Origin of the sequence: Alkalicoccus saliphilus (genome assembly GCF_003044065.1) — a bacterium.
Classification (GTDB): domain Bacteria; phylum Bacillota; class Bacilli; order Bacillales; family Salisediminibacteriaceae; genus Alkalicoccus; species Alkalicoccus saliphilus.
In genome coordinates this window covers 1-184,078 of record NZ_PZJJ01000004.1, presented here as the reverse complement: position 1 = coordinate 184,078, position 184,078 = coordinate 1, and the positions used below count along the sequence as shown (strand labels likewise).

At 46.6% G+C, this 184,078-nt stretch carries 162 protein-coding genes, 1 pseudogene, 1 riboswitch and 4 other annotated features; of the genes and pseudogenes, 42 read left to right on the top strand and 121 right to left on the bottom strand.

Features of this window, described 5'->3' with window-relative positions; all coding sequences use genetic code 11:
* Positions 1-166 precede the first annotated feature (166 nt).
* The 3 genes from C6Y45_RS04490 to trxA all read right to left on the bottom strand — a co-directional run bounded on the left by C6Y45_RS04490 (position 167) and on the right by trxA (position 3,738).
* The gene (locus C6Y45_RS04490) at positions 167-1,417 is read right to left on the bottom strand and encodes an aspartate kinase (RefSeq protein ID WP_107583829.1); all 1,251 of its coding nucleotides are present in this window, start codon (positions 1,415-1,417) and stop codon (positions 167-169) included.
* A 152-nt stretch (positions 1,418-1,569) separates the two neighbouring features.
* Positions 1,570-3,351: an excinuclease ABC subunit UvrC gene (gene uvrC, locus C6Y45_RS04485; RefSeq protein WP_107583828.1), complete on the bottom strand. Its 1,782-nt coding sequence runs from the start codon at positions 3,349-3,351 to the stop codon at positions 1,570-1,572.
* Positions 3,352-3,423: 72 nt separating this feature from the next.
* Complete coding sequence (trxA, locus tag C6Y45_RS04480) at positions 3,424-3,738, bottom strand: thioredoxin (protein ID WP_107583827.1); 315 nt, start codon at positions 3,736-3,738, stop codon at positions 3,424-3,426.
* Between the two features lie 1,210 nt (positions 3,739-4,948).
* Between trxA and C6Y45_RS17350 the strand changes: the two genes are divergently transcribed.
* Positions 4,949-5,206: a hypothetical protein gene (locus tag C6Y45_RS17350; RefSeq protein ID WP_160058127.1), complete on the top strand. Its 258-nt coding sequence runs from the start codon at positions 4,949-4,951 to the stop codon at positions 5,204-5,206.
* Positions 5,207-5,396: 190 nt separating this feature from the next.
* Here C6Y45_RS17350 and C6Y45_RS04475 read toward each other — a convergent pair whose 3' ends face one another.
* The 12 genes from C6Y45_RS04475 to C6Y45_RS04420 form a co-directional block, all read right to left on the bottom strand.
* A complete protein-coding gene (locus C6Y45_RS04475) occupies positions 5,397-6,359 on the bottom strand; it encodes an electron transfer flavoprotein subunit alpha/FixB family protein (RefSeq protein ID WP_107583826.1) in 963 nt (320 codons plus the stop codon).
* 26 nt (positions 6,360-6,385) lie between these two features.
* Positions 6,386-7,156, bottom strand: coding sequence for an electron transfer flavoprotein subunit beta/FixA family protein (locus C6Y45_RS04470; protein WP_107583825.1), 771 nt, complete (start codon positions 7,154-7,156; stop codon positions 6,386-6,388).
* A 74-nt stretch (positions 7,157-7,230) separates the two neighbouring features.
* A complete protein-coding gene (locus C6Y45_RS04465; RefSeq protein ID WP_107583824.1) occupies positions 7,231-8,013 on the bottom strand; it encodes an enoyl-CoA hydratase in 783 nt (260 codons plus the stop codon).
* A complete protein-coding gene (locus C6Y45_RS04460) occupies positions 8,010-8,618 on the bottom strand; it encodes a fatty acid metabolism transcriptional regulator FadR (RefSeq protein WP_107583823.1) in 609 nt (202 codons plus the stop codon). Before C6Y45_RS04460 ends, C6Y45_RS04465 begins: the two co-directional genes overlap by 4 nt.
* A gap of 139 nt (positions 8,619-8,757) precedes the next feature.
* The gene (locus C6Y45_RS04455) at positions 8,758-10,452 is read right to left on the bottom strand and encodes an AMP-binding protein (RefSeq protein WP_174703869.1); all 1,695 of its coding nucleotides are present in this window, start codon (positions 10,450-10,452) and stop codon (positions 8,758-8,760) included.
* 93 nt (positions 10,453-10,545) lie between these two features.
* Entirely contained in the window at positions 10,546-12,234 is a 1,689-nt protein-coding gene (locus tag C6Y45_RS04450; RefSeq protein WP_107583822.1) for a long-chain-fatty-acid--CoA ligase, read from the bottom strand.
* 600 nt (positions 12,235-12,834) lie between these two features.
* Positions 12,835-13,200 (bottom strand): hypothetical protein, encoded by a 366-nt coding sequence (locus C6Y45_RS17345; protein WP_107583821.1) that lies wholly within the window; start codon positions 13,198-13,200, stop codon positions 12,835-12,837.
* A 225-nt stretch (positions 13,201-13,425) separates the two neighbouring features.
* Positions 13,426-13,830 carry a DUF350 domain-containing protein gene (locus C6Y45_RS04440; protein WP_107583820.1) on the bottom strand — a complete coding sequence of 135 codons (405 nt, stop codon included), beginning with the start codon at positions 13,828-13,830 and terminating at the stop codon, positions 13,426-13,428.
* A 17-nt stretch (positions 13,831-13,847) separates the two neighbouring features.
* A complete protein-coding gene (locus tag C6Y45_RS04435; RefSeq protein ID WP_107583819.1) occupies positions 13,848-16,211 on the bottom strand; it encodes an endonuclease MutS2 in 2,364 nt (787 codons plus the stop codon).
* A 23-nt stretch (positions 16,212-16,234) separates the two neighbouring features.
* On the bottom strand, positions 16,235-17,944 hold the full coding sequence (gene polX, locus C6Y45_RS04430) for a DNA polymerase/3'-5' exonuclease PolX (RefSeq protein WP_107583818.1): 1,710 nt from the start codon (positions 17,942-17,944) through the stop codon (positions 16,235-16,237).
* 94 nt (positions 17,945-18,038) lie between these two features.
* A complete protein-coding gene (locus C6Y45_RS04425) occupies positions 18,039-18,581 on the bottom strand; it encodes a CvpA family protein (RefSeq protein WP_107583817.1) in 543 nt (180 codons plus the stop codon).
* Positions 18,582-18,586: 5 nt separating this feature from the next.
* Positions 18,587-18,838, bottom strand: coding sequence for a cell division protein ZapA (locus C6Y45_RS04420; protein ID WP_107583816.1), 252 nt, complete (start codon positions 18,836-18,838; stop codon positions 18,587-18,589).
* Positions 18,839-19,055: 217 nt separating this feature from the next.
* On the opposite strand from C6Y45_RS04420, the gene rnhC reads away from it, so the two are divergent.
* Positions 19,056-19,997: a ribonuclease HIII gene (gene rnhC / locus C6Y45_RS04415; protein ID WP_107583815.1), complete on the top strand. Its 942-nt coding sequence runs from the start codon at positions 19,056-19,058 to the stop codon at positions 19,995-19,997.
* A 259-nt stretch (positions 19,998-20,256) separates the two neighbouring features.
* Here the strand turns inward: rnhC and pheT are convergent, their stop codons facing one another.
* The 7 genes from pheT to C6Y45_RS04380 form a co-directional block, all read right to left on the bottom strand.
* Positions 20,257-22,674 (bottom strand): phenylalanine--tRNA ligase subunit beta, encoded by a 2,418-nt coding sequence (gene pheT, locus C6Y45_RS04410; protein WP_107583814.1) that lies wholly within the window; start codon positions 22,672-22,674, stop codon positions 20,257-20,259.
* Between the two features lie 23 nt (positions 22,675-22,697).
* Positions 22,698-23,732 (bottom strand): phenylalanine--tRNA ligase subunit alpha, encoded by a 1,035-nt coding sequence (gene pheS / locus C6Y45_RS04405; RefSeq protein ID WP_107583813.1) that lies wholly within the window; start codon positions 23,730-23,732, stop codon positions 22,698-22,700.
* 48 nt (positions 23,733-23,780) lie between these two features.
* Positions 23,781-24,017 (bottom strand) — a binding site (T-box leader).
* 56 nt (positions 24,018-24,073) lie between these two features.
* Positions 24,074-24,829, bottom strand: coding sequence for a TrmH family RNA methyltransferase (locus tag C6Y45_RS04400; protein ID WP_107583812.1), 756 nt, complete (start codon positions 24,827-24,829; stop codon positions 24,074-24,076).
* 32 nt (positions 24,830-24,861) lie between these two features.
* Positions 24,862-25,686: a YitT family protein gene (locus C6Y45_RS04395; protein ID WP_107583811.1), complete on the bottom strand. Its 825-nt coding sequence runs from the start codon at positions 25,684-25,686 to the stop codon at positions 24,862-24,864.
* Between the two features lie 102 nt (positions 25,687-25,788).
* Positions 25,789-26,052 carry a hypothetical protein gene (locus C6Y45_RS04390; RefSeq protein ID WP_107583810.1) on the bottom strand — a complete coding sequence of 88 codons (264 nt, stop codon included), beginning with the start codon at positions 26,050-26,052 and terminating at the stop codon, positions 25,789-25,791.
* A gap of 546 nt (positions 26,053-26,598) precedes the next feature.
* On the bottom strand, positions 26,599-27,678 hold the full coding sequence (locus C6Y45_RS04385) for a M42 family metallopeptidase (protein ID WP_107583809.1): 1,080 nt from the start codon (positions 27,676-27,678) through the stop codon (positions 26,599-26,601).
* A 90-nt stretch (positions 27,679-27,768) separates the two neighbouring features.
* Positions 27,769-28,263, bottom strand: coding sequence for a dUTP diphosphatase (locus C6Y45_RS04380; RefSeq protein WP_245922554.1), 495 nt, complete (start codon positions 28,261-28,263; stop codon positions 27,769-27,771).
* Between the two features lie 264 nt (positions 28,264-28,527).
* On the opposite strand from C6Y45_RS04380, the gene C6Y45_RS04375 reads away from it, so the two are divergent.
* Complete coding sequence (locus C6Y45_RS04375) at positions 28,528-28,932, top strand: sigma-w pathway protein ysdB (RefSeq protein ID WP_107583807.1); 405 nt, start codon at positions 28,528-28,530, stop codon at positions 28,930-28,932.
* A gap of 66 nt (positions 28,933-28,998) precedes the next feature.
* On the opposite strand, the gene C6Y45_RS04370 is transcribed toward C6Y45_RS04375, so the two are convergent.
* From C6Y45_RS04370 to infC, 5 genes are all read right to left on the bottom strand, one after another.
* Complete coding sequence (locus C6Y45_RS04370) at positions 28,999-29,559, bottom strand: TVP38/TMEM64 family protein (RefSeq protein ID WP_107583806.1); 561 nt, start codon at positions 29,557-29,559, stop codon at positions 28,999-29,001.
* Between the two features lie 15 nt (positions 29,560-29,574).
* Positions 29,575-29,832: a DUF1294 domain-containing protein gene (locus C6Y45_RS04365; protein WP_160058123.1), complete on the bottom strand. Its 258-nt coding sequence runs from the start codon at positions 29,830-29,832 to the stop codon at positions 29,575-29,577.
* Between the two features lie 75 nt (positions 29,833-29,907).
* Positions 29,908-30,264 (bottom strand): 50S ribosomal protein L20, encoded by a 357-nt coding sequence (gene rplT / locus C6Y45_RS04360; RefSeq protein ID WP_107583804.1) that lies wholly within the window; start codon positions 30,262-30,264, stop codon positions 29,908-29,910.
* A gap of 46 nt (positions 30,265-30,310) precedes the next feature.
* Positions 30,311-30,502 (bottom strand): 50S ribosomal protein L35, encoded by a 192-nt coding sequence (gene rpmI / locus C6Y45_RS04355; protein WP_107583803.1) that lies wholly within the window; start codon positions 30,500-30,502, stop codon positions 30,311-30,313.
* Between the two features lie 78 nt (positions 30,503-30,580).
* The gene (infC, locus tag C6Y45_RS04350; RefSeq protein WP_107583802.1) at positions 30,581-31,090 is read right to left on the bottom strand and encodes a translation initiation factor IF-3; all 510 of its coding nucleotides are present in this window, start codon (positions 31,088-31,090) and stop codon (positions 30,581-30,583) included.
* Positions 31,091-31,167: 77 nt separating this feature from the next.
* Positions 31,168-31,282 (bottom strand) — a sequence feature (ribosomal protein L20 leader region).
* 172 nt (positions 31,283-31,454) lie between these two features.
* On the opposite strand from infC, the gene C6Y45_RS04345 reads away from it, so the two are divergent.
* On the top strand, positions 31,455-31,865 hold the full coding sequence (locus tag C6Y45_RS04345; RefSeq protein WP_146159149.1) for a hypothetical protein: 411 nt from the start codon (positions 31,455-31,457) through the stop codon (positions 31,863-31,865).
* A 341-nt stretch (positions 31,866-32,206) separates the two neighbouring features.
* Positions 32,207-32,572, top strand: coding sequence for a hypothetical protein (locus C6Y45_RS04340; RefSeq protein ID WP_107583800.1), 366 nt, complete (start codon positions 32,207-32,209; stop codon positions 32,570-32,572).
* 251 nt (positions 32,573-32,823) lie between these two features.
* Here the strand turns inward: C6Y45_RS04340 and thrS are convergent, their stop codons facing one another.
* From thrS to C6Y45_RS04195, 28 genes are all read right to left on the bottom strand, one after another.
* Positions 32,824-34,758 (bottom strand): threonine--tRNA ligase, encoded by a 1,935-nt coding sequence (thrS, locus tag C6Y45_RS04335; protein WP_107583799.1) that lies wholly within the window; start codon positions 34,756-34,758, stop codon positions 32,824-32,826.
* Between the two features lie 331 nt (positions 34,759-35,089).
* Positions 35,090-36,196, bottom strand: a complete 1,107-nt coding sequence (gene mqnC / locus C6Y45_RS04330) for a cyclic dehypoxanthinyl futalosine synthase (RefSeq protein WP_107583798.1) — start codon at positions 36,194-36,196, stop codon at positions 35,090-35,092.
* A 158-nt stretch (positions 36,197-36,354) separates the two neighbouring features.
* A complete protein-coding gene (dnaI, locus tag C6Y45_RS04325) occupies positions 36,355-37,293 on the bottom strand; it encodes a primosomal protein DnaI (protein ID WP_107583797.1) in 939 nt (312 codons plus the stop codon).
* Between the two features lie 6 nt (positions 37,294-37,299).
* On the bottom strand, positions 37,300-38,682 hold the full coding sequence (locus C6Y45_RS04320; RefSeq protein WP_107583796.1) for a replication initiation and membrane attachment family protein: 1,383 nt from the start codon (positions 38,680-38,682) through the stop codon (positions 37,300-37,302).
* A gap of 400 nt (positions 38,683-39,082) precedes the next feature.
* Positions 39,083-39,544: a transcriptional regulator NrdR gene (gene nrdR / locus C6Y45_RS04315; RefSeq protein ID WP_107583795.1), complete on the bottom strand. Its 462-nt coding sequence runs from the start codon at positions 39,542-39,544 to the stop codon at positions 39,083-39,085.
* A gap of 18 nt (positions 39,545-39,562) precedes the next feature.
* Positions 39,563-39,970 (bottom strand): DUF1499 domain-containing protein, encoded by a 408-nt coding sequence (locus tag C6Y45_RS04310; protein ID WP_107583794.1) that lies wholly within the window; start codon positions 39,968-39,970, stop codon positions 39,563-39,565.
* A 431-nt stretch (positions 39,971-40,401) separates the two neighbouring features.
* Positions 40,402-40,794, bottom strand: coding sequence for an adenosylmethionine decarboxylase (gene speD, locus C6Y45_RS04305; protein ID WP_107583793.1), 393 nt, complete (start codon positions 40,792-40,794; stop codon positions 40,402-40,404).
* 233 nt (positions 40,795-41,027) lie between these two features.
* Complete coding sequence (locus C6Y45_RS04300; protein ID WP_107583792.1) at positions 41,028-42,056, bottom strand: glyceraldehyde-3-phosphate dehydrogenase; 1,029 nt, start codon at positions 42,054-42,056, stop codon at positions 41,028-41,030.
* Between the two features lie 857 nt (positions 42,057-42,913).
* Positions 42,914-43,513 (bottom strand): dephospho-CoA kinase, encoded by a 600-nt coding sequence (gene coaE / locus C6Y45_RS04290; RefSeq protein ID WP_107583790.1) that lies wholly within the window; start codon positions 43,511-43,513, stop codon positions 42,914-42,916.
* 2 nt (positions 43,514-43,515) lie between these two features.
* Positions 43,516-44,352 carry a DNA-formamidopyrimidine glycosylase gene (gene mutM, locus C6Y45_RS04285; protein WP_107583789.1) on the bottom strand — a complete coding sequence of 279 codons (837 nt, stop codon included), beginning with the start codon at positions 44,350-44,352 and terminating at the stop codon, positions 43,516-43,518.
* A 14-nt stretch (positions 44,353-44,366) separates the two neighbouring features.
* Positions 44,367-47,009: a DNA polymerase I gene (gene polA, locus C6Y45_RS04280; protein WP_425427848.1), complete on the bottom strand. Its 2,643-nt coding sequence runs from the start codon at positions 47,007-47,009 to the stop codon at positions 44,367-44,369.
* A 202-nt stretch (positions 47,010-47,211) separates the two neighbouring features.
* Positions 47,212-48,132: an accessory Sec system S-layer assembly protein gene (locus tag C6Y45_RS04275; protein ID WP_107583787.1), complete on the bottom strand. Its 921-nt coding sequence runs from the start codon at positions 48,130-48,132 to the stop codon at positions 47,212-47,214.
* A 405-nt stretch (positions 48,133-48,537) separates the two neighbouring features.
* Positions 48,538-50,316: a two-component system histidine kinase PnpS gene (pnpS, locus tag C6Y45_RS04270; RefSeq protein ID WP_107583786.1), complete on the bottom strand. Its 1,779-nt coding sequence runs from the start codon at positions 50,314-50,316 to the stop codon at positions 48,538-48,540.
* Complete coding sequence (locus tag C6Y45_RS04265) at positions 50,309-51,025, bottom strand: response regulator transcription factor (protein ID WP_107583785.1); 717 nt, start codon at positions 51,023-51,025, stop codon at positions 50,309-50,311. Before C6Y45_RS04265 ends, pnpS begins: the two co-directional genes overlap by 8 nt.
* Before the next feature lie 650 nt (positions 51,026-51,675).
* Positions 51,676-52,161, bottom strand: a complete 486-nt coding sequence (locus tag C6Y45_RS04260) for a MaoC/PaaZ C-terminal domain-containing protein (protein ID WP_245922542.1) — start codon at positions 52,159-52,161, stop codon at positions 51,676-51,678.
* Positions 52,162-52,243: 82 nt separating this feature from the next.
* The gene (mdh, locus tag C6Y45_RS04255) at positions 52,244-53,182 is read right to left on the bottom strand and encodes a malate dehydrogenase (protein ID WP_107583783.1); all 939 of its coding nucleotides are present in this window, start codon (positions 53,180-53,182) and stop codon (positions 52,244-52,246) included.
* A 44-nt stretch (positions 53,183-53,226) separates the two neighbouring features.
* Positions 53,227-54,495, bottom strand: a complete 1,269-nt coding sequence (gene icd, locus C6Y45_RS04250) for an NADP-dependent isocitrate dehydrogenase (protein WP_107583782.1) — start codon at positions 54,493-54,495, stop codon at positions 53,227-53,229.
* Positions 54,496-54,597: 102 nt separating this feature from the next.
* Positions 54,598-55,713 (bottom strand): citrate synthase, encoded by a 1,116-nt coding sequence (gene citZ / locus C6Y45_RS04245; protein WP_107583781.1) that lies wholly within the window; start codon positions 55,711-55,713, stop codon positions 54,598-54,600.
* A 270-nt stretch (positions 55,714-55,983) separates the two neighbouring features.
* A complete protein-coding gene (locus C6Y45_RS04240) occupies positions 55,984-56,454 on the bottom strand; it encodes a DUF441 domain-containing protein (protein ID WP_107583780.1) in 471 nt (156 codons plus the stop codon).
* A gap of 211 nt (positions 56,455-56,665) precedes the next feature.
* Positions 56,666-57,076, bottom strand: coding sequence for an FxsA family protein (locus C6Y45_RS04235; RefSeq protein ID WP_107583779.1), 411 nt, complete (start codon positions 57,074-57,076; stop codon positions 56,666-56,668).
* A gap of 148 nt (positions 57,077-57,224) precedes the next feature.
* Positions 57,225-58,979: a pyruvate kinase gene (gene pyk / locus C6Y45_RS04230; RefSeq protein ID WP_107583778.1), complete on the bottom strand. Its 1,755-nt coding sequence runs from the start codon at positions 58,977-58,979 to the stop codon at positions 57,225-57,227.
* Positions 58,980-59,070: 91 nt separating this feature from the next.
* Complete coding sequence (gene pfkA, locus C6Y45_RS04225) at positions 59,071-60,030, bottom strand: 6-phosphofructokinase (protein ID WP_107583777.1); 960 nt, start codon at positions 60,028-60,030, stop codon at positions 59,071-59,073.
* A gap of 131 nt (positions 60,031-60,161) precedes the next feature.
* The gene (gene accA / locus C6Y45_RS04220) at positions 60,162-61,139 is read right to left on the bottom strand and encodes an acetyl-CoA carboxylase carboxyl transferase subunit alpha (RefSeq protein WP_107583776.1); all 978 of its coding nucleotides are present in this window, start codon (positions 61,137-61,139) and stop codon (positions 60,162-60,164) included.
* A 3-nt stretch (positions 61,140-61,142) separates the two neighbouring features.
* Positions 61,143-62,000 carry an acetyl-CoA carboxylase, carboxyltransferase subunit beta gene (gene accD / locus C6Y45_RS04215; protein WP_107583775.1) on the bottom strand — a complete coding sequence of 286 codons (858 nt, stop codon included), beginning with the start codon at positions 61,998-62,000 and terminating at the stop codon, positions 61,143-61,145.
* Positions 62,001-62,103: 103 nt separating this feature from the next.
* On the bottom strand, positions 62,104-62,766 hold the full coding sequence (locus C6Y45_RS04210) for a FadR/GntR family transcriptional regulator (RefSeq protein WP_107583774.1): 663 nt from the start codon (positions 62,764-62,766) through the stop codon (positions 62,104-62,106).
* A gap of 141 nt (positions 62,767-62,907) precedes the next feature.
* Positions 62,908-64,119 (bottom strand): NADP-dependent malic enzyme, encoded by a 1,212-nt coding sequence (gene ystJ, locus C6Y45_RS04205; RefSeq protein WP_107583840.1) that lies wholly within the window; start codon positions 64,117-64,119, stop codon positions 62,908-62,910.
* Between the two features lie 117 nt (positions 64,120-64,236).
* A complete protein-coding gene (gene dnaE, locus C6Y45_RS04200; protein WP_245922552.1) occupies positions 64,237-67,560 on the bottom strand; it encodes a DNA polymerase III subunit alpha in 3,324 nt (1,107 codons plus the stop codon).
* 399 nt (positions 67,561-67,959) lie between these two features.
* Positions 67,960-68,907, bottom strand: coding sequence for a DHH family phosphoesterase (locus C6Y45_RS04195; protein WP_245922540.1), 948 nt, complete (start codon positions 68,905-68,907; stop codon positions 67,960-67,962).
* A 92-nt stretch (positions 68,908-68,999) separates the two neighbouring features.
* Here C6Y45_RS04195 and C6Y45_RS04190 point away from each other — a divergent pair, with 92 nt between their 5' ends.
* Positions 69,000-69,296, top strand: coding sequence for a YtpI family protein (locus C6Y45_RS04190; protein WP_107583772.1), 297 nt, complete (start codon positions 69,000-69,002; stop codon positions 69,294-69,296).
* 308 nt (positions 69,297-69,604) lie between these two features.
* On the opposite strand, the gene C6Y45_RS04185 is transcribed toward C6Y45_RS04190, so the two are convergent.
* A complete protein-coding gene (locus tag C6Y45_RS04185; RefSeq protein WP_107583771.1) occupies positions 69,605-70,912 on the bottom strand; it encodes a DRTGG domain-containing protein in 1,308 nt (435 codons plus the stop codon).
* Positions 70,913-71,156: 244 nt separating this feature from the next.
* Between C6Y45_RS04185 and C6Y45_RS04180 the strand changes: the two genes are divergently transcribed.
* Entirely contained in the window at positions 71,157-71,840 is a 684-nt protein-coding gene (locus C6Y45_RS04180; RefSeq protein ID WP_107583770.1) for a hypothetical protein, read from the top strand.
* 53 nt (positions 71,841-71,893) lie between these two features.
* On the opposite strand, the gene C6Y45_RS04175 is transcribed toward C6Y45_RS04180, so the two are convergent.
* Positions 71,894-72,577, bottom strand: a complete 684-nt coding sequence (locus tag C6Y45_RS04175; RefSeq protein ID WP_107583769.1) for a metal-dependent hydrolase — start codon at positions 72,575-72,577, stop codon at positions 71,894-71,896.
* A 118-nt stretch (positions 72,578-72,695) separates the two neighbouring features.
* On the opposite strand from C6Y45_RS04175, the gene C6Y45_RS04170 reads away from it, so the two are divergent.
* Positions 72,696-73,796: a M24 family metallopeptidase gene (locus C6Y45_RS04170; protein WP_107583768.1), complete on the top strand. Its 1,101-nt coding sequence runs from the start codon at positions 72,696-72,698 to the stop codon at positions 73,794-73,796.
* A gap of 127 nt (positions 73,797-73,923) precedes the next feature.
* On the opposite strand, the gene C6Y45_RS04165 is transcribed toward C6Y45_RS04170, so the two are convergent.
* Complete coding sequence (locus C6Y45_RS04165) at positions 73,924-74,691, bottom strand: SDR family oxidoreductase (RefSeq protein ID WP_107583767.1); 768 nt, start codon at positions 74,689-74,691, stop codon at positions 73,924-73,926.
* A gap of 187 nt (positions 74,692-74,878) precedes the next feature.
* Here C6Y45_RS04165 and C6Y45_RS04160 point away from each other — a divergent pair, with 187 nt between their 5' ends.
* Positions 74,879-75,349, top strand: a complete 471-nt coding sequence (locus C6Y45_RS04160; protein WP_107583766.1) for a universal stress protein — start codon at positions 74,879-74,881, stop codon at positions 75,347-75,349.
* Positions 75,350-75,526: 177 nt separating this feature from the next.
* On the opposite strand, the gene C6Y45_RS04155 is transcribed toward C6Y45_RS04160, so the two are convergent.
* From C6Y45_RS04155 to sppA, 5 genes are all read right to left on the bottom strand, one after another.
* Positions 75,527-76,717, bottom strand: coding sequence for an acetate kinase (locus tag C6Y45_RS04155; protein ID WP_107583765.1), 1,191 nt, complete (start codon positions 76,715-76,717; stop codon positions 75,527-75,529).
* Positions 76,718-76,910: 193 nt separating this feature from the next.
* The gene (locus C6Y45_RS04150; protein WP_107583764.1) at positions 76,911-77,897 is read right to left on the bottom strand and encodes a class I SAM-dependent methyltransferase; all 987 of its coding nucleotides are present in this window, start codon (positions 77,895-77,897) and stop codon (positions 76,911-76,913) included.
* 203 nt (positions 77,898-78,100) lie between these two features.
* Positions 78,101-78,598, bottom strand: coding sequence for a thiol peroxidase (tpx, locus tag C6Y45_RS04145; RefSeq protein WP_107583763.1), 498 nt, complete (start codon positions 78,596-78,598; stop codon positions 78,101-78,103).
* 52 nt (positions 78,599-78,650) lie between these two features.
* Positions 78,651-79,205, bottom strand: coding sequence for an RDD family protein (locus C6Y45_RS04140; RefSeq protein WP_107583762.1), 555 nt, complete (start codon positions 79,203-79,205; stop codon positions 78,651-78,653).
* A gap of 11 nt (positions 79,206-79,216) precedes the next feature.
* Positions 79,217-80,203, bottom strand: a complete 987-nt coding sequence (gene sppA, locus C6Y45_RS04135) for a signal peptide peptidase SppA (RefSeq protein ID WP_107583761.1) — start codon at positions 80,201-80,203, stop codon at positions 79,217-79,219.
* A gap of 116 nt (positions 80,204-80,319) precedes the next feature.
* On the opposite strand from sppA, the gene C6Y45_RS04130 reads away from it, so the two are divergent.
* Complete coding sequence (locus tag C6Y45_RS04130; RefSeq protein ID WP_107583760.1) at positions 80,320-81,126, top strand: NAD kinase; 807 nt, start codon at positions 80,320-80,322, stop codon at positions 81,124-81,126.
* Positions 81,127-81,170: 44 nt separating this feature from the next.
* On the opposite strand, the gene C6Y45_RS04125 is transcribed toward C6Y45_RS04130, so the two are convergent.
* The 4 genes from C6Y45_RS04125 to C6Y45_RS04110 all read right to left on the bottom strand — a co-directional run bounded on the left by C6Y45_RS04125 (position 81,171) and on the right by C6Y45_RS04110 (position 87,121).
* A complete protein-coding gene (locus C6Y45_RS04125; protein WP_107583759.1) occupies positions 81,171-82,760 on the bottom strand; it encodes an amidohydrolase in 1,590 nt (529 codons plus the stop codon).
* A gap of 148 nt (positions 82,761-82,908) precedes the next feature.
* Positions 82,909-84,114, bottom strand: coding sequence for a tRNA uracil 4-sulfurtransferase ThiI (thiI, locus tag C6Y45_RS04120; protein WP_107583758.1), 1,206 nt, complete (start codon positions 84,112-84,114; stop codon positions 82,909-82,911).
* A complete protein-coding gene (locus C6Y45_RS04115) occupies positions 84,104-85,252 on the bottom strand; it encodes a cysteine desulfurase family protein (RefSeq protein WP_107583757.1) in 1,149 nt (382 codons plus the stop codon). Before C6Y45_RS04115 ends, thiI begins: the two co-directional genes overlap by 11 nt.
* A gap of 180 nt (positions 85,253-85,432) precedes the next feature.
* Positions 85,433-87,121 (bottom strand): septation ring formation regulator EzrA, encoded by a 1,689-nt coding sequence (locus tag C6Y45_RS04110; protein ID WP_107583756.1) that lies wholly within the window; start codon positions 87,119-87,121, stop codon positions 85,433-85,435.
* Positions 87,122-87,373: 252 nt separating this feature from the next.
* Between C6Y45_RS04110 and hisJ the strand changes: the two genes are divergently transcribed.
* The 3 genes from hisJ (at position 87,374) to rpsD (ending at position 89,668) form a co-directional block, all read left to right on the top strand.
* Entirely contained in the window at positions 87,374-88,201 is an 828-nt protein-coding gene (gene hisJ, locus C6Y45_RS04105) for a histidinol-phosphatase HisJ (protein ID WP_245922538.1), read from the top strand.
* Positions 88,202-88,249: 48 nt separating this feature from the next.
* Entirely contained in the window at positions 88,250-88,729 is a 480-nt protein-coding gene (locus tag C6Y45_RS04100) for a GAF domain-containing protein (protein WP_107583754.1), read from the top strand.
* A gap of 336 nt (positions 88,730-89,065) precedes the next feature.
* Positions 89,066-89,668, top strand: a complete 603-nt coding sequence (gene rpsD / locus C6Y45_RS04095) for a 30S ribosomal protein S4 (protein ID WP_107583753.1) — start codon at positions 89,066-89,068, stop codon at positions 89,666-89,668.
* 467 nt (positions 89,669-90,135) lie between these two features.
* Here rpsD and C6Y45_RS04085 read toward each other — a convergent pair whose 3' ends face one another.
* The 4 genes from C6Y45_RS04085 to tyrS all read right to left on the bottom strand — a co-directional run bounded on the left by C6Y45_RS04085 (position 90,136) and on the right by tyrS (position 94,144).
* Positions 90,136-90,339 (bottom strand): hypothetical protein, encoded by a 204-nt coding sequence (locus C6Y45_RS04085; RefSeq protein ID WP_107583751.1) that lies wholly within the window; start codon positions 90,337-90,339, stop codon positions 90,136-90,138.
* Positions 90,340-90,371: 32 nt separating this feature from the next.
* Positions 90,372-91,943 carry a BCCT family transporter gene (locus C6Y45_RS04080; protein ID WP_107583750.1) on the bottom strand — a complete coding sequence of 524 codons (1,572 nt, stop codon included), beginning with the start codon at positions 91,941-91,943 and terminating at the stop codon, positions 90,372-90,374.
* A gap of 350 nt (positions 91,944-92,293) precedes the next feature.
* On the bottom strand, positions 92,294-92,542 hold the full coding sequence (locus C6Y45_RS17340) for a hypothetical protein (RefSeq protein ID WP_107583749.1): 249 nt from the start codon (positions 92,540-92,542) through the stop codon (positions 92,294-92,296).
* A gap of 324 nt (positions 92,543-92,866) precedes the next feature.
* The gene (tyrS, locus tag C6Y45_RS04065) at positions 92,867-94,144 is read right to left on the bottom strand and encodes a tyrosine--tRNA ligase (protein WP_107583747.1); all 1,278 of its coding nucleotides are present in this window, start codon (positions 94,142-94,144) and stop codon (positions 92,867-92,869) included.
* Positions 94,145-94,349: 205 nt separating this feature from the next.
* Positions 94,350-94,554: a binding site (T-box leader), on the bottom strand.
* A 127-nt stretch (positions 94,555-94,681) separates the two neighbouring features.
* Here tyrS and C6Y45_RS18065 point away from each other — a divergent pair.
* The 4 genes from C6Y45_RS18065 to C6Y45_RS04040 all read left to right on the top strand — a co-directional run bounded on the left by C6Y45_RS18065 (position 94,682) and on the right by C6Y45_RS04040 (position 101,110).
* Positions 94,682-98,437, top strand: coding sequence for a transglycosylase domain-containing protein (locus C6Y45_RS18065; protein WP_107583745.1), 3,756 nt, complete (start codon positions 94,682-94,684; stop codon positions 98,435-98,437).
* 244 nt (positions 98,438-98,681) lie between these two features.
* Positions 98,682-99,317: a GNAT family N-acetyltransferase gene (locus tag C6Y45_RS04050; protein WP_107583838.1), complete on the top strand. Its 636-nt coding sequence runs from the start codon at positions 98,682-98,684 to the stop codon at positions 99,315-99,317.
* Positions 99,318-99,342: 25 nt separating this feature from the next.
* Positions 99,343-99,948 (top strand): CBS and ACT domain-containing protein, encoded by a 606-nt coding sequence (locus C6Y45_RS04045; protein ID WP_107583744.1) that lies wholly within the window; start codon positions 99,343-99,345, stop codon positions 99,946-99,948.
* A gap of 1 nt (position 99,949) precedes the next feature.
* Entirely contained in the window at positions 99,950-101,110 is a 1,161-nt protein-coding gene (locus C6Y45_RS04040; protein ID WP_107583743.1) for an acetoin utilization protein AcuC, read from the top strand.
* 93 nt (positions 101,111-101,203) lie between these two features.
* Here the strand turns inward: C6Y45_RS04040 and C6Y45_RS04035 are convergent, their stop codons facing one another.
* The 6 genes from C6Y45_RS04035 to C6Y45_RS04010 form a co-directional block, all read right to left on the bottom strand.
* The gene (locus C6Y45_RS04035) at positions 101,204-101,929 is read right to left on the bottom strand and encodes a 5'-methylthioadenosine/adenosylhomocysteine nucleosidase (protein ID WP_107583742.1); all 726 of its coding nucleotides are present in this window, start codon (positions 101,927-101,929) and stop codon (positions 101,204-101,206) included.
* An 87-nt stretch (positions 101,930-102,016) separates the two neighbouring features.
* Entirely contained in the window at positions 102,017-103,027 is a 1,011-nt protein-coding gene (gene ccpA / locus C6Y45_RS04030; RefSeq protein ID WP_107583741.1) for a catabolite control protein A, read from the bottom strand.
* Between the two features lie 222 nt (positions 103,028-103,249).
* Entirely contained in the window at positions 103,250-104,344 is a 1,095-nt protein-coding gene (locus tag C6Y45_RS04025; protein ID WP_107583740.1) for a bifunctional 3-deoxy-7-phosphoheptulonate synthase/chorismate mutase, read from the bottom strand.
* A gap of 762 nt (positions 104,345-105,106) precedes the next feature.
* Positions 105,107-105,436: a bacillithiol system redox-active protein YtxJ gene (gene ytxJ / locus C6Y45_RS04020; protein ID WP_174703868.1), complete on the bottom strand. Its 330-nt coding sequence runs from the start codon at positions 105,434-105,436 to the stop codon at positions 105,107-105,109.
* Entirely contained in the window at positions 105,429-105,884 is a 456-nt protein-coding gene (locus C6Y45_RS04015) for a YtxH domain-containing protein (RefSeq protein WP_107583739.1), read from the bottom strand. Before C6Y45_RS04015 ends, ytxJ begins: the two co-directional genes overlap by 8 nt.
* A gap of 14 nt (positions 105,885-105,898) precedes the next feature.
* Positions 105,899-106,324: a DUF948 domain-containing protein gene (locus C6Y45_RS04010; protein WP_107583738.1), complete on the bottom strand. Its 426-nt coding sequence runs from the start codon at positions 106,322-106,324 to the stop codon at positions 105,899-105,901.
* Between the two features lie 162 nt (positions 106,325-106,486).
* Between C6Y45_RS04010 and C6Y45_RS04005 the strand changes: the two genes are divergently transcribed.
* The gene (locus C6Y45_RS04005) at positions 106,487-107,602 is read left to right on the top strand and encodes an aminopeptidase (protein WP_107583737.1); all 1,116 of its coding nucleotides are present in this window, start codon (positions 106,487-106,489) and stop codon (positions 107,600-107,602) included.
* A gap of 148 nt (positions 107,603-107,750) precedes the next feature.
* Here the strand turns inward: C6Y45_RS04005 and murC are convergent, their stop codons facing one another.
* The 8 genes from murC to C6Y45_RS03965 all read right to left on the bottom strand — a co-directional run bounded on the left by murC (position 107,751) and on the right by C6Y45_RS03965 (position 116,671).
* The gene (gene murC, locus C6Y45_RS04000) at positions 107,751-109,055 is read right to left on the bottom strand and encodes a UDP-N-acetylmuramate--L-alanine ligase (RefSeq protein WP_107583736.1); all 1,305 of its coding nucleotides are present in this window, start codon (positions 109,053-109,055) and stop codon (positions 107,751-107,753) included.
* A gap of 89 nt (positions 109,056-109,144) precedes the next feature.
* A complete protein-coding gene (locus tag C6Y45_RS03995) occupies positions 109,145-109,810 on the bottom strand; it encodes a hypothetical protein (protein ID WP_107583735.1) in 666 nt (221 codons plus the stop codon).
* Positions 109,811-110,044: 234 nt separating this feature from the next.
* The gene (locus C6Y45_RS03990; protein ID WP_107583734.1) at positions 110,045-111,166 is read right to left on the bottom strand and encodes a nicotinate phosphoribosyltransferase; all 1,122 of its coding nucleotides are present in this window, start codon (positions 111,164-111,166) and stop codon (positions 110,045-110,047) included.
* Between the two features lie 33 nt (positions 111,167-111,199).
* Entirely contained in the window at positions 111,200-111,388 is a 189-nt protein-coding gene (locus tag C6Y45_RS03985) for a hypothetical protein (protein WP_107583733.1), read from the bottom strand.
* Between the two features lie 187 nt (positions 111,389-111,575).
* Positions 111,576-114,050, bottom strand: coding sequence for a DNA translocase FtsK (locus tag C6Y45_RS03980; RefSeq protein ID WP_245922536.1), 2,475 nt, complete (start codon positions 114,048-114,050; stop codon positions 111,576-111,578).
* Between the two features lie 119 nt (positions 114,051-114,169).
* The gene (locus C6Y45_RS03975) at positions 114,170-114,970 is read right to left on the bottom strand and encodes a DUF1444 family protein (protein ID WP_107583732.1); all 801 of its coding nucleotides are present in this window, start codon (positions 114,968-114,970) and stop codon (positions 114,170-114,172) included.
* A 113-nt stretch (positions 114,971-115,083) separates the two neighbouring features.
* Positions 115,084-116,109 carry a PTS sugar transporter subunit IIC gene (locus C6Y45_RS03970; protein ID WP_107583731.1) on the bottom strand — a complete coding sequence of 342 codons (1,026 nt, stop codon included), beginning with the start codon at positions 116,107-116,109 and terminating at the stop codon, positions 115,084-115,086.
* Positions 116,110-116,164: 55 nt separating this feature from the next.
* Positions 116,165-116,671: a hypothetical protein gene (locus C6Y45_RS03965; protein ID WP_107583730.1), complete on the bottom strand. Its 507-nt coding sequence runs from the start codon at positions 116,669-116,671 to the stop codon at positions 116,165-116,167.
* Positions 116,672-116,843: 172 nt separating this feature from the next.
* On the opposite strand from C6Y45_RS03965, the gene C6Y45_RS03960 reads away from it, so the two are divergent.
* Positions 116,844-117,290, top strand: a complete 447-nt coding sequence (locus tag C6Y45_RS03960) for a YtoQ family protein (protein ID WP_107583729.1) — start codon at positions 116,844-116,846, stop codon at positions 117,288-117,290.
* Between the two features lie 288 nt (positions 117,291-117,578).
* A complete protein-coding gene (locus C6Y45_RS17825) occupies positions 117,579-117,770 on the top strand; it encodes a hypothetical protein (RefSeq protein ID WP_107583728.1) in 192 nt (63 codons plus the stop codon).
* 125 nt (positions 117,771-117,895) lie between these two features.
* On the opposite strand, the gene C6Y45_RS03950 is transcribed toward C6Y45_RS17825, so the two are convergent.
* On the bottom strand, positions 117,896-118,969 hold the full coding sequence (locus tag C6Y45_RS03950) for a M42 family metallopeptidase (RefSeq protein ID WP_107583727.1): 1,074 nt from the start codon (positions 118,967-118,969) through the stop codon (positions 117,896-117,898).
* Positions 118,970-119,297: 328 nt separating this feature from the next.
* On the opposite strand from C6Y45_RS03950, the gene C6Y45_RS03945 reads away from it, so the two are divergent.
* Positions 119,298-119,618, top strand: a complete 321-nt coding sequence (locus C6Y45_RS03945) for a PepSY domain-containing protein (protein WP_107583726.1) — start codon at positions 119,298-119,300, stop codon at positions 119,616-119,618.
* A gap of 164 nt (positions 119,619-119,782) precedes the next feature.
* Here the strand turns inward: C6Y45_RS03945 and C6Y45_RS03940 are convergent, their stop codons facing one another.
* From C6Y45_RS03940 to pulA, 4 genes are all read right to left on the bottom strand, one after another.
* The gene (locus tag C6Y45_RS03940) at positions 119,783-120,652 is read right to left on the bottom strand and encodes a YtnP family quorum-quenching lactonase (RefSeq protein ID WP_107583725.1); all 870 of its coding nucleotides are present in this window, start codon (positions 120,650-120,652) and stop codon (positions 119,783-119,785) included.
* A 22-nt stretch (positions 120,653-120,674) separates the two neighbouring features.
* Complete coding sequence (gene trmB, locus C6Y45_RS03935; protein ID WP_107583724.1) at positions 120,675-121,313, bottom strand: tRNA (guanosine(46)-N7)-methyltransferase TrmB; 639 nt, start codon at positions 121,311-121,313, stop codon at positions 120,675-120,677.
* Between the two features lie 105 nt (positions 121,314-121,418).
* Positions 121,419-122,207, bottom strand: a complete 789-nt coding sequence (locus C6Y45_RS03930) for a phosphotransferase family protein (RefSeq protein ID WP_342752416.1) — start codon at positions 122,205-122,207, stop codon at positions 121,419-121,421.
* A gap of 85 nt (positions 122,208-122,292) precedes the next feature.
* Entirely contained in the window at positions 122,293-124,374 is a 2,082-nt protein-coding gene (pulA, locus tag C6Y45_RS03925; RefSeq protein ID WP_107583723.1) for a type I pullulanase, read from the bottom strand.
* Between the two features lie 330 nt (positions 124,375-124,704).
* On the opposite strand from pulA, the gene glgB reads away from it, so the two are divergent.
* The 5 genes from glgB (at position 124,705) to C6Y45_RS03895 (ending at position 132,893) form a co-directional block, all read left to right on the top strand.
* Positions 124,705-126,615: a 1,4-alpha-glucan branching protein GlgB gene (gene glgB, locus C6Y45_RS03915; RefSeq protein WP_107583721.1), complete on the top strand. Its 1,911-nt coding sequence runs from the start codon at positions 124,705-124,707 to the stop codon at positions 126,613-126,615.
* A gap of 1 nt (position 126,616) precedes the next feature.
* Positions 126,617-127,753, top strand: a complete 1,137-nt coding sequence (locus C6Y45_RS03910) for a glucose-1-phosphate adenylyltransferase (protein WP_107583720.1) — start codon at positions 126,617-126,619, stop codon at positions 127,751-127,753.
* A 13-nt stretch (positions 127,754-127,766) separates the two neighbouring features.
* A complete protein-coding gene (glgD, locus tag C6Y45_RS03905) occupies positions 127,767-128,873 on the top strand; it encodes a glucose-1-phosphate adenylyltransferase subunit GlgD (RefSeq protein WP_107583719.1) in 1,107 nt (368 codons plus the stop codon).
* Between the two features lie 78 nt (positions 128,874-128,951).
* Complete coding sequence (locus tag C6Y45_RS03900; protein WP_107583718.1) at positions 128,952-130,364, top strand: glycogen synthase; 1,413 nt, start codon at positions 128,952-128,954, stop codon at positions 130,362-130,364.
* A gap of 99 nt (positions 130,365-130,463) precedes the next feature.
* On the top strand, positions 130,464-132,893 hold the full coding sequence (locus tag C6Y45_RS03895; protein WP_107583717.1) for a glycogen/starch/alpha-glucan phosphorylase: 2,430 nt from the start codon (positions 130,464-130,466) through the stop codon (positions 132,891-132,893).
* 52 nt (positions 132,894-132,945) lie between these two features.
* Here the strand turns inward: C6Y45_RS03895 and C6Y45_RS03890 are convergent, their stop codons facing one another.
* From C6Y45_RS03890 to thpR, 3 genes are all read right to left on the bottom strand, one after another.
* Complete coding sequence (locus C6Y45_RS03890) at positions 132,946-135,378, bottom strand: Lon protease family protein (protein WP_107583716.1); 2,433 nt, start codon at positions 135,376-135,378, stop codon at positions 132,946-132,948.
* A gap of 570 nt (positions 135,379-135,948) precedes the next feature.
* Positions 135,949-136,206, bottom strand: a complete 258-nt coding sequence (locus C6Y45_RS03885) for a hypothetical protein (protein ID WP_107583715.1) — start codon at positions 136,204-136,206, stop codon at positions 135,949-135,951.
* 79 nt (positions 136,207-136,285) lie between these two features.
* Complete coding sequence (gene thpR / locus C6Y45_RS03880) at positions 136,286-136,822, bottom strand: RNA 2',3'-cyclic phosphodiesterase (protein ID WP_160058121.1); 537 nt, start codon at positions 136,820-136,822, stop codon at positions 136,286-136,288.
* Positions 136,823-136,960: 138 nt separating this feature from the next.
* Between thpR and cysK the strand changes: the two genes are divergently transcribed.
* Complete coding sequence (gene cysK / locus C6Y45_RS03875) at positions 136,961-137,875, top strand: cysteine synthase A (RefSeq protein WP_245922546.1); 915 nt, start codon at positions 136,961-136,963, stop codon at positions 137,873-137,875.
* 183 nt (positions 137,876-138,058) lie between these two features.
* Here the strand turns inward: cysK and C6Y45_RS03870 are convergent, their stop codons facing one another.
* On the bottom strand, positions 138,059-139,225 hold the full coding sequence (locus C6Y45_RS03870) for an MFS transporter (protein WP_107583712.1): 1,167 nt from the start codon (positions 139,223-139,225) through the stop codon (positions 138,059-138,061).
* 383 nt (positions 139,226-139,608) lie between these two features.
* Here C6Y45_RS03870 and C6Y45_RS03860 point away from each other — a divergent pair, with 383 nt between their 5' ends.
* A complete protein-coding gene (locus tag C6Y45_RS03860; RefSeq protein WP_107583710.1) occupies positions 139,609-139,827 on the top strand; it encodes a DeoR family transcriptional regulator in 219 nt (72 codons plus the stop codon).
* Between the two features lie 40 nt (positions 139,828-139,867).
* Here the strand turns inward: C6Y45_RS03860 and C6Y45_RS03855 are convergent, their stop codons facing one another.
* The 3 genes from C6Y45_RS03855 to ftsW all read right to left on the bottom strand — a co-directional run bounded on the left by C6Y45_RS03855 (position 139,868) and on the right by ftsW (position 143,067).
* Positions 139,868-140,572, bottom strand: coding sequence for a pseudouridine synthase (locus tag C6Y45_RS03855; protein WP_107583834.1), 705 nt, complete (start codon positions 140,570-140,572; stop codon positions 139,868-139,870).
* 123 nt (positions 140,573-140,695) lie between these two features.
* Positions 140,696-141,871: a rod shape-determining protein RodA gene (rodA, locus tag C6Y45_RS03850; protein WP_107583709.1), complete on the bottom strand. Its 1,176-nt coding sequence runs from the start codon at positions 141,869-141,871 to the stop codon at positions 140,696-140,698.
* A gap of 14 nt (positions 141,872-141,885) precedes the next feature.
* The gene (gene ftsW / locus C6Y45_RS03845; RefSeq protein ID WP_281260582.1) at positions 141,886-143,067 is read right to left on the bottom strand and encodes a putative lipid II flippase FtsW; all 1,182 of its coding nucleotides are present in this window, start codon (positions 143,065-143,067) and stop codon (positions 141,886-141,888) included.
* A gap of 542 nt (positions 143,068-143,609) precedes the next feature.
* Between ftsW and C6Y45_RS03840 the strand changes: the two genes are divergently transcribed.
* Positions 143,610-143,951, top strand: coding sequence for a winged helix-turn-helix transcriptional regulator (locus tag C6Y45_RS03840; protein WP_107583708.1), 342 nt, complete (start codon positions 143,610-143,612; stop codon positions 143,949-143,951).
* Positions 143,952-144,080: 129 nt separating this feature from the next.
* On the opposite strand, the gene C6Y45_RS03835 is transcribed toward C6Y45_RS03840, so the two are convergent.
* From C6Y45_RS03835 to C6Y45_RS03820, 4 genes are all read right to left on the bottom strand, one after another.
* Entirely contained in the window at positions 144,081-145,694 is a 1,614-nt protein-coding gene (locus C6Y45_RS03835) for a putative polysaccharide biosynthesis protein (RefSeq protein WP_107583707.1), read from the bottom strand.
* Positions 145,695-145,721: 27 nt separating this feature from the next.
* The gene (locus tag C6Y45_RS03830; RefSeq protein WP_107583706.1) at positions 145,722-146,123 is read right to left on the bottom strand and encodes a secondary thiamine-phosphate synthase enzyme YjbQ; all 402 of its coding nucleotides are present in this window, start codon (positions 146,121-146,123) and stop codon (positions 145,722-145,724) included.
* Complete coding sequence (proC, locus tag C6Y45_RS03825) at positions 146,124-146,936, bottom strand: pyrroline-5-carboxylate reductase (RefSeq protein WP_281260581.1); 813 nt, start codon at positions 146,934-146,936, stop codon at positions 146,124-146,126. It abuts the gene before it with no gap.
* A gap of 153 nt (positions 146,937-147,089) precedes the next feature.
* Positions 147,090-147,782, bottom strand: a complete 693-nt coding sequence (locus C6Y45_RS03820; protein ID WP_107583705.1) for a hypothetical protein — start codon at positions 147,780-147,782, stop codon at positions 147,090-147,092.
* Positions 147,783-148,067: 285 nt separating this feature from the next.
* Here C6Y45_RS03820 and C6Y45_RS03815 point away from each other — a divergent pair, with 285 nt between their 5' ends.
* Positions 148,068-149,348 carry a BaiN/RdsA family NAD(P)/FAD-dependent oxidoreductase gene (locus C6Y45_RS03815; RefSeq protein WP_107583831.1) on the top strand — a complete coding sequence of 427 codons (1,281 nt, stop codon included), beginning with the start codon at positions 148,068-148,070 and terminating at the stop codon, positions 149,346-149,348.
* A 108-nt stretch (positions 149,349-149,456) separates the two neighbouring features.
* On the opposite strand, the gene C6Y45_RS03810 is transcribed toward C6Y45_RS03815, so the two are convergent.
* The 4 genes and pseudogenes from C6Y45_RS03810 to C6Y45_RS03795 form a co-directional block, all read right to left on the bottom strand.
* Positions 149,457-150,548 carry a M20 family metallopeptidase gene (locus C6Y45_RS03810; RefSeq protein ID WP_107583704.1) on the bottom strand — a complete coding sequence of 364 codons (1,092 nt, stop codon included), beginning with the start codon at positions 150,546-150,548 and terminating at the stop codon, positions 149,457-149,459.
* Positions 150,549-150,647: 99 nt separating this feature from the next.
* Positions 150,648-151,700, bottom strand: coding sequence for an ATP-grasp domain-containing protein (locus tag C6Y45_RS03805; RefSeq protein WP_107583703.1), 1,053 nt, complete (start codon positions 151,698-151,700; stop codon positions 150,648-150,650).
* 270 nt (positions 151,701-151,970) lie between these two features.
* Positions 151,971-154,388, bottom strand: coding sequence for a leucine--tRNA ligase (gene leuS / locus C6Y45_RS03800; RefSeq protein ID WP_107583702.1), 2,418 nt, complete (start codon positions 154,386-154,388; stop codon positions 151,971-151,973).
* A gap of 56 nt (positions 154,389-154,444) precedes the next feature.
* Positions 154,445-154,656, bottom strand: a binding site (T-box leader).
* Positions 154,657-154,706: 50 nt separating this feature from the next.
* Positions 154,707-155,896 (bottom strand): annotated as a pseudogene (locus C6Y45_RS03795) (MDR family MFS transporter).
* Between the two features lie 144 nt (positions 155,897-156,040).
* Between C6Y45_RS03795 and ltaE the strand changes: the two are divergent.
* The 3 genes from ltaE to mnmM are packed head-to-tail and all read left to right on the top strand — an operon-like array spanning position 156,041 to position 158,585.
* Positions 156,041-157,075, top strand: a complete 1,035-nt coding sequence (gene ltaE, locus C6Y45_RS03790; RefSeq protein ID WP_107583701.1) for a low-specificity L-threonine aldolase — start codon at positions 156,041-156,043, stop codon at positions 157,073-157,075.
* The gene (gene mnmL, locus C6Y45_RS03785) at positions 157,076-158,050 is read left to right on the top strand and encodes a tRNA modification radical SAM protein MnmL/YtqA (protein WP_107583700.1); all 975 of its coding nucleotides are present in this window, start codon (positions 157,076-157,078) and stop codon (positions 158,048-158,050) included.
* Positions 158,031-158,585, top strand: a complete 555-nt coding sequence (gene mnmM / locus C6Y45_RS03780; RefSeq protein WP_107583699.1) for a tRNA 5-(aminomethyl)-2-thiouridylate-methyltransferase MnmM — start codon at positions 158,031-158,033, stop codon at positions 158,583-158,585. The genes mnmL and mnmM overlap by 20 nt, the downstream gene beginning before the upstream one ends.
* Positions 158,586-158,759: 174 nt before the next feature.
* Here mnmM and C6Y45_RS03775 read toward each other — a convergent pair whose 3' ends face one another.
* Positions 158,760-159,566: an alpha/beta hydrolase gene (locus C6Y45_RS03775; RefSeq protein WP_107583698.1), complete on the bottom strand. Its 807-nt coding sequence runs from the start codon at positions 159,564-159,566 to the stop codon at positions 158,760-158,762.
* Between the two features lie 360 nt (positions 159,567-159,926).
* Here C6Y45_RS03775 and C6Y45_RS03770 point away from each other — a divergent pair, with 360 nt between their 5' ends.
* Entirely contained in the window at positions 159,927-160,454 is a 528-nt protein-coding gene (locus C6Y45_RS03770) for a gamma carbonic anhydrase (protein ID WP_107583830.1), read from the top strand.
* 70 nt (positions 160,455-160,524) lie between these two features.
* On the opposite strand, the gene metK is transcribed toward C6Y45_RS03770, so the two are convergent.
* The gene (metK, locus tag C6Y45_RS03765) at positions 160,525-161,736 is read right to left on the bottom strand and encodes a methionine adenosyltransferase (RefSeq protein WP_107583697.1); all 1,212 of its coding nucleotides are present in this window, start codon (positions 161,734-161,736) and stop codon (positions 160,525-160,527) included.
* A gap of 153 nt (positions 161,737-161,889) precedes the next feature.
* A riboswitch (SAM riboswitch) is annotated at positions 161,890-162,008 on the bottom strand.
* Between the two features lie 153 nt (positions 162,009-162,161).
* On the opposite strand from metK, the gene pckA reads away from it, so the two are divergent.
* Positions 162,162-163,742, top strand: a complete 1,581-nt coding sequence (gene pckA, locus C6Y45_RS03760) for a phosphoenolpyruvate carboxykinase (ATP) (RefSeq protein WP_107583696.1) — start codon at positions 162,162-162,164, stop codon at positions 163,740-163,742.
* A gap of 64 nt (positions 163,743-163,806) precedes the next feature.
* Here pckA and ytkD read toward each other — a convergent pair whose 3' ends face one another.
* The 4 genes from ytkD to C6Y45_RS18055 form a co-directional block, all read right to left on the bottom strand.
* Positions 163,807-164,322 (bottom strand): RNA deprotection pyrophosphohydrolase, encoded by a 516-nt coding sequence (gene ytkD / locus C6Y45_RS03755; RefSeq protein WP_107583695.1) that lies wholly within the window; start codon positions 164,320-164,322, stop codon positions 163,807-163,809.
* Positions 164,323-164,347: 25 nt separating this feature from the next.
* Entirely contained in the window at positions 164,348-164,968 is a 621-nt protein-coding gene (mobA, locus tag C6Y45_RS03750; protein ID WP_107583694.1) for a molybdenum cofactor guanylyltransferase, read from the bottom strand.
* Between the two features lie 116 nt (positions 164,969-165,084).
* A complete protein-coding gene (locus C6Y45_RS18060; protein WP_281260580.1) occupies positions 165,085-165,297 on the bottom strand; it encodes an ArsB/NhaD family transporter in 213 nt (70 codons plus the stop codon).
* A 16-nt stretch (positions 165,298-165,313) separates the two neighbouring features.
* Positions 165,314-165,523, bottom strand: coding sequence for an ArsB/NhaD family transporter (locus C6Y45_RS18055; RefSeq protein WP_281260579.1), 210 nt, complete (start codon positions 165,521-165,523; stop codon positions 165,314-165,316).
* Between the two features lie 173 nt (positions 165,524-165,696).
* On the opposite strand from C6Y45_RS18055, the gene C6Y45_RS03740 reads away from it, so the two are divergent.
* Positions 165,697-166,473, top strand: coding sequence for a hypothetical protein (locus C6Y45_RS03740; RefSeq protein WP_107583693.1), 777 nt, complete (start codon positions 165,697-165,699; stop codon positions 166,471-166,473).
* Positions 166,474-166,581: 108 nt separating this feature from the next.
* Here the strand turns inward: C6Y45_RS03740 and C6Y45_RS03735 are convergent, their stop codons facing one another.
* Entirely contained in the window at positions 166,582-168,219 is a 1,638-nt protein-coding gene (locus tag C6Y45_RS03735) for an O-acetylhomoserine aminocarboxypropyltransferase/cysteine synthase family protein (protein ID WP_174703867.1), read from the bottom strand.
* A 265-nt stretch (positions 168,220-168,484) separates the two neighbouring features.
* On the opposite strand from C6Y45_RS03735, the gene C6Y45_RS03730 reads away from it, so the two are divergent.
* Entirely contained in the window at positions 168,485-169,276 is a 792-nt protein-coding gene (locus C6Y45_RS03730) for an HAD family hydrolase (RefSeq protein ID WP_107583691.1), read from the top strand.
* Positions 169,277-169,381: 105 nt separating this feature from the next.
* On the opposite strand, the gene C6Y45_RS03725 is transcribed toward C6Y45_RS03730, so the two are convergent.
* The 4 genes from C6Y45_RS03725 to C6Y45_RS03710 all read right to left on the bottom strand — a co-directional run bounded on the left by C6Y45_RS03725 (position 169,382) and on the right by C6Y45_RS03710 (position 171,835).
* The gene (locus C6Y45_RS03725) at positions 169,382-169,894 is read right to left on the bottom strand and encodes a MogA/MoaB family molybdenum cofactor biosynthesis protein (RefSeq protein ID WP_107583690.1); all 513 of its coding nucleotides are present in this window, start codon (positions 169,892-169,894) and stop codon (positions 169,382-169,384) included.
* A 93-nt stretch (positions 169,895-169,987) separates the two neighbouring features.
* Positions 169,988-170,224 (bottom strand): PQQ-dependent sugar dehydrogenase, encoded by a 237-nt coding sequence (locus C6Y45_RS03715; protein ID WP_107583689.1) that lies wholly within the window; start codon positions 170,222-170,224, stop codon positions 169,988-169,990.
* 39 nt (positions 170,225-170,263) lie between these two features.
* On the bottom strand, positions 170,264-170,425 hold the full coding sequence (locus C6Y45_RS17335) for a hypothetical protein (RefSeq protein WP_160058119.1): 162 nt from the start codon (positions 170,423-170,425) through the stop codon (positions 170,264-170,266).
* Positions 170,426-170,725: 300 nt separating this feature from the next.
* Positions 170,726-171,835, bottom strand: a complete 1,110-nt coding sequence (locus C6Y45_RS03710; RefSeq protein ID WP_107583688.1) for a hypothetical protein — start codon at positions 171,833-171,835, stop codon at positions 170,726-170,728.
* Between the two features lie 310 nt (positions 171,836-172,145).
* On the opposite strand from C6Y45_RS03710, the gene C6Y45_RS03705 reads away from it, so the two are divergent.
* Complete coding sequence (locus C6Y45_RS03705; RefSeq protein ID WP_107583687.1) at positions 172,146-173,066, top strand: EamA family transporter; 921 nt, start codon at positions 172,146-172,148, stop codon at positions 173,064-173,066.
* A 138-nt stretch (positions 173,067-173,204) separates the two neighbouring features.
* Here C6Y45_RS03705 and C6Y45_RS03700 read toward each other — a convergent pair whose 3' ends face one another.
* Genes C6Y45_RS03700 through C6Y45_RS03685 form a run of 4 tightly spaced genes read right to left on the bottom strand, consistent with a single transcriptional unit; the run spans position 173,205 to position 178,205 of the window.
* Entirely contained in the window at positions 173,205-174,656 is a 1,452-nt protein-coding gene (locus C6Y45_RS03700; RefSeq protein ID WP_107583686.1) for an aldehyde dehydrogenase family protein, read from the bottom strand.
* A 21-nt stretch (positions 174,657-174,677) separates the two neighbouring features.
* Positions 174,678-175,730 (bottom strand): homoserine dehydrogenase, encoded by a 1,053-nt coding sequence (locus C6Y45_RS03695; protein ID WP_107583685.1) that lies wholly within the window; start codon positions 175,728-175,730, stop codon positions 174,678-174,680.
* 42 nt (positions 175,731-175,772) lie between these two features.
* Positions 175,773-176,972 carry a cystathionine gamma-synthase family protein gene (locus C6Y45_RS03690; protein ID WP_107583684.1) on the bottom strand — a complete coding sequence of 400 codons (1,200 nt, stop codon included), beginning with the start codon at positions 176,970-176,972 and terminating at the stop codon, positions 175,773-175,775.
* A gap of 24 nt (positions 176,973-176,996) precedes the next feature.
* Positions 176,997-178,205, bottom strand: coding sequence for a M24 family metallopeptidase (locus tag C6Y45_RS03685; protein WP_107583683.1), 1,209 nt, complete (start codon positions 178,203-178,205; stop codon positions 176,997-176,999).
* A 482-nt stretch (positions 178,206-178,687) separates the two neighbouring features.
* Here C6Y45_RS03685 and C6Y45_RS03680 point away from each other — a divergent pair, with 482 nt between their 5' ends.
* The 3 genes from C6Y45_RS03680 to C6Y45_RS03670 all read left to right on the top strand — a co-directional run bounded on the left by C6Y45_RS03680 (position 178,688) and on the right by C6Y45_RS03670 (position 180,337).
* The gene (locus C6Y45_RS03680; RefSeq protein WP_107583682.1) at positions 178,688-179,491 is read left to right on the top strand and encodes an alpha/beta fold hydrolase; all 804 of its coding nucleotides are present in this window, start codon (positions 178,688-178,690) and stop codon (positions 179,489-179,491) included.
* A gap of 375 nt (positions 179,492-179,866) precedes the next feature.
* Positions 179,867-180,061: a hypothetical protein gene (locus C6Y45_RS03675; protein ID WP_107583681.1), complete on the top strand. Its 195-nt coding sequence runs from the start codon at positions 179,867-179,869 to the stop codon at positions 180,059-180,061.
* A gap of 24 nt (positions 180,062-180,085) precedes the next feature.
* Entirely contained in the window at positions 180,086-180,337 is a 252-nt protein-coding gene (locus tag C6Y45_RS03670) for an OsmC family protein (RefSeq protein WP_107583680.1), read from the top strand.
* 280 nt (positions 180,338-180,617) lie between these two features.
* Here the strand turns inward: C6Y45_RS03670 and C6Y45_RS03665 are convergent, their stop codons facing one another.
* On the bottom strand, positions 180,618-182,327 hold the full coding sequence (locus C6Y45_RS03665) for a PucR family transcriptional regulator (protein WP_107583679.1): 1,710 nt from the start codon (positions 182,325-182,327) through the stop codon (positions 180,618-180,620).
* Between the two features lie 206 nt (positions 182,328-182,533).
* On the opposite strand from C6Y45_RS03665, the gene C6Y45_RS03660 reads away from it, so the two are divergent.
* Positions 182,534-183,892, top strand: coding sequence for a sodium-dependent transporter (locus tag C6Y45_RS03660; RefSeq protein ID WP_107583678.1), 1,359 nt, complete (start codon positions 182,534-182,536; stop codon positions 183,890-183,892).
* Positions 183,893-184,078: the final 186 nt, after the last annotated feature.

The window sequence follows — 184,078 nt, the reverse complement described above, 5'->3', positions numbered from 1 at the left end:
AGAAGATCCATTTCTTCCGAACAGTGGGAGGAAGAAATTAGCTGAAGCCGGCCCGCCCGGAAAGCGTCCTGAGGAGGCGAAAGCAGGAAATTGCATAGGCATGTATAAAAAACACTTTATAAACAGCCTGAAAGCCCGCCGAAATTCATCCGGCGGGCTTCTTTACTTATGCCTGTTTGGCAAGTTCGATTTTCTTCTGTTCCTGATAATCGAGTCCGAAGTGGGAATGCAGTGCTTCTGACGCACGGATCATGTCCTCCTCCGGAACCACTGCAGATACAGCAATTTCGGAAGTGCTGACCATCTTAATCGCTACTTCTTCTTCAGCAAGCACCTTAAACATATCTGCTGCCACTCCCGGGTTGGAAATCATACCGGAACCGACGATTGATACTTTGGAAAGCATGCTTTCGTGACGTACTTCGCTGTAGCAGAGTGTTTCTTTGGCACTCTCGATAAGCTCCAGAGTTTTGCTCAGATGGGACGAGTCGACAGAGAATGATACGTTGACTCCGTGGTCAGCCGTCATCTGCTGGATAATAATATCTACACTGATTCCTTCATCTGCAAGCAGTTTAAAGAGATTCGACATCGTATCGAAGTGATTCGGCAGTCTCTCGACTGTTACTTTCGTGATGTTTTTCTCAAAGGCGAGTCCCCTCACCGTTAAGTTTTGTTCCATTGTTGCTTCCTCCTCTACGATGGTACCTTCGACGTCTTCCATACTGGAACAGACGACGAGTTTAACATGGGAATTTTTCGCAAACTCCACAGCCCGCGGATGCAGCACTCCTGCTCCAAGGTGGGCAAGTTCCAGCATTTCGTCATAAGAAATACTCCCGAGCTGACGGGCTTTCTTCACATAACGGGGATCTGATGTATAAACCCCTGTTACGTCTGTGAAAATAGAGCACGTTTCTGCATCAAGTGCAGCAGCAAGTGCTACGGCAGTTGTATCCGAACCGCCGCGGCCGAGTGTGGTAATGTTGCCTTCTTCACTCACTCCCTGAAAACCTGCGACAAGAACGGCCTTGCCGTCATCCAGGTGCTGTTCCAGTGTTTCTGTCTGTATATCTTTGATGCGGGCATCCTGATGAACTTCCTCTGTAACGATGCCTGCCTGCCAGCCTGTTAATGAGACAGCTTCAACCCCGATCTCTTTAAGAGCCATAACGACGAGTGAAATTGTAACCTGTTCTCCTGTTGTAAGGAGCATATCCATTTCACGTGGATCTGGTTCTTCCGTAATTTCATCTGCCAGTTCAACAAGCCTGTCCGTTGATTTCCCCATCGCAGATACGACGGTGACAACTTTGTGCCCCTCCTGCATGCGCTGTTTAATGCGCTGTGCAACCCGCTTAATTTTGTCCGTATCTCCGACGGAAGTACCACCGAACTTCTGAACGATCGTAGTCAATGTAGTCTGCCTCCTTTTAGATTATCGTTCAGGACTCTCTCCATCATGCTGGACCGGAAAAAGAATGCCTGAACATTCGCTTTTATCTGTAAAAAGCATTACCATCTAAAAGCTTAACAAAGGGCAGATTTATTGACAAACGGACTGAGCGCCTATTTATTGGAATCTTCCTGTATAGCTTCCGATAAGGCCCGGGCAACTGGCTGAGGTATTCCTACCCTCTGTATTTCTTCCACAGACGCTTGTTTTAGCCTTTTGAGGGACCCAAATTCCTTCAGCAGCATGCGTTTTCTTTTTTCACCAATTCCTTCCACTTCATCAAGAACCGAAGTAAACATCGACTGTTTGCGCACATTCCGGTGAAAACTGATGGCAAAACGGTGTACTTCATCCTGAATCCGCTGCAGCAGATAAAACTCTTCGCTCGTTCTTGAAAGCGTAACGGGCTCCGGGGGATCCCCGATAAGAAGCTGGGATGTTTTATGGCGGTCATCCTTTGCCAGACCGCATACAGGAATCGTCATTCCAAGCTCATGTTCGATTACTTCCTGTGCCGACGAAATCTGTCCGCGCCCGCCGTCGATCACAATCAGGTCCGGCAGAGGCAGCTCTTCACGGAGAAGGCGGGTGTATCTTCTGCGGATAACTTCCCGCATCGATTCATAATCATCCGGTCCCTGGACAGTACGTACTTTGTATTTCCGGTAATTTTTCTTGTCCGGCTTTCCATCAATAAATGAGACCATGGCAGAAACGGGATCCACTCCCTGAATGTTGGAATTGTCGAATGCTTCAATCCGGTGCGGTGTATCAATTCCCATCGCTTCCCCGAGATTTTCCACAGCGTGTACCGTACGTTTTTCATCCCGCTCGATCAGCTGGAATTTTTCAGAAAGAGCCATTTTGGCATTTTTAACAGCAAGGTCCACGAGCTCTTTTTTCTGGCCCCTTTTAGGCTGAACTGCCTTTATACTTAAAAATTCTGAAATAATATCCGTGTCCGTATCTTCCGGCACGAATATCTCTTTTGGTTTTTTATGCTGCGTGTCAAGGTAGAACTGGCCGAGAAACGTGTAAAAATCTTCCGTCGGATCCTGATATACCGGGAACATGGAAACGTCACGTTCGATCAGCTTGCCCTGACGTACAAAAAAGACCTGCACGCACATCCAGCCGCGGTCAACATGGTAGCCGAACACATCGCGGTTTGTCTGTTCAGTCATCGTCATATTCTGCTTTTCCATTACTGCTTCAATATGCTTGACCTGATCACGCATTTCTTTTGCCCGTTCAAAATCCATCGCTTCCGACGCTTCGTACATTTTCTTTTTAATATTTTCTTTTATTTCTTTATGACCGCCGTTTAAAAATTGGCTGATTTCTTTAATCATCTGCTGATTCTGCTCCTGCGTCACCGTGAATTCACACGGCGCCAGACACTGTCCGATGTGGTAATAGAGACATACGCGGTCCGGCATCGTCCGGCATTTGCGGAGCGGATACAACCGGTCGAGAAGTTTTTTTGTTTCATTCGCTGCCTGGGCGTTCGGATACGGACCGAAATACTTCGCTCCGTCTTTTTTGACTTTTCTCGTCGTCAGCAGCCGCGGATGTTCTTCTTTCGTAATTTTCAGGAAAGGATACGTTTTATCATCCTTCAAAAGAATGTTATACCGGGGTTCGTATTTTTTAATCAGGTTCTGCTCCAGTACAAGTGCTTCCAGATCTGAACCGGTAACAATATATTCAAAATCGCGGATTTCACTGACGAGCCGCTGGGTTTTCGTGTCGTGGGAGCCAGTGAAGTAGGAGCGGACCCGGTTTTTTAATACTTTCGCCTTTCCTACGTAAATAATCGTCCCCTGTTTGTTTTTCATTAAATAGCAGCCTGGCTGGCCGGGAAGCAGCTGCAGTTTTTCTTTCAGTGCGTCCATTCATTCATCCCTCCCGCTCCGTACAGAAAGGAGGTGCCTCTCATAAGGAGACACCTCCGTGCTATCTGCATTTTATAGATGTTTGTTCAACGTGTTGGCAAGCTCTTCTTTCGGCTTAAAGCCTACAATCTGGTCTACTACTTCGCCGTTTTTCATAACGAGAAGTGTTGGAATGCTCATTACACCGTATTTGCTTGCTGTTTCCTGGTTTTCGTCCACATCAAGTTTGACGATTTTTACTTTGTCTCCCATGTCTCCGTCAAGATCTTCAAGAACTGGAGCAATCATTTTACACGGTCCGCACCAAGGTGCCCAGAAGTCTGCAAGTACTACGCCGTCGCTTGTTTCTGAACCGAAGTTTTGATCTGTTACATTTACAATTGCCATGATTATATTCCTCCTTCAATAATAAGCGTTTACTGATAGTTCCAGTATAACGGATACACCCCGGGGTTAAAAGTATTCTGCTTTTCCTAAGGGCTAATCATATTCTAGCTTACCATGCCCGGAGGTGCAAAAAAACTGCCTGGTATTCTTTTTACCCGTGAGAAGTCCGCTGGAAACATTCCAAGGGACTTCCCAGGCTGTTAATAAAGTATTTTTTATACAGGCGTAGACATCTCCCTGCTTTCGCCTCCACAGGACGCTTTCCGGGCGGGCCTCTACCTCCCACTAGTCGGAAGAAATGGATCTTTGCCTCGTCCTGGGTCACCCGGAACGAGGCCCTGCGATTCCTGCAAAGAAATCAAGAAAAAGTTTTCTGTCATGAAAAATCCACTCTTAAAAACCGTTTTCTTCAATAGGCTACCTTGAAAATAAAAAATGAACCTCTGCTTTCGTTTCCACGGAGAGGCTTTCCGAGCGGGCCGGCCTCAGCTAATTCTGTCCTCCTTTTGTCGGTCAGAATGGATCTTCGGCTCGGCCTTACTCGCTCTGGAGTCCCTCCATGTCCACTACAACTTACGGTAAAAAGACCAGGCATAAACAGGATTCGTTCCACCTGTTTGGATATGAGATACTCTTATTTAGAAAAGAACTTTTTCATTCCTCCTGGTGCAATGATTTTGCATGAATGTCTCTGTTAAAGGTTAAGGTTCTTACGCAAGGAAAGGAAAGATCCTTCTCTGCTGGTTTGTTTCATCAGGTACTCCTATTGAAAATACCGATGGAATGGGTTTTATTATATGGAACTTATTTGATCAATTTGGTTTTAATAGAAAAAGCAGTTTGATTCCACCATGTTCGCGTAAGAACCAAACTCCGTGTTGTTTTTGAAGGTTGCCTGCACCTGTCCTTCTTCCGGGAGGATCTGCGCGCTTCCACAGGCGTCTCGCAAAATCACCTGGACATCGGTTTTACGGAATAAAGAACATTCTTCTATAAAAAACAAAGAGGAAACCGGCCCGTGTATGAAGGAGATTGGAGGATAGGGCGCATCCTACCCGAAAATCTTCTTCACGGCAGGCTCGGTAAGATAAGGAACTTATACAACGACTGGAATACATATTCTGAACCAATTATTTAATCAACAAATTGAGAAGTCCGCTGGAAACATTCCAGCGGACTTCTCAGGCTGTTTATAAAGTGTTATTTATACATGCCTATGCAATTTCCTGCTTTCGCCTCCTCAGGACGCTTTCCGGGCGGGCCGGCTTCAGCTAATTTCTTCCTTCCACTGCTCGGAAGAAATGGATCTTCTGCTCGTCCTATCTCGCCTCGGAGTCGCCTGCTGCAGCTCCAGCAGGAAAATAAAAAGAAGGTTTCTCTTCTAAATAACGTGTTGATTCCGCCCTTTCTTCCATTCAGGAGAGGCTTTTTCCTCCAGAACGTCCGGCGGGGACGCCGGTGGGAATAAGCGCAGTCGGAAGATCCTTTTCCATGGCGCAGGCCATGGAAAATAGCTGATGACGAGCCCCACGGCAAGCTTCCGCCGGGGAGTGCAGGAGAAAGCTATACATTCAGAAGAATAATTATTCTGAAATCAAGACTTAATCAACACTCTCAAAAGTCCGCTGGAAACATTCCAGCGGACTTCTTCAGCGTATTTATACTAATACTTTTTTAAATTCTTCTGTCAGCTTTGGTACGATTTCGAACAAGTCGCCTACGATACCGTAGTCGGCAATCTGGAAGATTTCTGCTTCCGGATCTTTATTGATCGCTACAATGATTTTAGAGTTGGACATCCCCGCTACGTGCTGGATCGCCCCGCTCAGTCCGACGGCAATATAGAGATCCGGCGTAACAACTTTTCCGGTCTGGCCGATCTGCATGGCATAATCGCAGTACTCGGCGTCACAGGCACCACGGGAGGCTCCCACCGCTGCGTTCAGAACATCTGCCAGCTCGTCGAGAATTTTGAAGTTCTCTTCGCTTTTCAGGCCGCGTCCACCTGCAACGATGACGGAAGCTTCCGACAGATCCACGCCGGATGTCGTGTTTTTCACGACGTCCTTGATAACTGTCTGCAGGTCCTTAATGTCGACATCCAGTGTTTCAGCCGAACCATTTTTCCCTTCATCTTTTTCCGGTGCTGGAATGTTGTTTGGACGGATAGTGAAGAACTGCAGCCCCTCTTCGATTTCCACTTTTTCAAACGCTTTACCGGAATAGATCGGACGGATAAATGTAGCCCCGCCTTCAATCGCCACTACATCAGAAACAAGACCGGATCCAAGTCTGCTCGCGAGCTTCGGTGTAATATCGCGGCCGATGGACGTGTGTCCCATGACGATCCCATCCGGATTTTCCTGTTCAATCACCTGCATAAGTACCTGGCTGTAAGCTTCCGGCGTGTACTCCTTCAGTTTGTCTGAATCTACAGAAATAACACGGTCTGCTCCGTAATGGAACAATTCATCTGCAACGGAGGAGACACCCTCTCCGAGAACGACACCGACGATCTCCGCGCTTTCGTCCACCATTTTTGCAGCCCCGACAGCTTCGAACGATACGTTACGGAAGCCTCCATCTTTTACTTCACTGATTACAAGCTGTTTCGTCATTATACGTCACCCTTTCTAGTCATCTGCGCTTATATTACTTTCGCTTCGTTTTTAAGGAGTGTTACTAGTTCGGACACCTGGTCTTCCGGTTCGCCTTCAAGCATTCTGCCGGCCTGCTTTTCCGGTGGCAGATAGCGGTCCACTGTTTTTGTTTTTCCTTCCACATCTTCCTCATCGAGGTCGAGATCATCAAGATCGAGTGTTTCCAGCGGCTTCTTTTTTGCTTTCATGATCCCTGGAAGAGACGGATAACGGGGCTCATTCAGTCCCTGCTGAGCGGTAACCAACACCGGGAGCGGGACTTCGAGCATCATCTGATCTCCTTCGACATCTTTCTCGATTTTTGCCGTGCTGCCTTCAATCACAATATCGGTAATGGATGTCACGTGATTGATGCCAAGCTGGTCCGCCAGGCGGGGTCCTACCTGACCGGAGCCGCCATCGACGGCTACGTTTCCGCCGAGAATAATATCTGCTTCCTGATCTTTAAAGTACGCCGTAAGCAGTGCCTGCGTAGTAAATGTATCTCCATCTTCCACGTCTTCGTTATCAATAAGAACGGCTTTATCGGCTCCCATTGCAAGCGCCGTACGAAGCTGCTTTTCGGCTTCCTCTTCGCCCACTGTAACGACCGTGACTTCCCCGCCATGCTCGTCACGGATCTGAATGGCTTCTTCCACCGCATACTCATCGTATGGGTTGATGATGAATTCCGCTCCATCTTCAACGATCTCACCGTTGTCGATCTGGATTTTTTCTTCTGTGTCAAACGTGCGCTTTAAAATAACAAAAATATTCATGCTATTCCCTCCTATGTTTGCCGCGCTTTTAAGCGCTTTCATATGACTTATATAAAAAAGCTGCAGTGTACAGCTTATTTATCCTGAAACTCGGGCTTTCTTTTTTCAAGAAAAGCATTGATTCCTTCTTTCGCATCGCTGGATTCAAACGCATCCCCGAAACGAACGGCTTCTTTTTCCTGTCCCCGTTCAATTGGATCGGTTTCTGCGTGCTGAAGAAGCTCCACAATGTACTGAACGGTCTGCTTTCCTTTATAACGGACTGCTTCTGCAAGTTTTTCTGCTTCCTCCAGATGCGTCCCTTCACTGACTGAGCGATTGATCAGCCCGTGCCTTTCTGCTTCCGTAGCGCTCAGCGGCTCCGCAGTAAGAAGCATTTCCATTGCTTTTGCTTTACCTACAAGCTTCGGCAGGCGCTGAGTACCGGCAAATCCCGGGACTAGGCCGAGCTGAAGTTCCGGCAGGCCGAGCTTTGTTTTTTCACAGGCAATCCGGATATGACAGGCCATCGCCAGTTCCAATCCGCCTCCGAGTGCCGCCCCGTGAATGGCTGCTATAACTGGTTTGGAGGATGTTTCAATCTGCCGGAATATACGCTGGCCCTCTCTTGCCAGATCCGCAAATTCATTTCCGTGCTTTATCCCGGTAAATTCCTTAATATCTGCTCCTGCGGCGAAAAATTTCCCTTCTCCATGAAGGAGCACAACCCGTACTCCGCTGTCTTCGAGAAATGATTCCATCGCTTCGCCGATCTCGTGAATCATGCTCTGGGAAAGAGCATTTGCCGGCGGCTTGTTCATCGTGATCGTTCCGATACGGTTTTCTACTTTCGTGGATATAAACTGCCAGTCACTCATCTTTGTTCCTCCATTCTCTGCGGTGCATTCAACCCTTTCATCAGGAACTTGTGCAGAGATTCCGCAAGCGGTGAAAGTGCATAGCGGTGATCCTTCATTACCCAGTTGGTAACCACTTCATCGATGGCTCCGAAAATCACCTGGCGCATCATGCGGGTATCAATATCTTTATCGAATGCCCCTGAATCTTTTCCTTCTTCAATAATAGAATCAATCAGTCCAAGATAGTCTTTCAATACTTCGTTGACTTTAAAGCGTATCGAAATATTGGACTGTCTCAGTTCCAGCTGGGTAACCAGCGCAAGGTCATGATCTTTTTCAAGCAGGGTGAGATGCGTATAGATTAAAATGTATAACTTTTCCTCTATAGTTGTAGCATACTGTATTTTGTCTTTAATGTAATCAACAAATACTCCCATTTTTTCTTCAAACAGTGAAATCAGAATATCTTCTTTATTATTGAAGTAAAGATATATTGTCCCGTCAGCGACGCCTGCTTCTTTTGCTATTTTGGAAACCTGGGAATGATGGTAGCCGTTTTCCGCAATAACTTTCACGGCGGCATTGATAATTTTTTCGTATTTTTGTCCTCTTTTTTTAGCCATAGATGTCGACTCCTATTCTGACCGGCAAAAAATGAATGACCATTCATTCATATCCTGATGATACCGAATTCCGCTCTGCCTGTCAACGACCAGAGCGGAAAAGATTTGTCTGTCCTCATCTTACCGGACTCTGAAAGATTTAGCTAGACTTCTGACGCTCTTTTTCTTCTTCCTGGAGAGCACGTCGAAGTACTTTACCTACCATCGTTTTCGGAAGCTCCTCCCGGAATTCATACAGGCGCGGCACCTTATACGACGAGAGCTGTGTGCGGCAGAACTTATCCAGCTCTTTTTCAGATACGTCCTTCCCTTCCTTCAGAACGACAAATGCTTTAACGGTTTCTCCACGGTAAGGATCCGGCAGTCCAACGGCGACCGCTTCCTTCACCGCTTCGTGTTCATACAGTACTTCTTCTATTTCCCTTGGATAGATATTAAATCCTCCGGCAATGATCATGTCCTTTTTCCGGTCTACGATATAAAAGTAACCTTCTTCATCCATGTAGCCCATATCTCCCGTATAGAGCCAGCCGTTCTGCATCGCCTGTGCGGTATCCTCCGGGCGGTTCCAGTAACCCTGCATCACCTGCGGTCCACGGATAAGCAGTTCTCCGACTTCTTTCGGTGATGCTTCCTCCCCGGTTTCCGCAGACAAAATCATCACGTCCGTATCCGGCCACGGCAGCCCGATACTGCCTGTCGGTCGTTTTCCCCACATTAAATTAAAATGGGTGACAGGAGACGCTTCCGTGAGGCCGAACCCTTCCGACAGCTTTCCACCTGTCAGTGTTTCAAACCGCTGCTGTACTTCGACCGGCAGCGGAGCAGATCCACTGATGCACACTTCGATGGAGGAAAGATCGAATTTCTGGACGTTCTGATCGTTAATCAGACCAATATACATCGTCGGCGCTCCCGGAAAGATGCTTACTTTCTGACGCTCGATCGCTTTCAGCGTCTGCTTTGTATCAAACTTCGGAAGGATAACCATTTTTGAGCGGTCCATAATAGCAAAGTTCATTCCGACCGTCATGCCGTACACGTGAAAGAAAGGCAGTGCACAGAGGATAACTTCTTCCCCGTGTTTGATATTATGCATCCATCTGATGCACTGAGTCGTATTGGCTACGAGGTTTTTATGGGTAAGCATTACTCCCTTTGCAGCGCCGGTTGTTCCTCCCGTGTACTGCAGCAGTGCCAGGTCGCTGTCCGGGTCCGTCTCGACCGGTGTCAGGCGGTTGCCGGAATTTTTCACCAATTGAACAAAACTGTGATTACTGCTGTCGTAGGAAACGTCGACTTTAAGACCGGTGTTCTTTTTTTGAATAAAAGGGTAAATCATATTTTTCGGAAACGGCAGGTAATCTGCAATTTTTGTCACGATGACGTGCTCCAGAGCGGTATTATTTCTTACTGACTGGACTTTAGGATAGACAAGATCCAGACAGACAATCACTTTTGCCCCGGAGTCAGCCATCTGGTGTTCCAGTTCCCTTTCTACATACAACGGGTTTGTCTGAACAACAATTCCTCCGGCCATCAGTATTCCGTAATAGCTGATAACCGACTGGGGCGTATTGGCAAGCATGATCGCCACCCGATCCCCTTTATGTACGCCCAGCTTCTGCAGGCCTGCAGCAAACCGCTCTGCCTGCTCGTAAACTTCTTTAAATGTCATGGAAAGACCCATAAAATCGAGGATTTTTTTCTCCGGCTCTTCCTCCGCTCCTTCTTTCAGAAACGAATGAAGTGTTTTATCCGGATATTCCAGGGATTCCGGAATCGCATCTGGATACTGGCTGAGCCATGGCCTCGCAATAGTTTCTGTAAGCATAATATATCCTCCTGATGCCCATTCCTGATGCAGATAAACATCTCTCTTTAACAGCCAGGAAGAGAAGCCGGACGCATCCGGCTCCTTCCAGGTTTATTTTTTGTGCTTTTCCCGTTCTTCTTCTACAAGCACCCGGCGGAGTATTTTTCCTACCATCGTCTTCGGAAGCTCTTCACGGAACTCATAGTACTGCGGTACTTTGAAGGAAGCCAGATAATTTCTGCAGTGCTCGTCCAGGGCATCTTCTGAAAGCTCCACCCCTTCTTTCGGTACAACAAACGCCTTGACCGTCTCCCCACGGTAAGGGTCCGGCACACCGATGACACACACTTCCTGAACACCTTCATATTCATAAAGCACTTCTTCAATTTCACGTGGATAAATATTGAACCCACCGGCGATAATCATATCTTTTTTACGGTCCACAATGTAGAAGAAGCCTTCTTCATCCATGTAACCCATGTCCCCCGTCAAAAGCCAGCCCTCCATAAAACTTGCCTGGGTGGCCTCCGGCTGTTTCCAGTAGCCTTTCATCACCTGGGGGCCCTTGACCATCAGCTCCCCGACTTCGTTCGGTGCCGCTTCCTCCCCACTTTCAGCAGAAAGCACCTTAACATCTGTATCAGGCCACGGAAGTCCAATGGATCCCTGCTTCCGCCTTCCCCAAAGAAGGTTTGAAATGGCGACCGGCGACGTTTCGGTCAGACCGTAGCCTTCCACAAGCCTTCCGTTCGTCACTTCCTCAAACTTCGTCTGCACTTCCACAGGGAGCGGGGCCGATCCGCTGATACAGGCTTTGATGGAGGAAAGGTCATATTTTTTGATATCCGGATGGTTCAGCAGGCCGATATACATCGTCGGTGCTCCCGGGTAAAGGGTTGCTTTATGTTTTTCAATGGATTTTAAAATTTCTTTCGGATCAAATTTAGGAATGATAATCATTTTAAAAGCCATACGGACCGAAAGATTCATGACGGTCGTCATACCGTACACATGAAAGAAAGGCAGGGCAGCGATAATTACTTCTTCTCCGGGCTGCAGCTTATACATCCACTCTTCACACTGCTGGGTGTTTACGACCAGGTTGTAGTGGGTCAGCATGACACCCTTTGCAGGGCCCGTCGTTCCTCCCGTATACTGCAGCAGCGCCAGGTCTTCTTTTGGATTCACATCGACCGGTATTTCTTCCGCCCGCCCTTTTTCGATCAGTTCTGTAAATGAAAGCAGGGTACTGGAATAAGTAATATCCACCTTAATACCGGTATTTTTCTTTTGAATAAACGGATAGATTTTATTTTTAGGAAATGGCAGATAGTCTTTAATGCCGGTTACAATAATGTGCGTCAGCGGTGTTTTTTCCTTTACTTTGGCTACCCTTGGGTAGACAAGATCCAGGCAGATCATCACTTTGGCATCAGAATCGGTCATCTGGTGCTCAATTTCCCGTTCCACGTACAGCGGATTAGTCTGGACGACGACACCTCCGGCGAGCAGTATTCCATAATAGCTGATTACAGCCTGCGGTGAATTTGCGAGCATCACCGCCACGCGGTCACCTTTTTCGACCCCGAGGCTTCTCAGCTGATCCGCCAGTTTCAGAGCTTCCTCATAGACAGCACTGTACGTCAGTTCCTTGCCCATAAAATGAAAAGCTGTCTTTTCAGGAAAATCCCGGGCCGCCCGCTTCAAATAGTATTGAAGGGTCTGCTCCTCATAATCAATGGATTTCGGAATTTCCTGTGGGTAGGATTCAAACCACGGTTTTTCAGTTAACGTTGTCATGACAATACCCTCCCTGTTTTCCTATCACTCTGTCTGCCGGTTCATGATGTTCTGTCCATCCCGTCACGAATCCTCCGGCTCCCCTCCGTATGAGCTCCGTCACAAAACAGACAAACATTCCCTCTTAGTCATATTGTAATGAAAACGCCTTCAAAAAGAAACAATATTTGAAAAATAATTCCGTTAAATTGAATACTCATTCATTTTACAAGTAATCCCACCTTCCTGTAAAGTTTTTGAAGAAGACCATTCTCATAGCCCATTTCTATCCTATCCTCAGGCTGTTGAGCTATTATTTCGTTATAGATGGACGGTTTGGTAGTGGGGTTTTGTCGTCAGCTGTATGCTCACCGGCCGAGAAGGATCTTCTGGCTGCGCTGCACCTCCGCCGTTATGAAGAACAGTTTCTTTATCGAAAGGCTGCCTTGAACAATAAAGAGAAACGTTCGCTTTCGTTTCTACGTCCCGGAAAGCGGAAGCAGGACAGCGTATATCCGCACACGCAAAAACACTTTATTCAACAGCCACAAATAAATAACCCCGGTAGTTTTCCCTGCCGGGGTTATTCAGAGTGTTGATTAAGTCTTGGTTTCAGAATAATTATTCTTCTGAGCGTATAGCTTTCTCCTGTACTCCCCGGCGGAAGCTTGCCGTGGGGCTCGTCGTCAGCTGTTTGCCCTCCGGCCGTGTAGGATCTTCCGACTTCGCTTGTTCCCACCGGCGTCCCCGCCGGTCGTTCCGGAGGAAGAAGCCTCTCCTGAATGGAAGAAAGGGCGGAATCACCACGTTTTTTCGAAGAGAAACCTTCTTTTTATTTTCCTGCTGGAGCTGCAGCAGGCGACTCCGGGGCGATGAAGGACGAGCAGAAGATCCATTTCTTCCGAGCAGTGGGAGGAAGAAATTAGCTGAAGCCGGCCCGCCCGGAAAGCGTCCTGCGGAGGCGAAAGCAAGGAAATGCATAGGCATGTATAAAAAACACTTTATTCAACAGCCTCAAATAACCCCGGCAGTTTTCCCTGCCGGGGTTATTTGTCTATGCCATTCCGCATTCTCTTTCTGCAGCAGAAGCCGTGCGTCTTATGCTTCGCCTAAATAAAAAACACCCAGTAAATCATGCCGCCGATAAGGAAGGCAGCACAGAATATCATAAGTATTTTTGCAAGTCTTTCCATAGTTTCGGCCTCCCGTAATTTATATACTTGCCCCGATAACGAACGAAAGGGATACAGCCAGTATGAATGAAAGCAGTCCGACGGCCCGGTTATCTGCCTCAAGCTCTTTATCCACTTTGAATGTCGGTGTCAGAAATTCAAAAATAAAGTACACAAACAGAAGCAGGAGAAAACCGTAGCCCCCCCATCCCAGCATACCGAGAACAGAATCATTAGCTTCGATGGAATACCGGAATATATTGGCTATACCAAACACTTTCCCTGAAGTCGCCATAGCAACAGCCATATTCCCTTTTCGGAATTCCTCCCAGGTCGTGTAGGGTGTCACCCATTCAAATACAGCAAGCGCTACAATGATGGATAAAACGACGACACTGTATACACCTGCTGTATAAATGTAGTCGTGCTGAAACAGGGTTTCCACGTTTTCACCCCCCCCTTTTACTTCAGTTTGGCAATCGTTACTCCGGAGCCGCCTTCGCCCTGAGTTCCGGGACGGGTTTCCGACACATTCCGATGCTTTTTCAGCAGCTCCTCCACTCCTTTTCGCAGAGCGCCGGTTCCTTTTCCATGAATAATTGATACCTGATGATAACCGGCAAGAACCGCTTCATCCAGATACTTTTCCACTTCCATCATCGCATTTTCGTACCGTTCTCCCCGGAGGTCGAGCTCTGTTTTTACGTGCCCGCTCCTGCCGCGTACCATCGCCATCGGTTTTGTTTCTACGGGCTTCGGCCGGCTGATATAGAGAAGATCGTCTTTTTTCACTTTCATTTTCATAACACCGAGCTGTACTGTGTACTCATTTTCGTTCGCTTTATCAACGATCGTTCCTTTTTGATTGAAGCTTTCCACTTTTACTTCGTCTCCGGGTTCGAGTGTATCAATCTGCGGTTTTTTCTTTTTTGGTTTTTTCTTTTTCTGCTTTTCTGCAAAATCAGGTTCTGCTTCGTCCAGTTTCTTTTTCGCTTCGATCAGTTCGTGTTCCTTGATCGCCGGGTTGTTTTTCTGCATTTCACGAAGGTCGGAAATAATACTTTCCGCTTCCTCCCGCGCTTTACGGACGTAGCCGGCCGCTTTGTCTTCTGCCGACTGTAGAAGCCGGTCCTTCTGATCTTCCCATTCCTCCATTTTCTGCGAAAGATCCTGGTGAAGCTGTTCCGCTTCTTCCCGGAGGGCTGCTGCTGCTTCCATTTCTTCTTCAGCTTTTTTCCGGCTTTCTTCCAGAGAGGAAATCATATTTTCCACTTTGTTTGTTTCTGTGGAAATTTGATTTTTGGCCTCTTCGATAATACTTTCCTTAAGTCCGAGCCGGCTGCTGATAGCAAATGCATTACTTCTTCCTGGCACACCGATCAGGAGACGGTAAGTCGGGCGCAGTGTTTCGACATTAAACTCCACGCTTGCGTTCATTACGCCTTCCCGGTCGTAGGCGTAGCCTTTCAGCTCGCTGTAATGGGTGGTCGCAATTACTTTTGCCCCGACGTTGTATACATGATCCAGAATTGATATGGCAAGCGCCGCCCCTTCTGTCGGGTCGGTTCCTGCCCCGAGTTCGTCAAACAGGACGAGCGACTGAAAATCCACGTCTTCCATAATCTGAACAATATTCGTCATGTGGGAGGAAAATGTACTCAGACTTTGTTCAATGGACTGCTCATCGCCGATGTCAGCAAAAATCTTCTGAAAAACGGCCGCCGTAGACCCTTCCTCGCACGGAATCTGCAGGCCGGACTGGGCCATCAGTGTCAAAAGGCCGACGGTTTTCAGTGTGACGGTTTTTCCTCCGGTGTTAGGTCCGGTGATCACAAGTGAAGAAAAATCTCCGCCGAGTTCGACGTCGATCGGTACGATTTCGTTATCCGGGATGAGCGGATGACGCGCCCCCTTCATTTCAATACGGCTGTTTTCATTTAAAGTCGGTTCCGTTGCACGGATCGACTTGGCGTAGGACGCTTTCGCAAACATAAAATCAACTTCTGTCATCGTCCGGACGACCATACTGAGCTCTTCTGTATATTCAGATACGGAAGCAGAAAGCTGCTGCAGAATTTTTTCAATTTCGTACTTTTCTTTTGTTCTTGCTTCGCGCAGCTGATTGTTAGCCTGCACGACGCTTTCCGGTTCCACAAACAGTGTCGCTCCGGAAGCAGACTGGTCATGGACAATCCCGCCGAAGTGACCACGGTATTCGGCTTTAACCGGAATAACATAACGGTCGTTACGAATCGTCACAATGGCATCAGAAAGCATCTTTTTTCCGGAAGAAGAACGTGTAATATTTTCCAGCCGGGAGCGGACCGTCGATTCGTGGGAACGGATCTGCTGCCGGATCGTCCGCAGCTGGGTACTGGCTGAGTCCAGTATCCCCCCGTTTTCATCAACAGCTTCGTTAATCTCCCGCTGAAGATCGAGCAGGGCCGGCATTTCACTCATTAAGCCCGGAAGAATCGACAGCTCTATTTCATCCTCGACCATCTGCTCAACGAATGATTTGAACATTCTGCTTCCATAAATGGTGGAGGCGGTGTCAAGAAGCTCATCGGCATTCAGCTGGCCGCCTATTTCGGCACGTTTGATCGAACCGCGGATGTCCCGAAGCCCGCCAAGCGGCACATTGCCTTTCAAACGCAGCACTTTCGCAGCTTCTGCGGTATGAGCGTGTGCCTCCTGAATCTCTTCAAAAGAAAAAGAGGGCATAAGCTTTTTCACTTTATCTTTTCCGAGAGAAGAACCTGCAAAAGGAAGCAGCTGCTCTTTCATTTTTTCGTATTCAAGCACACGGCTGACCCGTTCTATCATGTTAACAATCCCTTCTTACCTGCTTATTGTTGTTGTTTGTTAAAAAACTTTTCGAGTTCTGCCGTCGTCCATGTATTTAAAACGTCTTTACCTTCAAGAGCTGCTCTGCGGGCGGTTTTGACACCCGCTTCCATGTCTTCAAGCATATCAAACCGGTGGGCATCGGTATTAACTGCCACTTTTACTCCTGCCGCCTTCGCTTTGGCAAGCGGCTCCGCTGCAAGATCCAGACGGTTCGGGTTGGCATTCAGTTCAAGCACCGTTCCTGTTTCGGCTGCAGTACGGATGAGACGGTCCATATCGACCTTGTATCCGTCCCTCCGCCCGATCAGTCTTCCCGTTGGATGAGCGATCATGTTTACATAAGGATTCCGGCAGGCGTTTTCGAGCCGCATCATGATGGTTTCTTCATCCTGCTGGAAAGAAGAATGAATGGACGCTATGACAAAATCAATCTCTTTCAGCACGTCGTCTTCGTAATCAAGCGTACCGTCCGGCAGTATGTCCATCTCCACTCCGGTGAATATCCGGATATTTTTATCTTTTTCGATACGGCGGACTTCTTCATGCTGCCTTCTGAGGCGTTCCACAGTCAGGCCATTGGCTACTTTTAAATACTGGGAGTGGTCTGTCACAGCCATGAATTCATACCCTTTTTCAATACATCTGTCTGCCATCTCTTCTATCGACTGGGCTCCGTCGCTCCATGTCGTATGCATATGCAGGTCTCCCTTAATATCACTCAGCTGAACAAGGTTATCGAAGTTCCTCTCCAGCTCATGACGTCCTTCCCGCACTTCCGGAGGAATAAAAGAAAGACCAAAGTGCGCGTAAAACTCTTCTTCCGATTTAAAATAAATACGTTCCCCGGTTTCTTCTTTTTCCACCCCGTATTCACTTACTTTTTCCCCGCGCTCCTTCGCCCGCTGACGCATCAGCACGTTGTGGTCTTTGGAGCCGGTAAAGTGATGCAGAGTGGAAGCAAAAGAGCGGTCTTCAACAATCCGGAAGTCTGCGGGAATAATTACGTCCCCAAATTGGAATTCGACAGAGATTTTTGCTTCGCCTTTACCGATCACAGCATCGATTTCCGGCAGAGCGAGGATCGCATCTTTCACTGCTCCGGGATTTTCCGTGGAAATAATAAAATCCAGATCCTTCACCGTTTCCCGCCCCCGCCGGAAGCTTCCGGCCAGTTCCCAGCGGAGAACAGCTGTCATCTTATCGAGCCTTTCTCCAAGTGCTTCGACTGCCGGATACACCTGAACGATCGGCAGCCTCTCCGGTCTCTGTCCCATTGCATTCACAGCTTCAAGGATTTTTTCCTCCGTCTTTTTCCCAAAGCCTGCCAGCCCCTGGACATCGTTTGCCTCGCAGGCTTTTTTAAGTTCTTCTGCACTCGTAATTCCAAGTTCCTGATACAATTTCCCAATTTTTTTGCCTCCGAGACCCGGCAGTTTCAGCAGGGGCACAAGCCCTCCCGGAACTTCCTGCTGAAGCTGTTCCAGAAGCTCGGTTGTTCCTGTTTCCCGCAGGTCGTTAATAATACCTGCTGTTCCTTTGCCGATTCCGCTGATCGACGCCGGATCCTCTATTTCCTCCAGGCTCCGCTCGTCTTTTTCAAGTGCACCGGCCGCTTTACGGTAAGCCGATACCCGGAACGCATTTTCACCCTTAATTTCAAGATAAACAGCAATTGTTTCAAGTGTTTGAATCACTTCTTTTTTATTCACAGGACTCTCTCCTTCACAAAAAAAAGTCCTGTTTTCCTGGTGCCATAAGCACGTTCGAAAAAACAGGCTTTTTTATCGTTCTGTTAAAAATAATCTACCGGCCTGTCCCTTCAATCCAAAGTTCCCGGATTTCATTGGACACAATCGGTGTATAATGGAAAATCCATTGGGCGACCGATGAAGTCTGCAGCAGCTCCTGGACGAAGTCCACCTGGATCAGCGCGGCAAGGTGCAGCAGAATGGCCGTAATAATCAGACCTTCAATAAAGCCGAGCACTGCTCCGAGCCAGTTGTTGATAAAGTGAAGCACCGGGAGATTCCCGACAAAATCAAGCATCGAACCGATAATCTGCGTAATAATTTTTACCACAATAAAAATAATAACGAATGCTATCCCGTTGTAATAAACATTTTCATTACCGAAAGCTTCGTTCATCAGGGGCCAGGGTGACTCATCCGGAAGCTGTGTCTCCGGCACCCAGAGCTGAATTATGCCAGACAGGTTTTCATAATAAAGCCAGGCCACAAGAAACGAGATGATCAGGCCGACAATATGCACCGCCTGCAGAATAAATCCCCGCCGGTAACCGACCATAAAACTGATCAGAAGCATAATAATTAAAAATATACTAAGCATGAACGTCAATCCTCTTCGTTTTGTTTGTCCTCAAGTTTCTTTTTCACTGTTACATAATCATTGCTTATATTCAAAGCAGCCAGGACAGCAAGCTGGGTGGAAGATAAATAAGGATTTTTCGATTTAATTTCCCTTATTTTGGCGTCAACAAGATCGGCAGCTTCCATCACATGCTGCTCACTTTCTTTGCCTACGACCGTATATGTGTTTTTACCGATGCGCACAACGGTACGTATTTTACGATTTTGTTCATCCAACGCGCTCCCTCCCCGTCTGCAGTTGAAATCCTATCTTTCATCATAACATGCCAGCCGCCGTATGAAAATAAATTTGCTGTTGACCGGAAAACGGTATCATGTAGCTCCTCACCGCCCGAATCTGATACAATCAAACAGGATATATCCGCCTTTATGGTCAAGCGTTGACAATATAAGAGACAGTTCATCAGAAAAATCGTGTACACAGGAGGACAACATGAGCCAGCAGGTTATTAAAGCATCATCCAGACAGCTGACAGAAATGAAAACCTATTACGAGAAAGGCGGACTCGCCTCCACACCCCCGGGAGCCGTTTTTTCCGTCAAAACGGATGGGTGCCATATCACCGCCTATAAATCGGGCAAAGTATTGTTTCAAGGTAAAAACAGCCATAAGGAGGCTTCCCGCTGGGGCAGTCCCGCGGCTTCGGCGAAGTCCTCTGCCAAATCTTCTGTCGATCACCACCGGTATGCTCCTCCGAAATCCATTGACGGCCTCCCGCTCGTCGGAAGCGACGAAACCGGGACCGGTGACTATTTCGGACCGATCACAGTAGTAGCTGCCCATTTAACAAGGGATCAGCTTGAATCAGCTGCCTCCCTCGGCCTGAGGGATTCCAAGACAATTACTGACCCCGAAATCCGGCAGACTGCACCAAAGCTTTTAAAACAGTGCACTTACAGCCTGACAGTGCTCCGCAACGAAAAATATAACCGTCTGCAGGCAGAAGGAATGAATCAAGGCCGCATGAAAGCTCTGCTGCACCATGAAGCGATTAAAAACGTGATTGCCAAACTGAAAGAAAACGGGGAACCGTTCGACGGCGTGCTGATTGATCAGTTCGTAAAACCCGACACCTATTTTTCCTACTTAAAACAGAGCGGCAAACAATGGCCGGATACCCTCCCTATTTATTTCGCGACAAAAGCAGAGGATCTGCATCCTGCTGTTGCCGCGGGATCCATTCTTGCCCGCTATGCGTTTTTAAAGGAAATGGATAAACTGGCCGAAACGCTCGGGGTGACCATCCCGAAAGGAGCAGGCCCCCGCGTCGACCAAGCGGCCCGGGAAATTTACAAGTCCCGGGGAAAAGAAGCCCTGTATAACTCGGTGAAATGGCATTTTTCCAACACGGACCGTGCGGTAAAGCAGCTTTAATCTGCCGGATCCCTTCTGCGGACACCTCTGAAAAGAAGCTTGCAGGTCGAAGAATTATTCCGGTAAGAGAGGGGGTGGACTCCACTTAAGCCTGCCTTTTTGGAACTCCCTTCAGAAACGAAGTCGGCCATTCCTCCTATTTATTTTTCTTAACCTGTATAATTTGCCCGACCACTACAATAAAGCTGCCCCTGAAAAAGCCGGTCCATCGGCTTCCAGGGGCAGCTTTTCTATTATAAATGAAACGAACTCTTAAAAATTACTGGGCGCGGAGCACAGCTCCGGTTTTTTCTTCGAGTGCTTTCAGCACCTGACTGTGAACGAGCGTTACTTCTTCTTCCGTAAGTGTTTTTTCCGTATTCAGATAGCGAAGAGAAAAAGCAACGGATTTTTTCCCTGCTTCCACATGCTCTCCTTCATACAGATCAAACACATCCGCACGTGTGAGAAGCTCCCCGCCGGTTTCCCGGATTACTGCCTCCAGTTCACGGGCACTGACTTCGTGATCCACAACGAGTGCAATGTCACGGTCCACTGCAGGATAACGCGGGATCGGGCGGTAGCGCATCTCGTCTCCTCCGGATTCAAGGAGCTTCATAAGGTTCAGTTCGAAAACGTACGTTTCCGGAAGCGACCACTGTTTGGCAGTTGACGGATGCAGCTGGCCGATCCAGCCCACTTCCTCCCCATCGGCAACGACAGAAGCCGTACGTCCTGGATGAAGTCCCGGTTTTTCTGTTTTTTCAAATCCTGCCACAACCTGAAGCTCCGCAAGAATTCCTTCCACAACACCTTTTACAACGAAGAAATCAACCGCTTTTTTCTCTCCCTGCCAGGCATGCTGTTCCCACAGTCCCATGAAGGCGCCGGCCAGGTGGGTCTCTTCCTGCGGCTGAACGCTGACATTTTCTTCCTCTGTATGAAAAACAGATCCCATTTCATACAGCGAAAGGTTGTAACGGTTTCTGTTCCGGTTATGGCTCAGCGCATCCAGCAGGTGCGGGACTAGCGTTGTCCGGAGGGTACTCCTCTCTTCACTCATAGGGAGGGCGACAGCAACCCGCGCCTGTTCCGCTCCGATAAAAGCAGCTTCCTTTTCTTTTGTCGTCAAGGAATAACTGACCGCTTCATGCAGTCCGCTCGATTCCAGATAGCGGCGTATTTTACGTTTCTGTTTCTGTTTTTCCGAAAGCCCTCCCTGAGTGGATGGGGTATTCGGCAGTGTGACAGGGATATTGTCGTATCCGTACAGGCGGGCTACTTCTTCCACGATATCCGGTTCGATGGAGATGTCCTGACGGCGTGTCGGAACGTGTATAATAAATTCGCCTTCTTCCTCTTCTGCTTTAAATTGGAGACGGTCCATGATCGAAAGCACGTTTTCTGCGCTTAAATCGGTTCCGAGCGAACTGTTGATACGTCCAAGTGTAATACGGACGATTTTTTCACTCCGGTCCAGTTCATCAAATTCTGCCGTTTCGTCGAGTACTTCTCCTCCGGCAAGCTGCTGAATAAGGGAAGCTGCCCGACGTCCCGCAGGAACAACACCGTTTGGATCGACTCCTTTTTCAAAACGGATGCTCGAATCACTGCGGATACTGAGATCACGCTGTGCCTGACGTACAACGGACGGGTTAAAGTACGCTGCTTCCAGAAGAAGATTCGACGTATCGTTTTCCACTTCCGAAGTAGCTCCACCCATTACACCGGCGAGAGCTGTCGGTTCTTTACCATTCGTAATGACAAGATGGCTGTCTGACAACAGAAGCTCTTCCCCGTCCAGAGTCACCATTTTTTCTTCAGAATAGGCCTTTCTGACAACGACTTCGTCGGACCCGAAACGGTCAAAGTCAAACGCATGCAGCGGCTGTCCGTATTCAAGCAGCACATAGTTTGTTACATCCACCACGTTGTTCAGCGGGCGGACACCGGAGGCCATCAGAGCTGTCTGCAGCCAGAGAGGGGATTCTTTGATAGTGACTCCCTGAATCATACCGGCTCCATAATATGGATTGGCTTCTTTATCCTCCACTGTCACTTTAACGACTTCGGAAGCTTTCTTAGCTGATACCGTTACCGGCGCATCCGGGAGTTTCACCTGCCGTCCCAGTACAGCCGCTATTTCATACGCCGTTCCAAGCATACTCAGACAGTCGGATCGGTTCGGAGTCAGGTCGAGCTCAAGCACTGTGTCGTTCAATCCGAGAGCTTCTTTTGCATCACTTCCGGGTTCCCGATTTTCAGGAAAAGCAAAAATGCCTTCGCTGTACTTTTTCGGAACGACTTTCCCTTCAAAACCGAGTTCCTGAAGGGAACAGATCATTCCTTCCGACCGCTGGCCGCGAAGTTTCGCCTTTTTTATTTTCACACCGCCCGGAAGCCTTCCTCCGACACGGGCGACAGCGACAAGCTGCCCCTCTGCTACGTTCGGAGCACCGCACACAATCTGCAGCGGTTCTTCTTCTGCCACGTCCACTCGGCATACTTTCAGTTTATCGGCATCGGGATGCTGATCGCAGGAAAGTACCTTACCAACGGTCAGGCTTTTTACTTCCGACCCTAGTTCCTCTACAGCATCCACCTCTACGCCGTGAAGCGTCAGCTCGTCTGCCAGCTGCTGTGGAGTAATATCTGATATATCTACATAGTTACTTAGCCATTGATAGGAAATTAACAAAACGGTATCCTCCTTCTGTGTGATTATTCGCGGGTGAACTGTTCCAGAAAACGTGCGTCATTCGTATAGAAATGCCTGATATCATCAATGCCGTATTTAAGCATCGCAAACCGCTCCACTCCCATACCGAAAGCAAATCCGGAATATTTCTCCGGATCAAATCCGCCCATTTCCAGTACGTTCGGATGAACCATTCCGGCACCAAGAACTTCAATCCAACCGGTTCCCTTGCACGTCCGGCATCCTTCTCCACCGCAGAGAGCACAGGAAATGTCTAGCTCTGCGGACGGCTCTGTAAACGGAAAGAAACTTGGACGAAGCCGGATTTTCCGGTCTTCCCCGAAATAACTTTTTACGAATGCTTCAAAAATCCCCTTCAAGTCGCTCATACGGATGCCCTCATCTACAACGAGACCTTCAATCTGCATAAACTGGTGGGAGTGCGTTGCATCGTCTTCGTCACGTCGGTATACCTTTCCTGGACAAATAATTTTGACCGGTCCGCGGCCTTCATGCTTTTCCATCGTTCTCACCTGTACCGGAGAAGTCTGGGTGCGCAGAAGAAGATCAGACGTAATAAAAAATGTATCCTGCATGTCCCGTGCCGGATGGTGTTTCGGCAGGTTCAGTGATTCAAAATTATAGTAATCGGTTTCCACTTCCGGTCCTTCCGCCACCTGGAAGCCCATTCCGGTAAAAACATCTTCAATCCGTTCCACAACAGAAGTAAGCGGATGCCGGCTTCCTTTTTTTACCGGACGCCCCGGAAGCGTCACATCGATGCTTTCTTTTTTCAGCTGCTCCGTTACAGCTGCCTGTTCCAAAACTGATTCTTTCTGCTCGATCAGCTGCTGAAGGTTTTCGCGTACTTCATTTGCTTTCTGTCCCACTACCGGCCGCTCTTCTTTAGACAGCTTCCCCATGCTTTTCATTACTTCTGTAATCGGTCCTTTTTTACCTAAGTATGCAACACGCACCTGCTGCAGCTCATCCAGCGTATTTGCTTCCTCTATTTTTGCTGCTGCTTCTCCGTGCAGTTCCTGTAATCGTTCCAACATGCTTTTCTGCCTCCTTTATTCATAAAAAAAAGCCTTTCTCCCCCTTTATCAAGGGACGAAAGACTCGCGGTACCACCCTTATTAACAGAGCACAAGGCTCCATTCACTTCATTGGCAACGAAGGGTAACGGTCTTCTGCCGGGGCACCTTAACGGCTTCTGCCGTTTTCCGATGCCGACTCCAGAGTGAATTCAGCGCACCTTTTAAGCTGTGCTTACAGTCGGGGACACAGCCTCCCTGTTAAAAGATGATCAACCGCCTACTATGCTCTTTCTACGTCATAATTTGTCGTATGCAGATTATTATATAAGGTTTGAGGAGTCATTTCAATTTCTTTTTTATCAGTCTCCCCGGAGATGGTAAATAAGGATTCCGGCTGCGACACTGACGTTCAGTGAATCTGATCTTCCGTGAACCGGAATGTAGAGGTTATGGTCGGTTTGTTCCAGAAGGGAAGGATCTACACCGCTTCCTTCATTGCCCATTAACAAAGCAAATGATTCCTGCGGGGCGATCGCCGAGTACGTGCTGCCGTTTAAGCTTGTACCGAATACAGGTACTCTGTTGGCACGGCAGTGTTCCAACGCTTCCGATAGATCCATCTGCTGGACAGGCATATAAAAAAGAGCTCCCTGGGTGGAGCGGACTACTTTTCCGTTGTAAGGATCCGCACAGCCACTGCCGAATACAACTCCCTGAAGACCTGCCGCCTCTGCTGTGCGAACGAGATTCCCAAGATTCCCCGGGTCCTGAATCCGGTCGAGAAACAAATATCTGCCGGATTCAAACAGCATATTTTCTGGAGGCGGCTTTTCACACACAGCAATCATTCCCTGCGGTGTTTCGGTTTCCGCAAGTTCCTGGAATACACGCTCTGTTACACGGACAACTTCAACCTCCGTGACTGCCCACTCTTTTGGGAGTTCCCTGTCTTCGACTACAATAATTTCTTTTACATTAATATTGGATTTAAGCGCTTCTTCCACAAGGTGCTCCCCTTCAACAAGAAACAGCCCCGAACGGTCTCTTTCCCGCTTCCGCTGAAGTTTTTTCCAGGCTTTAATTCTCGGGTTCTGTGCCGATGCAATAGGTTCCACGTTTTTCTCCCCCCCCTCTGCAGGTTATACTGTTAATCGTCCCGTCGGAAATTCCCCATGACCTGCATGCTCTGACCGATACTGACGAAGGCATCCGGATCAATTTCCTGGAGCACGCCGCGGATTACTTCCAGTTCATATCGTGTAATTACAGTATACAACACTTTTTTATCTTCGCGGGAATAGGCTCCCTGTCCGTCGATAATCGTCACTCCGCGCACGAGATTATCAAGGAATGCCTGGCGGACCTCTTCCCCTTTGCTTGTTACTACCATCAAATTAAGTTTTACGTGCCGGGTGTGGATTCGGTCGATTACAATACCCGTTATATAGATGGAAAGCATCGTGTAGAGTGCGAGCTCCCATCCGAAGAAAAAACCGGAAATGAGGACGACAATGGAGTTGAGTCCGAAAATCATGCCTCCGAGAGGAACATCCCATTTCTTTATTAATATCAAACTGACAACATCAAATCCACCTGTTGAGCTGTAAAAGCGGATGATCAGCCCAATACCGACACCGGTTAAGACACCGCCCCATACGGAGGATAAAAGAGCATCCCCTGTTACTTCCACAATAGGAATATAGAGCATGGATACGGAAGTGACAGCTACTGATATAATACTGTTTATAATAAACTCCTTCCCAAGTTTCATCCAGCCGAGGACGATAATCGGGATATTCAGGATAATAATCCAGAAACCACTGTTTACAGGTGTTAAAAGACCAAATATCATTGCAATACCTGTCACGCCGCCTGTCAGTACTTCATGCGGCAGCAGGAAGACGTTAAAGGTAAAGCCGAGCAGGATAGATGATGCGACTATAATGGATAGTTTTACGAAATAGTTATTCATTGCCGACCCTCATTTCTCCGGTGAATTAGCACAAGTATGCATTATAGGCAACTTACCCTTATTCGTCAACAGCAGAGCAATCAGTAATTAAACAGCTGCTGTTCAAGTGTGCGGAAGATGACAGGACGTGACGCTCTCTCCTGTTTTCTCTCCGCCTTCCATACCCATAGAAGCCGATACAGTAAACTTCCGCAGGGCCTGTTCGAAAACGGAAAATCCGTCTCTCGACTTCAAAAACTTCCAGGCTTTGTGATCTTTCTGCCACGTATATCCACGAGCGTAGCGATGACGCTTTGAAATATCAATGCCGATGATCAGCGTGTGTCCCTGGACTTGATTGATCCGATCATTTCGATTATGATTCATATAGGATTCTCCTTATGATGGTTTTTGGTTTCGCAGCTGTATCATATAGGAGGATCTTTTTTTTATGTCCAGAGGTGTCAGACGAACCTGACAGGAATACTCTTAGGCGGGAGAGGGCGAGCTGAAGAGCCGTTCAGGCGGAAGAAATCAGCTGAATCCTACCCACCCGAAAAGTATCCTGCGGAGACGAAACCAAGGAAGCGCCATACGTGTGAATCAATTTCACACTAGATTTTTATAATTATTTTAACGAACATTTTATCCATTTATAAAGTAAATAGTCGTATATAAAATCATATGATTGAAACGGCAGACGGTGACTCCAGCGGGAGAAAGCGAAGTCTGAAAATCCATTCTTCCAGTGTAGATCACTGGAAGAATTAGTTGAAGACGAGCCCCGCGGAAAGCGTCCGTCTGAAGTGGAAATCATTCACAATGTTCGAAAATCCCTGTCTTAAAGCGACTTATGAAATTGACTCGTATGTATAAAAAACACTTAATAAACAGCCTGAAAACCGCATCCGGAGACCGGATGCGGTTTTATGATCAGTCAAATGTAATACGGTTTACTGTTTCACGGTCCATTTTTTTAATCACTTCGACGATCAGCTCCACGGCATTTTCAAAATCGTCGCGGTGAAGAATTGCTGCGTGCGTGTGAATATAGCGGGTTGCTACTGTGATGGACAGTGCAGGAACTCCGTTGGCTGTCAGATGGATAGCTCCGGAATCTGTTCCTCCACCCGGTACCGCATCAAACTGATACGGAATTTCTCTGCTGTCTGCAGTATCTGTCACAAAATCACGCAGCCCTTTATGAGAGACCATGGACGCGTCATACATAATAATCTGCGGTCCGTCCCCCATTTTAGCAAGCGCATCTTTGTCACTGACACCCGGTGTATCCCCGGCGATACCTACATCGACGCCAAATCCGATATCAGGCTGTATATGATGGGCGGAAGTACGGGCTCCGCGCAGTCCCACTTCCTCCTGTACAGTACCTACGCCGTAAACTGTGTTCGGATGATCGACATCCTTCAGACGGCGGAGTACTTCGATTGCAATAGCACAGCCGATCCGGTTATCCCAAGCTTTCGCCATTAAATACTTTTCATTTTTCATTACAGTAAAGTCACAGACAGGCACCACAGAATCGCCGGGACGTACGCCGAATGATTCTGCTTCTTCTTTATCAGCTGCTCCGATGTCGATAAACATTTCTTTTACGTTCACCGATTTTTTACGTGCCTCCGGCGCCAGAATGTGGGGAGGTTTGGAACCGATGACTCCTGGGATCGTTCCGTTTCTCGTCATGACCGTCACACGCTGGGCGAGCATTACCTGTTCCCACCAGCCGCCTACGGTTTGAAATTTCAAGAAGCCGTTGTCGTCAATATTTGTGATCATAAAGCCGATTTCATCGAGGTGGCCTGCCACCATAATCTTCGGCCCCTCTGCGTCTGAACCCGTTTTTTTGGCGATCAGGCTTCCGAGATGGTCTGTTTCCACTGTATCAGCGAATGGTTCGATGTATCGTTTCATTACTTCCCGAGGCTCCCGCTCGTTTCCTGGAATACCGTTCGCATCCGTCAGCTCTTTAAGCATTTTCAGCATTTCTTCCATAGTTTCTGCCTCCTGTAAGCGCTATTTTTATGTACCATTATTCAGTATACCGTTTTTCAGCGTTCTTCTCAATTTATTCCGGACGGCGAATTAATAATTATTGTCCTGCCGGGAATAATTTTCCTGGTTCTTGCTTTCATAAGCTTCCAATACGTCCTCCCACGTATACCCCAGCAGTCCTGCCAAAGAAATATACGCCCGAAAAGTCTCTTGATAAGCATTTCCGGTTTTTTCATTGTAAAGAGCAGAAGTTAAGTTTGTTAATTCGAGAAAGGCTTTTGTCTTTTCTTTCTCTGTCCCTTCTTCCGTCGTATTTTCCGATTGTACGAACTCCGGCTTTTCAGACAGTGTATTACCAATAGACAAAAGAAAATGCAGACCGTCTACGTACTCTTCCAGAATGACCGCTTTATCCGATGGTCCTTTGCTGCTCCAGAATTTAAAGCAGCGCACTTCATTGGCAAGTTCTCCGGTTTCCACTATGAAAGCCAGAAGCTTTTCCTCCAGAACTTCTTCTGCGGTTACATTCCTTTTTTCCTCTATGTAAGTATCCAGCTGCCTCTGCTTTTGAAAAAGCTTTTCCATAGTCACTTTTATCCCCGCTTTCCAAGACTTCGTTATACGATGAAACTTTCTTTCGATTATATCGTAACATACAAGAGATGATTCTTTGCAGCTCATACAGGGAACAGTATCAATAAAGCCTTGTTGATTTTCTTATGATTGATTGCTGCTCCGCCTGCCGGGAGAGGACACCCGAAATTTTTCCGGCGGCAGACAGCCTTACAGCAGCACAGAGCGTTAATAAAATAGACGAATTACCGATGTCCCAAAGAAGGAGAGATGAAGATGTTTACCGTAATGATATTTCAGTTGTTCCTCCTCCTTGCTGTAGGTATTATTATATACAGCGTTATTAAATATCTGCTCGATCCGCGGCGGAAACTGGAACGGGCCCGACGGCATGAAGATTTTTATGTTCTGGATGATTCCGATAACGTGCGGAAAAACATTTTTCTTACCGTCCGGGGGGCTATGTTCGAAGGCGAAAAGTTTCTCGGTACGAGCGATGGTTCTGTGGAAGTAACATCCATTCTTGTGCGGACAGAAGACTATGATCAGCTCCGCGGAATGACCGGTCAGGATTTTCATGCTATAGAAAAAGAGCTGACCGTCCGCTATCCTAAAGCTTCTATTGAATGGTCCCTCCCGATCGCTGATTTAATGCGGCGGCTTGACGAACAGAAAAAATAAAAAACTCCGGCTGAAACTGATCTCTTCCTGTGCAGAAGAAATCCGTCATATACAGCCGGAGTTTTTTTATGCTTTTTTCTCTACGGTATTAACCTGTTCTTCTTTTCGCCCGAGGATAACAAATACGGCTCCCATCATGCCGATAAGAAGCAGCGCGTAGCCCCACGCAAGCTCCACCAGCATATGACCAAATCCGGTGAACACTACCGCCGGACCGATAACCCCGATAATGGAAAAATACATGTACCGCTGAAAACTCGAAGTCATTTCCATAATATATAACGATAACAGGTGAAAATGAATAAACGGCATCATGCGGAGAATTATAATCTGTCCAGGGGTCATATCCCGGTCGTTAAACACTTTTTTCTTCAGACGTGACACCCTGTTCCGAAATTTAGGAAAATAGTTTACGATTCCGTAAAATACAGCACTCATCAGACTCAGCCCGATAAGAGAATAAATGCTTCCTGCGACAAAACCGAAAAAATAGCCTCCTGCCATACAGACAAGCACTACCGGAAGGAAAATAAGCGGCCGGATAAGGTGCAGTACGATAAATATGAGCGGAGCAAGCCAGCCTGCATATTCAATTGCTTCAAAAACACTATCCTGCACGTTTTCCATCAGCTTTCCTCCTCCTTAATACATCCAATATATAATACCCACTGCCTGCAGTCCCGCCATCAGCGGCAGAGCTATGCGAAATTTTAAAACCCTCGTTTTGTGGCGGATCAGCCGGGAAACGACGAGCATAGACGGCGCGGCACCTAAAAAAGCCCACGTCAGCAGTGATTTTTCAGATACTCTTCGTTTTCTTTTAACAGCCTTCTGTTTATCTATGTAAAAAATAAAGCTGCCGGCGGCGTTGATGGCACACCATATATATAACAGTTCCATTTTCCCCGGCTCCTCTGCATGAAAAAAGGGCCCTTCCGGATCATTCAGCGTCCGGAAGCTGCCCCATTGCATTATTTACTTAAGGTTTTCTTTTGCTTTTGCAGCAAGATCAGCGAAACCTTTTTCGTCGTTTACAGCAAGATCAGCAAGCATCTTGCGGTTCATATCGATGCCGGCTGTCTTAAGTCCGTGCATCAGACGATTATAGGAAAGGCCGTTAATGCGGGCCGCAGCGTTGATCCGCGTAATCCAGAGCTTACGGAAGTCACGCTTTTTCTGACGACGGTCGCGGTACGCGTACATGTGGGACTTCATTACCTGGTCCTTCGCTGTACGGAACAGACGGTGTTTGGAACCTGTATAACCTTTCGCTAATTTTAATACTCTTTTACGACGACGACGGGCTGTATATCCGCCTTTTACTCGAGCCATCGTAATCCCTCCTCTAATGTTTTATTTATAAAAGCTTGCCGGTTGATTACTGAACCATGTCGTTGATGCGCTTCTGATCGCCTTTAGCTACAAGAGAAGATTTGCGCAGTTTACGCTTCTGCTTCTGGGACTTGTTCGCAGCGAGGTGGCTTGTGAAGCCGTGGCCGCGCTTAAGCTTGCCTGTACCTGTTCTCTTAAAACGTTTTGATGCACCGCTGTGCGTCTTCATTTTTGGCATGTTGAACATCCTTCCTGTGCATAATTAGTTGTTGTTGTCGGTGAATATAATTGCTGGCCGTATGGTGAAGTACGGTCTTTATTTTTCGTTTTCTGCATTCGGCGCAAGAATAAGGAACATGCTGCGCCCTTCCATTTTAGGCTTTGATTCAATCGTGGAGACATCTTTACACTCTTCTGCAAGACGCATAAGCACGTCACGTCCGAGTTCGGAGTGGGTAATCGCACGTCCGCGGAAACGGATCGCTGCTTTTACTTTATCTCCTTTAGTAAGAAATTTACGCGCGTTACGAAGCTTTGTGTTGAAATCATGTTCCTCAATGTTCGGGCTCAGCCGTACTTCCTTGACGTTAATGATTTTCTGCTTCTTACGGGCATCTTTTTCTTTTTTCTGCTGTTCAAAACGGTACTTTCCGTAGTCCATAATACGACATACGGGCGGTTTAGCGTTCGGCGCAACCATTACCAGGTCCAGGTCAGCATTGCGGGCCATGTCCAATGCTTCCTGCTTGCTTTTTACGCCGATTTGATCGCCGTCAGCACCAATCAGTCGAACTTCGCGGGCACGAATGTTTTCGTTTACGAACATATCTTTACTAATATTGAGCCACCTCCATGATTATTGCGGAGCAAAGCAAGATATTTGCCAGCCGGCGCTTTTCTGCGCCAACAAAAAAAGTGCGGGGGATAAACCGCCCACACTTCTGCCATCGTTGCCGAATCAGTAACCTGCACGTGTCTTAACGAATCAGGTGAGAAGCGGGCGCTTCTTCTTGCTTTGATTTCCGTATAATGTTCACCAACTCAATATACCAGACAGCCCATACCGTGTCAATGCTTTAATTACTCACCGCTTAAATACATAAAAATCTTTTCATTTCAGGTAAAGAAGACAGCTTTTACCGATATTAATAAAAAACCCCTAAAACTGAAACCATCAGACTGCGTGTGCTATGATGAAAAATATTCAAAATAAATACTTAGATGGTGATTATTATATGATGAAAAGCGAAAATTTAATAGCTTCCGGCGGTTTCATAGTTATAGTTTCACTGGCATTTCCCTGGATTCATATTCCTTATGGGAGCATATCAGGCTGGAACTCGGAAGGTGCAATCCTGTTGGCGGCTATCGCTTATCCAGTATCGGCCTCTTATTATTTAATAAACGGCGTGCACAGGATCTGGGGCTTCATATCAATTGGCGCAGGATTTCTCATCACCTTAACTTTTTTGGTCAGCACTATTTCAGAATCCGGGGCAGCACCTGCATCCGGACTGTTTATTGCCGTTTTCGGCCTCGCTGTTATTACTTGGGGCATTAGTAAAGATAACCAGTCGGTGAAGAGTTCCAGTGCAGACTGAAGACCTCGTTTTCAATCCCGGCTGCTCTTCGATAAATCCTCCTGCACGCAGGAGAAAATTATCTCCACACCACCTGATAGTCACCGATGAATCAGCATGAAGCAATATCCTGTCCCCCTCTCTCAATCCCGTTGAAAGCAGGAGATGCTCCATCTAATTAACCATGGCTGCCAAGAGAAGTGGAACAAAACGATTCATTCTGCCAACAGAAGTTTTCAGCTTACATATAGAAATAAGATCAATCCGCCAAAAACCAAATATAGTTTTTATTAACAAATATTTCAATTTAATGATATGATAACACTAGTTCTATATAGAGATATTAATAGGGGGAATCATTTTTGGAAAAAGGAAAGAAAATTCTTGCTGCCGGGGTAGTTGTCACCTTCATTTCGCTCTTTTTTACCTGGATTAACGTTCTTATTGTTAATCTATCCGGATTTTCGTCAGATGCAGTCTTTCTGCTGGCGGCAATTGTTTATCCGGCAGTGGCGGTTTTCCTCAAAAAGCGGATAAATAAAATCGGAGGATTTGTTTCTGTTGGTGCCGGAGTACTGCTTATTTTGTATTTTCTTGCAGTTATCGCTTCGGAACCTATGGCCAGTCCTGCATCAGGGCCATTCGTAGCTGCTATTGGACTTGGTATTATTGCATATGGAATTATTAAAGATACAGGAATTCCCTCGGAAACTGTTCCGTCTGCCTGATTCAGCTTTCAAATTCACACTTATCAGCTCTGTCAGCTTCGTCAGGTTAAAACGGAAGATTTTTTGCAGTCTAAGAAGACTCAGCTTCCATGAAACGATTTCTAACGCCAAATCCCTGCGCTGCCACAAGAAACGCCGTCACCTCTATGGAAAAAAACGGCCGGGGCCTGCACCGTTTTTAATATTTATAGCACCATGAAAAAAGCTGCCCTTATCGATATTTTCATCGATTAAGGGCAGCTTTCTATGCGTTAATCAGCTTTTAATTCCACTGCCTGCTTCATATGTTCCACGAATTTCTCCAGACTCATTTCTTCTGTTTCCTGCTGGCCGTAGCGTCGTACATTCACGCCTTCTGCTTCAATTTCCTTATCACCCAGGACGAGCAGATACGGAATCTTTTTCATCTGGGCTTCCCGGATTTTATAGCCGAGCTTTTCGCCGCGTGTGTCAATTTCCACACGGACTCCTGCTCTGCGGAGTTTATCCTCCACTTTCTTCACATAATCGAGATGCACGTCGCTGACAGGAATTGCTTTAACCTGAACCGGTGCAAGCCACGTCGGGAATGCTCCTTTATACTCTTCAATAAGGAAGGCAATGAAACGTTCCATTGTGGACACCACGCCGCGGTGAATAACGACCGGACGGTGATCCTTGCCGTCTTCTCCTGTATAGGTGAGATCAAACCGCTCCGGAAGATGGAAGTCGAGCTGAACTGTGGAAAGTGTTTCATCCTTGCCGAGAGCTGTTTTTACCTGGACGTCCAGCTTCGGTCCGTAAAAGGCGGCTTCGCCTTCTGCTTCCACGTATTCCACTCCCATATCGTCAACAGCTTCTTTCAGCATTTCCTGTGCTCTTTCCCACATTTCGTCGTTGTCGACGTATTTTTCTTTATTTTCCTTGTCCCTGTAGGAAAGGCGGAAATAATAGTCGTCGATGCCGAAGTCTTTGTAGACTGCCTGAATCAGTTCCACGACGCGGATAAATTCTTCCTTCAGCTGATCCGGACGGCAGAAAATGTGCGCATCGTTCAAGGTCATCGCGCGCACCCGCTGCAGGCCGGCAAGTGCTCCGGACATTTCGTGCCGGTGCATCGTACCGAGCTCGGCAATGCGGAGCGGAAGGTTGCGGTAGCTGTGCTTTTCGTTTTTGTAAACCATCATATGGTGGGGACAGTTCATCGGACGGAGCACGAGGTCTTCGTTGTCCATTTCCATCACCGGGAACATGTCCTCCTGGTAATGATCCCAGTGGCCGGATGTTTTATACAGATCCACGCTCCCGAGAACCGGCGTATATACGTGCTGGTAGCCGAGACGCTCTTCGATGTCCACAATATAGCGCTCGACGATGCGGCGGACAGTCGCTCCATTCGGAAGCCAGAGCGGAAGCCCCTGCCCTACTTTTTGATTCAGGGCAAATATACCGAGTTCCTTTCCGAGCTTCCGGTGGTCCCGTTCTTTTCTTTCTTCGAGAAGATGCAGATGGTCCTCCAGCTCCTGCTGTTTAGGAAACGCTGTACCGTAGATACGCTGCAGCATTTTGTTGTTGCTGTCCCCGCGCCAGTAGGCACCGTTAATTGACATCAGCTTGAACTTTTTCAGCTTGCTCGTCTGCGGCACATGCACCCCGCGGCAGAGATCAAAAAATTCGCCCTGCTTGTAGATCGAAATTTTCTCGCCTTCCGGAATTTCCTCGAGAAGCTCAAGTTTCAGGTCGTCTCCGATTTCCTTATAGCGTTCGATCGCTTCCTCGCGGCTCACTTCCACCCGCTCGATTTCCAGGTTTTCATCAATAATTTTTTTCATTTCTTTTTCTATTTTCGGGAGGTCCTCCTGAGTGAGCGTCTCCTCCATATCAATATCGTAGTAAAATCCTTCTTCAATAGGAGGGCCGACTCCGAGTTTTACGTTCGTATAGAGGCGCTTTACTGCCTGAGCCATCAGATGCGCCGTGCTGTGACGGAGAATGTGCAGCCCGTCTTCCGAGTTATACGTAATAATTTCCACATTTCCATCCGATTCGATCGGCTGGCGGAGATCGATGTGCTCTCCGTCCAGTTTGCCGGCAAGAGCGTTTTTCTTAAGACCCGGCGAAATGGACTGCGCAATTTCTTCGGTAGTTACACCGGCCTCAAATTCTTTTTTGGCTCCGTCGGGAAAAGTAAGTGTAATCTGTGACATAATATATCCTCCTCATAATTGATATAAGCAGCGGGCACAAAAAAGACACCCGTCCCTGCCTGCGCAAGGGACGAGTGCCTGACCGTGGTTCCACCCTGATTCCGGGCATAAAGCCCGCTTCATTCATCCGGTAACGGCGGATCCGTCGCTTTCTACTTGCCGTTCAAAAGCGAAGCTTGGAGGTGGTAGATACAGAATGCGCACAGGAAGCTCGCAGCAGAATGCCTCCCTCTCTGAAATGCCCATTGCCTGTATCCATGTCCTCTTCACAGCCTGTCGTCGTTCTTCTGGAGCATATTATATCCTTGAACCGGATAAAAATCAAGCTGATTTAATTCTGCATAATAAAGTCTTTTTCGACTTTTTCACCTTCTTTAAAGACGTGAAGGTGTTCGTATTTTGTATTGCGCTGAATTGGCGTTTTCCCTGCTTCCCGGATGAGCCGGAGAATCAGGTTTGTATCCACCTTATACGTTGCCCCCGCAGCAGAAACAACATTCTCTTCAATCATCGTGCTTCCAAAGTCGTTACAGCCGTAGGAAAGGGACGTTTTACCGACTTCCGGCCCCATCGTCACCCAGGATGACTGGAAGTTTGGAACGTTGTCGAGGAAAATACGCGAAATAGCCAGGTTCTTCAAATATTCCCGGGGAGTTATTTTTACCCCTTTCATATTCGTGTTTTCCGGCTGGAATGTCCAGGAAATAAAGGCGAGGAAGCAGTCTGAATCATCCTGGGCATCTCTTACGCGCTGAAGATGAAGAGCACGCTCTTCCATCGTTTCCCCAAAACCGATAACCATCGTCGCCGTACCGTGCATGCCCGCACGTTTTACAGCTTTCATGCAGTCAATCCACTCTTCCCATGTGCCTTTCAGGCGGCTGATGCGGCGGCGGGTTCTGTTATCAAGAATTTCCGCTCCGCCGCCGGGAACAGAATCAAGACCTGCTTCTTTGAGCTGTTTGAGCACTTCTTCAAGAGGAAGACCCGACACGTCCACCATTTTATAAATTTCCGCAGGAGAAAAAGCATGCATCGTAATATCGAAACGTTTTTTAATTTCCCGCAGCAGGTCCGTATAGTAGCTGAACGGCAGGTTCGGATTGGTTCCGCCCTGCATCAGTATTTCCGTTCCGTTTACATCTTTTGTTTCCTGAATTTTATTAAAGATCTCCTCATCTTCCAGCGTGTAGCCGTCCTTGGAGTTCGGAGGCCGGTAGAAGGCACAGAAGCGGCAGTATGTATCACAGAAATTCGTATAGTTCACGTTTCTGCCGATAACAAATGTCGTTTCCGGTTTTGGATGCCACTGCAGCATTTTCTCGTTGGCAACTTCCCCCATTTTTTCCACTTCATCGCTTTCGTACAGTCGTATTGCATCTTCTGTCGTAATACGTTCCCCATTCCGGGCCCTTGTAAGAATATCATCAATACTCATAATTTATGTCCTCCATTCACGAATTGTAGCAATTCTCTTGTTCCATCGTATCACAATTGGTCTTTTCAGCAAAAGAAACTGCGCTTTTGAATCACGGACGGAAACATTCCCGTGAGAAATGCCTCCGTCGTCAGCTGCTGATGGAGGCACGGTCCCCATTATGCTTTTCTTTTATTGTCCCCTTCCATGGAAAGAGGAAGATTTAAATACTGGATCCGCTCCATGATACGTTTAGCTTTCAGCTGGTCGATTTTCTCTGTACCGCCGCGCTGTGTGGTTGCCAGATGAAGCTCCAGCTCCTCCAGATCAAAGTTCGATGTGAACACGGTAGGCAGCTTTTCCATCATCCGGAACTGCAGAAGCGCCCCAAGTACTTCATCACGCACCCAAGGAGTCATCGTTTCGGCCCCGATATCATCAAGAATCAGCACGGGTGCCCGTTTTACGTTGTCGAGCTTTTCCTGGTAGGAGCCGTCGGAGATACCTGCTTTCAGTTCCCGCAGAAAGTCCGGAGTATATACGAGCATTGTCTCGATTTCCTGGTCGGCAAGCTCATTGGCAATCGCACTGACAAGAAAGGTCTTTCCGACTCCGAACGGTCCGTGGATGTATAACCCGTGCCCGTTCTGCCCGGGGTCGACAGACGAACAGAACTCAAGCGCTTTTGCAAAGGCATTAATTCTGGACGGATGGTCTTCCTTGAAATCGTCGAAAGTGACGGACAGCATCTCTTTTGGAAGGTACAGACTTTTCATAAAGGAAGCGTGCCGTTTTCTTTCGTCATCCTTCCGCTTTAATGGGCAGGCATGATAGCTCATGTTAATGTAGCCCCGCTGCACTTCCAGCTTCGGCTGATATCCCTGCATCAGGTTCGGGCATGCTTCGAGTCCCGGACAGTTATCACAGTTTTTCCACTGCTCCTTGTACTGGTAAAGTTCATTTAATCCGACTTCCAGCGCTTCTGCACCGACCTCCGGATGGTCTTTCATAAAATCCTGAATTCTTCTGTCGGCCATTACTTCCTGCCGGAGCTTCTGAAGCTGCTGCTCGAATCTTCCTCCGGCAAACCGTTTTAACGCCTGTTCAATTGGATCCATGCCGGATCATCCTTTCTTTTCTTTCTTCCTGCGCAGCAGTTCCCGGTATTTGGCCGCTTCCTGCTTGGCTTTCATAACATCTTCCGGCTCTGCTTCCTCCACATTTTTGTTTTCTTCCTGCTCTTTCATCCACTTGGGAACAGGCTCTGTCGATTTTTCTTTGGCAGGCTTCGACTTTTTCGTCTGAAAGTTCCGGCGTTCTTCGTGTTCCTGTTTAGCAATCTCCATCGCCTGGGCGACAGTGGAAATTTTCTTGCGCTTCCACTGGGTCGCAATTTTAAAGGCTAGCTGCTTCGCAAGCTTTCCGTTGTTAACAAGATACAAATAATCGATGAGGACGTTTACGACTCCGGAGGGGAGATTATAGTCGTTCATCAGTTCCTCGATAATAGCTATGTCACCTTCAAAGACTTTCGCTCCTCCGCTGAGGGCATGGAGATACTCCACGGGGGAAGTGGTGTCGAAGTATTTCATCTGGGCTTCTTCTTCTGTCTGCGGCTCTCCTTTTACACTGAGAAGACCGGGAGGCTGGGTACGCATACCGAGCATTGGCGGCTTCCCGCCTTCCTGAAGACGGTATTTTCTTTTTGCTGCTTCCCGGATTTTTTTGCTGTCCATATAATCTGTATGAAGCATAGCTTCCTGAATGATGTGGGCAAGCTCCTCATAGGAGAAGCTGTATAGAAAGGCAATCTGCTGAATAAGCTTTTTGTTTTCCGGTTTATAAAGCTCTTCACGGTTCACAAACGAAGGAAGGTGCGCTGTGATTTCTTCCAGCGGAACAGCCGCCTCCAAAGAATACTCCGCCTCTTTCTCCACTCCTTGTATGTCAGAGGACACGGCAATAATATTATCCATTTCCCGCGACGTACTTTTCATTTCGGATGGGTGGACGGAAGTGAAAACTTCACTGAAGCCTTTTGTTGTCTTTTTCAGGTTTTCCACTTCCACGCCTTCCCGCAGAAAACATCGCCGCAGCTCCCGGTAACGCTCTTTGCTTCCGATCCGGTTATATAAATACACGCTCAAAAGCTCGTCCTGAAAAAACTCCTTTGGCTGAAGCGGCATAAGAAGCTCATAATACATAGCAGGATCTTCTGCTTTTTCCTGATAAGCCTCTACCAGACCGAGTGCCTCCAGCTTCTGGCGTTCCTTAAAAAGCATGGGGAGCTGCTGGCCGCTCTGCGTCATCCACTGTTTATGTGTTCCGGATATTTTTTTGTCGGGATGCCTGTTTATTTCCGTCATCAGTGTCATATAGAGACTGTATGCTACAGGACCAATGAGAGGCTGATACAGCATCGTCATTGTATCTGCTTTCTCTGCCGAAAAATCTCCGCACGTAAAAGCTGTAAACGGAGTTGCCGGTACAATTTCCTGCCACTGCATCTTTCTCCCTCCCCATAAAAAGGACTGCCCCGGCACATTTGCTGGGACAGCCCCGGTTCTACTCTCTTTTTTGTTTGACTCTGTTAAAGTTGGCCGACGGCTGGAGAAATACTTCGCTTCCAACCGGCCTGCCGTGGAGGAGGTTTTCGGGCAGGCTGCGCCCTAACCTCCAATCTCTTTCTCCACGGGCCGGTTTCCGCTTCGTTTTTTATAGAAAAGAAAAGTTCTGCTTTTCATGCAGGGTGTTCTTTATTACGTAAAACCGAGGCCCGGGCAGAGACGCCTGCGGAAGCGCGCAGATCCTCCCGGACGAAAGGCCAGCCGCAGGCGACTTTCAAAATTTAGTAATCAACACTGGTTGTCCCATAGCTGATACAAAAATAAGCCGGGTTTCGTACAGTCAGGAGCCGTTCCGGTTGATAAGGTCTTTCAGTTCGTCGACAAATACATTAATATCTTTAAACTGGCGGTATACTGAAGCAAAACGCACGTAGGCTACATCGTCTATATCTGCAAGATGCTTCATAACGTATTCTCCGATATCATTGCTGTTGACTTCCGACTGGCCGCGGTTCCGCATTTCCTTTTCAACATCAGCAGTCAGTTTTTCCAGGCTTTCTACAGGGACGGGCCTTTTTTCACAGGCACGCACAAGTCCCCGGAGCAGCTTTTCCCGGCTGAATTCCTCCCGGTTACCGTCCTTTTTGACGACGATCAGCGGTGTCTTTTCTACCCGCTCGAACGTTGTATATCTGTAGCCGCACGATTCACATTCTCTGCGGCGGCGGATGGCGCGCCCCTCATCACTGGGACGCGAATCAAGTACTTTAGTGCCGTTATGGTCACAGTGCGGACATCTCATCGTCGCTTCCTCCCTGGTTTACCGGCTCAGCTCATCACCGAGTCCAGTCCCGGTAAAAGTGAGCCTCTCATTTAGCTCTTTATATAAGCTTCGTATAAGCTTGGCACTGTAACCGAAATCACTGAACAGGACAGTATCCGTATGGACTGAAAAATCAACAGCAGTACGGTATGGCCGTACCATAATGATCGTTATTACCATAAAAGCTTTTTTTCCGCTTTTAACGTGAACAATCATTTCCCCATGCTCTTCTGAAATGGAGCTGACTTCAAATCCCTGTTTCTTCGAAAACATCGTTTCCAGCTCAGCAAATACTTTCTCTCTCATTGCTTTATAATAGTGTGTCTGAAGTGTTTTATCTTCATGTTTTTCACTTGTTTCTGTTTTTTTGCTGAATATCTTTTTTACATTCTGTATAAATCCCATCTGTATCCACCTCGTCTTCTTTAAGCATAGCAAGAAACAGTCCATACTTCAATCAGACACTTTAAGGAACCCCCTCTAAAAACCAGTGAGCCTTGAAAATACGGATTAGTAAGTAATAAACGTGCGCTTCGTTTCCGCGGAAAAGCTTTCCAAGTGGACCGGAGTCCTCTCCTGCGCCTTCCTATAAAGGTACATTGTTTCTTCACCCTCCGCAGGAAGAAGCGGGTGGTGAATCATCCAACAATAAAGAAGTCTATTTCTCTCCATTGTTGGCACAAAACTTTGAGCGGAACTTTCTTCAGGACTCAGTCATAAACTTCAGCCCAGCTGAAAATTACAGTGTTTTTAACAAGCAAATAACGGCATACGGCCTTTCAGTAATATGTACCTTCAAAAAAATCTCCTTTCCGTGTGCGGAAAGGAGAAAACATTTATTTTGTATAGGCTGCTTCTGATTTATTATGGTTTACTTCGATCGGCCCGATACCGCGTGGAATTTCCACTGCTTCTGCTCTGCCGGCCTCCAGGGCTCGTCCGATATAATTGGCTGCAACATTCGGGTCAATCCGGTCACCACACGTGTAAACATCAATACTCGCGTAGCCGTGCTCCGGAAAACTGTGAATCGTCAAATGTGACTCACTGATAATAACTACTCCACTTACTCCCTGAGGTGCAAATTTATGAAAAGCTACTTCACGGACTTCTGCTCCTGCCTCAAGGGCAGCATCAACAAAAACACGCTCAATAAATGTGATATCATTCAGTTTTTCAATACTGCACTGCCAAAGTTCTGCAATAACATGTCTTCCCATAGTATCCATTTAGGACTCCCCCTTTTAATGTTCAAAATCATAAATCATATTTCCCGCTGACAGCAGCGTGTGATTACTGGGGGAAAGTTAGTCCTGAGAGGTCCTAACCCTTTACATAATCACGGAAACATTACGAAGGTTAGTATACTGCCTTTAAGAGAAGAATGCAATCTTTTTTTACATTATTGCCCATGAAAGAGTGAAAGCCCGCCGGCGGGGCCGGCGGGCCGTCCTCCTTGGTATCAGGAGGCGTACGTATTCTGATCAGCCTGGATAAAGCTTCCTACATGATAGACAAGATCCAGAAGGCGGCAGGAGTAGCCCCACTCATTATCGTACCACGCAAGTACTTTTACCTGACGGTCGTTAATAACCATGGTGGACTGTCCGTCAATAATAGCCGAACGCTCGTCCCCGTTGAAGTCAATTGATACAAGCGGATCGTCTGTGTAGCCGATAATGCCTTCCATATTTTTCTTTCCGGCATTTTTCAGTACTTCGTTTACTTCTTCTACTGTCGTATCTTTTTCTACATCTACTACAAGGTCCACAAGAGAAACGTTCGGTGTCGGTACCCGGAGGGCGAGTCCGTGAAGTTTCCCTTTCATTTCCGGAATAACAGCAGAAATAGCTTTAGCTGCCCCTGTCGTAGTAGGAATGATGGACTGGGCACAGGCTCGGGCCCGGCGGAGATCCTTATGGGGATTGTCGATGTTCCGCTGATCTCCTGTGTAGGAGTGTACAGTAGTCATCATTCCCGATTCGATTCCGAGCTCTTCCTGAAGTACTTTTACTACCGGGGCAAGGCAGTTCGTAGTACAGGAAGCATTGGAAATAACGTCGTGATTCCGGTGGTCGTAATCTTTTTCATTGACGCCGTAAACGATCGTCACATCCTCATTTTTCCCCGGGGCTGTGATGATGACTTTCTTGGCACCAGCTGTAATATGTTTGGCTGCCTCCTCTTTTTCACGGAATTTCCCTGTCGCTTCCAGAACAATATCAATGTTAAGGTCTTTCCAAGGAAGCTGCTCCGGATCGCGGTAATTCACAAGCTCCACCTTTTTCCCGTCCACGATCAGTCGGCCGTTTTCTGCCTCCACTCTTTTTTGGTATGTGCCGTGAACTGTATCGTAATTCACAAGGTGTGCAAGTGTCTCTGCAGGATAACCGGCATTAATTGCGGCAATTTCCACCTTTTCGTCCATCATTGCTTTCCGGAACACCATTCGTCCAATTCTTCCGAACCCATTAATTGCTACTCGTATCATGAGTACCCCTCCATGCTATTGTGTTATATTATATAAGCGTTTTCACAGATATAGTATAACACATTTGTTTTGTGAATGACTATATAATTTTGTAAAACAGAACGGGGAATTTTTCCCATATATGGTCTCTGTACTACCAGGACTTTTCTTAATTTTTTCATTTATTCTGGCTCTTTTAAAGATCCAAGTTCTTACGCAAGGAAAGGGAAGATCCCTCTCTGCTGGTTTGGTCCATCAGGTACTCCTAATGAAAATACCGGTGGAACGGGTTTTATTATATGGAACTTATTTGATCAATTTGGTTTTAATAGAAAAAGCAGTTTGATTTCTCCATGTTCACGTAAGAACCAAGCTCCATGTTGTTTTTGAAGATTGCCTGCGGCTCTTTACACCTGCCGCGGAGAAAGCATGCGGCTGTCCTTCCGTCCGGGAGGATCTGCCCGGGCCTCGGTTTTAAAAAAAAGAGCAGCATTTATAAAAAGCTTCTCTTTTCTTTTTTTATGAAAAAACGAAGCGGAAATCGGCCCGTGGAGAAAGAGATTGGAGGATAGGGCGCAGCCTGAAGAAGCTGAAAATCTCCTCCACGGCAGGCCGGTTGGAAGCGAAGTGTTTCTCCAGCCGTCAACCGCGAATGCTTTAACGTATCTTTTATTTTACATGTCAGTTATATAAAACTTTTTACGGCTTATGCCCACCCGTAAAAAAGCAAATTAAAAACACCTCCCATCAGCCCGCTCCGGACTAAATTTGTGGGAGGTGTTTCTGTAATTCAAAATGCATCGAAAATAAAATGTGGGTGTGAGTAAGCTGAAGGCTACTCCACGGCAGGCCGGATTGGAGCGGAGTTTTTCCGTACTTTAATGTTTTTCCGGCACGAATTTTCGGACAAGCTCTTTCACCTGAGCTCTCGTATCTTCCAGCGTTCCGGAATTATCTATAATGTAATCCGCTTCTTTTCGTTTTTTCTCAATCGGCATCTGGGAAGTGATCCGCTGATCTGCTTCTTCTTCCGAGTAGCCGTTTCTCGTCATCAGCCGTTCCTTCTGGACTTCCTCCGGTACATACACAACCACTACTTCGTCGATAAGATAATAAAGGTCGTTTTCAATGAGCAGTGGAATATCCAGGATAATGAGCGGTTCTCCTGCGGCTTCCGCCGCCTCCGAGCGTTCTTTCATTTCCAGTCTGACTGCCGGATGAACCATGCTGTTCAGCTTTTCCCGTTCTTCCGGATGTTCAAAAACGATTTCTCCAAGCCGCTTGCGGTTCAGCGTACCGTCCTCGTGCAGAATATGTTCTCCAAAATGCCGGACAATCTCTTCCAGCACCGGCGTCCCCGGTTCAACAACTTCTCTTGCGATCAAGTCGGCGTCAATAACCGGACAGCCCTCCTCTTTAAACATCTGGGAAACGGTACTTTTACCTGTAGCAATACTTCCTGTCAATCCAAGCTTCATGACTATTCCTCCTCTTTATACTGCTGGCATAAAGGACAAATGTGCGTGCCTCTTCCTCCTACGGTAAAACGGATAATTTCCGTTCCGCATTCTCTGCATGCCTCCCCCCGGCGTCCATAGACATAGAGCTGCTCCTGGAAACTGCCGGATTTCCCTTCACTGCTGACATAGCTTCTGACAGACGATCCTCCTGCTTCAATAGCTTTTTGAAGCGTGGTCTGTACAGCTTTATGAAGGCGGACTGTTTCTTCATCTGTAATTTTATGGGCTGGTTTTTCCGGATGAATACCAGCGAGAAACAGCGCTTCGTCCACATAAATATTTCCGAGTCCGACAATTTTCGTCTGGTCGAGAAGCTGTGTTTTAACGGCTCTCACAGAAGACAGACGTGATTTCAACACTTCCGGGGTGAACGCTTTTTCCAGCGGTTCAGGGCCGAGCTGCTTGAGCGGGAGATGATTAAACTCTGTGCCTCTCGCAAAAATATGCATGGTGCCAAACTGCCGGACATCTGTATATCTCAGTTCCATTCCATCGGAGAAAATAAATCTGACATGCGTATGTTTACCTACCGGATCTCCCGGTGAAAACATTCCGTATTTTCCTTCCATGCGGAGATGGGAGATCATCACATCCTCGTTCAGCAGAAAACGCAGAAATTTTCCGCGTCGTTCCACCTTTTCGAATGTCTGGCCGGTCAGCCTCATCCGGAATTCCTCCGTGTCATCCGGCAGCTGAATAATTCTAGGAAGCGTAATGACCACATCCGCTATCGTCCGGCCGGTTATTTGTTCATTTAACGTGTTTTTTACTGTTTCTACTTCCGGCAGTTCCGGCATCATGACCCTCCAGATTATTTCGCATCGTACCAGGTTTTGCCGTAATCCACATCCGCTTTCAGCGGTACATCAAGATCCACGGTATTTTCCATTACTTCAGCGGCAAGCCTGGACATCTGCTTTATTTCTTTTTCCGGGACTTCAAAAATCAGCTCATCGTGGACCTGGAGAAGCATGACTGATTCCACCCCGGCCTTCTGCATCGCTTCATCCATATCAACCATCGCTTTTTTGATTATGTCTGCTGCACTCCCCTGTATCGGTGTGTTCATCGCCGTTCGTTCCCCGAAGGTGCGCTGGTTGAAATTCCGGCTCGTTATTTCCGGAAGAAAGCGGCGGCGGTTCATAATCGTTGTTACATACCCTTTTTGGCGGGCTTCTTCCTTAATGGACTCCATGTAATCCCGTACCCCCGGATAGCTTTCCAGGTATTTATCTATAAACGACTGCGCTTCTTTACGCGTAATTCCGAGACTCTGGGAAAGTCCGTAATCACTGATTCCATAAACAATTCCGAAGTTTACTGCTTTCGCCTGACGTCTCATCTGCGAAGTGACCGCTTCTTTCTCCACTTCAAAAACGTCCATCGCTGTTTTCGTATGAATATCCATATCGTGACGGAATGCTTCCAGCAGGTTTTTATCCTGGGAAATGTGCGCCAGTACCCGCAGCTCAATCTGGGAATAATCAGCCGCGAGAATAAAGGAATTCTCTTCGGAAGGTATAAAAGCGTGCCGGATGCGACGGCCTTCTTCCAGTCGGATCGGAATGTTCTGAAGGTTCGGTTCTGTTGAGCTCAGTCTCCCTGTCTGCGTCAGTGCCTGATTAAAGCGGGTATGAATCTTACCTGTTTTTTGATGAATTGCTTTAATCAATCCTTCAATATACGTGGAATTCAGCTTGCTGAGCTGTCTGTAGTGAAGGATCTCCGGAATGATTTCATGCTTGTTCTGAAGCTTTTCAAGCACATCTGCTGACGTGGAATAGCCGGTTTTTGTTTTTTTCATTGCCGGCAGCTGCATTTTTTCAAACAGTACCTCGCCGAGCTGCTTTGGTGAATTAATATTAAAATCGGTGCCGGCAAGATCATGAATTTTCTTTTCGATTTCTGTAAGCCGCTCTGTCAGGCTTTCTCCGAGTTTTGCCAGCTCTTCCTTATCCACCGCTACACCGTGCCGCTCCATTCTGCCTAAAATAACCGTAAGAGGCATCTCCAGCTCTGTTAAAAGTTCCAGCTGCTCATTTTCTTTCAGTTCTTTTTCCAGATCCGGCTTCACATCAAGTACAGCTGCTGCTTTGCGACCTAAATGCTGGGCAAGTATTTCTTCCTCCGGGACCTGCTGCTTTTTGCCGCGTCCGTAGACCGCTTCGTCCCTATGGACCTGTCTGCCTTTTCTTCTTTCTGCAATTTCCGCCATTTCGTGGGAGGAGGCGCCGGGGTCAATCAGGTAGGAAGCCATCTGCGCGTCAAACGTGATGCCTTCCAGGTGAATATCCTTCCAGGCAAGACCGACGACTGCCCGCTTTGCATTAAAAACTATTTTTTCCTTCTTCTCATCGGCTGCCCATTCTTTAAATTCCGGGCTGCTCCATAACAGCTCCGGGGACAGATAGAACACACCATTTTCGTTTGCGATGGCGGCACCGATCACTTCAGCCGTGTGATAATTTTCGTCGAGGGATTCAATGACAAGGGCGGAAGGAGAAATGAGCATCGATTCGTCCAGCTTTTCTGCAATCTTTACATCGATCCCGTCCAGCTCCTCTTCTCCCCCGGATTTCCCTTCCGGATCGACCCGGTCGACCAGAGACTGAAATTCGAGTTCCCGGAACAGCTTAAGAATTTTTTCCGTGTCCTTTTCCCCAAGCGGCACCTCGTCCGGCTTCAAAGCAAGCGGCACCTCTGTTAAAATCGTCGCCAGTTTCTTGCTCATCTTCGCCTGTTCTTCGTTTTCAACAAGTTTTTCTTTCATCTTCTTTCCGGAAACGGCGTCAATATTTTCATATACGCCTTCCAGTGAACCATGGGCGGCAAGGAGCTTCAGTGCGGTTTTTTCCCCAACCCCGGGCACCCCTGGAATATTATCAGAGCTGTCCCCCATCAATCCTTTTAAATCAATGATCTGCTCCGGCTTCAGTCCGTATTTTTCATCCAGCGCTTTCAGATCATATGTATCCACGTTCGTTATGCCTTTCCTTGTTAAAGCTACTTCAGTATTTTCCCCGATCAGCTGCAGAAGATCTTTATCCCCGGTGAAAATTTTTACTTCCCAGCCGGTGTCTGCTGCAAGGCCGGCCAGTGTGCCAATAATATCATCCGCTTCGTAATTTTCCACTTCTTCATAAGGGATATTGAATGCTTTCAGAAGATCTCTCATCAGCGGAAGCTGTTCTGCGAGCTCCGGAGGCGTTTTCTGCCTTGTTCCTTTATATTCTTTGAATGTGTCATGACGGAAGGTTGTCTTCCCGGCATCAAAGGCTACAAGCATATGTGTTGGCTGCTCTTCTTCAAGCACTTTTAAAAGCATTGTTGTGAAGCCGTATACCGCGTTTGTATATACTCCTTTTTCATTGTTAAGAAGTGGAAGCGCAAAGAAAGCCCGGTAGGCTATGCTGTTACCATCCACGAGTACTAGTTTTTTAGTCAAGCTGAACACCCCGATTCATAAAATTACTGTTTTTATTTTATCATGAATCCTTCATTGTGGCATGCAGTGCCCTTTATCGAGTATAGACACTGCTGCACAAAAACACGCTGAAAAGCCTGTCAGTCATGTTGACAGGCTTTTCAGCGTGTTAATTTAATTGTTGAACCGGCACTATACACATGCCATGCCCAGCTTCCACAGGCGTCCCTGTTTATTGATTTTTCTTTTTTTTCGGCGGATAAGCTCTCCATTTTGAAAGATCAGGCTCCGATTTTTTAATCATTGATTTCGGAAAAACGAAGTTCCATGGTGTGCTGGTATGAGCTTTCACCTGCAGCTTTGGATCAAGTGTAAATATGCCGTTGGCAATTACTTCGCCGGAAGCGTCCTCTACAACAAGCGGAAGTTTTTCAAGATTGATCGTTTTCTCGCCGCCGTTCCGGATGAGAAGTGAAATGTGAAGCTCTTCCCTTTCCTTCACCATTTTCGCACTCAACCCGAGAAAGTTCACCTGGCCCGGACGCGGAGGTCCTACTTTTTCCACCATTTTCCTAAGCCGTCGCTGCTGTTCCTGGGGCAGCCTTTTTCTCCACGATTTCGTCAGCTCAAGTGAATGGGTTTTCGAAACAGGACTCAGCTGAAAAACAAGCTTCCACCCTTCTTCTGGAATTTGTTCGGTAAACAAGTCCTTTTCACTGAATAAAAATTCCCAGGGCCTGCTCCCATTAGGCGGAACCTCCCCGAAATCCTCCAGCTGAAAAGTTTTTCTTCCTAACACTTCGTCCTGCTCGTCGAAGATAGAAAGAGTTACTTCGTTCATCTTTAATTTTTTTTCCATCGTGTGGCGGATAAATACAAGGAAAGCATAGTCGCCTGCTTCGGTTTTTTTCATATGAATACCTGAGATAGCTGCCTGTCCCGAAGTCATCGGTTCACACTGCTCATGAAGTTTTTGAAAAGCTTCTTTTTCTTCTCCGGAAACCTCCCAGGAAGGCGGGAAGGAAAGCTCAGTGGAAACTGTTTCTGTTTCCGGCTCCTCTTCTTCCTTTTTGGCCTTTCGGGAAGAAACGAACGATTCCCGGCCTTTCATCGTGAGGTTGTTAAGCTCTGTTTTACTGAAGAATGACTGCATCCTGATTAAACCTCCGTAAAAATAGTATGGATTCCCCGTGCCGGGGTGTAAATCATCTGATTTTTTGTATCTTTCTTCCTGTTCTGCCGTCTAGTATATCATGAAAAGAAGCAGGGAAGAATATTAGAAATTACGGCTGACTATTTTATAAATCCAGCTGTGTTAAGGTGGGCCGGAGGAAACTTCGTTCCACCCCGGCCTCCCAGGTGCCGATGATACTCTGCCGGGCCTGTTTTTTGATTCTCCGGCAGACAAAAAAAGAACGCCGCTCAGGGGAAAGCAGGCGTTCTTACAAAAGGGGGGAGCACAGCCCGGGGGACTGATCGGGCTGCACCCGGTTTACACTGTAAATATTACTATCCAATTGTTGAGAAGGATTAACATACATATTAAGAAAGTGTAAATTTATCCTTCCTCCCCAAAAGGAAACCGGAGGAATTCGATCCGGAATGTCGTGCCTTTTCCCGGCCTGCTTTCCACTGACAGATTAGCATGGTGGGCTTCTGCCAGATGCTTTACAATTGCCAGTCCCAGCCCGGTGCCTCCGGAGTTTCGGCTCCTCGCCCGGTCCACCCGGTAAAAACGCTCGAATATTCTTGGTATTTCTTTTTTGGAAATGCCTATTCCGGTATCTGATACTTCCATAATCACATTTTCTTTCTGCCCGCGGATTCTTACAATAACTTCCCCACCTGCCGGGGTATAGACAACTGCATTATTGATTAAATTTATCATTACCTGTTTCAGACGGGCAGGATCTCCCGGAATGACGACATCACCGTCTACTTTCGTTTTCAGGTTCATCTTCTTTGCCGAAGCTTTTTCCGAAAGCATCGTTACTGCTTCTGAGACAAGCTCTGAAAGATCCACTTCCTGCCAGTCCAGCTGAAAATGCTCCCCTTCGATCCGCGAAAGCTCCAGCAGATCCGTTATCAAATCTTCCAGACGGCCTGATTCCCTTGCAATAATGGTCAAAAACTTCTCCCGCAGTTCTTCATCGTTCATTGCTCCGTCAAGCAGCGTTTCTGTAAAACCTTTTAAAGAAGTGACCGGGGTTTTCAGTTCGTGGGAAACATTTGCCACGAAGTCTTTCCGGGCCTGTTCCAGTTTTTTAAGCTCTGTAATATCATGAAATACGAGAACGATCCCTTTGAGTTTGTTATCCTGTCCAATAATCGGAGCGCCGTGAACATCGAAGTGACGGATGTATATCCCTTCCGACCATCGTATCTGTTTCCTCAACGGTCTTTCCGTCAAAAACAGTTCCTGCACAAACCGAATAATTTTTTTGTTGTCTATCACATCATAATACGTTTTGTTCAGCCATTTATCCGCTTCCGCTTCGAAAATAGCCGATGACGAACGGTTCATCAGGGTAATATCGCCCTTTTCATTAATAAGAATCAAACCGCTGCCCATATTTTCGATTAGTGTTTCCAGACGCTCCTGCTGGCTTTCATATGTTTTCGTTACCTGACTGAGATTTTCTGCCAGTACATTTATTGATCTGTTTAATTCTCCTGTCTCGGCATCAAGTGCTTCGTACGTTCTTGCCTGAAAGTTACCGCGGGCAAGCTCATTGGCCACCCTTCTCGCATCTTCAATCGGTTTAATCATTTCGTTTGTCAGTTTCGTAATAAACGCCAGAATGATAATAAACGCGATCAGAAACGAAACAAACAGTAGAATCCATACATTCTGGTACACATCGTTCAGTTCGCTCATTTCCAGCCCGAGCCGTAGAAAACCTTCTTCTTCTCCCCCGATCACAAGCGGCTCCGCATAGTAAAGCAGTTCTCTATCCACGGTACTGCTGAAACGGACGACAAAAGGGTTGCCATTATCACCTGCCCCCTGAATTTCCGGACGATCCAGGTGATTATCCATTTCTTCAGCATCCGCATCACTTTCAGCAATCACTTCGCCGTCTTCTGCAACGATCGTTATACGGGCATCCAGCCGCTGTGCCAGTTCATCCACCGTTTCTTCAACGGCCTGCCTGTCAGCAGTATCTGACTGCTCCAGAGAAAAGGCGACGACGGAAGCTTCTTTTTCTATACGTTCATTCATCCGGTCCTGATAAAAATCCTGTATAAAAGGGCCGAGCACTGCTCCAAGACTTGCCAGGACGAGAAGAACGATAAGTGAAAGCGGGAATATCAGACGAAAGCGGTAGCTATTCATCCTTCCCCGGATCCTCCATCTTATACCCAAGTCCACGCACAGTTTTAATATATACAGGTTTTCTCGTCGTCGGTTCAATTTTTTCACGAAGGTGACTAATGTGAACGTCTACGATACGTGTGTCTCCGACAAATTCGTAGTTCCAGACCGAGTTCAGAAGCTGGTCCCTTGTAAGGACCCGGCCTTTATTCTTTATAAGGTACAGAAGCAGCTCAAATTCCTTCGGTGTCAGCTCCAGAGCCTGTCCCTTCAAATACACTTCGTAGTTGTCAGGATATATATCCACATCTCCGATAACGATTTTATTCATCGGTTTTTCCTTACTTTCTTCCGGTTCAGCACGCTGGCTCCGGCGCAGAATAGCCCTTACGCGCGCAACCACTTCTCTCGGACTGAAAGGTTTTGTCAAATAATCATCCGCCCCAAGCTCCAGCCCCAGTACTTTATCAAATTCATCGTCCTTTGCCGTGAGCATTAGAATAGGTGTGGTGATCCGGTTCTGCCGCAGTGATTTACATACTTCCAGGCCATCCATCTCCGGAAGCATCAGGTCAAGAATGATTAAATCAAATTTTTCTTCCAGCGCCCTGTCCAGACCTGTTTTCCCATCCGCAGCCGAAACGACTTCAAATCCGCCCTGTTCGAGATTAAATTGAAGAAGTGTCAGAATCGATTCTTCATCATCTACTACTAAAAGTTTCTGTACCATGTTTATTCCTCCCTGCAGCAATTCAGGCCGGCACATCCGGCTGGGTAATATGGGCTGTTTCTCTCTTTCATATTACTACATTTTTAACGTAAGGCAACACTATCGGACTGATAATATTCTGCAGGAAGAAAGTACACTTCCTGTCCCGAGGCCTTCCAGGGAATGTTTCAGCGCTTTTTAAAATTTCAGAGGTATTCCTTCTATCTGCATTTACAGCTGTTACTGAAGAACTACATTGGGTTTTCCATGTAGAAAAACGCGTTCTCTGTCGCAAAAAACAACTTTATTCTTAATAATACGCTATGTTAAAGCATTCGCTGTTGATACCTGGAGAAAACCTTCGCTATCAACCGGCAGTCTTGCTGTGTAGAAGATCTCCGGGTGTGCCTAGGCCTATCCTCCAATTCCCTTCTTCCACGGGCCGGTATCTGCTTCGTTTTTTTCATGGGAAAAGAAATATTTCTGCTTCTCATAAACGAGCTGTTTTCAAGGTCGCCTAATAATAAATATAGATCTGATCAACAAACTAAAGCCTGTTCAGACGATGAATTGTCTGAACAGGCTTCAATCCCTACGAATCCGGTTTCCCAGCTTACAGGACGTCCCCGTACTGTACAGTTTTAATTTTTAACATTTCCTTCGCTGCACTATTAGAAATTTTCGAAGGTTCCTTCATCCTGCGTCACCGGCTTCCATGGATACGGCGGATAAACGACAAGCTGTGCGGTTACCACCCGATCCCCCAGCTCGTCTGTCATTTCAGCTTCCAGTGTAACTTCTTCTTTTTCCCTGTCCACAGCTGTAACCTGCATTTCCATTCTGACTTTGCTGTAGTGATATACAGGCTTCTCAAATCGAATAGTCTGTTCTTTGATTACCGAACCCGGTCCTGGAAGATGCATAGAAACAGCTGTCGTAAGAAAGCCGGTCAACATCAGCTGCGGCACCATCGGTCGTTTATAAGGAGTTCTTGAGGCGTAATCATGCTGAATGTAAGCCGGGTTGGCGTCATCACTGAAACCGAGATACAAAAGAATTTCCTTATCCGTAATTTGATGCTCCCGGCTGTACATATTCCCGGGCTGTATTTCTTTCATTGTCTTACCGATTTTTTTACGCTTGGAAAACAAATACATCTCCTCCTCTAAAAGAAACCGTTTTCAATATGATACAAAGAGAAGAGCTGAGAAAGCTCCCAGCTCTTCTTTCTTTTATATCTTACAGGGACTGCATTACTTTTTTTACGGAGTCTGCTGATTTATCCAGCTGATTTTTTTCTTCTTCCGTCAGATCGATCTGCAGCACTTTTTCAATGCCGCTGCCGCCGATAACTGTCGGCACTCCAAGATACATGTCGCTGTAACCGTATTCCCCTTCGAGATAGGCAATCGCCGGAAGAATACGTTTTTTATCTTTCACAATAGCCTCTACCATCTGAACAATGGAAGCTGCCGGAGCATAGTAGGCACTGCCGGAGCCGAGAAGGCCGACGATTTCACCGCCGCCTTTACGCGTGCGATCCACAATTTCCTGCAGCCGGTCTTTTGAAATAAGCTTCTCCACAGGAATACCACCTGCAGAACTGTAGCGGAGCATCGGCACCATGTCGTCTCCGTGGCCTCCGAGTACAAATCCCCGCACATCTTCCACAGATACGTTCAGCTCCTTGGCAATGAATGTGTTGAAACGGGCTGTATCCAGCACGCCGGACTGGCCGATAACTCTTTCTTTCGGAAAGCCGGATTCCTGATACACAGCATACGTCATTGCATCCACCGGATTGGTCAAAACAATAATAAAGCAGTCCGGAGAGTGCGCGACAATTTCTTTTGTTACGCTTCTCATGATTCCGGCGTTCGTGCTTATAAGATCGTCCCGGCTCATCCCCGGCTTCCGTGGAATACCGGCAGTAATGACGACAACATCAGATCCGGCAGTATCTGCATAATCAGACGTCCCTGTAATATTGGAATCAAAACCTTGAACCGGTCCCGCTTCCAGCATATCCAGCGCCTTGCCTTTTGTCGGGTCTTCATTGTCCGGAATATCAACAAGTACAACATCCCCAAGTTCCTTCTGGGCTGCCATCAGCGCTGTAGTTGTTCCGGTAAATCCACCGCCGACCACTGTTATTTTTCTGCGTTTAATTGCTGCCATATCAGACTACACTCCTTTGCCGGGTTAAGTGAAAGCTTTGTTAATTAACCGAGGTTTCGAATCAGTGCATCACCGAATTCAGAACATTTCACTTCCGTTGCACCATCCATAAGACGTGCGAAGTCGTAAGTTACTGTTTTTTCAGCGATTGTTTTATCCATCGCATTTTCAATCATGTCAGCCGCTTCTCCCCAGCCGAGGTGACGGAGCATAAGCACTCCGGACAGAAGAACGGAAGAAGGATTTACTTTGTCCTGGCCTGCGTACTTCGGTGCTGTACCGTGAGTTGCTTCAAAAATAGCGTGTCCTGTATCGTAGTTGATGTTGGCACCCGGCGCAATACCAATTCCACCCACCTGCGCAGCAAGCGCATCGGACACGTAGTCACCGTTCAGGTTCATCGTTGCAACCACGTCAAATTCTTTTGGACGTGTAAGAATCTGCTGAAGGAAAATATCTGCAATAGAATCTTTAACAATGATTTTGCCTTCGGATTCTGCTTTATCCTGTGCAGCGTTGGCTGCTTCTTTGCCCTGGTCGTCTACGATGCGGTCGTATTCTGCCCACGTAAACACTTTGTCTCCGAATTCACGCTCAGCAAGCTCGTAGCCCCAGTTCTTGAAAGCACCTTCCGTGAATTTCATGATGTTTCCTTTATGAACGAGGGTAACGTTTTTGCGGCCTTCATCAAGCGCGTACTGGATAGCAGAACGTACAAGACGCTCTGTACCTTCACGGGAAACAGGCTTGATACCGATACCGGAAGTTTCCGGGAAACGGATTTTGTCGGCACCCATTTCATTCTGCAGGAAGTCTACTACTTTTTTCACTTCCGGAGTCCCTTCCTGGAATTCGATTCCAGCGTAAATGTCCTCGGAGTTTTCACGGAAAATAACCATATCCGTATCTTCCGGACGCTTTACAGGAGATGGAACACCTTCATACCAGCGTACAGGACGAAGACATGCATACAGGTCAAGATCCTGACGAAGGGCTACGTTAAGGGAGCGGAAACCGCCGCCGATAGGTGTTGTAAGAGGACCTTTAATAGCGATCATATACTCACGGATCGTATCAAGAGTTTCTGCCGGGAGCCATTCGCCCGTCTTATCGTGGGCTTTCTGACCGGCAAGTACTTCTTTCCACTCGATAGCTTTCTCACCGTTGTATGCTTTGTCCACTGCTGCTTCAATGACTCTGGAAGAAGCCTTCCAGATATCCGGTCCAATACCATCACCTTCGATATAAGGAATAATCGGTTTGTTAGGGACGTGCAGTTCACCATTAGTTACTGTAATTTTTTCACCTGACATAAAACAAAAACCTCCTAGAAATATAGTTCGTTGCTTCACATAAGTACATCAAAAGGCGGAGCTGCAGACTCCCGCAGCTCCTTTGTACTTTATCATCTGCTGTTACCGCTTTTCAAGCGGGATCCATTCCTGCTTTTCAGGACCGGTGTATTCCGCACGCGGCCGGATCAGACGGTTATCCGCGTACTGCTCAAGAATGTGGGCAAGCCAGCCTGATACACGGCTCACTGCAAAAATCGGCGTGAAAATATCATGCTCGATTCCGAGACTGTGATACACAGATGCAGAATAGAAGTCCACGTTCGGAAGCAGTCCTTTTTCCGAGGAAACATATTCATCGATTTTGATGCTCATGTCGTACCACTTGGACTCTCCTGTAATTTCTGTAAGCTGGCGGGACATTTCACGCAGGTGCTTCGCACGAGGATCTCCTGCTTTATAAACACGGTGTCCAAAGCCCATGATTTTTTCTTTACGGGCAAAAGCATCTTTAATATATTGTTCCGCTTTGTCAGCTTCTCCGATTTCGCTGAGCATAGCCATAACGCGCTCGTTGGCACCACCGTGAAGCGGCCCTTTAAGAGCACCTATTGCTGCCGTAATGCCGGAATAAACATCAGAGAGCGTGGCAACACAGACACGGGCTGTGAATGTAGATGCATTCAGTTCATGGTCTGCATGAAGTACAAGCGCCTTGTTAAAAGCTTTTTCGGAAATTTCATCCGGCTCTTCTCCTGTAAGCATATAAAGAAAATTAGCTGCAAAGCTCAAATTTTCTTTTGGAGAAACTGGATCTTTCCCCTGACGAATGCGGGCAAAGGCAGTTACAATTGTAGGGATTTGTGCCTGAAGCTTCACCGCTTTGCGGTAATTGGCCTTTTCACTCATTTCATCCGCTTCTTCATCAAACAGTGCAAGGTTTGATACAGCTGTACGAAGTGCAGCCATCGGATGAATCTTTTCAATCGGATACGTTTTCATCTGTTCAACTACAGCATCAGGGACTGTGCTCGCCTGGGCAAGTTCTTTTGTGAAGGCTTCCAGCTCTTCTTTATTCGGAAGGCGGCCATTCCACAGAAGGTAGATAACTTCCTCAAATGTTGCATTATCTGCGAGATCATCGATATTGTATCCCTGGTAAGTCAGTACATCATCGATGATGGAGCTTACGCTTGACTGTGCTGCAACGACACCTTCTAAACCTTTCGTCGTACTCATGCTATCTCTCCTTTGCAAACAGAAATGCGGGTCAAGCCCGTTATACCCGGGTCTCCGCTGATTGTGATGTGATGAACAGACCATACGGCAAACCCGACCATTTAGAAAGCGGTTACGAAAAACGTTAACCGCAGAAAACCAGCGTATGATTTTCTATGTATTGATGTCACGCTTCCTATTATACCATTATTTGAATTTTTGTGAACGTTAAAATTTAGAAATCCAAAGAAGATTCAATCTTTTCCAGCAGAAAAACGCTCCCCGCACCGGTCATCCGCCAAGCGGGGAGAAAAATTCCACAATTTTCATAGCCAGGTAGGCTATTCCTGCACCGATAACCGGGCCGACTGCGACTCCTCCGAAAACCGCTACCGCCAGAATAGTTCCTGCAACGAGAGCTACGGTAATATGCGGATCGTTCTGTAGAAGGTGAATACCGTTCGCTGCAATTACTGCCACGAAAATTCCGGCTCCAAGAGCTATCCATGCATAGGACGACCCCATGGCTGCCTGCAGATCCTTCAGTCCTATCTCCCCCGTTATGATAGGAACGAGTACGGCAATCGTAATGATCGTAACGCCTATTTGAATACCTTTTGACTGAATAAACGGGAGTACGGAATTCCCGGTTCCTGAATAATATATCAGCAGTAACACAGCGACTGCGATCATTAACGTCTGATTTTTTGCAAAATAACCGACTGCCAGCAGAAGCAGCATAAACATAATCGGCTGATTCATTTTTCCCATTCCTTTCCTTTACTTTTCATCGAAAAAGCTGTTGTTTTTGAAACCTCATGAGAGAAAAAAATTCCTCCGAAGCTGTAGACACATATCCACTCAATAGAATGTTTATTTCAGCACCACAAAAACTGCACCAATACAACGGAAAAGCCTGCCAGCTTATCTGACAGGCTTTCCGCATCCGGATGGTACTTTCCCAATCCAGCTTTTAATATCTTCTTCCTGACTGATTGTCTACGATGTAGACGTTACCGGAGTAAACCATCTTTTCATACGCCCGCTGCAGCAGTTTTTTAAACATCTGTCTCGTGGCGGGGATGAGCAGCAGGAAACCGAGTGCATCAGTAATAAATCCAGGGGTCAGCAGCACAACACCGCCGATTAAAATACAGACCCCGTCCAGTATTTCCTCCCCGGGGACCTGGCCCTGCGATGTTTTCAGCTGGGCACGCCGGATCGCCTGAAGTCCTTCTCTTCTGGCAAGCCACGCTCCAAGCAGTCCGGTAAGGATGATCAACAGGACGGTAAGTGCAAGTCCTATAGTATTCCAGGACAGAAGTATAACAGCTATTTCCAATGCCGGTACGACAATAAGCAGCAGAATCAGAAGCTTTTTCATTTATCTCTCCCCTTTATTACATGACTTTAGTCCGTGAAGAATAGGTTGCTGCCTTCTAAAAACTCTGTGTTAAAGTTCGCTGTTGGTGCCTGAAAAAAAGGCGTGAAAAAGAGATTTCTCTTTCTCACGCCGGTCATCTCTACCTTTATTATAGAATACTTGCAGAACCTTTGTAAATCTTTCCTTGCGTTCCGTCGACTGTTACTTCTTCGCCGTCGGTAAACTTGCTGCGGGCATCTTCCACTCCTACAACAACCGGAATTCCAAGGTTCAGACCGACGACCGCAGCGTGGGAAGTAAGTCCTCCCTGCTCGGTAACGACTGCGCCGGCTTTTTCGAATGCATCAATCATATCACGGTCCGTATTGTTTGTTACGAGAATGTCCCCCTGTTTCGTTTTTTCAAGCGCTTCTTTGCTTGAGTCTGCTACAACGACATTCCCTTTCACTACTTTACGTCCGATTCCCTGCCCCTGGGCAATCACTTCACCAATGACATGCACTTTCAGCAGGTTTGTTGTTCCACGCTCGCCAACTGGTACACCGGCAGTAATAACGACGAGATCGCCATTTTTTACGTAACCGGACTTGAGCGCTTCGTCAACGGAAAGCTGAAGCATCTCGTCCGTAGAGCTCACGTCATTACCTATCTGGGCGTGAACACCCCATACGAGGGAAAGAGAGCGGCTTACGCGCGCATTGCTCGTCACAGCAATGATGACTGACTCCGGACGGTATTTGGAAATCATGCGTGCCGTATGCCCGCTCTGGGTTGCTGTAAGAATAGCAGAAGCTTTCAAGTTCATCGCCGTGTGTGTAACGGACTGGCTGATAGCTTCGGTAATAGTGTGCTCGTTTTCTTCGGAAATACGACGGAGGACGTCTTTATGCTTCATCGCTGTTTCTGCACGCAGTGCAATGCTCTGCATCGTTTGTACGGATTCTGTCGGATAGCTTCCTGCAGCTGTTTCGCCGGAAAGCATAATAGCGTCTGTTCCGTCCAGGATAGCATTGGCTACGTCGGAAGCTTCAGCTCTTGTCGGACGTGGGTTGCGCTGCATGGAATCCAGCATCTGCGTGGCGGTGATTACCGGCTTGCCGAGACGGTTGCATCGTTTGATCAGATCTTTCTGTACGAGCGGAACTTCTTCTGCAGGAATTTCCACTCCAAGATCTCCGCGCGCTACCATCAGACCGTCGGAAACCTGCAGAATTTCTTCAATGTTGTCGACGCCTTCCTGGTTTTCAATTTTAGGGATAATTTGAATGTGCTCTGCTCCGTGGTTTTCCAGCAGTTCACGGATTTCCAGCACGTCGGAAGCCCTGCGGACAAAAGAAGCTGCAATAAAGTCAACGTCCTGTTCGATACCAAATACAATATCGTTAGCGTCTTTTTCCGTAATACCCGGAAGGTTGACACTGACATTTGGCACGTTAACACCTTTTTTATTTTTGAGCGTTCCGTTGTTCAATACTTCTGTGATCAGTTCCCCATCCGCTTTGTCTGTTACAAGAAGCTCAATCAGACCGTCGTCCAGAAGAAGTTTCGCCCCGGGTTCGACATCGCTAATAAGATCCGGATACGTTACGGAAATAACATCTTTATTTCCTGTAACTTCTTTCATAGAAACGCGGAGGGTGCTGCCTTTAGTCAGCTCTGCTTCACCGCCCTCCAGTGTCTGTGTCCGGATTTCCGGCCCTTTTGTGTCCAGAAGCAGTGCAATCGTTTTTCCAGCTTCCGCCGCTGCTTCACGGATAGTTTTTATGCGTGCCCCGTGCTCCTCGTAATCGCCGTGGGAAAAATTCAGTCGGGCTACATTCATACCGGCGTCAATCAGTTCGGAAAGCTTTTCCCTGGATTCACTGGCCGGCCCTATCGTACATACGATCTTAGTCTTTCTCATTAGTAATTTCCTCCTTTATGTTCTGTCGGTCTTTATTCGGCACAAAAGCCGGGACCGGTTAGTTGGGGTCCCAGCTTAAGCACTCTTATTCTTAAATGGACAGCTCTTTGGAAAGCTGGTACATGTCCTGCTGAAATGGTGGTTTTTTGGCAAGGGCCTCTTCGATTGAATGATACACAATCTGGTTGTTTTCAATCCCTACTACCTGCCCGGCTTCTCCGGCAAGAAGGAGCTCTACTGCTTTCGCTCCAAGACGGCTCGCAAGCACACGGTCACGGCCTGTTGGAGACCCGCCGCGCTGCACGTGTCCCAGTACGGTGACGCGTGTTTCCAGGTCGGTTTCCTCCTGTATCTGCCTTCCGATATCCACTCCGGAGCCAACGCCTTCAGCTACAACAATGATACTGTGCTTTTTCCCGCGCGCATGCCCCCGCTTCAGACGTTTAATAATTTCTTCCATGTTTTCGTCAACTTCCGGTACGAGAATTGTTTCAGCACCATCCGCAAGACCAGCCCAGAGAGCCAGATCCCCGGCGTCCCTTCCCATTACTTCCACTACGTACGTGCGCTCATGGGAAGTTGCAGTATCACGAATTTTATCGACTGCATTAATGACTGTATTCAGCGCCGTATCAAAGCCGATCGTAAAGTCTGTTCCAGGAATATCGTTATCGATAGTCCCCGGCACTCCGATGGTAGGGAATCCCTGTTCTGCAAGCTTTTCAGCTCCGCGGAAGGAACCGTCCCCTCCAATAACTACGAGCGCTTCAATCCCGAATTTCTTAAGCTGTTCAATTCCCTTCTGCTGTCCTTCAGGAGTTTTAAACTCTTCACAACGTGCTGTGTAGAGCATTGTCCCTCCACGGTGGATAATATCACCGACAGAGCCCAGTTCCAGCTTTTCGATTTCTCCGTTGATTAAACCTTGATATCCGTAGTAAATCCCGTAAACTTCCAGGTTATGGTAAATAGCTTTACGGACTACCGCCCGGATTGCTGCGTTCATTCCAGGGGCATCTCCTCCGCTGGTTAATACTCCAATACGTTTCATTTGTCTCATTCACCTCGTATATATGGCATCAAATTGTTACATGAGTTTAAAATAACACTTTCAAATTTTAAACACAATAGACATCAGACGACCTGCAAACCCTTACAGTGACGGTGTTTCGACAAAAATCCCTATTCTTCGGTATTGGCATCGTTTACATACGTATACTCTCCGATACGATTAAATTTTTCATATCTTTCCTGGACGAGCTCCTCTTTATCCTTCTTTTTCAAAGAATGGATTGCCTCTTCCAGATATTCCCGGATATTTTCCGCCTGGGTGGTGACATTGCGGTGGGCGCCCCCTCTCACTTCCGGAATAACCGCATCGATAATTCCAAGTTCAAACAGATCCGGGGCTGTAATTTTCATTGTTTCTGCGGCAGCCCTTGCTTCGCCTGCATCTTTCCAAAGAATAGACGCGGCACCTTCCGGAGAAATAACGGAATAAGTGGAGTTTTCGAGCATATAAATACGGTCACCGACACCGAGCGCAAGTGCTCCTCCGCTTCCGCCTTCCCCGATAACTACACAGATGACCGGGGTACGGAGTCCTGCCATTTCAATGAGATTTCTTGCTATAGCTTCACTCTGCCCCCGCTCTTCTGCTGCTTTGCCTGGATAAGCACCTTTTGTATCGATAAAACAGATAATCGGCCTGGAGAATTTTTCGGCCTGCTTCATCAGCCGGAGTGCTTTCCGGTAGCCTTCCGGGTGCGGCATACCGAAATTGCGGAAAAGATTTTCCTTTGTATCTTTTCCCCGCTGATGGCCTATCACAGTTACCGGGGTCCCTTCGAAAAATGCCGGTCCGCCGACAATCGCCGCATCATCTCCGTAGAGCCGGTCTCCGTGCATTTCAAAGAAATCAGTAAACAGATGATGGATATAATCTTTTGTAGTGGGACGCTGGGAATGACGGGCCAGCTGGACACGGTCCCAAGGTTTCATGTTACCGTATATATCTTCTTCAAGCTGCTCCAGCCGGTCTTCCAGTTTAGTAATTTCTCCAGAGAGATCGATCCCTTTTTCGTCAGTAAATTCTTTCAGTTCAGCGATTTTTGAACGCAGCTCAATGACTGGTTTTTCAAATGGCAGCTGCTCGGGCATTAGTTAGTCCTCCTCCTGCGGCTGATGAATGGCAGTCAGCGTTGTTAATGTTTTTTTCATATGGTGACGGTGAATGACCTGGTCAAGCTGTCCGTGTTCCATCAGGAATTCGGCTGTCTGGAAGTTATCCGGCAGCTTTTGACGGATGGTCTGTTCAATAATACGCCGTCCCGCAAAACCGATCAGTGCACCCGGTTCTGCCAGGTTGACATCCCCGAGAGAAGCAAAGCTGGCTGATACGCCGCCTGTCGTCGGATGAGTCATCACACTGATAAACAGAAGATTTTCCTCATGCAGCTTTCGAAGAGCGGTACTTGTTTTTGCCATCTGCATCAGGCTGACTACTCCTTCCTGCATTCTGGCTCCTCCGGAAGCAGAAAAAAGGATAAAAGGAGTTTTGTCCTCTATCGCCCGATTAACAGCCCGGACAATTTTTTCCCCTACAACTGACCCCATGCTTCCCATGCGGAAGCTGGCGTCCATTACTGCAATCACGACAGGGTATCCGCCAATGCTTGCGGTTCCGGTGACAATCGCTTCACTAAGCCCGGTTTTTTCCCTGTCCTCCCTCGATTTTTCCTCGTATTCCGGAAAATTCAGAGGATCCTTCGAAATCATGCCTGCATTGATTTCCTGAAAAGAGTCCTCATCTATCGTACAGTGCAGACGTTCCCCAGCGGTCAGACGATGATGGTATCCACACTGTTCACACACCATATCATTTTTTCGGAGCTCCTTTATGTAGCATATGGATTTACACTCCGGACATTTGGCCATAATTCCTTCCGGGACTTCTTTTTTTGCTTCATCGCGGGGTATTTTTGCCTGTCTTCTTTTTTTGGAAAAAAGATCTCGAATCATATATTTTATCCTCCATTCTTCGCGGGTGTTCACTGCAGCAGGCTCCCTCGTTCAGTTAAGCTGCGCTCTTCGGGAGCAGCCCGCCTGTAGTTATGCGGGCGTGTTAAAAGATACTGTTATCAAGATGGAGTGTAATAGCTTTTACGGCTGCCTTTTCATCACCGGCTGCTATTGCCTGATACACGGCTTCGTGTTCATGCCATGCGTGATCCATCCGTCCTTCGCGGGACAGAGACTCGATTAAAGCTGCACGGCTGTACTCCACCAGAGGGCGCCATATATTAAGCAGCAGTTTGTTCTGGCTCATCTGCATGAGCGTCTTATGAAACTGAATGTCTTCCTCCACAGGAATCACACCATCACTCCAGCGCTGTTTTGACTGTTCAAGCAAAAATTTAAGGCGCTCCAGCTGTTCCTCATCCGCCCTCGTGCATGCAAGACGCACTGCATCTGCTTCCAGTGTTTTCCTTGTTTCTGCAAGATCCCGACGGGCTTTAGCATCTTTCAGAAAAAAACCGGCCAGTATTTCTGCCAGTCGATGACTTCCTGCCTTCTGAATAAATGTCCCTTCTCCTTTACGAGTTTCAATCAACTCCAGCAGTTCCAGAGCACGGAGCGCTTCCCGGACAGAGGAGCGTCCGACTCCGAGTTGTTCGGCCAGATCCCGTTCGGAAGGAAGTTTATCTCCCGCCTTGAGCTCTCCTGCTGTAATCAATTCTTCGATATGCTGAAGAATTCGCACATATACTTTTGATGTTTGGGCCATGCGGGCCTGTTCACTCCTTTACCCCTGGAAACTCCAGCGGCGGCAGAAGTTCAGGGGATATTACCCGCTTCCTGCCGCCGGATTATCTGCTAAATAAGCTGTCCTTCCCGGTACAGTAAGGACAGCTTATAGCATCCGCATTTATGCATCATCTTCAATCATTGTCATTTGACGCGTCCGCTCTGCTACTTCCTCGGCGTCCACCTGACGACGTGCCACTCCTGTTTCCATGGCGGCTTTCGCTACAGCTTTTGCTACAGCTGGTGCGACCCTTTTATCAAATGGAGCTGGAATGACGTAATCCGCGTTCAAATTATCGCTGCCTACAAGTTCAGCAATAGCCTCTACAGCGGCTACTTTCATCTCTTCATTAATATGCGTTGCATATACATCCAGCGCTCCCCGGAAAATACCCGGGAAAGCAAGAACGTTATTTACCTGATTTGGAAAGTCCGAACGTCCGGTTCCAATCACGCTTGCTCCTGCTTTCTTTGCTTTATCAGGCATGATTTCCGGGATCGGATTTGCCATCGCAAAGATGATCGGATCATTATTCATACTTTCAACCATTTCTTCGTTCAAAGCCCCCTCTACGGAAACTCCGATAAAGACATCCGATCCTTTAATTACTTCAGAAAGCTTTCCTTCCAGTTTCTCTGAGTTAGTTACCTGGGCGATTTCATGCTTCAGGTCGTTCATTCCGTATGGACGGCCTTCGTAAATCGCCCCTTTGGAGTCGCAGAGAATGATACTTTTGCAGCCCATGCTCTTGAGAAGCTTCATAATTGCAATTCCTGCCGCTCCAGCTCCGTTTATAACTACGCGGATATCTTTCATCAGTTTGCCGCTGAGTTTCAGCGCATTAACGAGACCGGCCGCAGTAACGATTGCTGTTCCATGCTGGTCATCGTGAAAAACAGGAATATTCATTTCACGCTTCAGGCGCTCTTCGATTTCAAAGCAGCGCGGTGCTGCAATATCTTCCAGATTCACGCCGCCGAAAGTCGGCTCCATCAACTTCACCGTGTTAACGATCTCGTCGACATCATTTGTATTTAAGCAGATAGGAAATGCATCCACCCCTGCAAAAGATTTAAAAAGAACGGCCTTTCCTTCCATAACCGGCATCGCTGCTTCCGGACCTATGTTCCCAAGCCCGAGCACAGCAGTGCCATCTGAAACTACTGCTACCATATTCCCTTTCACTGTATAATCATACACAGTTTTCGGGTCTTCAAAAATAGCTTTGCACGGTTCTGCCACTCCCGGGGAATAGGCCAAAGACAGGTCGTCAGCATTACGAACCGGAACTTTCGGTTTCGTTTCAATTTTCCCTTTTTTCACTCGGTGCATGTGTAATGCTTCTTCTCTTAATGTCGCCACTCCAGCCACTCTCCTCTAAGTTTTACGATTTAGAGGTGGTCTGACCACCCCTCTGCCATTCATTATTATACCAAAAACAAGCGGATGTTACACCCTCGGCTTTCTTAAAAATACGTGATTTTTTCCGAGAATGGCTTCAAGCTTCGAAAGAAATGGCTTTGAAATGGAAACATTCCACATTTCAGAAAGCCTCACAATTTTGTTTGATGCCCCGTATTTCAGCACGACCGGAACTTCTCCCGGGGTATTTTCGAGTATTTTTTTGACTTCTCCAAGATGCTTCCTCTCTGCTTCAAGAGAAAGGTAAAGATAAAGCACTTCTGCCCGCTGCGCTTCCTCCCGGGATTTAAGTGAGGATAAAAGAACAGCTTTTTCCATGATAACTTTCTGCTCTCCTTCATATTCCTCCATATGTCCTTCCATAAACAGCTTTTCGTTTTTCACGAGCTGCAGCTGAAACTCCTTGTACACTTTCGGGAAAATAGTGACAGGAACGGAGCCGCTTTCATCCTCCAGCTCCAGAAAAGCCATCTGATCCCCCTTCTTTGTCTGGACACTCCGGACATCTGTTATCAGCCCGGCAAGCCGGATTTTTTTCCGGCCGGAAAGCTTTAATGCCTCCCCTATCGTCAGACGTTTGTATTTTTTCAGGAGTTCTTCTGCTTCCTCCAGTGGATGGCCGCTCAAATAAAATCCGAGCATTTCTTTTTCCAGACGCAGCTCTTCTTCCCGCTGCAGCGGTCTTGCATACGCATATTCAGGGACCGTCTTTTCATCCGGAAAAAGTTCTTCCCCTCTTTCCAGCTTCAGATCCTCCTGTCCGGCGTACTCGAGTGCCCGGTCCAGCGTTACAAGAAGCTCGGCCCGGCTTTTACCGAAACTGTCCATCGCTCCGCTCAGCGTCAGTGCCTCCAGTGTTTTTCGGGAGCGCAGATGTTTCGGAAGTCCGGCAGCAAGTTCAAATACATCGCGTATTCCTCCTGCAATGCCTGCTTCAGCAACAGCTTGTGCTGTCCGCTCATTTATATGCCGGATGGACGTCAGCCCGAGACGTATCCCGTTTTCTTCAAGCGAAAAAGCACTGCCGCTTTTCTGCACAGAAGGCGGCAGAATTTTCAACCCATGAAGGCGGGCTTCATGAATGATACCGGCCAGTTTCTCCTGGTCATGAACTGCACTTTCCATCATTCCGGTATAAAATGCTTCAGGAAAGACAGCTTTTAAATAGGCCAGCCGGTAAGTAATCATGCTGTAGGCAACAGCATGACTGCGGTTAAATCCATAATCGGCGAAGCTTACGATCTGGTCGTATACTTTTTCTGCCTCTTCTCTCCCATATCCCCGTCCAACAGCACCATTCACAAACTGTATCCTGCCGTTTTCCAGGTCCGTGCGCTTTTTTTTACTTACTGCCCGCCGCAGAATATCCGCTTCGCCAAGACTGAAGCCAGCCATCGCTGCTGCTGTCTGCATGATCTGCTCCTGATAAATCATGACGCCGTGTGTCTGTTTTAAAATCGGTTCAAGTACAGGATGGGCGTATTCCACCGTTTTTCTCCCATGTTTTCTCGCAATATAGTCAGGAATAAACTCCATCGGGCCCGGCCGGTAGAGGGCGTTGACTGCTACAATATCTTCAAAAGCCGTCGGCTGAAGCTGTTTCAGCACCTTCTGCATTCCCTGGGATTCCAGCTGAAAAATTCCGGACGTATCCCCCCGGCCGAGCAGTTCAAACACTCTATGGTCCTCTTCTGGAATATCCTCTGCTCTGATACCAGCGAGCTTCGTGATTTTATCGATGAGCGTCAAATTACGGAGCCCGAGAAAATCCATTTTCAGCAGACCGAGTTTTTCAAGATCCCCCATCGGATACTGTGTAAGAAGCATTCCGTCATTCCCCTGCTGAAGCGGGACAATTTCGGGAAGAGGATCTCTGCTGATCACAATTCCTGCTGCGTGAACAGAACTGTGCCGCGGAAGTCCTTCGATCATTTTGGCGCACCGCACCACTTCCTGCAGCTCTTCTTTTTTTTCGATAAACGAGGTAAAAGCACTGTTTTTTTCCGCATCACTGATTTTGGTTCCAGGTCTGGAGGGAATAAGTTTTGCCATCCGGTCCAGCTCATATGAATCCACCCCGAGAGCTTTGCCGGTGTCCCGGACTGCTGCTTTCGCCGCAAAAGTCCCGAACGTAACAATCTGGGCAACATGCTCTGAACCGTATCTGTCCGCCACGTAGTGTATAACTTTGTCTCTGTCCGCATCTGCAAAATCTATATCAATATCCGGCATCGTCACCCGCTCCGGATTTAAAAACCTTTCGAACAGCAGCTCGTAGGCAAGCGGATCAACATCAGTAATGCGCAGGACGTATGCTACAAGTGAACCGGCAGCCGACCCCCGTCCCGGACCGGTGGTAATGCCTTCTTTGTGGGCAAACTGCATAAAGTCAGCGACGATTAAAAAATAATCCGCAAACTGCATGGACTCAATGACTGACAGCTCGTGCTCGAGCCGTTCCCATACGTCCCTGTCCGGAGTGCCGTAACGTTCGTAGACGCCTTTGTGACACCATTGACGGAGCAGAAGGACAGCATCTTCTGATTTTGCGTATTCCGGAAGGATCATTTCACCAAAGGAAAGTTCCCAGCTGCAGCGGGAGGCGAGCTTCTCTGCTGTTTCCAAAGCTCCGCTCCACCCTTCAAGCGCTGTCTTCATCTCGTCTTCGCTTTTCAAATAATACTCTGATGACCTTCCGTAACTCGTATCTGCCAGAGGGATGCCTGCTTTTATCGAATGAAGCAGATCGCACACTTCGGTTTCTTCCTTTTCTACGGCAAGTACTTTATTTGAAGCGGTCAGCTGTTCGTCTCTCCCCTGGAGCCAGCTTTTTAAAGCAAGGAGTATTTCCCTTTCCTCCCGGTGAAAGTGGTTCTGCACTTCTATAAATACACGGCCCGGAAGCGCTTCCTTCAGTGATTCATGAATTTCTTCTGCTGCATAAAGATCCTTTTCAAGGAGCAGCGTCTGAAGCGGTCCCCGGTACATTGGTTCAATGACAAAAACATCCGAAAGAAGCTTCAGGTCGTCCAGTGTAATAAATGCCTCTCTCTCCCGGCGCAGTTCCATTTGAGTAAGGAGAGCAAGAAGAGATCGATAGCCGTTGTTATTCTCTGCGAGAAGTATCAGTTCAAATTCCTGTTCCCTTACTCGGAAAGCGAGCTTCACCCCGATAATCGGCTTGATGCCGGCTGCCGTGCATGCTTCATAAAAAGGCACAGCTCCGTGCATGGCGTTTCTGTCCGTCAGTGCCAGCGAGCCGGCTCCCAGTTCGGATGCTTTTTTTACAAGCGAAGATATTCTGGCTCCGCTTTCAAGCATGCTGAATTCACTTTCGACATTTAAATGCACGAATCCCAATAGCTCCCCCTCCTTTTTCCTTAATCATAACACGAACAAACGTTCTTAACTATGTACTTCTTTTTATATTTTCCCGTTTAAATAAACGAAATGCAAGCACACTGCAGAAAATCAACCACCCCGCAATGCATAAAGGCTGCCTTGAAAATAAAGTAGATATGTAAAAACCGGCCGCCTTCGTTTCCACGGGAAGGCTTCCCGGGCGGGCCGGTTGAAAGCGAAGTTTTTCTCCAGTCGCCTGCATAGCGATCACGAAAAAGAGCCCGTCAAGTACAAGTGACAGACTCTCCGTACAATCATATAAATTGTTATTATATGGATTATCCAATAAGCTGAAAACTCTCTGTCCGCTCAGCCGGTAAGCTTCTGCTTAATTTCCCAAAAATTTATTTACAAGGCAGTCTCTCTGCAGAGAATATCGAGCTTTTGAAAAATCTCTTCGGTTTCTTTCCAGCTTTCTGCTTTAGCCCCGGCGGCCATCGGATGGCCCCCGCCCTGATGATCCGCTGCAAGCTCATGAATTTCAGGCTTTTTGGAGCGCATGCGCACACGTATGACATCCGGCTCTTCTACAAAAAAGACCCAGGCTTTCAAACCTTTTAAAGTAGAAAAGCTGTTGACTACCGCAGCAGTATCCTCTGCTGTTACAGAAAATCTCCGGAGTGTGTCTTCCGTGAGAATAACCTGGGCTGCGCCATTGGCACTTACCTCCACGGTGGACAGCACATAGCCTTCCAAACGGAGAATTTCCTGCGATTTTTCCTCCATTTCGTTCAAAAGGCTGCTTCGGTCGAAGTTATAGCCTATAAGTTTACCGGCACTCGAGAACGTAGCCGCAGTAGTATTCGGAAATCGAAATCTTCCGGTATCGGCAACGATGCCGGCGTATAACAGCCTTGCCGCTTCGTCCGTCAGAGGCACATCAAGCTGTTCAGCGAGAAGAAAAAGCATTTCACATGTAGAACTTGCTTCTGTCATCACCCACTGGTAATTGCCGTAGCGCTCCACTTCCGGGTGGTGATCAATTTTTATCAGCTTTTCACCTTTGTCCCACCCTTCTCCGTCGACTCTGGCGGTATTTGCCGTATCACATACAATGACGAGAGCTTCCTTGTAATCTTCGGGCTGCACTGGATCCATCTCCGCCAGAAACGTCAAGGACTGCTGCGTTTCACCTGCAAGCAGCACTTTTTTCTCAGGCCAGGAAGCAGTGATCATTTCTTTCAGAGCGGCCTGCGAGCCTACAGCGTCCGGATCCGGCCGGACGTGGCGGTGAATAATTATTGTTTCAAAGTCGAAGACCGCTTTCCATATGTTCTCCATTATTTTATCTGACATTCTTTTCCCTCCATTAATTCCTTCAGTTGCACCATGATACAGACTCCGCTACAATTAGACCGTGATCTATCAATTATAAAGGAGTATACATAATGGTTATTTTTCCAGTATTTTTAGTCGCCTCCCTCGTCCTGTTCGTTTACTTTAAGGTGCTTCAGCTCCGGACAAAAGGTCCCGGGGAGAGAGAGCTTTACAGCGCAAAGGCAACGATAGCCCTGAGCATTTTTATCATTACGTTCGGTGTAAACAGCTATATCAATCTCCAGACGACTACCGCTGCAGTCGTCGGTCTTATTTTCCTCGTGCTGGGAGGCGTGAACCTGTACTTCGGTATTAAACGGCATCAGCATTTCAAGCCGCTTGCTCTCCAGGAAAGAAAAGAAAAATAACACCCGGCCCGTCCCTTTCAGGTGACGGGCCTGAATGTGCTGATTAAATCTATTCTATATAATAGTTAGTTTCTTTAAACAGCCGCTTTCGTTTCTATGTAGAAGCTTTCCAGGCGGGACGACCTCAGCTAATCTCTTCCTACCAGCCGGTCGAGATGGATCTTCGGATCGCTTTTATTAGCCCTGTAGCCCCCATGTCCACTACAGCAGGACAGTAAGTTCAACCTTTATAATAATTAGTTTTTTTAGACAGCTGTTTTCATTTCCAGGGGAAAGCATGAGATGTTCAAACTGCTTTCACCCGGATGTTACCGGTCGATCAGCTGGGCCATAAGCATTGCTTTGCCGACGATCTGGTCATCATAGTAAAGCTCCACGTCGACTTTACCGAACTTCCGCCCTACTTCCAGAACGTGTGGATAAATATGGATAAGTGCATCAATCTGTACCGGCTTCATGAAAAAGAGAGTAAGGTTTTCCACCACCAGATCTCCTTTTTTATATTTTCGAAGCACACGGCTCGCGGATTCCGTTACGATCGTCGTCACAACCCCGTAGGAGATTGTCCCGAGATGGCTTGTCATCTGCGGAGTTACTTCCAGCTGGTAATGGGCTTTACGGCCTTCTGATTTATCCTCCAGATGACGCGTCACAAGGTCTTCAATCGTGTCACCGATGTGAGGCTGACGCTGAATCATCTGCAGAGCTTTCAGCACATCCTGCCGGCTGATGACACCGATCAGCTGCCGGGACGAATCGATAACCGGAAGCATTTCAATACCTTCCCATACCATCATATGGGCAGCGGAAGCTACAGACGTCTGCCTTGTAACAGTTATCGGATGTTTCGTCATCACTTTCTCGATTTCTGTGAACGGGCTGGAGCCCATCACATCTTTTGCTGTAACCATCCCCTGCAGCTTCCCGTCTTCGTCCATGACTGGATAACGGCTGTGCCCGGTCTGATGATTCAGCGACTGGTATTTTTCCACCGTGTTGTTTGTCGTCAGATGATCCGTACGGTCCAGGGGAATTAAAATATCTTCCACCGATATTATTTCTTTTTTAATCAGCTGGTCATAAATCGCCCGGTTGATCATCGTGGCTACTGTAAACGTATCGTAGGAGGTCGAAATGACAGGGAGGTTTCTTTCGTCAGCCAGCTGCTTCACTTCTTCCCTTGCATCAAACCCGCCGGTAATGAGCACGGCTGATCCTTCCTCCAGCGCCATCCGGTGCACCTGCTCCCGGTTTCCGACGATAAGCAGATTCCCGGCTTCCACGTACCGCATCATCGCTTCCGCCTTCATGGCCCCGATAACAAATTTATTTAATGTTTTATATAATCCATTGCGGCCGCCGAGTACGGTCCCTTCTACAATTTTCACTACTTCTGCAAACGTCAGTTTTTCGATGTTGTCTTTCTGCTTCTTTTCTATCCGGATCGTCCCCACCCGTTCTATCGTACTGACGAGTCCTTGATTTTCTGCGTCTTTGATCGCACGGTAAGCCGTTCCTTCACTCACGTGAAGCTCTTTCGCTATATGGCGGACGGATATTTTATACCCGACTTCCAGAGATCTTATAAACTGTAATATCTGCTCATGCTTTGTCATAGTAAGGCGACACATCCTTTTTCATAAACTGTTTAGTCTTCCTCCAGCCTTCTGTACTAACACAAGTATACGGGGTTGAAACGCATACTTCAAGTAGCTTCCGGCTGTCTTCCAGCTGGCAGAAGCCGGCCTCATTACAGAAAAATTGAGATTTTTACAATCAATTATATATTTGCCGATATTTGATCTTTAAAAAGGGTATAATGAGTAAATATAAACACACGATGACAGGAGGGTTAGTATTATGCCCCAGCCGCGCCTGCTCCTGCTGACTGCTTTTTCCGCTCTCCTCTTTGCTGCCGCCTGCAGTGGGGAAGATCCGTCCGAACCAGTTAACGCAGATGAAGATGACACCGTGGAACTGATTTTCGGGGAACAGGAAGTCAGCTTTACGGCTGCTCATTACGCCTCCATGACCGAAGAAGCACGTGATGTGTTTCAGGATGCAGCACCTCTATTTACTTATGAGCGGGAGAACCTGGAGAAATGGTTCATCCGTTATTATATTCAGATGCACGAATATAACGAAAACTGGACGACAGAGGATATGCTCGATCTTGCAAGGGAACGAATGCGGTTTGAAAAAGAATGGCGTGCCTACGCAGAAGAATATTACGGAGTGGAAGTATCCGAAGAAATGATTGAAGAAGAAGCTTCCTATCAGATCGAGCTGTATGAAACAAATACACCGGCTTCCATACGCGGTATGGCAGACGGCCTCGATATGACACTCGAGGAATTTTTTATGGAATTTGACAGAGATCATGTCGCACGCACGGTCATTTGGGAGGAGCTCTACCCGGTCCTTCAGGAAAAGTATGCCGAAGAGGAAGACGAAACAGTTTCTGCAGCCCACAGATACAGTGAAGAAGTGCTGTATTCACTTGAAAACAATGATTCCCCATTTCCTGACGACCCTATGCCCTGATCCGGCTAAAAAAAGCTTCCCGGAAAATAACCGGGAAGCTTTTTATCAGTTTTTTACAATTCCAGTTCATCCCCAGCTTTCATGGCAATTCCCTCGGTGTTTTTAAGTGAATCTACAAAAGCCTGCGGATCCTGCTCAATAACAGGGAACGTATTGAAATGGATCGGCACAACTTTATCAGCTTTCACCCATTCCGCAGCGAGCGCGGCGTCTTCCGGCCCCATCGTGAAGTTATCTCCAATAGGCAGGAAGGCAAGATCAATATTATGCTTTTCACCAATCAGCTTCAGATCAGAGAACAGGCCGGTGTCTCCAGCATGATATATCGTTTTTCCCTCGGCAGTGAAGACAATACCTGCAGGCATGCCTGTATACACGATGCGCTGGTTTTCCTCTTCTGTATACGCAGAACCGTGAAAGGCCTGAGTAAGTTCAACACGTCCAAAAGCAAATTCATGTTTACCACCGATATGCATCGGATGGGCATTTACTCCCTGGAACCCGAGGTATGTGGCCAGTTCGAAAGGCGCTACGACGAGTGCATCGTTTCGTTTCGCCATTTCCACCGTATCGCCGACGTGATCATTGTGCCCATGTGTAAGAAGTATCACATCAGCTTTTGTGTCATCCGCTTTCAAGTCTGTTGTTTCGTTGCCTGTTATAAAAGGATCAATAAAAATATTCGTACCGTTCGTTTCGATTTTGACGACAGAATGTCCGTGATAGGATACTTTCATGACTTTCCCACTCCTTCTGTAAATAATATTCACAACTTCCCTTACCCTGTTTCCCGGTCAGATATGCATAGGTTTATGATATGATAGCCGTAACTGCCAATCTGAAAGGAGTTTATCAATGCCCCGCATACAATCGATTCAAGAGTATATGAGTGCCGCTGACTGGGATATTTTAATGGTCCAGACACGACCGAACGTGTTTTATCTGACAGGCTTTGATGCCGATCCCCATGAGAGACTGCTCGGAGCCCTTGTTTTCAAAAACGGAGGGACTGCCGTCGTTTGTCCTTCGATGGAAGTTCATCAAATCGAAGAAGTTTTTACGGACGGTCCGGTAATCGGATATACTGACTCCGAAGATCCATGGGTGAAAATCGGGGAGTATCTTCAGGAAGCCAGTATTCCAACACGGAAAATTGCACTGGAATCCTCCATATCCTGGGCGCGGCTGGAAAAATGGAAAGAAACTGTCCCGCAGGCCGAATTTGCCCAGGCAGATGCCCTTCTGCTTGAGCAGCGACTTATTAAAGAGCCGGATGAACTGCAATTGATGCAGGAAGCTGCTGCTTTTGCTGACATCGGAATCAAAACCGGTATCGCTCATTTAAAGGAAGGCGTCACGGAAATGGAAGTTGTAGCAGCAGTCGAATTCGAAATGAAACGACGCGGCATCAGGGAAATGTCTTTTTCGACGATGGTATTATTCGGGGAAAAAGGCGGCGATCCCCACGGAAACCCCGGCTCCAGAACACTGCAAAAAGGTGACAGCGTCCTTTTTGATCTAGGGGTCATCTGGCAGGGATACGCCTCTGATATTACAAGAACGGTCTTTTTCGATCACGCAACAGAAAAACAGCGGACCGTATACAATACGGTACTTGAAGCACAGGAGGCAGCACTTTCTCTCGTAAAGCCGGGTACCGCCGCAGGAAATCTCGACAAAGCTGCCCGGGAGGTGATAGAACAGGCCGGGTTTGGCAGTTTTTTCCCACACCGGATCGGTCACGGCATCGGTATAGAAGTTCACGAGCTGCCTTCGATGAATGAGGAAAACACCCGTATTCTGGAAGAAGGAATGGCTTTTACTATCGAACCGGGAATTTATCTGCCGGGACAGTTTGGTGTAAGAATTGAGGATGACCTGCATGTAACAGCAGAAGGCAGCCGCATTTTGACTACTTATCCAAAAGAGCTCCAGGTTATCCCATCTGAAAAATAAAGATACTGAATATATCCAAACAACGGACGTAATCCCCCCCGCTGAAGGAAGCAAAGCCTTCAACGGGGGGGGGGGCGCTGATTCGTCACACCCGGTCCTCTTTCACTAATTCAAGAGAGGTCTCAGCTCAGGAACGGTGTTTATGAAGAACGTCCATTCCTCCGGTCACTTCCACAACACTCCCTGTGATCATATCAGCATCATCAGCTGTCAGAAAGAGCACAGTCCTCGCAATGTCCTCCCCCGTTCCGGACCTCCCAACCGGTGTGCGTTCATCAGGAAGCTTTTTGGAATCTGCTATACTTCCTTCTTTCATCTCCCCGAGTATCTCTCCCGGACATACCATATTCGCTGTAATTCCATTTGGGGCTTCTTCAATGGAAACAGATTTCGTTAAGGAAGTAAGGCCTGCCTTGGAGGCAGCAAATGCAGCCCTGAAGAGCCACCCCGGTGAATGATCAGCCCCCTGAAAACCAAACGTAACAATACGGCCGAACTGTTGTTTGCGCATAATAGGAACTACAAGCTTAAGCATATAAAAAGCCGCATTTAAATTGCCGTTAATCATACTGTGCCATTCTGCCTCTTCATAATCAGCAAGCGCCTTCCGCTCAAAAATGTACGGACCGGCATTCAGAATCAGCAGATCGATTCTGCCGAAACGAGAAACTGCCGCTTCGGTCAGACGCTCCAGGTCCCGTTTATTTTGAACGTCCCCCTGCACAAACTGGATCCTGTCTTTGTAAAAAGCCCATTCTTCTTTTCTTTCATCCTTTGTTTTTTCATCGGACCGGTAGTTGACTGTAACAGAATACCCTTTCTCCAGCAGCGCATCTGTCACCTTTTTTCCCAACCCCTTTGTCCCGGCTGTAATAATCGCATGGCGCACGGACATTCCCACCTTTACAAGTTAGCTTTCTAATACTTATTGTGATATAAAGAGCCTTCGTTCTCAACTGATATACTCGGAGCTGGAAAATAACACTAGTTTAATTTTCATAATTATGGGATAATGATATGTAGAAAGATTTCCTAAATATCCCTTTAGGAGATCAAATTGTAATTATGGGGAGGAGATCGTCTTGTCTATCCGTTATAACACAATTCTCGTTGCAGTTGATGGTTCCGACGAAGCAAAAAGAGCATTCCGGAAAGCCGCCCTTATGGCTAAAGACCATGAAGCAAAGCTGCTTTTAACCCACATTGTCGACACCCGTACTTTCGCATCGGTAGAGCACTACGACAGAACAATTTTTTCAGAGGCTGAGCAGTATGCCAAGGATATGCTCAATGAGTATAAAGCCCTTGCTGAAAAAGAAGGTGTTACGGATGTCACGCTCGTGCTTGACTATGGTTCCCCGAAAGTGAAAATCGCAAAGGACGTTGCAAAAAAACATAACGTGGATTTAATTGTAACCGGTGCCACCGGGCTTAACGCTGTAGAACGTTTCCTTATCGGGAGCGTTTCAGAGCATATCACGCGCCACGCTGCCTGTGACGTTCTAATTGTCCGTACTGAAACAGAACAAGCAGGAGCCGGTAACGACGCCTGATAACCGGAACAACCAATTATTTTCTTCCTATATCGTAAAAAAGGCCCCCTCATTATGAGGGGGTTTTTTCAGCTTGTTGATTAAATGATCGTTTTAGAATATTTATTCCAGTCCGAGTATAGACTCCTTCTCTTACCGAGCCTGCCGTGGGGCTGGTCTTCAGCTGATAATTTTTTATCAGTGGCTGCCAAGACGCATCGTGTCACGGGCAATTACTACTTCTTCATTCGTCGGGATAACAATTACTTTCACTGGAGAATGCGGGTAGTTAATAAACGCTTCCTGACCACGAATTTTATTCAGTGCCGGGTCCCAGTATATTCCCATAAATTCAAGACCTTTCAGTACTTGAGCACGTATTACATCACTGTTTTCTCCGATTCCTGCTGTAAATACAACGGCATCCAGTCCGTGCATACGGGCAGCATAGGAACCGATATATTTATGAATACGGGAAGTGAATACTTCCAGTGCAAGACGCGCACGTTCATTGCCCTCTGACGCCTGTTCTTCAATGTCACGGAGGTCACTGGAAAATCCGGATAGAGCGAGCATTCCACTCCGCTTGTTAAGCACATCCATTACTTCTTCTGCTGAAAGATCCGCCTTCTCCATAATATATGGAATAAGGGCCGGATCGATATTTCCGGAACGGGTTCCCATCGTTACCCCAGCAAGCGGCGTAAAGCCCATGGAGGTATCAATCGACTTGCCGCCTTCAATTGCTGCAATAGAAGCACCGTTACCGAGGTGGCATGAAATAAGACGAAGATTTTCCACAGGACGGTTCAACAGCTCCGCCGCTCGTTCGGACACATACTTATGGGATGTTCCGTGGAAGCCGTACTTCCGGATACCGTACTTTTCGTAATACTCGTACGGAAGGCTGTACAAATAGGACTCCTCGGGCATTGTTTGATGAAATGCCGTATCAAATACCGCTACTGCCGGAACATCAGGCAGCACTTCTTTAAAAGCACGAATTCCGGTCAGATTAGCCGGATTGTGAAGCGGAGCAAGCTCCGAAACTTCTTCGATACCTGCGATTACTTCGTCTGTAATTAATACAGAATCGTTAAATTTCTCTCCGCCATGAACCACACGGTGTCCGATTCCTTCTATTTCGTTCAGCGACTCGATAATATGATAGCGGGTCAGTTTGTCCAGGAGGATTTTCACTGCCTGAGCGTGGTCTGTAATTTTCAGTGTTTCCTTTTTCTTTTCCCCATTTACTTCAATCGCAAAAACGGCATCGTCCATTCCGATCCGTTCAACAAGGCCCTTTGTCACGATTTTTTCTTCAGGCATTTCCAGCAGCTGAAACTTTAAAGAAGAACTGCCGGCATTGATCGCCATTATTTTAGCCATTCTGTTCACCGCTCCTTTATAGTGTGTGTACGAGATAAACCACCTGTACACAACATCTGTATTATCTTTTTTATAAAACCAACTATAACACAGTAAACATAAAAAATCCTTACATAGCAGCGTTTTCAGAATTATAAAGATGTTGTAATCGTATTCAACGTCAATCTTTGAAACAGATGGAATATTTTAGTTCCTACAAATGTTCGTCGAACCACGCAGAAATCCGCTGCATCATATCGGCTAGCGCCGCTTCTCTCGTAAACGAAGGAAGCTCTGCGAGCAGTGCCTGTTTCGGTGGAACAATCCCCTGTTTCTTTCGGCGTAGTATGAGAATACTTTTCCCCGCTTCCCTGGACTTAAACATTGTCTGCGGCAGCTGCAGCACCGAATAAATATCCGCTTTCTGCTTCAGCATTTCCTGAAGCTTGTCAGCCTGTTCTGACTGAAACAGACCGTTTGGGATAAGGAAAATTAAAAAACCACCTTCCCGGACATGCTGCAGACTTTTTTCAATAAGCAGATGGTGAACATACGTATGGCCCGAGTCAGCCGCTGTCTTGAAATCAGCCGCTGTTTTGTCATCCGGATAATAACCCGCCGGGAGATCAGAAACAACAGCGTGCAGATTATCAACTGCAGGAGAGGACACACTGTCCTGATGGAATAAATCCACTGAATGCTCCTGCAGATTGGCATTAACGTAAGCAAGTTTAAGGAGCGTTTCGTCCGGTTCCGCCCCGATAAAATGAGCGTTCTTGGAAAGCTGATTCAAAGCAGCTGTCATGAGATTGCCTGCTCCTGCCGCCGGATCAAAAATCACGAGCGGATCTTCTGTTTCTTTCGTTAATATTTTATCCAGCAAATACCCGATGAACAGAGCCACCGCATCCGGAGTCAGGGCATGGTGGGGCTGCGTGGCTTCCTTCATGCCTTTGAGCACTGCCAGCTGCACCGCACGGCGGATTTCTTCCCGGTGAACCTCTGACGGAAGCTGCTGCATGATTTCCGTTAGTTTTTTCCTGGAATCACTGCTGAAATTTTCCGGAATTTCCTGCTGAAATAATATTTCCCCCATACTGCCGAGAGCTTCCAGGTACAGGCTGTCTTCTTCTTTTTGAAGAAGCTCTGCTCCCTGATCCAGTACGTGGTGATATTTTTCTGTATTTGTCGATTCTTCCATCTTGATCCCTCATTTCTCTGCTGTTTATTCCAACGATAAAGGATAACACGTTTTTCTTCCAGCTGAAAGGCTGGAGTACTTTATAAAAGCCGCCCGGGACAGAAACAGGGAATCGACTGCCTATGTATAAAATCACTTTATAAACAGACGGAAGCCGGCGGATATGACCGCCGACTTCCTGGATGTTTTTTTAAAGAGAGTACCTACGCCTGTTTTAATGCTTCAACGGCTTTGTCATAATCCGGATGCTCTGATACTTCAGAGACGACTTCAGAGTACGTGATTTCCCCCGCTTCGTTGATAACGAATACAGAACGGGAAAGAAGTCGCAGCTCGTCAATAATTACTCCAAATTTATCACCGAAATCCAGCTCCCGGTGATCGGAGAAAACTTTCGCATCCTCCAGACCGGCAGCTGCACACCAGCGGCGCTGAGCGAAAGGAAGATCTGCACTGATGGTCCATACTTCTGCACCTTCAACACCGGCAGCTTCTTCATTGAAACGGCGCGTCTGTTTATCGCACGTGCCTGTATCTATAGAAGGTACGACACTGATAAGCAGTTTTTTACCTTCTGCTTCTTCCAGTGTTACTTCAGAAAGATCTGTTGCGAGTACTTTAAAGGATGGTGCTTTATCACCTGTTGCTTTTCCTTCTCCGGATAATGTTACTGGGTTCTGCTTAAATGTTACCTGGCTCATCTTATCTGCCTCCTTTAAAATATCTCTGTTTACCTTAACATACTTTACTGCTTTACTGCACGGCCGGGTCTTCTGTCCGAACACGTTCTTCCGGTTTCGGCCCCACTGTTACCGTTTCCCTCTTTTCAAGAACGGCTATCGAGTTTCCAAGAAAATCGTGTATGCCGCGTTTTTCCGGATGAAATGCTACGACGAGATAAAGAATATTCGTTACAAAAAGGAAACGATGAAGAAAACGTCCTACAAACTCTCTGAAAATAACATCGAGCCATGTCAGTTCTTCTTTGTCTCTCGAAATAACACGGATTCCGAAAAGCATTTTCCCGAGAGTCTGGCCAAAAAACTTTGTCAGTAAAATAAAATACCCAAATGTAATCAAAGCGCTCAGCAGCCCGCTCGCTGTAAAGGTCAGGAGATTCAGATCGGCTCCCCCTGTCAGCACGAAATAAAGGCCGACAAGTGCTGCGCTGAGCGATCCTGTCACAAGAATATCAACGGTGTAAGCCCAGAGCCTCATCCAAAAACCGGCGCGTAAATATTCTTTTACCGCTGTCTGCGGCTCGTTCTGTACATTAACTTTTTCTTCTGCAACTGTTTCTTCTGTCATTCTGCTTCACCTCAATCCGTGTAAAGGTACATAAGCTGCGGTCCCTGGTTAAGCTCCAGCCAGGCGGCCAATTCATCCACACGGCGGTGTTCAAGCAGTGTATCTGCCGTCATGCCGAAAAACTGCCCCATATTGAATCCGCGCTCATATTCGACAACATCAGGATCCCGGTCGAGGGTTTCTTTCATTGCCCCGATCGTATCATCCAGATTTCCCACGTCATCCACAAGCCCATTTTCGGCTGCCTGGTTTCCGGTGTAAATCCGGCCGTCTGCCAGATTCTCTACTTCTTCCCGGCTCAGATCACGGCCGTTTTCAATCACATCAACAAAGCGCGTATAGGCGTCATCAACGATCGACTGAAGAATTTCTTCATCGTCGTCTGTCATCTCACGGGTAGCGGACATAATGTCTTTAAATTCCCCGCTTTTAATTGTTTGATCACTGATCCCAAGATTATCAGCCAGCTCGGACACATTGAATGACTGCATGATAACACCGAGTGAGCCGGTAATTGTCTGGCCGTTGGCGTAAATCCTTTCTGCCGGTGCAGAAACGAAGTAACCGCCGCTTGCTGCCTGACTTCCCATGGAAACATATACGTCCTTGCCGTATTCTTCCTGTACTTCCTGCACCTTATCGTGAATTTCATCGCTTTCTACGACACCTCCACCAGGTGTATTCACGCGGAAAACAATTCCTTCCACTTCCGGATCGGCCGCAGCGTGGTCAAATTGATCGAGCAGAAGCTGATGATCATATCCTCCGCCAAGAACTCCGCCGCCTCCTGCCTGGATAACACCATCAAGGTGAATGACGGCAATTTTACCTGTGTCTGTTCCCTGCTCTGTTACACGTTCGGACATTTCCTCTCCTCCGGCACCAGCTAAAAAATCCTCTGTGTCTGTCTGAAACAGTGCTGTGCCGAAGCGGAAGGCTCCTGCCGCGAGAATGATGAGGGCCACAGCCCCGAGAGCAATCCATCGCTTTCCATTCATAAATTATTTCCTCCTTTAAGTAAATACTAATATTACTGCGGATCCTGTCCTGATTTGATATGATAGAAGTGTGTTCAACCAAAAGAAATCTGAGACAGAAAGGGAGTCGCGCCGCTATGTCTGACCGAAAAAATGTTTATTTATTCTACAAAAAAACAGACGAACTGGAAGAAAAAGTGCAAAAAGCCCGTGAGCTTGGCCGGAAATACGATTTTAACCTTGTCGAGGATCCAAAAGATGCAAATATTATTGCGAGCTTTGGAGGCGACGGGACGTTCCTGCAGGCCCTGCAGAAAACGCGCTTCCGGGAAGACGCTCTTTATATCGGTGTGAATGATGGAGACTTCGGCTTTTATACGGACTTTACAACCAGCGATCTAACGCGCCTGGAACTTGCAATGCAGTCAGATATGGACATGGTCGAGGTGCTTCGCTATCCCACCCTTGAAGTTACGATTGACGGGCTGAAAAGTTTCCACTGCATAAATGAGGTAACTATACGTTCCAATATTATTAAAACGTTTGTAGTCGATGTTTACCTGGATAATCTTCATTTCGAAACTTTCCGGGGAGACGGACTGCTTGTATCGACCCCTACTGGCAGTACCGCCTATAACAAATCCCTCGGCGGCGCGGTCGTTGATCCAAAACTTCCGGCTATGCAGCTGACGGAAATGGCTTCTGTCAACAACAATCAGTACCGTACGCTCGGTTCCCCCCTTGTACTCAGCAAAGGCCGGGAATTGACGCTGAAAGTCGTACAGGACGGAAACGATCATCCAATCATCGGTATTGACAACGAAGCAATGGGTATACGTCACAGCCGCCATATTAATGTGAAAGTTTCCGATCGGGTTGTTAAAACATTGAAGATGAAAGACAACCTGTTTGCCAACAAGCTGAAACGCAGCTTTCTGGAATAGGAACATCTGCCGAGAGGACGCCGTTATGACCCGGCGTCCTTTTTTTATTTCCTGCGGCGTGTGTCATAAACAACGGTATCGTCTACTACAGTCATCAGTACAGAGCTGTTGAGCCATTCATCAGGTTCGCTGCTGAACAAATCTGTATTTAAAACTGTAAAGTCGGCCCGGTATCCTTTCTGTATCAACCCGCTCACATTTTCCTCGGATACAGCTTTCGCTCCGCCGGATGTGAACAGCTGCAGCGCTTCGTACAATGAGAGCTTCTCTTCCGGCATATAGTCTTCGTGGTTTTCTTCCGGACTTCTTCTCGTTACTGCTGCATGAATGCCAAGCAGCGGATTAACCGGTTCTATCGGTGCATCGGAGCCGCCCGCGCACATCAGCCCTTCTTCCAAAAATGTTTTCCAGGCAAAAGAGTCTTTCAGGCGCTTGCGTCCGAGACGTTCTTCCACCCACGGAAAGTCGGAGACTGTAAAGCGGGGCTGAATATCGAGCACTACCGGAAGTTTTCGAAGACGATTCCGCAGCTCGCGGTCTGTTACCTGAAGATGAATCAGCCGGTCTCTTTTCCCTTCAGGAACCGGATATTTTTCCAATGCTCCGACTGCATAATCAAGTGCTGCATCGCCGATCACATGAACAGCAACGGGCATGCCGGATTTTCTAGCTTCTGCGGTGAGTCTTTCCAGTTCCTCCCGGGCATGAATAGCTACCCCTTTTGTGGAAGGATCGTCACTGTACGGCTCTTTCAGAAAAGCCGTCCTCCCACCCAGTGCACCGTCCGCGAAAATCTTCACAGATCCTAAAGTAACGTACGGATGTTCTTCAGCATGAGCGAAAACTTCCTCCGCCGCCTCATGATGTACAAGCAGGTTTGCCCGGAACTTATTCTGCTGATTAATTACTTCGTAAAAAACATCAAGCGTTTCTGAGGGGGCATTATAATAAAAAAGATCTTCGGTGTGCCCTCCTGTAAATCCGTTTTGGTGAAGATCCATAAGAGCAACTTCCAGTGCCCGCTTCACATAGGAACGGTCTACAGGAGGAAGTACAGGCTTCAGCAGTTCCTGAGCCTGGTCGTGGAGATAGCCTGTCGGACGGCCGTCTGTATCCTTTACGATGATACCTCCTTCCGGTTCAACTGTTTTTTCCGTAATTCCTGCAAGCTTCAACCCGGTGGAATTAGTGACCATCGCATGCCGGCAGACACGGGTAAGCATCACGGGATGATCCACGGTAATATCATCCAGAATACTGCGGTCGGGGACAGTGCAGTTTTCATACAGGTTCTCATTGAAGCCCTCTGCCAGCACCCATTCTCCTGCCGGTGTTTTTTCGGCTTTTTCAGTTAGTATCCTTTTCAGCTCTGCGATACTTTTTACGGTCGATACATCCAGCTTTAACAGTTTTTCCCCATGACCGATAATATGTAGATGACTGTCTGTAAAGCCCGGATACATCGTACCTCCCTGAAGATTTATTTCTTCTGTAATCTTTTCCTGCCAGCGGAGGCGCAGATCCTCCTCTGTTCCCGTGTCCTCAACCATTCCATTCTCGGTAAACACAGCAGACGCAACTGCACTGCTGTCGGTCAGGGGGCGCACAGTGCCTCCAAACCAAAGTGTTCCCATCTAATCCTCCCCTTTCGATCCATATTTTTATTATGCTTGGAGAAAAGTACGGACGCAAGTAAAAGGAGAAGAAGCCGGCTTGCCTGACCCGGAATGAATAACAAAAGCTGCCCTCCTCAAGGGCAGCTTTTGAATACAGATCGGTAAGTTAAAGCAGTTCGTTTATTTCTTCTGTTTCCCGGCTGATGCCTGTCAGCTCGATCGTTTCAATTCCTTTCACTGCTCTCTGCACATAGTAATCGACATCAAGAAAGCTTTCGTAATACTGAATTTTCTCGAGTTTTGGACGAGTTTTGGCATCCGGAGGCAGGAATATTGTACAGCAGTCTTCATAAGGAAGAATCGACGTTTCGTACGTGCCAATTTTCTGGGCAATATCGATCACTTCCAGCTTGTCCATCGTCACGAGTGGACGAAGGACCGGCATGGAAGTGACTTCATTAATTGTATACATGCTTTCCATCGTCTGACTCGCCACCTGTCCAAGACTTTCTCCGTTGACGAGCGCCATAATTCCGCGTCTGCGCGCCGTTTCCTCCGCTATACGCAGCATAAATCTTCTCATTACCGTGATCTCACAGTTATCCGGAATCTGTTTATGGATGGCAAGCTGCGCTTCCGTAAAAGGTACGATGTGGAGCTTAATGTTACCACCGTACTGCGAAAGAATGTTTCCGAGTTCTTCCACTTTTTGTTTAGCACGCTCATTCGTGTAGGGGGGGCTGTGGAAATGAATTGCTTCCACCGTAACCCCGCGCTTCATTGCAAGCCACCCGGCTGCAGGGCTGTCGATACCTCCGGAAAGAAGAAGCAGTGCCCTGCCTCCGCTTCCGACAGGAAATCCTCCCGCCCCACGGATTACTTCTCCTGACACATACGCGGCCTCATCCCGTATTTCGATGCTTATTTCAACGTCCGGGTTTTTGACATCCACCCGGAGTTTTTCCATACGGCGCAGAACGTATCCCCCGACTTTCTGATTCATTTCCTGGGAGCCGGTGGGAAAATCCTTATTAATTCTGCGGACAGAGACTTTAAAGCTTCCACCGTCCGGGAGGCTGTCCTCCGTTACACGATGGGCGGCCTCCATCACCGCTTCTTCTTCAAGTTTTTCCCGTATTACCGGGCTGAAAGAAGAAATACCGAAAATTCCCCTTAGTCTTTCAGTTACTTCGTGAAGCGGTGCCCCCTTCAGCTCCACGTACATTCTTCCATACGTCCGGAACACTTTTGCCTCGGGAAAATCCCGGAGCGCCTCCCGAATATTATTCTGCAGCTGACGTTCAAACTTTTTGCGGTTTTTTCCTTTTACCGACAGCTCTGCATAACGGATCAGTAATAGATCATATTTCATATTGTTTCCCCTTTCTTGCTGTCGTTTCATAAATTTCTTCCCAAGCCAGTAAAAAAGCATCAATATCTTCCCGGGTTGTTTCTTCAGATAAAGAAATTCTCAATGCCGTTTCCGATCGTTCTTTTGGAAGCGGCATAGCCTGAAGCACCCGGCTCCCGGACCCCTGCTTTGATGAACATGCCGAAGTTGTTGATATATAAATCTCTTTTTGAGCGAGCGCCTGAACTACTGTTTCCGGCTTGATTCCTGCTACAGAAAAATTAAGAATATGCGGTGCTCTGTTTTTCGGAGAATTAATTTCGACCCCTTTCCATTCACTCAGCTTTTCTTCAAGCAGCAGGTTGAGGGATCTCATCCGGCCTGCGGCCTCTCTGCTTCCATCCAGCAGCAGGCGCATTGCTTTTGCAAGTGCTGCAGCTCCCGCCGTGTTTTCCGTACCGGCCCGGAGTCTGTTTTCCTGTGTTCCTCCGTGAAACAGCGGCTCCAGCCTGCCACGACGGACAGCAAGGACGCCTGTTCCTTTAACACAGTGAAACTTATGTCCGGAAATTGTTAAAAGATCGATTCTGCTTTCCGTCATCGAAAGCGGTACTTTTCCAATGCCTTGAACATAATCAACATGAAAAAGAACTTTAGGGTGCTTTTTTAAACATTCCCCGATTTTTTCCACAGGGAGGATACTTCCTGTTTCATTGTTTACGTGCATGCAGGAAACAAGAACCGTATCCATCCGGAGTGCTTCCTCCACCTGCTCCGGACTGATTTCCCCATTTTTGTCCGGACTCAGTCTCGTAACTTCCCATCCTTTTTGTTCAAGGGCCGCTGCTGCTTCAAGAACAGAAGGATGTTCCACGGACGTTGTAATAATGTGGCTGCCCTGATGTTTTCTTGCTTCCGCCGCCCCTTTGACTGCCAGATTGTTCGCCTCCGTGGCCCCGGAAGTGAAAATGATGTCTTTTTTATTCACTCCGAGAAGAGAGGCTGTCTGTGCCCTTGACTGGTCAAGCAGCTTATCGGCTTCCCCACCGAGCGGGTGAAGAGAAGATGGATTGCCAAAATAACTTTCCGATACTTTTATATACGTGTCCAGTACACTTCTCCAAGGTCTGGTCGTTGCACTGTTATCAAGATAAATCATAGAAGCGCTGCCCCTTTTCTTAGCTCTATTCAACGAATGATCGTATCACATTCTCCTCTTTTTGAACAGCAGAAAGAGCCCTGATCTCCATATGAAGCTTTAACAGAGCCGATCAATAAAGAAAGGTCCAGGACTGCATTTGTCCTGAACCTTCCATATTTGTCCTTAATATATTTTCGTTTATTTCAGCTCATCTTTTTTTATACGTTCCAGCACGTTTTTCTCGACTTTTTCCACGCCGGCTACAGCCAGTTCCAGCGACTCTTCGTAATATCCCTGACGGAACCGGTCTTCTGCCTGAAGCAGAAGAATGTTCACTTTATCATTCTGCGTACGGTACCTGTTGCCGTACTGCACCACCCGCTCAGCCATTCTTGCGTCTTCAAGCATTTTGTTAACGGCCTCTTCGGCATGCTCTGTCTGGGCGTCTGCTTCCGCTACTGCCTTACGGACGTCTTCCATACCGATAGGAAGAGAATCCAGGAGTTTTGCTGCATAATAAAGCTTTCTCTCTGCTTCCTTCACCTGCTCCAACGTAATATCCGGAATTTTAGGAAGAGAAGAGCGGCTCAGGGCGCGGCGTACTTTCGTAACCCTTTCAGCATCTTCGTCAATGATATCCTCTGCATCGAGTTCATCCTGACGAAGTTTGTTGAAGTTGGCATACATCTGCTCTATATCTGCTTCAAGCTGAGTAATTTCCTCTTTCCAGACTTCCAGCTGATTGTGTATGTCAGTATATGTCATTCTTTTCAGCGCTGCCGCATCTTCGAGCGCAGCAAAATCTGCTTTTAAGGATTTCATACGCGCAAAAAAATCATTTACTTCAAGCTCCAGGGACGAATGAAGCTGATAACGCAGCTTCACCACTTCCTGCTCCTGCACGAGTCGCTGCAGCTGCTCCGGAACCTGGTACATACGGCTCTTCTGAGTGGAAAATTCCTGTTCCACTTCGTTGCGGACGACTGCTTCCTGTTCCAGTTTTTCCATCATTTCCTGCAGTGTTTCCTCCACGCTCGTAATTATTTCCTGAGCTTTTTCCAGCTGCAGATCAAAAAGAGAAGTTTCCGCTTCTTTTACCCGCTCTTTAAGACCTTCAATCAAATCCTCACTGGAATATAAATGCACAGGGAAACCGCTCATCGCCATTTCGTCCAGGCCGTTATCCAGTTCCTCCACCTGAGAAGGAAGGTCGCGCTGTACGTACATCAGACGCTCAGGCACTGCTTCTGTCATATAATTCATGCTCGTAAGCATTTCTCTAATGGCAGCAAGTGTTTCCTGGGCATTGAAGTAATTACCTTCTTCGGTTTCCTGTAAAAATGCTTCAAATTTCCGATCGACTTTTTCCATCTCGTTCTCGATAGTGTCTGCCGCCTGGTCCAGTTCTTCCCGATCCACCTGAAGCCTCCGGCGGATCTCTTCATACACCGCTGTGAGTTCCCGGCTTTCCACCCGGTTGGTTCCTTCGATGTCGACCAGTTCATTCACTTCTTCAATGAGGGCGTCGATATGATTTTCAATTTCATCGAGCGCTTTTTTTGTTTCTTTAATTTCGCTCTGCGCTTTAGGAAATCGATACTTATTGGCAAGCTCCTCTACTTCGAACAGCTTTTCTTCAATATAGGGAAGCTGAATTCGGACGAGCTGATCCCATTCACCACGCCACTGCTCAAAACGTTCCTCCGTTTCCCCGGAGAGCTTAAGTGCTTTTACCCGTTCAAGCTCTTCTCCGACCGGCCTGTTCAACAGTTCGGCTTTACGGTTCCCCAGCTTATCTACGTCACGGTAAATCTGTCTCCGTGACCAGGCTCCGTAAGCAACGATTAAAATAAGCAGAATGATTATTGTGTATATAACAAAATTCATGCGGACCTCCTCCAACCTGCAGACGCCCCGGCATCCTGCAGATATTGACGTAATATATGTAGTAAGTTCATAATGACACAAAGCAGACAATCTATTCTCTATCTTATCATGACAACAGCTGATTGGAATAATTTATTATATGATTTCTTAAAATTCCTTCTTCTTTTTTTACAGCAGTAAGAATCTTATTTCAAAAATAATTTTACAGTGGCACTCATTCCGTCCTGCTTAAGTGCCTTCTTTAAGGAAAGGATGTTATATATGATCCACGACGGCCACATTCATACCCCTTACTGCCCCCATGGCAGCACAGACAGCCTTCAGAGTTACGTGGAAGAGGCTGTCAGGAATGGTTTTCAAAGGCTTACCTTCACTGAACATGCCCCGCTTCCGGAAGGCTTTCAGGATCCGGTACCGGACCAGGACAGTGCTATGAGAAAAAAGGACCTTCCTTATTATATCGGGGAGATACAGAAATTAAAACAGTTCTATAGAAAGGACATCGAAATTCTCACCGGTCTGGAAATTGACTTTATAGAAGGATACGAGGCTCAGACCGCCGATTTCCTTCGGGAGATTGGTCCGGAGCTGGATGATGCCGTGCTGTCTGTCCATTTTCTCCGCAGCGGCAGCGGCTATACATGCCTTGACTTTGACGAGCATGCTTTCCGTCATCTTAAAGAATACTTTGGATCCCTGGAAAATCTTTATTCTGACTACTACCGCACGGTAAGAAAGTCCATCACATCCGACCTTGGCGCCTATAAACCGAAACGAATCGGCCATATCACTCTTGTACGGAAATTCCAAAAACTTTTCCCCCGTACTTTCGTTGACACGAAAATGATCCGGGACGTCCTCGATACAGCTGCAGCTGAAGGCTGTTCCCTCGACATCAATACTGCCGGTCTCAGAAAACGCCACTGCAGGGAAATATACCCTCCACTTCCTTTCGTTAAAGAAGCCGCTTCCAGAGGTATTCCTCTCACCTTCGGATCCGATGCCCATCAGAGTGGAGACGTCGGTGCTGACTATGAGCAGATCTCTGAATATGTTGAGAAACATCGCTTTCCCGAGTAGACGTCTCTATGCTATACTTTCGAAAATAACTGTCAAAGGATGATGAGGATGTTTGAAACTACAGACTATAAAGGTTCACTTCTGGAAAGGTATCATCTTCTGGCAAAACAGCTGGATGCTCTGCTGGATGGTGAATCTGACACGACAGCGAATTTAAGCAATGCTTCTGCACTGCTTCATCAGTTCCTGGAAAACGTCAACTGGACAGGTTTCTATGTATGGAAGGAAGAACAGCTGATCCTCGGGCCGTTTCAGGGACTCCCTGCCTGTGTGCGCATTTCCTACGGCAAAGGAGTGTGCGGTACAGCTGCTAAAGAAGAAAAAACGATGCGGGTCGCTGATGTCCACGCTTTTCCGGGCCACATTGCCTGCGACGCTGCTTCCAACTCTGAAATCGTCGTGCCTCTTTTTAAAAATGGATCACTTTTTGGAGTTTTGGATATCGACAGTCCGGATAAAGACCGATTTACCTCAGAAGACGAAGAAGGAATCGGTCACTTTGCCCGTACACTGGAAAAACATTTATAGCAGGAAGCCTGTTTTTCTCCCGCTGAATGTCTTTTAAAGAGTTCATCTGAAAAATCTGCATTGTCTGGAGCTGCCCCCCTTCTCATTTCCGGGGGGCAGCTTCTTCTTTTCCTATCCTGACCTTGACATCTTCGTCCGAAATAGGTACACTGTAGTTTGTGCAAATAAGACAGCCAGCGTAAACGGCTTGCAGTTCATTTCATTCCCGCAAAGATCGAGGGGTATTGCGTAACCTCTAGCTGTCGAGGCGAAGATGCCTAAAATGAAATGTCTGAAAGACCAGGATTACGATCTGTTTATTTCACTAATTTTATATATTTTTTAGGAGGAATAATTATGTCTCGATACACAGGACCAAGCTGGAAGATTTCCCGCCGCCTCGGAATTTCTCTTAGCGGTACAGGAAAAGAACTTCAAAAGCGCCCTTACGGACCAGGTCAGCACGGTCCAAATTCCCGCAAAAAGATGACGGAATACGGACTTCAGCTTCAGGAGAAGCAGAAGCTTCGTTTCCTTTACGGCATGACAGAGCGTCAGTTCAACCGTCTCTTTGAAATTGCCGGCAAGCGTGACGGAATTCATGGGGAGAACTTCATGATTCTTCTTGAATCCCGCCTCGACAATCTCGTTTACCGTTTAGGCCTTGCCCGTACACGTCGTCAGGCGCGTCAGCTCGTTAACCACGGACACGTTCTTGTGGACGGCGGACGAGTGGACATCCCGTCCTACCGTGTTGTTCCCGGCCAAAAGATTTCTCTTCGTGAGAAATCCCAGAGCCTGGACGTTGTAAAAGAAGCTGTAGAAGTGAACGACTTCGTTCCTTCCTACCTTGAATTTGATGCAGAAAAGTTCGAAGGAACATTCACACGCCTTCCTGAGCGTTCTGAACTTCCTGCAGAAATCAATGAACAGCTTATCGTTGAGTGGTATTCCCGTTAATACCTCTTTTCCAGAGCACTGGACAGAACTTATTCTGTTCAGTGCTCTTTTTTATGTATACATCAAACAATCAGGCAGTCATATAAATAAAAGCTGAGTTCGCTGACGGCTGGAGAAACACTTCGCTTCCAACCGGCCTGCCGTGGAAAAGATTTTCGGACAGGCTGCGCCCTATCCTCCAATGATTTCTTTTAAAAAGCGTGGCTTCACACAGCCGAAAGAAACGAACGTTGACTGGTTTCGCTTCTGGCTGCTGAGTATTCTTCAAAAAAGGAAGACACATTGGCTCTTCAGCTCGTCCTTTATTACCCAGGAAGCTCCCACGGCACGGCGGAGCACACTAGAGACCGATACACCGGAATAATTATTCCGATAAAAAACTTAATCAACACTAAAAACGGCCCCGGGTAAAATATCCGGAGCCGTTTTTTAGTAAAGTCTTTTCGAAAAAGCATTACGATGCTTTATTAAAAGTTGTACTTATACAATGTTTCGACAGCATCTTCGCAGGCTTCTTCTTTTTTATCTCCTCTGCGGAAGACCCCGCGGCTTGTTTCTTCAGCGAGCTCCACCGCGTAGGCGTGGAATCCGTCCGATTCTTCCCAGATCTCCACGGCAAAGTAGCGGTTTCCTTTCACGTAAATTTCTCTTTCTGCAGGATAATGTTCCATGTATGCCACCTCCTTCTATAAAGTAAGTTCCGTTATTTTCTTACATTGTTTATCCATGCTTTATCCTCGTTCATCATTTTAATAGCTGCGTAGATGAGGATAAACTGTATGATAATAATTGGCAGCCCCATCAGACCCGAAACAACTTCCAGCGGCTCAAGACCACCGATATTCATCAGCACGAGTGCCATCGACGTAATAATAACAGCTGCCAGAATACGAAGTTTTCTGGACGGCTCGTATTTACTCATATCTTTCGTACTCGTATACGCTGCAATTGTATACGTCGTTGAATCAAGTGTCGTCGTTAAAAAGATCATAGCTACAATAATGAAGACCGCAAGTGCCATTTCCGGAAACGGAAGCGTGGAAAGAATTTCAGGAATTGCGGGCATCGGCCCCTGATTCTCTACAATACTTACTGCATCCACTTCCCCGGTAATATAGCGGTGAACCCCAAGGCCGCCAAGGACCCCGGTGGCCGCCCAGGATAGAAGTGTCGGAGCAAGCAGGTAGGTTAGAATCATTTCTTTTATCGTTCTTCCCTGGGAAATTTTTGCAGCAAATACACTGTGCAGCATTGCCCAAGTAGCACTGTAGGCAAACCAGAACACGGTGTTCCGCTGAATGTGATCTGCTTCCCCGCCGGCAAGAGCTCCTGTGTAAAGCGAAATATCGACATAATTATTCAATAGAAAAGCAACACTGTCGGTGAAATAATTTAAAATAAAGACGCCGGGTCCTGCGATCATAATAAATAGAGCGAAAAGCCCTGCAAGATACATATTAAATTTACTGAGCCGCTTGATCCCTTTATCAATACCCACATATGCACTGATGGAAAACATCGCAACCCAGACAAGGGTAATAATAATCGTTAAAGTAAACGTTACTTCCATACCGAATAAGGCAGAAAGGTTGTGAGTAACAATAGGTGTGCCGAGTCCAAGCGTGACGGCCGCACCGGAGAGAATGCTCACGAGAAAGAGAATGTCCAGCACTTTCCCGCCCAGCCCGTCGGTAAACCGGTCACCGAAAATAACGCGGGAGGCTTCCGATATCCGCATCAGCGGACGCTTCTTCACATGAAGAATATATGCCATAGCTGGGGCAATCATAACAAATATAGCAAACACCTGAAAACTCCACATAAACATACTGTAGGAATTTCCCCACATCAACGCTTCCGAGGAGCCCGGCTCCACTCCAAAAGGCGGGCTTGCTGTTACAGAGGCCCATTCCACCATGCCGGTACGCATAATCGTGGAACCTACTCCCATCGCAATTAAAATAGAAGCATATTCAAACAATGTAAAGCGTGGTTTTTCAGCAGGATCCCCAAGCACCACCTGACCATATTTTGAAAATGACAAATACAGGCCGGCTATAACGAGAATAATGGCATACCAGAGATATCCCCAGCTGAATACATCGAGTACAGTATCAAAAGTAAAATTCAGTACAGCCAGTGCCTGATTCTCCAAAGCAGCGAGCGGCACACTCCCTGCGATCATAATAAGAACGGCAGGTATTAAGATGCGGTAATCAATTAATTTCCCCGCCGGCCTGTCTCCCTTCTTACTTTCCAACTCATCACTGTTCATTCATAATTCCCCCTAAAAGTTGGTTCGTTCCCAAGACTTGAAGCCTCATTTATAAGGGAAATGTTCCAGTTACATCTCATGGCCTATCCTCTATAGTGATACGCCCTTTCTTATGTATTTCTTCACCTAAGGAAGAGTACGGAACGTTTCCCCCGTCCCTATGGGTGTACCCTTTTTTAATAAGTTAACACCTTTTATTCTTATTTTTCACGGTTGAATTTATTAACTTATAGGTAAACTGTTATCGTTTCTTTTAAAAAATGCAGTAATAAGAGTAAAATAATCACATTCCTTCCAGGAAGAAGAAGACACATACACCCTTCAGCAGTACTTACCAGGCCGGCACGAAATCAAGCCGCCATTAAGGCGGCTTCAGAGTGTCGATTAAGTCTTGATTGTAGAATAATTATTCTTCTGAACGTATAGCTTTCTCCTGCACTACCCGGCGGAAGCTTGCCGTGGGGCTTGTCCTCAGCTATTTTCAATGCCTGCCGGCTTTGAAAAGGATCTTCCGACTTCGCTTTCTCCCACCGGCGTCCCCGCCGGACGTTCCGGAGGAAAAAGCCTCTCCTGAACGGAAGAAAGGGTGGAATCACCATGTTTTTTAGAAGAAAAAACTTCTTTTTATTTTCCTGCTGGAGCTGCAGCAGGTGACTCCGGGGCGAAGAAGGACGAGCGGAAGATCCATTTTTTCCAACTCACAGGCGGAAAAAATCAGCTGAAACCGGCCCGCCCGGAAAGCGCCCTTCGGAGGCGAAAGCAGGGAAACGTCTACGCATGTATAAAAAATACTTTATCAACAGCCTGACAAGCCGCCTTAATGGCGGCTTGTCATAGTCTTGAATAAGTCTTGTTCCTGCAATAATTGTTCCAGCATTTGATGAAGCGGCAAATTCAAATATTTTTAATTAGTTTCTGCGTTATTAGTTTTTCCATTTAATAAGAAAGAACTTCTTTTTCCCGCGGCGGATAATAGTAAACGCACCTTCCAGTTTATCTTCCTCCCCGACCACTTTGTCGAGTTCCTGGCATCTTTCTCCATTAATATAAACTGCTCCGTTTTTTACATCCTCTCTCGCTTGTCGTTTGGACGTGACAATTTTTGACTCTACAAGAAGATCGACAAGGCTGATTTCCTGCGATGCAGGCGCATACGAAGGAACATCTTTAAATCCCTGCAGGACTTCGTCAGCAGTGAGAGATTTGATATCCCCCCGTCCAAAAAGAGCATGGGTAATGTTTTCCGCCTGCTTCAGAGACTCCTCCCCGTGCACAAAGGAAGTAAGTTCCTGCGCAAGACGGCGCTGTGCGGCTCTTTCATGCGGCCGTTCGGCCAGTTCGGTTTCCAGTGACTCTATCTCTTCTTTGGAAAGGAACGTAAAATACTTTAGAAACTTGATTACGTCGCTGTCTTCTGTATTCAGAAGAAACTGATAAAACTCGTATGGGGACGTCTTCTCTGCGTCCAGCCATACAGCGCCCCCTTCCGTTTTGCCGAATTTCTGGCCGTCCGCTTTTGTTACGAGCGGGATAGTGAAACCGAAAGCCGGCTCCCGTGCTCCTTCTTCCGTCCCGTACATACGGCGGATAAGCTCCAATCCTGCAGTAATGTTTCCCCATTGATCGCTTCCGCCGATCTGGAGTTTAATTCCGTATTTTTTATGAAGATAGTAAAAATCCAGTGACTGGAGGATCTGATACGTAAATTCCGTAAATGAAATTCCACTCTGTATACGGGATTCCACCGACTCTTTTGCAAGCATATAGTTTACGCTGAAATGCTTCCCTGTATCACGAAGGAAATCAATAACTGACATTTCCCCGATCCAGTCGTAGTTGTTTACGAGAACTGCTGCATACTCACCTTCGAAATCCATAAAACGCTCCAGCTGTTCCTTAATTCTGCTGCTGAAGTGCTCCACCACGTTCTGCTCGTTTAGTGACCGCTCCGCACTTTTTCCGCTCGGATCACCGATCAGACCGGTCGCTCCTCCTACGAGTGGATAAGGTTTGTGACCTGCCAGCTGAAAGCGCCGCAGAGTAATAATGGTGAGAAGGTGCCCTATATGCAGACTGTCCCCTGTCGGATCAAAGCCGCAGTACAGCTTAACGGATTCCTTGTCCATCAAATCTTTTAGTCCATTTTCATCTGTCACCTGGTTAACAAGTCCCCGGTATTTCAATTCTGCCAATAGTTTCATTCTTATACCTCCATTTTTTGCTGAACATTTTTCCACATTTTAAAAACGGTTCCACCGGGCTCCCCGCTGTCCTGGGGAAAGCTGTGTGGTCCATAAAAACCCTTTCGCTTAGAAAACAGCTCTGTTAATATAAGCTTCCCTGAAGGTTCACGTAAACAGGTGTGATTCGTTAAAGGAGAACAATAAAAAAGCCCCATGTCGTTGGACAAGGGACGATTATTACCGTGGTACCACCCAGTTTTGAGAAAAATTTTCTCCACTCTGCCGTTTAACGCCCGGAACGCGCCCTTCATTTCTGAAAGGAAGCTCAAAGATCGTAATTCACTGACACCTCTGTACTGGTTCACATCACCCACCAGCTTTCTGAAACAGGGAAGTATACAGCTACTTTATCTTTTCATCGCAGAATGCTATTTATCTTTATTATTTCTATCACAAAAAATGATTTTCTGTCAAGATTACCTTCCCTTTACTTTCCTTCGCTGCTTATATGTTATAATATAGGGTGATATTGCTATAATATAAGGGGGTTTCCATGTGAGTAAAGGGTCATCTTCATGGAAGAATATATTTCATAAGGAAGGGACTTCTGGAGTCACGAAAGGGTTTCGTGTTACATCTGCAGTTGTCTGGAATCTGGTGTTAGTTTTATTTGTAATCGGGCTTATCGGGGTGGCGTTTGCAGGCGGTGCCGGTGCCGGCTATTTTGCCTCTCTCGTTCAGGACGAACCGATACGCGATTATGAAGAGCTCCACACCGAAATTTATGATTTTGAAGAAGCATCGGAAGTTTATTTTGCCAATGACGAATACTTAGGAGATCTCGTTGCTCCTTTGGAACGCCGGGAAGTGTCGCTCGACGAAGTCTCGGATAATCTTATTAACGCTATTATTGCAACAGAAGACGAATACTTTTTTGAACATGAAGGGATTGTGCCGAAAGCACTGATGCGGGCAGTGATGCAGGACTTCTCCAACGCAGCAACGCAGACTGGAGGAAGTACGCTCACACAGCAGCTTGTAAAAAATCAGGTACTCTCGAGTGAGGTGACCCACGATAGAAAAGCCGCTGAAATTCTTCTCGCAATGCGTGTCGAACGATTTATGGAAAAAGAAGACATTCTGGAAGCCTATCTGAACGTAGTACCTTTCGGACGAAATGCTTCCGGAAGACAAATAGCCGGCGTCCATGCTGCTGCCGAGGGGATATTTGATACAGATGTATCAGAATTAAACATTCCTCAGTCAGCATTCATTGCCGGTCTTCCACAGAGTCCCTTTGCCTATACCCCGTTCACCAATAACGCAGAACAGAAAGAATCCATCGAAGCCGGCACCAACCGGATGGGTACAGTATTAAGCCGTATGAAAGACAGCGGCTATATAGATGAGGAAGAATACGAAGAGGCGCTGAATTATGATATTCGGGAAGATTTCGCAGAGCCTCAGCCTTCCAGCCTTGATGAATACCCTTATATTGTTGATGCAGCACGTGAAAAAGCTCACGGAATCATTATGGACCATCTGATGGACGAAGATGATGTTGTACTCAGTGAAATTGAGGATGAGGATTACAGGTCACTTGTACGCAGCCGTTATTATGAAGCCGCTGACGAAGAGCTTCAGCAGGGCGGATTTGAGATTCATACAACAATCCACAAAGATATTTACGATGCACAACAGGAAGCAGTTGAAAACTTTGAACACTTCGCTCCGAACCAGACTGCCATGATCGAAGTTGGTGAAGAAGGAGAAGAGGAAGAAGTGGAAATGGAATTTATGGAACAGACCGGTGCTGTTATGATCGACAATCATACAGGCGGAATTATCAGCTTTGTCGCCGGCCGTGATTATGAGGAAAGTAATTTTAACCGCGCTACAGGCAATATGCGCCGTCACACTGGTTCTACAATGAAATCCCTGCTAACCTACGCTGTAGGTTTCGAAACAGGATCACTTCAGCCGGGATACATTACAGCAGACATTCCTTACGATTATGAAGCCGATGAGTTTGACGAAGATCCGGCCAATGAAGTGTCCAACTTTGATAATGATCATTCGGGTCTTATTACTGTACGTGAAGCTCTTTCCCGTTCAAGAAACGTACCGGCGGTAAGAGAAATGAGCTTCATTGATCATGACGCAGCGAGACAGGCACTAATCGATTACGGATTTGAACCTTACATGGGTGGAGACGAAGGTATCCCTTACCAGTCTACAGCTCTTGGAACACTCGGAATGAACGTAGAAGCTAACACAAGTGCTTTTTCCACCTTCGGGAATGACGGAAAGCGAAAAGAATCCTACATGGTAGAGCGTATTGTAGATTCCAACGGCGAGACTATTTTCGAAGAGAACGCGGAAGATGAAATAGAGATTCTTTCGGAAGAAACTAATTACTTGATGATTGACGTTATGCGGGACGTAATGGAATCCGGTCTTGGCACCGCTCCACAGCTCCCGGGTTTTCTTGACTTTGAGTCAGACCTTGCCGGAAAAACCGGGACAAGTAACGAAACACGGGACGCCTGGTTTGTCGGACTTAACCCGAACGTTACGATGGGAATATGGGTAGGTTATGATACAGAGCAGATCCCTGTACCGCAGGAACATGACGGTATCTCCTATGGTCCACGCACACAGATGCTCTGGGCAGAACTCGCTAACGCAGCCTACGATGTGAACGATGCGCTGATGGCGCCGGAAGAAGAGTTCCAGCAGCCGGACGGGGTTGTAGAAGAAGAAGTGTGCGGGGTATCCGGAATGGCACCAACTGAACGATGTGAAGATGCCGGACTGGTAACAACAGACCTCTTCAATGAAGAATTCGCACCTTCAGAAGCCGGTGATGATGATACGATCGATTACGTGCAGATTGATGGAGACAATTACCTTGCTCTTGACAGCACACCTTCTGAGTTTACACGAAGTGGTGTAGCGATGCTGGATGAACGATTTGACTTTTCATCAGATGACCTTTCTGAGTACCTTCCTTCTGATTGGGATGATCTTGCTTCAGCCAGTGAAGAAGCTCCGGACAACGGCCGTACACCAAGTACTATGCCGGATATTGACAGCGGTTCTTCTTCTATCTCATGGGATGCCCACCCGGATGAGGAAGTAATCGGTTATCGGGTATACCACGCTTCCAGTGAAGGCGGAAGTTTTTCTGAAGTAGAAAGTGTACGCTGGGATGACGATTTTTCTTACTCCGGTAGTTCGGGAGCCTATCGTGTAACGGCAGTGGACGTTGCCGGACGGGAATCGAGTCCGAGTAATTCCGTAACTGTCGGATCAGGCTCTAATGACAGCAGCGGCGACGATGAGTCTGATGACAATACAGGAAGTAATGATGAAGATACAACCGATAATACTTCCAATAACGATGATGAAAACGACAACAGTGCAGCAACAGACGATGAATCCAATGATAACAATTCGGACAATAATAACGGTTCGAACGATAATGCAGAAAACAACAACCAGGAAAATAATGCCGGGGCTGATAACACCCCGGCAGACACTGGTTCAAACAATGAAAGCTCCAACAACAATGACGGGGGCAATAACAACAACTCCGGCAATGAGGCCGGCAATAACAATGACGGGGGCAGTAACAACAACTCCGGCAATGAGGCCGGCAATAACAATGACGGGGGCAGTAACAACAACTCCGGCAATGAGGCCGGCAGCAACAATGACGGGGGCAGTAACAACAACTCCGGCAATGAAGCCGGCAGCAACAATACCGGCGGCAATAACAACAACTCCGGCAATGAAGCCGGCAGCAGCAATACCGGGGGCAATAATAACAACTCCGGCAATGAAGCCGGCAGCAACAATGCCGGGGGCAACAATAACAACAACTCCGGCAATGAAGCCGGCAATAACAACGCCGGAGGCAATAATAACAACAACTCCGGCAATGAAGCCGGCAATAACAACGCCGGAGACAATAATAACAACTCCGGTAATGAAGCCGGCAATAACAACGCCGGAGGCAATAATAACAACAACTCCGGCAATGAAGCCGGCAGCAACAATGCCGGGGGCAATAACAACAACTCCGGCAATGAAGCCGACGGCAATAATGTCAGTAGCAGTAACAACAACTCCGGCAATGAAGCCGGCAGCAGCAACAATACCGGGGGCAATAATAACAACAACTCCGGCAATGAAGCCGGCGGCAACAATTCCAACAATAACTCCGACAACACTTCTACCAATAACTCCAGCAATAACTCCAATAACTCCAGCAATAACTCCAATAATAACTCCAACAACAACGAATAAATTTAAAGCAGTTCCCCCCGGTCTTCCACCTCAGGGGAACTGCTTTTTATGTTCTATAAAATATTATCTGCAAGCCCCGCGGATCGAGGATTAATAAACAATTCACCTGAATATTCATACTTACTTGTGATGGCAGGTTCGATCAATAAACTTACTCCCCTGCCATTATTTCCGCTGAATGGATAGGAGGCTATTCCATTCTATGGTATATTAGACATATCAATGTGGGAAAGTGGGGATGGCTTTGAAACATAAAAAAACGTTTCATTCGATCGAACACACCGGCAGGGACGGCAGAAGATTTACAATTGCCGGTCCCTTATCTACAGAAGCAATTGAAAGCGCTGCCTTTGATGAAGGGTTGAAAGCATTTCGTACTCCTGATAAGCAGCATGAAGCACTCATTAATGTGTCAAAACTTGAAGAAAGCCGGATCATCGCAGCTATGGAAGATAACACGATTGTCGGTTACGCTGTCTATCTTTATCCGGATGAAGTGGAAAGGTGGTCCCAGTATTCTTTTGACAATTTGATCGAACTCGGTGCTATCGAAGTTTCCAGAGATTACCGCGGGCACTCGCTGGCGAAAGAGATCCTTAAAGTTTCGATGATGGATGAATCGGTGGAGGATTACATTATTATCACTACGGAATACTACTGGCACTGGGACCTGCGGAACACCGGACTGTCAATCTGGGAATACCGTGATATTATGGAAAAAGTTATGAATTCCGGCGGCCTGATATGGTACGCTACAGATGACCCTGAAATCAGTTCCCACCCTGCCAATTGTCTCATGGCAAGAATAGGAAGCCGTGTTTCCAATGAGTCAGTACATGAATTTGACAGGGTTCGTTTTCGCAACCGTTATATGATTTAATAACGAGAAAAGAGGTGCTTACCGTATGCGTGTGGAGGAAGTAATGCAGCGTGATATTATATCAATAGTACCAACTGATACTGTCGGTCACGCCGTTTCTTTAATGCTTGAAAACAAAGTCAGGCATCTGCCTGTCCTTTCAGTAGAAACAGAAGAATTAACCGGCATAGTATCCAACAGAGACCTAAGAGCGCTTGATCCCCAGCTCATTATCCAAGAAGTAATGATAGAAAACGTACATACAGCTTTTCCGGGAGACTTCGTGGAAGAAGCTGCCTATATGATGCTTGAAAATAAAATTCACTGTCTTCCGGTAATGGATGACGAGAACGTAGCCGGTATGCTGACAGATACTGACCTCCTGCGTACACTCGTAAAATTAACAGGCTCTGACCGGCCGACATCCCGGGTGGAAGTCGATGTGCCCGATGAAAGCGGCCAGCTTGCCCGGCTGACAACTATAGCAAAAGACTATAAAATGAATATTCAAAGTATTTTTGCTATTCCTTCTGAACAGGACCGTATGCGTATTGTCATGAGAATGCAGACGATCAACCCCCACTCTTTCGTACAGGAACTTAAACATCAAGGCTATGTACTAATCTGGCCGGAAGAACCGGAGATGAGATAATATGAAAAACGAAGCAGCATTTATATTTTCCGAAGAACAGCTCGGATACAAGTTTCATGATGATCACCCGTTTAATCAGCACCGCCTGACGATCACTAACGACCTTCTATTTAAAACAGGTGCTTTAAAACAGGAAGATATTACCCCTGCCCGGATGGCTACGGTGGATGAACTGCTGCTCGTACACGATGAAGAGTTTGTTTCCGCTGTTATCAGTGCAACCGACGGCCAGCAGAAATCCGCTTATAAAACTAAATTTGGAATTGGAACTGAAGATACACCGGTCTTTCCTATGATGCACGACGCTGCGTCCTGGCTCGTAGGGGGCACGCTTCAAGCCGCCGATCTCGTTTTTCAGCACGGCTATAAACATGCCCTGAATCTTGGTGGCGGACTTCATCACGGGTTCCGGGGCAAGGCTTCCGGCTTTTGTATTTACAATGACAGCTCGATCGCCATAGAATATATGAAACAGAAATATGGTGTGCGTGTCCTGTACATCGATACCGATGCCCATCATGGAGACGGTGTGCAGTGGGCTTTTTACGATGATCCGGAAGTGTGTACACTTTCCTTTCATGAAAGCGGGCGCTTCCTTTTCCCGGGAACAGGCCATGCCTCGGAAAGGGGCCATGGAGATGGATACGGTACTGCGTTCAATGTTCCTTTTGAAGCTTTTTCAGAAGACGACACAATGCTCCAGTCCTACGAAACTGTCATGAGGCACGTGATTGAATCTTTCAGACCGGATGTTATTTTAACGCAGAACGGCGCCGACGCACATTACTTCGATCCTCTTACCCACCTGTGCGGCACGCTTAATTTTTTTCACGAAGTTCCCAAGCTTGCTCACCAGCTTGCCCACGAGTACTGTGATGGGCGATGGATTGCGGTCGGGGGCGGAGGCTATGATATATGGAGAGTCGTACCGAGAGCATGGTCCAGTGTCTGGCTGGAAATGAGTGAGCAGACACATATTCGTAAAGACCCTATTCCGGAATCCTGGCTTCAAACATGGCAGGAGGAATCCCCCGTTAAACTTCCCAGTAAGTGGGATGATCCACCCGGATTGTATCCGCAGATTCCGCGTAAAAAAGAAATCGATCAGAAAAATGCCCGTACAGTAAAACAGGCCTTAAAGTTTCTTTCAAGGCAGCCATAAAAAAACGAGCCGGCCTTATCGATGATATCGATAAGGCCGGCTTCAGGATGTTAATAAAACTGTTCAGTGCCTCGCAGAAGCAGCGTTTGAAAGCTACGATCGGTTTTCCTGAGGAAGAGTTTTCATATAGTTGCGAATCGCATTTGTAACTATAAAGGCAGACCTTTCTGCCGTTTCATACACCCACTGCTGAAAAGATTTCGGAGCATCGCCGTTTGCTTTGTCGGATATAGATCGGATGACTACAAACGGAACGTCGTGCATCCAGGAAATATGAGCAAGTGCAGCCCCCTCCATTTCAACGCAGTCAGCTTCAAACAAAGTTCGCAGCTGGTCCACTTCTTCCTTATCAGCAATAAATTTTTCCCCGCTGACAACCTTTCCCTCTTTCACATTAATACCATTAATCTCCCTGGCAGCTTCTGTCACGAATGACCGCCATAGTGGGTCTGCATGAAAAATAGAAGGTCCGTCGAACATAGGGATTATCCCTTTAGGAAAGCCGAGCGGACTCGCATCGATATCGTGGTACTGACACGTACTGCTTACTACAATATCTCCTATTTCCAGATCAGGGTCTGCTGCTCCCGCTACGCCTGTAAATAAAATCACATCCACATTAAATACATCAATCATTTTCTGTGCTGCGGCAGCAGCATTTACTTTCCCGACCCCTGCTTTTGTGAGGACCACACTACAGACACCATAGCAGCCTTCAAAATACTTTGTTTTAGCGAGCGTATGTTTTTCTTCGATGTTGAAAAGATGGCTGAAATAAGCAATTTCTTCTTCCATTGCTCCAATTATTCCTATTTTCATCGAAAAAGCCCCCTCTAATCTGCATGGTCAGCTGAACCGGACGCTTTACTTTTCGTCCGGTATTTACTGCTGTTTACTGTAATGCTTTTATTCTTCTTTAAAAGAAGTCGACTGGCGGTATTCTATCCGATGCGGAAGGACGACCGCATTTTCTTCCACTTCTTCTTTATTCATAAGTTTTGTAAGAAGCCTCATCGAAACAGCACCGATGTCGTACATCGGCTGAACAACTGTCGTCAGGGTCGGTCTTACCATAGTAGCAAGACGGGTGTTATCGAAACCGATGATTTCAAAATCTTCTGGAATACTGTACCCTGCATCCTGTGCCCCATGGATCAGTCCAAGGGCCATTTCATCTGTGGAAGCAAAAATGGCTGTAGGTTTGTTCTCCAGTTTATCAAGCTGACGAATCGCCTCCAGACCGGAATCGTGTGTATAATCCCCGATGACAACAAGATCGTCTTCCAAGTCAATGTCTGCATCCTGAAGCGCTCTTTTGTACCCTGAATACTTCTGATACCCATTGATTGGATCTTCAAGAGTACCGGAAAGCATAGCAATGCGTTTATGTCCCTGACGGATAAAGGTGGATACAGCATCATAGGCAGCTTGATGATAATCAATATTTACGGACGGAAACTCTTTTTTCTCGTCGATAGTTGCTGAAAGAACTACGGGTACAGGCGACTTCTTAAAAGCATCCTCATGTTCCTTAGTAATTTCTCCTCCCATAAATACAATCCCGTCCACCTGCTTTTCCAGCATTGTATTAATCAGGTGAATTTCTTTGTCTTTATTTTGATCCGAGTTGCTGAGAATGATGTTGTATTTATACATAGTCGCAATATCTTCGATTCCTCTCGCAAGCTCTGCAAAGAAAATACTCGAGATATCGGGAATAATTACTCCAACTGTCGTCGTTCTCTTGCTTGCAAGTCCCCGGGCTACTGCGTTCGGACGGTAACCAAGCCGGTCAATAGCTTCCATTACCCTTTTTCTTGTAGTCGGCTTAACATTCGGATTGCCGTTCACGACACGTGATACGGTCGCCATTGACACCCCTGCTTCTCTTGCTACATCATAGATTGTTACATTCATTGCTGCTCCTCCTAACAATACTTTACAAATAATGGTTTTCATATTTTCATAATCTACACCCATCATACGACACTTTTTGTAGGCGTGCAAACGATTAAATATTCAGAAATACCCGCTGTTTACGGCATGTTTATTATACTTAATTCTCTATGGATATCTTTAATTCCTTCCATAAAAAAAGCTGTTTCGAGGGTTTATTTACCCCGAAACAGCCTTAAATGATTAGTTTAATGCAGGCTGGCCTTTTTTGTAAAGACCTGACTCCGTCAGCTTGGCAAGAAATTCCTCAAATTGTGGAATGTTCATCTGCTGGGCAGAATCAGAAAGTGCTACTGCAGGGTCCGGGTGAACTTCTGTCATAACACCATCTGCTCCTACAGCCAGGGCTGCTTTGGCAGTAGGCAGCAGAAGATCCCGTCTTCCGGTAGAGTGAGTAACGTCTACAAGTACCGGCAGGTGAGTTTCCTGCTTAAGGATCGGAACAGCTGAAATATCCAGCGTGTTTCTTGTAGCAGATTCGTACGTTCTGATACCACGCTCGCAGAGAATAATCTGGCCGTTGCCCTGCGAATGAATGTACTCAGCAGCGTTGATAAGCTCTTTAATTGTTGCAGAAAGTCCCCGCTTAAGAAGGATCGGCTTATCTACTTTTCCAGCCGCTTTAAGAAGTTCAAAGTTCTGCATGTTACGGGCACCGATCTGGATAACATCAAGGTAGTCGACAGCTTTTTCCATATCGTGCGGGGTAACAATTTCACTGATTACCGCCAGGTCGTGTTTATCTGCTACCTGTTTAAGAATTTTCAGTCCTTCTTCACCGAGTCCCTGGAAATCATAAGGGGAAGTTCTTGGTTTGAAAGCGCCGCCGCGCATCAGTTTAATACCCTGCTTCTTCAATGCTCCGGCTACTTCGTCAACCTGTTCGAAGCTTTCCACAGAACATGGACCCGCAATAATGCGCTGCTCTCCGTCTCCAATCGTTTCCCCTTTTACGTTAACGATCGTATCTTCCTGCTTACGTTTTCTGGAAACAAGCAGGGCTTTCCGGTGATCGTCTTCCTGAAGTTCAAGACTCGCTTTAAAAATTTCTTTGAAAATATGCTGGATCGTAGACGTTTCAAATGGTCCCTCGTTCTTTTCAGCCAGTGCATCCAGCATTTTCCTTTCTCTTACCGGATCAAAACGATTAAGTCCCTGGGAAGCTTTAACACGTCCTACTTCCTGAGCAAGCTTTGCTCTTTTGGAGATCAGCTCAAACAGCTGGTCGTTCACCTCGTCTAATTGCGTTCTAAGCTCTTCTAGTTGTTCATTTCCCATTCTAAAAAACTCCTCTCTTTTGCTGTCAAGCCATCGCTTGCTTTGGATTACTGCTCATTATAAACGATAAACTTCCAATTGTCAGCCCTTTTTCTTTAATTCTTGAACGCTTTTAAGTGCTAAAGCGTTTAAATCCTGTCACTGCGGTGTTTTCCTCTGATTTTTTTATTATTTTTATTTTACAGCTTTATTGATGACTGGAGGAAAAACTTCAAATCGTCAGGTAAAAAGGTGCCAAAGGTACTCATATGTCAACACGGACCTTTAACCAGCTTCATTAAATATTTTTGTATATTTAGAAATATTACTATATTCCAACTCTATTTAGCAAGTTTAACCGCTCGATCCTTCCACTACAGAACAACTCGAACGAATTATTCAACTGTTTAGTCATTTTAAAGTTCGCTGTTGGAGCCCGGAGTGACATCAGAAACATGAAACTATTTTACGCTGTTTAACCAAGACGGGGACACCCGGAGGATCAGCGCCCTCGAGAATCCATTTTGGCGGACGGTTCTCCCGTCAAACTTAGTCGAGAACAATCCTTCGGGTAAGCACGAGAGTGCATCACGGTTATGTTCATTTCTTTAACGAGCTATTTTCAAGGCAGCCGCTTAAATGCTTATAACACCAATCTTGATGACGCCCCGCAGGAGTTAATACAAAAAAACTGCCCCGCGGCCGGAAGAGACCTCGGGACAGAATATACTTGCTGCAGAATGAAAGCTGAAAACAAACACATACTTTTTTCCGCTCAGTGGATTAATTCAGATTTTCAGCAGCTGTCCGCAGTTTTTCGTTTGTTATCCTCCAATGAGAATCATGCCATACTACCTTTCCATCGGATACTAGAAAAGCCTGTGGGGATTCATGCTTGATCTGGAAATGCTCAGATGCATCAGAAGACCCTTCCCGAAACTCCTGCACATTCAAGTAGTACACCGGCAGATTCTCACTCTGTCCGGCAAAAGTCTCTGTTTCTGCGAAAGCCTCTGAGCTGATCGGACAGGTCAGACTGTGTTTCATTAATAGATAAGGTTCTTTTTTCGCATACAACTGTTTTAATTCTTCCATTGTGTTAATTTTAAGCATGATAATTGTCACCATCACTTTTTTCTTTTTCGTATGCTTCTACTTCACGGATCAGTTCTTCCACCGACCGCTGCAGATCTTCCACTTCCTGGCGCACAGAAGCAGCAATATCCTCGGAAAGGTCATCGAAATCATCTACAAGATAATCAGCAGAATCCGTGAGCTCCTGCATGTTTCTGCGGAGGGAGCGGGTCCCCCGTCGGATTTTTTCTCCGAGGCCGGTTGTACCTTCTCTGGCGCTGGAAGCTACACTGCCTCCTTTTTCAACTGCCTGGTTTGTCCATTCGGAAGTTTTATCCTTGGCTGTACGGGCCTGTTCATTGATTCCTTCACGGAATTCGCGGCCGGAAGCTGGAGTCAGTAAAAAAGCAATCACTGCACCAGCAAGGGCTCCAATGAGTGTGCCCAGAAAAAAGTCTTTTGTATTGATTCCGTTCTCTTCACTCATCGCTGCTTCCTCCTTTATTTAGATCCTGCCTCTTTTTTCGATTTCCATCTGGACCAGACTGAAATAGCTGCATTGCTCCATTCCACAGCTTTTGCTACCTGATCGGAGCGGTTTTCAGCTGTCTGGGAAAAAGAATCGGAAACTCTCTTAAAAGAATGGTTCAGGTTTTGAAATGTTACACCAAGATCCTGGGCTGCTGCGAATACCGAATTCAGTGATTCCGATTTATGCTGCAGGTCCTCCGCCAGCGCATTGGTCTTATGTAGCAGTGCATCTGATTCTTTCGTTATTCCTTCCACCTGCCCCTGAAGGTCCTCCACTGTCTTGGAAACGTTATCCATTGTGTTTTTCAATGCCTTGAGCGTAGAGATAATAAACACTACGAGCAGTGCAAAAGCTACCGCAATAATTGCAATACTTACATATAAAAGCCATTCCATTATTCCATTCCTCCTTCTACTTAGTAAATAACTAGTTCTTCTATTATTGAACAGGATTCTGTAATATTTGTCAAAACCCTGAGCATTCCGGCTCTCGAACTGGCATTTTAACCGGCAGAAAGGTAAACTTAAGACGAATCTACTACATAAGGAGTGTTTACTATGAGAGATCCCCGTTTAAACGTTCTGGCGGAAAACCTCATCCGCTATTCCACCAGCCTGCAGCCGGGCGAAAAAATTCTGATTGAAAACTTCGGACTTCAAAAAGAGCTTGTAAAAGCGCTCGTTGAAAAAACCTATGAAGCCGGGGGTATACCATTTGTTTCCCTAAAAGAAGCAGATATAAACCGCACCTTGCTGATGGAAGCCGGCGAAGAACAGCAGGAAATGACCGCTCGCTTTGAAGCTCATGTTATGAAGGAAATGGATGCTTATATTGGACTTCGTGCCGGTAATAACATCAGTGAATTATCAGACGTCCCCTCAGAAAAAATGAGCCTCCACCAGCGTACTGTCGGCACTATGGTACACCGGAAAATAAGAGTGCCGGACACGAAATGGGTCGTTCTGCGCTATCCTACTGACTCCATGGCACAGCTTGCTGATATGAGCACATCAGCTTTTGAAGATTTCTACTTTAATGTATGTAATCTGGATTACAGCATTATGGACAAAGCGATGGACGCCCTCGTATCAAGAATGAACTGGACAGAAACAGTCCGCATCACCGGTGAAAAAACGGACCTCACTTTCTCCATTAAAGACATGCCTGCCATCAAATGTGCAGGTAAGCTTAATATTCCGGATGGAGAAGTATACACAGCTCCCGTAAAAAATTCAGTTAACGGTACCATTACTTATAACACTGCCTCTCCTTATCAGGGGACGACGTTTGAAAATATTACTTTTACATTCAAGGAGGGAAAAATTATTTCTGCTTCCTCCAGTGATGAAAAAAAGATTAATGATATTCTCGATACGGATGAAGGGGCCCGCTTTATTGGAGAATTCGCCATCGGTGTAAATCCATTTATAAAGCATCCGATGCAGGATATTCTATTTGATGAAAAAATTGATGGAAGTTTTCATTTCACCCCGGGGCAGGCATACGATACCGCTTACAACGGAAACGATTCCGCCATCCACTGGGACATTGTGAATATCCAGCGTCCGGAATACGGCGGCGGGAATATTTATTTTGACGGCGAACTCGTGCGCGAAAATGGCCGTTTCGTCACCGAAGATCTTCAGGGATTGAATCCGGAAAATCTTGCTTAAAATACGCTTCTTCTCTTTCTCCGGCCGTTCAACAGGCCGGAGTTTTTATGCTGGCCTTCATCAAATACCGGAGAGATCTGTTATATTCCTGGTATAAAAAGCCAGCAAACAGGAGGTGTCTTATTCCTCTCAGCAGTCTGAGGGGATCTTATTTTACAGCCGCTCTGCTTTCATAGGCTGCCTGGAATTTCTGGACGTCCCCTGCTCCCATAAACAAAAGTACACCTGTCGTATGCTCCTTTAAAACGTCTACATTCTCTTCCTTCAAAATTTTTGCTCCGGGAATTTTATGCTGCAGATCTTCTATACGAAGCTCTGCTTTCTTTTCCCTGGCAGAGGAGAATATATCACATAAATACACAGTATCCGCGTCTTTTAACGTTTCTGCAAATTCATCCATAAATGCTTCTGTTCTTGAAAAAGTATGCGGTTGAAATATTGCGATGATTTCCCGATCGTTATACTTTTTCATTGCCGATTCGATCGTAGCGCGGATTTCTGTCGGATGATGTGCGTAATCATCCACTAAAATTTGGGTGCCGACTTGTTTTTCTGTAAATCTGCGCTTTACTCCTTCAAAGTTGCGGAGTCTTTCTTCCAGTATTTCACGTTCAATATTTTCATAATGGCAGAGAGCTATAACCGACAGAGCATTCAGGACATGGTGCGTCCCGTATCCCGGTATAGTAAAACTGCCGTAGGACTCGCTTCGAATATAGCAGTCAAAGTGGGTGCCTTCTTCATCGGTATATATATCTTTCGCCTGAAAATCATTGTCACTGTCCAGACCGTAGTATATAACGGGCACATTAGCCGTAACATGCTTAAGGTGCTGATCATCCCCGCAAGCAATAATAGCTTTCTTCACCTGATCCGCCATCTCCTGAAACGCCTCAAACACGTCCTCCACATCTTTAAAATAGTCAGGATGATCAAAATCGATATTTGTCATTATGGCATAATCAGGGTGATAATTCAGAAAATGTCTGCGGTATTCGCAAGCTTCAAAAACAAAGTATTCGCTGTTTTCCCGGCCTTTACCTGTCCCGTCTCCGATAAGATAGGAAGTCTGCCTTGCTTCAGAAAGAACATGCGAAAGCAGACCGGTGGTCGTTGTTTTACCGTGGGAACCGGTCACTGCAATACTTGTGAAATTTTGGATAAAGCTTCCGAGAAAGTCAGGGTAGGAATGTACCTGAATGTTTTTTTCTCCTGCAGCTCTCACTTCTTCATTCGTTTCGTTGTAGGCTGCAGAAGCAATAACAGTCTGACCTTCCTGAATGTTTTCCGCCTTAAATGGCAGCAGGGAAATACCTTTATTTTCCAGAGGTATCTGAGTGAAAAACCGTTTTTCGACGTCGGATCCCTGTACGTTTTTATTCATGTCACTTAGTATTTGTGCGAGGGCACTCATGCCCGATCCTTTAATTCCAATGAAATGATAATTTGTCATTCCTATGAGCCTCCGAATATCTTTTAAGTTAGTAAACCGCTGTTAGCTGCGGCTATCTTTTCTATTATAGCAAACTACTTCCGGCCCTGCTACGAATTCCGGGAAGAATGACAATGTAAATACTTCACTCCCATTTCTTTCATAAAGCGGTGATAGGCTTTTCTGCCGTCGTCTTTTTTATCGTTTATTTCTTCCATCACTGTGTCTTCATTTTCTCCGCTGATTCGGATTACCGGGCCTACCATCATCGATTCGAATCCTACTGTACTGATTCTTGCGAGAATCATATCTCCCTCTTCCGCATCCACGGGCTCTCCGAGCGGCTGGACCTTTCGGCGGTTTTGTTCGTCATCCAAAAGGATCAGCGTACCGGCTTCCCTTTTTTCCACACGGTAAGGTGCCAAGTACATCAGCATAAACAGTCCGGCAGTTTCTACAAGCTTTGCCTGCATCTTTTCCTTTTTGGCACGAATGTAAAGATCCAGAGGACGGGACCCTATTACCGTAATATAATCAAACATCAGCCAGTGTTCGAAATGCATCTCTTCAAAGGAAGTCAGCTGCCGTTCTTTTTCAATCCCACACAGTTCACGAAACATATGCTTGGCCCGCACTTTCTCCCGGAGGTTCATTTCTGTCTGTATAAACTGAAAAAGACTTTCATACAGCTTTTCTGCACTCCGCACATATTCCTTCTGTCTTAATTCCTTCACTCGTTTAAAATCAACGAGAAACGCCGTTTTCTTACCATGCATTTGTTTTCCCCTCCTTTAATACTTTTTATCGGTCTCATACAAACCCTGCAAACACCTGTACTAATTGTCATGTAAACAGACAAAAGGATGACGATGAAGCGTTCTGCGCTTCATGCCACCCCTTTTCTTTTAAATCAGGCGGACCGGACGTTCCGTCAGTTTGTAAACACTGGGAAATCCGCTTTCAGGTTTTTCCGTTGAATTCCGCGTTTTTTTGGAACTGCCATACTGGAATTACCTTTCCACCTGCTGTTTTTTCAGTTCAATTTTTTCAAGACGCGGGTTTTCACGGTATTTTCTTCCTTCCTTCGCTTCAGGCAAACCGTTCAGAATTACATTGTCCCCGGTAAATCCGATATGTATTTTTAGAAGACTGCCGCCTACTCCGTACATGTCGACCGGTACTCTTTCTTTTTCATATCTTGTAATACGGGCCGCATCAAATCCGCCGGAAGCAACTATCTTCACCTGCGTGAAGCCTTCTGCATCGAGTGCTTCCCGGAGGGCAAATATAAGTTTTGGATTAACGCCCCTTGGATCAAAGCTTCCAAGAACATCCGGGTTTCTGGTGAAGTACTTGTCCACCATATGGTTGGACGTATCCAGCCGGACTGCACTAAGCTCATCTCCAAACTCACGGGCTACTTTTAAGGAATCGACAATGACATCATTATTGTAATCCACGAGAGCCATAAGTTCGTCATCCGGAAACGTTTTTTGATAAGCTTTGGTCGCTTTTACAAGATCCCCTTCAAACAGCTGTATGAGAGCGTGCGGCATCGTTCCGATTCCTTTTTTCCCCCACCATTCATTCATTGCATGAGTCGCCTGTGCCTTGGATCCGCCGATAAATGCTGCGTATCCATCCCCCGACTGCATCATAAAATGGTCGTCGCGGTCCCCCATAAAAATAACCGGTTTTTCTGTACCGGAAGTTCTTGCTGCTTTAACTACTTCGTACACGTTGGTAGCTACAGAAGTTCTTCTTGCCAGAATACCATCAATTACTCCTTCAAGAAAACCAAAATGCTGATAGGGTCCTGTGATCGTAAGGACCGATTCAAAAGGCTGTACCTTATCCCCGTCTGCAAGTGAATGAATTTCCAGATCTTCCGGCCGGACAGCGAACTCCTGAAGAAGTGCCAGCACTTCATCTGTTCCGCACAGAACGGCATTTTCCTTTTGAAAAAACTGCATGGTGACAGTGTTATCCGGAACAATTTCCTCGGCAATTTTTTTTGTTTTTAAAAAATAAACCGCAGAAAACCATCCTTCTCCAACCCGTTCATCGAATTTGAACGTTTTGTTGGTTAACCGACTGATCTCCCCCTGCAGTTTAAGTGATATTTCCTTCATGAAACATAATCTCCTTGTATATCCTTAAAATTATTAATGATGAATTGTTTCTTTTGCATACTCTGCTATTACGGCTTCCATGATCTCCATTACATCTTCCTGATTGATGCTTTCTACTCCGTTTTTCAGTACGATATCTTTCGTTCTTTCGCTGTCGGTCAGCAGATGAAGCCAATTCGGAGATTTCTGTTGAACCAGATGACCCAAAGATATTTGATGCATAGTACATCCCCTCCCTGGATTTTGTTCAAAGCTGGTGAAACGGAGAGCAGACGGCTCCCGGTTCTTCGATCACAGTGCCCTTCAGCTGAATAAAAAAAGAGTACACAGTTGCTATTGTACCAAAAACAATAATACTGTGTACCCTTTTTCCCAGTATACCCTGAATGACTATGCTTAATCCAGCAATTTACGTCACCCGGTCCAATCCAGTGTAAACATCCCTTGGTTTACTTCCGTTAGCCGGAGAAACAACACCGTGCGCTTCCAGTTCATCAATCAGCCTGGCCGCACGATTATAGCCTACTTGAAAGCGTCTCTGCAGCAGTGAGGTGGAAGCAGTCTGCTTTTCAATTACAAATTCTCTCGCCTCTTCAAACAGTCTGTCTTCCGGGGCCGTATTTTCAATTTCTTTCAGCTCTTTCGGATCGAAAAGCGGGGCCGGCCTTTCATTTCTGCCGGCAAATTCAATCACCCTGTCAATTTCATCATCTGTAACAAACGTCCCCTGTATTCTTACCGGCTTTGGACTGCTGTTCGGATGAAACAGCATATCGCCTCTGCCGAGAAGTCTCTCAGCACCACCGCTGTCCAGAATAGTGCGGGAGTCCGCCGCAGACGACACAGAAAAGGCAATCCTCGAAGGAATGTTAGCTTTAATCAGTCCTGTAATAACATCAACGGAAGGTCTTTGAGTTGCTACTAGAAGGTGAATGCCGCAGGCTCTTGCTTTCTGGGCAATCCGGCATACTGCATCCTCCACTTCCGAAGGAGCAACCATCATCAGATCCGCAAGTTCATCCACGACAATTAAAAGTTTCGGAAGCTTCTCTTCGGCTTTAGCGTTATAGCGGCTTAAATCACGGGCACCCGTATCTGCGAAAAGCTGATACCGCCTTTCCATTTCCTCTACAGCCCAGTTCAGCGCCGCTGTAGCTTCTTTCGTATCGGTTATAACTGGTGCTGCCAGGTGGGGTACGCTGTTAAATGGAGCAAGTTCCACCATTTTTGGATCAATCAGAAGCATCCTTACTTCCTCCGGGGAGGCTTTATACAGGATGCTCGTCAGCATAGAATTTACACACACGCTTTTACCTGACCCTGTCGTGCCTGCTATAAGACCATGGGGCATGGATGTAATATCTGTCACAACAGCATTCCCGCTGATATCAACCCCTAGTGCCACCGTGAGCGGCGAGGGGGCGTCACGGAAATTTTTATCTTTTAATACTGTACGCAGCATGACCGGGGCAGGAGAAGGATTAGGTACCTCTATTCCAACAGTTGTTTTGCCGGGAATAGGTGCTTCCAGCCGTATTTCTGTTGCTGCCAGACTCCGCTTTAAGTCATCTGTCAGCTGGACAATTTTGCTTATTTTAACTCCCGGTTCCGGCTGTACTTCAAATCTTGTAACGGAAGGTCCGGAAGTATAGGTTACTACTTCTGCCTGGATACGGAAATAAGAGAAGGTTTCGTTCAGCTTCTGTGACATTCCTTCTGCCCATTCCTCCCTGCCGGTGTCCACCTGCGGTGGAACGTCCAGCAGGTTAAGCGGCGGAAAGGTATATCCAGGGACCGTTCTCTGAGGCGCACGCTTTACACGGGCCCGGTCAGCTGGTGTCATCATTACATTAAAAGGTTTATTAGGCTTGCCGTTTTCCTTCTTTGGGGGATTCGCAGGCCTCGGGCTGTCCCCTGTTTTTTCTGAGCTGCTCTTTTCTTCTATTTGATCAGGCACCGCTTCTATCTGCCGGTGTACTGCCTCACTTTGTTGGTTTTCCGCGGTGTCTTCCCTGGGTTCTGCAATCTGTATTTCTTCTCCGGAAACATCTTTTTCATGCATGATTGCCGGTTCGGCAGGAGAAATTATCTCTTTTTCTACATCTTCTTCCGTATGCAGATCGTCTTCCTCTACGATCGTTACCTTTGTTTCCGGTTCTGAAGGGCGGATAGTTACGGCTTCCTCTTCCTGGAGAGAAACTCTTTCTTCCGTCTCCAGATTCTCTGCCTTTTCTTCAGCTGGAGAAAGATGCTTTTCACCAGTATCCTTCGAATCTGCTGGACGCCCCGGCTCCACCTTATGGTAATCTTCCGCATCTGTGTGCGCAGGCAGAGGGATTTCCAGCCTTCGTTTTTCTTCGTTATGTTCTGCTTCAATTTTTTGTCTGTACTCTTTTCGGCGCTCCTGTTCCAGTTTCAGGCCCCGGACTGGAGAAGGGATTTCCTGAGCTTTGAATGGACCGCTTCCATAGGCTGAAGGACGGGACTTTTTCTTTTCCGGCCTTTCCGGCACTGCGGCAGGCTGTTTTCTCTGCGGTATTTCGGTCCGTACGTCGGATGGCTCTCTCATCGTACGGCTCTTTATCTCCGCTTTTTTTCTTGCCCCTGTCCCTTCCTTTCTTTCCCTCGGAGGACGGGGGGCTGATTCTTTAGGATAGTAGTGGCGCATTCTAACAGGCTCCAGTTCCACACTTTCTTCCGGGAGAGTGTGATAGCTTTCATGCTTGTCCGGTTTATCGGCCGGCGGCATTTTTACAGGGGCCGGGTTTGAAGCAGTTTTTTTCTTTATCGGTTCCGATTGTTCCGTTATATTTGTGTCCGGCTCCTCGTCTTCTGCAAAAAGCCAGTTTTTTATTTTGGACCAGTAGTCTTGTTTCTTTTTCACGGGAATTCACCTGTCTTTAAGTTAGTCGGCTAAACAAAAGGTGACATCAAAGCAGCTTTCAAGCCGTCCCTGTGTCACCTTAACCTATCCTTTATCTTACCTTACTTCGAAGGTAAAAATCATCCATCATTTTTCGTATTCTTCGGTTTTTTCTGCGCGAGAATGAAAATAGGCTCCAGTTCCCCGTTTTCATAAAGGAACGGAAGAGCTGTAAGCGGCACATGTCCTTCCGCAAAAAACTGGAATGTCATCTGTCCAAGTACATCATAGCCGGCTTCATTACGAAGGTCTGCAATTACCAGCATATCGTGATGGGGAACAGCCACCGCCATCTCTCCCTCTATTTCTTTTTTCATTTTCTCAAGCAGCTGCTCGTCCAGAATTCTGCTGGCTTCGTATCCATCTCCTGCGTGGAGAAAATAAAATTTATTTCCTGCTGCTTCATCCATCCGGAAATCAGATGGGAGTGCCCGCACATTAAACTGCGCTGTTTCACGAATTTCCTCGCCGGTTTTTCCGGACTGTTTCAGCATCTCCTCATCAATCATGGAATAGGAGGCTCCTTCATCCACTGCGTAAAAGATTTTTGTTTCCGCCGTATGCTCGTCGGAAAGAAGCTGTTTGCCTTCTCCAAAGCCGGGTGTGCGAAGAACCGGGAAAATGTTTTTTTCTTTGCCGTTCAGATCAGCTTTTTCCACGAGAAGGCGCATACCTTCCTTAATTTTTGCCACAGTGCCTTCCAGTGCTGCGTCTTTATCTTCCTTGAATTTATCGGTAAGGTTTCCCAGCCTTACTGTAATTCCTTTATCTACTCTTTCGTCAACGATTCTAAACGTATCGTTGTCCCTGTCGTACGATGTAATCCAGTTTTCGTTCTGCAGGTGTGCTTCGAGCTCCCGCTTTATTTCAATTGGTTTCATATTTTATCCCTCCATTACCTTTATACAGTGTAGCACGCAGGTGTTTTTCAAACCAATCAAGAGGATTTATAAAAAGTGCAGCAATCTTTTTACCGCTCATACCATGACCTTTTCTATGATTTATCAATCTGCATATCTCCAGGCCTGATCCAGTCTTTTTTTCTCATCCATTCTGATACAATCAGGCTGATTACTGCAGGTGCCGCAAAATGAAGCAAAATAATACCTGCAAAAACTTCGCCTCCTGTTCCCATTGTGTTAACAGTCATAATTTGACCGACCAGCCCGCTCGTACCCATTCCGGCACCTTCTGGATTATTTTCCATCAGGAAAAACATCGTAGCGAACGGGCCGAGAATTGCCGCTGCAACTGTCGGCGGCACGAGAATCCGCGGATTTTTTATTACGTTTGCTATTTGCAGCATGGACGTCCCAAGACCGAGAGCCATGAGACCTGCTCCTTTATTTTCCCTGTAACTGCTCACAGCAAATCCAATCATATGGGCCGCACAGCCGACTGTTGCCGCTCCAGCCGCGAGTCCGTCAAGCTGAAGAATAATAGCTATAGCTGCACTGGAAATAGGGGCAGTGAGTGCAGCTCCCATTGTCACAGCTATAATGACACCCATCACAAAAGGCTGCTGTTCTGTTGCCCATATAATAAAGGCTCCGAGCTGTGTCAACGCTCCGCTGATGGGCGGTCCAACCGTGTAGGAAGCAAGCGCCCCGGCCAGAATTGTTACAAATGGAGTGACGATAATATCTACCTTTGTTTCCTGTGAGACGAGCTTACCGATTTCCGTAGAAAAGAGTGCTGCAAGAAAACTTCCCGCCGGACCCGCAAGTTCGTAACCGAGCGCCCCGCTGAAGAGCCCTGCAAACAAAACGAGCCGCGGAGCTTTCAACCCATAGGCTACCGCTGCCCCAATAGCCGAACCGGCCAGACTCATGGCCGTTTCTCCTATTTCAGAAAGCCAGCCGGTCGGGAAGCCTGCCTGTACACCCGCATCACCGATCGTCTGCATAATTAGGCCGATAATCAACGAGGAAAACAGCCCCAGCGCCATATAACTGAGGGCCTGTATCAAGTAATTATGTACACCCGGTTCAATACCTTTTCTCTGCAGAAAAGCTTTCATCTGATTCCTCCTAAAAAAAAGAAGCCATTACGCTTCCAGAATCTGCGGTATGGCTTTAATGTGTCGTTATAAAATTATGCTCTTCGATCGACTGGACAATGTCAAACATCAGCCTGGACTGTTCATGGATGTCTTCCATCGGCAGAACGGTAGTCATCGTTGTTTCTTCAAAACCAACTTTTACCTCGTACGAATCTTTTTCAAAAGGCGCAATGATCAAATAGCCCTTTTCTCCTTCCCGTACTTCTGCAATCAACGGCTGTGTTTCCTGAATGTTCATATTTGCTTCCGCTTCTGTCTGTTTATTATTCAGCGAAAGGGCGTATATCTGTCCCTCGTATGTTACCCGGTACTCTTTTTCTGCCGACTTTTGTATGTCGGCATTATTCGGCAGGTAAAGCATCATTTCTCCGTATTCCCTTGTTGCTTCCTGCGGCTCCTGATTCAACTTTTCTTCCAGTACTTCTTCTGCCTGTTTTACGATTTTTTCTTCGCCTGTCCCACAGGCTGCCAGAAGCCCAACTATAGAAATTGAAACCAGCCTTCGTCCTATCCGCCCCAAAAAAGACCACTCCATTCTTCATGTAGTAGGCTGAAAATATTTTACCACACTAGAACCTCTCCGTGTCGAAAATTGAAGAAAAGTATGGTATTTTCTCTAAATGCACGAATAATTTGACATTCTTCTGCCTTTTCTTTCATAGTAATGTTAACCACAGAAAAGGAGAGATACTATGCAGCTGACAGTTTACCTGGCAGGCCAGATCCACGACGACTGGCGCCAAAATTTGAAAGACAAAGCTTTGGAAAAAAACCTTCCGGTAACGTTTGTCGGGCCTATGGAAAATCATGACCGCTCTGATAACATCGGAGAAGAGATCCTCGGGAAACAGCCGGACAACATTATCCGGGATGAAGCAGCTTCCCAGATGAATAATCTGAGAACCCGTGTATTGATGAACCAATCCGATATAGTCATTGCCCTCTTCGGAGAAAAGTACAAGCAGTGGAACAGCGCTATGGATGCCGGTGCAGCTCTTGCCACAGACAAACCGCTGATTCTCGTCCGCCCAGCTTCACTTCATCATCCATTAAAGGAACTTTCGGAAAAAGCCCAGGTCACCGTGGAAACGGCCGATCAGGCTCTCGAAGCTCTTGCTTATATTTTTGACGAAAAATAAACGATGACTGTAAGCTGGTTTTAACGAATCCACTGAAATTATCACCGCGTATAAAAAGCCGTCTCAGCATCCGTCTGAGACGGCTTTCCGGTCTTTTTATAAAATCTTTTTATGGCAAAGGAAGACAATGTCCTGCTTCCGCCTCCGGGGAACGCTTTCCGGGCGGGACGGCCTCAGCTAATTCCTTCCTATCACAGCTCGGAAGAAATAGATCTTCGGCTCGTCCTCTATCGCCCAGGAGTCGTCCCCTGCGGCTCCTGCAGGGAAATAATATAGAAGATCCCAGTCTTGAAAAAGCACGCTGTACCGGTCTTATTCTTTCACAAAGCGTTTCTTTTTCTCCCAAACGTCCGGCGGGGACACCGGTGGGATCAGCGACGTCGGCAGATCCTTTCTGAAGAAACTCAGCTTCGGCAGAAACAGCCGATGACGAGCCCCATGGCAGGGCTGAGCTCAGGAAGAAGCTGTACGCCGGAATAATTATTCTAAAAACAGAACTTACTCAACACTCAGAAAAACCGTCTAAGTACCCGTCTGAGACGGTTTTTTGCATTTTACCGGCAAACAGTACTTTCAAAAGGTGTGTTTACAGACAATTTATTGGTTTAGACGTTATTACGAATCGTTTCCAGTGTTGTTTTGTCGGTATTTTTAACAAGCGTAACAATTAATTCTTTCGCTGCTGCGTAATCATCAACATGCATAATAGAAGCTGCTGTATGGATATAACGAGAGCATACGCCGATAACTGCAGATGGCACACCATTGTTTGAAATGTGCACCCTTCCGGCGTCCGTTCCTCCCTGGGAAATAAAATACTGGTAGGGAATTTTGTTTGTTTCAGCTGTATCAAGTACAAATTCTCTCATTCCCCGGTGCGTAATCATCGTGCGGTCAAAAATCCGGAGAAGTGCGCCTTTACCGAGATGACCGAAAGCATCTTTTTCACCGGAGGCATCATTTGCAGGGCTGGCATCCAGAGCATAAAAAATATCCGGCTGAATCATATTGGCTGCAGCCTGGGCTCCCCTAAGACCAACTTCCTCCTGAACTGTCGCCCCGGAATACAGGGTATTTGCAAGCTGTTCATCTTTAAGCTCTTTCAAAAGTTCAATCGATAAACCGACCCCATACCGGTTATCCCAGGCTTTGGCAAGCAGCTTTTTTTCATTAGCCATCGTTTCCATCGGGCATACCGGCACAATTTGCTGCCCTGGTTTAATTCCTATTCTCTCTGCATCTTCCTTATCATCTGCTCCAATATCGATATACATGTTTTTAATATCCATCGGCTTTTTCCGCTTTGCTTCATCCAGAAGATGAGGAGGAATGGACCCGACTACCCCTGTTACAGGTCCATTGTCGGTAATAATATGGAGACGCTGCGCCAGAAGCACCTGACTCCACCATCCGCCGAGTGTTTGAAAACGAATAAGACCTTTTTCGTTAATTGATGTAACCATAAATCCAACTTCGTCCATGTGCCCGGCCACCATAACCCGGGGGCCGTCTTCCGATCCTTTTTTCAATCCGAAAACACCGCCCAGACGGTCCTGTACGATTTCATCACTGTATTTCTGAAGCTCTTTTTTTACATAACGGCGGACTTCATGCTCAAATCCAGGCGCTCCCGGCAGCTGAGTTAAGGTTTCAAACATTTTGTGAGTTTCCTGATTCATGTGTTCACCCTCCTGTGTATATGTATCTTTACTTATTTTACCGGAGAATTCACCCCGTTTCCAGTTTTTTCGAAAATCGAAACATATGAGCAGAAGATTTTTAAACAGGCTTTTCAGACAGAATATAAAGGGCAACGAAAACCCGGGGATAGCAAAGGAGGGGCGCGGGATAACAGACCGTCAGACGAGGCTGTGCATGACAGGTTTTAAATCGTTTCTGCTCTGCTGTATGATTCCCTTTTGAAAACCCTCTCACAATCGTTGGCATTTTCCAGTGCTTTCAGTATACTAGGGGAAAGACATGTAAATTAAGAAGGAGTGTTGTGGTATGAGCTGGAAAGGTTTTGCTGCAGGAATCGGAGCAGGAGTAGCTGCTACGGTCCTGGCTAAAAATGCCCTCGATCAAAAAGAAACGCTGCTTTCTCCCGAGAAAGCTTTAAAACTTGTAAAGAAAAAGGCTGCCGATCTCGGCACTGTGGAAGGATCATGGGTGCACATGATGACAGAGCAGTATGAGCACGGAAACCTGATCTACGATGTTTATAAAGGCGGCATCACTGTTTCCGAACCGGAAGGAACAGTTAATGCTTATGAATTTTACGTTGATGCCCCTACCGGAACGATCATCGAACTCGTTAAACAGGACTGATAAAAACCCGGCAGCGCTCATACGGCGCTGCCGGGTTTTAGTTTTTTGATCAAGTTCTTTTGTTGAAATAATTCTTCTACTGTTTGTATACGTTTTTGCTGTGCCCCGCGGAAGCTGTTCGCCGTATTCTTAAACTGCTTTACGAATAACGGTAATACTGTTTTTTACTCACTTTCTTCGGCCTCTTCCCGCAGAAGACTTTCAACAATCTCTTTCCCGTTTTCATCCCACCTGAGCATCCGGTATTTGTAATCATGGTAGAACATAAACCAGGCACCTTGTTCAATGGCCGGCAGCGTATATTCCTGCTTTTTTTCAATGGAATCGAGCGGATAATCGTCATAAGCCAGTACCCATAGGACATTCTGGTGGGCGTGTGTCGGCATGATATCAGCCATGTGCCATATTTCCCTGTCTCCCCGGGAGATGTTCAGAATGCAGTGTCCTGCACTGTGGCCTCCCGTATGGATCAGTCGTATACCCGGAACAACTTCCTTCTCTTTTTTAAATGTTTTAACCTGATGTTCAATCGCATCCCAGTTTTCCTTAAAGTATGTATTCCTGGAACGGATATTCGGATTTTTCATCTCTTCCCACTCAATCTCATTTACCCAGATCACCGCATTCGGATACATCGGTTTTCTGCCTTCTGCTGTTTCTTTTGTCAGTCCCATGGAATGATCAAAATGCATATGCGTCATCAGGACGTCGCTGATATCATCCGGGCTCAGACCAAGATCGCTGAGGTTTTCCTCAACAGACGATTCTTCCGTCACCCCGTAGTTTTTCATAGCTTTTTCTGAAAGCCGGCCGCGTCCGATGCCGCCTTCCATAATCATATTTCTTCCTTCTGCCTGTATCAGAACAGGATCGCACCGGAGTTCTATCTGATTTTTTTCATTAACCGGATATTTTCTGGACCAGAGAGGCTTTGGCACAACGCCGAACATTGCCCCTCCATCCATATTCGTGTCCCCGCCGTTAAGCCATGTTAACGTTGTGTCTCCGCTTACGTGAAACTGTTCAAGCGTCATAATAACCCCACCTTATCTGATTTTAGTGAAGCCGAGCCTCCAGCCTGTAAATACGCATTCCTTTTTCTGAAAACTTTTGTTCATATTCTGTCATAATATTATCTTCCATTCCACTTTGGTGAAGATCAAGGCTGATATTCTGGAGTTTCATTCCATAATTCGCTATGGACTCCAGGGAATATTCAAACAGCCCCTGATTGTCCGTTTTAAAATGGATCTCGGCTTCTCTTTTCAGTACTTCTTCATACTTTTTCAAAAATCCTGCATTTGTAAGGCGTCGTTTGGCGTGTCTTTTTTTCGGCCAGGGATCAGTGAAATTAATAAACAGCCGGTCGATTTCTTCTTTGCCGAAGAATTCGGTCAAATCCTCTACATTCTGCTGCAGCAGGATGAGGTTGGGCTTTGGTTTTTCGACAGCACGTTCTACTCCTCTAACTATTACACTTTCGTACAGTTCGATTCCTATCACATTGATTTCCGGGTACTTCTCTGCAAGCTCGTTTACAAATTTGCCTTTACCTGAACCTACTTCCACGTAAATTGGATGATCGCTTCCGAATCGTTCTTTCCACTTGTTTTTCCATTTCTCCGGCTGCTGCTCGACAATATGACTGTTGTTTTCTATATATTCCTTTGCCCAGGGCTTGTTACGCAGACGCATACTTCATTCCTCCATTAAGCTTATATTTTCCTGACCGGTGGTTCTTCTTACACCACACAAATAAAAGGGCGCCCGGAGAGGCACCCCCTTTCATTTATAAACTATTCACCCGTTCCTCACTTCTTCCAGCCGCCTGTACCATGCGGAGACTTCTTCCTTTTCTTCCCTCAGCATATGCCAAAGAACGTTCTCGACGCATTGGGCCATGCGGTACCACCACATTCTGAAAAGCAGTGCGCCGTCCGGATTTTCCCCGTAGGCTGCGAGCCATGCATCCCAGTCTTTTTTCGGGACATATTCATAAAGCAGCGGGGCTAAATCGAGCGCAGGATCTGCCACCTGCGCTCCGTCCCAGTCAATCAGGAATAAGTTTTTATTTTCATCTTCAATCCAGTTGTTGTGATGTACATCAGTATGACATACAACGTATTCTCCTTCCGGTAAAAGGGGGTACCTGCTGCTGAGTTCTTCAAGTGCCTCGGCAATGAGTCCATCTGTTTCCTGGATTCCGCTGGCTCTTTCAGAGAGTCCTTCGTATATCTTCCCCGGATCGAGCGGTTTGTTTCCCATACGCATGAACATGTCGAGAAGTTCTTCCGACCGGTGAATCTTAGCAAGGAGTCCCGCGACTTGTCCGCAGTTCATTTCTCCGCTTTTCAGTTCGCGGCCGTTGACCCACTGCTGGGCTGTAATTACATCTCCGTTTTCCAGCCGCTTTGTCCAGAGGAGCTTCGGAACAATTCCTTCAGCAGATAAAACAGCTAAAAACGGTGAAGAATTACGTTTTATAAATATTTTTTGTTGTCCTTGTTCGGCAATATACGCTTCCCCGGTTGCTCCGCCGGCGGGACGCAGATGCCATCCTTCACCCATGAAATGTTCCAATCGTTTCACCCTTATCTCTCGTTCATTACTTTTTTACCACTCGACCGCAGAAAAAGCCTTATATCATTGTAAATAAGTTTTCCTTTTTGTTCAACTACCGCCGCTGTTTTTTTATCATTAAAAATTCGTACGGTTCCAGCGTCATAAACTCTCCAATGATACTTTCCCGGGTGTCCTTTACACTGGAAGCAAGATGGTGCCACTCCCCCGGAGACGGCAGCTGTATTTCGAAGATCCGTTTCGTCGGGTTTAAATATATAGCAATGTCACCTGCTGCTTCAAGTAAGGTAAAGCCAAAAACAGGAGCCGGGGTGCTTAAAATGTGAAGACGGTCCCGCACATTTTTGGCAGAACGCAGTCGAAAAACTTCGTAGCGGCGTCTGACAGCAATAATTTCCTTTATAAACGCCGTATCGCTGTCATACTTTCCACGAACTTCCCAGTCAAGCTGATTGATTCTGTCACTGGAGATATAACTATTACCTTCCCCAAGCTTTGTTCTGAAAAACTCCTGTCCTGCATGAATAAAAGGAACACCCTGACTGACGAGTGTCAGTCCGAGGGCCAGCCGGCACATTGCTCTTCTGTCTTCTTCCGGTTCATCTGCATTCGTATATTCCAGACGGTCCCAGAGCGTATGATTGTCGTGGGATTCCGTGTAGTTTACTGTCTGAACGACTTCCGCTGTAAAAGGAGAAACAGCTTCTTCCCGGTCAGCCGATCCTTTGACGAGCTGCGGCAGCCTTTCAATAAACCTGCCCTTTCCGTTAATATACCCGTAATCTCTCAAGTCGAATAAATTCCCTTTAGCCGTGTCACGGAAAAAATCATTAAAAAAACGAAGATCAGGGAGGTCCCCGGCCTGAGTGTTCGTTGTTTTTAAATCATCTGCGAGCGCTGTCGGGAGATGCCATCCTTCCCCGAGAATAATAATCGGTACAGCTTCATCCCTGCAGCGTGCGGCGATTTCCTGCATCGTCCATTTATCCAGTGCCCCCATCAAATCAAAGCGGAATCCGTCTATGCGGTAATGTTCCAGCCAGTAATCAACGGTATCGAGAATAAACTTTCGTACCATCAGTCTCTCGGAAGCTATATCGTTGCCTACTCCGGTTCCATTACTTATTGTTCCGTCCTGGTGATAACGGAAGTAATACCCGGGCATCAGCTTTTCAAAAGAAGATTCCTGCATAACGAAAACGTGGTTGAATACAACATCTGCGATGACGCCAATTTCTTCTTCATGAAATGCATCAATCATTTCCCGGCATTCCCTGATCCGCGCAAACGGATCTTTTACGCTCGTTGCAAAGCTTCCTTCCGGCACCTGAAAATACAGCGGATCGTATCCCCAGTTATACGTTTCATCCGGCTTGAAATCGTCCACCCGGCCAAAATCATTGATCGGCAGCAGTTCTACATGGGTGACCCCAAGGTCTTTAATATAAGAAAGCCCCGTAGAAAAACCATCCTTATTCACTGTACCTTTTTCTGTCAGCCCTTTATACTTACCTTTCGCTTTGACTCCACTGTCCGGATGTATCGTAGCATCCCGTATGTGCAATTCATAAATAATGCTGTCCTGGGTATGTGCCAGGGGGGGTCTGTCGGGTCTGTCTGTGTTTTTGTCCAAACGGTAAACGACTCCTCTGACGCTGTTCGGAGTAAGAGCTTTAGCATAAGGATCCACGAGACTTTTGACCTCTCCATGAACCATTCCTTTATAGAAATACTCTGCACCGTGAAGATCTTCCGGGAAACTTTTTTCCCACGTCCCGTTTCTTTTGTCCTGCATAGGGTGAAGTTTATTATTCACGACCACGTTCATGCTCTCGGCAAGAGGGCTCCATACGCGGAACGTCGTTTTTCCATCTGCTGCAACAGCCCCGAGTTCTTCATCAAGAGCGGAAAATTCTTCATCAAAGGCGGGATCATGTACTATTTTCCTTAAATAAACAGGGAAGATATCTCCTCCGGCCTCTACCGTCATTCCTTTCTCCACCGGGAGCATATCCGGGCTTCTGTAGTGCACGTTCTTTTCATCCACCCTCTCTTCATAAAACAGCGGGTAACTGTTTTTCTTCCCATCTGTATAAAGATGAAGTTTTTTTTCTTCCAAAGGCATGTCTGTTTCCACTGTTACAACATGCCGTTCGTCAAGCCAGAATTTTATCATGATGTCTACCCCATCCCTGTTTACATGTTCTTAATGTTGAGCTGCTTTTGAAAAGCAGCAGTTCGCTGTCCGGATGCTTTTTGTACTGTTTAATTATCTGCTTTCTTTCTGAATTCCGGAAGAAAACAGAAGCGGTTTTTGCTTTAATGATCTCCGGATATCCTGGATGTACAAATGGATCTTTATTTCTCTTAATTTTATCACAATTATAACAGGAGTTTTCGTACAATCTATCGAATACAAACTCTTAACGCTTTTATGCGGACAGAGTCCTGTTTTAACGGTCTCTGTCGACGGGTAAGAGTTAAACTAAGAAAGGAGGTTCCGCCTATGAAATTTGGACTGCCGGAAGACGATATATATTTATTTCACCAGGGAACAAATTACGAATCCCAGCGCATGCTGGGCTCTCATTACTTAACACTTGATGGTGTATATGGCTGCAGGTTTACCGTGTGGGCACCACACGCTTCTTCCGTAGCTCTCGCCGGTGATTTCAATAACTGGTCATGGACGACACACACACTGGAGCTGCTGAATGAAACAGGGCTCTGGGGAGGATTTTTTGAAGACATCCCGGAAGGAAGCACCTACAAGTACGCCATTACCCATCCTGGAGGGTGGAGCGGTCTTAAAGCCGATCCTTTTGCCCGTCAGGCAGAAGTACGCCCTGCGACGGCTTCTGTCACGCCATTCGATACTACCGGCTACGTCTGGAAAGATCAAGCCTGGCAGAAGTATAAAGAATCTGCCCCTCCTTACGATTCACCGGTTAACATTTACGAGGTACACTTCGGAACCTGGAAGCAGAAAGAGGACGGAACACTCTATGATTACGAAGAGATGGCAGATCTCCTTATTCCTTATGTTAAGGAGATGGGGTATACACATATCGAACTGCTGCCGCTCGCTGAACACCCGTTTGATCTGTCCTGGGGCTATCAGATCACCGGTTATTTTGCTGTAACCAGCCGCTATGGAACGCCGAATCAATTCAAGTATTTTGTGGACAAGTGCCATCAGGCGGGTATCGGAGTCATTATGGACTGGGTTCCCGGCCATTTCTGCAAGGATGATCACGGGCTTCGGCGTTTTGATGGAGAAGCTCTCTTTGAATACAACGACGATAAAAAAGCTGATAAACCTTCCTGGGGAACGCTTACTTTTGACTTCGGAAAACCAGAAATACAAAGTTTTCTCGTATCAAATGCCATCTTTTGGATGAAAGAATTTCACATCGACGGTATTCGGGCGGACGCCGTCGCCAGCATGCTTTATCTTAACTTTGACCGCCTGGATGGAGAACCAAAAATTTTCAACTCATACGGCGGCGAGGAGAACCTGGAAGCTCTTGCTTTTCTGCGAAAGCTTAATGAAGCCGTTTTCGCTTACGACAGCAGTGCGCTGATGATGGCTGAAGACAGTTCCGATATCCCCCTTGTTACTTCTCCAACACATACAGGCGGACTCGGATTTAATTATAAATGGAATATGGGATGGATGAATGACATGCTGCGGTACATGGAATACTCTTCCTACCACCGCAGATGGCACCACAATCTGCTTACTTTTTCCTTTATGTACGCTTTCAGTGAAAACTATGTGCTTCCGCTTTCCCACGATGAAGTTGTCCACGGCAAAAAATCAATGCTTGATAAAATGCCCGGGGATCAGTGGCAGCAGTTTGCTCAGCTCCGCCTTTTCTACGGCTATCAAATGACGCACCCCGGCAAAAAACTGCTGTTTATGGGCGGAGAATTCGGTCAGTATGCTGAATGGAAAGACAAAGAAGATCTCGACTGGCTCCTTCTCGATTATCCCCTTCACGCCGCAATGAAAAAATACGTTAAAACATTGAATCATTTTTACAAATCCGAACCTGCTCTTTTTGAAATGGATCATGAAAGCAGCGGCTTCGAATGGATTGACCCGCACAACAGTGAACAAAGTATCATTGCCTTTATACGCAGAGGCCGGAAAGAAGAGCTTGTTATCGTCTGTAATTTCACACCCGAAGTGTATTATGACTACAAAATCGGCGTCCCGTCACCCGGTACCTATACGGAGGTGTTCAATACGGACGAAGCAGACTTTGGAGGATCGAACCAGTTAAATGAAAAAAAGCACTTCAGCTACCCTGAATCCTGGCACGGTCAGGACCAGCATATATTAATTAAGGTGCCGCCATTTGCAGCAGCTGTATTTAAAAAATCCAATTCACCTCAAAAAAGGAGGAAGTAAAATGAAAAAACGCTGTGTTGCCATGCTTTTAGCAGGAGGAGAAGGGAAAAGACTCGGCCTGCTCACAAAAAATTTAGCCAAGCCTGCGGTTCCGTTCGGAGGCAAGTATCGTATCATTGATTTTACTCTCTCCAACTGTACCAATTCCGGAATCAATACTGTAGGAGTTCTTACTCAGTACTCCCCTCTGATCCTGAACACTCATATCGGTATCGGTAAACCTTGGGATCTGGACCGTCAGTCGGAAGGCCTTACGATCCTCTCCCCCTACACGGCCAAGCAGGGAGGCAGCTGGTACAAGGGCACGGCCGATGCGATTTATCAGAACATTCATTACATTGATCAATACGATCCCGAATACGTACTAGTTATTTCCGGGGATCATATTTATCAGATGAACTATGAACACCTCCTTCAGCACCACGAAGAAAAGCAGTCGGATGCTACGATTTCTGTTATTGAAGTTCCGTGGGAAGAAGCTTCCCGCTTTGGTATTCTGAATACCCACGAAGACCTCGAAATATATGAATTTGATGAAAAGCCTGCTAATCCGAAGAGCAATCTTGCGTCTATGGGAATTTATATTTTCAACTGGAAAACGCTGCGAAACTACCTTGAGGATGATGCTGAAAAAGATATCTCTGACCACGACTTCGGTAAAGACATCATCCCGGCGATGCTGAATGATGGAAAACGAATGTATGCCTACCGTTTCGACGGCTACTGGAAAGACGTCGGTACTATTCAGAGCTACTGGGAAGCCAACATGGACCTTCTCGAGGAAGATCTTTCCCTCTCTCTCAATAATAAAGAATGGCGGACGTATTCCGAAGACACAAACTATCCGCCGCAGTATCTTGACGCCACCGCAGTAGTTGAAAACTCCCTGATAAACTCCGGTTCATGGATCAGCGGTACAGTTAAAGACTCCATCCTGTTTGAATGTATCCAGGTCGGGAGCGGATCGATGATTAAAGAATCCATCCTTCACCCAAGAGTCGCAGTCGGCAAAAACTGCACGATCAACCGGGCAATTATTATGGAAAATGTAGTAATTCCCGACAACACGGTTATCGATGGGTCCAACTACGAAGAACCGGTAGTAATAAACGAAGAATATGTGGAACAGCTAACATAAAGGAGGCAGTATTATGAGCAAATTAATGGGCTTGATCAACCTGGAGCACGAACATGAATTTCTTGAAGAGCTGACTTATTTCCGTTGTGGAGCTGCGGCTCCTTTTGCCGGAAGATACCGGCTGATTGATTTCACCCTTTCAAACATGGTTAAAACAAACATTACAGAAGTGGCAATTTTTACAAGTCGTAAATATCGTTCACTTATGGACCATCTCGGCACCGGGGGTGACTGGGAGCTTGCACGAAGACATGGCGGGCTGTTCATCCTTCCGCCGGACTGGAATGATCCTACCGATATTTCAAGAGGAGATCTCCGCCATTTTCATAACAACCGTGATTACTTTCACCGGTCCAAAGCCGAACATGTACTGATCAGCGGCAGTCAGTTTATCGCCAACACAAGCTATGACAAGGCTTTTCAACATCATTTGGATACCGATGCAGATGTTACGCTGATTACAACATCCATTCAGGAAAACCTGCCCGAGCACACAGCTCAGCTCCGCGTGGAAAAAGATGAAAACGGACGGGTCACCAACATGACAAATGACCAGAATAATCATGAAGTGTTTTCAAATGCCTATATTATAAAGAAAGATGTCCTGATTGATCTCGTTGATCAGTGTATTGCTTTCCATCGTGATCATCTTCTGTTACACGGGGTAAAAGAAAACATTTCCAAACTGAACGTCCGGACTTTTCAGTATGAAGGCTACTCCTTTTTCGTCAACTCTGTCGAAAGCTTTTTCAGACACAATATGAATCTGCTTCATCCTGATGCCTACCATAACCTTTTCTTTAATAACTCTTATGTAAAAACTAAAATCAGTAACCAGCCGCCTGTAAAATACCGGCACACTTCAGACGTAAAAGACTCTCTTCTCGCGAATGGGTGCGTCATCGACGGCGACATTTCCAACAGCGTGATTTTCAGAGGGGTCGAAGTTCATAAAGGGGCAGTCATTAAGAATTCAATTATTATGCAGCGGTGTATAATTGAAGAAGGTGTTCATCTGGAAAATGTTATACTTGATAAAGATGTGAAAATTACCGGCGGCCAGAAATTTATGGGCTCTCCCGAAAAACCGTTTATTGTAGCTAAACGTAAAGTAATTTAAACACTGCGACTCCGTGCTGCTCTATTGCCACGGAGTTTTACTTAAACCACCCCGTCGGGTCCGAAGGAGGAAATTTTGTTGAAGAATATTTTATTTGCGGCCTCTGAAAGCACGCCGTTTATGAAAACAGGAGGGCTTGCAGATGTTACCGGCTCTCTCCCCCAGGCCCTGAACAAAATCCGGGAGAATGAAGTGCGTGTCATTCTGCCTTTTTATGAAGCCATGGACGAATCTTATAAAAAAGAAGCTGTAAGAAAAGCTTCTTTTGAAGTTCCTGTCGGATGGCGTGTTCAGGAAGCGCATCTTTATGAACTGGAATGGGAAGGGGTTACCCACTATTTTATTAGAAATGAATTTTATTTTGGCCGGGATGACGTTTACGGATATTTTGACGACGGGGAACGCTTTGCTTTTTTCAGCCGGGCTGTGATTGAATCCTTTCCTTATCTCGACTTTGATGTAGATATACTTCATGCCCACGACTGGCAGACAGGTCTGGCAGTCGCATTTGCCGGAATTCTCCAGCCTAAACCCGGTCTCCGGACCGTATTTACGATTCATAATATTCAGCATCAGGGATGGATGGGACCGGACGCTTTTTACGACGTTCTGAACATCGGCCCTGAACATTTTGCCGGCCTCGAATGGCACGGGATGATCAACTGTATGAAGGCGGCTCTTCACCATACGGATAAAATCACAACAGTCAGCCCAAGCTACGCCCAGGAAATCAGGCAGCCGTACTACGGAGAGGGGCTGGATCCTGTCCTTAACGCCCGTTCCGCTGACCTTATGGGGATTATTAACGGGATTAATACAGATGATTACAATCCCGCTACTGACCCTAACCTGGCTGAACCATACACCACGTCACGCTTAAAGAAAAAAGCAAACAAGCGAAAGCTTCAAAAACAGCTCTGCCTGAAAGATGATCCCGATATTCCGATGTACTCTATCGTTTCCCGTCTTGTGGAGCAGAAAGGATTTCACCTTCTTGAACATATTCTCGATGAATTTCTCCAGGAAAATGTCCAGGTTGTCCTTCTCGGCACCGGGGATACAGCTTTCGAGCAGTCTTTCGCTTATTTTTCCAGCCGTTATCCGGAAAAAATGTCTGCTCTTCTCCGTTTCAGCGAACCGCTGGCCAGGCAGATCTATGCGGCATCTGATTTCTTTATTATGCCGTCCAAGTTTGAGCCGTGCGGTTTATCCCAGCTTATAGCCCTCCAGTATAAAACGATTCCTATCGTCAGAGAAACAGGTGGACTGAGGGACACAGTGCAGCCTTACAACGAAATTACCGGTGAAGGTAATGGATTCAGCTTCGCCAACTATAACGCCCATGAACTGCTTTATTCCCTGCGCTATTCCATGCTTGTCTATCATCGCCCGGAACTATTTAAACCGCTGATTGCCAATGTCAACCGCAGCCGCTTCAGCTGGAAGGACTCCGCTGAACTCTATAACGGCCTCTACGAAGAGCTCGTTTAACTAAACAATTATCCGGCAGCTTTTTACCAGCGAATCAGTGTATTTATAACATTATCACCACCTTCATCATGAGGATAAATAAAGGGAGGAACCTGTACTATGGAATACACTGTTGAAACGTTTCAGGATCATTTAGCTGAAAAACTGAAGAAAGACCGTGGAAGAACACTCCAGGAAGCCAACGAAAAAGATTTATATTACGCCGTGGCGGCCATTGCTCAGGAACGTTTAAATGAAAAATGGGTCAATACCCGTGAAAAATACAAGCAGAACGAGGAGCGCCAGGTATATTATATTTCGATGGAATTCTTAATAGGCAGACTGATGGAAAATAACCTGATGAACTGCGGGCTGCTCGATATCTGCAACAAAACACTCATCAGCCTTGGTAAAGACCCCGAAAAAGTGTACAGTCAGGAGCACGATGCAGGACTCGGCAATGGCGGTTTAGGACGTCTTGCAGCCTGCTTTCTCGACTCTATCGCTTCTCTCCGCTACGCAGGGCATGGAAGCGGCATACGCTACCGGTACGGGTTGTTTGAGCAGCGGATCATTCACGGCAATCAGGTCGAGCTTCCCGACTATTGGCTGAAGGAAGACTATCCCTGGGAAACACGTCGTCCCGAAGAATCACTGACTGTTCATTTCGGAGGAGAAGTTCATATGCACCATCGTGCCGACAATGTACTGGAGTTTTCCTACGAAGATACAGATGAAGTACGAGCTGTTCCTTATGACGTGCCTGTTTCCGGATATCATAATGACGTTGTTAATACACTCCGTCTATGGAGCGCCGAACTACCCGAGCAGGAATCCGATATTCTTGCAGAATCAGAAAGCAAATACTACCATCACCTGGATCACATGCACTCCATCGAACAGATTTCCGGATTTCTATATCCGGATGATTCGCAGTACGAGGGTAAAGAACTGAGGATCAAGCAGCAGTATTTTCTCGTATCAGCTACGATTCAGAATATTATACGGGAGTTTAAGGAGAAGAACGGCCGGGACCTTCACAAGCTTCATGAAAAAGCAGTCATTCAAATAAATGACACCCACCCGTCTCTTGCAGTACCTGAGCTGATGCGTATTCTGATGGATAATGAAAAGTTTTCATGGGAAGACGCCTGGGAAGTAACAACGAAAACTATCGCTTATACTAACCACACTACTCTCAGTGAAGCACTTGAAAAATGGCCGGTGGAAATGATTAAAAATCTGCTCCCGCGTATTTACATGATTATTTATGAAATTAACGAACGCTTCTGCCGCGGTATTTGGTTCGATCACCCGGAACTGCGCGATAAAATTCCGGAAGTCGCCGTTATTGCCGACGATCAGATCCATATGGCACGGCTTGCTATTGTCGGAAGCTTCAGTGTAAATGGAGTTGCTCAGCTTCACACAGAGATATTAAAGAAAAAGGAAATGAAGCCTTTTTATGACCTGTTTCCTTCCAAATTCAATAACAAAACAAACGGTATCACCCACAGGCGCTGGCTTCTGCAGGTTAATCCTGCACTGTCGCAAACAATTACAGAGGCTATCGGCCCGCAGTGGATCCGGCAGCCCGCTAAACTTATCGGCCTGATGAGATATTCCAACGACCGACCGTTCCTGGACGATATCGCTTCCGTAAAACATCAGAACAAACTGGCACTTGCTGAGCTGATTAAATCTCGTACCGGCATCACGATTAACGAGCATTCTATTTTTGATGTTCAGATTAAACGGCTGCATGAATACAAACGCCAGCTTCTGAATATCTTCCACGTCATTTACTTATACAATGAGCTGAAAGATAATCCGTCACTTGATCTGACACCACGGACCTTTATTTTCGCGGCTAAGGCAGCACCAAGCTACCATATGGCCAAGGAAGTCATCAAGCTGATTCATCACGTAGCTTCCGTGGTGAACCACGATAAGGAGATCAATGATAAGCTTAAAGTAATCTTCCTCGAAAACTACAACGTGAGCCTTGCTGAAAAGATTATTCCTGCCGCTGAACTCAGCGAACAAATTTCTACAGCGAGCAAAGAAGCATCCGGTACAGGGAATATGAAAATGATGATGAACGGCGCGATGACTGTCGGTACTCTGGACGGTGCCAACATCGAAATTAAGGACCTCGTCGGTGATGATAATATCTTTATTTTCGGATTAAACAGTGAACAGGTTCTCGATTATTATGCCAACGGCGGTTATAATGCAAAAGATATTTACCATACAGACGAGCGTGTCCGCCGCATAATGGACCAGCTGCAAGTCGGCGCCTTCGGTTCCCAGGAAATCGAATTCAAAGATATTTTTTATCATATGCTTTACCATAATGATCCGTACTTTGTACTGAAGGATTTCGATCCTTATATCGAAACCCATGAACTCGTGGAACGAAGCTACCGTAACCAGGAATACTGGCAGAAGATGAGCGTAGCGAACATCGCCTACTCCGGCAAATTTTCCAGCGACCGGACGATTCATGAATACGCTTCGGATATATGGAAGATCAAACCAGTAAAATAAAACAAAAAGGCAGTTCCAACGGTCGGTTGGAACTGCCTTCAGTTTGTTAACGTTATTCCTTCAGCTGCTCCCGTTCTTCTTTTGCTATTTCATGCATTTTTGAAAACCGCTCGTCTGCCCTCGCAAAAATAGACCCTTCTGGAAATTCCCCGTTATTATTACGTTCATACCCTGCATGAAAGCCGGTCAGTATTTCCAGTCCGTCCGCGATATGTCCTATCGCCCAAATATGAAACTGCCCGTTCCGGACCGCTTCCACAACTTCTTCATCAAGCATAAGGTTTTTTACATTCTGCTTCGGGATGATTACTCCCTGTTCCCCGGTCAGGCCGTTTTGACTGCAGATGTGATAAAAACCTTCGACTTTTTCATTAACTCCGCCGATCGGCTGAATCTCTCCCCATTGATTGACTGATCCCGTAACAGCCGTACCCTGATGAATTGGTACTTCGGCGAGTGACGAAAGCAGTACATACAGCTCTGTACTGGAAGCACTGTCCCCGTCAATCATCGTGTACGTCTGCTCGAATGTAATGCTCGCGGAAAGCGGGATCGGTCTGTTTTTGGCAAATTGGCCTGACAAAAAACCTGTAAGAATCATCATTCCTTTATGATGAATTTGACCGCTCATAGCTGTTTCCCGTTCAATATTGACTATGCCGTTCTTGCCGGCAAATGTCTGCGCCGTGATTTTAGTCGGAATGCCAAACAGCGAATCTCTCGTTCCCATAACGGCAAGACCATTGATCTGACCGATACGTCTGCCTTTTGTTTCGATCATAATCGTTCCGTTATGGATCATTTCCCTGAATTTTTCCGGGACATGATTGGATCTCTGCGTTTTTTCAAATAGAGCTTTCTGAATGTGCGGTTTATCGACAATCTCCTCTTCTGCTTCTTTCGCATAAAAACTCGATTCCACGAGCAGTTTCGTTATATCCTGAAACCGTGTCGTCAGTTTTGTTTTTTCATCGACAAGTCTTGAACTGTAGTTAATGACATCTGCCACGGCTCTTCGGTGAAAAGGAAGCAGCCCTTCGTCCTCGGCATAGTTTTTTATGAAGCAGGCCATTTTATGATTGTTTTCATCGCTTTTAGGCATTTCAGTATCAAATTCCACTTTCACTTTAAACAGCTTGTCGAAATCTTCATCGAGTCTGGAGAGCAGTTCATATATATAATAAGACCCTATGATGATTATTTTCACGTTCAAAGGAATCGGTTCTGGTTTAATCGCACTCGCCGGAAAAAGCCCCCGGTCTTCATTCGGGTTTTCGATCGGTATATTCCCTGACTGCAAAGCTCTTTTTAACCCAGTCCAGGCATAGGGGTGCTGGAGAAGTTCAGATGCCTGCAGAATCAAATATCCCCCATTGGCGAGATGCAGCGCGCCTGGTTTAATCATAGTAAAATCTGTAATCAGGTTACCGAGCTGCCCCTGATATTCCACTTTCCCAAAAAGGTTCTGGTACGTTGGATTTGTTTCGTAAATAACCGGGGCCCCTTCCAGACCTTTATTATTCACAAACAAATTTACCGCGTATCTGAGAAACGGCTTTTCTTTCGGCCCCGCCAGTGCATTCAAAACCGTTTCCTGCTCCTCTTCCTCCGAAAAAAAGAAATGAAAATGCTCTACCACATCAGAATAATAGGCGTCCAGGTATGTTCCTACCTTCTTATTTTCATAATATTTTTCTTTCAGCGGAATAAAAAGACTTTTTACTGAATTGGACGTTATTTCCTTCATAAAAGCATGTACACTCTTCCGGAGCTGATCTTCTTTTTTTTGAATCTGCAGTACTGTTTCCTGCAGTTTATCCTCAAGCAGCTTCTCCTGTTCTTTAAGGTGCTCTTTCTGCTGCGGGGAAAGCCGTTTGAATTCCTCAATGCTGATCGGCTTTCCGTCAATAAGAGGAATTGTATTAATACCTCCCGGGGATCGTTCAATTTTATAATGGTGCTCCCCTGCAAAGACTTCGGCCTCTTTCCAGAGCTGCTCTACACTCCTCCGGAATTCATCTATCATCTTTCTTTTCTGTTTTTCATAGCCGTCGCTTGTGAAAGCACTCCGTATTTCCCTTTCAATATCCATCAGCAGAATTTCCATATCCCTGCGGAATTCGTGCCCCTTCCCTGCTTCAAAAGAAATTACTACCGGACGGTCGTGGTTATCAAAGTTGTGAACGTAGCCCCAGTCACGCGGAACTTCTCCTGACTCTGCCATTTTTGACACGCTTCCCTGCGTGTAGGTCATTCTACCGGTTCCTGCAGGCCCCACTACAAACAAATTATATCCGTTCTGTTCCACTGCCAGCCCGAAGGACATCGCCTGTTCTGCACGCTTCTGCCCGATCATATCAATACTGCATTTTCCAATATCGTCTGTTGTTGCGAAATCAAAAAAATCGTCACGGCACTCTGATCTCAGTTTCTCCGGCGGCAGCCGGTGGGATGATCTTTTCTGGTCGAACTCTTCGGTATTCATTCAGGAACCTCCCACTAAGATTTATTATGTCTTTCTTATTACTATTAGACACATAAATTCCAATCCCTTCTTTCCGGAAGGATGTACTGAAAAATACCTGTTGTCCTTGTTTTTAACCGCTCCCCCCCCCCCCGAAAGAAAAAGTAAATATCCCGCCAGAAAAAAGCCTCCGACTTTTAAAAGACGGAGGCTCCAGAGTGTTGATTAAGTCTTGATTTCAGAATCATTATTCTTCTGAGCGCATAGCTTTCTCCTGCGATCAGCCCTGCCGTGGGGCTCGTCGTCAGCTGTTTGCCCTGCGGCCGTGTAAGGGGATCTTCCGACTGCGCTTATTCCCACCGGCGTCCCCGCCGGACGTTCCGGAGGAAAAAGCCTCTCCTGAATGGAAGAAAGGGCGGAATCAACACGTTTTTTAGGAGAAGAACCTTCTTTTTATTTTCCTGCTGGAGCTGCAGCAGGCGACTCCGTGGCGAGATAGGACGAGCTGAAGATCCATTTCTTCCGAGCATGGAGAGGAAGAAATGAGCTGAAGCCTCCGACTTTTATAAGACGGAGGCTTCAAAAGCGTTACTATACCAGTCCGCTCTGCCAGGAACGGACTTCATGGTTGATGGAAGCAAATTCTTTTTCGGTCATCGGCGGGACAATCCGGTACATAACAGTTTCCGGATTCGCAAGAAACTGTCGGATCTCTGCCCGTCCGATCCGAAAAGTTTCAGCGAATACTGCTTCGTCGTTCTTTTCTGTATACAACTCGATGCCTGTATTACCGTGCCAGTCAAAAGCACGGCGTACGAACACGATCTGATGCTTCTGAAAAGTGCTCAAAAATCCCCGCTCCTTCTTGGCTTGATTCTGCCTATCATATCTTAACGAATTTCCAGGACTGTTTCAATGATTATTATCTTTATTTGAAAAATATTGTGGATACCTTTTCATATTTTGGTGATTTCTGCGGCCGGACCTTGAACAGAGACATTTCGGTAACTGTTTCTACAGTCTTCTCCACCTCTCCATACACAGGAAAAGGGAACGGCCGGTTTCCTTTATATTTTTTTGCGATCGTCAAATGCGGGCGGAAGGGTTTGGACGGTACTGGATAATCGATCCTGAAAGCTTCTTCGCTTACTGCACTATATAAATTCATGAGCGTTTCATTTTCGCGTGGTCTTAAAAAAAGAACACGGGGAAAGTCTTTTCTTCCAAAAAAAGCATACTGGTCAAAATACAGCTTAAAAGAAGAAGATTCTCTGTCTTGAAGTGCAGACCACAGTTTCTGCCTTTTACCAGTTTCCCACCCGCCGAGAAACAGCAGCGTCAGATGAAACTCCTCCTTAACCGGAAGTTGTTTAAAATAATCTTTCAGGCAGAGCTCCTCTTGCAGGGAAACAGCTGTATCAGCTGTCTTTCCTTCCACTTTAATACCAATAAAATAGTGCTCCAATCTTCTTCTCTCCTTTCCAACTCTTCTGTACTTCTGCTTTCTTCTGAAAAAATGAATGTGCTATAATGGTAAGTAATCTTATCAGAATTTAATCACCAACCGGAAAGGATGACCAACGTGGCAAAAGTAGTTGACCGTATGGATGAATTGATCGGGGATACTCCCCTTGTAAAACTGCACCACCTGCCGGAAGCAGGAGGAGCGCAGGTATATTTGAAACTGGAATTTATGAATCCGAGCGGAAGTGTTAAAGACCGTGCGGCCTCCAACATGATTGAGCAGGCAGAAAAAGACGGATTACTCACTTCTGAATCAGTTATTATTGAACCGACTTCCGGAAATACAGGAATCGGCCTGGCAATGAATGCAGCCGCCAAAGGCTACCGTGCTATTCTGACAATGCCTGACACAATGTCGCAGGAACGTATCAACCTTTTGAAAGCTTACGGTGCAGAGGTGGAACTGACTCCGGGTGATAAAAAAATGCCTGGAGCTATCGAAAAAGCAAAAGAGCTTGTCGAAAAAATCCCGAACGGCTTTATGCCGATGCAGTTCGAAAATCAGGCTAATTCAGACGCACACCGTACGACTACTGCCGTTGAAATTGAAGAAGCAGTTAAGCAGATAGACGGTACTCTGGCAGCTTTTGTAGCAACTTCCGGAACGGGAGGTACCATTACAGGAACCGGAGAAGAACTCCGCAGATCCTACCCTGAACTGGCCGTTCATGTAGTAGAACCGAAAGGATCTCCCGTCCTGTCCGGTGGAAAACCGGGTCCTCATAAACTCGTAGGAACTTCCCCCGGGTTCGTTCCTCCAATTTTAAATGAAAAGATTTATGATAAAATTTATCAAATTTCTGATGAAGACGCTTATGAAACTGCCAGAAGACTGGCACGTGAAGAAGGAATTCTTGTCGGACCTTCCTCCGGTGCAGCCTGCTATGCAGCACTGCAGACTGCTAAAGACCTCCGTCCCGATGAAGTTGTTGTTGCCATTGCCTGTGACACCGGTGAAAGATACTTGTCGACAGACCTTTTTCAATTTGAATAATCCCTGCCCCGCCGTTATAAGGCGGGGTTATTTTTATTTTCAGGCTGTCCTCAAAAAAACATATAATAGGAGCTTCTTTTTACTTCGGTACATTTCCCTGAGTTTTTATGGGAAGACTTTTGTGAATTAACTTGTTTCTCCGTCCTAATATGCCTTTTAAAAGTAATTTCTGATGTAAGACTTTTATACAGAAGGTTTCTTTACGACATGCGGCTGACGACGTGCGAGTATAAACAGCAGAAATGCACCAATAAGCGTCATTATTCCATAAAAGAAGTAAACGGCCGGAATCGAAAACCAATCAATGATCAGGCCGGCGGAAATGCTGAAGAAAAAAGCCCCAAGTCCGTTACCTACGGCTGCATAGATGGAAACAGCAGTTGCTTTCACTTCTCCAGGGGCAATATCAGTTACATACTGAAGCGCTGCGGGGACAAACAGTCCGATACTGAATCCCTGCATAATCGTAGTAATGTAAATCCATATTGGGTCCGGATTGGTCGCGTAAAAAATCCAGCGTATACCGGAAATGAATGCGGCTGCAAATAATATGAATAATATTCCGCGGCTCTGAATCCAGGCACCGGCCCACCGCATAAACGGCACTTCACTTCCTGCCGCAAGAAGAAAAGCAAAACCTACTCCGGCAAGTGACCCTCCAGCAAACTGTATTAGAAGGCCAAAATAGAAGTTGTTTGCCATAATCGGCCCGTAAACAAGGAAAGTAATTAAAAGAAAAAGAAGAAATCCGTCGACTTTTACGAGACGTTTCATTCCTCCTTTCACATCCACCTTCACAGAGGCAGCCTCGTTCGGCATACCGGCTGAGAAAAAAGCACTGATAAGGAGCACGAGGGCAAAACCATAAAAAATAACCTGCAGTCCGAACCAGTCGGATAAGTTTCCCATCACCCAGACAGCTATGGCAAAACCTACAGCCCCCCACATGCGGATTTTTCCGTAGTCTCCACCGTGCTTCTTTACATAATTCATTGCGATGCTGTCTGATAACGGAATCAGCGCACTCTGAAATACTGCGAGAGTCGCTGCAATCCCGACAAAAATGGCATAATCCTGTGCGGTTATGTACGTCAGACCGGTCGCTCCTGCTCCGATGGAGGCGATCACGAGAAGAAATTTCGGTTTTTTCGTATAGTCACTCAGCATTCCCCAGAGCGGCTGGCTCAATATCATCACGACCGGTCCTATTGATGTTATAACACCAATCTGTGACCCGGTGAGACCTACATCATCCTGAAGATAAACGGTCAGTAGTGGAAAGAGACCTCCAAGACCGAAGTAAATAAAGAAAAAATAGCCTTTCATATTAAAAAAAGCACGTTCCTGCATAAATAATCCCTGGCTTTCTATATGTAATTTCTGTCTATGATTCCAGTATACGCTTCCTATTTCCTGCTGAAAAGCAGAAAAGCCGAACGATCGAGTGAAATTTACAGAATTTTTACGATTTTTACGTCTTTTTCGCTTTACGAAACGACAGCCTGTAGGTTAGAATATATTAAAAGGAGGGACGTCTTCTGCACGAGCGCGATACAGAGTACTAAAAAACGACCGTATTCACTGTGGAAACTTATGATGAACAGAGAAAAGCAGGAGCCATTATATTTTTCAGCTGAAACTTTGATTCTGTTTGATCATTATTACCGTTTCGCCCTTTCTGCACTGGTGTGCCGAGAAGATATCGTGGGTGACAAACAAGAAGGAGTGGTTTTTTGAAACCGTCAACTGACCGTATGTTAACTCGTATTAAATCTGTTTATCTTTACATTAAACAGAAAGGGAGCGTCTCTACGAAAGATCTGGTTGAAGAGTTCGGTACAACAGAACGTACCATTCAACGGGATTTGAACGTCCTCGAATATAATGGTCTCGTGGAACCACAGGAGCGTGGAACCTGGGCTGTTACAAGTAAAAAAACAAAAGCTTCTTAAACATAAACAAGGAGCGGGCCGGGCCCGCTCCTTGTTTATTTTATTCTCCCCGGAGTACAGCCAGCTCCTTATCAGTCAGCTCCCTGTACTCCCCTGCTTCCAGTATTTCATCAAGAAAAAGTGTCCCCATCCTTACTCTTTCCAATTCTTTCACGTGATTTCCACATGCCGCCATCATCCTCTTTACCTGATGGTATTTCCCTTCCTGAATCGTCAGGAAAATTACTGTCGCAGCGTCTGTCTGTGTGACGCGGGCCGGCTTCGTTTCATACCCGTCATCAAGTTCCACGCCCGCTTCCAGTTTTTCACGGGCGTTTTTCGTAAGCGGCTCAGCCAGTTCGACCCTGTACTCTTTATCTACTTTATGTTTCGGTGAAGTTAATTTGTGTGCAAGTCTGCCATCATTAGTAAGCAAAAGCAGTCCTGTCGTATCCTTATCCAGACGGCCGACAGGAAATGGTGCAAATAAAGCATCTTCCGGCGTCAGCAGATCAATGACCGTTTCTTCGGTCTCATCCTCCGTTGCCGATATGAGACCGGATGGCTTGTTCATCATTAAATAAATAAATTCCCGGTATTCTACCGGTTCTCCGAATACTTCTACTTCCTGCTTTTCTGTATCGATATGGGTTTTCCCGTCCTTGACGGACTTTCCGTCCGCTGTAAGAATCCCTTTCTTTAACAGCCCCTTTACTTCTTTCCGTGAACCGTACCCGAGATGGGCCATCAGCTTATCTGCTCTCATTTTCATATAATCCGCCTCCTGCTGCGAACGATTTGTTGTAAAATCTTTTCATTAAATTTTCTATATCCACCTGCTAACAGGACTTTAAAAAATGCCGGAACCTGGAACAGGCTCCGGCATTTTTTATTCGTCTTCGCCGAACATAAAGTACTTTGTTCGAATATTGACATTCAGCACCAGTCCCATAGCAATCATATTTGTCACGAGGGCACTGCCGCCGTAACTGATGAAGGGTAGTGCAAGCCCTGTAATAGGTACGACACCGATTGTCATTCCGATATTCTGAAATATCTGGAACACAAATAGACCAACAACTCCTGCGGTTATATACGTCCCAAACGTATTGTTGCAGTTAAATGCAATAAGCACAATCCGGTAAAGGAGAAGAAAATAGACGACTACGAGAACCGTCGCTCCGATAAAGCCAAATTCTTCTCCTATAACCGTGAAAATAAAGTCCGTATGCAGCTCCGGTATCATACCGCTCTGTGTTTTTACCCCTTCTGTAAAGCCGCTTCCAAAAAGCTGTCCTGCTCCGATTCCCTGGAGTGCATGGAAAAGCTGATACCCTTCAGCTCCTATGTTTGCGGTAGGATCCAGCCAGGCGTAAATCCGGCTTAGCTGGTGGGGACGGATTACCTGTGTAAACATATCGTAAAAGTTATTATGCAGCCAGACAAGGAAGACGACACCACTTACAGCGGCCCCAGTAATAAGTCCAATAATCCGAAAGCTTACTCCGGCCATAATCACCATGATGAATACAATTGATCCTATTACGAGTGCTGTTCCAAGGTCGGGCTGAAGCAGTATAAGGAAAAAAGGAGGAAGACCTACTCCGAGAATTTTTCCTACCACTATGCTGTCTGACTTAAACGATTTTTCCCTCGGTTTTCTTGTAATAAAGAACAGCAGATGAGCGAGTGAAATAATGATAAAAATCTTTACAAACTCCGACGGCTGAAAAGTAAACACATCGGGAATACCGAGCCACCTCTGTGCCCCGTTTACTTCGATTCCGAATAAATGAGTCAGTATTAAAAGCACCATACTGATAACATAGAGCGGTATTGACAGTTTTTTCAGCGCTTCATAATCCACGACCATTGCCGCCAGCATAAGAATTGTACCTACAGCAAACCATAGAATCTGACGCTGCACGAAAAAACCTGCCGGTACATTATACTGCTCCGAGGAAGCAGCACTGAAAATGGCTACAAGACTAATGCACATCAGTACAAATAGCAAAAATAATAAAGTATAATCCAACTGCTGTAGTGGACTTTTACGCTCCTGCAATATTCTTCACCTTCTTACACGCTGCGAATCTTCGGCCGCTGCGGTTTCGGCACGTTTTCGTGCTCTTCTTCACGCTTGAACCTTTCCTGACGCCGGCGCTCTGTATTTCTCGAAATGTTGACAAGTATACCTAACGAAATAAGGGTAACAAGCAGTGAGGAGCCCCCGTAACTTAAGAAAGGAAAAGGAATCCCGGTAATCGGCAGAAGTCCGCTTACAGCTCCTGCATTAAAAACTACCTGAATAGCAAGCTGCATCACAATACCAAAAGCAAGCAGGCTGCCAAAAGCATCCCGGCAGCGTACACCGATCAGCACCCCGCGCCCAATGATAAAGGCCATACCCCCAAGCGCCAGCATAATGCCGAACATCCCGAGTTCTTCACTGACAATAGCAAGAATAAAATCTGTGTGCGCTTCCGGCAGATAAAAAAGTTTCTGCACACTCTGTCCAAATCCCGCCCCGGAAACTCCCCCGTGGGCAATGGCTATATATGACTGCACAAGTTGAAATCCTTCGGTCTGCTCGAGTTCAAAAGCATTTCTGAACCCTACGAGACGGTTCATCCGGTATTCCTCGGAACTTGCGTAATAATACAATCCTGCACCTGCAAGCACTGCCAGGGCTCCGAGATGTTTCATTCTTGCTCCTGAGAAAAAGGCGATCACTCCAGCGACGAGTACTATGGAAGTACCCGTTCCAAGATCCGGCTGCCTCATAATTAAAAGAAAGACAAGTATAACAATCACAAGCGGAGGCATAAGTCCCTTTTTGAAATCATCGATATATGCCTGCTTCCGGGAATAAATAAACGCGACATAAATAATCATTCCGAGTTTCACGAATTCTGACGGCTGAATCGTCAGACCTCCTGCGGAAATCCAGCGCGTCGCTCCGTTTACAGTATGCCCGAGTCCCGGCACGAGCACAAGAGCCAGAAGAATAAAGCTGGCTATAAGAATTAACGGAATAAGCTTACGGAAAGCCCGGTATGGAAAAAACATAAAAACTGTAAACATAACAACTGACATAAGAAGCCAGATTAAATGACGAGTAAAGAAAAACGTTTCATTTTCATACGACTGATAACCTTGCACAAAACTTGCACTGTATACCATAAGCAGTCCAAAACAGGACATGACCACGATAGCAATAATTATGTACCAATCTATGTAAAGCTTCTGCTTTTCTTCCACATTCGCCCACCTCCCCGATGAGCACTGCTCATGCTGATTCCTATATTATAGCAGATGGCCTCCCCTCCATAAAGAGGGCTTTAGACAGGGAAAACACTTTTACACATTAATAAAACATGCGTCATATAAAAGCAGGAGACTCTGCTGAAGTTCTGCCACCCGTTCGGACTTAAATCCACCCTATTCCATAAGGCTCAGCCTTAGAGGGGGAAAGTGTTATTTACCGCAGCATCGAATATTACCAGAAATAATTCGCAGATTACTGTTTTTCATTTTATATAACTTAATTCCACAATATACATCAGCCAGGATAAAACGATTAAATCGATAACATGTCCGTTTCAGGAACGGGCTTTCTCCTTATTCGTGGTTGATATTAGGTTTACATGACGAAATTTTCTCAGCCAAATAAAAAAACACTCTTATGACATCGAATTATATGCGCTTAATTTACGGACTTGCGTCTTCATATGCTATAATGGGGAAAACCGGTGCCTAAGTTTGCGCATTCCTAAGAACGACTCAGAAATGAGGTGAACAGCATGGAAGACTTAACCATGTGCCCTAAATTCGAAACTGCTTTTCAGCTTCTCGGAAAACGCTGGAACGGTTTAATTATACGTGTGCTTCTTCATGGGCCATCCCGTTTCCGGGATATTTCCTCCCACATTCCTAACATGAGTGACAAAATGCTCGTAGACCGGCTCAAACAGCTGGAAATCAACGGTATTATCGAAAGAAAAGTATACCCGGAGACCCCGGTCCGCATCGAATATCAGCTGACTTCCAAAGGTCGTGCCCTGGAACCGGCACTCGATGAAATCCAGTCCTGGGCTGAAAACTGGGTTGAAAACGAAACTCCTGAACCAGTAGAAAATCAGTAATAAAGAAGGTTTCCGCCAACATGGTGGAAACCTTCTTTATGTCACTCCGTTTCTTTTTCATGCCCCAGAGAAATTTCCCAGCCGGTGAAAGCTATTGAAAACCCTGTTCAGCCGGGACGGTTTTGTTCATTACTTTTTAAGTACTGCAAAACGATGTCCAAGCACACGTCCGGCGAGACCGGATCTTACAGTCAGGTTTAAATAAATGATGATTCCTGTTCCTATGGAAAGCCCGAGGATAATACCTGCATTCCAGCGGTTGTCCATTGGGAAAAAACGTTCCAGACCGAAAGCAATATATAAAACGACAGCCGCCATTATTACTGTATACATAACAATCTGCCGAAGCCGTCTGAAAATTATACTGTAATCAAATTGTGCATACTTCCCAATTGCCCAGACGTTAACAGTAACGGACAGCATATAGCCTCCTAATGTGGCAAATACGCCTCCCTGCGGTCCGAACCATTGAATAAACAGGCTGTTGAAAAGGACTTTAAACAAAAGACCTGCAACGAGAGCAATAACGGCGAATTTCTGCTGGTTAATCCCCTGAAGGAGTGATGCTGTAACTGCAAAGACAGCGAAGAAAACAGCTACCGGAGCATACGTGCGGAGCATTTCTCCTCCGATTGACACTTCACCAAGACCAAAAAGTGCAGCATAGGCAGGCTCTGAAAGCACCATCAGCCCTGCGGCGGCCGGAATGGTAAGAAAGAGAATGATCTGATACGTCTGTGTAATCGTACGCTGCAGCCTGTCGGTATCTCCGTTTGTATAGGCGCTTGTTATAGTAGGGAGAATTGTCAGAGACATAGCAGTAGCAATCGACACCGGAATTAATATGAGCTTATGCGTGGACTGGGTGAAAGATGCATAGTACGTTTCTGCAATCGGCTGGACAAATCCGGCATCTCTCATCGCCGGATTAAACGTCCACAAGTCGATCGTCTGATAAAGAGGGATTGCCAGCCCTACAAAAGACAGCGGAATCGCGTAGCGAAAGAGCTCCCTGTACATTTTTGTAAGCGGGATCTTATGATCCACTGTGCTTTCCTCAAGCATTTTCTGCATTCCGGCATAGCGTCTGCGCCAGTACCAGAGAAGAACGGCCAGCCCCCCGAGAGCTCCCGCAAAGGCCCCGAAAGTAGCAAATCCTACCGCCGTTCCAAGCTCCCCGTCGAGCGTGTACATAATGACGTATGTAACGACAAGAATAAATGCGATACGGATAATTTGTTCAATAACCTGGGAGACAGCTGTCGGTCCCATGGATTGATTCCCTTGAAAAAAACCACGAATAATGGCCATTACCGGGACTACGAGCAGTGCTACACTCACCATGCGGATCGTAAAGACTGCGTCCCCGACTGAATTCCCTTCCAGACTATCCGGATCCAGCACCCGGTTGGCGATCATTTCTGCCGAAAAAAATAAGGCGAGAAAAGCAATGAACCCGGTAATGGACATAATAATCAAGCCGGATTTCAAGAGGCGCTGCCCGGTATGGTAGTCCCCAAGTGCGTTATACTTCGAAACGAATTTAGAGACGGCAAGCGGCACTCCGAGTGTCGCCAGACTGAGAAGTACCGTGTAGGGCGTATAGCCGTATGTATACAACGCCAGACCCTGGTGGCCGACGATGGATGTAAAAGGGAAAATATAAATCAGGCCGAGCATTTTCGAAATGAAAATGCTCGCCGTAAGAATCATTGTTCCCCGTAGTAACTGTTGATCTGACATATTTACCTATCTCCTGCTCTTTTCCGTTTAGCCTTTAATTATTTTTACATATACATTTCTGGAGCGCGGCCCGTCAAACTCACAGAAGTAAATACCCTGCCATGTACCGAGAATCATCCGGCCGCTGTCAATAAGAACAACCTGTGACGCCCCGACGGTACTTGCTTTAAGATGAGAAGCTGTATTTCCTTCCATATGGCGGTATTTCGGATGATCCCATGGATAAACTTCATCAAAACGCATGAGCATATCAGATTTCACATCCGGGTCTGCATTTTCATTTATCGTAATACCTGCGGTAGTATGGGCACAATAAATGTAAACGACCCCGTCCTCTACCGCTTCTCTACTGATGACATTCTGAACCTGATTCGTAATATCGATCATTTCGTCCCGTTGATTTGTTTTTACGGACAGTTTCTCTATCAATTAAGACTCCTCCCCCTGTGCTCTGGCATGTTCGTTTGCAGCCTGTACGGCCTGCTGAAACATGCGGTCGACACCGTACGTATCAAGTACACGCAGCCCTTCCGCTGTGGATCCTCCTGGAGAAGCGACCTGTTCCATAAGATCATCCGGGCTGTGCCCGGCTTCAAGCATCGCGACAGACCCTTTCATCATCTGAACGACAAGCCGTCTTGCCTGTTCCTCAGAAATACCATACTTCACTGCTGCCTCTTCAAGCGCTTTTTCCACATAATAAATAAATGCCGGGGCACTGCCGGTAACCGCAGTCAGGTTGTGCACCTGTTCCGAAGTAAGTTCCTCCGCCGGACCGATTGCATTAAGGAGTGCCTCAATGTAAGGCCGGTGATGGCTTTCCACGGACCGTCCGCACGTATACGTCGACATGGACATACCGATCTGTGCAGCTGTATTCGGCATTATCCAGCAGACCGGTGTCTTTTCCGGAAGTCTGTCTTCAAGAAACTCCGGATCGATACCTGCTGCCACCGTTACTACAAGCTGGCCGCTGATGTGGGGACTTAATGCTCGAAGCAGCTCTTCATGCGTCTGCGGTGGTGTTGCAAAAACAATAATATCATTTTCCTGTACAGCCTTCAGCCAGTCTGTCGTCATCTGCACACCGTATGTACTCTGCAGATGCTTCAGTTTTTCCTTGTTGGATCGATTAGCCATTGTGATAGTCCCGAAAGTTTCCCTGCTCGTTTTAACCACTCCTGAAACGACCGCTTCGGCCATCCGCCCGGCACCAATAAAAAGAATATCTGCTTTTTTCACATATAACAGCTCCTTTCCTTCTGCTTATTACTTTACCATTTTTCAACCACGAACCAAACTTATTTTATGCCTTCCCAACCCCGGCAAGCAAAAAGCTGTCTTTTTTGAGGACTTCAAAAAAGACAGCTTTATTAATCATCGTAAGTGCTTTTATCAGCTGATACGCTGCAGGCGCCGCTCCAGCTCTTTCAGCTTGAACTCCTGCTTGTGAGCCTTTTCGTAATGCTTCAGCCGGCGTTTCATGCGTCCTTTCGTCCAGGTAAAATCTGCAATTCCCTTATGGTTAAGGTACGTCGCAAAGAAGTCGAGATGACCGCTTTCGTATTTATTTTCCTTATCGACCGTGTCGATATACAGTTCAAATGCTTCTGTTACAGAAGCATTCTCCGGCACAAAATCTCCGTAGGCTTCTGCGAGGCTTCTGTAGTTATTTTCACGAAGCTTCGTGAGAAAGGATTGAAGGAAAAGTTCTTCCTGGCCCTGCGTCTTAAATCCTTTGCGCTCAAGAAGCGAAAGGAACACTTTCAGCTCATTATGATAGAAGGAATACGCACGGCGCATATCCTTTGTCATGGAAAGATTTATATTGAAGGTTCCTTCCGAGCGTGCATAAAGCATATTCAGAAGGGCGCGGTTCGTTTCGGGCTTTAACAAAAAGGAAGGGTGTACTGTTCTCAGGTATTTCTCAACCTCCTGATTTACTATTGACTGCTGTGCCTGTTTTCTATTCATCTCTTCCAGGGACCGGCTTCTTTCATAAGCTGCGTATTGTTCAATACGTTCCTGGGTTTCCTTTGACCAGACCGCCCGCTTTTCGTTCAGTCTGGATTTCAGTCCTGCAAACATGTTCAAATTCTCCTCTCACACTCTTTTTTCTACTCGTTGGTTTGATCTCCACAGAGCAGTGTAGCACATCCAAATCATAAATAAAATAGAGTTGTTGTAAAAAAACAAAACTATTTTAAAGCTCACGTCCTCTCATCACTTCTAACGACATTTCATATGGCTGTATCCCTGATTATAGTGATATTTGGTGTTTGCAGCAATGTATCTGCTCACAGCATCCTTCTTGTTTTTCCTGCGTGATTTCCGTACAATCATTGCAGACACGATATGCAGGAAAGGAAGTTTATAATGAGAGATGTAATTGTAATTGGAGGAGGGCCATCAGGACTGATGGCTTCCGTCGCAGCAGCAGAAAATGGAGCCGACGTACTTCTTCTTGATAAAGGAAATAAGCTCGGACGTAAACTCGCTATTTCCGGAGGAGGCCGGTGCAATGTTACAAACCGGGTGGACGCTGCAGAAATTATTAAGCATATTCCGGGTAACGGCCGTTTTATGTACAGCCCTTTTTCTATTTTCAATAATGAGGATATTATCAGCTTTTTCGAAACACTCGGTATCGAATTAAAGGAAGAGGATCACGGCCGAATGTTTCCAGTAAATGATAAGGCGATCGATGTCGTCCGGGCTTTACTGAACCGTATGCAGCAGCTCGAGGTGGAAATATGGAAGAAAACAGAGGTAAAAGATCTTCACTTCGGTAAGGATTCCCACCATACTGTGGAACTGGCAGACGGCGAAATTATAAAGTGCCGGAACATTATTATGGCGGTAGGCGGAAAGTCTGTGCCCCACACCGGTTCTACGGGAGACGGCTACCCTTGGGCAGAAAAGGCAGGACACACCATCACGGAGCTCTATCCGACGGAAGTACCGATAACTATGAGCGATGCTCATATCAAATCCAAGGAGCTACAGGGACTTTCATTAAGAAATGTCCGCCTCTCTGTCATTGATCCAAAGAAAAAGAAAGCTGTAAAAACCCATCAAGGGGACATGATTTTTACTCATTTCGGTGTTTCCGGTCCTATTGGACTGAGATGCAGCCAGTACGTTCTAAAAACGAAGAAAAAATACGACGTTCAGGAAGTACCGGTGGAAATTGATCTATTTCCGGAAGAAAACGAGGAACAGCTGTTTCAGCGACTGAAAAAGCAGCTCGACGCCGCCCCTAAAAAAGCCGTTAAAAATGCTCTTTCCGGTTTTGTACCGGAGAGAATGCTTCCAGTTTGTCTGCGGTTTGCTTCCATAGCTCCTGATAATACGGGAACGGAGCTTGCCCACGACAAACTCCGTACTCTTTCCCGTATAATGAAACACTTCTCTCTTACGGCTGATGGCACACTGTCGATTGATAAAGCTTTCGTCACCGGCGGAGGAGTAAGTGTTAAAGAGGTTTATCCTAAACGGATGGAATCACGGCTCGTGGAAGGACTTTTCTTCTGCGGAGAGGTCATGGATCTCCACGGGTACACCGGAGGCTACAACATAACCGTCGCTTTCTCCACCGGTTATACAGCAGGACAGGCTGCCGCCGGACGGCTCAAAGAACCAGAACAGCTTTAAAACGCTTTGAACGAATCGCTTCATATAAAAAGCATAAGGGGTACAGGACAATTTTTTGTCCTGTACCCCATCTTTATAAAAACAGCACCGTCCGGTTTTTATATTTTTCTATTTGAGCCCCACCGCGGCAGGTTTCACGGTGCGGACAAAATCTGCAAGAATCCGCTGGTATTCCTTTACTGAATCCATGTACACCATTTCCTTTTCTCCGTGCCAGTCGTGGCCGGCAGGACCGAATTCCACCGAAGCTCCTCCGTATGGCGTGAAAAATTTGCCATCGTTGGAACCATGCTGTCCGTACAGGTTTGCTTTTTCAAGATCTGTTTCCTGAACCAGCGACCTGGACAAATCCTGCACATACGGGTTATGCTCTTCTGTCCGCACCGGAGCTCCAATGTCGTGCACGTAAATTTCCCCGTCCGTAATGCTTTCAATCTCCTTCACAATTTCCCGGGCATCCTGGTCCGGCAGATAACGTATATCCAGTGACATACTGCATTCCTTCGGTACTTTATTATAAGTCCCTCCGCCATTTATTGCTGCCAGGTTGATCGATGGCTTTCCATAAACCGGCGGCGCTGTTGTTTCTGCAAATGGAAGCTTGTATATCTGCTCATACAGATCCATCGCTTTGTGAATCGCATTTTTACCTTCCCATGGCCTGCTGCCGTGGGCGGAAATTCCTTCAAAATCAATGTCGAGCTGAAGTACTCCTTTTGATTGGATGGCAATACCGAAATTCGTAGGTTCACCACAGATAATAAAATCGCCAAGATAGCCCTGTTCAGTTAAATATTTCGTTCCCAGAGTCCCGCCTGTTTCTTCATCAGGAACGATTTGAAGCATAACGCGGCACGGAAGGTTCTCCTTCTGCAGATCGGCAACTGTTTCCATCATTGCTGCCGCTCCGGCCTTCATATCCACCGTGCCGCGTCCGTACATTTTACCGTCTTTTTTAATTGGAGTGAACTGGTGCTCCTCTCCGTTCACTACATCCAGATGAGCATTAAACACAATGGTTTCTTCTCCGCTTCCTATTTCACAGACGAGCATGCTGTATCCATTGTTTTCAAGCTTCTTTACTTCGAGGCCTCTCTGCTCGAGCCATTCTTTAGAAAAATCCATGATTTTATTGACACCTGATTTAGTAGAACTGTCAATCTTCACTAATTCCTCCAGTAAAGGAATCGGATTGACCATGATTAGCCTCCTTTTGTGTTCACTGATGTGTTTATTAGTGTGACTGCTAGTGTATTTTCACGCTGAATCGACATGTTAAACGTCTATTCAGAAAGATTTTCAGAGGCTTTTTTCTACTTTTTTTGCTTTGTTTTTATTGATCTGGGCGACAACGTCGTGCCGGGCAAACTCCAGATCATTTTCTTCTGTCAGCCATTCTTCTTTTACTTCCCTTCCTGCCAGCAGGGCGAGTATGACGGAAGGGATGTCCGCCCCCGCTTCATGGGAAAAGCTGTATCCTCCACCGATCCGTGGATTCATATCAATCACGTAATATCCCGTTCCATCATAATAAACATCCGTGTTAATGTAGCCTGTATGGCCGAGATTTTCACCGATTTTCCGGCCGATTTCGAGCAGCGCCGGTTCGTTTACAGTAAGGCAGCGGTCTACATCGCCGCCCCTCATAGCCAGCTGCTTTCTGACGAACGTCGTAAGGTATTGACCGTTCAAATCATTAAAAACATCCAGGCTGAATTTTTCGCCTTCCACTGTTTCCTGAAAAATAACATTATCTTCCGGTTTCTGATGAGCGGTTTCTCCAATGGACTCTTCTTTGATTTCGTTGACTGCAAAAGTATAGGCCGTTTCCAGCTCATCCAGAGAATTGGCGAAATGAATTCCAATTGAAGCCTGTCCGTTTCTTGGTTTAATAATAAAAGGAAGCGAGGCTTCCCCCCGCTGCACCGCTTCTTTTGCTTCCTCCAGGTCTATAAATGTACGCGGCACCTGTACCCCAAAGTTACCGAGATGCTTTTCATACTTTCCTTTATCCCGGATTATTTCTACAATATCAGGTGACGATGCGAAAACAGAAATACCCGCCCGGCTGAATTTCTCCTTATTTTCAGCCAGCTTTGAAATTTCCAGGTCATTAACCGGTACAATCCCGCGGACGTCGTGGCTCCGGCAGATTGCCAGAATTTCATCCACGTAGTCCGGGTCCGTGTGCTTTGGTATAACGTAACTTATATCCGCCTGCTGCAGAGATGGAGCATTGTATTCCGGATCTGCTGCAATAACTTCTCCTCTAATATCCAGCTTTTTGTAGGCTTCCTGAAAAAAGCGTACAAAATCAATTCTTCTTGCCGCCGAGGTAATTAATATATTCATGGTAACATTCCTCCTATTTAACAAGTTGCTTTGATCCGACTACTGACGACTATTCCCGAAATATGTGTAACTAATCCTTGTATGAAATAAATGAAAATTTCCTATCAGGAAAATAGTCCTTCCTTCTTTTGCGGAACAGATTGATTAAAACCGCACTCATAACAACTCCCTGCAGAATAAAATAGTTTTTCTCCGCTTCATTGATTACCTATCACAGTTTTCTCAAGTACATAAAAAAAACAGCCCGGAATAAATCCCGGACTGCTTCATTTAATTAGCTACAATATTAACGAGTCTGCCTGGTACGGCTATGACCTTTCGAATTGTTTTTCCTTCCACACTTTCTTTTACCTGCTCATTGTTCAGCGCAGTTTCTTCCATATCTTCTTTGGAAGCTTCCTTGGAAATATTCATTTTTGAACGGACCTTGCCGTTCACCTGAATAACAATTTCAACTTCATCTTCCGTAAGCCAGGATTCATCGTGCACAGGCCATGTCGCATAAGCAATCGACGCTTCGTGTCCAAGCTTGCTCCACAGCTCTTCACTTACGTGAGGTGCAACCGGGGACAAAAGCTTCAAGAATCCTTCAAGGTGGCTCCGGGACAGTTTTTCCTGCTTGTAGGCTTCGTTTACGAATACCATCAGCTGAGAAATTCCCGTGTTAAAACGCAGCGCTTCAAAGTCGTCGGTCACTTTCTTGACCGTCTGGTGATATGTGAGGGTCATCTGGTCAGTCCCCTGGCCGTCAAAAACAACCTCTTTAAGAGCTCCGTCTTCATTCACCATCATGCGCCACACCCGGTCAAGGAAACGCCGCGCACCGTCCAGTCCATTTTCACTCCAGGCGATAGACGCATCGAGTGGTCCCATGAACATTTCGTACAGTCGGAGCGTATCTGCTCCGTGGGTCTTCATAATGTCGTCCGGATTTACAACATTCCCTTTCGACTTACTCATCTTTTCGTTGTTTTCCCCAAGAATCATTCCCTGGTTGTACAGCTTCTGAAAAGGCTCTTTCGTCGGTACAACTCCGATGTCGTAAAGCACTTTGTGCCAGAAACGTGCATACAGGAGATGCAGCACGGCGTGCTCAGCCCCGCCGATATAAATATCCACTGGAAGCCAGTCTTTCAGCTTCTGGGGATCTGCGAGCTGCTTGTCGTTATGAGGATCGATATACCGCAGATAATACCAGCAGCTGCCCGCCCACTGGGGCATCGTATTTGTTTCACGGCGTCCTTTCATACCAGTTTTCGGATCGGTCACGGTAAGCCAGTCCTCGTTATTGGCAAGCGGGGATTCACCGGTGCCGGACGGCTTGAATTCTTCCATCTCCGGCAGAGTCAGCGGCAGTTCTTCTTCCGGAAGAGGCTGCATTGTTCCATCTTCCCAGTGAATGACCGGGATCGGCTCCCCCCAGTAGCGCTGACGACTGAAAAGCCAGTCCCGCAGCCGGTAAGTGATCTGCCGCTTTCCTTTACCGTTTTTCTCCAGCCAGTCACACATAGCAGTAATTGCTTCTTCATTGTTCATGCCGTTTAAAAAACCGGAGTTGACGTGTGGTCCATCTCCGCTGTAAGCATCCTGACCGAGGTCTCCCCCGGAAACGACTTCTACAATCGGCAGGCCGAATGCCTGGGCAAATTCGTAGTCGCGCTCGTCGTGTCCAGGAACAGCCATAATAGCTCCTGTACCATAGCTGGCAAGCACGTAGTCCGCAATCCATACCGGCACTTCTTCCCCGGTGACCGGGTGAACGGCCCATCCACCGGTAAACACCCCGGTTTTTTCTTTCGAAAGCTCCGTCCGCTCCAGATCGCTCTTCGTCGCTACCTGCGTGCGGTATGTTTCCACTGCTTCCTTCTGCTCCCCGGATGTCACTTTATCCACCAGGGTGTGTTCCGGTGCAAGCACAAGATAAGAAGCTCCGTAAAGCGTATCCGGCCGCGTCGTAAAGACAGTGATTTCTTCGCCCGTACCTTTTAGTTCAAACGAAACATCCGCCCCTTCCGAACGGCCGATCCAGTTACGCTGCATATCCTTGATGGACTCCGGCCAGTCGAGTTCCTCCAGATCTTCCAGAAGCCGGTCGGCGTAGGCAGTGATTTTGAGCATCCACTGCTTCATCGGACGGCGTTCCACCGGGTGGCCTCCCCGTTCACTTACGCCATCAATAACTTCCTCATTGGCAAGTACCGTTCCAAGAGCCGGGCACCAGTTAACAGCCACTTCATCAACATACGCAAGCCCTTCATTATACAGCTGGATGAAAATCCACTGGGTCCACTTGTAATAGTTTTCGTCTGTCGTATTGATTTCCCGGTCCCAGTCGTAGGAAAAACCAAGTGCTTTAATCTGACGGCGAAAGTTATTAATGTTTGTCTCCGTGAATTCCCGCGGATGTTTGCCGGTATCGAGGGCATATTGTTCTGCCGGAAGCCCGAATGCGTCCCATCCCATCGGATGAAGCACGTTATATCCCTGCATCCGCTTCATTCGGGAAAGAATATCAGTTGCTGTGTAGCCCTCCGGATGCCCGACGTGAAGCCCGGAACCGGACGGATAAGGAAACATATCCAGCGCGTAAAACTTTTCCCGCGACGGATCTTCCTTCGTTTTAAAAGTTTTATTTTCTTCCCAGTACTTCTGCCACTTTGTTTCAATTTTCTGATGATAAAAAGCCAAAACAAACTACCCCCTGTTCAGTTTATGTAAATAAAAAAACCCCACACCCCAACAAACGTTGGGACGAGAGGTCGGATTCCTTCCCGCGGTACCACCCACGATTAGCACCAGTAACAGCAAGGTGCCCACTTAGGACCGGTAACGTCGGTATTACGGCGTATAAACGCAACTCCGAGGTAAGTTCACAGCATCGTGACGTTAACTTTCAGCCGGGGTTAACTCTCTGTCAGACACTTATGCTGCTACTAATCCTCTTCTTTGTCATTGATTTTCTTTAGGCATGTATCGTAATTATTGTATGCACCGGACAGCTGCATGTCAAGCACTCCGGGAAAAGTCCATCTGCGGTACCCCGCGGTCGAAAATTTTTGTCATAATAAAGGGAATAATAAACAACAGAACAATAGTATAAAACAATACCTGCATCCCAAAAACATCAGCCATCATTCCTCCGAATAACGGCCCGATCATTCTTCCACCTGTAGCAATGCTGTTCACAATTCCCTGATAAAAACCGGCTTTTCCTTCCGGAGCCAGTTTATGCGCGATCGTCGGCACCGCGGGCCATACAAACATTTCACCAATAGTGAGGATAATCATTGCTGCTGCGAACCAGGCAAAGGTTTCTGATTGGGAGAGGACGGTAAAAGCACCGGCAAATACAGCTGTCCCGGTATAAATCTGTGCCTTTAACGTCTTCACCCATCGGTTGATAAACAGCCGTATAAGCGGCTGGCAGAATACGATCATTGCCCCGTTAATCGTCCAGAGAAGACTGTAATAGGAAAGAGGGATACCGAGCTCCTGCGTGTAGGCCGCTATAGTCGATGCCCACTGAGCGTAGGCAATCCAGCTGATTAAAAAGCCGGCACAGAGAAGTCCGAGTGCTCTAAAACGCCGGAGGTGCTCTTTTTTCTCTTCGGTACCTTTCACGGGTTCCAGCGGGCCGGCCCCCCATGTCCCTGGAAATTCCGGAAATAAAAAAGGGCGAGAAAAAAGAAAGCTGTATACATCAAACCGTTTCCGATAAATACATAGTCGAACCGGAATCCTGCGAGCATTCCCCCGGAGGCAGCCCCGACGGCCACGCCGACGTTCTGCGAAACATACATGGCGTTAAACGGCCGCCGGCCGCCTTCCGGCCAGACGGATCCGGCCAGCGCATACATGCACGGAATCATCATCCCTCCCCCAAATCCAAGAGCAATGAGGCAGAGAACATAGGCTGTAAAAGATTCATGCAAGGCGGCGAGGGTGAAGGCACTCGCCATAGCAATGATGACACCCGACATAATTGTACGGAAGCCTCCTATTAAATCAAACAGCCTTCCACCCAGCAGGTTACCCGCGACACCTGCGAGTGCATTTATCGTGAGAACCGCTCCTGCTGCTGTCAGCGACCGGCCGAGTTCCTGTGAAATATAAATAGTGTTCAGAGGCCAGAGAAACGATGCCCCTGTAATATTAATCGTCATACCGATAACGAGAATCCAGACCGCCCTGGGCATATGAGTCCCCCTTTATGTATTTCGGTTTCCAAAACAAATAGTACCCGATGCGAAGTCTTCCAGCAACCATTTCTCTCCAGCTCTGCTCATGGTACGATAAAACTAAGATAAAATTACGTGTTCTGGAGAAAGGAAGATTCTTTTATGATAGATCTGCGTAGTGACACCGTTACAAAACCGGATGATATGATGCGCCGGCTGATGTCAGAAGCCGATGTTGGTGATGATGTGTTCGGAGAGGACCCTACTGTAAACGAGCTGGAAAATTACGCTGCCCGCCTGCTCGGTAAAGAAGCAGCCCTGTTTACTACAAGCGGTACACAGGGGAATCAGGCTGCCCTTCTTACACACTGCCGTCCCGGCCAGGAAGTTATCATGGATGACGAAGCTCATGTTTTCGTTTATGAAGGAGCAGCTATTTCTGCTTTTGCCGGTCTGCAGTCACGCACACTCCCCCATCAAAACGGCGTTATTAATATAGAAACGTTAAAAGCGGCCATCCGGCCGGAGGATGTGCACTATCCGGAAACCGGACTGATCTGGCTGGAAAACACACACAACCGCGGAGGCGGTGCCGTCCTTCCACTCGATTATCTGAAGCAGGTAAAAGAAACAGCAGATGACTACGGCCTCCCTGTCCATATGGACGGCGCCCGTCTGTTTAACGCTGCGGAAGCTCTCCAGGTGGAAGCTTCAGAAATTGCAGCGTTTGCAGACAGCGTACAGTTCTGTCTTTCCAAAGGGCTCGGAGCCCCTGTCGGATCTGTTCTTGCCGGCAGCAGTTCTTTTATCCGCACCGCCAGAAAAAAACGTAAAATGCTCGGCGGCGGTATGCGGCAGGCCGGAGTTATCGCCGCTCCCGGACTTTATGCGCTTCAGGAGCGCAGGGCTCGTCTGAAAGAAGACCATCTCCACGCCCGCCGCCTGGCTGAAGCCATTCATGAATACACAGACCTGACTATCCGTCACTCTGTCGAAACGAATATAATCGTCGCTGATACTGATACTTCAGCCCGCTCCGCCGCCGAATGGGTGGACCTCCTTGCGGCAGAAGGGACTGCCATTATTCAATACAAACCAAAGGCTCTTCGTTTTACGACAAACGCCGATGTCAGTTATGAAGATATTGAAGAAGTAGTCAGCATCCTCCGAGGACTCCCGGGAAAGGAAGAAATTTAAATGAATAACATACCGGACCATTTTGGGGAAAAACGTTATTATTCCTGGAACCGTGAGCTGAAAGAACATTTCGGGGAGAAAGTGATGAAAATACCGATTGACGGCGGCTTTGACTGTCCAAACCGGGACGGAACAGTGGCCCACGGCGGCTGCACATTCTGCAGTGTCCGGGGCTCCGGAGATTTTGCCGGAAGACGCGCCGATGATCTTGTGACCCAGTTCCACGATGTAAAAGACCGGATGCACCGAAAATGGAAAAATGCTAAATACATCGGCTATTTTCAGGCGTATACGAATACGTACGCCCCTGTGGAAGAACTGCGGGAAAAGTTCGAGGTCATTCTCGCCCAGGAAGGGGTCGTCGGCTTGTCCATCGCCACGCGGCCTGACTGCCTTCCTGACGATGTCGTTGAATATCTTGCAGAACTGAATGAAAGAACCTACCTGTGGGTGGAACTCGGGCTTCAGACAGCGCATGATAACACAGGAGAACTGATCAACCGCGCCCACGATTTTGCCTGTTATAAGGAAGGAGTTCAAAAACTCCGCAGACACGGCATCCGCGTCTGCAGCCATATTATTAACGGCCTGCCGCTGGAAGACCACCAGATGATGCTCCAGACTGCAGAAGAAGTTTCCCGCCTCGACGTTCAGGGCATTAAAATCCATCTGCTTCATCTGCTGAAGAAGACGGCGATGGTTAAACAGTACGAAAAAGGACTCGTGGATTTAATGAAACTGGAGGATTATATCCAAATCGTCTGTGATCAGCTGGAAATTCTTCCACCGGACATGTCTGTTCACCGTCTGACAGGAGACGGCCCGGCTGAGCTGCTGATCGGACCGATGTGGAGCTCTCATAAATGGAATGCTTTAAATGGTATTGACGAGGAGCTTCAGCGGCGGGGAAGCTGGCAGGGGAAATTTTATCATGCCGCTGCAAAGGAGGATATCTATGCTTCCAGGAATTCTTGAACAGGCCCGGACGTTTCTGAAAGAAGTAATACCAGAGGGCGGAACTGCGGTGGATGCTACGGCCGGCAACGGGTACGACACGCTTTTTTTAACCGGCTGTACCGGGCCGGAAGGAAAAGTATACAGCTTCGATATTCAGCAGCAGGCAGTCGATAACACCGCCTTCCGTCTGAAAAACGCTGGAGCGGAAGCGGAAATTATCGTCTCCGGCCACGAACACGCTCTTCACTATATTCAGGAAGAGGTGATCGATGCTGCCGTTTTTAACCTCGGCTACCTTCCCGGGAGCGACAAAACAGTGACGACGACTCCGGATACAACTATCATGGCTTTGGAAGGATTGTTGAAAAGACTGAAAAAAGGCGGCAGAATAGTACTCGCCGTCTATCACGGCCATACTGAAGGAAAAGTGGAAAAAGACCGCCTGCTTGCTTTCTCAGAAGCACTTTCCCAGAAAAAATTCCAGGTCCTCCAGTACCAGTTTATTAACCAGAAAAATTCTCCTCCGTTTCTCCTGATTATTGAAAAGAAGTAACAGAACGACCAGGCCGGTACACCACCGGTCTTTTTTTACCTCTGTCAAAGATCCGGGCAGGTGCGTTTTTTATTTCTCCACCTGCCGGACGAAAGGGCATTTTTTCATTTTGCCGGCAGGGCAGAATAAAAGCGTGTGAAAATTGACCGGTTTAATTTATTTCTTATGCGGGATTCAGGCAGACTGCCCGGAAAGCAGAAGCCTTATCGTAATAAAGCCGGCTATATGAGTGAAAACATCCTCCCGCTCCGGTTCATTAAATACTTCATGGTACAATCCCGGCCATTCTTTAAAAACTTTGTCGTTAATCTGCAGAGCATCAAACCATCTTCTTACAGCTGCTTTATCAACGATGCGGTCCTCCCCGCCCTGCATGACGCAGCAAGGAATATCCGGAAACTCAGGTGCTTTTTCATGAGCATCACGAATGGCTTTTATCAGTTCGCTGTACCACCGGGCACTGACGTGTTTCACGAGAAGATCATCCTGCTCATCTCTTTTCCTCATTTCCTGGCTCCGGGTTCCTGACCCAGGTTCCAGTCCGTTCGGAAACATTGTCTTTGGAGCAAAGCGATTCAGCATTTTCACCGCCGACCGTTTCGTCCATGGCTGTTTATCAACAAGACCGAAGCAGGGAGAGGAAAAAATAATCATATCAGGCATTTCCTGTTCCTGAAGCTTCTGCATAACTGAAGCACCAATAAGACCGCCCATACTATGTGCCACAAGAATGACGGGGAGACCTTCTTTTTTTGCTTCTTCGAGCCACTTCCGTACCTTTTGGATGTATACTTGAAAAGAATCCACATGACCTCTTGGTCCCGAAGTTGTGCCCTGGCCGGGAAGATCGCCTATAAAAACTTGAAATTTCATCTGCTGAAACTGCTTAATCAGCCACTTGTAGCGGGCATGATACTCTCCTGCTCCGTGAATAATAACAACGGAGGCCTCAGCTGTTCCTTCTGATTCCCACTTCCACATATATTCATCCCAACCTTTCGTCTTTCAAATGTATTTAAGTTTGCCTTTCTACAGTAAAATACCCTATGCGTCCGTTTGTATGCCTTGCTGCCTTGAAAATAAAAGATGAATGGCCGTTTTCGTTTCCATGGAGAGGTATTCCGGGCGGACCCGCTTCAGCTTATTTCTTCCGCCTGAACGGACTTTCTCCACGTCAGGCCGGACATAAGCGAAATTTTTCTCCAGTCATAAGCGGAATTCAGCTGTTTGTTAAAAAAACGCACTCAGAAAATTGGTACAGGTAAATTCCTTTTCCATAGTCGCAATCTCCTTCTCCTTTCTGTAAAATTAATAACACACTACAGGGAGGCTGATAAAATGATCCAATATCCTTACGAAGGAAAAGAACCAAAAATCGACAGCTCTGCTTATATAGCAGAAAATGCTGTAGTTACCGGAGACGTCGAGATTCATAAAGAAGTAAGTATCTGGTATCATACGGTCATCCGTGGCGATGTTGCCCCCACGATCATTGAACAGGGGGTAAATATTCAGGACCAGAGTCTCCTTCATCAAAGTCCTGACCTTCCTCTCCATATTAAAGAAGGTGTAACTGTCGGTCATCAATGCATGCTGCACAGCTGTACGATCAATAAAGGAGCTTTAATCGGGATGGGGTCGACAGTTCTGGACGGAGCCGAAATTGGGGAGGAATCGTTTATCGGTGCCGGAAGTCTTGTCACTCCGGGCACTGTCATTCCGCCAAAAGTGCTTGCGCTCGGCCGGCCGGCACGGGTCGTACGTGACCTGACCGAAGAAGATTTCAAAGAAATGGAGCGGATCCGCCGCAGCTACATTGAAAAAGGACAGTATTATAAAACAATACAGCAGTCAGAGGATTCCCACTGAATAGACGTACAAAAGCAGCCCCGTTTCGGCCTGGACCGAAACGGGGCTGCTTTTCTTTCTGACTCAACGGTTATTCACCTGCGAGCTGCAGAGCTTCTGCTTTAAGTGTTTCTGCCTTGTCGGTTTTTTCCCACGGAAGATCAATATCCGTGCGTCCAAAGTGACCGTAAGCCGCCGTCTGTTTGTAAATCGGCCGGCGGAGATCCAGCATTTTGATGATTCCTGCCGGACGAAGATCAAAGTTATTGCGCACTACCTGTACGAGAACGTCTTCTGAGACTCTTCCTGTACCAAACGTATCAATCGCAATCGATACCGGCTGAGCGACACCGATAGCGTACGCCAGCTGTACTTCACAGCGTTCTGCCAGACCTGAAGCTACGATGTTTTTAGCCACATACCGTGCGGCATAAGCTGCCGAACGGTCCACTTTTGTGGCGTCTTTTCCTGAGAAAGCACCGCCGCCGTGGCGGGCATAGCCGCCGTACGTATCAACGATGATTTTTCGTCCAGTAAGTCCCGCATCCCCCTGCGGTCCACCTATTACGAAACGTCCGGTAGGGTTAATGAGGTATTTTGTTTCCTCATCAAGCAGCTCTTCGGAAACAACCGGACGGATAACGTGCTCCTTCAGATCCTTTTGAATCTGCTCCTGTTCAATTTCCGGGTGGTGCTGTGCTGAAATGACAATCGTATCCACACGCACCGGTTTCTGATCGTCGTCGTATTCTACGGTTACCTGCACCTTGCCGTCCGGACGAAGATAATCAAGTATTCCTTCTTTACGAACCTGCATCAGCCGGCGCGCCAGTTTATGCGACAGCGAAATTGGCAGCGGCATAAGTTCCGGAGTCTGGTTATCGGCATAGCCGAACATCAGCCCCTGATCTCCGGCACCGATGGCTTCAATCTCGTCATCCGACATTTGTCCTTCCCTTGCTTCCAGCGCCTGATCCACGCCCTGGGCAATATCTGATGACTGTTCGTCGATGGACGTAAGCACTGCACACGTTTCATAATCAAATCCGTATTTTGCACGCACGTAGCCGATGTCCTTCAATGTTTCCCGGACGACTTTCGGAATATCAACATACGTAGTCGTGGAAATCTCCCCGGCGACAAGTACCAGACCGGTGTTAACGGACGTTTCGCAGGCTACCCTTGCATTTGGGTCTTTTTTAATTATTTCATCCAGTATGGAATCAGAAATTTGGTCACATATTTTATCAGGGTGACCTTCCGTTACAGATTCAGAAGTAAAAAGTCGCGTTCTACCTGCCATATGGCATCCTCCTCTAAAGAAATTACGGCACTCATTCTCCCATCCGTCTTCCTTAAGATGGTGGTGATCCGGCTTGTCTGCAGCATTTAAAACCTGTGGCTGCAAATAAAAAACCTTCTCCCGGCGAGGAGAAGGTTTAACGTGTCCTTTCACCTCTTATCGGTCAAGACGCACCTGTCGTCTTGCAGGTTGGCACCGTTCATCCCTGTTTAACATGGATGATGGTTGCCGGGCTTCGTAGGGCCTGTCCCTCCGCCAGCTCGGGATAAGAGTATCCGCTTGTGAGAATACTACTGTAATTTAACCTACGTGTCAACTATCCCGTTCGAAAATGCAAAAGAATTTGCAGGAGTTCTTGATTTCCCCTTATAGTATGTTATAAATGTTATATATGACATACTATATACCGAAAGGCGGGAAGCGTGATGAGCATGATACATGATCACCTACAAATTGACCAACTATTAAAACAGTCCACTGTCAGACGGCAGCTGACAGTGCCTGAACTGGTGGAAACCGCAGTGCGCAGGGAAGAAGGTGTCCTGACTTCAGATGGAGCTTTCCGGGCGACTACCGGTGCATACACAGGACGCTCCCCCAAAGACCGCTTTATCGTAGAGGAACCCTCAGTTAAAGAAAACGTCGAATGGGGGGCTGTCAATCAGCCGATCACAACTGAAATTTTTGAAAGTCTCGAACAAAAAGTGCTTCAGTATTTATCCGGACGAAACCAGATTTTTTCCCGCCGTGCCTATGCAGGTGCCGACAGCCGATGGCGCCTCCCTGTCGATATAATTAACGAGTATGCCTGGCATCAGCTTTTTGCTCATCAGCTGTTTCTCCGTCCGGAAGAAATAGAAGGAGAAGCAGAAATGAAACCGTTTACTATTATATCCGCTCCAGGTTTCAAAGCAGTACCTGAAGAGGACGGAACCCGGTCCGAGGCTTTTGTCATCGTTTCTTTTGAAAAAAGAACGGTACTGATAGGTGGTACAGCCTACGCCGGAGAAATGAAAAAATCAATTTTTTCTATTATGAACTACCTTCTTCCCGAACAGCAGGTCCTGCCTATGCACTGCTCTGCCAATGTAAGTGACGACGGTGATTCTGCTTTGTTTTTCGGCCTTTCAGGGACGGGTAAAACGACGCTTTCCGCTTCAGATGACAGGCAGCTGATAGGTGATGATGAACACGGATGGTCCAGAGACGGTATTTTTAATTTTGAAGGCGGATGCTACGCAAAAGGTATCGGTCTGACACAGGAAAAAGAACCGGAAATTTTTCAGGCTATTAAATTCGGTACGGTACTGGAAAACGTTGCTTTATATGAAGATCGTTCACCGGATTATGAGAGCGATTTCTTCACTGAAAACACCCGTGCTGCCTATCCGTTAACGTATATTCCTTCAGCGGCCACCCCAAGCACTGCAGGTCATCCACAGGTAATTCTATTTCTGACGGCTGATGCTACCGGTGTACTTCCTCCGATCAGCCGGCTGAACCGTTCTCAGGCTATGTATCATTTCCTTTCAGGCTACACGAGCAAGCTTGCCGGAACAGAACGCGGCATTACAGAACCTACTCCAGTATTTTCTCCCTGCTTCGGCGCTCCTTTTCTCCCGCGGGATGCTGCTGTTTACGCTGAGATGCTCGGCGAAAAAATGGAAGAGCACGATACGGATGTTTATCTCGTGAATACCGGCTGGACCGGGGGAGCCTATGGAGTAGGAAAACGCATGGACCTGCGTTTTACACGGGCTATGGTTAAGGCAGCTTTAAATGGAGATCTCGCCCATACTTCCACCATTACTGATGAAGCATTCGGCCTGAAAATCCCGGCAAGCTGCCCGGACGTGCCGCCGGAAGTTCTCCAGCCCCGCCTCATGTGGGACCGGGTCGAAGACTATGAAGCCGCTGCAAAAGTCCTTGCAGCCAAATTCCATTCCAACTTTACGCGCTTCAATAATGTAACTGAGGATATCCTGCGTGGAGGACCGGTTTTATAGACGTATTAAAAAGAGGTTCCGCAGAAGAGCGGAACCTCTTTTTTACACTGCCTGAGGACTGTTTTTATAATTCCTGTTCTTTTTCGATTTCACTTTCCGAACCGGCAAAGAAGCGGATATAAATTTCCTTCATGCTCAAAGGAAGCACATTATCTTTCATTATGAAACTGTATTTCTTATTTTTCCGGATAGAAGATGGAAGTTCAGTAAGAAGCTTCGGCCCTTCTGTTTCATGATAGGAAGATTTCTTTTCGAGCGTGGCGACTTCCGCATAATAAACATTCTTTACGACTGTTTCTGCTTTTCCGGCCACTTTATACTGTCCGATATAATAAAGATGTTCAACTACTCCGCCGGTTTCTTCATAAACTTCCCGTACGGCCGCCTCATCCGGATGTTCCCCATTTTCTACTTTTCCCCCTGGAAATTCGACTCCCCGGGACGGATGTTTAGTTAAAAGCCAGCTGTCTTTATACCGGCTGATGACCCACACATGCTTTGGATCTTTTGAATAAGGATGGTCCCTGGTGGAAAAGCAGACCTGATTGTAATAATAATCCTGAAACGTTTCTTCCTTCATCGTATTTCCCTCCGCACTGTGACCTTCAGCTCTCTTCCTGCCGGTCGACCCAGGAAAGAAGCTTTTCGTATTCCTCCGGATGGTTCATATTAAAAAAGGAGGCTTCAACCGTTTCCTTTTTTATTCCTGCCTCTATCATATCGCTCTCAGTGATGATGTCAAAGTCAATCTTATCAAAGAGTGCTTTCAGAGACCGTTCGCCATCGGAAAGACATTTCTTCAATACCGGCAGACAGTCAGCACGATAAGCAGCGAGAAGTGGCTGCCTTCTCCCATGAATAACCGGCAGGACAGCCTGGTATTTTGTCGTTTTTATTTTTCCGACTAAGTATTCGATCACTTCGGACCTGATAAGCGGCATATCACAGGCTGCCGCGAGGTACCAGTCTCCCTGCTTTTTTTCCATTCCTGCCTCCAGTCCGGCAAGCGGACCTTCCCCGGGATGAAGATCCACCGCGACCGGCAGCCCTGTAAATAAGTATGTTTCTTCTTCAGCTGCTGAGATTATCTGACTGTCCGTCCATTCGGAGAGAGCTTGTGCAATACATTCCACCACTGTTTTATTCCTAATTGAAAGCAGCGCTTTGTTTTCACCCATTCTGCTGGATTGTCCTCCCGCAAGTATCACCCCAGTTACATGCAGCATAGTTCTCCTCCTTTTATTCGCATAAAACTACCCTTAAATTATCAGCTGTCTTAACGATGGCAGATTTTTATTTTCTATTAACCCGTATCCATAATACTATTTTTGTATTACTAATACTAACCGTATGCCTTTCTCCCTGAAGCATCTCTCCTGCATTCGGATGCTTTAAAAAATCTTTTATTGTATTGCCTGCTGAAAATAAAAGGCAGAATCATTGTTTCCTTAAAATGCAGGGCACTGACCATAGCGAATACAATTGGTGTTAAAATAAGTAGCGGCGCTGCCATTCGCGAAAAAAGCGGCCACAATGGAACAACGCAGACAAACATTTTTATCCCGTTCCCTTCAGCCAGCCGGGGTCATGTGCAGGGCCACCCGCTCAAAAAATTCAATTCCATCTAAGATTAGTGAAATAATAATGATTACTGCGAAGGTCACTGTCACATTCCAGACGATACAAGTTACTTCTCCGACATCCTGAAAGCTTATCACACCTGGTGCACGGGCCAGAACAGCATCAATAACGGCAGATCGGCCAGAAAAATGAAATGACATGTAATGATGGCAGTCATGACTGTGTGTTCTTTACATATGTATAAAATACAGAACGATCATACAATCAAATACTTATAGGAGAGACCGTTCGTTCTTGAGATTTTCAATTCCCGCTGTCTCTTATTACATGCTATAATACGTTGAACAATCATCCCTGAATATGAGGTGACAAAATGCCGAGGCAAAAATTAATTATTCTTGGGATTGGGGCCCTGGTTTTAGCTGTCTTATCAATTATTCTTTTTATTGTCGACAGCGATCAGCAGGTTATCCAGACCGAGGAAGTAAATACAGCGAATACAGAGGAATCCGCTCCTGACATGGAACCAGAAGAAACTACACCGACCCAGGAACCAGTGAACGTAGAAACGTCAGAAGGAAATACTTCTGACGTCCCATCTGAACAGGAAGATTCATACCGCTCCGCTGCGCAGGAAGCATTGGAGGAACACACACCGGAAGACAGCAGCCCGTTTTCTCCGGAGGCTTTTGAAGATCATGCCCTCTTATTTACGATTTACCAGCAGATCAGGGAAGACAGCAGCAGTGAAGATACGTCCCCCGAGGAAGCTGCAGAATGGATTTCTCTTGAGCTCACAGGATGGAAGGAATTTGCGGAGGAAAACTACGACTTCAACTACGATTCCAGCAGTTTCAATGAATTTGTCAGTGAAGAACAGGCCCTGACGCTCGAAGAAGATGCCGAAGTCCGTTTATTCATAGACGAACTGGAGGAAGCAGATGAAGAGCTTGGCAGGCGCCAGCTGGAATTTCAATTTGCGCTCCCTTACATCTGGCATGAGATTCAGGAAGAGGCTGCTTCAGAGTATGACGTTGATCCAGAAAATACATCCGAATGGAACCAGCTGTATTTTGAAATAGAGCAGCGCGTATTCGAGTACATCGCTGAAGACCACCCCGAATTTTTCGAAGGGAATTCCAACAGCTGAATAAGTTACTCCCCCAATTTGTTCATAAAGAACCCCCTGTCAGTTAACGACTGACAGGGGGTTCAGCTTGTTAATCAAGTTAACCAGCGGACAATTAGACAGAAACTTTTAAGGTTTATCCGCTATAGAAGCTACTCCTTCCGGTACAACTGATAAAATGGATGCCTGACCTTGATGGATAACCCCGAACGGGCGGAGTTTCTCCACTGCCTCCTTTAAAAGGTCTTCGGAATGCTCCGGAGCCAGGACGTAATCCACCGTTTCTCCTTTCCATTTATCCAGCTCTTCGGATGAAGTTGTCCGGATAGTACGGTAACCGAGCCGCTCCCACTTCTTTGCGTATTGAGCAGTTTCGGAAAGAACGACCATCGTTTTCCGGCGCGGTCCCTCCTCCGTGTGACATACAGCTGATTTTAAAGCTTCGGCATAGCTGTCCTTGTCCGGCTTCAATCCGAAGTGACCCGTAGCCATCCCGAGCGCTTCATTTAAATCTTCGTACAGATCTTCTATGTCTTCGAGTCCAACAGAGAGACGTACAAGATCTGATGTCGTACCGGAGCTTTCCCGGTCTTCTTCGCTGAGCTGGAGGTGTGTCGTGGAAGCCGGATGAATAATCAGGCTTTTCGCATCCCCGACGTTAGCGACGTGAGACCAGAGTGATACGTGCTTAATGAGCTCACGCCCTGCTTCCATACCTCCGTCAATACCGAAGTTGACTACACCGCCGAATCCTCCATCAAGATATTTCACCGCGAGTTCATGTGCCGGGTGAGCTTCCAGTCCAGGGTACTTGACCCAGTTAACTGCCGGATGTTCCTGGAGACGCCTTGCCAGTGCGAGAGCATTCTTCTGATGCCGGTCCATTCGGAGTGACAATGTCTCCAGCCCCTGCATTAAATAAAAGGCGTTCTGGGGACTAAGAGCAGCTCCAATATCCCGCAGTAACTGCACACGCATTTTCAGAATAAAAGCCATATCTCCGAGGTCATTATATACAAGCCCGTTATAACTAGGATCCGGCTCATGATACTGTGGGAATTTTTCTTTACCCCACGTAAATCGACCGCCATCAACGACTACACCGCCTATCGTCGTTCCGTGCCCCCCGATCCATTTCGTGGCGGAATGAATAACAATATCTGCCCCGTGCTGAAGCGGTCGGCACACAGCAGGAGTACCAAACGTATTGTCAACGATCAATGGAATTCCGGCGTCGTGGGCTGCGTCAGAAACTGCATGGAAGTCGAGTACCTGAAGACCCGGGTTGCCGATCGTCTCAGCGAAAACAGCTTTTGTATTTTCTTTAATTGCCTGTTTAACAGCATTAATATCCGATATATCTACAAACGACACATCGATCCCGTATTTGGGAAGAGTGATGGCAAAAAGATTATAAGTACCGCCGTAAAGGTGGGAGGCCGCAACGATGTGATCCCCGCTTTGAGCGACGTTCATAATAGACATGGTAATTGCAGCCATACCGGAGGAAGTTCCGAGTGCCCCTACCCCGTCTTCCAAAATAGCCATCCTTTTTTCAAAAGCGTCAACGGTCGGGTTCATGATACGACTGTAAATGTTGCCTGGTTCTGCGAGTGAAAACAATCGTTCTGCATGATCAGCATCTTCAAACACGTAGGAGGTAGTCTGGTAAATTGGTACTGCCCGAGCCCCTGTCGTTGGATCAGGTACTTGTCCTGCGTGCAGAAGCTGGGTTAAGAGACCTTGTTCATCGATTCTTTTTTTCATCCTTGTTATCCCTCCGCTAAAATAAAGTATATATTCTAATTTCTAGATTTGATTTTAAATTCCTTCTTCCTTTTTTATAAGTACCATAAGCTAAGTCTCGCTGGATACAGGCTGCGGCGGTCGCAGCACCGGAATCAACACCTCGCGTCGTGACTTCTTTTTCGACGAAGCTGATAATTGAACCCTCTCCGGACGGTTTACAGAAGATTTTGGATACTTTACACTGTTAAAGAACTTATCGATCTTTGAAGGGAGATACTAAAATATGAAACCTGCTGTTTTTTTCGATTTGGACGACACAATACTCTGGGATGAAAAAAGTATTCAGCTCGCTTTCGATCGTACGTGCAGCTACGCTGAAGAAACATACGCAGTAGATGCTTCTGCCCTTGAAGAGGCTGTGCGGCGCGCTGCGCGTAAAAGGTACGCCTCCTACGATACATATGAATTTACGCAGATGATTGGGATAAATCCATTTGAAGGACTCTGGGGATCCTTCGAGGATGAAGAGGAAGGTTTTGATAAACTGGCTGCCATTATTAAAGAATATCAGCTTTATGCCTGGTACGATGGATTAAAAGAATGTGACACTGCAGATCTGAAAGCTGCGGAAGATCTTGCTTCCCGGTTCATCGAAGAACGAAAACGGTCTCCGGTTTTATTTGATGACTCTCTCGAAGTTCTGGAGAAACTACAGGGACGGTTTACACTTGTACTGCTGACAAACGGCTCCCCCCAGCTTCAGCAGACGAAACTTACTATCACCCCTGAAATTGCCCCCTACTTCGATCATGTTATTATTTCCGGAGCTTTCGGACGGGGCAAGCCGGACACTTCGATCTTTGAGTATGCTCTGGAAGCAAGCGGCGCCGACAGAGAGAAGACCTGGATGGTGGGAGACAATCTGAAAACTGATATACTGGGAGCCTCACGGACCGGAATCACCTCTGTATGGCTGAACCGGTTTAAAAAAGAACCAATGAATGAGATTACAGCAGATTATACTATTCAGGACCTGCACGAACTTCTGCCACTCCTTTCTTCTGAAAATGGATAAAGTGAGCACCAGCCTTCCGAGTAACAATTACCGCACCTTTTAAATGTTTCCGCTTCACCAGAAAAGCCCCCCGGAAACTATTTTGTTTCCGGGGGCCAGGCTGTATTACATATCTTTTTTTATTTCCCTTACGATATGCGCGAGCTCCGGCTGTAAAAGCTTTGTCATTGCAAGTTTGACTGCGCCACTCGATCCCGGAAGACAGATAAGCGCCGTACTGCCGCTTACTCCTGCAGCTGCCCGGCTCATAATGGCAGCCGATCCTATATCGTCTGTGTAACTGAGCATACGGAATATTTCTCCAAAGCCGGTAATCTCCTTATCAAACAACGGCTGTACCGTTTCAATCGTAATATCACGACGGGCAATCCCTGTTCCGCCATTTAAGATAACGGCATCTGTTTCAACGGATGATATTCCGTCTTTTACTGCACCTAAAATTTCTTCTTTCTCATCGCGGACGACCGTGCGGGAAACAGCTGTATGTCCAGCCTCTTCCAAATAGTGAACAATCAGCTTTCCGCTTTTATCTGTCTCTTTATTTCTTGTATCACTTACAGTAATAACGCTGCACCGAATTTTTTCCGGTGCTGCTTTTTTATGTTCTTCTACACTCACCTGCTACACTCCTAACCGGTTATTAATCAAGCGTCAGCCGAAGAAGCTTATCATCCCCTTCCCGGGGAGTCCCGCGGCCGCCTGTGTTATTTGTCAGTACATAGAGGCATCCTCATGCATCTTGACGTCCCGGAGCCCGCCTTCCCCCGTCTGAAGTACCGGGTCGGACGTTTCCACATCCACCTGTTCTGTTCTCCATTTTCCGCCTCTCATGTACCCTTCCCGGCTTGTGATGTAAGTTGTATTCTCACCAAAAGTTACCGACCAGGGAGATTCCAGGTTATCGAGAATAACTTCCACATTCCAGTCGTCGGTTCCCGCCTCCGTCATGGATAAACTTTCACTATCGTTCCCTTCCTGCTGCCCCTCCTATCCGCCCTCATTTTCTTCGTCGTCTTCCGTATCCACTTCTGCTTCTTCTTCATTTACTACATTTCCTGTATTTTTGTCCGGTTCATTTCCGATATTTTCATTGGCATTCTGGCACCCGGCAAGTAACACCGCTGCTGCCGCAATTCCTGCAGCTTTCATTGTAATACCTCCTTTTTATAAACAATACTTCCTGCCAGATGTATACCCGGTTTCTTCCATCTCCTAACTCCCCTTCACTGATTCAGTGAGCACAGGTACGGCCGGAAACGGTAAACGAAAAAAGCCTGGCAGCTTTTTCTGACAGGCTTCGCACCGCGTCCTACGGAAGTTTTATGTTCCTTACTTTTAAGCTGTGTTTGCTGTTGGTGCCTAGAGAAAAATGAAAGTTCTGCTTTTCATGAACACTGTTCTTTATTTCACAAAACCTATTAACAACATGGAGCTTTAACGAGCCTGCTTTTAAGATCTCTTTTTTATGGCTTTTTCAATTTCTTCAGACGTCATACCGGTTTCCAGCGCTGCGGCGGCGGCTGCCAGAATCAGCCTGGCAGTTTCCCGGCTGTCTGAATAGACCGGGAATGACTTATGATGTCCTTTTTGCTTTACTGCAAAATGGATACCTTGGGTTTCCTCTTCCACACCCTCTGCATATATATCAGCATCCTGCCTGTCCAGTGCGAACGTTACCAGTCTGTCCTTCTCCTGTACTTTTTCGGGGTAAACCTGCATCGCGTTACGGTCTGCAATTAAAACAGCTTTTTCCGGAATGGATTCGTACACATTCTCCGGCAGTTTCTCTCCGGAATAGATAATAATCCGTCTCCCAGCCGTTCGAAATATTTCCTGAACTGCTTTTTCTTCCCCAGTTTTGATTTCCGTAAGAAACAAGTCGTGATAGGATTTTAACTCCTTATTTATTATTCGCGCTGTTTCCAGATTTGTTCCGTTAGAAGAGAAGGAAGTAAGAAGCTGAAATCTTTCGGCAAGTACTTCAGAAACATTCCCGAGCATTTCTGCACTTCCGGAACCGGATACTGTAACAACTGTTAATTCCGGCATAGTACCCAGAAGCCGCTCTGCATCTTCCACAGCCCGCTGCTGAACCTTCCTTTCTATCGGTTCGTTAATCCATCCGGCTGTTTTCACAAGAGCCGGTGGAAGCACGGCAAAAGCTGTCAGCCATATCACCGCTGCTCCTGTAGAATACGTGCCTCCAATATAAACACCAAGAATCGCCACCAGCCAGTAGGCAGCATAGGTTATACCGAGAAGACGCTGGATTTCCGGCGTATAAATCAGCTTTTCGGATGCTTTCGGCCGTGAAATAAACAGCACACCGAACACAGTAAGAAAAACGGCTGCTGCCGTTCCAAACATGACCGCCGGCTCATTGGATAACAATACTGCCATTACAGGCAGAACATATAATATTTCTACCGGAGAAAAAGTTTTTGCACCGGCGCGGCTGTCCACCTCCGCTCTCCTGTATATAATTCTCTTAATTTTAAAGGTGACTGGTAAAATCCATGCTGTCAGGGCAACAGCAAAAAATGTAATAGTCGTAATCATTATAGGCTCCTTTAATATATTACTGCGTCCGTATTTTTTGAAAGAAAGATTCCGTTTTGTGCCAATAAAAAGGTCTGGAGTAAAATTCCCGATAGTAACATGAACATCCTGGGAACTAAAAAAGACTGCTGACTGTATTTATTTTACCACATCGTTTTATTTTCAAAAAATCTCCTGTACCCCCTCTCTGGAATCCCCGCGGATAATTTCCAGAAAAATCTTTCCTTTGGTAAATTACGGAGAATCATTGCTTTAATTCTGTAACTATCCATATTAAAATGATAGAAGTGACTAAGGAGGCAAAGATCAAATGTCTACACGTGCTGCTTATCTTATTGTTATGGCCGGAGCTGCTCTCTGGGGGACGACCGGTCTTTTTGTAAACCAGCTGAATGAGTCCGGCTTTACTGCCTGGGAAGTAGTCGGCATCAGGCTGTCATTTTCGGCTCTCCTCCTGCTTCTGTTTCTTCTTATATTTCAACGCGGTCTTCTGTACGTGAAGCTGCGTGATATTCCTTTCTTTATAGGAACAGGTATTATAAGCATCGCCTTTTTTAACTACTTCTTTTTTACCGTAATTGAAACAGCATCCATCTCACTGGCCGTTGTGCTGCTGTATACGGGTCCCGTATTCGTTGCGCTGATTTCACGCTTCACTTTCAAAGAGCCTTTTACGGCCCGTAAAGGTGGGGCTCTGATTCTGATGCTTGCAGGCTGTGCCCTTACAGTTGGGCTTTTTCCAGCAGGAGCCTTAACCGTCTCCGGAACCACTATTTTATTTGGCGTACTTTCAGGTTTCTTTTACGCTCTTTACAGCATTTTCGGAAAATATGTAAGCGGACGCTATCACGCGCTAACTATTACTACATATTCGATGATATTTGGAAGTCTGTTTCTTCTTCCAACGAGCAGACTGTGGGAAAAATCTGCGCTTCTTTTTACCCCGGGTGTTCTGATGTACGGGTTCGGTCTCGCTGCAGTAGCTACTGTGTTCGCCTATATTTTTTATACAGCCGGCCTGCGCTGGATCGAATCAGGAAAAGCAGCAATACTCTCCACTGTAGAACCTGTCGTGGCAATTTTAATCGGTGTTCTCGTTTACAGTGAAATTGTTACGCTCTGGCAGGGGGTCGGAATGGCTCTTGTAATAGTTTCTGTGCTGCTGACCGTTCAGCGTCAGAAACGCGCCCACCCGATGGCTCAAAAGTGGGAGGATTCCAGGACAGGTTAATTCTTTTTACCGGAAGCATCAGGTAGACACGGAGGCACTCTGGAGCCGGGAAGCTTACTAAAAAGAACCAGTTCCCGTCATTATACTCGATAACGGAAACTGGTTCTTTTACGGTTCTCTTATTCAATTTCACTTATCTTAAATAGACCACGGCTGAGTCAGTTTAAAAGCGACGACTCTTGTCTCCGTCATATCGTGAATAGAACTCGCAACACCTTCACGTCCGAGGCCCGACTGTTTCACTCCGCCGAACGGCATTTCATCGATGCGGTAGTCACTGCTGTCGTTCACCATCACTCCGCCGACATGCAGGTGATGTACAGCGTAAAAAGCGTGGTCGATATTCGCTGTGAAAATACCTGCCTGAAGACCATAATCCACCTCATTGGAACGAATCACAGCTTCCTGAACATCTTCCACCGGCTCTATTAAGACAATCGGGCCGAAAATTTCTTCGTAATACACTTTGGCTTCGTGCGGCACATCGATCAGGACCGTAGGATCGTAGAAAGCTCCATTTCTCTTTCCACCCTGAACTACTTTGGCACCCATTGATACAGCTTCTTCGACCCATTCTTCCATCCGGAGAGCTTCTTTTTCTTCAATCAGTGGTCCGACATCGGTCCATTCCGACTGTTTATCACCGACCTGAAGCTCTCTCGTGCGTTCTGCAAACATATTCGTAAATTCGTCGTACACGTTCTTCTCGACAAAAATACGCTGGACACCAAGACAGTTCTGTCCGGCAGCTGAAAACGCCCCGGAGACGCTGGCCTTTACCGCTTCGTGAAGATCCGCGTCCTGAAGTACAATAACCGGGGAATTGGAGCCAAGTTCCATACCGAGTTTTTTTCTCCCTGCTTTCTCAGCAATTTTATCGCCTGCTCCTACTCCGCCGGTGAATGAAATCATTTTGATTTCCGGATGGGATACGAGAGCGTCTCCAATTTCCCTGCCGGAGCCGGTTACAACAGAAAGAAATCCTCTCGGAACACCGGCCTGATCAAAGGCTTCCGCAAGCAGGAGCGCACTGAGCGGCGTCACTGTAGCAGGTTTTACGACGACTGGATTCCCGGCAGCAAGTGCCGGTCCTACCTTATGGGCAACAAGATTGAGGGGGTCATTGAATGGTGTAATCGCTGCAATCACTCCGATAGGAAAACGGAAATAATAGCCGGTTCGATTTTCACTTCCTTCCATCTGATCGAAGTTGATTGTTTCTCCTTTCAGCCTCCGTGCTTCCTCCGCACTTATACGGATCGTCTGTATCGTCCGGCTCACTTCTCCCCTTGCTTCCGTAATCGTTTTGGATCCTTCCCGTGCTATCGTATAAGCGTAGCGCTCATGATATTCTTCGATATAGTCCGCTGCTTTTTTCAAAACTTGAATTCTTTCGTGAGTCGGCCAGGAGGAAATGGAATAGAAGGCTTCCGCTGCCTGGTCAATCACGTGCGTCACATATTCTTTCGAAGCTTTAGGCACCCGTGCGATGATTTCGTTATTCTGTGGATCGAACACATCAAAAGTTTCCTCCTGGCCGATCCATTCTCCGAGTACATACATCTTAGCTGACAGCACCTTCGTCTGCATGCTCACACCTTCCTTCTTATTTTACTGTTTTACCATCGACCGCCGGCGTTCGAAATGAATGAGGTCAATCAGCAGTGAAAAGCCGGTTTCTTTAAGGCCGGCACCGGCTCCTGTGAGGAAGATCGGGCCTGCCAGATCGCATTCATATAAAATCGCATTTGTAGCCCCGGGCACTCCGGCAAGCTGATCCGAAACATCAAGCTCCTTCGGTTTCACTTCCGCTTCGACGCCTTCAGAAGTTCGTTTAATTTTTGCTACAAGACGGATACGCTTTCCTCTTTCAATGGCATCTGTCAGCATATCCCTCGTCACCCCGGTAATACCTGTGCATTTAACATCGTCTGCTTTTAAAGGCGTTTTCATAATAACACTGGATAAGATAACCGCTTTATATCTTGCATCATAGCCTTCCACGTCGCTTGTCGGATCTGCTTCCGCATAACCGTTATTCTGCGCCTGCTCCAGCGCCTGCTCGTACGTAAGACCCTTTTCCATTTCAGTCAGCATATAATTCGTCGTTCCGTTGAGAATACCGGTGATCTGCTCAATGGTATTACCACGGAGTGTTTCCTGCGGCAGCCTGAGGGCAGGTGTACCGCTCATTACCGTTCCTTCAAAGCCCCAGAAAACACCTTTTTCCTCTGCGAGTGTGGAAAGCTCGTCGTAGGCAACAGCAACCGGGCCTTTATTTGTTGTAATTACGCTTTTTCCTGCCTGGAAAGCTGCACGGCAGTGATCGACAGCCGGCTGACCGGTTTTGACGTCCGTATAGGTTACTTCAACAATTACGTCGGCATTCGTTTCTTTAATTGCTGCCAGACTGTCAAGACCTGTTACTGTACCTGGTCCTCCGTCGTACTCCTCCATCGACCGCTTTTCCGATGCCAGCTTCAACAGCTGATTACCGTCAAGACCTCCCGGATTATAGACCGAACCTTTCATGACATCCGCTACAGCGACAATGCTCGTTTCCAGCCCTTCTTCCTGTCTCAGTTCCTTCTCCTTATCAAGGAGGATCTGGAGGAGGGCCTGTCCCACTCCTCCGAATCCGATAAATGCGATTTTAACTGCCATAGTATAGACCTCCTAAGCTCTGTTTACCTTTACTTTACCCGTCTATACGCTCGTATAAAGCTCTTTCGGGAGCGACTGGAATGCCTGTTCCAGATCCCCGATAAGGTCCTCGATATCCTCAATACCGGCAGAGTAACGGATAAGCCCTTCCGGAATACCCATCGCTTTTCTTTCTTCCGGTGTACATTCTACATGGCTTGTTGTACGGGACGGGCCGACGATTGTCTCGACAGAGCCGAGGTTGGCTGCCCGATTGGCAAACTGAAGTTTCGGAAGAAGATGCCGGACCGTATCAACGCCTCCTTTAACAGAAAAGCTGAGCATGCCTCCGAACCCTTTCATCTGTTCTTTAGCAATATCATGATGCTGGTGCTCTTCCAGTCCCGGATAGAAAACATCATCCACCCAGTCCACGGTCTTAAGATACTCTGCAATTTTCATCGCATTTTCGTTCTGCTGCTTAATGCGGAGCTTCAATGTTTTCATACCGCGGAGCAGGAGATACGCGGCCATCGGATCGATGGTGGCACCGTTGATTTCCCGGTAGTGATACACCGGCTCGACGAGTTCCTTCGGTCCTACAAGCACTCCGCCTAAAGCATCCGCGTGACCGCCGAGGAATTTTGTTGCACTGTGCAGAACAAGATCCGCTCCGAGTTCCAATGGGTTCTGGTTAATCGGCGTTGCAAAAGTATTATCGACAATAACAATCGCTCCCGCTTCTTTGCCGGCTTTAGCCATACGGGCAATGTCAGTGATTTTCACTGTCGGGTTTGTCGGTGTTTCCAGGTAAAGAATTTTACAGCCTTTCGCTACTTCTGCTTCGATCGCTTCGTGGTCTCCCGTATCACAGAGGCACACATCGATATTCATTTTCGGAAGAAATTCCGTGAAGATTTTGTTTGTTCCCCCGTACGTATCCTTAATGGAAACGATACGGTCTCCCGGGAAAAGATACGTGCTCAACGTATTGCTGATGGCAGCCATCCCTGTGGAAAAACTTGTGGCATGCTCCGCCCCTTCCAGAATTTTCACTTTATCTTCGAATGCCTGAGAAGTCGGATTCGTGTTCCGCCCGTAAATGTGTCCTTCCTTATTTCCAATCGCTACTTCATACCACTCGTCCATATCATCATATCCGAAAGAAACACTGTGTACGACCGGTACCTGTGTTGCTCCGAACGCGAGATAATCACTTTCTCCTGCCCAGATTGCTTTTGTTCCCATGCTTACTTTTTTCATAAGATAACCTCCCAGTTAATAGTTTCAGGATATTTCTCCTCCGTGCTGATTAAGCAGAAACGGATGCTGCACGATCAGTTCCCGTGGATACTTGGAAAACGTTTTACATCCCGTTTCGGTAATTCGAAGCGTTTCACTAATTTCTATCCCGTACTGGTCAAACCAGAGTGCCGGGATCAAATGGAATGTCATATTCTTTTCCAGCACGGTGTTGTCGTCTTTACGAATACTGGCTGTATGCTCGCCCCAGTCCGGCGGGTAGCCGAGACCGACAGAGTACCCAAGTCTGGCTTCTTTTTCAATTCCATACGCACTGATAGTTTCTCTCCAGGCACTTTCCATATCCCCGCATGTGGCTCCAGGTTTCGCTGCATCGAGTACAGCAGCAATACCTTCCTGCACAATTGGAGTCAGCTGATGCAGCCGCTCATCCGGTGTACCGATAGTGACAGTTCTCGCGAGCGGTACATGATACCGTTCGTAGCAGCCTGCCATTTCGATAATCGTTGAATCTCCGTCTTCAAAGTACCTGTCCGACCACGTTAAATGAGGACAGCCAGTATTTTTACCCGAAGGCAGTAGAGGAACGATGGAAGAGTAATCTCCTCCGTAATCTTCTGTACCGCTGATCATGTGATAATAAATGTGTGCTGCCGCGTCACATTCACGGTTGCCGATCCGGACATTTTCCACCCCGTGGTGCATTGCTTTGTCCCCAATCTTCGCGGCACGTTTCATATATTCAATTTCCTGATCTGATTTAACGATGCGGACGTAATTCACTAAAAGATCGCCGTCGGTGAATCTTGCATTAGGGAGTGCCTGCTGCAGCTTCATATACGCCTTGGCAGAAAAATAATAGTTGTCCATTTCCACACCGATGCGGCGGTTTCCCTGGCCGATCTGAGTAAGGATTTCGCCGGCGAAAGTCATCGGATGATATTTGTCCGAGTGTACGTAATAATCCGGATAGGGGATGACGTTATCGTCATAAATCCACGTTTTTAAGCGTGCTCCACTCGCATCCAGGTAGCGTCCGATCCAGAGCGGCTGCGGTTCATCAATAATGACCACAACCATTTGATGGACGTAAAAGGACCAGGCGTCATATCCGGTAAGATAGTTCATATTGGCCGGATCCGTCACGAGAAGAACTTCAATTCCCCGCCGCTGCATCCGGTCCTTTGTTTTCTGCAGACGCTCCTGATATTCCTGAATATCAAAAGGCAGCATCGCTATCACCCTCTTCCGCTATCAGAATGTTTTCATTGTTCTTACTATTTATCATAACCGTTTACATGAAAAGTTATGATGTACAATCTGTATGATAGTTTACCGGACTGTTTTATACACATTGAACGATTGTCTTATTCACGTATAAACCCCTGCTGCTCCGGGAAAAACGAAGCGTCAGAGTCCAGAAGGTAAAAGCTGTTACAGCTTTTAGTGAGATTTCTTCACCGGCTGTTTTATATTTAAACTGCCTTGAAAATAATATAGATTAAGTAAGGACCGCTCGGAAAGCTTCTCCATAGAAACGAAAGCGGACGTTCATTTTGTATTTTAAAAATAGCCTGTATTTAAAAATCTGTTGAAATCCATGTTGTTATTAAGTCCGGTACCTAAAGCTCTTCTCTACCGCATCCACTTCATGTTTAACTGCCCGTAAATACGGAAACATTACTCCTAACACTTACTCTGAGAGGAGATGTTCGATGTCACATCATATTGAAACTGCGCCGGATACGAAGATTTTCGTAGAAGATGAAGGAGAGGGTCAGCCGGTTATTTTTCTTCACGGGTGGCCGCTTAACAACCGGATGTTTCATCGTCAGAAACAAGCAATTATCGAAAACGGCTGCCGCTATATCGGCATTGATCTTCGTGGATATGGCCAGTCGGATAAACCTGAGGAAAACTATTCGTACAATATTTTTGCTTCAGATATTCAGCAGGTCATAAAGGAACTTGAGCTGTCAAACTATACAATTGCCGGCTTTTCAATGGGTGGACCTGTAGCCTTACGGTTTGCCGTTAAATTTGCGGACAAAGATTTAAAACAGCTTTTTCTTCTCGGACCGGCCGCACCAAGCTTCACGAAACGGCAGGGATACGAACTTGGTATGGATAAAGAAGAAGTAACGGATCTGATGGAAGCACTGGAAGATGACCGCAGATCTGCCCTCGAAAATTTCGGGAAGAATTTTTACTATCAGGATGTCCCTGGTGACGTCCGTGCTGAACTGCTCGAACTCAGTATGCAGGCTTCCAAACAGGCGACGATTTCGTCCGCAGAAGCTCTTCGTGATGAAGATCTCCGCGATGAAGTCGGCCATATTCATGTTCCAGTTACAATATTTCATGGAAAGCACGATGCAATCTGTGGATTTGAATTTGCGGAAGATCTCGAAAAACGTATCCCTAATGCTGAGATTATCCCTTTTGAAGAAAGCGGACACGGCCTCCACTACGAAGAAGCAGAAAAATTAAACAAAGAAATGCTGAAGCGGTTACGCTGATTTGTAATTGGTGAAAGCTGTGTTTTGATCTTCGGACAATGGACTGCCGCAGGCGGCTTTCAAAAACACACGGAATGCTTTAACAGAGACACCCCCTGTAGAATCGCTGCACCTTGATGAATGAAAATGTCTTTTTACATCATAGTAACTTCCTATTCCAAACATGAGACACGAAGCTTGTGTATGCGCTGTCTTTTTTACCGTAAGCTGTAGTGGACATGGAGGGACTACAGATCGAGCAGGGCCGAGCCTCTCCATGGAAACGAAAGCAGCCGTTCACTTTTTATTTTCAAGGCCGCCCCAGGGAAGGAGCATTGTTTGCTACTTTGAAATGAAGGGAAAAGCTCTTTAATTCTATCGAGAGGAGACTGTTTTATGGGTAAACCGATTGCACTGACAAATATCAGTATTGAACAACAGAAACCTCCCCATCGTAAAGCACGTATTGAAGGATTTTCCGAACCATTCAATTTTGGAGTGCACGGAGGGGTAAAAGAGTTTTACGGAATCGAACCGGAAACTGAATACCCCTCTACACTTGATCATATTGTTGCCGCAGCTGGCGGCTGACTTACCGGCACCTTAGCAGGCGCGCTGGATGCGCGTCAGATTCCGCCTTACCCGGATAAATTAAGAACGGAGGTCCAGGGAACGATCGAAGCCCCGGACGGCATAATGAAAATTACTAAAATCCATTGTCATTACCATATTCAGGTTCCTGAAGGGAAAAAAACACAGGCAGAACGTGTACTGCCTGTTTTCGAAAAGAAATGTCCGGTCGCACAGACGCTGAAAGGATGCGTTGAACTGATCCACGACTGGACGATTGAAGAATATAAAGAATAACAGGCTTCGTTTCGACGTAAAAAAAGCTGACTCAGAAACATTTCTGAAGCAGTCTGACCGAATACGCAAAGCCCTGTCTGAGCGGAATATGCCGGACAGGGCTTCATTTTTGTGATCCGTGCTATCACCTTGTTGAGCAGCTCTCTTTTCTGAATGTCACCATCTTTCTTTATGGCAGATCCCGGTTTTAAACCGTGGATCCAGAAATAACAATGAATTCGTCTATACACAACTTCCCGGCTGCTGAGAAAAGAGACAGATGACTGCTGTGCGGATACTTTTAAGCATCCTTATAACTATTTTCCAGTTTTTTCATTTTCCAAAGACGTATCGTAAGCTCCAGCAGAAATACATCATCAGACTGAATAAGTGAAAGGTTCGTCAGTGCCTCAATGTTACGCAGCCTGTACAGCAGGGACTGACGGTGGAGATGCAGCGCTCTTGCCGTTTGACTGACGTTGCCGTTGTATTTATTATACGTAATAAACGTTTCAATCAGATCGGTGTTCCGTTTCCGGTCATAATCTGCGAGAGGCCCTACCGTCTCTTCCACTATTTTTCCTATATGGTCGATCTCCGCAACCGCGAGAAGCAGGCGGTTGATCCGCGTATCTTTGTAGAAAGTTCTGCTTCCTGTACCATCCTGACTTATCCCGATATCAAGCGCTGATTTCGCTTCCCTGTAGCTTGCATGAAACCCGGACGCTTCTTCTCTTTTCAAAGCAATACCCCAGGAAATTCCCACTTCCGTCAGCAAGTCATTTAATCTCCGGTTTACAGAGTCTAAAAACTGGCCTGCTGTTTCCGTATACCTTGCAGGATCTGTTTCCAGGTAAATAATTACTTCGTTCTCATCAAATGTCGTCATCGTTTTACGGCTGAGAAAACGCGCAGCATTATTGATTTCCTTCTGGATATAGTAGTTGATATTCTGCAGGGAAGAAGTAGGAGGATTGTCCTCTTCCAGATCAGGGAACAGCCGCTCTTTTTTTCTCGAATGAATTTTGCCGACAACACATAAATATGGGAGAGAAAGATCATAGCCGAGCAGCTCTCCTTTGGACCGAAGAAGCTGGTCCTCTCCGTTTGATTCTTTGGCAAGCTGGAGAATAAAATTATCCTTCAGCCGGATTTCTGTCATTTCTATTGCATTTTCTTTTACAAAATAAAGGGCACACGCTGTCACTGCATGCTCGACCACGTTCATAACAAAACTGTTGATAGTACTGCTTTTCGCAGGGTGAAACCAGAAAAATCCCTGTTTTCGATGATTCGTATTAATAAGGGTTCGGCACCAGCGCTCCCCTTCAATATCATATACATAAATATGTGGATGCAGCCGGTGTTCCCGGCCTTCCAAACCGAGATAGTGATTAATTTCGTAGTCTTTTGGCCTTTTCATATTTCCTTCCTCAACTGCTCTTACTATCGCACTGTCCACTTTATAAAAAGCACGCATGCTGCCGTCGTACTCGGTCACCATCGACGGAAAACCGGTGTGACGATACAAAATTTCCGTGATTTCCTGAATATCCCCCTCCTGAAGTACACGGTTAATGAAATCCTGCCTAATTTCTTCTATCGACTGTTTTTCCTGATCATTTCCACGGTTAATTTCGATGAACACGGTCGAAAGTATGTCTCCTGCTCTGACAGCCCAGGGGATTTCAACAAGAATAAAATTATGTTTTTCAGCCAGGGCTATGATCCGGTCCGGAACGTCAAAAATATGCCTTCCTGTGGCAATGGCGAGTATCGAAGCACCTGAATCCATAACGTCCTGGACGAACTGTTCCATCAGCTCCGGACCCCCTTCACAGCCGATTCCCGTCGTAAGAACAAATTCCTGTTCTCTTCGAAAGTTTTCCACCGGCATTTCGATGATCGACGCCCATTTTATTTCTGTCTCTTCAAGTACTTTTTCCCCTGTAAGCACCTGTGCAGTAGCGAATACAGGTGTATTTAAAAGCCGTGACGCGGAAACCCCCATCCTTTTCACCACCGTTTTCTATCTGAATGTTAAATCTATTTTCTCATGCACTGTGGAAAAATGGCAAATACACTGATTCGGCGGGATTATCTGGGAGAATAATCCTGCATATTTTTTTCTTTTTTTAACTTTCTTTCAGTATATAATATGTTATAGTAATATTCTCACAATTTTTTACTTCAACGTTTTAAAGGAGGTCATTACCCATGGGGTTGGAACATCAGCCGAGAGAACAGTGGGGGTCGCGTCTCGGTTTTATGCTGGCGGCGCTCGGATCCGCTGTTGGTCTCGGTAATATTTGGCGCTTTTCGTATGTAGCAGGTGAAAGCGGGGGCGCTGCTTTTATATTTATTTATCTTCTCTTTATTGTTGCCATCGGGATTCCCATCATTATGGCTGAATTTACGATAGGACGCCGGGCCCAGCTTGACGTTGTCGGCTCTTTTCAAAAACTGGCTCCGGGAAAACCGTGGGTGCTTGCAGGAATACTCGGCGTTGCATCTGCTTTTATTATTCTTTCTTTCTACGGTGTTATCGGAGGCTGGTCTATTTATTACTTCCTGCAGTACATAGGTGGAGGACCACCTGTCGAAGGAGCAGAAGCATCAGCAGATTTCTTTGTTAATTTCCATACGAGTCCTCTGTTCCCGATATTCTGGCAGCTTCTTTTCATGACGATTACGGTGGGGATTGTTTATGCGGGAGTTAAAAAAGGGATTGAGAAATCTAACAAAATTCTCATGCCGCTTCTTGCAGTCCTTGTCATTATCCTTGCCGGATACAGCATGACGCTTGAAGGAGCTCAGGAAGCACTGACTTTCCTGTTTTCTCCTGACTGGAGCGCTTTGACAGATCCTTCTGTTTATTTTGCAGCATTGAGTCAGGCTTTCTTCTCTCTCAGCCTCGGAATGGGGGCACTGATTACGTACGGCAGCTACCTCTCGAAGAAAGAAAAGCTTCCGGGAGCTGCCGTCGGAGTTGCTACCATGGATTCGATGTTTGCTATCGTAGCCGGTTTGATGATTTTCCCGGCCGTATTTACGTTCAGCATTGCGCCTGACTCCGGTCCGGGACTTGTATTCATTACACTTCCTGATATTTTTGGAAGTATGTCCCTTGGTCTGATTTACGGACTTATCTTTTTCTTCCTGCTTTCAGCAGCAGCTGTTTCATCCGGGGTTTCCCTTCTTGAAGTTGCGGTCGCCTACTTCATGAGAAGGCTCGGCTGGACACGGAAGAAAACAGCCATTTTTATCGGATCGATTATCTTCCTTCTCGGTATTCCGTCCTCTCTTGGACTCGGAACCTGGTCCGGTGTTTCTCTGATTGGCGGAAGAGATATTTTTGATTCCATGGATTTCCTTGCTTCCTACATTTTCCTTCCTGTCGGTGGTATGATTATCGCTTTGTTTGTCGGCTGGGGATGGAACAAGTCGGAAGTGCTGGAGGCCTCCAACTTTGGACAATCCGCTATAGGAACTATCTGGATCTGGCTGCTGCGGATTTTTGCGCCGCTCGCCATCCTGCTCGTATTCCTTTATTCTGTCGGACTATTTACTTTTTAAGGGAAGAAAAACGATTTTTAAAAACAGAAAACCAAACCAAAAAGCCTGCCGGACCTTATTAAAGTGTACCCTATAGAGTAGACACATTAAAAAGTCTACCTATAGGGTACTTTTTTGTATAATGAGAAATAGATAATGAGTAAAGATCGGGGAGAAGATCATGACGAAAAAAACATTCACAGAGAA

Coding starts and splice junctions, on each gene's coding strand:
- C6Y45_RS04210 (WP_107583774.1), bottom strand. CDS start 62,766: ATGGCCCAAACATCAAAAGTATATGTGCGAATTCTTCAGCATATCGAA.
- C6Y45_RS04385 (WP_107583809.1), bottom strand. CDS start 27,678: ATGGAAGAAATGCTGAAAATGCTTAAAGAGCTGACGGATGCGAACGGT.
- pckA (WP_107583696.1), top strand. CDS start 162,162: ATGAGCATGATACATGATCACCTACAAATTGACCAACTATTAAAACAG.
- C6Y45_RS04235 (WP_107583779.1), bottom strand. CDS start 57,076: ATGAAAAAGCTTCTGATTCTGCTGCTTATTGTCGTACCGGCATTGGAA.
- C6Y45_RS03840 (WP_107583708.1), top strand. CDS start 143,610: ATGGAAGACTTAACCATGTGCCCTAAATTCGAAACTGCTTTTCAGCTT.
- C6Y45_RS03990 (WP_107583734.1), bottom strand. CDS start 111,166: ATGAAGGAAATATCACTTAAACTGCAGGGGGAGATCAGTCGGTTAACC.
- C6Y45_RS03660 (WP_107583678.1), top strand. CDS start 182,534: ATGGGGTTGGAACATCAGCCGAGAGAACAGTGGGGGTCGCGTCTCGGT.
- dnaI (WP_107583797.1), bottom strand. CDS start 37,293: ATGGATCCAATTGAACAGGCGTTAAAACGGTTTGCCGGAGGAAGATTC.
- infC (WP_107583802.1), bottom strand. CDS start 31,090: ATGTTCGTAAACGAAAACATTCGTGCCCGCGAAGTTCGACTGATTGGT.
- C6Y45_RS04375 (WP_107583807.1), top strand. CDS start 28,528: ATGTTTACCGTAATGATATTTCAGTTGTTCCTCCTCCTTGCTGTAGGT.
- ystJ (WP_107583840.1), bottom strand. CDS start 64,119: ATGCACCGAGTGAAAAAAGGGAAAATTGAAACGAAACCGAAAGTTCCG.
- C6Y45_RS04165 (WP_107583767.1), bottom strand. CDS start 74,691: ATGTCCGTGCGCCATGCGATTATTACAGCCGGGACAAAGGGGTTGGGA.
- trxA (WP_107583827.1), bottom strand. CDS start 3,738: ATGGCAATTGTAAATGTAACAGATCAAAACTTCGGTTCAGAAACAAGC.
- C6Y45_RS04370 (WP_107583806.1), bottom strand. CDS start 29,559: ATGGAAAACGTGCAGGATAGTGTTTTTGAAGCAATTGAATATGCAGGC.
- glgB (WP_107583721.1), top strand. CDS start 124,705: ATGAAATTTGGACTGCCGGAAGACGATATATATTTATTTCACCAGGGA.
- rnhC (WP_107583815.1), top strand. CDS start 19,056: ATGAGCCAGCAGGTTATTAAAGCATCATCCAGACAGCTGACAGAAATG.
- uvrC (WP_107583828.1), bottom strand. CDS start 3,351: ATGGACGCACTGAAAGAAAAACTGCAGCTGCTTCCCGGCCAGCCAGGC.
- C6Y45_RS17340 (WP_107583749.1), bottom strand. CDS start 92,542: ATGGTGATTCCACCCTTTCTTCCGTTCAGGAGAGGCTTTTTCCTCCGG.
- C6Y45_RS04130 (WP_107583760.1), top strand. CDS start 80,320: ATGTCTGACCGAAAAAATGTTTATTTATTCTACAAAAAAACAGACGAA.
- C6Y45_RS04310 (WP_107583794.1), bottom strand. CDS start 39,970: ATGGGATTTATACAGAATGTAAAAAAGATATTCAGCAAAAAAACAGAA.
- thiI (WP_107583758.1), bottom strand. CDS start 84,114: ATGAAATATGATCTATTACTGATCCGTTATGCAGAGCTGTCGGTAAAA.
- C6Y45_RS03985 (WP_107583733.1), bottom strand. CDS start 111,388: ATGCATCAAATATCTTTGGGTCATCTGGTTCAACAGAAATCTCCGAAT.
- pulA (WP_107583723.1), bottom strand. CDS start 124,374: ATGATAAAATTCTGGCTTGACGAACGGCATGTTGTAACAGTGGAAACA.
- C6Y45_RS03715 (WP_107583689.1), bottom strand. CDS start 170,224: ATGACGGAGGCGGGAACCGACGACTGGAATGTGGAAGTTATTCTCGAT.
- trmB (WP_107583724.1), bottom strand. CDS start 121,313: ATGCGTCTGCGTAACAAGCCCTGGGCAAAGGAATATATAGAAAACAAC.
- mobA (WP_107583694.1), bottom strand. CDS start 164,968: ATGCTGCATGTAACTGGGGTGATACTTGCGGGAGGACAATCCAGCAGA.
- C6Y45_RS04035 (WP_107583742.1), bottom strand. CDS start 101,929: ATGAAAATAGGAATAATTGGAGCAATGGAAGAAGAAATTGCTTATTTC.
- cysK (WP_245922546.1), top strand. CDS start 136,961: ATGGATGAATTGATCGGGGATACTCCCCTTGTAAAACTGCACCACCTG.
- C6Y45_RS04115 (WP_107583757.1), bottom strand. CDS start 85,252: ATGATTTATCTTGATAACAGTGCAACGACCAGACCTTGGAGAAGTGTA.
- C6Y45_RS04155 (WP_107583765.1), bottom strand. CDS start 76,717: ATGGCTAAAATAATGGCGATCAATGCCGGCAGTTCTTCTTTAAAGTTT.
- mnmM (WP_107583699.1), top strand. CDS start 158,031: ATGCTTCCAGGAATTCTTGAACAGGCCCGGACGTTTCTGAAAGAAGTA.
- C6Y45_RS04460 (WP_107583823.1), bottom strand. CDS start 8,618: ATGGCTAAAAAAAGAGGACAAAAATACGAAAAAATTATCAATGCCGCC.
- C6Y45_RS04380 (WP_245922554.1), bottom strand. CDS start 28,263: ATGGAAAAGCTTTTTCAAAAGCAGAGGCAGCTGGATACTTACATAGAG.
- mnmL (WP_107583700.1), top strand. CDS start 157,076: ATGAATAACATACCGGACCATTTTGGGGAAAAACGTTATTATTCCTGG.
- C6Y45_RS18055 (WP_281260579.1), bottom strand. CDS start 165,523: ATGTCATTTCATTTTTCTGGCCGATCTGCCGTTATTGATGCTGTTCTG.
- speD (WP_107583793.1), bottom strand. CDS start 40,794: ATGGATACTATGGGAAGACATGTTATTGCAGAACTTTGGCAGTGCAGT.
- rplT (WP_107583804.1), bottom strand. CDS start 30,264: ATGGCTCGAGTAAAAGGCGGATATACAGCCCGTCGTCGTCGTAAAAGA.
- C6Y45_RS03730 (WP_107583691.1), top strand. CDS start 168,485: ATGAAACCTGCTGTTTTTTTCGATTTGGACGACACAATACTCTGGGAT.
- murC (WP_107583736.1), bottom strand. CDS start 109,055: ATGACAAATTATCATTTCATTGGAATTAAAGGATCGGGCATGAGTGCC.
- C6Y45_RS04320 (WP_107583796.1), bottom strand. CDS start 38,682: ATGCAGTGGCAGGAAATTGTACCGGCAACTCCGTTTACAGCTTTTACG.
- accA (WP_107583776.1), bottom strand. CDS start 61,139: ATGCCCGAGCAGCTGCCATTTGAAAAACCAGTCATTGAGCTGCGTTCA.
- pheS (WP_107583813.1), bottom strand. CDS start 23,732: ATGTTGGAACGATTACAGGAACTGCACGGAGAAGCAGCAGCAAAAATA.
- C6Y45_RS03895 (WP_107583717.1), top strand. CDS start 130,464: ATGGAATACACTGTTGAAACGTTTCAGGATCATTTAGCTGAAAAACTG.
- C6Y45_RS04185 (WP_107583771.1), bottom strand. CDS start 70,912: ATGACAAAGCATGAGCAGATATTACAGTTTATAAGATCTCTGGAAGTC.
- C6Y45_RS04455 (WP_174703869.1), bottom strand. CDS start 10,452: ATGCTTACAGAAACTATTGCGAGGCCATGGCTCAGCCAGTATCCAGAT.
- citZ (WP_107583781.1), bottom strand. CDS start 55,713: ATGAGTACGACGAAAGGTTTAGAAGGTGTCGTTGCAGCACAGTCAAGC.
- C6Y45_RS03910 (WP_107583720.1), top strand. CDS start 126,617: ATGAAAAAACGCTGTGTTGCCATGCTTTTAGCAGGAGGAGAAGGGAAA.
- pfkA (WP_107583777.1), bottom strand. CDS start 60,030: ATGAAACGTATTGGAGTATTAACCAGCGGAGGAGATGCCCCTGGAATG.
- C6Y45_RS03975 (WP_107583732.1), bottom strand. CDS start 114,970: ATGAAACCAATTGAAATAAAGCGGGAGCTCGAAGCACACCTGCAGAAC.
- C6Y45_RS04450 (WP_107583822.1), bottom strand. CDS start 12,234: ATGACAACGTTAACTGAAAAACCGTGGTTTGAATCCTACCCACAGGAA.
- C6Y45_RS03680 (WP_107583682.1), top strand. CDS start 178,688: ATGTCACATCATATTGAAACTGCGCCGGATACGAAGATTTTCGTAGAA.
- mdh (WP_107583783.1), bottom strand. CDS start 53,182: ATGGCAGCAATTAAACGCAGAAAAATAACAGTGGTCGGCGGTGGATTT.
- C6Y45_RS03960 (WP_107583729.1), top strand. CDS start 116,844: ATGCAGCTGACAGTTTACCTGGCAGGCCAGATCCACGACGACTGGCGC.
- C6Y45_RS04040 (WP_107583743.1), top strand. CDS start 99,950: ATGAAAAACGAAGCAGCATTTATATTTTCCGAAGAACAGCTCGGATAC.
- tpx (WP_107583763.1), bottom strand. CDS start 78,598: ATGAGCCAGGTAACATTTAAGCAGAACCCAGTAACATTATCCGGAGAA.
- C6Y45_RS04195 (WP_245922540.1), bottom strand. CDS start 68,907: ATGTCAGATAAAATAATGGAGAACATATGGAAAGCGGTCTTCGACTTT.
- C6Y45_RS04170 (WP_107583768.1), top strand. CDS start 72,696: ATGCCCCGCATACAATCGATTCAAGAGTATATGAGTGCCGCTGACTGG.
- glgD (WP_107583719.1), top strand. CDS start 127,767: ATGAGCAAATTAATGGGCTTGATCAACCTGGAGCACGAACATGAATTT.
- C6Y45_RS04470 (WP_107583825.1), bottom strand. CDS start 7,156: ATGAATATTTTTGTTATTTTAAAGCGCACGTTTGACACAGAAGAAAAA.
- C6Y45_RS03675 (WP_107583681.1), top strand. CDS start 179,867: ATGGGTAAACCGATTGCACTGACAAATATCAGTATTGAACAACAGAAA.
- C6Y45_RS04425 (WP_107583817.1), bottom strand. CDS start 18,581: ATGCTTAGTATATTTTTAATTATTATGCTTCTGATCAGTTTTATGGTC.
- C6Y45_RS04080 (WP_107583750.1), bottom strand. CDS start 91,943: ATGAACAGTGATGAGTTGGAAAGTAAGAAGGGAGACAGGCCGGCGGGG.
- C6Y45_RS03685 (WP_107583683.1), bottom strand. CDS start 178,205: ATGCTGCCTTTTGATATTCAGGAATATCAGGAGCGTCTGCAGAAAACA.
- pnpS (WP_107583786.1), bottom strand. CDS start 50,316: ATGAATAGCTACCGCTTTCGTCTGATATTCCCGCTTTCACTTATCGTT.
- tyrS (WP_107583747.1), bottom strand. CDS start 94,144: ATGAAACTATTGGCAGAATTGAAATACCGGGGACTTGTTAACCAGGTG.
- ccpA (WP_107583741.1), bottom strand. CDS start 103,027: ATGAATGTAACAATCTATGATGTAGCAAGAGAAGCAGGGGTGTCAATG.
- C6Y45_RS03775 (WP_107583698.1), bottom strand. CDS start 159,566: ATGTGGAAGTGGGAATCAGAAGGAACAGCTGAGGCCTCCGTTGTTATT.
- C6Y45_RS03710 (WP_107583688.1), bottom strand. CDS start 171,835: ATGATTACGACTATTACATTTTTTGCTGTTGCCCTGACAGCATGGATT.
- C6Y45_RS04390 (WP_107583810.1), bottom strand. CDS start 26,052: ATGAATCATAATCGAAATGATCGGATCAATCAAGTCCAGGGACACACG.
- mutM (WP_107583789.1), bottom strand. CDS start 44,352: ATGCCGGAACTGCCGGAAGTAGAAACAGTAAAAAACACGTTAAATGAA.
- C6Y45_RS03740 (WP_107583693.1), top strand. CDS start 165,697: ATGCCGAGGCAAAAATTAATTATTCTTGGGATTGGGGCCCTGGTTTTA.
- C6Y45_RS04240 (WP_107583780.1), bottom strand. CDS start 56,454: ATGAATCAGCCGATTATGTTTATGCTGCTTCTGCTGGCAGTCGGTTAT.
- C6Y45_RS04190 (WP_107583772.1), top strand. CDS start 69,000: ATGGTTATTTTTCCAGTATTTTTAGTCGCCTCCCTCGTCCTGTTCGTT.
- C6Y45_RS04150 (WP_107583764.1), bottom strand. CDS start 77,897: ATGGAAGAATCGACAAATACAGAAAAATATCACCACGTACTGGATCAG.
- C6Y45_RS04025 (WP_107583740.1), bottom strand. CDS start 104,344: ATGGGAAATGAACAACTAGAAGAGCTTAGAACGCAATTAGACGAGGTG.
- ytxJ (WP_174703868.1), bottom strand. CDS start 105,436: ATGCTTAAAATTAACACAATGGAAGAATTAAAACAGTTGTATGCGAAA.
- C6Y45_RS04140 (WP_107583762.1), bottom strand. CDS start 79,205: ATGACAGAAGAAACAGTTGCAGAAGAAAAAGTTAATGTACAGAACGAG.
- C6Y45_RS04345 (WP_146159149.1), top strand. CDS start 31,455: ATGATGAAAAATATTCAAAATAAATACTTAGATGGTGATTATTATATG.
- ltaE (WP_107583701.1), top strand. CDS start 156,041: ATGATAGATCTGCGTAGTGACACCGTTACAAAACCGGATGATATGATG.
- sppA (WP_107583761.1), bottom strand. CDS start 80,203: ATGAATGGAAAGCGATGGATTGCTCTCGGGGCTGTGGCCCTCATCATT.
- C6Y45_RS03940 (WP_107583725.1), bottom strand. CDS start 120,652: ATGACGCTTGAACAGTTTCACGTAAGCGGAGACACAACGTTAACATGG.
- C6Y45_RS04180 (WP_107583770.1), top strand. CDS start 71,157: ATGCCCCAGCCGCGCCTGCTCCTGCTGACTGCTTTTTCCGCTCTCCTC.
- C6Y45_RS03690 (WP_107583684.1), bottom strand. CDS start 176,972: ATGAAAAAAGTAAGCATGGGAACAAAAGCAATCTGGGCAGGAGAAAGT.
- C6Y45_RS03870 (WP_107583712.1), bottom strand. CDS start 139,225: ATGCAGGAACGTGCTTTTTTTAATATGAAAGGCTATTTTTTCTTTATT.
- C6Y45_RS04300 (WP_107583792.1), bottom strand. CDS start 42,056: ATGATACGAGTAGCAATTAATGGGTTCGGAAGAATTGGACGAATGGTG.
- C6Y45_RS03855 (WP_107583834.1), bottom strand. CDS start 140,572: ATGAGAGCAGATAAGCTGATGGCCCATCTCGGGTACGGTTCACGGAAA.
- mqnC (WP_107583798.1), bottom strand. CDS start 36,196: ATGAGTATTGATGATATTCTTACAAGGGCCCGGAATGGGGAACGTATT.
- C6Y45_RS03995 (WP_107583735.1), bottom strand. CDS start 109,810: ATGCATGGTAAGAAAACGGCGTTTCTCGTTGATTTTAAACGAGTGAAG.
- C6Y45_RS04110 (WP_107583756.1), bottom strand. CDS start 87,121: ATGAATTTTGTTATATACACAATAATCATTCTGCTTATTTTAATCGTT.
- C6Y45_RS04100 (WP_107583754.1), top strand. CDS start 88,250: ATGTTTGAAACTACAGACTATAAAGGTTCACTTCTGGAAAGGTATCAT.
- C6Y45_RS03835 (WP_107583707.1), bottom strand. CDS start 145,694: ATGTCAGATCAACAGTTACTACGGGGAACAATGATTCTTACGGCGAGC.
- rpmI (WP_107583803.1), bottom strand. CDS start 30,502: ATGCCAAAAATGAAGACGCACAGCGGTGCATCAAAACGTTTTAAGAGA.
- C6Y45_RS04365 (WP_160058123.1), bottom strand. CDS start 29,832: ATGGAACTGTTATATATATGGTGTGCCATCAACGCCGCCGGCAGCTTT.
- C6Y45_RS04275 (WP_107583787.1), bottom strand. CDS start 48,132: ATGCAGTCATTCTTCAGTAAAACAGAGCTTAACAACCTCACGATGAAA.
- nrdR (WP_107583795.1), bottom strand. CDS start 39,544: ATGAGATGTCCGCACTGTGACCATAACGGCACTAAAGTACTTGATTCG.
- rpsD (WP_107583753.1), top strand. CDS start 89,066: ATGTCTCGATACACAGGACCAAGCTGGAAGATTTCCCGCCGCCTCGGA.
- C6Y45_RS04435 (WP_107583819.1), bottom strand. CDS start 16,211: ATGATAGAACGGGTCAGCCGTGTGCTTGAATACGAAAAAATGAAAGAG.
- accD (WP_107583775.1), bottom strand. CDS start 62,000: ATGATTCGAGATCTTTTTTCCAAAAAAAGAAGACAGGCAAAAATACCC.
- C6Y45_RS03665 (WP_107583679.1), bottom strand. CDS start 182,327: ATGGGGGTTTCCGCGTCACGGCTTTTAAATACACCTGTATTCGCTACT.
- C6Y45_RS17335 (WP_160058119.1), bottom strand. CDS start 170,425: ATGAAAGCTGCAGGAATTGCGGCAGCAGCGGTGTTACTTGCCGGGTGC.
- C6Y45_RS04465 (WP_107583824.1), bottom strand. CDS start 8,013: ATGAGTGACTGGCAGTTTATATCCACGAAAGTAGAAAACCGTATCGGA.
- C6Y45_RS04260 (WP_245922542.1), bottom strand. CDS start 52,161: ATGTATTTGTTTTCCAAGCGTAAAAAAATCGGTAAGACAATGAAAGAA.
- C6Y45_RS03820 (WP_107583705.1), bottom strand. CDS start 147,782: ATGTTTGCAGGACTGAAATCCAGACTGAACGAAAAGCGGGCGGTCTGG.
- C6Y45_RS18060 (WP_281260580.1), bottom strand. CDS start 165,297: ATGTTTGTCTGCGTTGTTCCATTGTGGCCGCTTTTTTCGCGAATGGCA.
- C6Y45_RS03695 (WP_107583685.1), bottom strand. CDS start 175,730: ATGGCAGTTAAAATCGCATTTATCGGATTCGGAGGAGTGGGACAGGCC.
- C6Y45_RS04015 (WP_107583739.1), bottom strand. CDS start 105,884: ATGAGTGAAGAGAACGGAATCAATACAAAAGACTTTTTTCTGGGCACA.
- C6Y45_RS03700 (WP_107583686.1), bottom strand. CDS start 174,656: ATGCAGACGAAGGTGCTGTCAGCTAAGATGTATGTACTCGGAGAATGG.
- C6Y45_RS17345 (WP_107583821.1), bottom strand. CDS start 13,200: ATGCCTATGCATTTCCTTGCTTTCGCCTCCGCAGGACGCTTTCCGGGC.
- C6Y45_RS03705 (WP_107583687.1), top strand. CDS start 172,146: ATGTCTACACGTGCTGCTTATCTTATTGTTATGGCCGGAGCTGCTCTC.
- thrS (WP_107583799.1), bottom strand. CDS start 34,758: ATGTCACAGATTACACTTACTTTTCCCGACGGAGCCAAAAAAGAATTT.
- coaE (WP_107583790.1), bottom strand. CDS start 43,513: ATGAAGCTTGGATTGACAGGAAGTATTGCTACAGGTAAAAGTACCGTT.
- icd (WP_107583782.1), bottom strand. CDS start 54,495: ATGTCAGGTGAAAAAATTACAGTAACTAATGGTGAACTGCACGTCCCT.
- C6Y45_RS17350 (WP_160058127.1), top strand. CDS start 4,949: ATGCCTATGCAATTTCCTGCTTTCGCCTCCTCAGGACGCTTTCCGGGC.
- C6Y45_RS03735 (WP_174703867.1), bottom strand. CDS start 168,219: ATGAAAAAAAGAATCGATGAACAAGGTCTCTTAACCCAGCTTCTGCAC.
- C6Y45_RS04085 (WP_107583751.1), bottom strand. CDS start 90,339: ATGGAACATTATCCTGCAGAAAGAGAAATTTACGTGAAAGGAAACCGC.
- C6Y45_RS04125 (WP_107583759.1), bottom strand. CDS start 82,760: ATGGGAACACTTTGGTTTGGAGGCACTGTGCGCCCCCTGACCGACAGC.
- C6Y45_RS03970 (WP_107583731.1), bottom strand. CDS start 116,109: ATGAAAGCTTTTCTGCAGAGAAAAGGTATTGAACCGGGTGTACATAAT.
- C6Y45_RS03950 (WP_107583727.1), bottom strand. CDS start 118,969: ATGAATCAGGAAACTCACAAAATGTTTGAAACCTTAACTCAGCTGCCG.
- C6Y45_RS03805 (WP_107583703.1), bottom strand. CDS start 151,700: ATGAATATATTAATTACCTCGGCGGCAAGAAGAATTGATTTTGTACGC.
- C6Y45_RS03945 (WP_107583726.1), top strand. CDS start 119,298: ATGAGCTGGAAAGGTTTTGCTGCAGGAATCGGAGCAGGAGTAGCTGCT.
- C6Y45_RS03810 (WP_107583704.1), bottom strand. CDS start 150,548: ATGGTCAATCCGATTCCTTTACTGGAGGAATTAGTGAAGATTGACAGT.
- pyk (WP_107583778.1), bottom strand. CDS start 58,979: ATGAGAAAGACTAAGATCGTATGTACGATAGGGCCGGCCAGTGAATCC.
- C6Y45_RS04395 (WP_107583811.1), bottom strand. CDS start 25,686: ATGAATAACTATTTCGTAAAACTATCCATTATAGTCGCATCATCTATC.
- C6Y45_RS04045 (WP_107583744.1), top strand. CDS start 99,343: ATGCGTGTGGAGGAAGTAATGCAGCGTGATATTATATCAATAGTACCA.
- hisJ (WP_245922538.1), top strand. CDS start 87,374: ATGTTATATATGATCCACGACGGCCACATTCATACCCCTTACTGCCCC.
- ytkD (WP_107583695.1), bottom strand. CDS start 164,322: ATGAAGGAAGAAACGTTTCAGGATTATTATTACAATCAGGTCTGCTTT.
- C6Y45_RS04005 (WP_107583737.1), top strand. CDS start 106,487: ATGAGAGATCCCCGTTTAAACGTTCTGGCGGAAAACCTCATCCGCTAT.
- C6Y45_RS03890 (WP_107583716.1), bottom strand. CDS start 135,378: ATGAATACCGAAGAGTTCGACCAGAAAAGATCATCCCACCGGCTGCCG.
- C6Y45_RS04265 (WP_107583785.1), bottom strand. CDS start 51,025: ATGGTACAGAAACTTTTAGTAGTAGATGATGAAGAATCGATTCTGACA.
- C6Y45_RS04010 (WP_107583738.1), bottom strand. CDS start 106,324: ATGGAATGGCTTTTATATGTAAGTATTGCAATTATTGCGGTAGCTTTT.
- metK (WP_107583697.1), bottom strand. CDS start 161,736: ATGGCAGGTAGAACGCGACTTTTTACTTCTGAATCTGTAACGGAAGGT.
- C6Y45_RS04175 (WP_107583769.1), bottom strand. CDS start 72,577: ATGAAAGTATCCTATCACGGACATTCTGTCGTCAAAATCGAAACGAAC.